The organism is Pedobacter sp. KBS0701 (assembly GCF_005938645.2).
Lineage (GTDB): Bacteria > Bacteroidota > Bacteroidia > Sphingobacteriales > Sphingobacteriaceae > Pedobacter.
This window is the reverse complement of the sequence record NZ_CP042171.1, coordinates 5,363,445-5,594,130: the sequence shown is the minus strand read 5'-3', so window position 1 is coordinate 5,594,130 and position 230,686 is coordinate 5,363,445. Positions and strand designations below refer to the sequence as shown.

Sequence of the window (230,686 nt, the reverse complement as noted above, 5' to 3'; positions counted from 1 at the left end):
GAATTAACTTTTTTCCCGTTTAAATAAATTTCGGCTTTATAATTTATTCCCCTAAACTGTAGCCAAACCTGTTCGTTACCTGTAGCACGTTCTTCAAAATCTTTTACAAACCAATAGGTATAGTAATCGTTGCCGGTTTTGTACACATCAGGAATCTTTTCGTTATTCATCCCATAAAATGGATCGGGAACTTTTTTATTGTTCAGCAAAGTGGTTAAAACCGTTCCTGGAACTGTTGCAGGCATCCAGCTATTAAGCGAAAAACCGGATTTAGAAATTTCTGAACCATTAGCTTGTGCATCCATAATATTTGTACAAACCCAGCCCGAGTTTAGCTCGTATCGCTGCTGTGCATTTACAATGAAGGCCGAACAGCACAAAAGAAGTAGAAATATTTTCTTCATTTATTTGAGATATTTTAGTTAATACTTGTTGTGGTTAATTTTTAATGACGATGTATTATAAATATAGAATTGTCAATCCTGAGCCTATTGAAGGACCTTCCACAATACCCGTATGGGACGTCTTGACGAGCTCAACGTGACAAATTCTTGATAAATCAGGTTTAAAATATAACCTCACACTTTATCTGGAATTATTTTCCGGATATCGGCCTGTCTTCAGGTTTTACACCCCAGGTTGCCGATGGTGTATTGCCCATATAAATCTCCATCTTTCCACCAGCTACAATGGCTTTATGAAGAATATACGATTTACTGTAGGGCTTCCCGTTCAGTACAATTTTCTGAATGTATTTGTTCGCTGCGCTATTACCAATCACCTTGATGCTGAACTTTTTATTCCCTGCCAGTGAAATGGTAGCACCATTAATTAATGGGGTACCGAAAACATAGGCACCATTTGCAGGATTTACCGGATAAAAACCCATGGCCGTAAAAATATACCAGGCACTCATTTGCCCTACATCTTCGTTGCCGCACAAACCATCAGGCTTAGATGAATAAAAATCTTTGTCGATTTTACGGATCAGATCGGCTGTTTTCCAGGGCTGACCTGCATAAGTATATAAATAAGTGATATGGTGGTTAGGCTCATTTCCCTGTGCATAATTACCAATCAATCCACTAATATCCGGCGAACCGTTGGTTCCCAAGTCTAAGGGTAAGGTAAATAGCGAGTCGAGTTTATTGATAAAAGCTTTATCCCCTCCAAAAAGACCGATCAATCCTTCTACATCTTGTGGCACCAGCCAGGTATATTGCCAGGCATTCCCTTCTACATAGTCATCTTCACGGTGTTTGGATGAAAAAGGATCGAACGGGCTTCTCCAGTTGCCATTGGCAAGTTTACCACGCATAAACTGAACGCTCGGATCGAAATATAAACTATATAGTTTCGACCTTTTGCTAAAATAAGTGTAGTCGGCTGTTTTATTCAGTGCCTTCGCCATTTGTGCAATGCAATAATCGTCAATAGCATACTCCAAAGCCTTACCCACTGATTCGTTTACTTTATCTGCAGGAATGTATTTAAGCTCCTGAATGTATTCAATGCCATCTGTTTTCTGCATAGCCGATTGTTTTATCGCTTCGTAGGCCAGATTTACGTCGAAGCCACGGTATCCTTTTAAATAGGCATCTACAATAACCGGAACAGCATGATAACCCACCATGGTATTGGTTTCGTTACCCATTAAATGCCAAACCGGTAATTTACCCTGTTGTTTATAGATGGCCAACATGCTATTCACTACATCACTTACCTTATCTGGATGAAGAATGGTGAACAATGGATTTGCCGCTCGATAAGTATCCCAAAGTGAAAAAGTAGTTACATTATTGAAGCTGGCCTTGGTGTATATCTTTTTATCGGCTCCCAAATAATCCTTATTTACATCGTTAAATAAAGATGGCGCAATCATGGTATGGTATAAAGCCGTATAAAAAACCTTTTTAGTAACTGTAGACGCTTCAATTTTAACCTTCGACAGTTCTTTCTCCCATTTTGCCTCAGCATTTTTAACGGTCGATACAAAATCCCAGCCCGGTAATTCTGTTTTGAGATTTAAAATGGCATTTTCGATACTTATCGGAGATAAGGCCACTTTAATCTGCAGTTTATCATTATTAATGGCATTAAAACTAACCGCCGCTTTAAGTTTTTTACCAGATAATGTTGCGCCGTTTTTAACCACGGTGCTATCATAAAGTGCAATGTTTTTAACTGGTTGCGAAAGTTTAATTACAAAATATAAACGCTGATCGTTGGCCCAGCCTTTCGAATTACGATGCCCTACCAGGGTTGTAGCATCCAGTTGCTTAAATGAGGCAGATACAGGTGCATCCCAACCAATGCCCTCAATTAAATCGATGATGATATGAGGATTTTCAGCACCTTTTTTAAAAGTATACTGATGAAAACCAACCCTTTCGGTAGCTGTTAGCTCAGCTTTAATTTGGTATTTATCAAGTAATACACTATAATAACCAGCTTTTGCAACTTCATTTTGATGGGAAAATTGAGAAAGATAACCACCCTGATCATCGGCTGTTTTACCTTTTTCCAGGAGCAATTTTCCGGTTGCAGGCATAATAGAAATATCGCCCAAATCGCCGATACCTGTACCGCTTAAATGGGTATGTGCAAAACCGGTGATGGTATTGCTGCTATAATTGTAACCACTGCACCAGTCCCAGCCCTCAAAAATATTATTTGGCCCAAGTTGTACTGCTCCAAACGGAACATTGGCACCTACAAAAACATGTCCATGTTTTGCTGATCCGATAAGTGGATCAATATACCGGGTAAGTTTGGGTTTCTGCTGCGCAGTTGCATTAAGAGAGAATAGAAAGGCTGTTAAGAATAGAATGGAAGAGATTTTCTTGAACTGCATGTGATAGATTTAAAAATCTAAAAGTAAAACGTTTTATGTTTATTTTCTTATAAAAGGTGTGAAGAATATATAAAATTTCGTCATTAGTATGCCGTTAGGCTTTGTTTACCATATAAGAACATTTGAGCTTGCTCACCCTTAGATGCCTTATATGGTTGAAAACAATAGCAAATAAAATCTTTCACTATGTTACCATAGACGGAGACAGAATACATTAGCACGTCCGTCATTCTCGCGCAGGCGGGAATCTTAAAGCATATTGCATTAAGATTCCCAATCAAGTTGGGAATGACGATTCCTCGCAGCCTATCAATTACCCAATCTCCAAAACAATTACCTGATCGGGTTCTGAAGCATTTAAGGTTGTAGTAATGGTTAATTTCGATGTTTTAAAAGTATAGTTTACCGCACTATTATCTTTTAACAAATACGCTTTTTTAATTTTCTTCAGCGGAACGTTTTCCAAGTTAAGTGTACTGGTTTTCCCATCTACAATGTGAATATAAACCTTCCTATCGCTTTGCGTAATACTTCCCCAGGCCTGTGGCTTAATAAATCCTGCTTTTGTCCCGTAAATACTTTCGCCGTAAATTTTAAGCCAATTGCCCAAACCCGCCAAACGATCCTGAAACTCCGGTTGAATTTTACCACTCGGCATCGGACCGATGTTCAGTAAAAGATTGGAACCCAAACTTGCTGCTTTAACCAACATATTAACCAATTCTTTATTCGATTTGTAATAGGTATCGCTCAAATTATATCCCCAGGAATTTGAAATGGTTTCGCAGGTTTCTAGCGGCAATTTATCTGATGCCTTTTGAAAACTTAGCCCCGATTTATTCTCTCCGGGAAGATCGCGTTCGAACATCTGAAAATCTTCTCCGGCAAAAGGGCTAAGATGGTGGTTGTTACCAATCATACACTGTGGCTGAATTTTGTGAATTAAACCATAAATCTCGTTGTATTTCCAATCAATCCGCGAGGTCCTGTCTTTTGATCCTTCTGGTTCGGTTTGATCCCAATGCCCATCAAACCAGATCCCTCCTATTTCGCCATAATTGGTCAACAGCTCGGTCAATTGATTTTTCATAAACTGCAAATAACTGGCATAATCACCTTTGCCGGTTCTGCCTGAATTCTGCCCGGTACGGCCAGTTTCATGTGGATAATCTTCCCTGCGCCAATCCAGCAATGAGTAATATAAGTATAACTGTATGCCCTGCTTATGGCATTCATCAGCCATCATTTTTACAATATCTTTTTTATAGGGCGTATTCATGATGTTGAAATCAGAATATTTAGTATCCCACATGCTGAAGCCATCATGGTGCCTGGTAATTAGTGTGATGTACTTCATTCCGGCATTCTTTGCCATGCTCACCCATTTTTCGGCATTAAACTCAACCGGATTAAAAAAATCTTTAAGATTGGTATAATTATGAACATTCAGCTTTCGTTCGTTCATTACCCATTCGCCGCTTCCCGGTATACTAAAAGGTCCCCAGTGGATAAATAAACCAAACCGGGCATCACTAAACCATGCTCTTTGTTTTAAATTAGAAGCCGTAGGTGTATAATCCTGTGCCTTTAACTGTAAGGCAGTTAATAGCACAAGGCATATTAGGGTTAGTTTCTTCATAAGAATAGCGGTGTCGTTTGGTTAGGTTTAGTCTATGGAAGCAGTGGCTTTGGTTGGTTTTCCAATTACCTTATAGTTTCCATCGCCTTTTAAAATGGCTAAAACCTGTGTTTGATTGGCGAAAAGGTTTTTAGCTGTAGCAAGTTCTTTATCGTATTGAAAGCTCTGTTCAATCCTTCCTTTTTCGTAAAAATAACGGCTCACAATCTGTGTTTCTAAAACTCTTTTAATTTCTGCCTTATGGTTAACCAGGTCAGTTTTTTTAGAAGAAGTAAGTTTATATTTAAGGTTTTCGAGATCGGTTTTTACTTCAGCAGATTTATTTTCTTTCTCTGCCTCCACGCGCAGATCGGATAATAATCTTTCTGTACGGCTTTGGTAGGTTAAATCTTTATCAGCAAGGCCGCTTGCAAAAGAGGCGTAATCTGCATCTGAAAGCTGAAAGGTTTTTGCTGAGGCTAATACTGGTTTTTCTTTCCTGTACTGATTTGCATAATTAAAGAAAAGGCTTTTATTGAGCATAGAAATCGTAATCGGGCTTAATTTGGCTGCATCCACCACAATATCGGGGTAAACACCGTTACCGCTGTATACATTTCTACCTGCTTTAGTCTGGTACATTACCATGGTAGAATCGGCAAAACGTTCGGCCACCCCTTCTGCATTTTTATGGGCATAATCCAGTTTTTGGATACATCTGCCCGATGGCGTATAATATTTAGCAACAGTTACCTTAACTAAACTATTATAGGGCAAATTAAAAGTCTGTTGAACCAAGCCCTTGCCGTAGCTGCGCTGACCGATCACAATAGCACGGTCCAGATCCTGCAAAGAACCTGCAACAATTTCTGAAGCTGAAGCCGAATTTCCATTTACCAATACAACCAAAGGAACCGAAGTAGAAATTGGTGCATTAAGCGTTTTATAGGCAATGGTTTTCTCTACATTTTTACCTTTTTGGGTTACAATAAGCTGATCCTTATTCACAAAGAGGTTCACAATTTTAACCGCTTCCTGCAAAATACCTCCACCATTGTTTCTCAAATCTAAAACTACACCTTTTGGATTTTCTTTTTGAATAGCCAACAGGGCATCTTTAACCTCCTGTCCGGAATTTTCCAGAAATTTATCGAGCTTGATATAACCGATTCCATCTCCGACCATTCCAGAATAAGAAACGTTAGGCTGTTTTATTTCATCACGCACAAGTTTTTTAGTAATTTCCTTACCATCTCTAACGACCAGCAAATCTACCGGTGTGCCTTTAGGACCACGCAGCAACTGACTAATTTCCTGACGATCTTTACCCTTTACTGCGATTCCGTTTATGCTTACCACCTGATCTCCTGCTTTAAGGTCGCTTTTATTTGCCGGATACCCCTCACTGATGTCGTTAATAAATAGTTTTCCGTCAATAAAAACAGTGCTGGCACCAATACCGCCGTACTGTGTACTTACATATTTTAACTTGTAATCTTCAATTTCCGATTCGGGAACATACTCGGTATATGGATCTAAACTATCTAACATGGCATCAATACCCGTTTTCATCAATTGAGGGGCATTGGTATCATCTACGTAGTTGATGTTGATTTCTTTATACAGCGAGGCAAAAATATCTAGGTTTTTAGATACCAGGAACAAATCTTCTTTAAATGAAAAAGATAAAGCAGCTAGCCCAAAACCTGCTGCTAAAAGACCATATTTTAGTTTCTTCATTCCCCTTTTTATTTTAATTCCAATAGCCCGGATAAATAGATTATCACCTGTTTGAAAGATTATTTAGTAATTCTGTACAAACGTAAATGTACAAAAAGCCGTAAATATTAAAAACTGCTTATTTGGGTGATGCGTAAATTAAGCGTTACGCTAAAAAAGAAACGAGGATTAGCTGATAGATAAATTAAACTAAAGCCTGTTTCCTTTAGTATCGGCAAGTGCTTTTTGAATCGTAAATTCGATGTAGGTCCGGTCGCGTTTCACCAAACGCATTAAATCTTCAACCAATTGATCTTCTTTGCCCGGCGTAAATTCTAAAGGCTCGTTCGCCAGATCGCGGTATTTCCTTAAAAACTTAGTTTTTACTTTAAATGCAGTTTCAGAAGTCAGTTGAAAATTAGCCATGGCATATTTTATTTGATGCAAAAGTAAAAAATATTTGTTCAGGTTAATACCTTTTTATTTGATGTGATAAAAAAAGTGGAGGATCGTGAATTCTTTTTGCACGATAATTGTGTTAAAACTGCGTTATAAAACTTAATCAGGTGTAAAATCCATATTGTGTAAATGTTAAAACTGAAATAAGAATCTGCAAAAACGCCCTAAAAATGACATTCATAGCGATTTATGGAATCACTAACCTTTAAAACAGCAAATTAAACAACATGAAAAAGATTATCTTCTCTATTGTCTTCCTAACCCTGGGTTGGGCAACATCAAAGGCACAAACGTTTAACCTGGGGGTTAAAGCAGGTGTGAATTTAGCCAAATTAAATGCAGATTTTGCAAGCGAAGAAAACCGTTTAGGCTATCAAATCGGTGCCTGGGCACGTATTGGCGGTGCCAGCTTTTATGTACAGCCTGAAGCTTACATTGGCAGTAAAGGCAACAAATTTATAAGCATCCAACAGGACAACGGCAACGAAGTATCTGCTGAAGGAAAAGTAAAATTTACCACTTTGGATGTTCCTGTTTTATTTGGAACAAAATTCGGCGCCAAAAACTTAAACTTCCGTCTAATGGCCGGTCCGGTAATTTCATTTATCCTGGATGAAAATTCGACTTTTAGCTCAGCTTACCAACAGGCAACAGATTTTAGCAACTACAAAAACCAGGCATTGGGCGCACAGTTTGGTGCAGGTGTAGATGTAGGCAGCATTTCGGTTGATTTACGTTATGAAGCCGGTTTATCGAATATCAGTAAAAGTGAAAAATACAGCCAGAAACCTAACCTTTTCCAACTGAGTTTAGGATTTAAGATTTTGTAAGCTGATGAGTAAGCGCCAGATTATTTTTGCTCTGGCGCTCCTTTTAAGTTTAGGTCTTTTAATCTATTTCTGATCCGTTTCATAAAAGATTTACCTGGGTCTGTTTTTTCCGTAGGTATCTTTACTTATCTATTTGGTGTATTATCAATAAATGGCCGGTTAACTGCCGTACCTGTGTAAGGCAATGTGATATCCCCTCTTAAGCTAAAACTATAGGTATTGGATTTCGTAACATTTACGGCAGTTCTAATTACAATATTAGTTGCTGTACCCGTGTACCTCAATATTAAATCGTAAACACCCTGTGGAACTTTAGCAAAATTTGAAGCACTTTTATAAGCAACATTGGTTGCAACAGTTGTTTCAACCAAACTTGTTGTATTTTTCAATACCAGATCAAAGGGATTTGCATTGTAAGAGGCATGAACAAAACGCACATAGGCACCCGATGTATCGATAGCAGGCAACACATCATCAACCACAAAAACATCTGTTTTTTTAGTGGTGATGTTATACAGGCCCGATAAATAAATCGAATAATTTTTACCCTCTGCTACTTGTTTGTTTAGGCTTGCAATAACCAGGTTAGGATCTGCCGCAGCAGTGCTGGGGCGTTGTGCCATAAAATCGTAAGTACCCGGAGCAAGAATTGAGTATGCATTTGTTGAGGGATAAACTGTTGGAAATGCTACGCCTGTAGTTCCGCTTTCTACGCCTGTTGTAGAACTCGCAGCTGTAACTTTTGTACCTCCGGCATAAAAGTTTACCACGGGCGCATTAAGTGCAAAATTAAAATACTTCAATTGAGCACCACTTACGGGCACTGAGATTTCTTGAACAGCATTTTTCTCACAAGAATAAATTATAGTTGATAGCAGTAGTACTGCTAATATGATATATTTTCTTTTCATAATTTAATTATTGAGGCGTTGTTATCCACATTTCTTTAGTCTGATAATCGGTTGCCAGACCACCAATGGCATTAAGCCCTTCCCTATTCCAAACATATTCTGAATTAAAACGCGGGCGCATTCGCTGAACTACTTTAGTCTGGTTATCCGGAAAAAGCACTGTAGGAATAGTAAATCCTATAAAAACCTGATTTGCGGTTACAGGATCCTTATCTGTATAGTGGTATCTTCTTAAATCTGTCCATTGTTCCAAATGCCCCCAGGCCCATTGTGCAATATATTTCTGACACATAATCTGTGAAAGGGTTAAATCGTTTGGATTTACAGGCGTAATAAGCGGCGAAGCAAGGTACGTGCTCTTTTCTGTTGCACTTATTTGCGTTGGTGTTTGCCCGTCATCAGTATTTCGTGCATTTACAAAGTCGAAATGAGTTGAAACAGCATTTTTATACGCCGCTAAAGCCGTTGCTTTATCTCCTTTTTTATAAGCCGCTTCAGCTTTGATAAACTGCAATTGAGAATAAGTAATAATCGGAAATTTATTTTTACGTGCAAATAAATACCTTGCCGGAGTAGTTGCTGAAGCATTGGCTGCTGCCTGAGAAGCATAACCCCAAAGGTTTAGCGGTTGTTGGGTTGCAGTTAATGCGCCAACGCCTGAAGTTGGCTCCAAACCTCTGTACGCACCATCAGGAGATGGCGCCAGCATCCTGCTCATCCTTGGGTCAACAACGCTTGTAAAGACAGTACCATCCATTAACGACAGGATGAATTTGGTTTGCCTAAGGGTACCTATGTTATTTCTTGTTGCAGATAAAAAGTTAGCATCGTCATTAGCTGTTCCTGCATACGGGATTAAAGCATCATCAACATTTCCGGCAAATGAGGCATCAACTGCAGCAATAACATCGTCTGGTTTATAAAGTGATGTTTTGTTAGAGTAATGATTTAAAACAATTGCTTTGAAACCATACGCGAATTTAATCCATGAAGCACGTTTTCCTCTATAAATAAAATCGGTCTTACCTAAATAACCCTCATTTACGGCTCCATCAGTTCTGTTTAAATTGGCAATGGCAGCGTCGATTAACCTCAATGTTTCTTGATAAGCAAATTCTTGCGAATCGTATTTGAAAGAAGTTTTATTCGGATCAAACGCTTCCCTGATAATAATTTCGCCATTGGCATCTGTGGCAGTAAGCCATCCCCATGCTTTCAGAATTTGCGCCACACCCAGCAAATCCCAGCGTTGCTGGCTTTCGGCTTTACTCGTCATGTCGATTAAATTTTGCCCAAAATCGAAATATGTGGTTCTCCATATCTGGCCGCCTTGATCGGGAGCAGTGCCACCCTGATTGTTGCCATGCCTTTCCCAAAGATCCTGAGTAGCTGTAGAAGCCAGGTTCTGCGTATAACGACCAATATAAATTCCATCAAACTGCGGCGCTGAAGCCATCCAATGCAGCATTGGTGATAAATACAAATTAGCCTCTACTGATTGTGGTGCATTTGGATTTGTATTTACATCTAAGAATTTCTTACACCCACTTGTGGAAATAAGACTCCCTAATACTAATAGTATATATAATTTTTTCATTCGTTTTTTCTTCTTATTATAAGCCAATTTTAACCCCAAAGTTTAATCCTATTGGTACCGGAAAATTACCGTAATCTATTCCTGAAGAACCAGAACCACCAACCGCAGCTGTATTTCCATTTACAACCGGATCTAATCCTGAATAATTGGTAATTAAGAATAAATCGGTACCGGTTACGAAAACACTTGCACTTTTAAAAAAATTTTGTTTGCTAAAAACAGTTTGAGGCAGCCTGTATTGTAAGGTTACATCCTTCAATCTGATCCAGTTAATGTCCTTTTCAATAAAAAGCTCTTCACTTAAACTGGTATAGTAAGTATTCTGATAAAACGGAGTAACAGCAATATTATTGATTGTAGGATTTGCACTGTTTTCTTTACCATCCTGGATAACTCCGCTTACAACCCTAGGCGTTAGCCTATCAAGAGTCATGGTACTTAAACCTCTTTGTGTAAGATAACTTTGCGTAGCGTTAAGCACATCCCCACCTTTTCTAATATCCAATAAGAATGATAATGCAAAGTTTTTATAGGTAAAAGTATTGGTAATACCGATGGAGAAATCTGGCTGCCTGTCATATCCTTTTCCAGGCCCCTGAATAACAACTGATGACCTAACCGGCAATCCAGATGCCGGGTTAATCAGGATATCTCCCCTATCATTCCTCAAATAGAAGGTTCCGGTTAGCGATCTTGTCGAATAACCTGGTGTTGTACCATTTCTAATGGTTCCATACACATTGGTATCAGAAACATAAGATTCAGGAAGTTCATTTGGCAAACTTAAAACCCTCGCCCTTGCACTTTCGAAGTTTACCAGGGCATTCCAGCTAAAGTCTTTATTTTTAATCGGTGTTCCGCGTAAAGTTACCTCAATACCTTCACTTCTGGTTTTAGCGCCATTTAAATTGAATAACACATATCCGGTAGCATAACTACCTCTGATATCATTAACAATCTGATCGGAGGTTTCTTTGCGGTAAACGGTAAAATCTAATCCCAATCTATCTTTAAAGAAAGCCAGTTCTGTCCCAACTTCATACGAACTCGCAAACTCAGGTCTTAGGGCTAAATTTGGTCCTGTAAAACCATAACCAAATCCTCCACCAACAGTTGCTTTACTTTCCAATGAAGGTACATAACTATAGGGCCTGGCATCTTTACCCACATTCGCAAATGCAGCTCTTAATTTACCTGAGGTAAATACAGTACTAAGGGCTTCTTTAAAAGCCGGAACTTCCGTAAACACAAAACTACCAGACACAGAAGGGTAAAAGAATGAATTAGCTCCGATAGGAATAGTAGATGTCCAGTCATTTCTACCTGTTGCAGTTATATACAGATAATCTTTATAATTTAATGTTGCACGGCCGAACAAACTGAATAATCTTCTTTGAGAAATAGATGATTTTGCATTTCTGAGTGTTGTGGTCGTATTATTTATAGAGATAAAGTTTGGATCTAAAAAGCCTTCTCCGTATTGTGCATCGATATTAGATCTTAAATCTTGTATGGCATTACCTAAGGTAGCATCAATAGACAGATCGGAGGTGATTTTCTGTTTGGTTAAATTCAGTAAATTCTGAACGTTAACATTCCTGGTATTGTCATTGGCAACATCCATAATCCCCTGCTTATTGAACCCCCTGGAACTTTCCGGATGGCTTAACAATAAGTTTTTGTTCGAGTATACGTCGAAACCAATATTCGATTTTAAATTAAGCCATTTAACAGGCGTAATGGTAAAGCCAAAGTTTGATGTTATTCTATTTTGAATAGAATTAATTTTGTTCTTATTTACGTTAAAATAAGGATTTTCAATTTCTGACGTTAAATCTGTGGCGGTTGTAAATCTTCTTCTTGTACCGGCAGCGGTAAGATAATTCCTGGCATCATCTTCCTGTGGCCATAAAAGCAATCCAATTAGCGGACCTCCAGCCCCTTTGAAAGGTTGATTATTCAAGGCGTAAGTATAGGTCATTGATAAATCAACCTTCATCCAATCGTTCAACTTACCATTTGTAGACCCATTTAAGGTAAACCGATCGTAATTAGAATTTGGTACAACGCCATTTTGTGCCGTATAAGATGTAGAGATCCTGTAACTCATATCCTGCCCTCCACCATCAAATGATAGGTTATGTTTTTGAGTGAGTGCTGTCTGGAAGAAACCATCAATATTATCGTACAAAACAGTGCCAGGAGCATAAGCAGGGCCAAAGTATTGAAGTGTGCCTGATGACGTAACTCCACCAGTGCCTAAGCCATAAACACCTTGTATTTCTGGTTTAACACTGGTTTTTTCTATCCGGAAGCTATTGCTATAGTTGATTGATCCTTTACCCGATTTACCGCGCTTGGTGGTAATTACAATAGCGCCATTTGCGGCGTCAATTCCGTATAATGCTGCTGCCTCAGGCCCTTTTAAAACCACCAGGCTTTCAATATCTTCGGGATTGATATCGGCTGCCCGGTTGGTAAAATCAACTCCCTTATTAGAAAATGCTGTAGTTGAACTATTATCAGAATAAAATGCACTTGTATTTAGCGTCTTATTGTCGATAGGCAAACCATCTACCACAAATAATGGCTGATTACTGCCACTAATAGAGCTTACGCCCCTAATGGTGATGGAAGAAGATGCACCCGGAACACCAGATGAACTTGTTACTTCAACACCTGCAATACGTCCTTGTAGTGCGTTAACAAAATTCTCACGTTGGGTATCGGCCAAATCCTGACCTTTAACTTGTTGTTGAGCAGTTCCCAGCGCTTTCCTGGAAACTTGTTGCCCCAAAGCCGTTACCACGACTTCATTGAGGGAGTTAACATTAGCCTGAAGCACCACATTAACAGAAGTACTGTTTCCTACTGTTCTTTCAACTGTAGCATAACCAATATAAGTAAAGGTAATTATATCTGTTTTCAGCGCTTTGATGGAATAATTACCATCCGCGTTGGTTTGTGCAACCACCGTGCTTCCTTTCACACGAATGGAAACACCGGGTATAGGTCCGTCGGCTGACGTAACCTTACCAGTAACGGTTATTTGCTGCGCAATGGCATGCGCCAGCAAAAAGAACGTACCAATAAAAATTAGTAGTAGTTTTTTTTTCATAAACTGCCTGTTTTGGGGATAAAATGATTTGTTAGTTGTAGCGGTTAGTTAATTAACTGTTTTGTAAAACACGCATAATAACGCATTTTAATGCTAATATCATAAATGTTTTGGAATAAAAAAACAAATTAACAAACTATTTACCAGCAACTAACAACATTAAATTGCAAAAACACGCAAAAACATGCAATATTTAAAAAATCTAAAAATCTTTTATACATTCGTCTGAAACCAGACACCTACTTATGCTGAAAAAAGAACGCCACGATTTCATCATGCGCCAGATTAATTTGCACAACCGTGTATTAACGTCCGACCTTGTACAATTACTCAATGTTTCAGAAGATACCATCAGAAGGGACCTACAGGAACTTGTTGATGAAAACTTACTTTACAAGGTCCATGGAGGGGCTTTATCCAAATCGTATCACAGTTCTTTTGATGATAGTACAGTTTATGCCCGCGATAGTAAAATCGCCATTGGCAAAAAAGCAGTTCAGCTGATAAAAGATGGCATGGTGGTTTTAACGGGTGGCGGAACAACGATTTTAGAGTTTGTAAAGCTGCTTCCAAAGGGCTTATCAGCTACTTTTTTTACCATTAGTCCGCTGGTGGCAGTAGAACTGGCCAAGTACAATAATATTGAAGTGATTTTGATTGGCGGCTTGTTTTCTAAAAATTCGCAGGTTACTTATGGCGGACAGGTAATTACGCAGCTATCAGAAATAAAGGCCGATTTATGCCTGATGGGAACGAGTGCCATCCATCCGGATGAAGGCCTGACAGATACGTATTGGGAAATTAACCAGCTTAAAAAAGCCATGTTGGCCTGTGCAAAGAAAACAGGGGTTCTCTGCATTTCTGAAAAACTGGATATCGCTTTACGGTTGAGGGTTTGCCCGATAGAAAGTATTAGTTATTTGATAACCGAACTGGATTTAGATCACGAATCGCTTTCACGCTACAAGGAAAAGGAATTGAATATTTTATAAGAAAGTCCCGATTTTCATCGGGACTTTCTTATAAGCATCTGCTAAAAAGCAGGATCAACAGGGGTGTTCGTATTATTATCTCTTTCCTGGAAAGGATAAGGAAAGAAATCCCGTTTACGATCGGCTAAAGGCTGATTGAACCTTCGCATATCCTCTATCTTCAATCCGGAAGCATACAGTTCGATCGAACGGTGTTTGTAAATAAGATCAAGCAATTGCTGTTGTGTGTAAGGGCCAACTAGTGGCGGTAATGCTGCGGCCACCCCGAAAAGATCTGAGGTTTTGGTTACTACCTTGTTCAACTCAATTAATGAATTGGTTAAGTCTGGCTGTCTCGCGAGTGCTTCAGCCTTTATTAAAATCATCTCTCCAGGTAAGTAAATCGGAAAAGGGCTTGCTGTTGCTGCGGCAAAACCATTCATACGTAAGGTTGGGGTTGCCCCTGCCATTACGGTATAAAAAGCTATCCTTTTATCTGCAGCATCTGGAGTGTTCGCACCGGTAAGTCCTAGATTTGCGTTTAATGGCTGAAATACATTATTTGAAGAAATAATACTAAATAGAATATTAGGTGAGGTAGCATCAAACTTGAAAAATGATGACTTAGTTAAATCAACAGCATTTGCCTCTGTTAATGCCAGTGGATAATTTCCTGAAAATAATGCATATCTGGCTTTGAGTGCATGTATTGTATTTATAATATTCACATCAGAAGGAATATTACCTAAAAAGCTGGCAGAAATTGAATTTGCAGCAATAACATTTAAAGCATTATCCAAAACAGCAATTGCTTTTGTAAAACCAGCAGAACGGGTAATAAAAGGTACGTTTTTTCCTGTTCCATCTGGAATTTTTTCCCAGTATTGCGCCATATTTCCAATTGCCAAAGCCTTGAATATGCTAGAATAGGCAATTAATCCCGCTGCATAACCTTTGTCACCCAAATTACCGGCATTAGCAATCACCAAATCTGCATCGTAAATAATCTTGTTAGCACTTGTCCAAAGATTAAATAAAATTGTATTTGTCCCGTCAACAGTACTGCCACCGGCACTTAACTGTAACTCAGGAATATTCCCTGAATTGAGTAACCGCAGCTCATTGGTTACAAAACCATTTGCCGCAACAGAGTTGAACATTACACCCGTACGGGTTAAAGTGTAAACCCGCTGTAAACCTATTGCCACAGCAGTTAACCCTTGCTGGGTGCCCAAAGCCACATCTGTTTTAGCTCTGGATGGATCCTGATATTCTTTCGTACATGAAGAGAAACACAATGTTAACGAAAGTGCTAAACAGGTTATATTTGTCGGAATATTATTTCTTAAAATTTTCATAAACTTTCCTTTAACGATTATAATTTAACTTGTAAACCCAAACTAAAGGTTCGTGGAATCGGCACCGAACCAAAATCTATATTTCTTAGTATCGTTGATTGCCCGCCAGAATTTAACTCAGGATCGTAACCTTTATAGTCGTCCCATGAGATAAGGTTTCTACCGCTCACCGTTACAGTAAGGTCTCTTAGGAATTTTAGCTTGCCTATATTATAGCTCAGCGAAATCTCTCGCAACTTAACAAAAGATCCATCATCAATCCTCCACTCCTCAATCGCATAAACTCCGGCAACATATCCCCTGGGCAACTCGCCAAGTTGCTCTTGTTCGGCTACTTTACCATTTCCAACACCCTGGCGGGTTCTCCAATCGGCATTCCAAACGTTTCCGCCTTGTACCGCATCAAACTGTACATGCAGATTCAGTTTTTTATAGGTAAAGTCGTTTACAAACGACATGTTATAATCAGGATTTGGATTACCGATTACTTTACGAAGCGTTGTTCCGGTAGGCAAACCATTTGCATCGCGTTGTGGAGTAAACGTAGTGGCAGAATTTTGAATCCCTTTTTCTATCTGAGGAATTCCTGCTGCATTTGTTAACAGACTTCCATCCGGATTACGCGCAAAAAAGGTTCCATAGAACACGCCAATGGCTTCACCATTTATAATCGCTACAGGAGCGCCTGGATTTGTACTAAACAATCTTAAACCACCTACATCAAGTGCCGTATTTCTATTCCTATTGAAAACAACTGAAGTGTTCCATTTAAAATCCTTCCCATCAACCGGAGTTCCATTCAACACAAGCTCAATCCCTTTGTTCCTTAATGAGCCTATGTTATCTAATAAGCTGGAAAATCCTGTTGAAGGTGCCTGCACACTGGCAATCAATAAATCGCTTACTTTTTTATTATACCAGTTAAATTGTAAACCTAATCTGTTTTTGAAGAAAGATAAATCTGTTCCCAGTTCCAATTCGCGTTGGCGTTCTGGTTTAACATTTTCGTTAGCTAAAGTCGCACTCGAAAATAACGAAGCTCTACCCAAAAACGATTGTGTAGAATAGGCATTGATCCTATCATAAGCACCAATACCGGTCAAGTTTCCTGATTCTCCATAAGCCGCTCTTATTTTAAATGTATCCCACCAATCAGAAACATCAAAACTTTTCCAATAATCAGCTGAGGAAAGCACATAACTTAAGCTTCCTTTCAAGTATTCCTGTGTGCGGTTATCAGCCCCAAAAACTGAAGATTGATCGGCCCTTAAGGCACCCGTAACAAATAAATGATCTTTATATTTAAAATTCTGCTGGATATAACCTCCACTTACAGACAATTCTGTTCTTCCATCTACACTTGGAAGCTGTGTTGCAGCAGCATTTACCGTTTCGATTAATGGGGCTAAACCTCTGCCATTTACCAACTGATATCTGGTTTTTTCGTATTGAAACGAATAACCAACCTGAGTGGTTGACGAAATCAGCTCTGATAATTTAGCCTGATAAGTTGCATTAAACTCATTGTTAAACTGAAAAGCATTGTTAGTTGCTGCACTTGCGTAGCCATTTAATGTACCATCTAAAGCCGCACCACCACCATAAAAATCTGGATTTACGTTATAGGCAAATGGCGGAATGTAGGTTGACCCACTCTGACCAGAATTATCAACACCTAAAGTAAAATCTAAGGTTAAATTTTTTACAGGGTACAATTTCAAATTGGCATTGGCAATAATGCGGTTGGTTTCCTGACGCTGTTTAATGTCTTCTATCACCGACACAGGGTTCACCCTGCCACGTTCTCCAACAGCCATTAAATTACCATTAGCGTCTCTGGCAAAAATATCATGAATGTTCCCGATAATGGTAACAGAATTCATTGGCGAAAAAAACGAATTTCCATCTGGCTTTTCATTGGCCGAACTGCGGATATAATTTAAGCCGGCACTCAATTTTGCCCATTCAGTGATTTTCTGATCGATGTTTGCTCTGAAATTATAGCGTGTAAAATCGGTATTTTTAATAATTCCCTGATTACTGAAATAAGCTGCTGAAGTATAGTATTTTGTATTTTCATTACCACCGGAAACAGAAACCGTATTATCTGTACCTGTAGCAGATTGAAAGATGTAATCCTGGTAATTATAACGATTGGTAGGGATGGTTTCCTTTTGCAGAACCGCCGGATCGCCAACTGTTTGGATTACGTCTTGCGTAGGAAAGTTAGTAGGCGTACCAAACCTTACCGGAGATTCGTTCACCTCAACCTGTTTACGCAAATGGCTCAATGTTAAACTTGTGCTGAAATTAACCTGAGCAGCACCACTTACGCCTTTTTTAGTAAAGATCTGAATTACTCCGGAATTTGCCCTCGAGCCATAAATGGCTGCAGCTGCAGCTCCGTTTAATACTTCAATACGCTCAATATCTGCCGGATTGATATCAACCATCCTATTCTGCCCAATGCTTCCAACAAAGTTTCCGCCATCATAATTGGCTGAGGTATTGGTAACTCTGGTAGTTGAATTGTTCACGATTACACCATCAATAATGTAAAGCGGCTCTGATGATGAATTTACAGAGCTAATGCCTCTTAAACGAACAGACAAGCCCCCTGCAGGATCGCCAGAGTTTTGGCTGATCTGAGCACCAGCTGTTTTTCCCTGTAAAGACGAAAGCACGTTACCACTTGGGGCTTTATTCAAATCATCACCTTTAACGGTACTTATATAACTTCCCAGTTCTTTTCTGGTTGTTCCCTGCGAAGTTCCCGTAACAATTACCTCGTCTAAACCAACAGCATCTGCACTTAGGGAAGTACTTAGCTGAACCTGATTGCTTGACGCAAGATCTATCGACTGTGCTTTACTCTTGTAGCCTACGTAAGAAAACTGAACCTGATATTTGCCGGGGGCCAAATCTACTGCAAAGGTATATCCGCCATTCGAATTGGTACTGGTTGCTAAATTAGTATTGAGAATTTTAACAACAACGCCTGGGATAGGTTCATTATTCGAAGCATCAGTCACTTTACCACTAATGGTATAGCGTTTATTCTGTGCCTGAACCATTTCTGTAAACAGTAGCAGCAGAAATGGGATCAACAAAATCGCGAAAAATCCTGGTGACCATTTTAGGTAACTTTTTTCCATAAAATTTGGTTTTGTGTTAGAAGATTAGTGTTGAAACAAATTTAGCAAAATACCATATAAACCAATTTTTTAACCTGTATAAACTGATTTGCAAAATTGCGCCTACTTAAGCAGGTAAACTGATTTTACCCATGCAGACTGAAGGTACACCTTGCCGGCTGCCAAAATTAATTGGTTCTCCACACAGGGTCTCATTGGCCAAAACAGCAAATAAAACAGCCTCTTTTGCATCGGGATTAATATTTAAATCTTTAGTGGTTAGAAATTTGCAAAAAGGCAATTGTGTTTGAAGAAGCTGAACAAGCAGCGGATTATGCATTCCGCCACCACTCATAAATACCTGCACACACGCATCATCCCCAAAACAACGTTTTATTGCATTGGCAATCGTTTCTGCTGAAAAATGGCATAAGGTTGCCATTACATCTTCTTTGCGCAGATTTGTGGTTGAAGACTGTTCTTGTGCCTTTATTAAATATTCCAGGTTAAATAGTTCTGGTCCTGTGGTTTTAGGAAAATCCAACTCAAAAAAACTGCAATTCAATAATGCAGATAACAGATCTGGATTAAATTTACCAGCCAAAGCGACACTGGCATTTTTATCATAGAACTGATTAAAATGTTGTTGCATGTACTGATCCATCAATGTGTTACCAGGCCCAACATCCGTTGAAAAAATTTCACTGGCATCCATACGACCCGGCAAATATGTGAAGTTTGCTATACCGCCAATATTCAACATTACCCGATCTTCACCAGCCTTCGAAAACATTAAATAATCTCCATATACAGCCAGAGGTGCGCCTTCTCCACCCGCAGCCAAATGTTTCTGCCTAAAATCAGAAAGGGTAATAATTCCGGTTTTAACAGCAATATGATCGCCGTCGCCAATCTGTAGTGTGCCATTAGGATAATCGGCCAGTTTGTGCAAAGATTTTGGTGCGTGAAAAATGGTTTGTCCATGACTGGCGATAAAATCAATGTCCTCATTTTCATACCCCCATTCTTTTATTGCTTCATTGATCAATTGAGCATGAATATTTGCAATGTGCTCATTCATCAGGCAAACCAATTGTAAATCGACTTCTTTTTTAGAAAATATGACCTTTATTTTTGCTCTGAAATCATCTGTATAATCGCCGGTTTTAAAATTTAAAACTCGGATATCTGTTTCGGCACCGCTTTTCTTAACCGAACAGAGGGCAATATCCAGTCCATCCATAGAAGTTCCACTCATCAATCCGATAATTAAACGTTCTGACTTGCCTGCTTTTGAGTATAACTTTTGGATATGTGTGTTCATATTAATTTTTATCTTAAAAGATCAAACGTTTGTTTGCCCCCTTAACCTGATTTTATGTAAATACTTGCAATAAATGTAAATAACCTTTGTTAAAAATTGGGCATAACTCTCTATATTTACTGCTCCGTACATTAAAATCCATATAAAAAAAATGGCTAGATTAAATCTACTGGAGGAGACACGTTTCGAGAAATTACCTGTAAACGTGTTCGAAAATCCAAAAATTGCTTCAATTAATGTGGCACATCGCATTGCCGAGCTCATTAAATCAAAACAAGCAAACAACACACCTGCAGTACTGGGCTTAGCAACAGGTGTTACCCCAATTGCAGTTTATGCCGAACTGGTTAGACTGCATAAAGAAGAGGGATTAAGTTTTAAAAACGTAATTACTTTTAACCTGGATGAATATTATCCAATGGCGCCAACTGCAGCGCAAAGTTATGTTACGTTTATGAACGAAAACCTTTTCAATCATATCGATATTGACAAAAAAAACGTTCACATCCCCGATGGTATGCTTGCACTGGAGGATATTCCTGCTTTCTGCCTGGAATACGAAAAGAAAATCGGTGATCTCGGCGGTCTTGACATCCAGATTTTAGGAATTGGGCGTACAGGTCACATCGGGTTTAACGAGCCAGGCTCTGCGCCAAATTCCGGTACCCGTTTAGTAACTTTAGATGATTTAACACGCCGTGATGCGGCTCGCGATTTTGGTGGAAAAAGCTTTGTACCAACAAAAGCCATTACCATGGGTATTGGTACCATTTTCAAAGCAAGAGAAATTATATTAATGGCCTGGAGCCGTAAAAAAGCTTCAATCATCAAAAAAGCTGTTGAAGGCGAAATTTCAGGAGAGGTTCCGGCAACATACCTTCAGCTTTCTGACCATGTAGAGTTTATCCTTGACGCACCTGCGGCTTCAGAACTGACCCGTTTTGACACCCCATGGCTGGTTAAAGATTGCGTTTGGACAGATGCATTGATCCGCAAGGCAGTAATCTGGCTGGCCAACACATTAAAAAAACCGATCTTAAAATTAACGGAAGACGATTACAATAATAACGGTATGGCCCAACTGGCTACTGAAAAAGGACCAGTTTATAACATCAACATCCATATCTTTAATAAATTACAACATACTATAACTGGCTGGCCGGGTGGCAAACCTAATGCGGACGATTCTCAGCGTCCGGAAAGAGCTGAGCCTGCTAAGAAGAGCGTGATTATTTTTTCTCCTCACCCGGATGATGATGTGATCTCGATGGGCGGTACTTTTCTACGGCTGGTTGATCAGGGGCATGATGTGCATGTTGCTTACCAAACCTCGGGTAATACTGCGGTATGGGATGATGACGCACTTCGTTTTGTGGAGTTTAATGTAGATTTCACTGAGAAGATGGGCATGGACAATACGCACCTAAAGGATCTTTATAACAAGATGAGAACCTTTATTGAGCATAAAAAACCAAACCAGATTGATACACCAGAGATCCAAACGGTTAAAGGACTCATCAGAAAAGGCGAAGCTATTGCCGGTGCAAGATATTGCGGTTTAGAAGATGACCACATCCATTTTCAGGCACTCCCTTTCTACGAAAGCGGTAAGGTTCAGAAAAACCCGGTAACTGATGCTGATATCGAACTTACAATAGCCCTATTGCAACAAGTTAAACCTCAACAGGTTTATGCTGCCGGCGATTTTGAAGACCCTCATGGAACGCACATTGTTTGTTTCAAAATTATTTTAGCAGCATTAGAACGATTACGTAAAACTGAAGCCTGGGCGCAAGATTGCTGGTTATGGATGTACCGCGGTGCATGGCATGAATTTGAAACTTATGAAATAGAAATGGCGGTTCCAATTTCTCCACAAGAGCTTGAACGCAAGAAATATGCAATTTTCAAACACCAGAGTCAGAAAGACAGAGCGGTTTTCCCTGGCGATGACTCAAGAGAGTTCTGGCAAAGGGCTGAAGATCGTAACCGTGATACTGCAAAGGCTTATGATGAGCTTGGACTTGCAGAATACGAAGCGATGGAAGCTTTTGTTCGCTGGAAGTTTGAAGACTAGTTTAAAATAAACACTAATCCTGCTTTGTTAGCGCAAAGCAGGTTTTTTTGTCCCTCTAAGTTCTCATGTTGAGCATAGCGAAACATCTTTAAAAAAGTCAAGTCATCTAATGAAGCGCAGTGAACTTCCCGGAGAGACCTCCCTACCGGTTGCCGTCACCCTAAACAACTAGTCAAAGTTTTATTATCCAAAATCTCTTTTTTTTGAAAGCAGTGTCTGCAGTTCTTCGGTCACTATAGTCCTGCCCTTTGCTTAATCCCGATAAAAAACGACAAAACAAATTAACCTTAAATCGGGATAACGCTGTCGGTCAGGTTTATTGAATATAAGGCTTTGCTATTGTGATCAATACTTTCTTCAGTGAAACAGTCTGGCTTAATCAAATCGCTCCGTGTTTCCGAGCCTCCGTGGCAAAAATAAATATCTATTCCCAAAACTGTCATGCTGAGCGCAGCGGAGCATCTGTTAAAGAAGGGGTCACTAACAACATAAAACACACCTAAAAAAAGATCCTTCACGTTGTTCAGGGTGACAAATCATTATCCCGCCAAATCTTATTTATTTCTCATTCTAAAAACAATACTCTAAATTAGTTTGCTGAACCCAAACAAGCTCATCATGACCAAACCTAAACAACGATTGTTATCTCTGGATTTTTTTAGAGGATTAACCGTAGCCGCGATGATCTTGGTGAATAATCCGGGCAGTTGGGGGCACATTTATGCGCCTTTAGAGCATGCAGAATGGAACGGCTGTACCCCTACTGATTTGATTTTCCCATTCTTTTTATGGATTGTTGGCGTTTCTATTGCCTTTGCCATGAGCAGTAGTAAAGCAGATCCATCTACACATCAAAAAACAATTATTAAAGCCATTAAACGTGGTATTATACTTTATTTACTTGGTTTCTTCCTCGCGATATTCGGAAAGATCATCAGTGGAATAATGGATAACAGATCCCTCTGGGAAGCCTTTCAAACCGTTAGATTATTGGGCGTTTTGCAACGGATAGGCATTGTTTTCATCATTAGCAGCATCATTTTTATCAAGGTTTCCAACAAAACCATTTTTAAAACATTAATTGTAATACTCGCCGCTTACTGGGCATTAATGACCTTTATACCAGTCCCTGGAGTTGGGTATCCTAATCTGGAAAAAGAAATCAATTTAGCAGCCTGGATAGACCGCGGAATTTTAACAGAAGCACATACCTGGGCATCATCAAAAACCTGGGACCCGGAGGGAATTTTAAGCACATTACCAGCGATAGGGACCTGTTTATTTGGCATTCTGGTTGGCATTTGGATGCGCAGAAAAGATGTTGACAATCCAACCAAAGTAGCCTGGTTATTTACGACCGGTATTGCTGCAGTTATTTTAGGCTTACTTTGGGACCTGCAGTTCCCAATCAACAAAGCGTTATGGACAAGCTCTTACGTATTATATGCAGGTGGCCTGGCTTCCATTGGATTGGCACTTTGTTACTGGATTATCGACGTTCAGGGCTACAAAAAATTCACCACTCCCTTTGTTGTATATGGTGTAAATGCCATTACTGTTTTCTTTCTGGCGGGATTAATGCCAAGGGTATTAAACCTGATCCAGCTAACCAAACCAGATGGCACCAAAACCGGGTTATTGGTTCGGTTTTACGAAACCTGTTATACGCCATTTTTTAGCCCAATAAATGCTTCATTGGTTTGGGCCATAACCTATGTATTTGGTTTTTATGTATTATTATATTTTATGTATAAAAAAAACATTATTATTAAGGTTTAGTAAAAAAATGCTATAATTGATTTGTCCCTCTCTTCTCCATTGAAAAAGAAAACTACCATATATGATATAGCCGAGGCGCTCGACATTACAGTATCTACTGTTTCCAGGGCACTTAGTGGCTTTCCGGCAATAAGCGATACCACCAGAAAGGCTGTTGTTGAAATGGCTAAAAAACTAAACTATAGTCCAAATAAACTCGCATCAGCATTAAAATCTGGCAAAACCCATATCATTGGTGTAATTGTGCCAAGTGTACAGGCACATTTCTTTGCATCTATTATCCATCGCATAGAAGATGGCCTGAAAGACAGTGGCTATCGTGTGATTATCTACCAATCCAATGAATCTGTTGAGAATGAAATTAATGGCGTAAGAACCTTACTGGAAGCACAGGTAGATGGTATTATGGCTTCAATGTCTTTAGAAACAAAAGACATTTCGCACTTTGGCGAAATTATTAAGCAAAATAAGCCCCTGATATTATTCGACCGTGTAAATATAGATTTAAAAGTGCCAACCATAACCCTTGACGATTTTAAAGCAGGCTATATTGCTACAAAACACCTAATCGATCAGGGTTATCAAAAAATTGCTTTTGTAACTACTGTTCACCAGATTAAAATTTTTAACGATCGGTTGGAAGGCTACAAGGCAGCCTTAGCAGACCATAACCTTCCGCTGATAGAAGACCATATTATTTTTGGCGGTTTATCCATTAAAGACGGCCGGTTTGGTGCGGGTAAGTTAATGCGCAGCAGCAATAAACCCGATGCTATAATTGCTGGTGATGATTTTACGGCGCTAGGTGTAATTAAAAAGTTGAAAGAGATCGACGAAACACCACCTCAGGTTGGGGTAATTGGTTTTGCCAACGAAGCATTCTCCGCATACATTACGCCCAATTTATCTACAATTGATCAGCATGCCTCAAAAATGGGAAAAGAATGTGCTAAAATGTTTCTGAAAATGATTAACCAGGAGAACCCATACACCAATATGGAGCATATTGTACTCGACCCGGCGGTTGTAGAAAGAGAATCGACAAATAAGAAAGTCGTCATCTCGACTGAAGCATAGGGAAACGGAGAGGTCTACTCAGGTAGACTTCCCGACTTCGTTGCACTCCGCCCGAAATGACGGTAAGTCCAGCGCAATTATTACTTCGCTAAAGGAACTTCAACGCCGACCGGCCCACTAGGTTCACTCTCATTTTTTAACCGGTCTAATGCCGTTACGAGATAGCTGTAACGTTTTCCACTTTCTACACTCGTATCAATGAATGAAAGATAATCTTCAAAGCTTATTTTAACAATGTTCTTCGGATCAAGTACCGAAATTTTCTCGCCTTCGTTAAATCGGTAAACTACAAATCCTGAAGCCGTTTCCCCATCTTTAGCCTTTAACGGGAGCTGCCATTTTAAATGTACACCATCTTTTAGTGCATCAGCTGTTAATGCCTGAGGCTCATTTGGCGGCACCTCATCCAGCCATGGCATTTGCGGCGGCAGAGCAGGGTATTTATAGAGGTCGTTCTTTAGCGAATCGCCAACTGCCTTTGCGACCGTGCTTAATGATTTAGAACTAAAAAACACGCTACCCTGAATTCGGTTATTATCTCTCAGGTATCTAATCTGTTTGGGTATTTCGCTTAGGTTTTTCCAGGCGGCTTCAGCCCTCGAATTTACCAGGTAAGCGCCCTGCCCAATGTAAACATGCCTGCCAAAGTTATTATTGCTCCACCAATCAACTAAAACACCATAAGGCGCAACTCTTCTGGTAAACGTAAAATAAATTTGAGGATTAATGTAATCTACCCAGCCTTCTCTAACCCATTTACGGCTATCGGCAAAAAGTTCTGCATAATTGGATAGGCCACTGGTTGCAGAGCCTTCCGGATCTTCGTACTTATTTTTCCAGATCCCAAACGGACTGATCCCAAATTTTACCCATTTTTTATAATGGTGGATACTATCATCAAGCTGTTTGATGAGGAGGTCGACATTGTTGCGCCTCCAATCTTTGATATCCGAAAAATTATTAGGGTATTTGTAAAAAGTATTGCTATCGTTAATCGTTTGCCCTTCTAGTTTATAAGGATAAAAATAATCATCGAAGTGAATACCATCAATATCATAACCCTTTACCACATCTAAAATTACCTGAACAATATATTCTCTCACATCGGGAATACCCGGATCAAACTGTTTTTTACCACCATAGGTAAAAAACCAATCGGGATGTTTACGATAAGCATGGTTTTCGCTTAACACAGTAGAGCTGCTCATACTGGCTCTGTAAGGATTAAACCAGGCATGGAGCTCCATTCCCCTGAAATGGGCTTCTTTAATGGCAAAGGCCAAAGGATCATACCCAGGTGCTGGCGCCAAACCCTGTTTCCCCATCAACCATTGACTCCATGGTTCTCTGGATTTTGCATAAAATGCATCGGCTGCAGGCCTAACCTGCAAGATAATGGCATTCATTCCCTGGCTTTTATGTCTTTCTAAGATACCAATCAGTTCCTGCTTTTGTTGATCTATACTTAAACCAGGCTTCGATGGCCAGTCTATATTGGTAACAGTGGCCACCCAAACACCTCTAAACTCCCTTTTTGGTGCAATTTTTGATAAAGGTTGTGCATTTAATATATAAGGTAGTACAGTTAAGGATAAAAGTGCGTATAGGAAGTTTTTAAGCATTATTTCTGTCTTATTTTTTATTCAGGTTGTGTGTCTGTGTTGATTTGAATACAAATGAACATTAGCAAGTAAACGATTTTTTTTAAAAACTCTTATAAGTTTTTAAAAAATTTTAATTTGCGCCCGGCTAAAATTAATTGTGTACCCCCACTTACCTATGGAGAACAAAAGTATATTAATTTATAGAAGATACAGCGTTATTAAAAATGGAATCACAAAAGATTAATAAGGGTGATAGAAACAAAATTTACTTCCTGGTCATCGTTATTGCTGCTCTAATAGGCACAAATGCTTACTTGTTTTTTAAAGACCGAAAACAAAGTGAAAGATTTGTTACCGTTAGTACAGAGAAGGATAAGCTAAGGCTTGAGGTAGAAAAGATTGAGGTTGAGCTGGATAAGGTTAATGCATTGAACCTGGATTTAAATGATAAGCTTGTTGAAGAACAGAAGCTTGCCCGCATAAAAATCGATGAACTTAAAGCCGCTTTAGAAAAAAACCAGATCACCCAAGCCGAAATCGACAAAGCAAATGCACAAATTAGCGAGCTGAAAACATTTGTAAAAAACTACAATGATCAGATTATTCAGCTTCAGAACGACAATATTTTTCTAAAAAACAGTCGCGATAGTTTACAAAATACCCTAAAAAACATCAGCAATAAGGCATCTAACCTGGAGAATGAAAACTCGAATTTAAATGCGAAAGTTAAAACTGCCGCAGCATTAAAACTTCAATCGGCCGAAATTATTGCTTTCAGAACAAAATCAAGTGGCAAGAAAGTCGAAGTGAGCAAATCGTCTGCAGCAGAGAAATTAAGCGTGCGCTTTAACATTGTGCCGAATCATTTAGCAGAAAAAGGACATCATAACATTTATCTTCGGGTATTCGATCCTGCAGGAAACCTGCTTGCTAACGAGGAAAACCATTTTGAGGCTGATGGGCAGGATATGCAGTTCAGCCATTCTATTTTTATTGACTACAATAACGATGACAGCACCTATGTTATCGACTGGGCAAACCCAAAGCCATTTATAAAGGGCATATATACCGTAATTTTATATGCTGATGGTAATACTATGGGCAAGGCACAAGTGGAGTTGAGATAATACACCATCTGATTAACCATATTTATTTTTTATTTTAAGGTAAAGGAAAGTTCAGATAGAATGTTGTCCCTAAGCCACTTACAGAGGTAAACTTAACTGAACCGCCTGCATTTTCTACAGCCTGCTTAACAAACGCCAAACCTAAACCTGTACCCGATGTTTTTGTAGTGAAGTTAGGTACAAATATTTTATCCTGCAGGGCCGGTGGTATTCCTTTTCCATTATCCTTTATTTCTATATATGCATTTGTCGCATCTATATATATAATAATAGTAATACAGCATAACGTTTCTTCGTCTATAGCTTCTATTGCGTTTTTAAGCAGGTTATTAAACGTCCTTAAAAGCTGATCGTGGTCTGCCATAATTTCGATGTCCCTGTCGCTTTTATTGAGCACATCGATAGTAACGTTTTCAGTGCTTTTAAACACCTCTCTCGCCTGCTCAATAATCGGAAGTAAAGAAAGCCGCTCCAGATTGGTATCGGGCATTTTGGCAAAATTAGAAAATTCAGATGCTATTTTAGAAAGGCTATCAATCTGTTCTATAAATGATTTGCTAAACTTATTAAATTTCAGCTCGAAGTTCGGATCCTTTTCCTTCCACGACTTCTCCAGTAACTGAACACCTAATTTTAAAGGCGTTAGCGGATTCTTGATTTCGTGAGCAACTTGTTTCGCCATTTCACGCCAGGCACTCTCCCTTTCCGATCTGGCCAGCTTGATTGCACTATCTTCCAATGCAGAAATCATGTGATTATATTCCTTAATTAAAGATCCGATCTCATCATGCCTGCGCCATACAATAGGTTCATTCTTTTGCCCTATTTTAGTTTTACTAATACTTTCCTGAATAAAAGTTAAGGGATTGGTAATCTGATTGGCCAAGAATACAGCCAATACTCCAATAGCCACAAATACCAATGCGTAAAGATTAATCAGGTTACTTACAAAAAGTGCAAGTTTATCACTATACTCTTCTTCGTTAGAATAATTTGGCAAACCAATATAAGCGATTGTTTTGTTCTGCGCATTTCTGATGGGGGCGTACGCAGCAGCATAAATTAAACTTCCAATGTTTTCCTTGGGATTAATATATTCTGAACGGTGTAAACCACTTAAAGAAAAGAAGGCTTTAGGCCCCATTTTTTTGCCGATAATTTTATAATTATAGAGTTTGGGATAAGTTGTCATGATCAGGTTGCCACTCAGGTCATATAGATTTAAATCGGCATTATTAATATCGGCAAAATTGTTAAAATCTGCAGCAGCATTCTCATCGTTTGTAATAATGCCATTATTAAAAACCTGCTTTTCAAAATTCTGCTGAACCTTTCTTATTTTATCCTTTAATATCGCATCCTGCTGTCCACGGTACTCATTGTTCATATAGTAGTAAGTTCCCCAGCCTACAATAACCAGCGTTGCCACTACCGCCAATACAATAGATACCTGGATTCTGGTTTTATACAAAATCTTATTGGCATTGATCATTAAAGATCTGTTGATACTGAACCAGCCTACTTTATCATCATCAAGGTTTTTGATTAACCATATTAACCCATAAAGCAACAAAGAGAAGATGATAAATATCAGAAAGAAAAACGACAGCGCGGCCAAACGTTCTACATAGTCTACCTTTTCTTTGCTAATGACAACCATTTTGCTATCAGTAGGTTTATAAATTAAATGGCTGTAATGAAGTTCATCATCATTGCTGATTATAAAATCATCTTTTTTACCTTTAAACGTGCTTCCATCTAAAGGATAGGTATAATTTCCAGACTGATTAAGCAATTTATTATTGCTGTACAAGGCGATAGAATACCCTTTAAAATCTTCGTCTTTGATCAATTTTTGATCTCCAAGGAGATCGGGTAGCCGATTGTTATAATTATATGGCTTCGACCGGAGTTCGAGAACAAGTGTACCCAATAAACTGCCGTTGTTGACAACCGAAATGATCCCAAAGTAATCCTGGTAGCCAAATGTATTGTTTACCTGATAAAAAAAGTTAGAACCATCGATTTTAACAGAGCCAGCTTCCACCAGGTTTTTATACTTATTAATCGGCGGTGTATCAGAATTTTCTATTGCAGTCCCAGTTTTATCATAAGGATAAATCTGATAATCGTATCGGTTTAAATAGCCATCCAGGTAATCTTTAATATGATTTTTGAGCACCGCATAACCACCTTTCCGGTTTTGACTAAAATAGCTTTTCAGAAAACTATCTTTAACAATTTCATCGCCTAGAGTACCTAAAGCAACAATTGCATTAGGGTCTTCTGACGACTGCACTTTTCTGGCCAAAGGCTCGCGCAAACTTCTTTCTTTAATATCTTTATACTTAGTGTACTTAATAGAAGTATTAAATGCCAGACAAAAAAACACAATGGCAAACATGCCTATCGAAAAGTTTTTCTCTTTTAAATAAACGGCCCTCGCAACTATAAATAATACTAGCGCGAAAACGATAAAAAATGCATTAAAATCTACCACTAACTTGTAGATAAGAACGCCGGCAAAGCCGATCAGGAAAACAATGACCCGCTCTTTATTGCTCACATTTAACTGACTACTTATTGTTGCAGAGACAACAGTTATCAGGTAAATCTGAAACCAGGCCAAACATAAAATTACAATCCCTACCCAGCTGGTTCCACTGAGTTTAAGGATATTAACGATATCGAAATTAATTTTTGAGTTAAAGATTAATCCGAAGAAAATATCGTCGGTATCCCAAACAATTCGGCCAATCAACACCATTAACCCGGCCTGAATAACAATTCCAATTATTTTATTCCGTTTAATCCATTCCGGAAACTTATATTGTTCCTTATGGTTATACATAAACAAGAGTAACCAGGTAAGTGCGATTACGTTCAGCAGAAAATCGCCCAACGAAGGCATCAGGAAATTATCTGCATATATTCTTGGATCAAATAGATCTAAGGAAAACCTGTGATTAAACCAACCGTAATATAAATCTGTTAACCGGAAGGCTAAGAAGAAAAACAACAGCAAAAAAGTACCCCAAGCGATATGCCCACGCCTGGCTATGAACGAACTTAAAGAGTTAAAAAACATGCAGATGCATAACATACCTGCGATAAACAACCATAATTGTGTACCCGAATAATGGGTGTCTGCATCTCCAGGTTTTACTTTTAGCCCGAATAAAAATTTATTTTCGAGGTTTTTTATTACATAAACGTCCTTATCTGTAAAAGAGGCAAAGGTTAGTATTTTTGTTTTGGATAAAATAGGATCAATATCATTCTTAAAATACTTTGTTTCTTTAAAGGTATATTGAGATTGAATATTGATTAGAAAAACAAGACAAAAATTGCCCTGGGTACTTTTAATTACTTCGTACCAGCCGTTGTAAAAAAACAGTACCGAACTACCTTCTTTTATGGTAGTTGGATCTATTTCAGAAACCTTATAAGTACTCCAAAACTTAAGCTGATTATTTTGAAAGGTTAACAGATTTATTCCATTATTCTCGCGATAAGATGTAATAAAATCAATCGCATTTTTAGGATTCAGATGAAATTGTTTGGCTTTGGCTACTTCCTGCTTATTGGCCAGAAATGTTTGAACGGCTTTTTCCTTGAGTAAAATTTTCTGCTGAATTTCTTCTGCATCGTGCTCTAACAGTTCACCCCTGGTGGTAAACCTGCTTAGCGAAATAGAAGTCGCAATGAGGCAACAGCCCAAAACAAGCAATAGAAATCTTATTTTTACACCAAAGCTCATTTTCATCTACGGATAAAGATATTAAATATTGATAAAAAACAACGCCATAAACAGTTGAGTTTATGGCGTTAAATATTCTATTCGAATAAATTAAGCTATTGCAGCACTACTTGTCTGTACTTCGCGGCTTACTTTTTTAACCAATCCCTGCAATACATTGCCCGGACCAACCTCTACAAATTCAGTTGCGCCATCGGCAAGCACGTTACCTACTGTCTGTGTCCAACGCACAGCACCGGTTAATTGTTTAATTAAATTAGCCTTTATCTCAGTTGGATCTGTATATGGCTTAGCATCAACATTTTGATAAACGGGGCAAATTGGTGATGCAATATTGGTGGCTTCAATAGCAGCCTGTAATTCAATTTTTGCCGGTTCCATTAACGGAGAATGAAATGCACCCCCTACATTTAATTTTAATGCCCTTTTTGCTCCAGCTTCAGTTAATTTGGCACAAGCAAGATCAATACCTTCTATGCTGCCCGATATTACCAATTGCCCGGGGCAGTTGTAATTTGCAGGAACCACTACAGCATCAATTTCGGCACAGATTTTTTCAACCACATCATCAGCTAAACCTAAAATAGCCGCCATGGTTGATGGCTGTGCCTCGCATGCTTTTTGCATAGCATTTGCGCGAGCAATAACCAGTTTTAATCCATCTTCAAAGCTCAATGCATTTGCAGCTACTAAAGCAGAAAATTCACCTAAAGAGTGACCAGCAACCATATCTGGTTTAAAATCATCGCCTAACACTTTGGCCAATATAACCGAATGCAAAAAGATTGCTGGTTGGGTTACATTGGTTTGCTTAAGTTCTTCATCTGTTCCGCTAAACATAATATCGCTAATGCGGAAACCGATAATTTCATTAGCCTGTTCAAATAATGCTGCTGCCTTTGGGTTTTCGTAAAGATCTTTACCCATGCCTACAAACTGTGCTCCCTGTCCGGGAAAAATATATGCTCTCATTATAATTAGTTTGGCGTATCGTGTTTGGCGCTTAGCGTTTTGATCTAGCCCATCCTGATACTTTCTACTTAATACTATTTTACCTGAAACTTCTTCTTCCTACCTGATACTGAATATCCGATACCAATTAATCTAAACTTGCAGTAATTAACCTTAAAAACTCAGATCTTGTTTTATCGTTACTTAAAAAGGTTCCTGTAAAGGCAGATGTTGTTGTCACCGAGTTTTGCTTTTGTACACCACGCATAGACATACATAAGTGCCTGCACTCAATCACCACCGCAACGCCCATAGGGCTAAGGGTATTTTGGATACAATCTCTAATCTCGTTCGTTAAACGTTCCTGTACCTGTAAACGGCGGGCAAAAGCGTCAACCACACGAGGAATTTTACTTAAGCCCACAATGTGTCCGTTAGGAATATAGGCAATATGTGCTTTGCCGAAGAATGGCAGCATGTGGTGTTCGCACATCGAATATACTTCAATATCTTTAACCACCACCATTTGGCTGTAATCCTCTTCAAACATGGCTGATCTAAGGATTTCATCAGGCTTTAAATCGTAGCCATGTGTTAAATATTGCAGCGCTTTAGCTACGCGTTCAGGTGTTTTTAGTAAACCTTCCCGCTCCGGATTTTCGCCCAACTGGCCAAGAATATCTTTATAATGTGTAGCTACAGCTTTAATTTTATCTTCATTGTAACGGTCTATTTTTACATAACCGTCTCTCGATTCGCCTTTCAATACGTCTTTATTGCTCATTAATTCAGGTTTTTAACCAAAGTATTCAACAAAATTATTTTCGGTTTCGTATATTTTTACGCAATGCAAAACAGCACCGCTTTCTGCGATTGGTGCTTCTAACTGCTTCCAGATTTCGATGGCCAGATTTTCTGTAGAAGCCAGTTTGCCTTTCATAAAATCAACGTCGAGGTTTAAGTTTTTATGATCAACTTTATCTACTACATAGTCGTTCATTACCTCTTTAAGCCATTTCAGATCAACCAGAAAACCTGTTTCCGGATTCACTTCACCTTTTACTGTAACATACAGCCAATAGTTATGGCCATGCCAGTTTGGGTTGGCGCATTTACCATAAACTTCACTATTTTTATCATCATCCCAATCGGTACGAGCCAATTTGTGCGCCGCATTAAATGATGCTTTTCTTGTTATGTAAATCATTATTGTAAAATAAAATGCAAATATACGGATAAAGGTTTAAGCTTAAAGACTAAAGACCAAAGCTAAAAGAAAACAATCTGCTAACTTTACATCATGAAAACTTTAATTGTTGCTGCCACAAAAGCCGAACTTACCTTCTTTTACCAGCACTTTAATTTACCAGACGGAGATTTTGTAGAAAGCAAAAATTTCGATTTGCTGATTACCGGAGTTGGGATGGTGTCAACAGCCTTTGCCCTGGGCAAACATCTCTCATCTAAATATAGCCTTGTGGTAAATTTCGGCATTGCCGGAAGCTTCGATCGGAATTTGGCTTTAGGTACGGTGTTAAATATTACCGAAGATACTTTTGCTGAACTGGGCGCTGAAAATGGCGACGAATTTTTAACCATAAGTGACTTAGGTTTTGGGGAGAACCACTACATCTCGAAAACACAAAAAAGCGTTACTCTACCTATAGCAAAAGGTATAACTGTGAACTGTGTGACGGGGAGCGAAAAAAGCATCAAAAATTTAATTGAGAGGTTAAATCCAATTACCGAAAGCATGGAGGGAGCTGCTGTTTTTTATGCCTGCAAACAGTTAAATATAGATTGTTTACAGATTAGAAGTATATCTAATTATGTAGAACCGAGAAATAAAGACAACTGGAAAATTGGTTTGGCCATTAAAAACCTGAACGACTGGGCCATTGCTTTTGTTGGAGAAATGAACTGATTATGACTAATTAGTTTACCACAGTAGTTAATTTTGATTTATGAACCCGACACAATTAAAATAATTAATTTAATTGTCAAAGGCTCCATCTAACAACTGAAAACAAAAAAATAAATAGATGAAACTTACACTTGGATTTTCTCCCTGCCCTAACGATACATTTATTTTCGATGCGCTCATTCACCATAAAATTGATACGGAAGGATTAGAATTTGAGGTTTCTTACGATGATGTTGAAACCTTAAACCAAAAGGCACTCAAGGGCGAATTAGACATTACCAAGTTAAGTTTTCATGCATTTGCCTACGTAGCTAACCAATACGCATTATTGGATGCTGGGAGTGCCCTCGGATTCGGCGTAGGTCCACTATTGATCAGTAATAAGGATTTTAATCGAGAAAAAGATGCTGAACTCCAAACACCAGATTCAAAACTGAGGGTTGGCATACCAGGAAAGTATACAACTGCGAATTTCTTGCTGGGAATTGCTTACCCCCATTTACAAAACAAACAGGAACTTGTTTTTTCGGAAATTGAATCGGCTTTGCTTAACGGGCAGATTGATTTAGGATTGATTATCCATGAAAACAGGTTTACCTACCAGGATAAGGGATTAACCAAAATTGTTGATTTAGGCGATTATTGGGAAAAACTAACCGGTTGCGCCATTCCATTAGGCGGAATCGTAATTAACCGTAATTTAGATCGGGAGGTGCAGTTAAAGGTGAACCGTTTAATCCGCCAATCTGTAGAGTTTGCCTTTGCACATCCACAATCGGGTATCGATTTTATCCGCCAGCATGCCCAGGCCATGGAAGAAAGTGTGATGTACAAACACATCGAATTATATGTGAATAAATATAGTATAAACCTTGGCGAAGAAGGGCGTAAAGCCATTGATACCTTATTTAAACTTGCCCAGGAACGCGGAATTATTCCTGCCATTCAGGAGAACCTGTATATTTAATTCGTCCCCGTCATCTCGACTGTAGCGGAGAGATCTAATCTTGCATGAAAGATCCTGAAATAAGTTCAGGGTGACGACGCGCTGGAAAGGCCCATCTAAATAGATTTCTCGACTGCGTTGCACTCCGCTCGAAATAACGGTAACTTAAGGGAGATTTTCACAAAAAAATTACTCTTCAAGAAGAATATGATTGGAAAGACTTAAATATTGATTTTGGCGCGTAAAACATTCAACTTTACAACATTGCAACTTTTAACAATTATGGAAAATTATATGTTTAAGAATGATACTGCAGAACATCCCGGCTTAAAACCTTACCCTACCAATAACTTATAACCTTTTCCGTGCACGTTAATAATCTCTACTGTCGGATCGGCCTTAAGGTACTTACGTAACTTACTTAAAAACACATCCATACTTCTTCCATTAAAGTAATTATCATCATGCCAGATGCTCAACAGTGCTTCTTCACGGGTTAAAACGGTATTCTTTTTTAAACAAAGTAAACGCAACAGCTCAGCTTCTTTGGTAGACAGTTTTTGTTGATGATCGTTATCGGTAATAATCTGGGTAGTATAGTCAAAATGATACTGACCAATAGAAAACTGTGTTTCGGCAGCCTCATCGTTATTATCTGTTTTATTGGCAATGCGTTTAAACATCGCGTTAATGCGCAGTAATAGCTCTTCTATGCGAAAAGGTTTAGTAATATAATCATCACCACCTAAATCATAGGCCGCAGATTTATCTTCTAACATGGTTTTAGCAGTTGCAAAAATAATGGGTACCTGGGTATTTATCTTCCTGATATCTTTCCCCAAGGTAAAACCATCTTTTTTAGGCATCATCACATCTAAAATACATAAATCGAAGTTTTGCTTATTAAATGTTTTCAAACCATCTTCACCATCGGTGCATAATACTACATCAAACTTGCCTTTTAACTGCAAATAGTCTTGTAACAATAAACCTAAATTTGGGTCGTCTTCTACCAGAAGTATTTTTTTCATTTTCTTATTTTTATTCATTACGTAGCATTAGCCACACTGGAAGTTTGATTCTGAATATGTATAACAGTTTAATTTATGCTGTAGATTAAATTAATACTCCACAATATGAGCTATTAAACCGTTCAATTTTAATACATCAATAAAGCAGCTTTTATAAAGGTAAAGATATTTCGAACGTTGTTCCTTTATCTTTTTCGCTACTTACCTTAACTGTTCCGTTCAGTTTTTTAATAATATCCTGAACATAATTTAAACCCAGACCAAAGCCTTTAACATCATGTAAATTACCTGTTGGCACCCTATAAAACTGATCGAAAATCCTTTTAGACTGCTCTTTGGTCATGCCTATTCCTTTATCCGCTATCTGGATAATTAAATTCTTGCCGGCATTGCGGGTCGTAATGGTAATCTCCGGCGTACCGCTACTGTATTTATTCGCATTATCAATAAGGTTATAAATTACATTAGACAGGTGCAGCTCATCGCCGTATACAACAGCATTTTCTGCACCGGTATGTACATTAATAATGGCATTCCTTTTCTGCAGCTGCAATTCCATACTATCTAACACAATCACAATTAAATCGTTTACGTCTACTTCCGTGTTCTCCATTTTAAGCTCGCCCTTTTCTAAGCGGGCAATACTTAAAACACGTTCAATGTGACTACCCAGGCGAACATTTTCATCATAAATAATCCCTGCCAAACGTTTTAACCGGGCTTTATCTTCTGTCACCTCCGGATCTTTTAAAGCTTCACTGGCAATCATAATAGTGGCCACAGGCGTTTTAAACTCGTGCGTCATATTATTGATAAAATCTGTTTTCATTTCCGACAGTTTTTTCTGCTTCAAGATAGCATAAAGGGTATAAGAGAAGATGAAAACAAGCACCAGTAACAGACCAATTGATGAGGCTAGTGTAACACTTAGATTAGATATAATGGCCGAATTTTTATTCGGAAAACTGACGAAGAGCATTCCAGGATCGCGAAAGATATCGTTTCCAAACAAAGGTGTTTTGTAGGTATTTTCGGGCAAAAACTCTCCTTTAACGTTAGAGGCCGTCATAAAAATGGTCGAATCTTTTCTGGCTAACGAAATCCGGTAAGAAGGTTCTAGTGTAATATTATTGGCAAGGAGTTCCTGCTTTAATAAATGGCCTAAAGAACTAAAATTAATGCGTTTATAAATTGGCACATTGGTTTCCTGCAGTTCTTTAGACACATCCTCCACCACGCTTAACCTTGTATACGAAAAAGTATCTTTGCCCAGCGCTGCAATTTTTAGTTCTAACTGCTTTTTAGCAATCTCATCTTCCCGTTTAAATTTTTTTTCTAAATCGTCAGAAATCTTTGGAACACTTACAAAGCCGGGATTGCCGTTTCTGGGATCAAAAACCAAATACCTTAAAGAATCTGGCAAGCTTTGCAAGCTTTTAAATTCGAATGCTTTTGGTGGTGCAGCAAAAGGTTTTGTGCGCATACTATAACCTTTTAAAATAAGGCTTTTAACATCAATGAATGCGTCCATTTGCAAATCCAATTTATCGCCATTTTTTGAAGTCAACGAAGTATATTCCCTTTCAGAAATTACATTGGGCGCCCGGTAAGATACCTGGATAATACTATCTTGTTGGTTCAGGTAACTTTCGATCTGATTTTCCCTTTCGGCTTGCCGCAACTCTGCCTCTTGTGCATATTGTTGCCGTAAATCTTTAATATCAAGCACACGCTGCCTCGAATCCTGGAGCTGTTTCAGCTTGTTTTCTGCATCTTTGCGGTTGAGGTGATCGGCAACATTTCTACGTTGTATTTTATTTACTACCGAAGTTAGCGTTTGATTTACCTGTTCATCAAAAAGCTGGGATTTTAGTTTATACGATTCACGGATGTAATACAATTGCATTACAAACACGCCCAGTAGTGCTACTGTCATTAAAACCGTAATTAACCAAAAACTTCTTTTCTTCATGAACCAGATTGGGTTTTAAACCTAAAAAAACCGAACATAATCTTCTTAAATCTAAACAGATATCAAAAATACTGAATAGCTAAGCCAAGTGTTGGTTTTTAACATATTTTAACAGCGAGAGGCATTGGAAAGATTTCCGAAGTTTACCCAGCCTGGGCATACGAAACTTCTGAAGTCTGGCCTGGGCAAAAAAAATGCCGAGGCTAAGCCTCGGCATGGTTCAAAATTGTTTGCTTAAAAAAGACTCTTTATTTAGAAAGGCAAATCATCATCTTCACCTGGCGCATTGCTTACATCAACCGGAGCTGCATAAGCTGGCGTAGCTGCGGGAGCACCTGCTGCAACTGCATTGATACGCCAGATAACCAAACTGTTAAAATATGATGTTTTACCCGCTTTATCTGTCCATGGGCGACCACGTAAATTAAAGAAAACCTCAACCTCATCGCCTGCTTTAAATGTATCTAATAATGCAGTTTTATCTTGTAAAGCCTCAAAACGGATATATTCTGGGTATGTTGGATTTTCTGCGTATTCTACTATTAAATCACGTTTTTTAAACGTTTCACTTACTTGTTGTGTGGCACCTACTTCGTGTACTTTTCCTTTAATTTCCATATCTAATACTACTTAATGTACTATAAACATCAAATCTCTATAATTTTATTGATAACTTCGCATATATTATGATGCAAGTTTTCCACAATAAAAGCAAGGTAATTATTACCTGCAACAAGCGCCTTTCGCCTTACTTACAAGAAGAAGTTACCGCTTTAGGTTATACCATCGAGCGGTCTTTTGCTACGGGTGTTGAGCTCAATATCACCCTTACAGAGTGTATTAAGCTAAATTTAAACTTACGCTGTGCCAGTCAGATTCTATATGCCATCAAAAGTTTCAAAGCCATTACACCGGATGACTTATATAATGAAATTGCAGCCATTGAGTGGGAAGAACTGATTGATTTTTCGGGTTATTTCTCCGTAACGTCAAATGTTGATAACCCGAATATTACCACGCCGCTTTTTGCAAACTTAAAAGTAAAGGATGCTATTGCAGACCGTATGAAAGAGAAAAAAGGCATCCGCCCTAACTCCGGATCGGATGCAAACAAAACAGTGGTGCATTTATACTGGAAAGATGCCGATGCTGATGTTTTTATGGATACTTCAGGCGAAACGCTGGCCAAACACGGTTACCGTAAAATTCCCGGAAAGGCACCTATGTTAGAGGCCCTGGCAGCCGGGGTTATTTTAGCAACCAACTGGGATAAGAAATCGCCATTTATTAACCCCATGTGCGGTTCAGGAACATTAGCTATTGAAGCAGCCCTGATTGCCACTAACCGCGCCCCGGGATTATACCGCATGAATTATGGTTTTATGCATATATTAGGCTACAACGAAGAAGATTTTTTCGCTGAACGCAGAATTTTAAAAGAGCAGGTAATTAAAAATGTTGATCTTAAAATTGTAGCTTCCGATTTGTCGGAAGATGCAGTTGAAGTAACCCGTAGAAACGCTAAAACGGCAGGTGTTGATACTTTAATTGAATTTGAAGTTTGCGATTTTGAATTAACACCAGTTCCCGAAGAGGGCAAAGGTGTTGTTGTTTTTAACCCTGAGTACGGCGAACGCCTGGGTGTGCACAGCAAGCTGGAATTGACTTATAAACGCATGGGCGATTTTATGAAAACGAAATGTAAAGGCTATTCTGGATATATTTTCACCGGAAATCCTGATCTTGCAAAGAAAATTGGATTAAAAGCGGCTAAAAAAGTTGAATTTTATAATGGTAAATTAGACTGTCGTTTATTAGAGTATGAATTATATGATGGCTCTCGCCGGGCACCATTAATTGACGCCTAGTCTTTTTCATTGAAAATTAATATATTACGCTCTATTACGTACCATAACGTAAAAATTTTGAAAAATATGGAATTTGACGACATGGATCATATGCCCGAATGGGAGCATTTTAGCCGATTTGGCCGGGATGATGAGGATGAAGAAAATCTATCAAGTGTTGATGCCGAAAAGGTTAGACTTAAAGTAACCAGGGCTAAAAGTCTTTACAACCAGGCAAGAGCTGTATACAAATATGCCGCCCTGTTCTGTGAAACACTGGAAGGAGAAATGGCCGAAATGACCGCTAACTTAATTATGCAGAATGCACTGATGTTATGCCCTAAAATTGTTGGGGCAGAAGGTGCGGATATGTATATTTTGAGAATGGAAAATGCTTCTATTATCCGAACGAACTGCCGTGAATTAGAAACCCAGGTAAGAGCGGCAGATATGTTCGAAATCTGCACGCCAGAGTATAAAAACATTGTTTTAGACGAAATTGAAAAATTTCGTCTACTCTTTATCGAATGGGTTAAATATTTCGAAAAAGACGAGTTTGAAGATGACTGGGGGTTATATTAACTTTTGACAGCTAATTTTCTTATCTCGATCTTTTCTTTCGCAGATTTGGTCGCAAACATGATGTATCTTTAAACATCTCATATCACTCCTATCTCCTCTCATTTATCTAAAAAAAATCACTTCAAAACCTGATTATCAAACAAAATACCTAAACATTTTAGGTTGTCCGTTGTTATAATATTCAATTCACCATCCCGGTTCGCGTAATTCCTTATAGTGCTAAAATTAAATTTTTAAAATCTATAGGAATAAAAGTTTCGTACATAATAAAAAACATTAAAAAATTATCCCTTTTATGGAAGATGTATTGGCGTTAAAAACGAAGAATGTTGCCGGGAATATTAGAAAAATTAGAGAATACAGAGATTATACTCAGGATTATCTGGCAGCGAAACTGAAAATATCACAGAATGCTTACAGCAAAATTGAGCTCGGTTATAGTAAATTAACTATTGACCGTTTATTTCACATTGCAGCAATTTTAGAGGTTGAAGTATCTCATTTATTGACCCTCAACCACAGTGATTTAATTAAAATTATTGCTGATGATGAAAGCAGGGCAGCGACCGTGAGTTAATCTCCGGTCGCTGTTGATATCATTTTTTTTATCCCTGCATATAATTCCAATACCTTTGGAAAAAAATTCGATCTTATGCAGGTTACCATCCAGAAAACCATTGATTTTGTAAAAGAAACATTAGCGCATGCTGAGGCAGGACATGATTGGTTCCACATTGAGCGTGTTTTTAAAACCGCTTTAACTATCAATCACCAAGAAAATGGCGATGAACTTGTGGTGGCCTTTGCTGCATTACTGCATGATATTGCTGATCCTAAATTCAATAATGGTGATGAAGAACTGGGACCTAATATGGCTGCTTCATTTTTGGCATCAATTGCTGTTGAAGCTGAGGTTATTGTGCATGTTAAGTTGATTATTCAAAACATGTCATTCAAAAATAGTTTTGATGGAGCAGGTTTTACTTCGAAAGAAATGAAAATTGTACAGGATGCAGATCGTTTAGATGCTATTGGTGCCATTGGAATTGCCAGGGCATTTACCTACGGGGGATTCAAAAACAGGGTGCTTTATGATCCGGCTATATTACCAGAAACGCACATTAGCAAAGAAAGTTATAAAAACACCACTGCCCCTACCATTAATCATTTTTACGAAAAACTGCTACTGTTAAAAGATATGATGAATACTGGAACGGGAAAAGCAATAGCAGTAGAAAGGCACAATTTTATGCTGCTCTATCTGGAACACTTTTATAAAGAATGGGAAGGCAAATAACCCACAACAAAACTCTTGTGTTCTTCACTTCCTTAATAACCTGATCTTTTACACAGTAAAATCTTGGTTAGCGAAAAAGGTTTAAATTAAAAATACTTTTTTTTATCCCTGAACTGGAAATTGAATCCTTTGAACAATTTTAATTATTACGATTATTCCAAATTCGAATAGATTAAACAAATCAATTTACTAATATTTTTAGTTATTAAACTATCTTTGTTAGTAAAATTACTTCCTATGTCTGATCGCATTCGTGAAAAATTAAATATTCTTGCAGACGCCGCTAAATATGATGTTTCTTGTTCATCAAGTGGCGGCACGAGAAAGAATGATACAAAAGGGCTTGGCAACAGCCATACTTCGGGCATTTGCCATACTTACACAGAAGATGGGAGATGTGTTTCTTTATTAAAAATCCTCCTAACCAATCACTGCATTTACGATTGTTTGTTCTGTGTTTCACGTAAAAGTAACGATATAAAACGTGCCGCCTTTACCGTAGATGAAGTGGTAGAACTGACCATGAATTTTTACCGACGAAACTATATTGAGGGATTGTTTTTAAGTTCAGGGATTTTTAAAAATGCCGATTTTACTATGGAACGTTTACTCCTGGTGGTAAAAAAATTGCGTTTGGAGCAGAATTACAATGGTTACATCCACCTGAAAACCATTCCGGGAGCCAGCGATGAACTGATTAAAGAGGCCGGCCTTTATGCTGACAGGATGAGCATCAATTTAGAAATGCCCACCGAGGCTGGTTTAAAACTTTTGGCGCCAGAGAAAAACCACGCAGATGTGATCAAACCACTTGGGTTTGTACAGCAACAGATTACACAGTTTACCGCAGATAAAAAACTGATTAAACATGTGCCAAAATTTGTACCGGCAGGCCAGAGTACCCAAATGGTCATTGGCGCTACGCCCGAAAGCGATAAGGATATTATGTACACGGCCAATGCTTTTTATAAAAATTTTGCCCTAAAGAGGGTTTATTATTCGGGCTATGTACCCATCAGTAACGATACACGGATGCCTGTTTTAGGTACCCAGCCACCATTATTAAGAGAAAACCGCTTGTATCAAACCGACTGGCTGATGCGCTTCTATGGTTTTAAAGTGCAGGAAATTTTAAATGATGCCAACCCTAATCTTGACGTAGATATTGATCCAAAACTTAGCTGGGCGATCCGCAACATGCAGCACTTCCCCGTAGATATTAATACGGCTGATTATAAAATGATTCTCCGGATACCGGGCATTGGCGTCATGTCGGCTAAAAAGATTGTACAGGCCAGGAAATTCGGTAAACTCAGGATTGATCAGTTAAAAAAAATCGGTGTGGCTTATAACCGGGCGAAACATTTTATCACCTGTTTAGATAGTCCGTACCAATTGAAAGATTATCAGGGCACACAGATTAAAGCTTTTATTTTGGCCGAAAGCCAAAGCAAATATTTAAAAACAGATAGCAACCAGATGATTTTGTTTTAAAAACCAGTAATCGTCATTTCGAGCGGACCCGATAGCTATCGGGTGCAACGGAGTCGAGAAATCTATCTAGTTAGGTCTCTACATTCCGCTTCGCTTCAGTCGAGATGACGATCTAACAAACTACCAATGACCTACATTTTCGATGGCTCCTTACAAGGACTTTTAACAGCAGTTTTTGAATGGTTTGAACGTAAACCGGGAAAAGTTGTGTTAAAATCGACCGAAATTTTCCAGCCTGAAGCTTTTGCAGAAAGTTTTACCATAACTACTGATGCAGAAAAAGCCGACCGGGTTTGGGCGGGACTGGAAAAGAAACTCAAAAAGGATTGGCTTCGCAAATATTACTGCAGTTATTTATCAGAAATTCCGGAAGCTTATCACCACCTGTTTCAGTTTACGCTTTATATTTTTCAAAATCAGTTAGGTGCCGAAAATAATTATGGCAACGAACATGTAATTGCATTAGCCAAATATGCCAAAAGTGTAGAGCGGGAAAAACACAGGATGGAAGCATTTATCCGTTTCCAGAAAACGGGCGACGGAATATTTTATGCCAGTATCGATCCTGATTTTAATGTTTTACCCTTAATATCCAATCATTTTAAAAATCGATATGCTGATCAACAATGGTTGATTTATGATTTAAAACGCAAATATGGTTTGCATTATAATCTAAATACAGTCGAAGAAATCACCATCAGTTTTAGCAATGGCGTAAATAAGCAGAATCCTGCTCCGGTTTTAATGGATGAAGGCGAAGCTTTATATGCAACACTTTGGAAAGATTATTTTAAAAGTGCAAATATTGTAGCCCGCAAAAATACCAAATTGCATGTGCAGCATATACCCAAAAGATACTGGAAATATTTGACAGAAAAAGCGCCGCTTTAGCATTGACAACTTTCCTAAACCTATAGCTATTGAAGCCGTCGATGCTAAAGGTCATCATCCACGACAACAATAAGTCTGGCAAAAAAATTAAAACTTACTGCCATGCTGACACTCACATGCTCCATTTGTGTGAAAAGATTGACAGTTTGGTGAAAATTTGTCCCTCCAACTCACTTGGCATAAAAAGTGTTAAATGTATGCATAGTTAAAAAACTTAAAATCAAAATAAAAAATAATAAAGTTATGGCGTTAAACCTTAAACCAATTGCTGGCAGTTCGAACAGAGTAATCGTTGAACCGGCTGCGGCAGAAGAAAAAACTGCATCAGGTTTGTATATCCCTGATACTGCAAAAGAAAAACCATCTAAAGGAACTGTTGTATCTGTTTCTGAAGAAGATTCTGAAGGTAAAAAAGCGAGTGTAAAAGTTGGCGATGTTGTAATTTATGGTAAATACGGCGGTACTGAGTTTCCTTACGAAGGTAAAGATTACCTTATTATGCGCGAAACTGATATTTACGCTGTTGTTGGGTAATAAATAATGATCGAATGTCTGAATTTCGAATAGGTGAATTCAGCATTAATCAACAAATAAAATAACAATGTTAGAATGAAAAGAATACAAATTCAATCATTCTATCATACAATCATTCAAAATTCAAAAAAGAAATGTCAAAACAAGTAAAATATAACGTAGAAGCACGCGACGCCCTGAAAAGAGGTGTTGATATTCTTGCAAATGCAGTAAAAGTAACATTAGGTCCAAAAGGCCGTAACGTAATTATCGATAAAAAATTCGGTTCACCGGCAATCACTAAAGATGGTGTTACCGTAGCGAAAGAAATCGAATTAAAAGATGCTGTTGAGAACATGGGTGCTCAGATGGTTAAAGAAGTAGCTTCAAAAACAGCTGATATTGCTGGTGATGGTACTACTACTGCTACTGTATTGGCTCAGGCGATTATCACTACAGGTATTAAAAACGTTGCTGCCGGTGCAAATCCAATGGATTTAAAACGCGGTATAGATAAAGCGGTTGCTGCTGTTGTAGAAAACTTAAAAGCACAATCTCAAACGGTTGGCGAAGACAACAATAAAATTAAACAAGTTGCATCTATCTCTGCTAACAATGATGAAGTAATCGGTGCGCTAATTGCTGAGGCAATGGGTAAAGTTGGTAAAGACGGTGTAATTACTGTTGAAGAAGCAAAAGGTACTGAAACTGAAGTTAAAACAGTTGAAGGTATGCAGTTTGACAGAGGTTATTTATCTCCATATTTTGTGACCAACGCTGATAAAATGGAAGCTGAATTAGACAGCCCATACATTTTAATCTACGACAAAAAAATCAGCAACATGAAAGAATTGTTGCCGGTTTTAGAAAAAACTGTTCAAACTGGTAAACCATTGGTAATCATTTCTGAAGATTTAGATGGCGAAGCTTTAGCTACTTTAGTAGTTAATAAAATCCGTGGTTCATTGAAAGTTGTTGCTGTTAAAGCTCCAGGGTTTGGTGATAGAAGAAAAGCAATGTTGGAAGACATCGCTATCTTAACTGGCGGTATCGTAGTATCAGAAGAAAGAGGTTATAAATTAGAGAATGCTGATTTAACTTATTTAGGTTCTGCTGAGAAAGTTGTTGTTGACAAAGACAATACAACTGTAATCAATGGTGCTGGTAATTCAGAAGATATTAAATCTCGTGTTAGCCAAATTAAATCTCAGATCGAAACGACTACTTCTGATTACGATAAAGAAAAATTACAAGAGCGTTTGGCTAAATTGGCTGGCGGTGTTGCAGTTCTTTATGTAGGTGCAGCTAGTGAAGTTGAAATGAAAGAGAAAAAAGACCGTGTTGATGATGCTTTACATGCAACCCGTGCGGCTGTAGAAGAAGGTATTGTTGCTGGTGGTGGTGTTGCTTTTATCCGTGCTGTTGAAGCTTTAGCAAACTTAAAAGGTGCTAATGAAGATGAAAACACTGGTATTCAGATCATCCGTCGCGCTATTGAAGAGCCATTACGCCAAATTTGCGAAAACGCAGGTATTGAAGGGTCTATCGTAGTTCAAAAAGTTAAAGAAGGTACAGCCGATTTCGGTTATAATGCACGTACTGATGTTTACGAAAACTTAATTGGTGCAGGTGTTATCGACCCAACTAAAGTGAGCCGTGTAGCTTTAGAAAACGCAGCATCTATTGCAGCTATGTTATTAACTACAGAAGTTGTTTTAGCAGACGAACCTGAAGAAGGTGGTGCTCCGATGCCTCCAATGGGCGGCGGCGGAATGGGCGGCATGATGTAAAATATCCCATCACGAAAGCATTTCGTGTAAAATATTCCCTCAAGGTTTAATACCTTGAGGGTTTTTTTATGCCCAATTTGCATCCAAAAAGACGCTTTAAGGGCTTTGTAACCTACAAATTTAGTTAGTTTTGGTGTAAAATTTTGTTCCTGTAAATAAAATTTGACGTTATTTACACCTAATTATTTATTGATGTGTCTCAGGTCTGGTACTCATTTATGATATTGGATTAAACCAAGTTAAACTGACAAGGTCTCCGGAACGCAATAAAATCAATCCCTAGTGTTAGCTGTTTATGAAGATTCGTTGTAAAAGGAAATGGTTTTCTTTTGTTCTATTTTTTGGGTCATTCTTGCTCACGTCAAACGTTTTAGCGCAGGTAACGGTTGGCACGGTAGATTCAGGACCATATACTCCGGGCAGTACCATTGCTGTTCCTTTCGCTATACCTGCTAGTTGTATATTGCAGGATAATCAATTTCAACTCTACTTATCAGATCAAAATGGAGATTTCAGTACCGAAACCCTTATCGGAAGTTATACCGGATTTTACAGCACGTACATAAACGGCAAACTTCCAGCGGTACTTGCTTCCGGCACAGGCTATAGGATCAGGGTAAAATCCACCAGTCCCGTATCTGTAAGCGCACCCTCATCGGCTTTTGAAGTAAAAGCAGGAACAGCGGTTGAGGCAAAGTTAACCTCAACATTGCTAAATGCAGCGAACAACGAAACCTTTGGCACCTGTAGCAGCCGGCCAGACAATTCATTCGTTCTTGAAAATGAATCTACAGCTGGCAGTGAAGTAACTGCAGAAATAACTGACGAAATTAACCAGGGGACTCCTCAAACATTGAATTTCACCAATCCACTTCAAACTTTTATTGCCAAACAAGTGCACTATACCATCATAGCAAAGGCAAAAATGCCTGATGGAAGTTTAGCCACTAAAGCCTATCTGCTGATTAATAACAAAGCAGTAACCGCTTTTGCCAGCACCGGAAATCCAGTGTTATGTCTGCCATCTGCAGACTTTACATTTAATGTTGATGTAACTTCAGTTTCTGGTATTCAAAATAATTTTCCCGGAGATATTTATTCCATAACATGGGGAGACCAGACTGCAAGTACCTACACCCTTTGTGAGATTATTAGAAATAACGGACAAATTAAACACACTTACTCGAGATCGTCTTGCGGGAGTGTTTCCACATCAAGTGCAGGAACCATTTACAATGCTTTTGATGTTTCCATTAATGTACTAAATAATTTTTGCGGCAAAATCGGAACTCCGGTCTCCTCGTCCGCCAAAGTCGTTGAAAAACCTAAAAATGATTTTAGCTTTACTCCCATTGGCTGTACCAATGCTGATATTCCTTTTGTAAATACATCAACATTAGGAGAAAATCCAGAAACCAATACTGCGGAATGTACCCCTAACAATGTGACCTTTAACTGGTACGTTGATGGAGTCCTCATTAAGGCAAACCAACCTAAATCTTATATTTTTGTGCATAAGTTTTTAACTCATGGAAATCATGAAGTAAAACTAGAATCTAAAAGCCTGGGCCCTTGTCCGGCTGAAAACGTAATATACTCCATCTGTATCCAGAACCCTCCTAAACCTGATTTTAATTTACCATCAACAACCATTTGTGCCGGAACAACCCTCAAAGCTTCTGATCTCTCAGTTTTAGATAATATATGCGATGTAGCTAACAGTTATTCCTGGTCGGTTTCTCCTGCTGTTGATTTTACAGAAGGCACAAATGCAACAAGCAAGGAACCCGTATTCAGCTTTATAACTCCTGGGACTTATACCATTACATTAAGCATTTCTACGCCATCATGTGGTCCGGTTATTAGCCTGCCACAAACTGTTGTGGTAAATGAAAGCCCGAAAGCTACACTTTCGCCCGATATCACGCTGTGTAATCTTGCTACTTACGATTTTAACAATACCACAACAGGACCAACCCAAACGTTAATTACAGGCACAACAAAAGATTTACCAGACACTTATACCTGGACGGTTACTCCATCGGGAGCAGGTACCTATAGTTTTGAAGGAGGTACAACAACGAACTCTAAATACCCATCAATAAAATTCGATAACTACGATACTTATACAGTAAAGGTCATCCATAAAAACAATTGCGGCACAGCCGAAGATACCCAAATCCTAACCTTCAGCACTTCCCCTGTAATTAAGGCAGGTCCTGACCAAAGCATCTGCTTCAATGACCCAAGCTTTACTTTAAGCGGAACGGTAACCGGAGCCACTACCACGCAAAGCTGGATTGGGGGCGAGGGAGAATTTAACCCTAGCAGAAATGATTTAAATGCAACCTACACCCCAACAGCAGCTGAAAAAGCTGCAGGTACGGTTACTTTAACCTTAAGGGTAACTACCTCACTTGCCGCACCATGTAACCAGATAGATGACGATATTATTTTAAAAATAAAACCCGATATCAGTTTAACAAGTGCAGCAACTAAAACCATTTGCACAGGTAATAATGTAGCCTATACACCAACTTCTGCGGCAGCAGGCGTTACCTATACCTGGACGGCTACAGGAACAACATCTGCAGCTGGTTACACAACAACCGGAACCGGGGATATTAACGACATACTCACCAATAACGATCTCAATGCAGATGCAAATGTTACCTATACCATTACGCCTCATTCAGAGGGTTGCGATGGAACACCTTTCTTATTACTTGTTGTGGTTAAGCCGAATCCCATTGCAACAGTAACGACCTCAAATTCAACAATTTGTAATGCCACCTCATCAGCCATCACCTTATCAGCAAATCTAACTGACATAAATTATACCTATACCAGTGCGGTAACAGGGGCAATAACTGGTAACAGCAATAGAGCGGTAGCATCGGCAGAAACCCAGATTAATGATATTTTAACCAATTCGGGTACCACATCAGGTACAGTAACTTATACCATCACTCCAATATCTACAAACGGCTGTCCGGGTACACCGGCTACCATTACGATTACGGTTCTACCAAATGCAACATTGCCAAACGCTGGTCCGGATGAGGCGGTCTGCAATGCCACATCTTATACATTAAAAGGAAACAGTCCGGTAGTGGGTACAGGTAAATGGACTATCGTTTCTGCGCCTGCAACCGTAACATTCGCAGATGATACACAGAGCAATACCAATATCTCTGGGCTACAGGCTGGAAATACCTATACCTTAAGATGGACCATAAGCGATGCCAGTTGCTCAACATCGAGCGATGATATTCAAATCACAGTTAACCCGCTCAGTGTCGGGGGTACCACAACTGGCGATGCGAATGTATGTGCGGGTGCAAATGGCGGAAACATCAATCTAACAGGGCTGGTTGGAAATATTATCCGTTGGGAAAGATCTATCGATAACGGGGCAAACTGGGCGACCATTACCTCTACAGTAAATCCTTATGTGTTTTCTAATCTCACCGTCACTACACAATACCGTGCGGTAGTACAAAGCGGTAGTTGTGCAGAAGCCACATCAACAATAACTACCATCACTGTAAATCCGGGTACCGTTTTGGCAAATGCAGGCTCAGATCAAAGCCTGTGCAGTGGTAACGGCATCACCTTATCCGGCAACGATGCTTCGCCTAACAGTGGTACATGGACCTTAACATCAGGACAATCCGGTATTACCATAACCAATCCTACGCTTAGCAACACCACCGTTACTGGCCTCGTACCCGGCCAAACTTATACTTTTAGATGGACCATTACCGGTTTCGGTGGTTGCCCACCCTCTACCGATGACGTAACCATTACTTATTATCTGCCAGTTACCAATAATATTTCCGCATCTGCTACTCCGGCATGTGAAGGGCAAACCATCACGATTACCGGCGATACACCAACTGGAGGAGCAGGAACATTTGACTACCAATGGCAAAGCAGTGCCGATGGCAATACATGGGCCAACATCCCTTCAGCCATTAATAAAGATTTAACCTTAACAGCTTCAGTTTCTACCTATTTTAGAAGGTTGGTGAACAGTACTGTCTGCACTTCCATCAGTAATTCATTACAGGTTACTGTTTTACCAGGGCTAACCAACAATACCATTTCTGCCAATCAAAATATCTGTATCGGCACAGCTGCGGCAGCTTTAACAGGTAATGTGCCAAGTGGTGGCAACGGAACTTATGTGTATCAATGGCAATCTAGCTTAAATGGAACCGCCTGGAGCGATGTATTGGGCGCAAACAGTATAAGCTTTACACCGCCAACACCAAGTGCAAGTATTTATTACCGGCGATCAGTAACCAGTGGCCCATGTAGTAGCAATTTAAGCAACCAGATTAAAATAACGGTTAATCCACATGCTAAAGCAGAAATTACTTATAATAAAAATGTTGGCTGTGCACCTTTTATTCTAGATGCAGGCAATATTGCTGCAACTTTATATCCCGACAGGAACAGTATTTACACCTGGTTTGCCAATAATGTACAAATCGGAGTAGGGTCAACATTTCCAGGTTACACCATCATGAATGGCAATGAAAGCGTAACTATAAAACTTGTTGTCACCAGTAGTCTGGGTTGTAACACGGATGAAAAAAGTGAAGTATTTAGCGCGCTTCCTGTAATTACTCCCTCTTTTACAACAAGTATTAACGAAGGCTGCGGACCGCTTAATGTTACCTTTACCAATACGACCAATCCGCTCAATGGTGCAACCTACGCCTGGGATTTCGGCAATGGACAATTTTCTAACCTGGCACAGCCCGCAGCAATAACTTTTCAGGCAGATCCAACCGGGAAAGACAAAACTTATAACATCACACTAACAACGACCGTACCCTGTGGTTCGCCCGTTATAACAACTGCAACAGTTATTGTGCATGCCAAACCTGTTGCTATATTTTCGCCCGATAAAACAACAGGATGTGCTGATTTGCTGGTAAATTTTAGCAATACCTCTCCAGAAAGCGCAGGAACAACCTATACTTACGATTTTGGTGATGGTACACCATCAGAAACCTATCCTGATAGAAGAACAGTAAGCCATACGTTTAGCACGCTTTTCGTTAAGAATTTTATCGTCACAATGACTGCTAAAAATACCTGTGGAACAAACTCATCTACTAACACCATTGTAGTTTCACCTAATAATATTATACCAGAATTAGTGGTAAATGGAACCGAGAAAAAAGGCTGCGCGCCTTTCACAGTAAATTTTGTGAACAATACCAGTGGAGCAAGCCGTTTCGTTTATACCTTTACCAATGAAGATACTGGCGACATAACCAAACTTCCATCAAATACAACAGGTGTTTTCCCTTACACTTTTACCAAAGCCGGAAAATATACGATCAGGTTGGATGCAGAAAACGATTGTTCGAAGAATTTCACTACAGAAACCGTAACCATACTTGCTCAGCCAACAGCAAGTTTCACTGCCGATAAAACAACTGACTGTACCAAACTTGCCGTCCAATTTAAAAATACAAGTACAGGTGCGATCAGCTATCGTTGGGACTTTGGGGATGGTTCTCCAATTTCAAATGAATTTGAACCACAACATACTTACACTGGTTCAGGTATAAATTATTCCGTTACACTCACCGCCAGCAATGCAGAAGGCTGTACCAATACTATCACAATAACCGATTTTATCCATATTTCTGCCCCACCTGTGGCAACATTCACGGTTACACCAGGTAACGAAACAGCTGTCCCAAACTATACGTTTGGCTTCAAAGATATCAGTACAGATGCGGTTAGCTGGGAATGGTCTTTTGGCGATGGTGCTAAATCAACCCTACAAAACCCTAACCATACTTACGCCAACGAAGGTACTTACACCGTAACCTTAAAAGTGTTAAATAAGACAGGCTGTTTAGCTACTACCTTCCAATCAGTGAGAATTATCAGTGTACCAGGCAACTTAAACATACCGAACTCTTTTATGCCAGCAAGCGCAAAAAATGAAATTAAAACCTTTAAAGCAAAAGGTCGGGGCATAAAAGAATGGAACATGTCTGTTTTTAACAAATGGGGGCAGTTAATTTGGGAAACAACAAAATTAGATGATGGCGCACCTTCAGAAGGTTGGGATGGCACTTATAAAGGCCAGGATCAGCCACAGGGTGTTTATTACTGGAAAGTAGATATCAAATTTATTAACGGAAGCGACTGGAAAGGGATGACCTACGATTCATCTCCTCCGAAAAAAACAGGTGTAATATATTTAATCAGATAGATGATGAGTAGAAGGATAATAATATTTTTATTTTGTTTACTGCCAATCTTTTCTATGGCGCAGGACTATATTTACTCACAGTTTTACAATGCGCCAATTTACCTAAACCCTGCACTTACTGGCCAGTTTGAAGGAGATATGAGGTTTAACGCACTTTACCGTAATCAATGGACAGGTTTGGCCAGCGACTATTCGTACATGACAGCTTCAGGGGATCTCAATCTCAGTAGAATAAACAGCGGCATTGGGATTATTTTTAACCGTAGTAGCGAGGGTACCGCTTACCTGGTGAAGAACAACGTTGCGCTAAGCTATTCCTATATCATCGGTGGAGACGATTTTGCCTTATCATTTGGTTTGCAGGGAGGCATTACCAACCAAAAACTAAACTGGGATAAACTGGTATTTGGCGATCAGATCGATATCAGTACAGGCTATATTCCAGGCAGTATTTCAGGCGCTGAAAGACCAAGTGTAGATAGTCGATATTACTTCGATTCCAATGCTGGTGCCAACCTGGTGGTGGGAAAGTTCATGATGGGATTAGCAGCCCATCACCTTAACCGTCCTGATGAATCCTTATCGGGTTTTCAGGCCAAGTTACCGATGCGTATTTCAGGCAATTTAAGTTACAAGCTAACCCTGGTGCCCGATGAGTACGATCGCGATGGAAACTACCTGATTCCTTCAATTGTAGCTTACAAACAGGGCAACATAAAATCTTTCAGTGTAGGCATGCAATATAAATATGCAAGCATAAATGCAGGTATTTGGTATCGCAACGATGGCAATTCGAATGGAAATGATGCAATTGTATTTTCTTTAATCTTCGATATTTTTAACCGAAGAACCAATGGTGAAAAGTTCAGGTTAGGGATTAGTCACGATGCTACAACCTCTAAAATTAACTACAGTAACACGGGCGGAACATCTGAAATCGGCGTAGGCTATGAAAAATATTTTCAAAATAGTTCAAATGGTGGCAGGGCAAATGGCCTGAGATGTTATGATTTTTATTAATTTGCCTTTGATAATTCAAGGCGATGAACGAAATCATAGACCAAAACCATTTCATTACACAAAGTGAAATCAATAAATTTTTATTGGCTACCCTGCTTTGCGGTATAATCGGTGCCGAACGCGAATACAGAAGTAAATCTGCCGGATTAAAAACCATGATGATGATTGGTTTAGGCGCTACCTTATTTACCATCCTGTCCATCAATATCGGGTCCACCAGTCAGGATCGCATTGCCTCGAACATTGTTACAGGTATTGGTTTTCTTGGCGCTGGTGTAATTTTTAAAGAAGAAAACCGCGTTAAAGGCCTAACTACGGCATGTATCATCTGGATTGTGGCAGCCATTGGTATGGCAGTAGGTTCTGGTTATTACGAACAGGCCATTGGCGTTACCATAGTCGTGATGCTGGCTTTGATTATCTTTCCTTTTTTAGAAGAAATTGGCGACCGCCGTTTTACCAAGCGGATTTATCGCATTGTGAAAAAACAACATACTCATGGCGATTTAGAAAGTTACGAAGAAGTTTTTAGGGAAAGCAAGTTGAAACCGCAACGTGGCAAACATCAGTTGGTAGACAACATCATTACAGGAAACTGGACAGCTACCGGTACGCCACAAAACCACCAGAAGTTTGTAGAACGGATGCTAAAAGATGATGATATTATTGAGTTTGATTTCTAACCGAATCAAACAGATCTACCTTTTGGGTTTGTAAGGCCAGTTTTTTCTCGTCAACCACCATTGTGTCCGACCAGCGATCGTGCCAGGGGATACTTGGAGTGCCCAAAGCACTTAACGCATTAAAAGGGATTGCCCTTACAATATTCCGGACAAAGGCTTTTTGAAAAGACATATCAGTACCATCAACATTTACTGCCCTTGTGCCGGTAATTAATTTACCTATCGATCTTCCATTAGACATTGCCTCTGTCATAAACATCACTATTCCATAAAATAATAGCAAAACTAAACGCAACGACAGGTCATCTACCCCCACTAAAAGGTTTGGCTTTAAAATACCAATCACTATCCCAAGTCCGAATGAAACGATGTAAAATACGATTGTATCGATAATATATATAAAGTCTAATATATTTTTACAAATAAATAAATAAAATGTAACTTGCTCACATGAGCAAGAACGCATTGACAATAAAGAACTACACTTCAGAAGAACTTAGGTCCTTGTTGCGGAAAGACGAAAAGTTCCAGCAAGCTGTAAGGTTATATGCCTGTTACCAAATCTCTCTGGGTAAGCGCCCCCAAGAATTAGAATCAATTTATGAGACCTCATTCAAATCAATCTGCAACTGGGTAAACCGGTTGAATGAGGGCGGTGTTGAAGCCTTAATCGATAAAGTTAAACCTGGAAGAAACAACCGCCTTGGTACCGATGAATTGCAGTCTATAAAATCTGTATTATTGAATAAGCATCCTGATGATTACGGTTATAATAGTGCCACCTGGACCGGGCCTTTACTGATCGAGTTCATTAAGAAAGAATATCATGTCGAGTATAAAAAAGCGCATATCTATAACATATTAAGAAAGTTGGGTTTAACGTTTCAAAAAGGGAAAGGCATTTACCCCGAAGCAGAAGACAGAGCTGAAAAGGTGGAGGCTTTAAAAAAAACTCCGGGAGTCAAGGGAAGCTGAGGCTGTAATTGTTTTTCAGGATGAGGCGAGTTTGTCAAATACCGCTACCGTATCTTACATGTGGGCAGAAAAAGGCAAACAGCCAAGGATCAATCAAAAGCAGCGGAAAAGAGAGAGAAAGACCTTGTTTGGTTGTATAGAGCCGGAAACGGGAATTGTGGTGACAAGCAAAGCTGACAGAGGCAACACAATCAGTTTTTTCAGTTTCCTGTTGCTGGTCGTAAAAACATATCATGAGCGGAAAGTTGTTATGGTCTTGGATAATGTACCTTATCATCATGCCAAAAGACTCAAACCTATACTGGAGCGCTATAAACACCGAATAGAACTCGTTTATCTTCCACCATATTCTCCCGATTTAAATCCGATTGAAAGAGTTTGATGGTACATGAGAAAAAAGATCACACATAACCGATATGTACAGAATCTGCAAGACCGAATTACTAACTTCGACTTGTTTATCTGTCAATTTAAAGTCGAAAATGAAATTGGAAAGAACATTGCAAAGTTAATTGTAAATATTTAATGTACTTTATATAATTAGCGAATCTTTTGCCCGAGCTGGCACGACAGTAGCTTAAATCAATTTCTTGATAATTGTTATTAAAGTCCATTTTGGAGCGTTTGGATTAGATTTTTCTAAGGTAATGCATTTTCATCTCCACCCAAAATTAATTTATACAAAATCATAAAACAATCATAGATTTGTACAACTTATATTCATAATGATCAAGGAACAAATTTCGATTTTCGATATTTTTAAAATAGGCATCGGCCCATCCAGTTCACATACATTAGGTCCCTGGCGGGCAGCACAACAGTTTACCGCTTCTCTTGCTCAAAACGGCTTAATTGGCGATGTTGAGGGTATAAAAATATTGCTGTATGGCTCTCTCGCCAAAACAGGTAAAGGCCACGGAACGGATGTTGCTATTTTACTCGGTTTAACAGGAGCTGATCCCGTAACTTTTGATGTAGATGCGGTCACACCTACTTTCGAAAGGATCCAACGCGATAAAAAACTGAACCTTGCTGGTAATTTAATTATCGATTTTGATTATAATGAAGATTTACTCTTTCTTTTTGCCGAAAGTTTATCATTTCATCCAAATGCTGTTACTTTTCAGGCATTTTTAAAAGATGGAAAAGCTTTTTCAGAAACCTATTATTCTATCGGTGGCGGTTTTGTGGTAAAAGAGGGCGAAGACAATAGCAACAAAGCTCAGGTAGACCTTCCCTTTCCTGTAGAAAAAGCCAAAGATCTTTTACACTGGTGTTTATCTACCGGTTTAAAAGTGAGCGAAATCGTGATGGAGAATGAATTGGCATGGCGTACTGAAGCAGAGACAAAAAAAGGCATTTTACAGCATTTTGCCGTAATGCGCGATTGTATTTACCGTGGTTGTCATACCACAGGCTTTTTACCCGGCGGGTTAAATGTAGCGAGAAGGGCTTTTCCTTTGAATAAGCGTTTGATCAACAAAAGCGAATACGCCAATTATGACGACTGGGTTGAAGCAATCAGAAAAGGCGGAAACGGTTTTAATTATATTTTAGACTGGGTAAGCTGTTTTGCGTTAGCCGTTAACGAAGAAAATGCATCATTTGGTCGCGTGGTAACCGCCCCCACCAATGGTGCCGCAGGTGTAATTCCAGCTGTATTGCAATATTTTATTACCTTTTGCGATGGCTATAGCGAAGAAAAAATCATCCAGTTTATTGCCTGTGCTTCAGAAATAGGCAGCATTTTCAAAAAAGGAGCAACAATATCAGCCGCTATGGGTGGCTGTCAGGCCGAAATTGGCGTTTCATCGGCCATGGCGGCAGCAGCGCTAACAGAGTGTTTAGGCGGTTCGCAAAGGCAAGTTTTAATGGCAGCAGAAATTGCCATGGAACATCACCTGGGCTTAACCTGCGATCCGATTGGCGGCCTGGTACAGATCCCTTGTATCGAAAGAAACACCATGGGTGCCATTAAGGCCATTACAGCTAGTCAGCTGGCGTTACAAAGCAATCCTGACAAGGCAAAAGTAAGTTTAGATGCCGTGGTAAATACCATGTGGGAAACTGCCCTCGATATGAATGCCAAATACAAAGAAACATCTGATGGAGGATTGGCAACCAATATTCCAATCAGTTTGCCGGAATGTTAATTCAACATTGTTGCAATAAAATGACCGATGTTATCGTTTTATTACAAACTTTCTGTTGACAAATCAACAAGTATTTTTACATTCGCTCAATATTAATTATTCATAAAAAAATGATCAACTACACAAAAATCAGTGTGATTGGTTTGGCCTTGTCGTTATCTATATCAGCGACTTATGCTCAGGACAATCTCGTTAATTCTTTAAAAAACAACCAAAGCGAAAACAGTGCTACTTCATTTAAATTTACAGAAGTGATTAATCTGGCCAATACCCCGGTTCAGAATCAAGGATCTTCAGGAACTTGCTGGAGCTATTCTACCAACTCATTTTTAGAATCAGAAATGATTAAAGCGGGTAAAAAGCCCGTAACCTTATCTCAGCTTTTTTCGGCCCGTAACGCTTATGTAGAAAAGGGTAAAAATTACGTGCGTATGCATGGTGCGGTTTCATTAGGCGATGGCGGTGCTTTGCACGATGTAATCAACATGTACAGAAAATACGGTGCAGTTCCGCAAGAGGTATATACCGGATTAAATTATGGCACCAAAATCAATAAAACAGCAGAACTTGGTGATATTGAAAAAGGTGTTTTAGAAGCTGTTGTAAAGAATGCGAATGGTGAGTTAACTCCAAACTGGTTAAAGGCCTACACAGCCGTAATTGATGCTTATTTAGGTGCTGTACCAGAAAGCTTCACCTATAATGGCAAAAAATACACGCCAAAAACTTTCGCTCAGGAAGTGGTGGGTTTAAATGCCGATAACTATGTAGAACTTTCATCATTCAACGATCATCCTTTCTATAGCAAATTTACTTTATTAGTGCCTGATAACTGGTCTTTCGATCAGGTTTATAACGTTAAAGTGAACGAGTTAACAGACATTATCGATAACGCCTTAAAAGGTGGTTATACAGTAGCATGGGCTACAGATGTTAGCGAAAAAAACTTCAGCTGGAAAAACGGTGTTGCTTTTGTTCCACAAACACCTTTCGCTGATATGACAGCGAAACAAAAAGCAGATATGTTTAACGGCCCGCAGCCAGAGATGGAAATTACGCAGGAAAACCGTCAGCTTGCTTTCGACAACTATCAAACCACTGATGATCATGGTATGCATATTGTTGGTTTAGCCAAAGATCAGACAGGTAAAGAATATTATATCGTTAAAAACTCCTGGGGAGCAAGCAACGATTACAAAGGATATTTATACGTAACTAAAAACTACGTAAAATATAAAACAACAGCAATTTTATTAAACAAAGCAGGTATTCCATCTGAAATTGCCAAGAAATTAGCGTTGTAATTAATTATAAATTAATCAAGAAGCCGCAGAAGAAATTTTGTGGCTTTTTTGTTGGATTTAACCGCAAAGGGTGCGAAGGTTTTCGCAAAGAGAGCCAAGCGTAGGGCTTTTGGCGAGTAAGGTAAGTTGTATTAGTACGTTCGTCATCTCGACTGTAGCGCAGTCCCGAAATTTCGGGAGAGAGGTCTATAAGTTAAAATACTCTGCGTTACCGTAGCTAGTCTTTGACTCTGTTCAGACTGAAAAAGCCACTCTGCGTTCTCTGCGCCTTCTCTTTGCATACTCTGCGGTTAAAACGAGATAATTTTAAACCACCCCCGAATAATTCAGCACCAACCACCATAAACCTGTGGTGATAAACGAAAGTAATATCCCGATCCCCACCACCAAATTAGAAAGCTTTGGATTTAAATCATATTGATCGGCGATCACGCCAGCAGTTACCAGTGTCGGCATAGCCATTTCGAAAATGGTTATTTTGGCAATCATTCCGTTCATATCTAAAACGAGTGCCATAACCAAAACAACCAATGGTGCTAAAATCAGTTTATACAATAAAGTAAAACTGATATGTTTCAATTCGCGAAACCAACCTCCAAATTTTAGCTGCAAACCTATTGAAAACAATGCCAATGGACCAACTGTAGCTGCTAGTTTTTCGAATAGTGGATCTAGTGAAGAAAGATCAATAAAATGTGGAAGGATTAGCGCTGAAATACAACCAATAAATGGCGGAAAAGTCAATACTTTTTTCAAAACTAATTTAGCGGTTAACTTTTGATGTTGCGACGAACGGATGGCTATAATAACACCAATGGTAGACAAGATCATAAAGGTTACCTGATCGCAGATAATGGCTATTGCCAATTCCTTATCACTAAAATAAGCCACAATTAACGGGAAACCGACAAATGAAGTGTTACTTAAAGAACTGGTTAGTTTCAACCCGCCAGAGGTGGCTTTGCTAGTATTCTGAATGCGGCTATACAGTGTAATAAACAACCAACCAAATAACCAGATACAAATTGGTGCCAGTGCTGGAAACAACAGGCCTTTAGTCCAGGTAATATGTGGCAGATATTTAAACGAGACTGCTGGCAGTGCAATATAGATAATCCAGGCATTAATGCCTTTGTGTGCATCTTTGGGAAGCGATTTACTTTTTCGGAAAAAAATCCCCGCCAAAATACATAAACCTATAATGATGAAGTTTGCCATTGCCTAGCGCAAAGATAATTTATAAAAGAAAAACGCCAATAAGAATACTTATGGCGTTTCAAATGAGTTAAGCTGAAGGTTTTGGTTTTTTCTTTTTCTGCCAAACCTTTTTTCTGTTTTTATGCTGTGGCTTCTTTTCCTCTACATGCGTAATTTCCATTGCAGCTATGCTTTCTGGCAGTGGCATACGGGGAACTTCTTTTTCGATTAATTTTTCGATGTTATCGAACTTCCGCTTATCTCTTCCGTTAACCAATGTAATGGCTGTTCCTTTGGTTGCAGCTCTTGCTGTACGGCCAATACGGTGTACATAATCGGCCGGATCGCCGGGAACATCATAATTGATTACCAGATCTATACCCTCCACATCAATACCCCTCGATAATACATCGGTTCCAATCAAAATCGGTAGTCTACGGTTTTTGAAAGCCAGTAAAATATCTTCACGTTCTTTCTGCCCTAAGTCGGAGTGAAAAGCTTCGGCCTTAATTCCTAATCCTTTAAAGGTTTTGTATAAAGCTTTTACTTTTTCCTTGGTCGAAACAAAAATGATACTGCTTTTGTACTGTCCGCTTTTAAAAATATCAGTTAATAGCGCCTGTTTTTGTTGATCATGGATATTATAAGCCTGCTGATCAATCCCTTCGGCAGGTTTAGCAATTGAAATGGTAATCTGCTTCGGTTCGTGCAAGATCTTACCCGCCATGGTTCTTATTTTCGGCGCCATCGTAGCTGAAAACAAAAGCGTTTGCCTTTTCTTTGGCAGATAGCTAATAATGCGGATTATGTCATCGTAAAAACCCATATCCAACATTCTATCTGCTTCATCCAAAATCAAATGCTGCAAATGTTCCAGTTTTAACACACCTGAAGATAAATGTGCCATTAATCTGCCAGGAGTGGCAATAATAATATCCACGCCATCGCGCATAGAACGTTTTTGCTGCTCGTAAGCAATACCATCTCCCCCGCCGTAAACGGCTAAAGAACTGATATTGGTAAAATAAGCCAGGGCTTCTACCTGTAAATCAATCTGTTGTGCAAGCTCGCGTGTTGGCGCAAGGATTAAAGTATTGTTATGTCTATCGGCAGCTTTGCTAATTTTATCCATTACAGGCAAAAGGTAGCTGGCTGTTTTTCCTGTACCAGTTTGAGCGCAGGCAATCAGATCATGATTATCTAAAATTACCGGGATGGCTTGTTCTTGTATTGGAGTAGCGCTTTTATACCCCATGGCCATTAAGCCTTCGTATAAATCGGGGTTGAAATTAAAGTCGTTAAAATTCAATCTATTGTGTTTATGTCTTTTAGCAAAAGTACCTTAAAATACCGCTAATAACAAACCCGCATTTAATTTCTGCTTCTTTAATTATCTCAAAAGCAATATCAGGTAGTCCTTTTCTCTTGCAATAAAATAAAATAGCCCCAACTGCTTTAAACAATCGGGGCCTGGAAATTATAATAGACGAAACTTAGTCTACCAGAATATCTTTCTCTGGTATATTCGTTTCAGGGTTTTTCGGCAGCGTAACCTTCAAAATTCCATCAGCATAACTGGCCGATATATTTTCTACTAAAACTTTTCCGTTTAAACTAAAAGCTCTTTCGAAAGTGCCGTTGCTATATTCTCTACGGCTATACTTTTTAGCCGAATCAGCTTCTTCTTTAGGGTGGTAAGAAATGGTTAATACGTCATCTTTGGTAACCACCTTTAAGTTTTCTTTAACCAAAGCTGGTGCAAAAAGCTCAATAATAAAGCTGGTTTCTGTTTCTTCTATATTAGCGGGTACTTTTCTAAAGCCCTGGTTAAACATGCTGTGTTTATGGTGGCCGAAAGGACCACCAAAGTGTCTTCCAAATCTTCCCTCTCCTGCGCCAAAGTGGCCATGCATCTTGCCCGAATGGCATCTATGTTCGTTGTACATTTTATTAATTTTAATTGTTATTTATTCTATTAATTTAGCAGCCTAAGCCAACATTAATTTTAAACAGCCTGTTCCGTTTTAGGAATACCCAATAGCTGTGTAATGATATTTGCGTAGGGATACGAAGGCGAGAAAACGGCATAATCAAATTTCAAACCCCTTAGCTGGACTAAAATATCATCGATAAATTTCATTGGCTCAAGCAATGCGCTGATTAATCCCGATTTAGGTTTTTCTTCTTCATCAATCACCTCTCTCCCTTTAAAAATGTTCAGCTCCTGATTGTAAGCTTTAAAGTCAGCGCCGATTTGTTCTATAGGGGCCTTAAATTCATCCGAGCTAAAGAAAGTTACCTTCTCTCCCCGGGTAATCAGTTCGTTTGCCATACCTAAAATCGGACTAACATCAGTCTGAGACGGATCGCTTAAAAAAAGTACCTGTGACATAATGTTATCTATTTACTTTGTTTATACTATCAACAGGACTAATCACGGTATCATCCATTTTTCTGCTATGGTGACTATGGCTTCTATGATGTTCTTGCTGGCAATCATCATGATAATGCCTGTTTTTGAAATCTAAGCGATCATGGTATCCGTTCTGAACGGCCAGTACATTTAAGCTGTAAAAAGTTCCTGCGGCAACAGCCAATGCCAATAATATTCTAAATGTTCTCATGGCCGGTTAATAATTTACGTTGATGTTGTTAACTGTTCCATTGCCCTGTAGTGTTGGCCTGTACCATTGGTTATCGATCGGTACAATCGGACTGTAATTGTTTTCGAAACCATTATATCGGCTGTGGAAATAATGACGTCTTCTGCTGGCAAATGCCCTGAACATTAAACCGATCAGCACGAAGGCCAATATAAATTTGAATACAAATGGTATGAAGAAAGCGACTGCACCAAGTACAATCCCGAATCCTATGGTTTTTAATATCTTTTTCATCTTTTTATATATGTTTTTATTTGTGATGAAGCTATCATGATTTCTCCCGTTATTTTGGGTTTTGAAAATCATGATGGTTTCATCTGTTATAATTTTAAAGCATTGTAATCAATTCACTTTAAACAAGTTGAACTAGCAATGCGGTTATTTTGTTATTTATATAGGAAGACGGAGCAACTTTATTTTTACTTTAAATTATTTTTATTTTTTTTATTTTATTAAGAGCTACCCCTAGTTATGTCATCCTGAGCGGAGTCGAAGGATCTTTTAGTAGTTACCATTTCGGTCGGTGAGACACCGACCGATAGAATAAAAATATCGACCGTCCTTTCGACTGAAGCGCAGCGAAATGGAGAAATCTGTCTTGATAGATCTCTCCGCTCCGCGTTGCTGCGGTCGAGATGACGATTCGCGGAGAGGCTTTCACGATGTTCAAAATAATGGAGAAATAGATAAAACAAAAAAGCCCCGAATTTATTTCGAGGCTTCCAAACTATTCCTTATTGCGGCGGTGGCCCCATCCGCCACATCTCCGTTTATATTCTTCCTTAAATTTTGCCCGCTCCTCTTCGTTCATAGAATCCCATTTAGCCCGCATCTTGTGGGCACGTTCACGGAAACCGCCACCACCATGCCCTCCTTTATTAAAATTTCCGAACAATATTCTGCAAAGCACAAGCAAACCGAGGGCCTGCCAATAATTAAGCCTCCCTGCCTGGGCAACTTCTGGCAGAATCCAGTTCCATAAAAACATAACTACGTAGCCCAGCACCGCTGCAATAAGCACCGCTACAGGGAAAAAGAACATGAATTTCTTACCGCGATTAAAATTTCTATTCATCATGTCTGTAAGTTTAATAGTTAATAAATTCCTGATATAAATTTTGTAAACGGTTACGAAGGTGTTTTACCGCATAACCTTTTCTTGATATTAATGTCTTGATATTCTCTCCGCTTTCATCCGCCAGTTCCTGAAAAGTGCGCTCTTCCAGCTCGTTCTGAACAAACACATAGCGTTGGTTTTCGGGCAGCTCTTCCAATGCCAAAAACAGTTGATCCCAGAATAGTTTCTTTAAACTTTCCTCTTCTGGCGAGTAGGCTTCTGCAAGTAAAATTTCTTTAAAATTGATTTCGCCGTCTTCGCCTTCAAAAGTGAAATCTTCTAACGATTCTTCCTTTTGTTTGCGGTATTTATCGGTAATTTTATTTCTTGCCACCCGATATAGCCAGCCACTAATCTGCTCGATGGCACCAGCCTCGGGTTGATTGCTGAGCTGAAACCAAACATCCTGTAAAATATCTTCTGCATCCTCATCCGTATTCACCCGTCCGCGGATGAAACTGAATAAGCGCTTACCATAATTGGTAACCGTTGAAATGATATTTTGAGGTTCGTTTGTTGGCACTAAATTTTGCTTAATAATCCAGTAAACGGATGAAACTCAATATTACTTTAAATTTTCTTTACTTTTTTTGGAAGATTCAAAGTTTTTGATCAAATTCAACTGACTTTTAGCGACTTACAATGGCCTTTTCTTAAGCAATCCTTTGTACAACTTTTGATATGTCGGTGCAGCAATACCAAGTTTTTCGGCTTCACGTACAATGTAACCTGTTAACGACTCAACTTCTGTTTGGGGTTTCCGATTGAGATAATCGCGGTGCATGGATGAGGTAACTTCGTAGGGCATCGATTTCATTGTATTTAATGTTTTGCCCGAAATGTCATCACTAATTGTTACACCTTTAACTAGCGCAAGGTTTTTCACTTCTTCAATTAACTTCAGCGTAGTTTCAAGATTTTCTTCCAGTACCTTTCCGATAGTGCTATCGAAATAGGATGTGGAAGTAGCTGTAGGGGAAATAAATATAAATTTTTCCCAGATGGCGGTAGAGATTTTATCCGAAACCATTACATCGATTCCTGCATTAAACATCAAATCTTTCAAATGTAAAACCGCTTCGTTAAGAGGCCCATCCATACCAAAAGATAACTTTTGAATGTTGCCGGAATTTTCAATTATACCTGGTGATTTAATTTTGGAAACAATAAAAGCACAGCCTTTTAAAACAGTTGCATGTGGCAGGATTTCTAAAATTTCATCACTTGCACTAACACCGTTTAAAAGTGGCAATAATACTGTCGTATCACTAATTAAAGGTTTTAACTTTTCGATGGTTTGTTTTAAATCGTAGCTTTTGGTGCAGATGATCACATAATCGGCCACGCCAATTTTACTATAATCATTGGTAGCCAGGTATGGCTTAGCTACAAAGTTTTCGAACCCTTTTATTACCGTTAATCCTTTATTTTGGATCTCATTTAAATGTTCGCCACGGGCAATAAAAACAATTTCTACATCATTTCCGTTAGCGTATTGTTTAGACAGTAAGCCTCCGAAGTACCCACCAACTCCACCAATTCCGACAATAACAATTCTTGTTTTATTTAGCATGTTAACCTAATATGATAAACAGATTATTTCAATGCGCCAGTTGGATTATTCCCCTTATCCACCACCGTTTTAACGTTCCCGTCTAAATCAGAAACATAAATTTTGCTGTGCGTGTAAGGTTTTTCAGCCCCGCTGTAAAAAATCCGGTCATCAGCCGTAACAAAAACATAAGGAACATGCACACCTTTTGGTGAAATCCGCTGTATTTTTTTACTAACCAGATCTAAAATATAAACTGCTTCGCTTGGCCCTGTTAATCCGTTTAAAACATCGTTATTCCCTGCATTAAAAATTAACTTCGTTCCGTCTTTTGTGTAAAAGAAACGGTTGCTGCTTGCAATGGAAAATTCTTTCCCAATCAAATCGGATATCAGCTTGGTATTGATTAACTTTCCCGTGCGATCAAAGGTGTAAAGCTTGATCAGGTCCTGTCCGATGATTTCCTTTTCATTTTTCCAGGTTGGTGCATAAACATTTATTCCAGATGCACTATCCAGCATTACATATCCCGAATTATCAGTTTTAATAACACCTATCTTCCATAGGTTTTTACTGTTGAAAATATTGAAAGCGATCGAGCCTCCATCAGCAGACCACATGGCCTGATAATAATTATTGCTATTTACCTGCAATTTACCCTGACTTTTATTTTCCATATCGGCAATCCATACTGATCGGTTCCCAACAGAATCGCTCAGCGTATATGCCAATTTATTTCCATCAGGAGAAATCGCCGGATCGGTTGCGCCACCAAACGAAATCTGTTTCATGGTATCAATACTCGTGGCTACAATTTTATTCCCATCCTGATAGGCTATCGCGAAATTTTTACTGCTTAAAGAAACCGTATCTAAAACGGCTTTAGCATTTTCTTCTTCAGATTTATTGTTGCCGCAGGAAGTGAGTAATGCAACGCAGGGAATTAAAATAGAAACTAATGTGGTGCTGATTTTCGTCATATACAATTTTACAAATAGTTTTTGTGTATGCCGTTGCTGAGTGGACCAAGAAGCTATATTTTACTTAAAATATACTTTATATTGGCTCGTGTCCACACGAACCACAGCATATTTAAATCTTTTTCCTATCCGCATAACCGAAAACTTTTTGCAATAAGGTTGTACTCCTTGAGCTTAAATTGCCCCTAATTTTGAGTTCTTCCTTTGCAACTTCAACAAATAACCCATCTATCGCTTTTTGGGTAACATATTCCGTTAAGTTGGTATTTACGGGCCTTACCAAAGGCAAGCGATTGTATTGCGAAGTTAAATCGCTGTAATACTTAGTGGCATTAACCTTATTTAAACTTGTGGTTACAATCGGGCTGAATTTCTGAATCAGTTGTGCAGTAGTAACCCTTTTAAAATATTCGGTAGCTGCGTCTTTGCTACCCAACAGGATATTAGTGGCATCAGTTAAAGTCATCTGTTTAATAGCCGATATAAAAATAGGCTTTGCTTCGGTGGCAGCATCTTCAGCGGCACGGTTTAAACTTACAATCACATTATCGCAAAGTTTGTTCAAACCTATGCCACGTAATGTTTTTTCAACCTTTTGTGCTTCAGGAGGCATTAGAATTTTAACCGCCAGATTACCTAAAAAGCCATCTTTAACCGAAAGCCTGTCAACACCTGCAGAAACACCAATTTGTAGCGCTTCCTTAATCCCCTGTCCGATTTCAAAAGTAGATGGCGTTCCGGTAGCAGCTGTTGCGGCACCTTGTTTTTCGGTTACTTTTTTAAATATATCGCTCAGTTTAATCTGTGCGCTAACATTTAGGCTTGCAAATACCATCATGGTTAGTGATGCCGATAAAATATTAATCTTTCTCATTGTGTGTGTTTAATCATGCTTAGCAAAACAACGGCCATATTTTTATACTCAAAGATAAGTTTTTGTACATGGCAACAATATATCAAGAGCCTAAAGATGATTAGCAACGTAAATATTTCGGGCGTTCTCTTCCTAAAAAATTAGTTTATGTCCCATCACTCAGAAATATTTTTTATACTTGAAGGATAATTCGAAATAGCTACCATTTTTTGAGGTTTATAAAAAATACAGCTGGAAATTCCCAGCAAGATGATGCCAAACTGATTGCCGGGTATAAAAATACAGGTGATTTGGACGCGTTGGGTACGCTTTACAATAAATACATGCATTTGGTATTTGGGGTTTGCTTAAACTACTTCAAAGATGAAGAGCAAAGCAAGGATGCGGTGATGCAGATTTTTGAAGAACTGGTAACGAAGCTGAAAATACATGAGGTACAGAACTTTAAGAGCTGGCTTCATGTTTTAACGCGGAACCATTGTTTAATGGCATTACGGAAATCGGCGAAGCAAAATAATGTCTCCATAGACGATACTTTTGTGGAAAATACCGAGTTTGTGCATCTTGATATAGACAACACAAAAGAAACGCAGCTTACCATTATGGAAAAGTGTATGGAAACTTTGCCTGAAGAACAGCGAAAAAGCGTAGATTTATTTTATTTACAAGAAAAATGCTATAAAGAAGTGGCCGATATTACGGGCTACGACATGCTTAAAGTTAAGAGTTACATCCAAAATGGTAAGCGGAATTTAAAGATTTGTATAGAGAAAAACAGTAGTGAATAACGATTGGTTAGATATTGATGTACTGGAAGATTACCTGGATGGTAAGCTTGATGCTAAGGCTATGCATTTTGTAGAAAGGCAGGCTTTAGAAGATCCTTTCGTTGCTGAAGCATTAGAAGGACTGAAACAATCGCCCAAACGCAAACAAACACTTTCTATTTTACAAAAACAACTGTACGATCGTGTATCAGAAAAACCAATAAAACGCAAACTTTGGGGCATTACCACCCAAAGGTTAAGTATTGCGGCAACCGCAACTGTGGCTTTTATTGCGGTAAGCATTTTATTCTTTATGCGCGAAACCAACCGCAGGAATGCAGAACTTACTGCACATAAAAAAGAAGGTGTGTTAGTTCAGTTAGATAGTACAGCAACTGTTGCTTCGATCCAACCTGAAGTTAAAGAAGAGACCGTTACTCAGCACCATACAAAGGCAACTTTGCTTGATAAAGCAATTACAGCCGCAAAAACAGGTGATCTGGCAAAAAACACTAAAAAAAATCCTGTTGTAATACATGCGGAACAACAGGTTGCTGAAGCAAAAGCGGCAAAAATTGCAACCGATAATAGTCGCGCTAAAGCGATGAGCCGTATAAGCTTTGACAACTACAAACCAAGCCAGGTTACGCTAAGTGAGACTGTGGTGGCAGCAGAACCGGCAATAGGCTCGAGTAAAATTGCATTTAGTGGCAACGTGGTAAACCAAAGTAATGGTCAACCTGTTCAGGGAGCTGTGGTAAAGTTAGCTGGCTCTAAAAATGTAACAGCGACCAATGCCAAAGGCTATTTCTATTTACCTGCTGATAGTAATGCAAAAAATAAAGACTTATTGATTAATGCTATCGGTTTTAAAGAATTGCCTGTAGCTGGTTTGCAAGACCCTAATGCGATTAAAAATGCATTGAGTGGCAACAAATCATTAAACGAAATTGCTTTAATTACTGGTTCAAACGGGCATAAAAAAGAAAATATTGCTGCACCTAAAATTACACTGCGTGCGGAACAAAACCTGGATGGGAAATCGGCAGATGATATCACAAAGCCTATTCCGGTTTCTACTATTAACTATAGCCAATACTTAGAGAATAACAATAAGCTTTATAACCCTAAAGGCCCGGAGCAATTTGTGATTTTGAGCTTCAAAGTTAAAAGCAACGGGCGGCCTACCAATGTCACCGTTATAAAATCGCTGAACAAAAAAGCCGATGCAGAAGCGAAGCGGTTGATTCAGCAAGGTCCGGATTGGGTATTACCTAAAAAAGGAACTGATTCAGTAGAAATCAGTATTAAATTTTAAACTCTCTTATTAACTATCGGTTACACAAGGAAAATGCACAGAGGTTACGAGATTGGTGTAAATTATTGTTAAAATCCCCCAATGTTACGTTGCGTAAAACCCAATGGCCTCTGTGGTAAAAACACATCCAATGTACAAACTCCCAAATTTTACAGCTAATAGTCAAGATGAAGTTCTTGAATTTATGCATCAAAACACTTTTGTAACCTTAATTGGTTTCGATGGAACATTTCCTGTTGCTACACAAGTACCGGTTAAAACGGTAGTTAATGGCGAATCGATTAAACTGATTGGCCACGTTATGACCAAAACCGACCACTGTAAGGCTTTTGAACAAAATCCAAATGTAATGGCCATTTTTACCGGGCCCCACGCTTATATCAGTGCTTCAGTTTACGAAAAACCTGCCTCAGTTTCTACCTGGAATTATAAATCGGTTCAGGCCAAAGGCACTATCAGACTCATGGATTCGGAAGAAACTTATCAGGTAATCAAAGAACTAACAGATAAATATGAAAATCCTGCAACAAGTCCTGCTGCATTTAATAAAATGGATGAAGCATATATCCAGAAGCATTTAAAGGCCATTACAGGATTCGAAGTTTTGGTAGACCACATCGACCATGTTTTTAAAATGAGCCAAAACCATTCTATAAAAAATCAGGAAAGCATTATAGCAAATCTGGAGAAAAGGGAAGATCCCGTTGCAAAAGAAGTAGCGAAGGAAATGAAGAAGAATTTGTAAAACCTCACCTGTTTTTTACCACAGCGTGCGCAGGGAAAATGCGCAGAGGACACAGAGTGGCTTTTGTCAGTCTGAGCGGAGTCGAAGACTTGCCACGAAAACACAGCGTATTTTTACTTATAGCGCTCTCCCAAAATTCGGGACTGCGCTACATCCGACAGCTATCGGATCAGGACGACCTTCTCTGTTTACTCTGTGCAAACTCAATGCCCTCTGTGGTAAACAAAACATCGCTTTGCGAAAACTTAGCGTTCTTTGCGGTAAAAAAACACCAAAAAAAAGACCAAAGCTAACACCTTGGTCTTCTGAGTATATTAAAAGATTTGTCTTTATTTTAAGTAATAGATTACAGCATAAATAATGGCTGCTAATGTAGCCGAAACCGGAATGGTTAAAATCCATGCCCATATTAAGTTGATGGTTACCCCCCAACGTACAGCTGAAACACTTTTTACCACACCCACACCTACAATAGAACCTGTAATGGTATGCGTAGTAGAAACCGGAATACCGAAATGCTCTGTAATACCTAATGTAATCGCACCTGCACCTTCAGCAGCAACACCTTCAAGTGCTGTAACTTTAGTAATTTTAGACCCCATTGTTTTAACAATTTTCCAACCGCCACTCATGGTACCTAAAGAGATTGCCGAGTAACAGCAAATAGGCACCCAAGCGGGCATCGATTCGAAGTTTGGAATTACTTTCGATGCAATTAATGCTGTAGCAATAATACCCATTACCTTTTGCGCATCGTTACCACCATGGAAAAAACTTAATGCAGCAGAAGATAACAATTGCAGGCGTTTAAACCATTTCTCAGCAGTTGCCGGCTTCGCATAACGACAGATATTGATAATAATCAGAGTTAATACCACCGATATCACCATACCGATTATTGGTGCCAATACAATGAAAGAAACAATTTTTATTACATAACCCATGTTTACAGCATCAAGCGGACTAGCACCTGTAAGTAAAGCATGTGTCATACCTGCTCCAGCAAAACCACCGATTAAAGTGTGTGATGAACTTGAAGGAATACCATACCACCAGGTTAAAAGGTTCCAGATAATTGCAGCAACTAAACCTGCAAGAATAACTTCTAAAGTGATATAATTTTCAATTACCGTTTTAGCAACAGTATTGGCCACTTTGTGGTCGGTAAAATAAAAGTAAGCAGCGAAATTGAATAACGCAGCCCATAAAACTGCCTGAAAAGGCGTAAGAACTTTTGTAGAAACAACTGTTGCAATCGAATTAGCGGCATCGTGAAAGCCGTTAATGTAATCGAAAGCAATAGCCAGAATTACAACAACAACCAATAAGGTAGTTACCATGTTTGTTTTTTATTAAGCGTTTTTAACCAAGATAGTTTCAAGCACATTTGCCACATCCTCACACTTATCTGTTGCTTTTTCTATCGTTTGTAAAACCTCTTTTTGTTTAATTAATTCAATCGCATTGGTTTCATATTCAAACAAACGGGCAACCGCCAATGTAAATACATAATCAGCCTGGTTTTCGCCGCTGTTGATACGGATACAAGCATCAGCAATTACACGGATGTTTTTGAAACTACGTAATTCTTTAATTGCTTTATCAATATCGGTACACATTTCTACCAAAAGCTCAGCAATTTTAACAATCGGCTCGTTAATGGTGTTCATGTTGTACATCTGCATGCGGTTTGCAGTACCATAAATATAATCGGCAACATCATCAACAGCAGTTGCCAATTGGTGAATGTCTTCTCTATCAAATGGAGTGATAAAGTTCCTGCTCAGCTCAAGAAAAATTGAATGGGTAATATCATCACCAACGTGCTCTAAGCGCTCAATTTCTTTAAAAATTGTTTTTCTGCTTTCAGCATCACCCGTGCTAACCATTTCTAAAAGGGTTTCTGCAATTTTTAATGCATTGCTACCTGCCTGCTCGAAAAGCGGATGAAACTTTTTGTCTTGAGGTGTAAAGAACTTAAAAATATTGTTCATGTTAATTTTTAATATGTTGCAAAGCTACAAGCCCAATGTTAAGTTAATGTTAATTTCTTAATTATATTAACTAATTATCACCTCATTTAGTCAGGTATAGCTTATTTCAATAATTTTAGGTACCTGACAATGAAATAAATAGGTTTTCCGAAACATTATGAATAAGTTCTTCGGTTACGATAGCCCCGCTAAGTGCTTTATCCAGATGAAACATGTGCGAAATAGCATGCAAACCATAAATAGTTAAGAAATTGCTCAAACCAGGATGTTCGCTAACATCGGATTTATCAACAGCAGTAAATTGCTTTCCGAAACGAATCAGATGCCGTATTTTCCTTGCCTTCCGTGTTTCCGTGGCAAAAATTGAAGAATGATTATCAAGGTACTAAGCTACCCACCCTTTTGTAGCGTAAAAGCAAAGGTAGTACCTATTCCTGGTGTACTTCTTACCGAAATGGTTTGTTGGTGCGCCTCCAAAATATGTTTTACAATGGCTAAGCCTAAACCCGTACCCCCCACTTCTCGTGCCCGGTGGGTATCGATGCGATAAAAACGTTCAAATAAGCGTGACAAGTGTTTTTCTTCTATACCAATACCATTATCCGTAACTTCTATCAAAACCTGGTCGTGCAGTTCGAAAACCTTAATGGCTGTTTCCCCGCCATCAATGCCATACTTAATGCTATTTACCATTAAATTAATTAGAACCTGCCTGATCTTTTCTCGATCGGCAGAAACTAAGGTAATAGCAGTATACTTATCTTTAAAAAAGAGTTTAATGTTTTTTCCTTTGGCGCGGTCTTCGAGGTTTTCCATTACCTCTTTCGCCAATTGTACAAAATCGAATTTTTGATAGTTAATTGGCGATTCGCCCGTTTCTAACTTTGAAATAACGTCTAAATCATTAATTAAATAACTCAGTCGCTCTACATTATTTTCTGCTTTTTTTAGAAATAAAACAGCCTGATCTGGGTCATCTACCAAACAGTCTTGTAAGGTTTCGATATAACCTTGAATGGCAAAAAGTGGTGTTTTAAATTCATGCGAAACATTTGAAAGAAACTCTCTTCTAAACTGTTCCTGTTTTTTTAATAAATCTATTTCTTTTTTCTTTGCCCCTGCCCATTCCTTTACTTCTTGTTCTACATCATTAATCGGATCGGAACTCACATACTCGCCAAGTGCATCTTTTAAATCTTTACCCAATTTAAGGTTATGGATCAGCTTGTAGATGAGTTTAATTTTGGTGTAGATATACTTCTCCAGCAAATAATAAAAAACCAAAAAACTGCATAAAAACGACACGCCAAAAGAAATAGCCATGTAATACAGGCTATGCTGAAAATAAAAATTAACCATCCCGATGGAAAGACCAACGGCGAGAGCAGTAAATAAAACCAGCACACTTAATTTCATGCTGCAATTTAAAGTTTTTTATGTTAAATGTGTGTTAAGAGATAAAGGGGAATAAGTCATTTTTTACAGAATGTTAAAAAACAAAACGGGTTGTACCATAAGTTGTAATTCCATTCGAACTTGTCTCGTTGAGCTTTGCGAGACGTCTAAACAGGTCCTTCGACAGGCTATCAATGACAGACTCCACTAGCACGGTCGTCATTCCCGCGCAGGCGGGAATCTTAAAGCGCTTGCATTACGATTATTCATAAGTTTACCTTGTTTCAATGGCATTCATGAGCACTCCGTGGTTTCCAATCGAGTTGGGAATGACGATCTCGCGCAGCCTACCATTTGCCAAAAAGATCTGTCTTTTATATTGATTTTTATAAAATAAATTATCCCTAAGGATGACAATTCTATATTTATGATACAGCTTCGTGTTAAAAAACAAAAAAGCTTTCCTTTTCGAGGAAAGCTTTATAAAATACGGTAAGTATTACTTATTTCTTTGTCGAATCAGTTTTAGCCGGAGTGGAGGCTGCAGGTTTAGTGCTGTTTAAATTTCCGCCAAGTGGAGACGGTGATGGCGTTTTATCTAAACGCTCCTGAATAGCAGAGTTCCCAACTGCCGCACTACCGCCACTGGTTTTAGCAATTGTAGTAACGGCAAGGGTTAGTACCACTATTAGCGTTAACAATACCCACGATCCTTTTTCTAAAACATCGCCAGTACGTTGTACACCAAACATGTTACTGCCGCCACCGCCTGTAGCTAAACCTCCGCCTTTAGGATTTTGTATTAAAACAAATAAGCCTAAGGCTACACACGCAATAATTAATAAAATGATTAAAAAGGTTACCATGGTAATATTATATTTTAAAATTTCTTTTCTATAGATTGGATAAGGTCGGCAAAGTAACGGCTTTTTTCCGGATATTTCAAACTTAATTTTTTATAAGTATCTATGGCTTTGTGATAAAGCATTTGCTCGATATAAATTTTAGCTAAAGTCTCCGAAACAAGGTCGTAATTGTCTTCTGCACTTTTCTTTGCCTTATTTTCATTATCAATCTGTTCTGGCTTAGGGGGCTTGATCGTTGGATCTTCCTTTAAGAATTTCTCAATGATTTGGGCGCCCTTTGCATCTTTAATTTCGGCAGAAGGATATTCTGCTAAATGATCGGCTACCTCGAAAGGAGTTTGAATATGGAAGATATGCTCCACATACTGCTGCTGAAATTCAGCTCTTTCCTGCAGTTGATTATTTTGCGGCTGTGATTTTACCTTACCAGCGTTAGGGTGAGCATAAGGCTGAAAAATTTGTTCGTGTTCTTTACGGGTTTTAGCTAACCACCATAAAAACGTGTACGGAAGCTTATCGTCGTTGTATTGTGAAACAAAATTTCTTTCAGGCTCGTCAGGAACAACAGTTTCAATTTCTGGTGCGGTTGTAACCACATCGGTACTTAATTTCTGTTCAAAGGCAAAGAAATCGGTAGCAGCTACACTTTCATTAAAAGAATCATCATCTGCAGGCAAGTCCATTAAATGGCTATCAATACCTGGCAGGTGGTTTGGCGTTTCTACATTTACAGCCTGATTTGTAGATGAAGGGATATCATCTGTAAGTTCACTTATTTCTTCAAAAACTTCAGGCTCGTCCTGCGCATGCGTTGTAACGACTACATTAATTTCAGGATCCTTTTCCTGCTGGTCATCCTGGACGGCAACCATATTTAGCACATGGAACAATACATGCCCCTGACCATATAATGCCGCTTTTGGAATAAATGAAGCATTGGCTTTGGCCAAAAGTAAATGAATGGGCTGAGCATAAGGAAATTGCTGCGCCATTTCCTGCAACATGGATGCATGCTCTGGCCTAACCTTTCCAGGTTGCGCAAGTAAATCTGCCAGTAGCTTTTTGTTATCCATTATCCAGGTTTGCCGCTAAGTTAAAAAAATGTAGACGGGTTTTGAAAATTTTGTCTTTTAGAGTCCTGCTTTATTTACCACTGCGCAAATGCACGGTTAAAAATATCTTCAGATAATTGTTTGTTAATATTTTCGATAGCCCCAGGCAATAAGGTTTGAATTGGCGCCCCGTTGATGGGAAAATCAAAATATCTGGTAAAGCTCTCTTCAAAACTTTCTTTTTCGTGTTCTTTTATGTTATTCTTATATTTTACAGAAACGGTTATGGTTAATCTGTTTGCTCCCGAGGTTGGCGTAGCACTATTTTGAAGCGCAACCGGTTTAATATCGTAACCTGTTATTCTCCCCTCAAATGATGCATCTCCTTCACCTGTTGGAGAAATAATCAATTTGGTTTGGTTACGGATACGGCTTTTTAACGATTCAGTGATCTGGTTACTCAACGTTGGTACCACTAATGGTGCATTATTTTCAAATACCCGAACCACCACCGTTTTTAACCCTGTTGTTGATGCTCCACTAAATTTATAAGAGCACGCGCTAAAAACCGAGGCAAGCAGGATTATGGCAAATATTCTAATTTTCATCATTATCGAAAATGTTATCTAAGTTTTGGGAGACGTGCTTTTGCAGGTAATTAAAATAGCAATTTTAAAATTACAGGTTTAATTCTTTAATTTTCCTGTACAAGGTACGTTCTGAAATACCCAGTTCCTGAGCAGCAAACTTACGCTTACCCTTGTGTTTTTTTAACGCTTTTTTAATCAGATCCGATTCTTTATCCACTAAGGACAAGGATTCTTCTACTTCTTCGGCCTCGTGCGCAAAATAATCAGCATTGTTATTGTTGTTAATGTTATTATTATTGCTTGGCGTAGGTTGCTGGATGGTAAAGGCATGCTCTTGTCCTGCCGGCAATTCTACATCACGATACAGCTGATTGATATACTGCGGATTATCTGCCAAAACGGTAGCGGTATTTCCGCCGTGCTGAATAATTTCAGCAACGAGTTTTTTAAGCTCAACCATATCCTTTTTCATATCAAAAAGCACCTTGTACAAAATATCTCTTTCTGTAAAATCTTCTTTCGACTGAGCGTTAATCGCCATTGGCAAATTACTTCCAGCTTCGTTCGGGATATAGTTTAAAATGGCTTGCCCGGTAACATTCCGGTCTTTTTCCAATACGCAGATCTGCTCCGCAATATTTTTTAATTGGCGAACATTACCTGGCCAGCTGTAATTGGTTAAAATCTGGATGGCGTCTGGCTCCAGGTGTAACGCCGGACTACGGTATTTATCACTAAAATCGGCAGCGAATTTTCTGAATAATAAATAAATATCTTCTTTACGTTCTTGCAAAGCCGGTATGCGTAATGGAACAGTATTTAACCTGTAATATAAGTCTTCGCGAAATTTTCCGTTCTTAACGCGGTTATACACATCAACATTAGTGGCAGCAATAATGCGGACATCTGTTTTCTGTACTTTAGAAGACCCTACACGTAAGTATTCGCCACTTTCTAAAATACGCAGTAAACGTGCCTGCGTACCTAAAGGTAGTTCAGCAACCTCGTCTAAAAAGATGGTACCGCCATTCGCCACCTCAAAATATCCTTTACGGGCTTCGTGCGCACCGGTAAATGATCCTTTTTCGTGACCAAAAAGCTCAGAATCTATCGTTCCTTCAGGGATGGCACCACAGTTTACCGCTATAAAAGCACCGTGTTTACGCGCACTCATTTGATGGATAATCTGTGAGAATACCTCTTTACCACTACCACTTTCGCCTGTTATTAGTACCGACATATCGGTCGGTGCTACCTGGCTTGCAATATCTATGGCACGGTTAAGCAGAGGCGAATTGCCAATAATACCGAAACGTTGTTTAATATTTTGTGTATCCATTCTTTAGATTTGAGTTGGGATATGAGATATGAGACCTTAGGCCCCTTACCTTTTACCCTCAACCTTTTTAAACTATTTTACCAATTAACGTAGCAGATGTACATTTTTCGATATACACATTTGCATACTGGCCTGGTTTAACGCCATCAATGGCTGGGAAAATGGCCATCGCTCCGCTATCTCCTCTTCCGCAATAATCCAGATCAGATTTTTTTGAAGTGCCTTCAATCAAAACCCGAACGGTTTTACCCACCCACTCTTGCAAACGCATTAACGAATGTGCCTGTTGTTTGGCTAAGATCTCTGCTAAACGGCGTTTTTTCACTTCTTCAGGAATATCATCTTCCAATTTACGGGCGGCTAAAGTTCCTGGTCTTTCAGAGTAGGTAAAGTTATAAGCAAAATCATATTGCACATAATCCATCATACTCAGGGTTTCCTCATGTTCATCTTCAGTTTCTGTACAGAAACCGGCAATGATATCGGTAGAAATTGCACAACCTGGAATAATGTTGCGGATGGCGTCGATACGATTGATATACCATTCGCGGGTATAAGTCCTGTTCATTAACTCCAATATGCGGGTATTTCCTGATTGGACAGGCAAGTGGATATAATTACAGATGTTATCGTATTTAGCAATGGTATGTAAAACTTCGTCGGTAATATCTTTTGGATGCGAAGTAGAGAAACGTACCCTTAAATCCGGACTAACCAATGCTGTTTGCTCCAAAAGCTGCGCAAAGTTAACCGTTTCTGTTCCGTCTTCCGATGTCCAGGTGTACGAATCTACGTTTTGACCTAAAAGTGTAACTTCCCGGTAGCCCGCTTCAAATAAGCCCCTTGCTTCTTCTATAATAGAATGGGCATCGCGGCTTCGTTCGCGGCCACGGGTAAAAGGTACCACGCAGAAAGAACACATGTTATTACAACCACGGGTAATGGAAATGAAAGCGGTTATTCCGTTACTGTTTAAACGAACCGGACTAATATCAGCATAGGTTTCTTCGCGAGATAATAAAACATTAACTGCTTTATGTCCGCTTTCTACCTGCTCAATTAAGTTAGGCAGATCGCGGTAAGCATCAGGTCCTACCACTACATCAACCAAACGTTCTTCTTCCAAAAATTTAGATTTTAAACGTTCTGCCATGCAGCCCAAAACCCCAACAATTAATTTCGGGTTACGGCGTTTTTCGACACCAAACTGTGATAGTCGGTTTCTAACCCTGGTTTCTGCGTTTTCGCGGATTGAGCAGGTATTAATGAAGATTACATCAGCCTGGTGATAATCCCCCGTGGTTTCAAATCCAGTTTCCGATAAAATAGAGGCCACGATTTCACTATCCGCGAAATTCATTGCACAACCGTAACTTTCGATATATAATTTACGGGCATCGGCTTTAATCGGTGTATCTAAAATTAAAGCTTCACCTTGCCTGGCTTCATCGTGCGTCTTATCCTGTACTTGTAAATCAATCATTATTTAAAAAATATTGGGGATTGCAAAAATACATAAATAAAATTAAAAGTGACAAATTGACATATTTTGTTTAAATGTTTACAGTATGATTATGATAAAACAGTAAGCAGGCCCCATTAAACCATATGCTACTATGAGGAGATTTTACTTACGATCGCCCTCACCTAGCTAGCCCTGGCGAAGCGGTACACTGCAGGCCCGGAGGCACGACGGCCGAAGCGTACAAGCGAAGCAAAGGAACAAACGATATTACTTGTACTGCACTTGCGCTCCAAATTAATAGTTCATCGTTATAAAACGAGTCAGGATTTTTTTTGGAAATGCAGGCTTCGGTGTCGATGGCAGGATACAGCCCCGCCCCCGCTTCTGCCCCAATTGAAAAAATTGTGGCATCCCACTACGGTCGGGTTTAGATTACATCTGTTTTTGCTACTATGAGGGGTTTTCCATACCACAGGCCTAACCAATTTAGCCCTTGGCGAAGCGGTACCCTGCAGGCCCGGAGGTACGACGGCCGAAGCGTACAAGCGTAGCAAAGGACCAAATGATGTTGCTTACCCTGCCCTTGCGCTCCAAATTAATAGTTCCGCTTTATAAATGAGCCAGGATGTTTTTGGAAATGCAAGCTTCGGTGCCGATGTGGCGATGCAGCTCCGCCCCCGCTTCTGCCCCAATTGGAAAAATTGTGGCATTCCGCTACGGCCGGGTTTAGGTTACATCTGTTCTTGCTACTATGAGGGGGTTTCCATACCACAGGCCTAACCAATCTAGCCCTTTGCAAAGCGGTACCCTGCAGGCCCGGAGGTACGACGGCCGAAGCGTACAAGCGAAGCAAAGGAACAAACGATGTTGCTTACCCCGCCCTTGCGCTCCAAAAAATAATTTTAACAATAATGCAGCAACAGTACCTCCTCTTTGGTCTTTCGGCTTTTGCCTTGCCCCTAAAAAACCTTTCGCTCTTCTATATGTTACCTATTGATAAGCCATAATAAATGACAGCTCAACATAGAAATAAAGTTTGGATCTGGATAGGAAGCATATTCGGTATATTGATCTTAATTGTGGCATTTGGGGCTATGTTTTTAAGCGCCAGATGGAAGCCTGTATTGACCGAAAAAATTAAGGCTGGTGTTTATAATGGCTCCCATCATCTATACCGGATAGATTTTAAAAGCATTAACTTAAATGTAATTACAGGTAGTTTAGCTCTGCGCGATGTTACGCTAACACCCGATACTGCTGTTTTTGATAGCTTAAAGAAAAAACAATTGGCTCCCGCCCATACTTTCGAAATTAAATTAAAGAAACTGCAGATTACAAGGGTTGGAATACTAACGGCCTACTTTAAAAAACGGATAGATGTAAGGGAAATTCTTTTACAGCAGCCCTCCATCAACATGATTTTTAACAAGGTGACCAAGAAACCCGATACCATAAAAGATGAAAAATCGCTTTATGAGCAGATTTCCAAAACCTTTAAATCGGTACGTGTTAAAAGCATCAAAATTGTAGATGCAGATTTCGATTATATCAACAAAACCGCAGCAAAAAAAACCAAAAACTCGATCAAACACCTTGATATTAACATTAACGATTTCTTGTTGGATTCGCTTTCAGGAAGCGATACAACGAGGTTTTACGATACCAAAGATGCATCATTTCAGATTGCAGGTTATAAATCGGTAACAAAAGATAAAATGTACTCCATGAAAGTGGATACCATTAAAGGCTCTACCTCATCAAAAAAAATAACGGTTAAAGGATTTAAACTTACACCATTGTACGATGAACTTACTTTTGCAAGAAAATACAATATCCAGAAAGACCGGTACAATTTAAGCTTTGATAAAATAGAATTTAATGGCGTGGATTTTATTGGTTTAAATACCGACCAGAAACTATATGCAAAATCGTTGAAGATTGGTCCGGCCAATGTAGAAGTTTTTATGAGCCGCGAATCGCCACCGCCGCCGGGCTTTGATAAAGGCCGAAACTATCCCCATATAGCACTGAAAAGGTTAAACATGCCCATCCTGATTGATACCATAAAGCTGAAAGATATTCATGTTAAATATGCTGAGTTTAACCCTGCAAGTAAAAAAATTGGATCAGTTGACTTTAACGCGTTAACAGGAAACATTTTAAATGTAACCAATGATAGCTTACAATTGAACAAAAAGAATCATGCCCAGGCAGATTTAAACGCGCTTTTAATGGGCACCGGAAAGCTGAATGTAAAAATCGATTTCAACCTAACCGATCAAAATGGCGCTTTTACCTACAGCGGGCGTTTGGGCAAATTTGATATGAAAAATCTAAATCCTTTATCTAAAGCGCTGGGCTTGGTAGAAATAGAAAGTGGAGACATACAACATATCGATTTTAAGGCGAATGGAAATTTAAGATCAGCAACCGGTTCTATGAATATGTTGTACACGAACCTGAAAGTAAAACTCTTATCAGACAATATTGATGGGGAAGGAACTAAAGAAAAAGGATTTTTATCTTTTTTGGCTAATACCATTTTAGTTAAAGATGAAAATCCACAAAAAGGCGAAGCACCCAGAACAGCAAACATGACGAATACCAGGATTAATTCTGCCTCTTTTTTTAACCTGATGTGGAAAACCGTTTTTGTAGGCATAAAGGATATTGTAGGTGTTGGAATAGTACCTGAAAAGGATCCGGTAAAACAACAGAAAGTAATTGCAAAAAAAATAAGGCAACAAAAACGGGTAGACAGAAAAGCTGCAAGAAAAGCCCGAAGAGAAAAAAACTGATCTTACATTTTTCAAATATATGTATATAACCGTATATTGCTGGTAAACCACAATTTCTCATTTTTTAATGCCTGAGACCAAAAGATACCGTTATAAAGTTTTTAAATGGATTGTGTGTACACTAATCAGTGTTTTTATCGTACTTGCAGGCGTAGCCTGGTTGTTAAATGTAAAGTCTCGCCCTATTTTAACTGACAGGATCAAAACACTGCTCTATAAATCAACCGATAGTTTATATACCATTAGTTTTACCAAGGTTTCTACAAATGTTTTTACGGGCAATGCCACTTTACAGAATGTAAAAATAACGCCCGATACCAATCGGTTCAGACAACTTATAGCCTTAAAAAGAGCGCCAAACAATTTATATACTGTTTCTTTAAAAAAACTGGTGGTGAAGCGCTTCCATCCGTTAACCTTATACCGCGAAAAAAAACTGCAGTTAGAGGAAATCATATTTGATAAACCTGAAGTAACCATGGTTAATCAGCAATTTGCTTTTAATGAAGGGCGTGCGCCCAGGCCCATTAAATCACCTTACGATATCATCTCTAAAAACCTGAAAGAGTTTAGCATTAAAACCATCCGTTTTAAAGATGTAAGTTTTAAGTATGTGAATAAAAATGTACCCAATTCAGTACCTTTCAATATTGACGACCTTAACATTACGCTAACCGATTTGCTGGTTGATTCTACCTCTGCAGATGATCCGAGCCGGTTTTACCTGCTAAAAGATATCGTAATCAACCTGAATAACTATGTGTACCGCACACCTGATAAAATGTACGATATCAAGCTTGATCAGCTTGATTTCAGGGCTATTACAGGTAAGCTAAGGATAAATAGCTTTGCGCTGGTTCCGTTATATGATGAAATGAAATTTGGCAAGGTTGCGGGGTATGCCAGAGAGCGTTTTGATATTGGCATGCGCGATATTATGCTCAATGGCATCGACTTACCGCTTTACATCAGCAAACAGGAGCTATGGGCAAAAGAGATGGCCATTGCTAACGGTTTTATATCTGTTTTTAACCAAAATGGGCTCCCGGGTAGACCACAGGAGAATAAGATCGGTAAATTTCCCCACCAGCTTTTGCAGCTCGTTCGTGCGCCTATTCTGGTCCAGAAAATCCAGCTGAAAGATGTAAATGTTAACTATTCTGTTTTTAACAGTGAAAGTAATCAAAGAGGCCGGATCAGTTTTGAAAACACCTCTGGAATTATAAAAAATGCCACCAACCTTGATAATATTAAGGCCATAAACCCAATAATGGAGGTTAACTTAAATACTTATTTATTTGGCCAAGGAAAACTTGATGTGAACTTTATATTTGACCTTAAGGCTAAAGACGGTGCATTTTCATACCATGGAGTTTTACACAATTTTAATGCGCGGGTTTTAAATCAGATTACCAAACCACTTGGCCTGGTACGTATTAACCGAGGGAATGTAGATAAATTGAAGTTCAATTTTAAGGCAAACGATTCAGGCACAAAAGGAACGGTAGCATTCTCCTATTACGACCTTTCTGTAGCGTTGATGAAAAATGACCCCGAAAAAGATCATTTGGTTACCCGCGGTTTTCTATCTTTCTTAGCCAATGCTTTAATCATCAAATCTGAAAACCCCGGTGCAGATGGCAAGCTGGTACCTGTAACCGTAAATTACAGCAGGCCTTCGAATACCTCTTTTTTCAACATGATCTGGAAGGGCCTTTTTACCGGGATAAAGTATAGCATTGGTATTACTGAAGAAAAGCAGAATAAGGTACGTGAGCATATTGCAAAGTTTAAGGCCATGCGGGCCAATCATTTACAACGGAAACAAAAACGTTTAGAACGCCGGATAAAGCGTGAGCAAAATGAAAAGCGATAAACATGTTGTAACCTTTTCTTATCTTTATTCTCTAAACCTTAAACTAAAATTATGATTATTGCCCTCGTTATTATCGGATTCATCTTTCTTATTGGGATTTTCTTTTACAACTCGCTTATTGGGAAGAAAAACCAGGTAACAAATGCCTTCTCGGCCATTGATGTAATGCTTAAAAAACGGTTCGACCTTATTCCAAACCTTGTTGAAGTAGTAAAACAGTACACTACTTACGAGCAGGGAACCTTAACCAAAATAGTTGAACTGAGATCAAAAGCAGGCTCACCAAATATCAGCAATGCAGAAAAAGCAGATTTAGATGCGCAATTAAGCAGCAATGTGAGGGGTTTGATGGTCAACATTGAAAATTACCCTGATTTAAAAGCCAATACCAATTTTATTAACCTGCAAACGACCTGGACAGAAAGCGAAGAACAGATTGCCGCTGCCAGAAGAACCTATAATGCTTCGGTAACCGATTATAATAATTCAATTATGATGTTTCCAGGCAGTTTATTTGCCGGAATGTTAAACTTCCAGGCAATTGCTGTTTTAGAAACCGCAGCTGAAGAGCGCAAAAATATTAGTGCAAAAGAGCTTTTCAATAATTAATGTCGTTCGATATTGCAAATAATGTAGCCTTGCAGCAAGTTTTGGCTACAATGGAGGTAGAGCGCAAAAGAATTGCCGGTACCCAAACTAAAGGCTATATCTTTATTGCCGCAGGTATTCTGCTTTGTATTCTCGGCTTTTTCCTGGGGTTTCCTATTCCTGGCGTAATTAGTGGCTTAGTACCTGTTATTTACGGCGGAGTTTTGTTATTTAAGATCAACGATTCTTTAACAGCTTACCAGAATGCCTACAAGACAAATGTAATTGGTGCTGCCCTTAAGTTTTTAGACGAAAGCTTATCAATTAATCCCTACCGGGGAATTGAAGCTTCGGAGTTTATGTACACGCAGTTGTTTAGCAATGAGCCTGATCGTTATAAAACAGAAGATTTAGTAATGGGATGTGCTGATAAAACCCGGTTTTACTTTGCTGAAGTACATGCTGAATATAAAACAGTAACCGAAACAAAAGACGGAAGGCGAACAGAGTGGCACGACATTTTTAGAGGAATTATCTTTGCTGCCGATTTTAACAAGAAATTTAATGGCATAACCATCGTCAGACCAAAAGATTTTGGAACAGCTTTTGGCGCATGGTTTTCAAAAAACCTGTTTTCTTTTGGCAGTAATGACGTTATACAACTGGAGAATGTAGAATTTGATAAGACCTTTGTAACTTATGGTTCAGATCAGGTCGAATCCAGGTATATCCTTACACCCGCCATGATGGAGCGGATACTAAGCCTCAATCATCAAACCAAATATAACATCAGTTTATCCTTTATCGAATCGAGGATGTATATCGCTTTCCCCTTGAACCGGAATTATTTTGAGGCACCTGTTTTTAAATCTTTATTAAATCCAGAAACTGTAAATCAAGATATTTCTACCATCAATTTTATGTATGATATTGTCAAGGAGCTGGATCTGAATACAAGGATTTGGGGTAAGGAATAATGGATAGTGTATTCCATGAATTAAAAATTCGTCATCCCTGGAAAGAAGTGGAATGGAGAGATCTGCCACGATAGATTTAGCTTCGCTGAGCACTTCGTGGTTCTTGACTTCGTTACCCTCCGCTCGAAATGACGAAGATTCGAGTGGAAATTTATATCGAAAGTTTAATTAGACCCAGACTTACAAAGTTTTTCCGGCACACTGGCATCTTCAAACTTCGTAAGTCTTCGGCGCTAGGCCAGATGTTTTTTTACAATTTCTTCGAGCGCAGCGATATCAAATGGTTTCGACAGGTAACTATCTGCACCAGCTTCATCGGCTAATGAAGATATATCATTATTGGCCGAAAAATAAATTACCGGAATATGTTTTAAATCAGGGTGGCCTTTTAAAGCTCTGGTCGCCTGTATTCCTCCCAGATCGGGTAACCAATTATCCATAAAAATTAAATCAGGCATATATGCTGCAACCTGTTCTTCTATATTATTGGCATTTTCAGATGTTTTTATCTCGTACCCGGCATCTTCCAAAATAAATGTACAAAGATCAAGGATATCCCTGTTATCATCAAAAACAAATATTTTTTTTGTAACTATCATATTAACCTCCGAAAAGCAATTAATCATTTAACTTATTTATATAATCAGCCATATTCTGGCTATCCAATATCACATGCGGCTTAACATTTATAACCGCCTGTTGTGGCATATACGGCATTATGGCCGTATCTGGATTCTGTATAACGACTCTACCGCTATAATTGTTTACGCTTTTTAATCCTTCCACCCCATCTGAATTAGATCCTGAAAGTAAAATACAGACTAATTTATCTTTAAAAACCTCAGCTGCAGATTGAAAGGTAACGTCAATTGATGGTCGGGAATAATTTACTTTTTCAGAATAATCTAAAGATATACTCTGGTCTTCCTCTATCAGCATATGGTAATCTGCGGGCGCAATAAAAACTTTACCCGGCATTAAAAACTCCTTTTCATCTGCCTCAGCAACGGCCAATGTGGTACGCGATTTTAATAAATCGGTTAAAAGAGACTCATTACTTGCCTTACGGTGGACCACTATTATAATAGGAAAATGAATATCTTTCCGTAAGGCCGGAAAAATTTCTAGCAATACATCTAAACTACCTGCCGAACCGCCAATAACTAATGCACTACAAGCGGTAGAATCTACAGTTTCCGCCATATTTTTTCCATTTTAACCCTTTTATATTCTTTTGCCTTTGGCCAAAACTCCAGACTTTCTTTGCTTCCCAGAGCAAGATAACCCAATTTTTCTATGCTACCATCAAATAGGTTAAACACTTTATGCTGCAATTCTTTATCGAAATAAATTAAAACGTTTCTACATAAAATTAACTGAAACTCATTAAAAGAATGATCAGAAACCAGGTTATGCGTAGAAAAGATCATCTTACTGTTTAAGCTTTCATCAAATTTCGCCAAAGAGTAGTTCGCGGTATAATAAGTTGAAAAATCTTTTAAGCCACCTGATTGCAGATAATTTTCTGAATACTGTTTTAAATAAGTTAATGGGAACATGCCTTTTTTTGCCTTTTCTAAAACAGACGGATTAATATCTGTGGCATAAATGAGTGACTTATGAAGCAAATTAAGTTCTTTTAAAACAATGGCAAGCGAATAAGCTTCTTCTCCGGTAGAGCAACCTGCTACCCAAATTCTGATAAATGGATAAGTACCCAGTACAGGAAGTACATCATTCCGTAAAGATTTGTAAAAGGAAGGATCGCGGAACATTTCGGTAACATTAACCGTGATTTCCTCTAAAAAACGCTTAAAGTATTGCTTATCTGTTCTAACCGTATAACGAAATTCGGCGAAACTCACAAAATTATCCAGTCCGTAGAGGCGTATAATTCTTCTTTTAATCGATGCATGAGAGTATTCCAGAAAATCATACCCATGACTTTCTAAAACATCATTCAGCAGGATTTCAACCTGTTCGTTATCTATCACATCACTTATCACCTACTATTTTGTAAAATTTTCTATTTGTTTTAATAACTCGTCAACATTTATCGGTTTTGAAACATAACCCGATGCACCGGCGCTGAGGCAACGTTCTTTATCGCCAACCATGGCCTGGGCAGTGACCGCCAATACGGGTATATCCCGCATTTTATCCGATTTTTTCATGGCCGCAATAGCCTGATAACCGTCCATATCCGGCATCATCATATCCATTAAAACAATGGCAACATTATCATGTTTTTCTAAAATAGAAAAACCATCCTGCGCGCTTATAGCAGATAAACAATCAAAACCTTTGGCCTTTAAAACAGCTTTTAAAGCAAAAATGTTTCGGTTATCATCATCAATTATGAGAATTAATTTTTGAGGCATAAAAATAAAATGGTTTATGATTTATGATGATTTTCGTATAACCAAACTCTTAATAACGAGATCAGCTGATCCATATCTACTGGTTTGCTGATGTAATCAGATGCACCTGCAGCAATGCATTTTTCACGATCACCCATCATCGCTTTTGCGGTAACAGCCAAAATTGGCAGGTTGCGGTATTTGATATCCTGTCTGATGGCTGTTGTAGTTTCATAGCCATCTAGCTCCGGCATCATCATATCCATTAAAACAACATCAATTTCGGGCGTTTCATTTAATAATTTCAGGGCTTCCTTACCATCAGTGGCGGCTACCACTTTCATCTGGTGCTGCTCTAACATTTTGGTTAGGGAGAAGATATTGCGCACATCATCATCCGCTACCAGAACCGTTTTACCAACCAATACATCCTGTAGTTCGGAAAACCTTTTAGGTGTTTTGGTTTTCTCCTTGCTTTTTTCTTCTACCAGGTGAAGGAACAGGCCTGCTTCATCCAGAATACGTTGATAAGAATGTGCCGTTTTTACCACGATAGAATCAGCATATTGTTTGATCCGGTTTTCTTCTCCTTTTGAAAGGTTTTTACCTGTAAAAATGATGATTGGTAAATTCTCTAAGCCAGGTGTCTTCTTTACCACTTCAAGTGTTTCGTAAGCGTGCTTATCCGGAATGCCCATGTCCAGAATTACACAGTTAACCTCTGGCTTATGCAAGGCAGAAACGCCTTCGTTTACCTGGTTAACAATTTCTGTCTGGATATTAAAATTACTTAGAAAATAACTTAATGCCTTGGCATGCTGTTCATTCTCTTCTACAATAAGTACTTTTTTAGGATGACGGCTTAAGGCATGCTCCAGTTTTGAAAATATCTCTTGCATGTGCTCAAAGGCAAAAGGTTTATTAATAAAATCTACCGCACCTTTTAACAAACTTTCTTTCTTAACCTGCAAAGATGACATGATGTGTACCGGAATCGGGCGTGTTGAAGGATCCGATTTCAGCTCTTCCATTACCTGCCATCCATCTTTAACAGGAAGTTGGATATCGAGTAAAATGGCAAGCGGCTTAAAAGTCTTCGCCATTTCAATCCCTGCATCGCCGCGAACGGCAACCAAACCTTTATAGTTTCTTTTCCGGGTAAAATCTAAAAGTGTTTTAGCAAAAGGAGTATCGTCTTCAACAATTAAAATCACCTTATCATCAGGCTGAATATTGTCGCGGTCATCTTCAATCTCTTGCGGAATATTGTCGACCGTTAAATGGCTTACTTTTTTTACCGGCGTCTCTAAGGCCATTACAGGTTTATCTGTTTGGGGTACTACACCTTCAAAACCTTTATTTTTATCAATGGGTAGCGTAAGTGTAAAAACACTTCCTTTCCCCTCCGCGCTTTTTAAATCAATATATCCGCCCAATAGTTTGGCCAGCTCTCTACTAATGGAAAGCCCCAGACCTGTGCCGCCAAATTTGCGGCGCGTAGAGCCATCGGCCTGTTGAAAGGCTTCGAATACCATGCCTTGCTTTTCGGGCGCAATACCTACACCAGTATCGGTAACTTTAAATACCAGCGCACCTAATTTTTCATTTGTATTGATATTCAGAGTTACCGCACCTACCGTAGTAAATTTAATGGCATTTGATAGCAGGTTCTTAATAATCTGCTCTAGGCGCATTTTATCGGTATGAAAAAACTCGGGAACTTCTGCCGATTTTTCGATAACAAAGTTTAGGTTCTTATCTTTAGCTAGGGGGTTAAATAAGGAACGCATGCTGGAAATGATCTCGTCAACCTTAATATTTGTCCGGTCGAGTTCCATTTTACCTGCCTCAATTTTAGAAAGGTCCAGAATTTCGTCGATTAAGCTTAAAAGGCCCTGACCAGAGCTTTGAATAACCTCTGCATATTCCTGGTGTTCGGGATCCATAGCTTCATTTTCGGCCATTAATCTTGATAATAACAAGATGGAGTTGAGTGGGGTTCTTAACTCGTGTGACATATTAGCCAAAAATTCTGACTTATACCTTGTACTCAGTTCCAGCGCTTCTGCTTTTTGCTGAATCTCTATATTCCGCTCTTCTATGAGTTCGTTTTTTTCTTCCAGCAAGCTGCTTCTTTCTTCCAGCTCCTGGTTACTCTGCAACAATTCTTCTTGCTGTACACGTAATTCTTCTTCACTGGCCTGAAGTTTCTGTGCCTGTGCTTCGAGCTCTGCGTTTAAACCTTCCAGTTCATTATGCTGAACCTGCAGCTCTTCTGATTGTGCCTGCGTTTCTTCCAATAACTGCTGCAATTTTAGCCTGTTCTGTGCACCCAGCAATGCGGTACCCACATCAGATAAAACCAGGCTTAAAAAATGCAATTGCAGATCGCTGTATTTACCAATCGTACCTAATTCTAAACCGCCTATTGAAATTTCATTTCTAATAATTGGTAGTACAATTAGCTGTGCTGGTTTGATATTACCGGTGGCATGTGTAATGGTGAGCTCGTTCTGCGGAACATCTTCCAACAGTATAGGCTTACCTGATTTAACCGCCTGGCCAATTAATCCCTGGCCAAGCTCTAAGGTTTCGACCAGGTTTTGTCCCTGGAGCGCATATTGCCCCTTTAAATGCAGGTATCCATCATCTTTAAATAAGTACAGGGCTCCAATCTGGCTCTTGGTATAATTGGCCAGAAACTCGATAATATCTTCTGCCAGGTGGAAAACGTCTTTTTCACCAACCATTTTCACGTTTAGGTTAGCTACGCCAGTTTGCAGCCATTCATTCTCTTCTAAAATATCAAAAGATTTTTTTAATGATGATGACATTGTATTTAGCGATTCAGAAAGTTCGCCAATATCATCCTGAGTTTGACTATCGAGCTTTACGCCATAATTACCATTAGAAATTTGATAGGCAATTTCTTTGATGGCCGCAATACGTTTCTCCATCTCATACTTTTTATCCTCAATTTCTTTTTGAAGTTTAACACGTTCATCAAAATCGATAGATACTTTTCTATAAAAGAACAAGGTAATAAGTATTGCAAGAACCGCAGCTATTAAAATCAGAATCGGAGTATAGGATGTCAGTTTGTTCAGTTCAACTGTACGGCTTTCGAGTAACCTGCGTTCTTCTTTAACCATGCGGTTAACAACATTACGGGCCTGATCCATATAGGTTTTTCCTTCTAAAAGTGCAGTTGGATCGACTTGCCCGCCCAGTGATTTGATTTCTATTGTAGACGAAATAATATTCAGTCTCCGGGCCAGGATATTTCTTAATTCGGCAATATTTTTCTGCTGAATGGCATTGTCTTTCGTTTGCGCCTCTATCCTGTTTAAGGCGGACATTGCCGTGTCGGTAGAGCCATAATAAGGTTGCAGAAATATTTTATTTCCCGTTAGAAGGTAACCCCGTTGCCCGGTTTCGGCATCTTTCAAGGTGGAAATTACACCTTCAGTGGTTAAAATTACTTCATCGCTGTGTTTAACCAGTTCAGTGCTTTTAATAAGGTTGCCAATACTTACGTAAGAGGCCAGCGAACTGATAAACAGAATAATTAGCGATAAGCCAAGGCCTAAACGTAAATTACTTTTAAGAGTTGTTTTCATTATATGGATTAAGGATAATTAGATCTGGTTTTTAAGGATTTCTTCTTCGGTAATGGGAATAATAAAGTAAAACTCCGATCCTTCATCGGGAACACTGTTTACACCGATAGTGCCGCCATGGCGGTTAATGATTTCGGAACAGATGTATAAACCAATCCCCAGGCCGTTAAAGCGGTTGCTGTTTTCTTCTACGCGGTAAAATTTATCGAATATTTTATGCTGCTGCTCTTTAGAAATACCTATCCCAAAATCTTTCACAGCCACATAGAGTTTTTCATCCTTAATGTTGATGGTTACATTAACCTGATTGGTACCCGGCGCATATTTGATGGCATTGGTAATAAAATTGATTACCACCTGTTCCAGGCGCATTTCATCACCAAAAATCATTTCGTGTGTTTTGCCCAGTTTGCTGATTTTAAAATCGGGATTAGATTGCTGCAACATCTCGATGGCATTGTTTACCATATTATCCGCACAAAAGCTTTTCATGTTAAACTTCATTTTGCCGCTTTCTATTTTCGAGATATCAAGCAGATCAACAATCAGTTCGTTCAGTTTTTCGAGCTGGATACTGGCTTTTTCGAGATGGTTTTGTGCCATGGCTTTATCATCCCTGTTTAAGCTGCGCTGCAACAATTGAATGTAACCTTTTACACTGGTTAGAGGGGTTTTTAACTCATGACTGGCAATGCTGATAAATTCGTCTTTTTTATGTTCTGCCTGTTTCCTGAATTCAATTTCTTCGAGCAGTTTTTCCTGTACCTCGTTAAGCTTTCTATTTTGCTCGTAAATGCGATAAAATGTTTTTATTTTAAGGAGCAGCACATTAATATCAACTGGCTTGGTGATGTAATCCAATCCACCGCTCAGGTATCCTTTGGTAATAAATTTTAACTCTGTATTTACTGCAGAAAGAAATATAATGGCGGTATCTTTTGCCTTGCTAAAACCCGAAATGGCTTCGGCTACCTCGAAGCCATCCATATCTGGCATCTGTACATCGAGAATAATCAGGACATAGTTGTTTTTTAAAACTTTTTTCAGCGCTTCTTCGCCAGATGACGCGGTATCAACCTCAAAATTGTGTGCCTGGAGTACTTTCTGTAACGAGATCAGGTTTTCAGGCCTGTCATCAACTATAAGGATCATCTTTATTAAAACAAATAAGAAGCCGGGATAATTATGTTTGGTTTTGAGACAAAAATCTCATTAACTGTAAACAAACAATTCACTTTTAAAAAAGTTTTGATTTTTTATAAATTATTTGAATTAAAGGTATCTCCTTGTTTAATATCTCCTGTTTCGAAGCCTTTTTTAAACCAATACATCCGCTGTGCAGAGGTACCATGTGTAAAAGAATCTGGTTGAACTTCGCCTGTAGCCTGTTTTTGCAATTTATCATCGCCTATGGCATTGGCAGCAGTTAATGCTTCTTCTATATCACCTTCATCTAATTTAAAATCTTTAAGGTTTTGGGCATTGTGCGCCCAAAGTCCGGCAAAAAAATCGGCCTGTAATTCTAATTTCACCGATAAGCGGTTATATTCCTTCTCACTTACCTGGTCACGGGCCTGATCGAGCTTTTCTGATATGCCCAATAAATTTTGAACGTGATGGCCAACCTCATGTGCAATTACATACGCCTGGGCAAAATCGCCTGCTGCACCAAAACGGTTTTTTAAATCATCATAAAATGATAAATCGATGTATACTTTATGGTCTCCAGGACAGTAAAAGGGGCCTACATTGGCTCCTGCATTACCGCAGGCGGTTTGCACCGCATCTCTAAATAATCTAAGTTTAGGATATTCATACTGCTTGCCCATCGTCTGAAATTCTTTATCCCATACCTGCTCGGTTGATTCTAACACACCTGCTACAAACTGTGCTTGCGGATCGTTTGCCGGTACACCCTGTTTAACTTCTTCAGTGCCTGTTGCAGCCGGAATCTGACCAACCAAGCCTGTTAAATCTTTCCCAAAAATCAGGCCGAGTACCACGATTATTATACCTACTCCGCCGCCGAGGATGGTTTTTCCTCCTCCGCCACTTCTGCCATCTTCTACATTATTACTGCCTTTACCGAACCATTGCATAATTTACCTTTTAGTTTAATGGATAACCTCAATTATGGGATAATTGTTAGGCTAAAGTATAAATTATTTTTATTGATTTATCCATTCGCATTTTTGGCAAAAAAAGAAGCCAGGTTTTAAACCTGGCTTCTTTCATTATATGCATGTATTCCTGAAAAATTATACTAGCTATTAAAAACAGTAATTGCTTTTGTTATCCTTGCTTTAGTTTCTTCTGCACCCAATAATACAGCAATATCAAAAACGCCCGGACCAAATTTACCGCCTACCAGCATAATGCGGAAAGGCAACATCAATTCGCCTGGTTTAAAGCCTTTTTCTTCGGCAAGGGCTTTAAATGCTGCTTCAGCAGAAACGGCATCGCTTAATATTAAACCATCAGCAAAACCATTAAAGAAATCAGCTTTTTCAGCTGTCCACTTTGGCTTTACCGAATTTACATCATATTCTGCAGGTGAGGTAAAAAAGTAACTACTCTGTGCTACAAAATCGGACATCAAATTGCAACGATCTTTAATTAGATCAATAACGGTATTTAAAAAAGTATCATCATTAACTTCAATACCAGCTTTTTCAAGCTCAGTTTTAACGCTGGGTGCCAGACGCCCGGCACGCTCTGCTTTGATCCACTCATGGTTATACCACTTCGCTTTTTCGAAATCGAATTTAGCTCCTGCTTTACTAATTCTTTCTATCGAGAATTTTTCTTCCAGCTCTTTTAAGGAGAATAACTCCTGGTCAGTACCATCATTCCAGCCTAAAAGGGCCAGCATATTGATAAAAGCTTCGGGTATAAAACCCATTTCTTTAAATCCCCTGGTTACATCGCCTGTTTTAGGGTCGGTCCAGTTCATGGCATAAACCGGGAAACCTAAGCGGTCGCCATCGCGTTTACTTAACTTTCCATGTCCGTCCGGCTTTAAGATTAAAGGCAAATGTGCCCATGCAGGCATTTCTGCTTCCCAACCTAAATATTTCCAAAGTAAAATATGCACCGGTGCTGAAGGCAACCATTCTTCCCCCCTAAAAGCATGACTAATTTCCATCGCCTTATCGTCAACTACAACGGCCAAATGGTAGGTTGGCATTCCGTCGGCTTTTAACAACACTTTATCATCGACCAGAGAGGTTTCGAAACTTACGTCACCACGAATTAAATCATTAAAATGCACAATTTCATCGGTTGGTACCTTAATGCGGATCACGTATGGTGTTTTAGCTGCCAATAACTCTTCAACCTCATTAATGGTAAGGGTTAAAGAATTACGCATTTGCATACGCGTGGCCTGCCCGTATTGGAAATTTGGAATTTCCTTACGTTTGGCATCTAAATCTTCCGGGGTATCGAAAGCATAATAAGCATAACCATCGCTAATTAACTGTTCGGCAAATTTGCGGTAGCTGGGTTTGCGTTCGCTTTGGCGGTATGGCCCGTAAGACCCCGGGTTGTTAGGGCTTTCATCTGGTGTAATGCCGCACCAATCTAAACAGTTTACAATATATTGTTCTGCGCCTTCTACAAAGCGGTTTTGATCAGTATCTTCTATTCGAAGTACAAAAGTTCCATTATTTTTTTTGGCAAACAAATAATTGAACAAGGCCGTGCGCACACCACCTAAATGCAAACCTCCGGTTGGGCTTGGGGCAAATCTTACTCTAACTTTTTTATCCATGGTTGAATTGTTGAGCGGTTGGCGCGAGGCGTAAAGCGCATAAAACGCCTATCCCCATACGCAAAGCGCAAGACGCTACAAAGATATATTTTTCATCCATTTTATCGTGTTTTCATCTGTGATGAAACTGTTGTGCATTCTAAATGATTGTTGCACGGTTTTGAAAAAGCATAATGGTTTTATGTTTTTTTCGTTTTGTTATTGTAATTTGGCTAACTAAAGCATGAATCCTTATCAAAAGAAACGCCGATGGAAGTTTTTCCTTCTCATTTTTGCCATCTTAATTGGCATTGCCTCAGTATTTTACACCGATTCTTTTGTAAAAAAAATGGAACGAGAGGAAGCCGACCAGTTTCACCTTTGGGTGCGGATTCAGGAACGGGCCATGTTTCTTTATGACAATGATGATTACCGTGATGTGGTAGAAACCGTAAGAAAAAACACGAAAACGCCTGTAATCATGATTGATTCTGCCGGAATGATTACTTCCTTTTTTGGTTTAGACAGTACTAAAACCAATTATCCCGTTGCAGATACTAAACTCACTTACGATAGTTTATATTTTGTACGGCAGTTGAGGCAGATGAAAGCCCAGCATCCGCCTGATGAAATGAATATATTTGGCAGAAAATTTAAGGCATACTACCGCGATTCTTTCATTTTAACGCAGTTGAGGTATTTCCCCTACATTCAAATGGGGGTTATTTTCCTTTTCCTTTTAACAGCTTATGCGGCATTCAGTTCTGCACGGAAAGATGAACAAGATCATGTTTGGGTCGGTTTAGCCAAAGAAACGGCACACCAGCTGGGTACGCCGATATCATCGCTCATGGCCTGGACAGAACTGATGAAATCTAAATTTGATGCAGAAGATGATCCGTTGATTGCCGAAATGGAAAACGATATTAAACGATTGGAAATTATTACCGACCGTTTCTCGAAAATCGGTTCAAAACCTATACTTGAAGACCATACGGTTTACATTGTAGTGAGCGATTTTATCCGTTATTTTAAAGTGCGTACTTCAGACAAGGTTAAATTTAGCATTACCGGCGATGAACAGGTAAGGGCAATGTTAAACGTGCCATTGTTTGATTGGGTGATTGAAAATCTTTTAAAAAATGCCGCAAACGCTATCGAAAACGAAGGCTCTATTTCCATCAATATTATCGAAAATTTAGCCAAAGAGCAGGTATTTATCGATGTGAGTGATACCGGAAAGGGCATTCCAAGATCTAAGTTCGATGCGGTTTTTCAACCCGGCTATACCACCCGTAAACGTGGCTGGGGCTTGGGTTTATCGCTTACCAAACGTATAGTAGAAAATTACCACAGTGGAGAAATTTTTGTAAAAGACTCTGAACTGGGTAAAGGCACAACTTTTAGAATAATATTAAAAAGCAGTTTAAGATATGAACCGACCACAGCATAACGAATATCCAACTTGGGGCGAAGCCTATATCAGTAAAGTTGATCGAGATATTTTCGAAATTTTAAACGATCAGATCCAAAGTCTTCCAGCCCTGTTTAGGGCGAACGCCGGTAAAGCTGATTATGCTTATGCCGAAGGTAAATGGACACTGAAAGAAATGTTAGGTCATATTATTGATGCTGAACGTGTATTTGCTTACCGAATTACCTGTTTTGCCCGAAAAGAACAGCAGCCTTTGCCAGGTTTTGAGGAAGATGACTACGTCCTGAATGCCCGCTTTGCTCAGCGCGATCTGGAAGATCTGATTGAAGAGTTTATCGCACTGCGTAAAGCCAACTTATACCTTTTTAAATCTTTAAACGAAGAAGAATTAAATAGAAAAGGAATTGCATCAGGCAGGGAAATTAATATAAAATCGATTCTGTTTATTGTTGGAGGACACATTATCCACCATGTTTCCATTTTAAAAGAACGCTATCATGTGGTTTAAAGATTTTACCATTGAAGACTTAAATGAACGCCCCAAAAACCACCTGGGTGCTTTGCTTGATATCCGCTTTACTGAAATAGGCGAAGATTTTCTTGTTGGCACCATGCCTGTTGATGAGCGCACGCACCAGCCTGCGGGCATACTGCATGGAGGGGCTTCGGTAGTTTTGGCCGAAACCCTGGGCAGCATTGCTTCTTATATGTGCATAAACCCGGAGAAATATGTTGCTGTTGGTTTAGAGGTAAACGCCAACCATTTGCGACCGGTGAAAAGCGGTTTGGTAAAAGGAATCTGCAAACCTTTGCATGTTGGCGCCAAAACGCATGTTTGGGAAATTAAAATTTATGATGAACGCGGAAAAATGAGTTGCATTAGCCGCTTAACGGTGGCCATAATTGTTAAACCGCAATAAATAACGGCTTACTTACTTTTTAACGTTTCAGTTATAATCAGTCTGGCTATATTTTCGGTAAGTAGGGTTGGCGAATTGCAATCACAGTTGGTGAGCCCAACTACATAAATATCTTCGTCTGGTACATAAACACCCATACTTTTAAACCCGAAGATACTACCTCCATGTGTCCTTACAGGTAAACCGTCAGACTCTTTAATGTGCCAGCCATAACCATAATTGAACAATTCTCCGTTATTTACTTTATAGCGTGAAAAAGCCAGCTGCGTTTCGGTCGTGTTTAACAGCTTATTATGGCTTAAGGCATTCTGCCATTTGAGCAAATCGCCCAAAGTAGACATTAAAGCACCTGACGCAAAAGGAACGCTAAAGCTAATAGCCGTCTTGTTTACATAACCATTCGCTTTCTTCTGGTAACCATAAGCCCTGTTATAAATCACTTTTTTGTCGCTGGCGTAATAAGAATGATCCATACCAAGCCGATCAAAAATATGCTGCTGAATAAAATTGGCATAAGTATCGCCCGAAACGAGTTCGATCAGGTAGCCTAGGAGCACATAGCCAGAATTATTATAGTCAAAACGTTCGCCGGGTGCAAAATCAACAGGTTCGTTCTTAAAAAAATCTAACATCATTTTAGGTGTCATCTCCTTTTGAGCTATATCCGCCAAAGTCTTCATTTTGGTAAAATCTTTAATGCCTGAAGTATGCGTAAGCAAATGATGTATGGTTATTTTATCACCGGCAGGGTAATCTGGAATGTATTTCGAAATGGGATCGCTTACCTTTAATTTGCCCTGCTGCTCTAAAAGCAATACTGCTACAGCGGTAAATTGCTTGGTCATAGAGCCTAGCTGAAAAACACTTTCTGTACTAAGGTTAACATCCAGCTCAAGGTTAGCCTTCCCAAAAGCCTTTTGGTAAATTACCTTTCCTTTTTGGACAATCATAAATGCACCTCCGGGTCCTTGCTTATCTGAGATTACAGTCATGATTAAACTATCAATCTGATCATTCAGCTTTTGGGCCTTTACTGCTACCGGCATGAGCAGGCAGCAGTAAAGCATAGAAAGGAAGCCCCGGAGGATACTGGTCTGTTTTAGTTTCACGCCTGGCTAGAATTTATCTTTCTCAATCGCTTTCTTTTCGATCACGAAGGAAACAATTAAGCCTAAACCACCAAAAACACCCAGGCAACCAAAATAAACTGCTACAGCTTGTGAGGTTTCTGCTTCAGTCATTTCTCCACCAAACATATTTCTTACTACTGCGAGGGCTGTAAGCAGGCCAATACCCAAACCCACGAGTAATAAACCAAACTTCAAACTTAAATAAGGTCTTGGTGCCGATTTACCAACGCCCGGATCGAGTCCACGTTCAATCATTGCCATTTTCTCTTTATTTGATAAATAACGGATTCCAAATACCATTGCGAATCCGCCTAAAAAAAGTGAGATGGGAACTAATATACCGTTCATAATTATAATTTTTTTATGTGTTAATATTCTATTTATTTTCTATTGAACCGCGTTCTGTGTATTATGACTACATACTTTTTAATCAGGTTACACCCCAGGGCGAAAAATGTTCAATTACCAATTCTCAATCACCAGGTCTTTAAAAAGGAAAATAATCAATATAATTTATCGATCCCCAAACCATACACACCTAAAACATTGCTATTTTTGTTTCAGAGTCTTAAATTTTGATTGAAAAACTTAAAAATATAGCCGTTTTTGCCTCATTAAGTGATGATTCATTGCGTGAGTTCAATATACATATCAAGCATATCAAACACAAAAAAGGAACGATCATTATCGGTGCCGATAAGATAGAATCTCATTTCTATATTCTTGAAAAAGGTATTGCCCGCGCATATTGCGATGGCGAAAACCAGCAGATTACCTTTTGGTTTGGACAAAATGGTGATGTACTTTTTTCGTTTAACGGCTATATTAACAACCGCCCAGGTTACGAAAATATTGAACTGTTAGAAAACAGCACTTTATTACAAATAAAGTTAAGCGACCTCTTTTCGCTTTACAAACGCAATCTCGAAATTGCCAACTGGGGCAGAAAAATAGCCGAACAGGAATTAATTGCTACTGAAAGACGATTAATCGACAGGGCCTTTAAAGGCGCTGCAGAGCGTTATCAGGAGTTTATAGCACAATCGCCGGAGCTGATTAAAAGGGTGGCCCTAAAACACATCGCCTCTTACCTGGGTGTAACTCAGGTTACTTTGAGCCGGATCAGGGCCACCTATAAATAAACTCATTTTTTAACATTTGTAAAATGTTGCCCGAGAAATGTGTCGTAATTTTGCAGAAACACATTTATCATGAACTGGATTATCTTAATTATAGCCGGCCTTTTCGAAGTTGGCTTTACTACCTGTCTTAAATTATCAAACAATTTTTCGAATATAAAATGGAGTACCGCTTTTTTTGCCTGTATAATTTTAAGTTTCTTATTGCTAAATAAAGCAACCCAAACTTTACCCATGGGAACTGCTTATGCCGTTTGGACAGGTATTGGTGCTGTAGGAACAGTAATTATCGGCATTGTCTATTTTAACGAACCGGCAACCTTTTGGCGGATATTTTTTATCTGCACACTTATCGGATCAATTGCAGGACTGAAGTTTTTCGCTTCGCATTAGCACACGGCCCAACTTGCGAAGTTTATAAGGCCAAGAGCACAAGCAAAACTCCGCAAGTTTCGCCAGGATCTAGCACAATGCCTGTGCAATTAAATAAGTTAATTCGCGTATTGCGCTTTCCCGAAGAATCGGGATTCCTCCTGGCCTGCAGGGTAACGCTCAATGTCATTAAGTTAAGCCCGCGGCGCAGGTAGGCATAATTTAACCACAGATAAAAAGGATGTACACAGATATAAAATCCTTGTTTATCCGTGTGCATCTGTGATTAAAACCTTTAACTTAGTGACATGAGGTAACCATTTTTGGGTTTCAGGGTGCACGTACGCTGTTATTAAACCTGATGGCAGCGGCAGCCCCGAAGAATGAGGGCTACAGCGAACAGCAGGACTACCCTCCACCATGAAAAAACCGCCCTTTCATTTCCAAATAACAAAAAATGTATATACTGAGTTTATCAGCATCTTATTTTTTTGGAGCGCAATGCCGGTGCAAGTAAGCAAGTTAGTTCCCGTGTTCCGCTTATACGCTTCGGCTTCGTACCTCAGCCTGCAGGGTAATACTTCACCCGGGGCTAAATGGCAAGAACAGCATTTCATTTTTAGGTTTTTCAAGGCGCCACAGCTTTGTGTGTAAACCTGATGGCAGCGGCAGCCCCGAAGAATGAGGGCTACAGCGAACAGCAGGACTACCCTCCGCCATGAAAAACTGTCTCTTCATTTTCAAATAACAAAAAATGTATATACTGAGTTTATCAGCATCTTATTTTTTTGGAGCGCAATGCCGGTGCAAGTAAGCAAGTTAGTTCCCGTGTTCCGCTTATACGCTTCGGCTTCGTACCTCAGCCTGCAGGGTAATACTTCACCCGGGGCTAAATGGCAAGAACAGCATTTCATTTTTAGGTTTTTCAAGGCGCCACAGCTTTGTGTGTAAACCTGATGGCAGCGGCAGCCCCGAAGAATGAGGGCTACAGCGAACAGCAGGACTACCCTCCGCCATGAAAAACTGTCTCTTCATTTTCAAATAACAAAAAATGTATATACTGAGTTTATCAGCATCTTATTTTTTTGGAGCGCAATGCCGGTGCAAGTAAGCAAGTTAGTTCCCGTGTTCCGCTTATACACTTCGGCTTCGTACCTCAGCCTGCAGGGTAATACTTCACCCGGGGCTAAATGGCCAAAACAGCATTTCATTTTTAGGTTTTTCAAGGCGCCACAACTTTGTATGTAAACCTGATGGCAGCGGCAGCCCCTAAGAATGATGGTTACAGCGAACAGCAGGACTACCCTAAGCCATGAAAAACTGTCTCTTCATTTTCAAAACACAAGAAAAATCAAATTTAAATCCTCATTTCTTCTCAAATTCATAATAAATTGATGTTCCACGTGTAACCTACCGATCTTTGATGTAGTCTTACAGCTAAACATGGAGCAAAAACTTACCGATTTAGCACTGATACAAAATGTATTGAACGGCCAAACCGATCAGTATGGGCTGTTGGTAAAACGCCATCAACGATTTGTATTCTCGCTTGCTTTAAGGTTTGCCAAAAACAGGGAAGATGCCGAAGAAATTGCGCAGGATTGCTTTGTAAAAGCGTATAAAGCATTAGGTACTTTTAAACAAACAGCGAAGTTTAGCACCTGGCTGTACACGATTACCTATACTACAGCGATGACTTTTTTAAGGAAAAACCGTTTAGACACCACTTCAATACATGATGAAGGGACCATTTTGCAGCTCGAAAATCTAACCTCCGGTTTTAACGCAAATGCATACGAGAAGCTGGATAGCCATGCTTTTTTAAATATTGCCATTACCCAGCTTTTACCAGATGATGCCGCTATTATTACTTTGTTTTATAAAGGCGAGCAGAGTTTGGAAGAAATTGGGGAAGTATTACACATGGAGCCCAACACTATAAAAGTAAAGTTGCACAGGGCAAGGCAAAGACTTAAAGAAAAATTACAATATTTGTTAAAAGATGAAGTAAAGGAATTATTATGAACACAATAGAACAACAGCTTTGGGACTATATTGATGGGAATTTGGATGATTCTTCAAAAAAAGCCATCGAAGAAAAAATTGAATCGGATGCCAGGATTAAATCGCTGCACGAGGAACTGATAAAACTTAATTCTGTTTTTGGCGAACTAGATCTTGATGAACCCTCCATGTCTTTCAACAGAAATGTGATGGAAAATATTGCTTCATCTCCTGCCCCGTTAGCCATGAAAACCAAGGTAGATAAAAAGATTATTTATTGTATTGGTGGCTTTTTCGTTATCTCTTTACTGGCCTTGTTAGGTTATGTATTTTATAACGCTAACTTCGAAATGCCCAAACTCGATTTGAAGGTGAATCTTGATTTAAATTTAGAGAAATACATCACGCCAACGGCTATTTTTGCCTTTCTTTTCGCAGATCTGGTGATTGGATTAATTTTTCTCGATCAGTTTTTAAGGAAAAAAGTTGCTCAGAAGTAAGATAGCTTAAATAGCTCCCGCAGATCAGAATGATTTACGCAGATTTATGTTCATCTGCGCCTTTCGCGGAATCTGTGGGAATTCAGCAAGATAAATTTTAACCCAAAGTTTTCAAAATCTCCAATCCCTTTGGCCAATCACCAAAGCCCGCGGCAGCATTAATATGTCCGGCATTACCGATATTAATAAATTCACTTCCCCAATTTTTAGCAAAAAACTCAGCCCTTTCCAGCGTTACCCATTCATCATTTCCGCTAGTTACTACGATAGTTTTAAAATTTATTTTATCCAAGGGAACATGATCAAAGCCAGGTGTATCAAAATTGTACTTTGGTGCTTCTATATCGCTGGGCGCAACCAATAAGGCACCCTTAATTTTCTTTTGATAAGTTTTTGCCCAATTGGCAATGGCTGTACAGCCTAAACTATGACCGATTAAAACCACATCATCCAAATTATATCCGGTGAGTGCCGATTCTATGTTTTCAATCCAATCCTGATTTGCTGGTGTATCCCATTCCTTTTGATTAATACGGATAAAGTTATCTCCTGATTTTTCGAAGTACGTTTGCCAATGGTCAGGGCCAGAATTGCCCAAACCAGGAATGATAAAGTAATAAGTCATGATGTGTAGGTAGAAAAACAAAATAAAAAAGGCCGCCATCGCAAGAAAGCAGCCTTCTCTGTAAATATGATAAATAAATTAAATTACTTTCACATTAACGGCGTTTAAGCCTTTTTTACCGTTAGCAACTTCGTACTGTACTTTGTCGTTTTCACGGATTTCGTCGATAAGACCTGTTGAATGAACAAAAATTTCGCTATCGCCATTCGCAGGGATGATAAAGCCAAAACCTTTAGTTACATTGAAGAATTTTACTGTGCCTTCTTGCATTGTATTAAATATTAAAATTAAGTATGCAAGGTAAGTTTTAATTTTTAAAATCAAAATAAATTTTAACATTTTTTTAACGTTAAAATTTTGTAAATAGCAGATTACTAAGGCTTTTTAATTACCTTCCCAATCATTGTTAAGGTAATTTCGCTATTATGCGGAATCCCTAACGTTGTTCCCGGAGCCACATCAAAAAGGTTTCTAACATAAATATCGGCTATTCCCTGGGCAACCTTTTTTTTTGCTTCAGCATTCTCAGAAAGCACATTATAAACCGTTTTTATGTGGATTCCTCCTTGAAAATCGACAATAGCTGCAACCTGGTAAGCAAAATCTTTGTAAGCCCGGTCTATCCGGATAATATATTGTGGGAACATATAATCATAAGCTTCGGTTCTATTATTCGTCCGGTCTACCGTACTGATTTTTTCGACCTTTACAATTTTGCTTTTAGGGATAAACTGAACCGGGTTTGTAGCGGCGAAAGCACTATCGCTATTTGCGTTAACTTTAGCAGAACGTTCCTCGATAAAAGCGGTGTCTGCTTTAGTCGGTTTTTGTAGGTCTTCGGCCCTGGCTTTCAATTTATTTTTAATATAGTCCTGTGCGTAAAAGGTCATGTTTACGTCCGAGCGAATATCCGAAGCAATTACTTTTCCATCAACCTGAACGCGTTGAAAAACCAAACTGTCCTTACTAATGTGTTTTACCTTAAAAAATTCTGCCGCGAAATTATATACATTTCCATGATCATACTGCAGGTAAAAATTCTGCATCCTATGTTTCTGCGGGCTCCAGGCCGACATCGTATCCTCTTTAACCACCTCTATTATCCACGATGGCTTTTGCATAAAACCTTCCTTATTAAAAGAGTAGCCATCTTTAAACCGGCGTTTTACTTCAACATAACGAATGCCTTTAACAGGTTCAAAAGTAAAATCCCGAAGTGTGGGATCGCTGGTTTTAGTTCCCATTTTACAGGCACTGAGCATGAGCACAAAAAAGGAAAAGTATATTGTATTTCTAATCATTTCAACAAAAATCTTCGGCTAAAATAAGTTTTTTTAAGCTTGTTATGTTGCAGGGATTTTATCTTTTGGCCTGTTTCTTTACCAGAATAACATTGGCCACTTTCCGCTGCCCCTCATGATCCCATTTTTTATTATCTGCTGGATAATTGATTACTCCACCATCAGGCATTCCATTTACCCACAGGGTGGTGGAGCCGCCGCCATCGAAATTGATAGCAGAAGTACAGCCCAGCCAACGCATTAATTTGGTGAGTTCGAACAAACTCATTCCTGATGAGTTTTCATTCCTACCATCAACGGTCAATAAAATTACCTTTCCGTTTGGTTTCAAGCCCAGGCAGGTACGGGGATGGCGTAAACGGTTAAAACCAGTGGTATCTAAAATTTCATCAACATGGTTTAAGGTTAATAACGGTCCGTTTAGCAAAACATTTTGTTCACTCAACTTTGTTTCCCAACCGGTTGATCCATCCCATTTTTTGATCGATATTTTCCCTTTATCCATTACGACTGCCGCTTCCTGGTGCCTGGCCCGGTTTCCGTTTTTATCCAAATGGTTGGTATTGATTATTTTTCCGTTCACACGGACAAAATCTACTGATCCTCCGTTTCACATCAAAGAAATTGCTATTAACCGCAGCAATTGCTGTATCGCGTAATCCAAAATTACTCGTTGTAACCAATTCTTTTTCTTCTGCACCAATGGCAAATACAGCTTTACGTCCGGTATTTTTTATTTCTAAAAATGAAATATTTTCGTTGGCAGCGAAGAGGTTTTTCTGATCAAAATGATGCCTGAATAAAATTACCTGTTTTGCCACCCTGTTTTTTTGCCATTTGGCTTTTATAACGGTAATAGAATCGGTATTTTGGCCAAAGGCAGAGAAACCGGAAATAAATAATGCAAGCGCAAAGAATAGTTTTTTAAGCATAACCTTATTTTGGTATAAAATTAAAAAACTGTTATGTTGTTTAAGTTAAGCATCAAGAATTATACAATATTTTAAACCTCGCAGGTTTTAAAAACCTGCGAGGTTTAATTTAACAAAAAAGCGGAGCGATCAATTTAATGATCTGCTCCGCTTCTTTGAATTTTGAATGATTGATTGGAAGCATCGCTATTCAATCATTCTCTAATTCAGTAATTCACTCATTAATTATTTCTTCGGATCTAAAATATCTTTAATTCTGATATTTAAATCTTCGTAATGTGCTTTGGTAATGGCATCACCCGCAGCTGCCCTGGCTTTTGTAGTAGCCAATAAGGTTTTCAGCTCTGCTCTAACCAGCGGCCTGATATCAGATAAGCCTACATTGATTGGAGTTAAACCATAACTAGCGGCATACTCTACCGGGAAACCAACCGGAAGTTCTGAATCTTTGGTCATTAAATCCTGCAAACGGTCTACATACGCACGTTGTAAGTTACGTTTAAAGGCGTCAGCTCTTCCGCCCACAAATACCGACGATCTTAAATCTGCAAATAACTCAGGTAAGGTATATGCTTTTGCCCTACCATTTTTAGTTTCGTTATCTAATAAACGTGCGATACGGGATGCCGATAGCAGGTTACCCAAAGTATTCGTTTGAACCCCTTTAATCCGGTTTAAAAGCACTCCATTATCAAATTTACTTAATTGATCGTTGCTGATTAACCAAAGTGGGGTAGTAAATAATTGTTGATTGAAAAAAGCAACGGCTTCTTTTTGTTTTGCTTTCGGTAAGTAGGCATAAACTGGTCCTTTTTGATCGTAGGTTTTAAAATTTTCGCTTAAACCACCAACATTTGTTGCCACATGCCCCATATAACGGCTAAACTGACCAACAATTTCAGTATAAATTTCTTTTAAATCGCTGTAATCTTTTCCTTTCTGATAGGTCCATTTTTCTACATTAGGAAGGATACGTTTTAAATTCGCAATACCATAGGTACTCGCTTTCATTGCATTGTCTCCCAAATCTTCGCTCTGCAAACGAGGATCTAATGAAGTTCCCTGACGGCCATAGAAATACAAAGGATTACCTGCATTTTTTAAAGTCCACTGATCTAAAATTTCTTTTTCCTGTTCTGCAGTTTTGTTTCCAGGAATCCAGGTATATCCCCATTTCACTACCCATTTATCGTATTCTCCAATTTGAGGGTGAAGTTTGGTTACGCCATCGCCAGGTTGAGCAATGTAATTAAAACGCGCATAATCCATAATTGAAGGTGCGGTACCATGTTTATCTGTAAACGTTTTTGAACGTAAAGAATCAACCGGGTAAGCATAGCTTGAGCCAAAGTTATGTGGCAAACCTAAAGTATGGCCTATTTCGTGTGAAGAAACAAAACGGATCAATTCGCCCATCTGCGCATCAGTAAATTGCGCTTTACGCACTTCAGGATTAATAGCTGCCGTTTGTACAAAATACCAGTTACGCAATAGGTTCATTACGTTATGGTACCAACCAATATGCGTTTCTAAAATCTGACCGGTACGGGGATCGCTAATGTGCGGGCCGTAAGCATTTGCAATATCTGAAGCAAAATAACGAACCACAGAGTATCTGGAGTCTTCTACGCTAAACTGAGGATCTTGTTCCGGTGTTGGTGCTTCTTTACCTATTATGGCATTTCTAAAACCAGCAGCTTCGAATGCTACCTGCCAATCGTTAATCCCCTGGATCAAAAACGGCACCCATTTTTTTGGTGTTGCAGGATCGATATAAATTACAATAGGTTTTACCGGTTCTACTAATTCGCCACGTTTATAAGCATTGGTATCTTTTGGAACCAGATTCCAGCGGTGAATATAGGCTGTACGTTCTGCTTTTTGCGCGTTGCTCCCGTAATCGATCTGAGATTGACCAAAGAAACCAACCCTGCTATCCATTATCCTTGCTTTTACAGGGATTTTTGGCAATAATAACATTGAGGTATTAAACTCGAAAGTAACGGCTCCATTGCTGTTATCTGTTGGAGATTCTGCCGCACGGTATGTTTTAGCTGTTTTTACTTCAACATTAATAGGAAAAGTTTTTACCGTATCAATATAAGAACGTGTTGCATCGTACATGGTAACTTTATAAGCCTTACGGATCTGATCAGTAGCACCTATAGCCATTACATCACCGTTGTAAAAATCGGTAACATCAATCACAACGCCTGTAGTATCTTTATTGTAGGCTTTAATCTCAAAGCTGGCTAAAATCTGTGCAAGATTAGAGTTTTGTACCGATTCGTACATATCGCTGTTCGGATCGGCCTTAGTTGAATAACTTGGTACGCGGATGTAAACTTGTTTTCCCCTGCGCTCCCATTTCCAAACTTGTTCATTTAATTCTTCCCCGCCATATTGCTGGTTACCTACTTTTACACCTGCAGGCACCTTTGCCAAACGGGTAACTACAAGCATTTCGCGGTTAATCATCGAATCTGGTATCTCAAAATACCATTTATCGTCCACTTTGTGTGTTTTGAATAAACCGTTTGTAGTTCTGGCTTTTGAAGTAATTATTTCAGCAAATGGTTTAATACCTTCTTTTTTTGCTGCTACCGGGGCTGCGGTTGGAGTTGTTGGAGTGGCACCTTTAGTCGTTTTAGATTTTTTCTGGGCATATACCGAACCTGATCCGGCTACACCAAGTGCTACGATACCTGCGAGGGCAAGTACCTTAAAATTTTTATTCATGTGTTATAAAGTTAGTTTGCTTGGCAATAAGAGGTTAAAGTTAAAGTGTTGTTACACGACTAAACATTTGTAACTGGAAAATTACGCTTATCAGATCCTCTTTTCTAGGCGAATCACTTTAAAATAGACTTGATTATCTCTAAAAATTTCCAAAATTATATTTCTGTCTGCTTTCGATTTAAACATTTCGTTAAGATCGTTCAAAGAATAAGCATCAATGTTTTTAAAGTTTACCGCAATAATTTCATCGTCGGTACACAAACCCGCTTTTTCTGCCGGACTATTTTCGTCTATTTCTCCAATCAGAACTCTTTTATATTCTTTCTGATCAAGATAAAGTACCATACCTACCATATCGTGTTCAAAAGGAATTTTACTTAATCCATTGGTTTTAAGATAAATAAAGCCATCCTGATAGTTGAACTGAATATTAAATCTCCGAAGTAAATCGGCGCCTAAATTCCCATTTCGTTTAGATAGGTCGATTTTTTCTGCAATGCTTTTAAAATCCGGGAATCCGGCAACAACATCATTAAAAACATAATTTCCTAAACTAAATTTGCCCACCCTGCCGATGTAACCTTTAATCTGTCCGCTGAGGCTCATCCCCAAATTGGCCTTTATTTTTTTTTCGGGCAAGGGATATTCACTGCCCTGTAACATTTCGAGGGAAAGCGCGTGACTTGCACCAGTATCCATTAAGAATCTGGCGTTGATCGATTTCCCATCAGGAAGTTCAACATTACCAACAACATAAGGTTTCTGATTTTCGATCTCAATCGGGATTTTTTTTCCGCGGTATTTAACTTTTGCATCCCGATCGTAAATAATCAACCTATTTTCGCTATAGCGGATATCAACAATAAAGCTGTTAAAAAAACTAAAACCCAACAATCCATAAATTTTCAGACCTAAATGTCCCGACAAGTTAAAGAGATCTTCTTTTAAGATCGCCGTTGGTATATACTTAATGCTTGTACTACCTACTTTTACATCAAGGCTTTGAGATACATAGGCCTCAATGGTTTCGATTCCCAACCCAGAAACTTTAATTTTACGGAGATTACTAAAATTTAACGAATCGATAATAGATGGATCGGTAATAATCATGGGACCAACCCCAGTGTCAAGAACAAAATCGTATGGCCCTTTTCCATTTACAAATACCGGAATAACCATTAGGTTTTTGATACATTTAAAAGAAATGGATTGCTTTTGCCGGTTTCTTTTAAAAAGAAATTCCTGTCCCGAAACTGAAAGCATAAAAAATACCAGGCCCAGGCAAATGGTCAGTTTACGTAAACAGATTATTACACCGGAACTATATTTGGTTAACATTAAACTAAATTTAATAAATTAGTTGATAATTATGCCTCCTAAATTTAGCACATGTTCCCCTTAAAAAATCATAATTTTATTTTTCTTACGTTTGTTCTATCCATTTGCCTGTTAACTGGTTGTTCAACGAATAAGATCATTTCAAAAAAAGTAGCTAAAGAATTCAAAAATTCGCAGGTGATTAAACAATATCAGGTTGGTTTTGCGCTTTATAATCCAACAGATAAAAAAATGATTTTTCAGAAAGATGCGGATAAGTATTTTACTCCGGCGTCTAATACCAAATTATATACCTTTTTTGCAAGCTTAAAAATGCTGCCAGATTTAATGCCAGCCTTAAAATACATTGAGCGAAATGATTCATTGATTTTTTGGGGAACCGGAGATCCGGCTTTTTTACAATTCGCGGTAAAAGACAAATCGGCATACCATTTTCTCCTGTCATCAAATAAAAAACTATTCTTTTCTCCTGGCCGATATTCGGGCAATTTCTTTGGCGATGGCTGGTCGTGGGATGATTACGATTATTATTATCAGCCGGAAATTACCGAAATGCCGATTATGGATAACATGGTAACCTCTACTTATGCTGGTCCAAATCAAATCAACATCGAACCCAAAGTTTTTGCACCATGTTTTAAAGTAGATTCGACAAAAAACACAGGTAATTTTCAGGTAACACGCGATTTTTTAACCAATAACTTCCATTATCCTGCCGTTGCTGTAAAACCCGGCTATAACCAGCAAAACCCATATAAAACCAGCGCACAGGTTACCGTTGAAGTATTATCGGATACACTACACAAGCCTGTTGGACTTATTGATTTTAAAATTCCTTCGGATGCCAAAATTTTGCAGGGCGCAAAACGCGACTCGGTTTTAAAACACATGATGTTACCCAGCGATAATTTTATCGCCGAACATTTACTTTTGGTTTGCTCCAACCAGATTGGCGATACATTGAGTACAACGAAAGCCATTGATTATATTACAAAAAACTACCTTTCTTTTTTGCCTGATAAAGTAAAATGGGCTGACGGATCTGGTTTGTCCCGTCAGAATTTATTTACCCCCCGCGATAATGTATACCTCCTCGATTCTATCTATAGGCTGGTAAACAATCCGGAAAAACTTTTTGATCTACTGCCTGCCGGAGGAAAAAGCGGAACCTTAAAAAGTGCTTATCCAAAAACCGATAAACCTTATGTTTACGGCAAAACAGGTTCATTAGGTGGTGTGCATAACCAAAGTGGGTATGTATTGACAAAAAAAGGGAAAACGTATATCTATTCCTTTATGAACAATAATTTTGTAAAACCAACTGCAGAAGTACGTGCCGAGATGGTAAGGATAGTAACTTACATACATAATAATTTTTGATGCCAGATTTTAAATCGATAAATCAGCCTTTTTCGAATACAATCAAGATTGATGGTAATTCCTACCTGTATTTTGGCGGAACGGCGTACCTGGGTATTCCAAAAAATCAGGCTTTTATCAATTTATATCTGGAAGGGATCAAGAAATTTGGCTTAAATAATGGAACTAGCCGTACCAATAATATTCAACTGGGTATTTATGATGAAGCAGAAAAAGTAGCCGCCGGGCGGTATGGAGCAGAAGCAGCGCTCATTACTTCGAGCGGATATTTAGCCGCGCAACTTACCGTTAAAAGCTTATCTATATTAGGTAAAGTAATTTATGCTCCAACTACGCACCCTGCGCTTTGGTTAACCGATCAGTCAGCCAATCAGCAAACATTTAATGACTGGAAGAAGGAAACAATAAACCTCATCAATACGTCCAATGAAAAAACATGGGTGCTGATCAGCAACTCCATGAACAATCTGTTTCCTGAAATTTATGATTTTAACTTTTTAACCAAAATACAGCCAGAAAAAAAGGTTATCTTAATTGTTGATGATTCACATGGCATAGGGGTTAATAATAATGGGATGGGTGCGTTTATCAACCTTCCGGTTAAAGCCAATATCGAACGCATTGTTGTGGCCTCAATGGCAAAAGCGTTAGGAGTTGATGCAGGATTGGTGTTAGGCTCTGGTGCCGTTATCGCCAAACTAAAAAACAGCAATACTTTTGTTGGAGCATCCCCTCCATCTGCAGCCAGCCTTTTTGCCTTTATCAATGCCCAAAAAATTCACCACAATGCATGGACAAGATTGCAGGAAAATATAAAGTTACTTACTGCCGGTTTAAATAAAACATGGACTTTTGAACCAATGTTTCCTGCATTCTTAGCACAAGATGCTACTTTAGTAAACCGCTTGTTAAAAGAAAAGATTCTGATTTCATCTTTCCCCTACCCAAAACCCGAATCTGAGCCGATAAATCGAATTGTTTTGAGCAGCTGGCACGAAAAAGAAGATATTGATCGCTTAATAAAAGCCTTAAATTTTTAACCTTTCCTTATCCAATTAATTTTTGAATATTTATGACATGAAAAAACTGCTTGTATTCCTGTCGTTAAGCCTTCTTTTTGTTAATGTCATTTCAGCACAAACCACCACCATATGGATTGTTAGACATGCTGAGAAGGATAAATCAAACCCACAGGATACCGATCCCAGCCTATCGGATGAGGGAAAAATCCGTGTTGCCGATTTAGCAAAGTATTTAAAAAAGGTAAAATTTGATATTGCCTTCGCCACTCCGACAAAAAGAACCCATCAAACCTTAGATTCGTTGGTGATCCCAAAAGTAATTAATTATAAAGATATTAAATCGCTTGTGGATACCATTAAGACCAATTATGTAGGTAAAACGGTGATGGTTGCAGCTCATTCCAATACCGTACTCGAAATTATTGAAGCACTTGGCGGTAAAAGGCCAAAAGAGGAATTGACTGATGATGATTACGATTACATTTTTGAATTATCGGTAAAAGAAGATAAAGCAAGGGTTAAAATGGATCAATACGGCAGGCCGCACCACTTGTAGTTTGTGCTGTCAGGTGTTATCACCTGAAAATTGGAGAGATAAATTTAGTGTAAGATGGTAACATCCTACACCACGAATAATAATTTAGTTTAGGCAGGTTATTATACTACTACGAATAGATTTCTCCATTCCACTGCGTTTCATCCGATAGCTAGCTATCGGATCGAAATGACGCAACTAATTGTTATGCTCCCAACACCAATGAACCAATGACAATTGAACTAATGAACTACAATTTCTCGAAAGGAATATCCATTAAATCATAACTTCTCCACCCCAAGAAATCATAATGCCACCATTCATTTTCCAGCACATTCATCTGGTATTTTGCCATGATAGCAATCAGGAAATCGCGGTTTTTCCTGGCTTCGGGTGATACATTGTCATACTTTACGGCGGCGGCTGCCGAAAAACTATCATAAGGCGTTGGCATCACCAATTCCTTACCTGTTTTCAGATTAATTAGTGTTAAATCTACTGCACAGCCCCTATTGTGTTTAGATCCTTTTGCCGGATTGGCCACAAAATTTTTATCGCTTGCTTTTTTATAAAACTCAACAGTAATGGCGTACGGTCGGTAACCATCAAATATTTTTAAACCGTAACCTTTTTTACTTAGTTCCTTTTGAATTTTCTTTAAGGCCTCAACTACAGGTTTACGGGCAAAAGCCCTCGCCTGTTTATACATGACCTGCTGCATAAAATTATTCCTGGTCGCGTAACGGATATCCAGCTTAATTGTTGGAATGACTTTTTTGATTTCAACCAGTTCGTTATTCGGATTCGATTTTACAGAAGCCAGATATTGGTTGTAAGAATTTACGATAACCAGCTTTTTTATCGCAAGGGGTTTATTTTGGGCATTTACAGCAACAGAAATGAAAAAGAATAAAGCTAGCAGATTGAATTTCATATTTTAGTAGCATAAGAAATAAGTATCAAGATGTTAGATACAAGTATGAAGATATTTCCATCTCACATCATCCGTTGTACATTGTCCATCTTACATCTTTTATTGATTAGAAACCACCAACAGTTCCAAATCCTTAAACGGCAAATTAAACATATCAGCCAGATCTTTATTGGTACAGTTTCCCTGGTAAATGTAAAGTGCTTCGCGGATACCAGGATTATTCCAAACCATATTCATTAAACCTCCAAATTCACCAATATCCAATAAAATAGGCGCAAAAATGTTAGTTAAGGCATAAGAAGCCGTTCTTGGCACACGCGAGGCAATATTTGGCACACAGTAATGGATGACGTCATACTTCCTGAAAACAGGATTGGTATGATTGGTTACTTCAGAGGTTTCAAAACAACCACCCTGATCAATACTGACATCAATTACCACAGAGTGAGGTTTCATGCGGGCAACAGTTTCTTCCATTACCACGCAAGGGCTACGGCCATGACTGGCACGAATGGCGCCAATCACTACATCGCAGGTTATAATGGCTTTATTCAATACGATAGGCTGCATTACTGAAGTAAAAACCCTGCTGCCCAAATTATTTTGTAAACGGCGTAAACGGTAGATAGAACTGTCAAAAACCTTCACCTCGGCACCTAAGGCCAAAGCTGTTCTGGCTGCATATTCGCCAACGGTACCTGCACCTAAAATAACAATTTCAGTTGGCGGCACACCGGTAAAACCGCCTAACATTAATCCTTTACCTCCTGTTACATTGCTCAGGTATTCTGCCGCTATTAAAATAGAGGTAGATCCCACAATTTCACTCATGGCCCGAACCACACTCAAAATATTGCCTTCGTCTCGGAGGTTTTCAAAACACAACGCATTAATTTTTTTATGCATCAATGCTTTTAGATAATCCTGCTTTAGCGTTCCGGTTTGTAAAGAAGAAATAAGTGTTTGCCCCTTATGCATCATTTCAATCTCTTCCAGCATTGGAGGCGCAATTTTCACCAGGATATCCGCATCAAAAACTTCCTTTTTGTTATAGGCAATTTTGGCTCCCTGCTCGGCATATTCAGTGTCAGAAAAATTAGCGGCGATACCTGCACCACTTTCTAAAACAACACGATGTCCGTTGTTTACCAATAACGCAACAGATAAAGGAGTTAATGCAATTCTATTTTCCTGGAAAGAAATTTCCTTTGGTATTCCTATGTATAGACTGTTTTTTTTATTTCTGGTTTCTAACTTTGCTTCTTGCGTTTGTAGTAAACCCTGACGAGCTATATCGGCCATTCCTTCGCGTAATCCTGTAGCCATGTTGAATTAATATTTGATAGTTTTAGGTCGTTCAAGGTACGGAAAATCTGTTAATTTATTGATAACTAATTGTTATACCTTCGAGAGTTTGAATAATCTGCGATCTTCAGCCAGCACATTTATCTCCACTTTAATGTAGTTTTCGGGTAGTAATTCTTCTACCCTTTCAGGCCATTCGATTAAACAGATACCGCTGCCATAAAAATATTCCTCATAGCCCAGGTCGTACGCCTCACGGATATCTTTTATACGGTAAAAATCGAAATGAAACACGGGACCATCAGGGCTTTCATATTCATTAACGATAGAATAGGTTGGGCTCGAAACCACATCTTCTATACCTAAATGTTTACAGAAGTTTTTAATAAAAGTGGTTTTCCCGGCACCCATATCGCCTTCAAAAATGAAGACTTTCTCACTGCCCGCAAAATCTGAAAGCTGTTGTGCCACAACAGGTAATTCGGCTAAACTATTTACTTCAATATCCATTTTTAAAGAATAAAGGCAAAAGTAATACATAATTGCATTGCTTTTGCCTTTTATACATCGTTTCGACCGTAGCGGAGAAATCTTACCCGAATCATCTCGTCAAAGATTTCTCCATTCCGCTATGCTCCAGTCGAAATGACGACTTATTTATATTCTACCTCGGCGAATATGTCACTACCGGAATAATCATTTCCTCTAACGAAATCCCCCCGTGCTGGAAGGTTTCGTTATAGTAGTTTACAAATTGATTGTAGTTGTTCGGGTAAACGAAATAACTATCTTCCCTTGCAAAAATATAACTGCTGCTGATATTGATTTTTGGCAATAAGGCATCGTGAGGGTTTTTAATTAAAAACACCTCTTTTGCATTAAAATTAAGGTTTCTACCTTGTTTGTATCTTAAATTGGTGTTTGTGCTCCTATCGCCAATTACTTTAACCGGTTTTTTAACACGGATGGTTCCATGGTCAGTAGTAATGATCACTTTAACCTGTTTTTGAGAGATTTTTTTCAATAAATCCCAAAGTGGCGAATGCTCAAACCAGGATAAAGTCAACGAGCGATAAGCTGCGTCATCATTGGCCAGCTCACGGATCATCTGCATATCCGTACGCGCATGGCTCAGCATATCAACAAAATTGAATACAATGGCGTTGAAATCGTTCTGCAACAGGTTATTGGTCTGCTCAACCAAATCTTTTCCCTGTTCGAAAGTTAAAATTTTATTATAACTGAATTTACACTCTTTTCTTAAGCTGCGCTTAATGTTGTCAGCTAGAAAAGCCTCTTCATGCATATTTTTTCCTCCCTCATCATCATCATTCTGCCAAAGCTGAGGAAAACGTTTCTCCATATCTAAAGGCATCATACCCGAAAAAATAGCATTACGGGCATATTGTGTCGCCGTTGGCAAAATACTCGTGTACATATCCTCCTCATCAATCCTGAAATATTCAGAAATTAACGGATTAATGATTTTCCATTGATCGTAACGTAAATTGTCAATCAGGATAAAAAATACAGGTGTAGTATCGTTAATATGAGGGAAAGCCTTTTTCTTCAACAATTCATTCGAAAGTAAAGGTGCTTTGTCCTTATTCTTGATCCAGTCGAGGTAATTTTCTTCGATAAATTTAGTGAACTGTGTATTGGCCTCCTGTTTCTGCATCGTTAAAATTTCATGCATCTGAGGATCATCCAGCTTTTCTAATTCAAGTTCCCAGAAAACAATTTTTTTATACACATCAACCCACTCTTCATAGTTAAGCCTGTCGCCTAAAGTCATGCCCAAACGGCGAAAATCCTGTTGATAAGCCATTGAAGTTTTTTCGCTTACCAAACGTTTATTATCAATCAGTTTTTTGATGGTAAGCAATACCTGTTTAGGATTTACAGGTTTGATCAGATAATCATCAATTTTACTGCCTATCGCATCTTCCATTAAATTTTCTTCCTCGCTTTTGGTAATCAAAACTACCGGCACATCTGGATTTAAATTCTTAATGGCAGAAAGCGTTTCAATACCACTCATGCCCGGCATGTTCTCATCAAGAAAAACCAAGTCGAAGTGAGTTTTCCCAAATGCCTCTAAAGCATCGTTTCCATTGGTAAATGTAGTTACATGGTAACCTTTATCATTTAATAATAATATATGAGGTTTTAACAGATCGATTTCATCATCGGCCCATAATATCTTAGTTTCTTGCATGTTTTTGTAAAAATAGGTATGTATTGCCCTTTAATTTCGGCAGGTAAATCAAACTGTGAATAAAAATAGCAATTTTTGTACCGTATCTAGCTATTTAACTATTTTTAACGATTGAACAAGAAGAAAATAATTAATGATCCGGTTTACGGATTCATCAGTATTCCATCCGAATTGGTTTATGATGTAATTTCGCACCCCTATTTCCAGCGTTTGCGCTACATCAAACAGCTCGGAATGACACATTTAGTCTATCCAGGGGCTTTACATACCCGTTTTCACCATGCTTTGGGAGCCATGCATTTAATGAGTCTGGCCATCAATCTGTTAAAAAGTAAAGGCCATACCATAACCGAAGGCGAAGAAGAAGCAGCCATTTTGGCCATTTTACTGCACGATATTGGTCACGGACCATTTTCCCATGCACTGGAGCATTCTTTGGTTACCGGAATCAGGCATGAAGATATCTCCGCAAAACTGATGCATGATCTGAATGCACATTTCGATGGCCGTTTAACCCATGCCATTGAGATTTTTAACGGCACCTATCCTAAAAAATTCCTACACCAATTGATTTCAGGTCAGTTGGATTTAGACAGAATGGATTATTTAAACCGTGATAGCTTTTTTACGGGCGTTAGCGAAGGCGTAATCAGTTTCGACCGGATTATTAAAATGTTTAACGTTTATGATGATGACCTGGTGATCGAGGAGAAAGGCATTTATTCGATTGAGAAATTTTTAATTGCCCGCAGGCTGATGTATTGGCAGGTTTATCTGCATAAAACAGTAATATCAGGCGAGATGATTTTAGTGAAATTATTAGAACGTGCAAAAGAATTATCCGCAGCTGGCGAAAACTTATTTGCTTCACCATCCTTAAATTATTTTCTAAAAAACGATATCAACGAAGCTAATTTCTTTGCGCATCACGAAAATCTTGAGCATTTCACCAATATTGATGACCAGGATATTTATGCAGCCGTTAAGGTTTGGACCAAACATGATGATAAAATTTTGTCTGCGTTATGTAAAATGCTTACTTCCAGAAATCTTTATAAAGTGGAAATGGGCAACGAAATGGCAAATAGCGACCGCGTAAACTTTTTGCAGGGTGCTGCAGTCAGTTTATTAGAAATTAAGCCAGAAGAGGCCAGATATTTTGTCTTTACAAATTCTATACAAAACCGCGCGTATAATGCAGGTGTAGGAAATATTAAGATTTTAATGAAGAATAACGATATTGTTGATATTGCAAAGGCTTCTGATTTGTCTAATCTGGAGTCTCTGCAAAAAACTGTAGAAAAATATATTCTCTGTTACCCCAGAGGGATTTAAGGTTATTTAACAAAATATTTAACTTTTAGTGCCGTTTTAAGTCTTATTATTGTGTAAAATATACACAGCTTAACCAGAGCAGGTTTTTTTGTTCATATCAATTTAACATATACCTTTGTACGATGCAATTTACTGCCACGCAGATAAGTCAGTTTCTAAACGGTTCCATTGATGGTAACCCTGATGTAGCCGTTACCGAACTTTCTAAAATAGAAGACGGGAAAGAAGGCTCTTTGTCTTTTCTTTCTAACCCTAAGTACGAAAACTTTTTGTATTCTACTCAGGCGTCAGTTGTTATCGTATCAAAAGACTTTGCTCCTACCCAGCCTTATACCAGCACACTTATACGTGTTGAAAATCCATATAGTGCTTTTACGGTTTTACTTGATAAATATAACGAAGCGATTAATGCCCCTGCAATACAATCCGGGATTGATAAACTTGCCTTCGTTCACTCTACAGCAAAAATCGGCAATAATGTGTTTATTGATGCATTTGCCTACGTTGCCGAAAATGTAGAGATTGCCGATGGATGTAAAATAAATGCGCAAACCTTTATCGGCGCAAATTCTAAAATTGGAAAAAACAGCACTTTTTTCCCTGGTGTAAAAATTTACCACAATTCTATAATCGGTAGCAGAGTGGTCATCCATGCTAATACCGTTATTGGAAGTGATGGTTTTGGTTTCGCCCCACAAAAAGATGGAACTTACAATAAAATCCCGCAGATTGGAAACGTTATCATCGAAGACGACGTAGAAATTGGTGCAAATACCACTGTAGATCGTGCAACAATGGGATCAACAATTGTAAAGAAAGGCGCAAAAATCGATAATCTGATCCAAATTGCCCATAACGTAGAAATTGGCGAAAACACTGTTTTAGCCGCCCAGTCGGGTATATCCGGAAGCACAAAAATTGGCCCAAACAGTGTTGTTGGCGGGCAAGTTGGGATAGCCGGGCACTTAACCTTAGCAAAGGGCACACAGATTGGTGCTCAGGCCGGTATAAATTTTAATATCACAGAAGAAAATAAACAATGGCACGGTAGTCCGGCGCAACCATTGCGCAATTGGATGCGTGCCTCAGTCATTTTCAAACATCTTCCAGATGTAGAGAAAAGAATAAATGCGCTCGAAGAGGAATTGAAAAAGCTTACTGCTGAACTGGAAAAGAATACAATACACAATGAACGTTAGACAAAAAACGATTAAACAGGAAATATCAGCATCTGGTGTAGGTTTACACACAGGCGCTAATGTGACTTTAACATTTTGCCCGGCCCCCGAAAATCATGGCTTTAAATTTCAGCGTATTGATTTAGATGGCCACCCGATCATCGAAGCAGATGCAGATAACGTTACCGATACCTCACGAGGCACCACGCTTACCCAGAATGGCGCTAGCGTAAGCACCGTAGAACACGTAATGGCATCACTGGTTGGCATGGACCTCGATAACATACTGATCAAATTAGACGGACCCGAAACTCCGATTATGGATGGGAGCTCTATTCAGTTTGTTGATTTATTGGAAGAAGTAGGAACAGTAGAGCAAAATGCAGATCGTGAGTATTTTACCATTCCCCATAACATTACTTATACTGAAGAAGATAGAAAAGTAGAAATTGTGGCCATGCCTTTAGACGATTACCGTTTTACCTGCATGATCGATTATAACTCTCCTGTTTTGGGCAGTCAGCATGCTGGCATTAATACCATTGCAGAGTTTAAAAAAGAAATCGCTTCTTGTCGTACTTTCTGTTTCTTACATGAGTTAGAGTACCAGTTATCGCACAATCTAATTAAAGGCGGCGATTTAAATAATGCCATTGTCATTGTAGATAAAGAGGTTACCAAAGATGAATTAAGCCATTTGGCTAAACTATTTAACCGCAAGGACATTGATGTTGCCCCACAGGGGATTTTGAACAACATGGAACTGCGCTACCAGAATGAGCCTGCCCGCCATAAACTTTTGGATATGATTGGCGATTTAGCCTTGGTTGGTATGCACTTAAAGGGCCACATTATGGCGGCCCGCCCTGGCCATGCGGCAAACGTTGCTTTTGCTAAAAAAATTAAAGCAGCCATTAAAAAAGAGAAAAACAAAAAAATACAAAAGGTTTACGATCCAAGTGCAAAACCATTATATGACGTGGTTCAGATCATGGATATTTTGCCACACCGTCAGCCATTTTTATTCGTTGATAAAATATTAGAACTTTCTAAAAACCACGTGGTAGGCGTTAAAAACGTAACCATGAATGAAGAGTTTTTCAAGGGTCATTTTCCTGGTGCACCGGTTTTTCCGGGTGTAATCCAGATCGAGGCTATGGCTCAGGTTGGTGGTATTTTAGTGTTAAGTACCGTTCCGGATCCCAGAAATTATTTAACCTATTTCTTAAAAATAGATAATGTACGTTTTAGAGCCCAGGTTCTTCCTGGAGATACAATTGTTTTCCGTTGCGATCTACTTGAACCTATCAGAAGGGGTATTGCCCAGATGAAAGGTGTGGGTATGGTTGGCGAAAAAATCGTTGTTGAAGCCGAAATGATGGCTCAAATTTCAAAAGTTAAACAAGCAGAACCCGCCCAATAATGATACAACCCTTAGCATACATACATCCTCAGGCAAAAATTGCCGAAAACGTGGTAATTGAACCTTTTGTAGTAATACATAAAGACGTTGTAATTGGAGAGGGAACCTGGATTGGATCAAACGTTACCATTATGGATGGCGCACGTATTGGTAAAAATTGCCGCATATTCCCTGGTGCGGTTATTTCTGGCGAACCACAGGATTTAAAATTTGCCGGTGAAATTACTACTGCAGAAATCGGCGATAATACGACTATACGTGAGTGCGTTACCATTAACCGTGGCACTAAAGACAAATGGAAAACTACCATAGGCAGTAATTGTCTAATTCAGGCTTATTCGCATATTGCTCACGATTGCGAGGTTGGAAATAACTGTATTTTCTCCAACAGCACCACACTGGCTGGCCACATTACTATTGGAAACAACGTAGTCTTGGCAGGCTTGGTAGCTATACACCAATTCGTTAAAGTAGGCTCTTATGCCTTTGTAACTGGTGGTTCATTGGTGCGTAAAGACGTTCCTCCTTATGTTAAAGCAGCTCGCGAGCCACTTTCTTATGCGGGTATTAACTCTGTGGGTTTGCGTAGAAGAGGTTTCACCAATGAGCAAATCGATGAAATTCAGGAAATTTACCGTGTACTTTTTGTAAAACACAACAACGTAACCAAAGCCTTAGACATGATCGAAGCCGAATTTAAACCAACGGAAATCCGTGATGAAATTGTTGATTTTATCCGTAACTCTAACCGTGGGGTAATGAAGGGTTTCGGCATGGGAAGCTAAGCCTAAAGCAGAAAGACCAAAGCTTAGAGCAAAACAAATATTCATGAGTGATTTAACGCTAATCAGAACAGATTCAGACCATACCGATTTTAGACAATTGGTTGCCTTGCTGGATCAGGATTTAGCTGTTAGGGATGGCGCCGACCATGCATTTTATGCACAGTTTAACAAAGTTGATGCAATTAAAGAAGTGATTGTTGCCTACCAAAACGATATCCCAGTTGGTTGTGGCGCCATTAAACCTTTCTCTGCAACCGAAGCAGAAGTAAAAAGGATGTTTGTGCATCCAAACTACAGAAATAAAGGTATAGCCGCTAAAATTATAACTGCATTGGAAAACTGGGCAACGGAACTGGGCTTTACCGCAACCGTTCTTGAAACAGGCAAAAAACAACCTGAAGCCATAGCGCTTTATCAGAAAATCGGCTATCAAATTATCCCAAATTACGGTCAATATGTAGGCGTTGACAATAGCGTTTGCATGATCAAACCACTTAATGCCCACCATCAAACGCCAAACGCTTAGCCAAATGAATATTACTTTACAAAATGTTGGCAGAAGGTTTAATAAAGAGTGGATTTTCAGGGATTTAAGCACTGAATTCATCACAGGCAACAGCTATGCCATATTGGGGCCCAATGGATCAGGCAAATCAACCTTACTAAGTGTTTTAAACGGCAGCTTATCTCCTTCTGAGGGTAAAATTACCTTTTCAGATACAGCAGAAATCCCTGTCGAAAATATCTATAGATACATTAGCCTTGCTGCGCCCTACCTCGAACTGGTTGAAACTTTTACACTAAAAGAGATCATTGATTTTCATTTTAAGTTTAAAAATTTTGCTTCCGGCCTTGATGCCAAAAAGCTGATCGGCATATTAGGTTTGGAAAAGGCAGCAAACAAAGAAATTAAATACTTCTCATCAGGTATGAAGCAAAGAACTAAACTAGCTTTAGCCTGCTGTACCGATACACCAATTTTATTTTTAGACGAACCGACCAGCAATTTAGACGTTCAAGGTATTAATTGGTACCGCGAACTGATCGAAATTTTTGGGAAAGGACGTTTAACCATAATTGGCTCCAATCAGCTACAAGAATACGATTTCTGCTCAGCACAGCTACAAATATCAGATTATAAGTAGCTTAAGACCCATAAAAGCCTTCTATCAACCGTATGTTTTGTCATACATTTGTACTAAAAATAATTTTTTCACAAAATATTTTGTAATTGATAAATTGTTCTTACCTTTGCACCACCAAAAAGAGAAACAATTATTTAATTTGTCTCCTACAGGAAACGTTCATATTTTCCGCATTGCGGAATCAAAATATAGCCCTTAAAAGGCAAAGATTTTTTCATAGTTTAGTTTGAGGTTTAGGTTGATTATGCCTTTGGAGTGGTTCCCAAAGGCATTTCTTTTATACGGGGATTTTTTTAGTTAAGGCTCCATAAAAAAGGCAAAAACAAAACTGAATTATCTTATCTATGTTTCGAACCCAATGAACTAATGACTAGTGAACCAATGAACCACAGATTTTGCTTTTCAAATCATCATTCCTTTTTTTAACTTTGGTATTCAAAATAATTGACAAAACAATATTTCATTATTAATGGCAAAGGCATCAGAAGTAAAAAGCGGAAATGTGCTTCGTTTTAACGGAGAGTTGGTAAGTGTAGAAGAGTATATCCACCGTACTCCAGGAAATTTAAGGGCTTTTTATCAGGCCCGTATGCGCAATGTAAAAACCGGCAAAATTGTAGAATACCGTTTCCGCACCGATGAAGAGGTAACGATTTGCCGTGTGGAGACCAACGACTATCAATACCTTTATGAAGACGGCGACTATTTGGTGGTGATGGACAACGAAACTTTTGAGCAATACAACATTCCAAAACTACTTTTTGGCTCTTCTATTAAGTTTTTAAAAGAAGGTATGAATGTAACCATCGCTTTCGAGAGCGACGAACCGATCGTTGCCCAACTTCCTAATAGTGTAGAGTTGGAAATCACTTACTCTGAACCCGCTGTAAAAGGCGATACCTCAACCAGCGCGCAAAAATATGCCACGGTAGAAACTGGTGCAGAAATTAGGGTTCCTTTGTTTATTAACCAGGGAGATAAGGTAAAGATTGATACCAAAACCGGTGAATATATGGAGCGGGTAAAATAGTATAATTTAAGGCTTAAATTTGCGCAAACCCTAAGCCTTAAACCTTTATAGGTTTTTATTAAAATAATTTTACCTTTGCCGTCACGAAAAACTAAAATAACCCCAAAATTTGGGATAACACAATATGGCAAAAGCATCAGAAATTAAAACAGGTAACATTCTTCGTATAAACAATGAACTGGTTACTGTTGACGAATGGAATCACCGTACGCCAGGAAAAGGTGGCGCATTTTATACGGGCAAATTCCGTAACATTAAATCGGGCAGAATTGTTGAGGCACGTATGAATACCGACGAGGCGGTAGAAATATGCCGTGTAGAAACAAATGATTACCAATATTTATACGAAGAAGGTGATTATTTAGTCGTAATGGATAACAATAGTTACGAACAGTTTAATGTAGAGAAATCTTTATTCGGTTCGGCGATCAAGTTTTTGAAAGAAGGCATGAACATCATCGTTTCTATGGAAAGCGATGAAGCCATTATGGCCCAATTGCCAAACTTTGCAGAATTCGAAATTACTTATTCAGAACCTGCTGTTAAAGGCGATACTTCTACCAATGCATTAAAAGCAGCAACATTAGAAAACGGTGTTGAGGTTAAAGTACCAATGTTCGTAAACCAGGGCGATAAAATTAAAATTGATACCCGTACCGGTGATTACGTGGAGCGTGTAAAATAATTTTAAACTCATATTTGAAAGCCTCTGAACTTAATTTTTCAGGGGCTTTTTGTTTTTTAGCTTAATAACCTATCTCTTAGATGTATTAAGGTGACTTAGGTGGTCATTTTGAAAAGCAAGGTTCATTGCGCTTGGGCTATAACAGTCCCGCTATTCGCTTCAAAACCTTGGCTCATGCCTCACCTTCCGGGTTTTACGCTGCTATCGGGTTTATTTAACCAAAGCATTTAGGTCTTAGGCCACAAAGCCTCGCAAGTTTTCAAAACCTGCGAGGTTTAAAAAATATTATCTTTGTTTATGCTAAAGGCCGAAATCAGAAAACTAGCGTTAAAAGACAGGTTGCTACTAAACGACCCAACCTATTATACGTTGAACGAATCACTTTTAAAACAGTTTAAAAAAATCGATTTTAGCCGAATTAAAACCCTTCATATCTTTTTACCCATTACAGAAAAAAAAGAGCCGAATACTTTTTTATTGATCGAATGGCTAAGCAAAACCTATCCTGAAGTTAAAATCATTACCCCTAAGGCTGATTTTGAAACAGCGCTGATGACCCACCACGAATACTTGGGCGAAAAAGACCTGAAAAAAAACCTTTACAACATATTGGAGCCACAAAAAGGAAATCTGCACGAAGGAGAAATAGACATGGTCGTTATCCCACTGTTAGCCTTTGATAAACAAGGTTACCGAGTAGGTTATGGCAAAGGTTTTTATGATCGTTTTCTGCGGGATATAAATGCTCAGAAAATAGGTTTATCTTTGCATCCTGCAATTGAAAAAATCGATGATGTAAATGAATACGACATCAAATTAGATTTTTGCATAACACCAACAGAAATTATAAAATTTTAAGCTTACCGGCATGCCACAGGAAATCGTTATCAAAACCGAAAAACAATACGAAGACAACATGATTGCGGTATTCGAATTACAGGAAAAAGAAGAATTAACCGCCGAAGACCTTAAACAGATTGAATTGATGTTAAAGGCCGGAGAGCAATATGAAGCAGAGCACTTGTAAGGTTCATTAGTTCAGTTGCCATTGGTTTGTTGGTCTGGGTGCTTAACAAAAAAGCCTATACCCTTCCCCGATTTTTCGTCATCTCGACTGGAACGTAGTGGAATGTGGAGATCTAAGTCAAATTACGCTCGAGGTAGATTTCTCGACTGCGTTACACTCTACTCGAAATGACGGATTTGGCGGATAAATCAACTCGGAAACACTCCGTGTTTTCTGTGCATCTGTACCTAAACCTAAGAAATATGCGCTTTCACAAAATCACTCACCAAATAAGCAATTAATTTAGAAGTGAGCTTACTTACCCTCCCATCAAGCATCCTGGTGGCACCTTCGCATACATGCAGGTAAGAAAATTGCTTCGCGCGGGTTAAGATCAGTTTTCGAATATCGTTAACCTCAAACCCAGATGGCGTTTCGGCACTTGAAAGTACATTTTGGATACAATCTAAGTCGATCTCTAAACCCGCAGCTTGCCCTATTTCATCAAAGAAGCCATTAGCATCGGCATCCATTAAAATATCATCAAAAAATACAGCCTTTAATTTAGGATTGTTTTCGATCTGGCTTAAAATCGCCTCATTATTATAATTTTGATGCAGGCCATACATCAGATAATGGTTGAGGTAATTTTCTTTTAAAGCGTAAGAAAACCCATTTCCACTATGTCTGCCTTCTAATTCCCTTAAATCGGCATGCGCATCAACATTTAATATATCAATTGGGCATTTACAGGCTAAAGAAGTACCCTTAATTATGCCATAAGCATTATTATGACCACCACCAATTACAATAGGAATTTTGCCTGCAGCTACAATTTTTGCTATGACCGGATAGACCATTTCATCAATTTCGGCTACTTTATTTCTTAAAGTTTCAACAGAAGAATCCTCAGGTTCAATAATTTCGAAGTGTCCCAAAACCAAAATTTCTTCACCATTTAAAAAGCGGTTACTTTGGATATTCAGAAAAGCTGTTAAACTGGTACGCCATGCCGATGCGGCTCCGGCAATACCAGCATTTGCCCTTACTCCTATATCTTCAGGGATACCCAGCAATACAAATTTAGAATTGTTTGCTGTTAATCCTTCTACCGAGATTACTTTATGTCGATAAGTATTAACCCTTTCGCCAAGCTTGGTTTCGCCATCACGATGAATAATCAAGTGCTCAATGTCGCTTTGCGAATATATTTTAAGGTTATCCATGATAAATCTCACCATTTAAAATCACCGTATCAACCTGGCTTTCACCAAAACTGTACGGCAAATAGGCTATTGATGGCATTGGTTTTGTGATAAATAAATTTGCTTTTTTTCCAAGGGCAACGCTTCCATAACTTTCGCTGATCTCCATTGCTGCCGCACCGTTTAAAGTAGCTGCATTGATGGCCTGCTCTGGAAACATTTTCATTTTAATACAGCCCAGCGACACCACAAAATTCATATTCCCTGAAGGCGTTGATCCCGGATTGTAATCGGTTGCCAAAGCCACAGGCAAATCGGCTTTAATAAAGCTTTTAGCATCTGCAAATGGAATACCTAAGTAAAACGAGCACGAAGGCAGTAATGTTACAATGGTATCCGCATTTCTTAACGTATCGATGGTTTCCTTGTTACTTTCTTCCAAATGATCGACTGAAATGGCATTATTTTTAACAGCCACTTCAATAGCGCCTGAAACAGAAAGCTGGTTGGCATGTATTTTAGGTTTTAAACCATATTTTGCCCCTGCTTTGAGTATCTGATCGGTTTCTCCTACAGAGAAAAAACCTTTTTCACAAAAAGCATCTATATAATCGGCCAGGTTTTCTTCTGCTATCCGGGGCAACATTTCATTAATAATCAAATTGATGTAACCATGATGATCATTTTTAAATTCAGCCGGAAAGGCATGTGCAGCCAGAAAAGTTGCCTTGATAGGGATTGGAAAATGATTTTTCAACCTGCTGATTACCCGGAGCATTTTGATTTCACTTGCAGTGGTTAAGCCATAACCACTTTTTATTTCAACAGCTCCTGTTCCCTGGAGAATCATCTGTTTTAACCTAATTGAAGCACTTTCAAACAATTCATCTTCTGTTGCTTTTTGAAGTTTATTGGCTGAATTTAAAATCCCACCACCTGCCGCGGCAATTTCTTCATAACTTTTACCCTGTATTTTCATCGCAAACTCCTCTTCCCGCGTGGCTGCAAAAACAATATGGGTATGGCTATCGCACCAGGAAGGAAAAACGTATCTGCCTTTGGCCGAGATTTGAGACGGCAGATTTGAGATTTGAGAAGGGATTGAGCCCATCTCACCAAAATCTTTGATCAAGTCATCCTCTATCAAAAGCCAGGCATTTTCAATAACAGGTAAATCATCCAGTTCGCTGCCGCGAAGCACCAATTTATCTTTAGGGTGAATGCCTACTAGGCCTTTTATATTGGTGATTAGCATTTGGTTCGTTTATTGAGTATGAGTAAAAGTATTGGGTAACATAAGGATCTGAGTTTCTAAACCCCTGATCCATTTTACATCTTACATTATTCCATTTCCAGTAGAACCGGACAATGATCTGAATGTATGGCATCGGGTAAAATCCTTACATTTTTTAAGCGACTTTCCATTGGTCTCGTAGCCAGATGGTAATCGATGCGCCAGCCCAGGTTCTTTCCCCTAGAACCGGCGCGATAACTCCACCAGGTATAATGATGTGGGTCTTTGTTAAAATGACGGAAAGTATCAATAAAACCATTATCCAAAAATAACTGCATCCACTGCCTTTCTTCCGGTAAAAAACCTGATGAATTGGCGTTTGATTTTGGATTATGAATGTCAATAGCGGTGTGGCAGATGTTATAATCACCACTTACAATCAAATTTGGAATCTCTTTACGCAATTCGCCGATATACCGATCAAAAAACCGCATAAATTCATACTTTTTAACCTGCCTTTCATCGCCGCTTGATCCAGACGGCATATATAAGCTCATTAAGGAGAAATTATCAAAATCAGCCCTTAAAATCCGTCCTTCTTTATCGATCCATTCTTCACCGCAGCCAAATTCTACATGTTTAGGTTTAATTTTAGATAAAATGGCTACGCCGCTATATCCTTTTTTCTCTGCCGGGAACCAATAATGGTGATAACCCAACTGCTCAATCAGTGCAATAATTTCAGGGATTTGTGAAGGCAAGGCCTTTACTTCCTGCAAACAGACCATATCAGCATCTGTAGCTTGTAACCAGCCAAAAAAGTTTTTGGTACTTGCCGCCCTAATCCCGTTTACGTTATAGGAAATAATCTTCATTCAGTAAATTTCAATTGTTGTGGACGGTAAATTTAGAAATTAATTGAATAAATGCTTAGTAATTCAATTAATGATGTGCGCGAGCGACCGTCATCTCGACTGGAACGCAGTGGAATGGAGAGATCTGCTTCAATAGATCTCTCGGCTACGTTGCACTGCGCTCGAGATGACGCCAACCAGGGAAATTACCATCTAAATGACCATTATCTTTGATTAACCCATCAACAACTTTTTCTCCAATTTTTTTGCAGCTCTCCTTTTTAGCACGGTAACTTCCATTTTCACATCTTTTTTTGGTCGGTTGTTTTTATCCGTTTCCAATGCGGCAATTTTATCTATCATATCCAAGCCAACTACAATTTCGCCATAAACAGTGTAGTTCCGATCTAAATGTGGGGTGCCCCCTATTTTTTTATATACCTCACGCTGCCACTCAGGAATTTTGAATTTCAGGCGTTTTTCTTCTACATTGTCCAATTGCTGATCGGTAAAAACTTTTCCCTGAACCAGGTAAAACTGACTACCACTCGATGCTTTGGCCGGATTAACATCATCACCTTCTCTGGCCGCTGCTAAAACGCCTTTTTTATGAAATAAACTATCATTAAACTCTGCCGGGATAGTATATTTAGGTCCGCCCTCACCGAGTAAAGAATCTGGTTTGGCATTTCTCGAATCCGGATCGCCGCCCTGGATCATAAAATCTTTAATCACCCTGTGGAATAAAATATCATTATAATACCCTTTTTTAACCAATTTCAAAAAGTTATCACGATGTAATGGGGTTTGATTGTACAGCTTAACGATACATTCCCCATATTCTGTTTTAATACATACATATTGATTTTTAGGCTTTGCAGCAAAGGCAGAAAGCACTGAAAAAGCGCAAAGGAACAATAATATTTTCTTCATTTAACTGGTGTTTGAGGCTAAAATAAACTAAAAAATGAAATTCAATAAATAAATCCGCGCATTATTCGATAATTTTTGCTTTACCTTTGTATAAATGAAGTTAAAACAAAAAATAGCACTTTCTTTAGCTGTATTCTATGCAGTTAGTGTTATGGGTTTGGCTTTAAGTCTCCATTTTTGTGGAGGCAAACTAGAAAACGTTAAACTTTTTAGCAACGAGGTTTCATGCAAATTCTGCAAAGATATTCCTGCCGAAAAGAAAGATGATGGTTGTTGCAAAAATACTCAGGTAACGGTTAAATTAAAAGATAGTCACCATGCAGAAGCTCAGTTACAAATACCGAAACTGTTTTCTATCCAGCTTTTCCTGCATCCTCCGGTTTTAGAATTTTTAAGCAACATCAGCCCGAAGTTTTTTAGTAAAATTTCGAACAAAGCACCGCCATTATCCTCGCGAATTGCTTTGCACGTTTTCAATTGCATTTTTAGGAATTAGAATTTAAACATTGACTCGTTAATGCGTTGTTTCGCATTTCGACAATTTTCCTGGTTTTTATCGGGAAGCTCAATGTGACATTTTCTTATATTCTAATTCAAAAAATCATGAAAGCAATAAAAATATTCAGCATCGTTATGCTATTTTTCGTCGTTAATGTTTCGGCACAACAAATCTCTACAGCCGATTTACAGGTAACTGGTTTAACCTGTTCTATGTGCTCAAACGCAACACAAAAATCTTTAGAAACCCTGGGCTTTATCAGTAGCGTTAAACCTGATTTAAATAAAAACATATTTGTTTTAACCTTTAAAAAAGACGCGAATGTTAATCTTGATCTGGTTCGTAAAAAAGTTCAGGATGCAGGTTTTTCAGTAGGCGGCCTAATGGCTAACTTCAATTTTAGCGATGTTAAAGTAGACGATAAGGGTCAGGCTGTTGTTAACGGCAATGTATACCGTTTTGTAAATGTAAAAGGTAAAACCCTTACTGGTATGGTTAAGGCCAGCGTAGTAGATAAAGATTTCATATCTGGTTCTGCATTTAAAAAACAGGCCGCAACGGCTAATTCTGATGCTTATGCAAGTGGCACAGGTGTTGTAAACGGCAAAAAAACGCGTATTTATCATTTAGTTCTTTCTTAAGATGAGACGGATATTCGTATTGGCGCTGATGATTATCGGCGCTTATACCAGTGTTTCGGCACAAGAACTATATGTATTTACAGAGCCTGCAAGTAATATGCCCACCAAATCAATCGGCGTAAGAATTACCAACGAGGGTATGTTCAACTACCCGGGTTATGTAAGCCGGACTATCCCAGAGGTAATGATCGGTTTCAACAAAAATCTGATGATGCATGCACAGGCTTTTCTCTCGGATATGGATGGAAAATACCGTTTAGAAGGCGGAAGTTTATACGCCAAGTACCGGTTTTTATCGTTGGATGAAGCACATAGCCATTTCAGGGCATCGGCATTTGGAAGGGTAAGCACCAGCAAAAGGCCAACATATACCAGTGATATCAACCTCGAAGGAGATAATAGTGGCGTACAGGGAGGCTTAATTTTTACGCAACTGCTGCATAAACTGGCGCTATCATCAACATTGGGTTATGCGCATGTCTTCGAAAACAGCAACAGGCAGATTGCGGGAATGCCGCAGCCAAAAAACATGTTGTCATATAGTTTATCGTCGGGTTATTTGGTTTTACCAGTGATTTATAAGGATTACAAACAACCCAACTTTAATGTATATTTAGAATTGCTGGGCAAAACCGACCCAGGCAGTGGTCAGTCTTATTTGGATATCGCTCCGGCAATACAAATGATTTTAAACAGTACAACCCGCATCGATCTTGGTTACCGCTTTCAGGCAGCAGGAAATATGGATAACCGATACACCAAAAACATGTACTTGCTTAGGGCAGAATTTAACTTCTTTAACGTTTTAAAATAAAAAACACATAACAAATGAAAAAAATATTCGGATTAGTTGCCATTATGACGATCGCAACAACAGCTTTTACTTATGCACAGAGCAAAACAGACGTAGCCTTAAATCAGGTATTAATGGCATATTACGATGTAAAAAATGCACTGGCAACCGACAAAAAAGACCTGGCTATTGAAAAAGTAAAAGTTTTATCGGCAAAAGTAAATGCCGTTAACCACAAAGATTTACCGGCCGATCAACATAAAATATTTATGGAACAAGCTTCGATTATAAAAAGCAAATCGGCGCTGCTTGCGGGTTCAAACGACATCAAAACACAGAGAAAAGCCTTTGAAGGGATTTCTTATGCCATGATTAAAACGTTGAAAGGCTTGAAATTTAACAGCCAAACCGTTTACGTTCAGCACTGTCCGATGGCGAAGGCAAGCTGGTTAAATGAAAAAGAAAACATCGAAAATCCATATTATGGAAGCATGATGTTTGATTGCGGCGACGTTTCTGAAACCATAAAATCGAAATAATGAAACTGCATATCAAAAATATGGTATGCAACCGTTGTAAAATGGTGGTTAAGGCCGAGCTGGAAAAGCTTGGCTTTAAACCGCTATTGGTTGAGCTTGGTGAAGTTACCTTTGCCGAAAACATTACAGCAGAGGATAAAGCTAAAATTGCGGAGCAACTGACCCATTTTGGTTTCGAACTGTTGGAGGATAAAAAAACCCAGATTGCAGAACAGGTTAAAACTGCCATCATTAACCTGGTACATTACACAAAAGAACCTTTAAAAATCAATCTTTCTGCCTACCTCAGTGAGCAGTTAAAACAGGAATATACGAATTTAAGCAGCATTTTTTCAGAGGTCGAAAACCAAACGATTGAGAAGTATTTCATTGCTCAAAAAATAGAAAAAGCAAAAGAAATGCTTACCTACGGCGAACTCACCCTTAGCGAAATTGCCTACCAACTGAATTACAGCAGCGTAGCACACTTATCGGCACAATTTAAAAAAGTAACCGGAATTACACCTTCCGTTTATAAAATGGCATCAACAGATAGCAGAAAAACGCTAGATGAGGTTTGAGAGGATGTAAAATGGAAGAGGTAAGATGAAAGATGGGCGTAAAGTTTATGCTCAATGGTTAGATAGATCATGGTTGATGGCCAATGGGCCTATCGGCTATGAACCAAAAAGCATTAACCTCTTATTAATTCTAGCCATTTAGCTAGTCATCAATTAACCGATTTGAACAGCTAACCTATTCTATAAACAATTTCTTATCATACGTCAAGATTGATCGACTGATAATCAGCTATTTTTGCACTTAAATAAAATCACTAGATATGAAAAAATTATTTTTATTTCTGATCGCTACCTCAATCAGTGTGGCATCATTTGCACAAACAAGCTGGAAGATAGATCCAATGCACTCGTTTGTAAACTTTTCGGTTAAACACATGGGCATTTCTTTTGTTGATGGTTCATTCAAAAAATTCGATGGAACAGTTACCGCTTCTAAACCAGATTTAACTGATGCTAAAATTGCCTTTACCGTTGATGTAAACAGCATTACTACAGGTGTTGATATGAGAGATGGTCACTTAAAAACAGATGATTTCTTTAACGCTGAGAAATTTCCAACAATGAAATTCGAAAGTACTTCTTTCAAAAAATTAAGCGGTAACAATTATGAGTTAAGTGGTAAATTAACCATCCGCGATGTAACTAAAGATGTAAAATTTGCAGTTGTTTATGGCGGTACAGCTAAAGATCAACAAGGTAATACTAAAGCAGGTTTCGGCGCGACTACAACCATTAACCGTTTAGATTATAATATTAAATATGATCCAACCGGTGCAGGTGTTGCAAAAGATGTTGCGATCAAATTAAACCTGGAATTTGTTCAGGGAAAATAAAACATTAGATCGTCATTCCGGGCTTGTCCCGGAATCTTTCATTTTAAGTAGATCCTGAAACAAGTTCAGGATGATGGTTGATATAAATTAAAATGGCATGTCTGCACTATCCCAATTCAGAAACTTTACTCAACGCTTGCCTCAAACGGATTTAATGCCAACCCTTTTCATTGGCCACGGCTCTCCTATGAACGGGATTGAAAACAATGAGTTTAGTGAAAGTTGGGTAGATCTGGCCAGACATATTCCGGTTCCAAAAGCAGTTCTGGTGGTATCGGCACATTGGTACACCCACGGTACTTTTGTAACTGCAATGGATTTCCCAGGTACGATCCACGATTTTGGTGGTTTCCCTCAGGCACTTTTCGATGTTCAATATCCTGCTCCAGGCGATCCGAAGCTGGCAGCAGAAATACCTGGTTTAATCCACTCAAGCCCTGTTGGCTTAGACCACGATTGGGGCCTGGATCATGGCACCTGGACAGTGGTAAGGCACATGTATCCAAATGCAGATATTCCTGTTCTGCAACTGAGTATCGATTATACCAAATCGCCGGTGCAACATTATGAAATTGCCAAAGAAATTTATGCGCTCCGCAAAAAAGGTATACTAGTTATCGGCAGCGGCAATATGGTGCACAACCTGCGTATGTTAAGCTGGGAAATGATTAACGGAGGCGGTTACGATTGGGCAATTGAAATGAACGATAAATTCAAAAATTTAATTGTAAATGGCGATTATCAACCTTTAATCAATTACCGCAACCTTGGTACTGATGCCATGCTGGCCATCCCTACTCCGGAACATTATTTGCCGCTTATTTATACTCTTGGAATGAAAAACGATAAGGAAGAGGTTTCGTTTTTTAATGATAAAGCAGTGGGCGGTTCGTTAACCATGACTTCCGTGTTGGTGGGGTAAGGGTTAAGAATCACCAAAAAACTTGTTTTAGTTGTTTAAACGGAGCTTGAACCTTGCATTTTCTCACTTCTTAATGTTCAAAAGTATATTTTGGGAATATACCATTAAGAAATTAAGGTCATGAAGAAAATATCCTACACAACAGATTTCTCCACAACGGTCGAAATGACGATCCATCTCACAATGACAAAAGCTAAAATTCTATAAAAATTTATGATTATTCTGTAACGCTTATGGCCCCTTAAGTTGGTAAATTTGCTTAAAAGAATTTAATCATGAAACATACCTATCAACTCACAGGCATGACCTGTGGCGGTTGCGAAAATAAAGTTAAAAGTAGTCTGCTTATTTTACCAGATGTAACCACTGTTGAGGTTTCTAAAGAAGCCAATACTGCTACCATTAGCATGGATAAACATATCGGTTTAGATAGCCTGCAACAAGCTTTGGGCGGTGCCGACAGCAAATATCAAATTTCTGCGGCGCACCACAATGAAACGCTTGAAGAAGCAAAATCGTGGGCCGAAACATACAAGCCCATTCTGTTAATCTTTGGATATGTAACCGCAATATCGTTAGTCGTTTCGTGGCAGGATAATGCCATTAATTTTATGGTGTTTATGCGCATTTTTATGGCGGGTTTCTTCCTAACCTTTTCTTTCTTTAAAATGCTCAACTTAAAAGCATTTGCGGAGAGTTATGCCATGTACGACATCGTAGCTAAAAAATTCAGCACATGGGGATATATCTATGCTTTTATCGAATTAGGTTTAGGCTTGTCCTTTGCATTAAACCTATCGCCCGCTATTGTGAATTGGGTCACCCTGATTGTAATGACCATCAGTATCCTTGGGGTTTTAGAAAGCGTTTTAAATAAAAAGAAAATTCAATGCGCGTGCCTGGGCGCGGTATTTAACCTACCCATGAGTACCTTGACTATTGTTGAAGATGCCATTATGATTGCCATGAGCGCAGCCATGTTGGTTTTGATGTAGTTAGTATATTATTCTCTTTTTTAACGTGATCGTCACCCTGAATTTATTTCAGGGCCTTTCATGCTAAAAAGATGCTGAAATAAATTCAGCATGACGAATCGTCTATTGCCGCTTATACCTAAATTCCGATTTCCGGCTTTTCCCTTTAAGCTCGCCTTCAATCCAGGCGAGCATTTCATTTTTTCCCTGGTTTTGGTAAACTATTCTTTGGGGAAAATCATGTGCCACATTTTCGAAAATATAAATCTGATCTTTTGTGGAGATAAGTTTAAAACATACTTCTTTCCCTTCATTCTGATGAGCAACCGTTGAACAATAGAAAACATCTTTTCCTATTTTTCTGATCTGTAATGTTTCGGTAAGCAAACTATCGCCCTTGGCATTTATTCTGTAGCTTTTTCCACTCAGGGTTTTATCTGGATTTTGCTTCCACTGCTCAACAATTTTTCCTTTTGGCGTTTGCATTCCCCATGAGCCTAGCACAAAAGAAAAGGTTTTTGATGAATCTTTTTGCGCTTTAACATTGCTGTAAAAACCAACAAGAAATAAAATCAAGGCGTATAAATAGATTCTTTTCATTTTGTTATGGTATTGGTGATGTGTGCCAGGTGGTGTTTTCCGTGCCACGAGTACATGCCCAGCATATTGGCCAAAGTGAGTTCTTTATTGTGGGCCGGATGAATATATTTTCTTTGGTAATCTTCTACTTTTAATGTTTTTAAAAAAACAACCCAGCGCTGATGTAAACCTGTTAACAGCTCAATCGACAATTTGATTTCACCATTTTTTGCTTCTTCCGTTTCTGCCCATCGTTCCTCATAATATGGCCTGATTACCGGAATATCCTCAGTAATGGCTTGCTTAAAACGGATATAGGCATTGATATGGCTATCCGGAACATGATGAACAACCTGCCGCAATGTCCAGCCTCCGGGACGATAGGTTTGATTCAGTTCTTCATCTGTCAGATTTTCTGTAGCTTTCTTAATTTGGCCAGGTAATGCCTCTATTTCAGAAATCCAGGTATCAACCTGTTTTTGATCGAAAATATCAGGCACAACAAATTGACCGATCGGGTATTTAAACTGTTCCAAATCCATGGAACCAAAATAAGGAGAATTATCGAGCTTTTAACCGCAAAGATAACAGAGAAGAAAACACAAAGTACGCGAAGTTGGGTGACGTAATAAAAACAAAATCTGCGTCCATCTCCTTAGATCTGCGGGATATAAAATCTACATCAATTTCTTCAACCATTTCAATAAACCCATTTTTGCTTCATAAGGTGGGTAAATTATCTTGGTTAAACCTAGTTTTGATTGAAAAACCACAGCCCTCTCGTGCGAAAAGGTTTTAAAGCCAAAAACACCGTGGCAGCTTCCCGTCCCACTACTGTTAACACCACCAAAAGGCAAATTAGGATTACTGATGTGAACCAGTACATCATTTACGCAGGTTCCGCCAGCACTGGTTTCGTTAATGATTTTATGTTGATGTTGTTTGTTATCTGAAAAGATGTAAAGTGCCAAAGGTTTATTTTTGCTATTCATTATGTCAATGGCCTCCTGTAAATTTTTAAAGGTAATGACAGGCAAAATCGGTCCAAATATTTCCTCCTGCATGATGGCGCTTTTTTCCTTTACAGAAGTTAAAAGTGTGGGCATTAGGGTTAAATTTTGCTCATCTGTTTCACCACCAACAGCCAATACCGCTCCATCTGCAATCGCATCTTCTTTTAATTTATTTAACCGCTTAAACTGTTTATCGTTAATGATTTTAGCATAGTCGTTTTTATTAATTCCAGCGCCTTCACCAAACATTTTTCCGACTGCAATTTTGTAATGTTCGATAAAGTCATTCCGCTTATTTTCTTCGATCAGGACATAATCCGGTGCAATACAGGTCTGCCCTGCATTAACCAATTTGCCCCAGGCGATTTTTTCGGCAGCTTTTTTAATATCACAGGTTCCGTCTACAATAGCTGGCGATTTTCCGCCAAGCTCTAAGGTTACCGAGGTCAGGTTTTTTGCGGCTGCCTCCATCACCACTTTGCCAATTGTGGTGCTTCCCGTGAAAAAGATATGGTCAAATGGAAGTTTTAGCAGTTCGGTAGAAACATTGGCATCACCTTCAAAACAGGCAATTTCTTTCGGATCAAAAGTGGTTGCAATTAATTTATTGATCACGCCAGCAGTAGCTTCGCTTAATTCAGATGGTTTAAGGATCGCACAATTTCCAGCTGCAATTGCCGAAACCAAAGGACTCATCATCAATTGTAAAGGATAATTCCATGGAGCAATAATCAGGCAAATGCCTTTGGGTTCATAATAAATTTTATTACTCGCAAAAAAATTACTCATGGTTCTGCCTGCCGATTTGGGTCTCATCCACCCTTTCAACTTTTTGATAGCAAAGTCGATTTCAGCGTAGGTAAAATATAGTTCAGTTACCGCACTTTCAAAACGGTTTTTACGCAGATCCTTTTCTAAAGCGGCAAATATTTCCTCTTCGGCCTTTTCTAAAGCCTGCTTAAGTAATTTTAACTTCCCGATACGGGTTTTAACATCTGTTTTGCGTAAATCGAATTTATATTTTTGCTGTAAATCGAAAACCGACTTTATCTGTTGTTCCATAATCACTTATTATTACCTGCCATTACGCTAATCGATTCCCCTGAAAATAAAAGTTAAATTTAGTTAAAATGCGGCCTTTTCATTAAAAATTCATTCATTTAAAGCATATTGCAGCAAATTTTAATAATAAAAGATGAAAAGATTGTTTTTTGTTTTCGCATTCATAATTCCACTGGTTATCCATGCCCAAATCATAAAAACAGATGTACTGGTTATCGGAAACGGCGATGCTGCTTATGCCGCATCTTTTCAGTCTTTTAAATCTGGCGTAAAAACCATCCTGCTTACCCAAAAAGAACAGTTGGATTTAAATAAAATTGCTGAAACTAAACGGGGCCTACTGACTTTTTACCAAAGTTTTTTAAAACGGGAAACGGAAAATGCAAAAAGCTTAGAAAACCCAAAACCTAAGCCGGACAAAAAAAGCCGGGCGAAAGTAATTGTGATAGATAGTACCTTACTTTTAAACGTCATCAACAACACTCCTTACACAGAGATTAAACGTTCTGGTAGTGGTTGGGAGGCGAAATTGACCAAAGATAAAAGCATTAAGGCTAAAATTCTTGTGCTGGCCGATAACCCTGAAAAATTGCTTTCGGAACTAAAAATATCCACCTTAAATCCTGCGTCTTCAAGTCCATTAAACTATAACGAAAATACTTACCGGACAACGGTATCCAGGATTTCTTCAGGAGCTAGCTTTTTATCCCTGTACAGCCTATTGATCCCGGATCAGGAAAATTTGCTTTATATCTCTAAAGAACAACTTGAAATTGGACAAGCAGCTGGGGCAACCGCAGCTTATGCCGCATTTTTTGACACCAAAACCAGTTTGTCAAATTTAAAAAGGATCCAGGGCGAGTTATTGGCCTGTAAACATGCATTAATGCCCTTTGAAGATGTTAAAATGACGGATTCGAACTGGTTAGCCATTCAAAAAGTGGGTATCACGGGGATTATCAAAGCGGAAATTACACAGGGAAAAGCGTATTTCAATCCCGAAAAAGAAGTTACTTATAGAGAAATTAAAGAACCGATCAAAGCGTATTATTACAAAGCGCAGATCTGGTTCGATGATCATCAGAATATTCCCATTAATCTGGAAAATACGATTTCTATGGTTTGTTATGTGGGCAATAAATCAATTGAAGCCACTAAAGAAGAACTGCAGAAAAAATGGAACAAAAACTATAGGTTTAGCGGCAATTACGATCTTAAAAAAGTATTGACCAGGCGCGAATTTGCAGTCATCATAAACGAATATTTAAAGCCTTTCGATGATGTGAATGTAGATAAAACCGGAAGGGTAATCCGCTAATTTTTGCCACAGATTTGCACACATAAACATAATTGCAAAAAAATATCTGTGTTCATCCTTTTATCTGTGGTTAATTCATTAGGCAAAGGTTGTAACATTTCCATTTCCTTCTAAAATTAGTTTGTGCTTTGCCTAAATTGCATCCAAACCTAAAATTCATGAAGAAATATTTACTTTTCCTTTTGCTTTGCACAGGCGAATATGCTTTTGCGCAACAACTGGCTCCTTTAACTGTCGAAAAAATTATGCGCGATCCAAAATGGATGGGTATTTCGCCAACTAATTTCCGCTGGACGGCAGATAGCAAAACACTGTATTTTAACTGGAACCCTGAAAATAAAGTCAAAGAAGAATTATTCAAAGTTTCGGCAACTTCTTCTAAACCTCTTAAAGCAGCGGAAAAGGAAGATGAAAAACTATTGAGTTTAAATTACACCTACAATGCCGACCGCTCCCTTGGTTTGGTAGAAAAAAGCAGTGATATTTATTTACAGAACTTCAAAACGAATAAGGAAACGCGCTTAACCAGCACGCAGGAGAGGGAAAGCAGTCCGGTTTTTTTAACTAATGGAAACGTTGTTTACCAATTGGGCGATAATCTTTTCGGGATTGATTTAAAATCAGCAGAAACCAGACAGCTTACCAATTTTGTTAAAGGTAAAAAACCAGGAAGAGCAGAAAGCAAACCGGCTACCGAACAGGATAAATGGTTAAAAGCACAACAAACCGAACTCTTCGATATTATTAAAAAACGAAATGCGGAAGCCAAAAACGGTTCCCGCGGTGGAAGAGGCCGCCTTGGGAATAGCTCAGCAGACACAAAACCTTTAAAAGAACTATACACTGAAGACAAGTTCTTAAATGGCGTAATCATTAGCCCTGACGGACATTTTATTACTTATAAATTAACTACGCCGGCACAGAACAACCACAACACCATTGTTCCCAACTATGTTACTTCCTCAGGTTATACCGAAGATATTCCGGGTAGAACAAAAGTTGGCGAAAATGAAAATACCTCCCAGGGTTTTATTTATGATACACAACGGGATACGGTTTATGCCATCCAGACTTCGACCATTACGGGCATAAAAGAGCTGCCTGATTACCTGAAAGATTATCCAAAAGAACTGGATACCTTGAAAAAGAAAAATGCGGATCGCCCAGTAAACTTCTTTGGTCCGCTCTGGAATGATAATGGAAGTTCTGCAATTGTTGTGGCTACTTCTTCCGATAATAAAGACCGCTGGATTTTAAAACTAGATGCTTTAACAGGTAGATTTACTTTGATCGACCGCCAGCGCGATGAAGCCTGGATCGGCGGTCCCGGCATTAGCGGTTTTTACCAGGGCAGCACAGGGTGGATCGATAATAACCGCTTTTATTATCAAAGCGAAGCGACCGGATATTCGCACCTTTATGTGGTTAATGTAGCAACAGGGGATAAAAAACAGCTTACTACAGGCAAATGGGAAGTACAATCGGTACAGTTATCAAAATATAGGAGTACATTTTATATCAAAGCGAATAAGGAACATCCCGGGATTACCAATTTCTTTAAGGTTGGGGTAAATGGCGGTGAACTTACTCAGATTACCACCATGAAGGGTTTAAATGACATTACCTTATCCCCCGATGAGAAATACCTTGCCATTAATTATTCTTACCTGGACAAACCAGGAGAACTATATCTCCAGCCAAATAAAGCCGGGGCTAAAGCTGTACAGGTTACACAATCTACTTCTGCCGAATTTAATTCTTATAAATGGCGTCAACCCGATATGGTTACTTTTAAAAACCGCTACGGTGCGGATGTTTATGCAAGGGTTTATAAAGCAGAAAATCCACATCCAAACCACCCTGCAGTAGTTTTTGTGCATGGTGCGGGTTATTTACAGAATGTACACTTTGGCTGGAGCACTTACTTCCGCGAATTTATGTTCAATAATTTACTGGCCGACAATGGTTACACAGTAATCGATATCGATTATACCGGGAGTTCTGGTTATGGCCGCGATCACCGTACGGGTATTTATCGCCACATGGGTGGAAAAGATTTAACCGACCAGGCCGATGGTGTCAAGTTTTTGGTAGAGAAATATGGCGTTAACCCTCAGCATGTAGGTTTATACGGCGGCTCTTATGGTGGTTTTATTACCTTGATGGCCATGTTCAACGAGTCGGATGTTTTTACCAGCGGCGCTGCTTTGCGTTCGGTTACCGATTGGGCACATTATAACCATGGCTATACTTCGAATATTCTAAACGAGCCTTATAACGACCCGATTGCCTATAAAAGGAGTTCGCCGATTTACTTTGCCGATAAATTAAAAGGGAACCTGTTAATGGCACACGGCATGGTGGATGTGAATGTTCATTTTCAGGATATTGTACGCATTACGCAGCGTTTTATAGAGCTGGGCAAAAATAATTGGGAACTTGCCGTTTATCCGGTAGAAGACCATGGTTTTATTGAGCCAAGCAGCTGGACGGATGAGTATAAAAGGATATTTAAACTGTATGAGAATACGTTGAAGAAGTAACCTTCCATTCCGGCCGTCATTTCGAGCGAAGTGTAACGCAGTCGAGAACCACGTAGTGCTCAGCGAAGCTAAATCTATCTCCTTAGATCTCTCCATTTCGCTACGCTTCAGTCGAGATGACGGCCACTTTTAATAAATAAACGCAGATAGCTTCGTGACTCAGCATGACAGCAAAGAACTGAAATAGACCTCCGCTATACTTCACATAAACAATATAGTTTTCGTCTATATCGTTATCAATAAATACAATTAACTATTAGTAGATCGGGGTTGATTGACTCCGCTTTTAGCCTTAACTTTGTGCCAACAAAATTAAAGACAAAAAATTATGGCAATAGTAGGTAAAAAATTCCCGAGTGTTAGTATTGATGCAATGTCAGACATGGGTGATGACTTGAAAATCAACGTATTTGAAGAAGCTGTAAACAAAAATAGCAAAGTATTATTATTCTGGTATCCAAAAGATTTTACTTTCGTTTGCCCTACAGAATTACACGCTTTCCAGGCTGCATTACCTGAGTTTGAAAAAAGAAATACAATTGTAATCGGTGCATCTTGCGATACCAACGAAGTTCACTTCGCCTGGTTAAATACGCCAAAAGATAATGGTGGTATTGAAGGTGTTACTTATCCAATTTTAGCGGATACCCACAGACAATTATCTGGCATCTTAGATATTTTAGATCAGGAAGTTAACTACGATGAAGAAGGAAATGAATCGTTCTCTGGTTCTAACGTAACTTTCAGAGCGACTTACCTAATCGACGAAACCGGTAAGGTTTTCCACGAAAGCGTTAACGATATGCCACTAGGTAGGAACGTTAAAGAATATTTACGTTTAATTGATGCTTACGCTCACGTTCAAAAACATGGCGAAGTTTGTCCTGCAAACTGGGAAGAAGGAAAAGAAGCAATGAACGCAAACAGAACTGGCGTAGCTGAATATTTAGCCGCTAACTAATTAAACAAAACGTTATGTTTTTAGAATTAACAGAAGATAATCTTCAACAATATTTAGCCGATAACTCAAAGGTGATGGTTCAGTATGCTGCATCGTGGTGCGGAAACTGCAGGATTATGAAACCTAAGTTTAAAAAACTGGCTTCAGAAAATGAAGATGTAGCTTTCCTGATTGTTGATGCCGAAAAACTTCCAAACTCACGCAAATTTGCTAATGTTGATAATTTACCAACTTTTGCAGCTTTTGAAGGCGGTAGTTTGGTAGATCAGGTGCAGACCAACAAAGCAGAAGGTTTAATTGAACTATTTAATAAGATAAAGTAATGAAGATCCCAGTTATAAGACAGTTATTTCAAAACACCACTCCGGCACAACTGGAGACCACTTTAGCGGTTTTAGAGGCTTTCTGCGAATTTAGAGGCGTTAGTGAGCATGAGGTTGATGTTGCTGGCGAAATGATTACCAACATTTGCGGTGCGCTAGAAGTACACCAGATGGTAAGTGAGGGTGCCGCCGAAAAAGATGCGCTAAATGCTTTCGGCCAAAAAGTGATGGGTTCGATTGATCGATAATCGTCTTAAAGCTTAATCTGGCTTTTTCAAAATATAAAATCCCTCGCAGATTTACATCTACGAGGGATTTTTGTTTAATTGTATCCGTCATTGCGAGGAGGAACGACGAAGCAATCTTTATAGTTTTGTCATTCTGAACGCAGTGAAGACCTGCGAAGCAAGCATGAATGCCGTTAAAACCTTAAACACAAAATGAATAATCTGCAGCCGAAGAACTAAAGGATCAATGATAAGCAGTCAATTTCAATGCCTGCTACTATGCAAAAGATTCTTCGTGCCTATCAATGACAGAATCCACTAGTTCGGTCGTCATCCGATAGCTATCGGATCTCGCGCATGCGGGAATCTTAATGCAAGCGTTTTAAGATTCCCAATTAAGTTGGGAATGACGATTTCTCGAAGGATATTACCTAATTAATTTTATCTGTCAATCATATTGATTTTTATATAATAAATTATTCCTCAGAATGACAGCAGGCAATAAAAAAAGACCTGTGAGGACACAGACCTTGGAAATGTTATAAACCTGTAAGGTTTGGCTTAACTAAGCCAAATTCCTACCGGCATTTACGATACCAAATACTGTTCTTACCGCAAGTTTTTCTAAAGCATGCTGATCTTTCTCGTTCTGATCGTGCTGCAGTTTCTCTAAAGCAAAATGCTGGATCAACACCAATGGCAAAATAATCTTTTCGCGTGTGGCGATCGATTTTTTATCCACAGGATAATTAGCCATTAAAGTTGGCTGTCCTGAGAGTTTTAAGAGCATCTCTTTGGTTAATTTAAACTCTTCATGTAATTGAGTCCAAAAGGCACCAAACTCTTTGTCGTTGGCTAAATGGGCCGTAATTACAAAGTCTGATTTACTCATGCTCATCATACAGTTATCTACAATGGTTTTAAGGTAGTCAGAATCCTGATAAACTTTAACTACTTTATCCCAGTTACCAGCTTTTTCCTGACTTCTCAAAGCTGTTCCCATTCCATAAAAACCTGGAACGTTTTGTTTCAGCATACTCCAGGCCGTTACAAAACTAATGGCCCTTAAATCTTCGAGTTTCATTTCGCCACCTCCGTTTCTTTTTACCGGACGACTGCTGATATTGGCCTGGGATAAAAGTTTTAAAGGAGATAATTTCTCTAAATAACTTACAAATAATGGGTGCTCACGCAAATCCACAAAAGCTTTATAACTTTCTTCAGCCATTTCATCAAGCAGGGCTTTATTCTCAGGATCTAAAAGAATGTTGTGTTTTTCCTTTAGTCCGGAGGTTAATCCCGCGTTGATCAATTGCTCAATATTAAATTCAGCACTTTCTACCGAACCGTATTGCGAACTGATGGTTTGGCCCTGAACGGTTAATTGCATGTTTTTGTTGGCAATTTCTTTACCCATTGAGGCATAAAAACGGTGTGTCTTACCACCACCACGTGCAGGAGGTCCGCCACGGCCATCGAAAAATGCCAGTTGAATGTTATGTTTGGCAGAAATAGCAGACAATGAGGTCTTTCCGTTAAAAATAGACCAATTGGCCATTAAATAACCGCCATCTTTGGTACTGTCAGAATAACCCAGCATAATATCCTGTTTATTGCCGCGGCTGGCCAAATGTGCTTTATAAAAAGGATTACTATACAAAGTATCCATAATGGCAGCAGCGCCTTTTAAATCGTTTACCGTTTCAAAAAGCGGTACAAAATCAATCGTCAATGATTCTTTGCTCCAGCCGTTCCAAAGGAAAAGTTCAATCAACTGTAAAATATCACTGGCTTGCTGGCAATTGCTGATAATAAAACGGTGACAGGCTTTTTCGCCATTGCGTTTTTGAATACCCTTTATTTCTTTAATAACCTCAATGGTATCTTCAATTAAGGCATCCGGCTCGCTTGCATAAACAATGGTTGCCTCTTTAAACGAAATCAGGTTTAGTTTTTCAGCTTCTGATAATTTATCGTAATCGGCAGGATATAGTGAAGAAATCGGTTTATTTTCACGGCAATACGCATGCACACTTCTCAACACGCGGCTATCCTGACGAATATCCAACGAAGCAAAATAGTTACCGTATAAATCTATCTTACGGATCAGGTCGTTAACCAGGTCAACAAATAAACCTTCGTGTTCTGCTAATAAGGTTTCTTTAATTTTATTCAGGTTATCCCTTAATTCATCAGAAATATCATGAAGCTCGCAGGTTTGATCGAAGGCATTTTTATACAGCACATCATGCAGTTTTGCAATATTTTCTTCAACTCCCCTGAAGGTAATGCGACGTTTAATTACCCTGAAATCACGGTAGTAACAGCGGAAAAGGATCTGCCGCAACATTTTAGAAACCTCCAAGGTGGTATCGGCATGGATATTCGGATTTCCATCCCTGTCACCCCCCGGCCAGAAACCGAGTTCTAAAATTTTCTTGGTTTCAAGGTTGTACTCGTCCAGATTTTGGTCTATTTCTTCCTGAATATTTGCGGCAGCAAAATAAAAAGTGTTTTCGAGGAACCAGGCCAGGTTTAAAGCCTCATCAACAGGTGTTGGCGATTTTTTATTAAAAAACGGCGTTTTCCCCAATTGCTGTAAAAGCGAGTTCATTGAGGTGATGTCGTTATCCCTAATCGCTTTGGTTAAATCGGTAATAATGGCCAAAACACTCCCCGGATAAAACTGGGTTGGGTGTGCGGTTAAAACCAAACGGAGCGAAAGCTCATCAATCAGTTTTTCAATTTTGGCCAGTACAGGTTTATTATCTGCATTCTTCTTTAAAATAAAGGCCAATGTACTTTGCTCATCAGTGGTATTTAACTTAGTAAAAGAAGCATCTTCAACCGCATCAAAAAGTACTACCTGACGCTCGATATATTGGATAAACCTGAAAAGAAGGTCAACAATATCTTTGCGCTCGGTATAACTGGTATATTTGGCAAAAAATTCTTCAATAATCTGCGCAGGTTTTTCTCCGTTTGCAATGCCTTCTTCACAGCTTTTAAAGAAAAGGGGAAGCAGTGTTCCGGTATCCTTAATTTTGTAAAAAGGCAAGGTGAGAAATAAACTGTTAAACAGTTCGAATTTTGAGATGACCTCATTGTTAAAAATAGATTCACGTTGCGTTGTTAAACGAAGTTTGGGCATAGCTTAGGCAATAGTTTTGTATACCGTAATACTACAAAAAATGCATAAGGTATTAAAATTCTAAGGCTTACAATTTGGAAAATTGTAGAATAAATTTTAATTTTAAAATCTTATTTGGCTACTATGTGGTTAAGTAAGAACATTTGCAATGTTTAAGGGCATTGCATTGATTGTTAATTTTTTGGGTTAAAACAGCCGATGTAATAAAATACACCGGCTGTTTTTGGTTTTTGCCATTATTTATGGCAATTCTTTGCAAATTTTAGTGCACATCGGCAGGAATATTTGCATTTTTCTTAAACTTTTGAAGATACAGTAATGGGATGGAGAATAACATGATTAACCCAGCTACCCAATAGGCATCGTCGTAAGTAAGTAACATCGTTTGCCTTGTTACGATTCCTTCCATCGCCTTTGCTGCCATAATTTTCGCGTCGAACAAGGTCTGACCCTTAGCCATGAAACCCTTGATCAAACCATTGAATCGATCAACAAATGGTTGGTTATAATCGTTAAGGTTGGTTAACAGGTTACTTCTGTGGAAACCTGAACGGATGTGGATCAGCGTAGTTAAAGCCGCGATACCAAATGATCCGCCCAACTGGCGCATCATGTTGTTTAAACCCGAACCCTGGCCGATTTCCGGTCCTTTTAAATCCTGGATAGCCAGCGTGGTTAACGGCACGAACAATAAAGCCATACCCACCCCCCTGATTACCAATGGTAAAAAGAAATCGCCGGTACCTGATTGAAGTGTTGATTTGCTCAACATCCAACAGAAAATAAAGAATGCCAGCATACCAAAAGTAGCCATAAACTGTGCAGGGATACCTTTTTTAAGCATAATACCGATAAAAGGCATCATTACAATGGTACATAAACCACCAGGGAATAACAATTCTCCCGTTTGCAGGGCCGAAAAGCCCAGTAAATTCTGACAGAATACCGGAAAGATAAATACAGAGCCATACAAACCAAACCCTAAAATAAAGGAGGTAAACATACCCACGGAAAAACTTCTGTGCCGCATAATCTTAAAGTTCACAATTGGATGGTCAGTACTCATTTCCCTCCAGATGAAAAGCAGTAAACCAAATACCGATGCCGCGGCCAAAGCTGTAATATAAGGTGTAGCGAACCAATCTTCGCTTTCTCCTTTTTCCAATAATGTTTGCAAACTACCTACTGCAATAGCCAATAATGCGATACCCCACCAATCGACAGGTTGACCCTGCCCTTCTTTCGGGGTGGCCCGCACAAAGGAATATGTACAGTAGGCCGCGAGTATTCCAACCGGAATATTCACATAAAAAATCCACGGCCATGAACTAATATCCAGGATATATCCACCAATGGTTGGTCCAACGGTTGGTCCAACTACCGCACCCAAACCAAATAAGGCTGTTGCGATACCTACATCTTCACGTGGCCAGGTTTCGATAAGAATAGCTTGTGCTGTTGATATTAAACCACCACCGGCCAATCCCTGAATAATCCTGAATAAAATAAGTTCGTTTAATGAAGTGGCGTTTCCGCATAAAAAGGAAACGAGTGTAAAAACGATGATGGAGGTAAGAAAATAATTTTTCCTGCCGAACCGGTTACCCAGCCAGCCGGACATTGGCAATACGATAACGTTTGCTACCGCATAGCCGGTGGAAAGCCAGGCCACATCCTCCAGGGTGGCGCCCAGGTTTCCCTGTATCTGTGGAATTGCCACGTTTACGATAGTTGTATCAATTAGCTCCAACAAAGAAGCCGTGATTACCGTAAATGTAATAATCCACTTTTTTAAACCTACTTCGGCCATTTTTAATATTATTTAGTAGATACTGAAGCTTTAACGCTCATTCCTGGACGTAATTTAGCCAACAGTTCTTTTGATGGATGGATTTTGATTTTTACCGGAACACGTTGAACAACTTTAACGAAATTACCAGTAGCATTATCAGGAGGCAATAAAGATCCTTTTGCACCAGTAATTGGGGAGAAATTATACACTTCACCTTCAATTTTTTCATTAGGATAAGCATCAACTTCGATTTCTACTTTAGAACCTTCTTTGATTTTTTCTAACTGGGTTTCTTTAAAGTTCGCCGTTACATAAATGCTTCCGTCGTTTACGATAGAGAATAAAGACTGACCTGCCTGAACCAATTGTCCTTTTTGCACATTCTTTTTAGAAACAATGCCGGTAGCCGGTGCTTTGATATCAGTATAGGATAACTGAAGTTTTGCAAAATCGATATCACTCTGACGTTGGCTGATTACATTGCTGCTTACTGCCAATTGCGATTGTGTAGTACCCACTTGTTTAACCGCAGCATTATATTGATCGGTTGCTGCCTGGTAAGCCGCCTGAGCTGATTCTTTAGAAGCTTTAGCCTGATCAAATGCCTGTTGGGTAATCGATCCGTCTTTCACAAGGTTTGCATAACGGTCGTAATCTTTTTGCGCTAAGTTTAATTTAACCCTGGCAGCAGCTACGTTTGCTTTCGCTGTACTTGTATTTGCTTCAGTTGCGATAATTTGAGATTGGGCAACACCTACACCGGCAGTAGCGCCTTTCTGGCCAGATTGTGCCTGCTCTAATTTCACTTTGTAATCGTTATCATCAAGTTTAACCAAAACCTGACCTTCGGTTACATGTGTATTTTCTTCAAAATTAATGTCTTTAACATAACCGCCAACACGGGCAACAACAGGACTGATATCGCCATCAATCTGAGCATCATCCGTATCTACGTGTTTGCTATAATAATTCCATTCTATAATCCCGAAGATTACACCTATTACTAGTAAAACACCTAAAATGATGGGTACTACTATGTTCTTTTTTTTCTTTTCAGTTGTCATTGCTGTATTTATTGCGTTATTTTTCCTGTTGATTTTAATAATGTATAGTAAGCCAAACCTGCATCTGCCTTCGCTATCTCTAAGTTTATTTTTGCCTGGTATAATAAAGTTTCTGCATCGATTCGATCAGTAACCGAAGCCACATTGTTTTTATATTTCGATGCCAATAATTTATCGTTCTCTGTTGCCTGTGCGATTGAAGTTTCCAAAACCTGGATTTTGTTCATCGCCACCTGGTAATTTTGAAAGTTTTTGTTGATGTCGGTTTTTACCTGATCAGATAAAATATCTTTCTGAAGGGTAATTTCGCTCTGTTCAATTTTTGCCTGGCTTACTTTGTTTTTATTGGTCCAAAGGTTTCCGAAATTCCATGAAACAGTTGCGCCTATTGTAACGGGCATTAAATACTGGTTTGTTGGCGGAATAAAGTTACCGCTTGGGTTAATGTAATAAAGGTTTGCACCAACGCCAACGGTAGGCAAAGTATTTGCCTTAATGGTTTTGACGTTAAAATCGGCCACTTTGTTCTGTATATCAAGTTGTTTCAGCTCCTGTCGGTTAGCAAAGGCCTGACCGATATATTCGTTTAATGAACCTGGCGTTTTTAAGCCAAGGGTTGGGTCAACAATTTTAACTTCAGTATCCTCAGGTAAACCTAAAAGAATGTCTAAGTTATAGTTGATTACTTTGCGGTTGCTTTCGATATCCATCTGCGTTAACGTCACGTTTGCCTGTTGCAGTTGGAAACGCAGTACATCGTTTTTGGTTACAATACCCTGCTCGAAGAAACGTTGTGCCTGTTTAATCTGAGCGGCGATCGATTCTAAATTCTGATCAACCACTTTTCTGCTCTGTAAAACCTTATATAGGGAATAATAGGTATTGATTACTGCATAAGTAATTTCTTCTTTGCTTTTATCAGCATCTAAACGTGCAACCTCGGCTAATAATTTGGTCGATTCTTTTGCATATTTTAATTTACCGCCGCCGTATACTAGTTCTTGTACTGCTGCTGTACCCACAAAAGCATCTGCTCTTTTTGGTAACTGCAAGGTTGATCCTCCTCCAGGCAGCGAAAATGTACTGGTTGGAATTTCAGCGTGGTTGTACATAAAACTTGCATTTCCAGTTGGTAAAGCATTGTCTTTAACTACCTCCAACTTTGCAACAGCCTGATCAATTTTGTTCTGAGAAAGTTTTAAGTTTTTACTATTGGCTATGCCAAGTTCTATTGCCTGGTTGATATTTAATTCCTTGCTGCTCTGTGCAAATAAAGCTGCCGGAATTAATGATGCCGCAAGCATTAATCTAATCGATTTGGGTATCATCTTTTTGTTGTTAAATAAACTGTTGTTAGATCTTGTAAGTGGGCCACCGCCCTGTCTTTGATAATTTTTTTGTCTTTCGGGTTGTTAAGGTCGAAGTTTGAACATGATATTACCTTATGGGGGGCAATAACAATATTGGTAATGGTGCCCATAATGGTAGCGATTACCATCCGTACATCTACCTTGTTAAAGCTGCCATCTTCTATCCCATCGCTAATAATGCGATCAATAAGTTGCATGTTATGGCTCATGGCATCTTTAATCTTATCGTACATTTCTGGCCTTTGCGTTAAAGACAGTTCTCTGTGCATCATTTTATGAAATGCAGTGTTACTTAATATCCTGTTTACATAGCCTTCTATAACCCTGTGCAATTTTTCCAATGCTGAAATCTTATCTTCATTAATGATTTTTAACTGAGATGCGAACCCTGCGATACGCTCGTTCATGATCTCTACAAAAACACCTTCTTTCGAACCGAAATAATAATTTATCATCGCCATGTTCGCTCCAGACTCTTTGGCAATCTGGCGGGTAGAAGTTCCCTCATAACCCGTTTCGCAAAACAGCTTTTCAGCTGCGTCGAGAATGGCTTGTTTTTTATCTACTTTTTCTGTTTTCATTTCTTTTTGACAGCACAAAATTAATCAAACGATTGATTAATAAATAAGATTTGTTATTTGTTTTACATTTTCCTGATAAAACATATTCTGATTGACTTTTCTGTGTATTATTTAATTTCAAAGGATGCCATATCAAACCACGCAATAAGTATTTAATAATCACATATTGCATGTAATTAATTCTTTTTTGTTTATGGAAATACCCATCTTTACAGTATCATCTCTCAAAATTGTTATTATACCAATCTAAATTAACAAATGAAAAGACTTATACCTTTATTTAACGCTCATGCGCTAGCTTTTATCCTATTGATTGCAACAACGATTATTGTTTACTCTTGTAAAAAGGATTTAGGAATTGATGCTAAAAAATCCGACCAAAAGGATTTAAAAGAAATACAGGCCTGGTACAACCAAAACAAGGCCACCACACGTGTAGCATTTAATGATCTGCAGCCTATATGGAATGCGGTTTACCTAAATGAACATCCTAACGATTTGGATGTGTATGAAATAAAGCTTTCTAACCCCAAAAAAAATATACTTGAGATTAAGTGGAAGCGCTGGCGATGCACACAAAAAGAACAATATCCGTTTACTTATCTTTAAGGATAAAGCTAACGGCCAGATTATAGCGGGTTGTTACATGTCGGTTTTAGCTGAGGAACCAGAGCTTCAAGAACCAAATAAAATCCATTATAAGGATGTTAAAAGACTTAATGGCACAGTAATGTTTTTTAGCATGGGCGGAAAACCTGAAAATGGCTGGGAGTATAGTGCAGGAAAGATTATAAAGCGGATTAACGGCACCATAGAAGGCTATTATGGAACAAATGGCACTACATTGTCTGACCTGAAAAACCCCACCCTAAGTGAAAATTCGGGGCGCAATAGGTTAATGGTAACTATGCCGCCTTCCTGCTCCCTTCCATCACCGGTTTATCGGGAGGTTTGTGTAGGTGTAGATGGTTACATGGAATGTACTTATGTATTTATGGGCTTTGTTTGTGAGGATGGGGTACCTATTAATCCTGAAGATGGCAATTACTACCCTACATATACCGGTAATAATGGGAATGGTGGTGGAAATGGAACGACTCGACCAACAAAACAACAATTGGAGGATGCCATAAAAAACAAACTCTTTGCTTTATTAAAAGATGTGCCTTGCGAGACTTTAAAAGCTTGGTTGGCTACGGCAAAATTTACTCCGAACGCATCAATAATTGACAAGTTAAATACGTTGAAAAATTCTGGATTAGATGCTTTTCTTTTTGGAGAAAAAATTGCTAGAATTCAAAGTATAGATGACGCTAGTAGTCCTGTTGTTAATATGGATTATTTTCCTATTAATATTAATCAGATGCCTATAGTTAATGGACAGCGTTTAAGTCCCGATCAATTTATACTCTACTTGAGGACAAATCTAGATTCTTTCACTGATGGAACTAAAATATTTACACCATATAATAACTATGGAATTGATGACACCGCAAAATGGAACTCTAATGACCCAACGGGTAGCATACTTGCTTTAGACATTAAAGGCCCAGACAACGCTTCTGTAATAACCTCAAAATCAACATCGAATGGATGAACCTTTACAACTATATACGAACCAATGTATGGTGAACATCCTGTAAGTGGCAACCGAGATTTTGGTTATCATATTGACTCTAATGGTTCATTTACTTTCTATACTAGAGGCGTTGACAGATTAACATCTGTTGATGGAGATTTTGCTAATACAATTCCTCAATTTTTAGGCTTTGCGAAAGGTATCCCTTTTTGGCATGCCGATGGATTGTGGACTTCTTTTCAAAACAAGATTAAAGAATTTGTTATATCTCATCAAGGTTCTGCAACAATAAAATCACAAGAGATATTAAGACCCCAATGGGATTCAGTTTTGGATGTACTTGAGGGTAGAAAGCCATTGAGCACTTTATCTAATAATTGTCCTGATTAAAAACTCGTATCTATGTATAGATTTTTAAATATTATGGCGATAGCTTTTGCCTTTTGGTTTGCCCTCTCTTCTTGGCTTTGGGTCTACAACTCTGCGTTATTTATTTCCTATCCATTTGGAATAATAAGCCTATCAATATTATTACTAGTGCCATTAAAATTTGGTAAGAAAACTATAAAGATTGTGTTAATCATAGGTTGTATTACATCCATGTTGGCCTTGCTGTTGTATAGATAATATTAATTTTATGGATTATATAAGATTATTTTTGACTTTGATCAAAAACTGGATATCAAATTAGTTGTTAGTGAAGTAGTACTTTACTTAGTTCACCTCATGCTTCCACAAAACCCAAAAAAAATTGTGTCATTGATTATGAAATAATTAAACCTTTAAAAATTAATAATTTCTTACTAACTATGAATATCCTTTTTTAATCTTCAAAATGTAGATTACCATCAGGCTTCAAGCCGATAATATCGGTCATGATGCTTATAGAGGAACAGAGAATAGCATCTGAATTTAAAAACTAAGAAAGAGATAATTCAGAACCTGGATTTCAAAGCACAAGGTGCCCTTAGTTATTTATGATTATCACCAGCTTCCTGTCGCTTTACTAAATGGGGAGCCGGGATTGCTTTCGCACAGAAAGAAAAACTTTGGAAATCGGTCCAAAGGGAAGTTGCATCTTTTGTTAGTAATAATATTGGAAAAAGCTCGATTGTATCCGCCACAATTCAAAAACCAGATTGGACTTTGGTTAAATAATAACTTATCGGATCAAAATCCCTTAGTGTATTATCCAGAAAATGCCCTGATTAATCATTATAACATGAAAACATTAAGAATTATATACCTTATAGCAGTATCAATCTGTGCACTTGAATTGTTGGTATTTTTACTTAGCCCTTTTGTTGGCCCTCTTGGAATCTTTTATTTAATGAAAACTGGGATGTTCACGGAACAAAAAGGCGTTCAGGTGATATCTGTAAACGCTATATATTATCCAGAAATAAGTATGTCAGGAATCTGGAAATACTAAATAGAATATGTACAATTGGGTACTTTTTATCGTTGACAGGAGGATGTTTGTCACTTCTTTTTTATAAACTATCGAAAAAAGTAAAGTATAAAATTGGGATTATCTTTTTTATTGCTTCATTAATATTTTCAATTATTGGTGGCACAATCTGGCGTTCTTCTGCATACCTATCTATCTTAATTCCATATCTTAGCTTTTAAATTTGTATGATTCATGTAGATACTCACTATTTGTTCTTATATTCTAGAGAAAACACTGTTTTAGTTTTAAAATCATCTTGATTAATACTAACTTTGCCTCCAAATAACAGAAAACATGAGTGTACAAGAGAACAGCAGCAATAATTTCAACTGGTTATATTATGCTTTAGGTTTATTCTTCGGAGTTTTAACTGGAGCAATCATTACGCAAAACTATATTTTCGCTTTATTAGGTGGTGTTTTAGGTTTGTTAACAGCAGGCTTATTTTTAAACGCTATCGTAAAAGGAAGAAAATACTAGTTTGTAGCTCTTTATATAACTAGATTCTTTTAAGGATTTAAAATTAATCCAACAGCAAATGAGACCGTTATGATTTTACCAACAACTGTAAAATCGTGATTGCTCATCGCCAACTGAAAACAAAAACCTACAAATGAAAAATATCTTCATTGTTGTTTTCGCTCTTTTTTGTTTTAGCGCCAGGGCTCAACAAGCCTCTCCCGCTGAAATAAAATTTCCTGCTGCTGACCCAAGTCCTGCAGACATTGTTTATTTTCCGCTTAATGCCCCAAAGGCAAAAGCCGGAGATCCAACAAAACCGGTTATAAAGATTGTTTATTCGCGTCCACAGAAGAAAGGAAGGGATGTTTTCGGCGTTTTAGAACAGTATGGTAAAGTTTGGCGTTTTGGTGCCAACGAGAGTACAGAAGTTCGTTTCTTCAAAAAAGTAAGTATTGGCGGCAAGAAAATCAAAGCGGGTACCTATAGCCTATTCGCCATTCCTAACCAAGATACCTGGACCATTATTGTAAATAGTGAAACCGATAAATGGGGTGCTTTTACCTATAATAAAGCTAAAGACATTGTGCGCGTAAATGTTCCGGTTAAAACCTTGGCTAAACCGATAGAATATTTCTCGTTAACTTTTACACCGGCTACAGAAGGCGCAAACCTGATTATTGGCTGGGACAAAACACAGGTAGAATTACCGATTAATTTTTAAGTTAAAAAGAAATAAAAATATAAAGTCCCGGTTGTTGTCAGGACTTTATATTTAAAATCTATCCCCTTTTAGGGTTGATATTTATTATGCGTTGCCCATGTATGGGTCGGTTTGAGTAACTTCTCCGGTTTCTATTTTACCTGCATAACGGTGTTTAAATGAGGCATTCCCAGGCTGTATAATACTGAAATCGTACCAATTCGCGTTTTTAGCTAAATTAAATACCACATTCGTTCTCGATTTTGGCTTTATACTTACCGTTTTTGTCCCTGTTTTGTATTTATTATCGATAACCTGCAAAGTAATTAAAACAGCACCTTTGTTCTCTATGGCAAAAACAAGGTTTCCGTTAAGCTTTTTACTTACCAAACCACTTTGCTCCGGATAAGCTTTTATGACTACCTGAGGATTCTTTTTACTTCCGGCAAAATTTCTGTAGAAACCATTTGGTCCGCTGATGGCCAGGTCGTAAACTTCGCTGTCAAAATCATCTATTTTGATATTGTCTTTCAGGGTATCGCCAGCCTTTACTGCATAAGCCCAGGTTTTACCAGCCACACCTTTAAATTTGGCAATGGTATTCATGTTGAATGGTGCGCCAATACTTTCGGTTTCACTTCCGAATAAGGTTTTAGCCGATTGGAAAGTAAGCTCGATTTCATTGTTTACCACCTTTGCATCTACTATTAAGTGGTAAGGTAGTGAACAGGCATGTTTGGTTCCGTTTTCCTGTTTAGGTGCATGGATTGATGTTTCACGTGAAAAGGACTCGAATTTATTGATTTTAGCTATCTCTGTTTTATTTAGTGCCGTTGGGCCTACCTGTGCGGGTTTGTTTTTGGCATTACCGATATTGGTTACTACTACATCACGTTTTAAGGGCTCAGGAGACTTAATTTCTTCACCATTAAAGGGTCTGAATACGGAAGTTAAATCGCCGGAAATATTTCTTCGCCAATCGCTGATGTTATTGCTTTTAATCACTTTACCCGTTTTTTTTGCCAGCCATTTTTCCATAAACATTAAGGAAGAGGTATGATCAAAAACCTGCGAGTTTACAAAACCGCCTTTGCTCCATGGCGAGGCAATAATCAAAGGCACACGGTAACCCAAACCAATCGGACTCCCCTTCCGGACTTCGAAATCTGTTGCATAGTTGATTCCGGCAGATACTTTCCCACTACCTGGATCATCAGGATTCGGAACTACAAAAGGCGGCTGGTGATCGAAATAACCATCATTTTCATCGTAGGTTAAAACGAAGATCGTTTTTTTCCAAACCTCTGGGTTTTTGGTTAAGATATCCAAAGCCTCACTTACGTACCAGGTTCCATATAAAGGCGAACTGGTATGGTCTGAAAAACGCTGTGGCGCCACTAACCAGGAAACGGTTGGCAGTTTTCCGCTGTCTACATCTTTTCTAAACTGGTAAAAAATATCCCCTTTTGGAATATTGATGGTTTCTGATTGACCCTGATCGTTTTTAAACGTAAAAGGCTCAAGTTCCAGGTAATCTTTTTGCGAAATATTGGTGGTAAAGGCTTTATCAATCAGATTTTTTTCTTTTTGCGATAATTTATCGTATTTCGCCTGAACTTCTTTGGCTGATAATGCAGGTTTAACCGTATTATCGCCATTTTTTCTGAAATAAGCTGATAATTTAACGTTATGCCTGCTGATGTATTCAACAGGATTATCGCCGTAATTTCCCAACCAATCGTCTATTTCACCTTCCGGAAGTTTTGATGTCCAAAGCTCGTTCTGGTAAATGCGCCAGTCGATGCCATTATCTTCCAACGTTTCCTGAAAAGTTGGCCAGTCTACAAATACATTGTTCTGCGATTCAGCCTGATCGTTATTTACTACTGCCACACGGTTTTCACTTTTCTCTCCCCGTATCGTTCCGGTAAAAAAGAACAGGCGATTTGGTGTTGTTCCGGTTAACGACGAACAAAAATGCTGATCACATATCGTAAAAGCATCGGCCATGGCGTAATAAAAAGGAATATCATTCCGATCGTAATAAGCCAAAGTTATCGGGGTTTTAACCGGAAGCCATTTATCATAACGGCCACCATTACGCGCAGCAACCTGATCGTTCCACGAATGTGGCAAACCACCTTGCCAGGTAATTTTGGTTTTGTTAATGTCGACATGAAATGGGGCATAAGTATAACCCTGACCATCTTTTTGGAGCCAAACTTTGTTGCCATCTGGCTGGATATGCGGATGCGGATCATTAAAGCCACGAACGCCTTTCATTTTACCAAACATGTGATCGAACGACCTGTTTTCCTGCATTAAAAAAACGATGTGCTCTGCATCGTAAAAGGTGCTGCCCGACTCTGGGTTAATCGACATGGCTTTTAGCAACGAACTGGGCAAAGTGTTGGCCATACCCGTGGCCCCGGCAAACAAGGCCGCTTTTTTTAAAAATTCTCTACGTGAGTCCATAAATTATACAATATAGCTTAGATACCGCTAGTTATAGTTTTCAGTTACCATTTTTCAGTTGACAGTTAAATTTTAGTTAGAAGTCATTAGTCCAAGCTAACTATGCCAACAATTTAACAATCCAGCAATGAACTCTTGAACTAAAACCATCTTCCCTCATCCATCTCACCTCTTCCATCACTTCTGAAACACCCTCACATAATCCACTTTCATGGTTGCCGGAAAAATAGCATCATCCACTCCTTTTTTTCCGCCCCAGCCGCCACCCACAGCTACATTTAAAATCACGTGGAAATTCTGATCAAACGGCCAATCGCCTGATCCCTTTTTGGTATTGTTAAAAGTGAGGTATTTTTGATCGTCGATAAAGAAGTCGATGCGATCGGCAAACCATTCTATGGCATAAACATGGTATTCGGTATAAGGATTATTTACTTTTAAAGCTTTACCTACCTGCGTTTTGATAACGTGGTTAAATTTTTCGGTATGTACCGTTCCATGCACGCTATCAGGATCGTAGCCTACATGTTCCATAATATCAATTTCCCCGCTTTTTGGCCAATTACCATATTTCGAATCGGTTGGCAAAGCCCATATTGCAGGCCACAAACCCCTTCCTTTTGGTAACATGGCACATACTTCTACCCTGCCATATTTAAAATCGAATTTGTTTTTGGTGACCAACCTGGCCGAGGTATAATGGTTGGCCTCTTTATCTGCCTTTATTGCAATAATATTCAGGTTTCCTTTTTTAACAACCGCATTTGCGCTATCGGCATCAGTATAATATTGAAGTTCGTTATTTCCCCAGCCTTTTCCGCCAACATCATAACTCCAGTTTTTGCTTAAAGGCAATCCGGCATCATCAAATTCATCTGCCCATTTTAGTTTCCAGCCCTGAGTAACCGGAGTTTTTTTAATCTCTTCGAAAAGCAGTTCAGGCTCATTAGTTGTAATGTAATCTACCTTATGGGCTAAAAGCCACTGCATCTCGGGTGCTGCATTTACAGTCCATGCATTCACGGTTAAACCCAGTTTTTGTGCATTTTCGATCCAGTTATCTTTTTGGTAAACGCTATAATGATAATCAACACCTGTTAATTTATCGACTTTCATCTGCTCAGCACTGATTTCGCCCCTTAAATACGCCACTTTTGCTTTTGGTAGCAAAGCTAAAACGCGTTTGCAGTAATCGTAATCAAAACTGATGTATTCAACCCAATCGGTAACTTTTAACTTCTGCACCATTTCTACAGATCTATTGGTGACATCAATACCGCGCTCTTTGCTGATGAGCGATGGTTTGATCTCCAAAATCAGTTTGGTGCTTTTCTGCTTTTTGCCTTCTAATAGATAAGCTTCAAGTGTTGGGATTTTTTCACCATTGCTCATGGTTTTGGTCAATAGTTCATTATAATTGACTTTTTCGATGGTTAAACCTTGAAATTCCGGATCGTGGTTTATGACCAAAACACCGTCAGCCGTCATCCATACATCGAATTCTGAGCCATAACAGCCCAGTTTTACGGCTTCGTTTAAAGAAGCAATGGAATTTTGAGGAAAATTATTTTTCTTCCAGGCGCCACGGTGTGCAATTACCGGGTTTTTATTCCAGTTAAATTTTTGGGCAAAAGAAGCAGTAAAAAAGAACAACATCAGTGCAGAAATAAGTACTCGTTTCATGTTTTGGTATGATTATACAAAAAATCAAAAGTAGATTTTTATGAGAACACTCGTTTAAAATCTATGTAACCTTTGTATTAATAAAAACAAGATAAAGATTTTTAAATTAATATTTTCAACCACAGAGTACACAGATAAATACAGTGTGTGCACCTGGCCATTGGCTTTATAATTTGTTAAATAAACCCGATTGAAGCGGAAACCAAAAGCTTTTTCTGCTTTTGTTGCAGCAAAAAGCAGGACTGAAAACAGCTATGAAACACTTCCCGCTGTTTTCCAAAGAATAAAAAATAACATCTCCATCATCGGAAAACAGATAAACTATTTGAAATAAACACGTTACCTAAATATACTTTCCTTTCAATTGACTGGAACAATTTTTACATTTACGGTGATATGGTGAGCAATAACTACAACGAATTATTACGGAAGATCGATGAGTTTATCCGAAAATTTTACCTTAATAAAATTTTGCGTGGCAGCATTTATGCAGCTGCTATACTTCTCGCCCTATATTTAATTGTTTTTTTAAGCCTGTATTACCTCAATCCAACCGCAGGTTTTAAAACCTTTGTATTTTTTACTTACCTGCTCATCGGCTTATTACTGGTAGGTTTTCTCATCATAAAGCCATTGCTTGCTATGTTAAAACTAGGTAAACGCCTTACTTTTGACGAAGCATCGGTTATCATCGGAAACCACTTTTCCGATATTAAAGACAAATTGCTCAACACCCTGCAGCTTCACCGCCTATCAGAAAACCAGCCCAACAATAATCACCTCATTATAGCCAGTATCGATCAAAAAATATTGGAACTTAAACCCGTTCCTTTTTATACTGCGGTAAGCATTAATGACAATAAAAAGTATCTAAAATATCTTTTTATCCCACTTTCTATCATTTTATTCATCGCCATTATCGCTCCTGCAATTTTACGTGAGGGCACCAACAGTTTTTTTAAATACGATGAATATATTGCACCAAAGGCACCATTCAGTTTTGCAGTTTTAAATAAAAATTTAACCGTAACACAAGGTGATGATATAACGATAAACCTAAAACTATCTGGTGATGAACTTCCTGCTGAAATTTATGTAGAAGACGGAAAAAATACTTACAAACTGCAAAAAGAGAACATCAGCAAATTTAATTACAGTATAAAAAACATTCAAAGCGATAAAAAACTGGTTTTTAAAGGTGGTGGCTTCAGTTCTTCTGGATTTACCCTTACTGTTAAACCCCGTCCTGAACTGTTGAATGCAACAGCAACATTAAATTTTCCTGCTTACCTTGGCAAAAAAACTGAACAGGTAGCCAATGTGGGCGATATGCTCCTACCAGAAGGTACCAGGGTTACCTGGAACTTTAAAACCGGACAAAGCAGTTCAATTTTGTTTATCCTGAATGGTATCGAAAACAATTTAAAAGTGGAGGATAACGAATCTGCTTTTAATGCCACCATCAAAAACAATTCTAAATATAGCATCACTCCTAAAAATCAATACGTTACGCTTCGGGATTCTCTATCGCATCAAATCACGGTGGTTAAAGATCAGGCTCCAGGCATTACTGTAGAAGGAAAGCCAGATTCGGTAAGCAACAAAGCCCTGTATTTTAGTGGTCAGGTTACAGATGATTATGGTTTTAGCCGTTTAAGCTTTAAATACAACATCAAAGAAAACAACCGGATTGTTGGTTCATTTAATAAAAATATCGCCATCAAAAGTAATGTCACAGAGAATACTTTCTTCTATTTCTGGGATTTAAAAACGGCTTCAGCCAAACCTGGTCAGGAGATCGAGTATTACTTTGAAGTAGCCGATAATGATGGGGTTAACGGAGCAAAAGTTACCCGGTCGGAAATTAAAACCTTTAAACAGCCTACCAAAAAAGAAACTGCCGAACAGGTAAACGCAAGTAATCAGGCCTTAAAACAGAAGGTACAGTCGGCTATCCGTTTGGCCAATACCATTGAAAAAGAAAGTAAAAAGATAGCTGAAAGCCTGATTGATAAAAAACAGATCTCTTTCGAAGATAAAAAGCAGATTGAAGCCCTTTTAGATAAACAAAAACAGCTTGATGAAGCCGTAAAGGAAATTAAAGAGCAGAATGATAAAAATATCCAGCAGCAGGAAGATCAAAAACAAACCGAGGAACTTTTAGAAAAACAGAAGCAGATCAAAGACCTATTTGATAATGTGCTGGATGAAAAAACCAAAGAGCTTTTGCAAAAGCTGCAGAACCTGATGAATGAGAAAAATAAAGATCAGACAAAGAATGAGCTTTCCAAAATGCAATTGGATAATAAAACCCTTAAAAATGAACTCGACAGGATTTTAGAACTCTATAAACAGCTAGAATTTGAACAAAACCTTCAAACCGATATCAATCGGTTAAATGAGCTTGCCAAAGAACAAAAAGAGCTTGCAGAACAAACAAAAGATAAAAAACAGGATAACGAGTCTTTAAAGCAAAAACAGGATGCGCTTAACAAAGAGATGAAAGACCTGAAAGATGATCTTAAAAAACTGGAAGAAAAAAATAAGTCATTAGAAAGACCAAACCCTTTCGAAAATCCTGAAAAAGATGTTCAGGATATACAAAAAGAACAACAGGAAAGTAAAGATGCCATAGATAAAAAAGATTCTAAAAATGCGAGCCAAAAACAGCAAAAGGCCGCAGATCAGATGGAAAAGTTATCTAAGAAAATGAGCGACATGCAACAACAGGGTGAAGAAATGGAAAACAACCTGAATGCCAAAGAGTTGCGACGATTATTAGAAAATCTATTGACAACCTCATTTGATCAGGAAAAAGTAATGCTGGCATTAAAAAAAATGAACGCTACCGATCCATCATACACCAGTAACGTTCAAAAACAACGCAGCATTAAAGATAACCTTAAAACCATTGCCGATAGCTTATACAGCCTAAATAAACGTGTTCCGCAGATAGAATCAACAGTTAACGAGGAGATGAACAAGATTAACTTCAACCTGGATAAAAGTTTGGAAAATTTGGGTGATAGAAGAACATCTGAGGCTAATCGCTTCCAACAATTTACTATGACTTCTATCAATAACCTCACCCTGATGTTAAGCGAAGCCTTAAGTCAGCTGCAAAACATGCAGAAAAATGGTAAAGGTGGTAGTGGAAAAAAACAAAAGCAGGGTATGAAACAGCTTTCACAGATGCAGGACCAGCTGAATAAAAGTATGCAGAAAGCAAAGGAGCAAATGCAAAAATCGGGAGGTAATCAAGGTACAGTTGGTAAAGGACAAATGAGCCAGGAATTTGGTAAAATGGCACAACAACAGCAAATGATCCGCCAGGCATTGGAAAAAATCAACCGTGAAGAAAATAAAGATGGAACCGGTAAGATGGGTAACTTAAATGAGGCCATTAAAGAAATGAAACAGACGGAGAGCGATCTGGTGAACAAGCGCTTACAACAGGAAACTTTAAACAGGCAGAAAGATTTGTTAACCAAACTGTTAGAAGCAGAAAAAGCAGAACGCGATCAGGAAGAAGATTCAAAACGCGAAAGTAAAGCCGCAAAGGAGTTTCCTCCATCCTATCAAAAAATGGTCGATCAGTTTAAAAAACAGCAACAAAACGGTCATAGCATGTTGCAGAAAATGCCACCTAGTTTAAATTATTATTACAAAAATAAAATTACTGAGTATTTGAAATCGTTGAATATAAGCCAATAAATCCACTCGTCATCTCGACTGAGCGCAGCGAATGGAAAGATCTAATACAGGCAGATTTAGCTTCGCTGAGCACTACGTGGTTCTCGACTTCGTTGCACTTCGCTCGAAATGACGAAATTATATTCTTAAATTTGCAGCCATAAACCAAAAAACAATGCCTGCAATATCATTTTTTACAGAATCAGTTAGCTATAATCTTCCTCAAAAACTAAAGATCAAAAAGTGGATTAAAGCTACAATTGAAAAAGAAGGCTTTAAATTGCAGGAACTAAATTTCATTTTTTGTAGCGATGAATATCTTTTAGGCATCAACCAACAATATTTAAACCATGATACCTATACCGATATTATTACTTTTGATAATTCTGAAGAAGAAAAACAGATTGTAAGCGATATTTTCATCAGCATAGAACGTGTTAAAGAAAATGCTAAAACCTTTAAAACTTCAGAATTTGATGAGGTTTGCAGGATCATGATCCACGGAACCCTACATCTATTAGGATACAAAGACAAAGGAAAAGCCGCCAAAACCCTGATGACTCGAAAAGAAGATGAACATTTAGGATATAGAACTGAATTTGGATTAGTTTAGTCTACCTTTTTCTTTCCCATGATGTCATTCTGAGCGCAGTGAAGAATCTTTAAATGATTATCACAGCAATTTCATTCTCTACCTTCTTATTTGAGTTTGCATCCATTGATAGCAGATTCTTGCATTAAGAATAATAATAGGATCTCCACAATTTGCTAAGTCCAAGTAAATAATACCCTTTTCCTTATTATTTTTCCTGGCGTTCGTCTAACACTTAAGGGCGTTCGTCGACAATTAGTCTGTACTGGTATAATACACCCGAATTCCCTGCAACATTTTCCGTCAACCGCAGTCTATATTCAGAAAACAACAAATACATAATGGTCTGGAATTTATATTCTCGACATTATACAAGATAAAGTTTAGTTTTAGTTAATGATTGAAGCAGCGGTGGAGCGAGTCCAACCGCTGTTTTGTTTTTATCCTTCGACTCCGCTCAGGATGACAAAACCAATAAAAGATTCCGTGCTAATCTGCACATCCCTGGCTATCATCAATCAAGTTTCTGCCATTTTTACCTGATACAGAAGTCCTTTGCAATTTGAATATGCCGTTGCAAGTATTTTATCCTTACCTTTGCACTAATTTTCCTTTATAAATCCGAAATACAAAAAAATTGAGCACACTAATTGCGGCAGAAGGCTTAGGACATGGTTATCATGACGAATGGCTGTTTAAGAATTTAACCTTGGGTATTAACTCTGGTCAGCGCGTTGCGTTGGTTGGTATTAATGGTGCGGGTAAGAGTACACTTTTGAAATTACTGGCAGAAAGGTTCCCTCCGCTTGAAGGTAAAATTGTAAAAAATAAATCTGTTAAAATTGGTTTTTTAGATCAGGAACCCCAGTTTACCGAAGGTTATTCCATCAGTGATCATATTTTTTCTCTGGAGAATAAACAACAACAGTTGATCAAGGAATATGAGGAGTTAATTGAAGATCCCAATCCTGATGAGAAAACCCTTAACCGTTTGTATGAAGAGTTAAGCGAGCATAACGCCTGGGAATATGAGCATGAGATCAAGACCATTTTAAATAGAATGGGCATCACTCATCTTCAGCAGAAAATAGCAACCCTATCCGGCGGACAAAAGAAACGCTTAGCTCTGGCCAAACTTTTGATTGAAGATCCGGAAATTTTAGTACTTGATGAACCTACCAACCATCTGGATATTGATACCATTGAGTGGCTTGAAAAATTATTAACCACCGGACAAAAAACGATTCTGTTGGTTACCCACGACAGGTACTTTTTAGATAACGTATGCAATACGATTGTAGAACTGGACAGAGGTAAAATTTTCAATTATAATGGAAACTACGCTTATTACTTAGAAAAGAAATCGGAAAGGGAAGCCTTAGATGCAACGGTTCAACACAAGAACCAACAGCTATTAAAGAAAGAATTGGAGTGGATGCGACGCATGCCACAAGCTCGTGGAACTAAATCTAACGCCAGAATCAATGCTTTTTATGATTTAGAGGAAAAAACAAAGAAAAAGTCTGACAATCAGAGTATTAGCCTTCAAATGAAGATGTCTCGCCAGGGTGGGAAAATTATTGAAGTAGAACATATTGCAAAAGCATTTGATGGCCGTCCTATCATTAATGATTTTAGTTATACTTTTAAAAAAGGCGACAGAATTGGTTTAGCAGGAAAAAATGGAACTGGAAAATCTACCCTTTTAAATATTATTACCAGTCAACTTAAACCAGATGCCGGAACAGTTGATACCGGTGAAACAACAGTTTTTGGTTATTACAAACAAGGTGGTTTAACTTTCGATCCAAAAGAAAGGGTAATTGACATTGTAAAGTCAGATGCCGAATATATCAAAATGGCTGATGGTTCTGTGATTACTGCTTCTGCCCTATTAACCTTATTTCTCTTTCCGCCAAAGAAACAACATGGCATGGTAGAGAAGTTAAGTGGTGGTGAGAAGAAACGTTTGAACCTAATGAAAGTGTTGATGCAGAATCCAAATTTTTTGATTTTGGATGAGCCTACAAATGATCTTGACATTGATACTTTAAATGTACTCGAAGAATTTTTAGAAAACTTCCCCGGTATTTTAATGTTGGTTTCTCACGACAGGTACCTGCTCGATAAAATGAGCGATCAACTGTTTATCATGGAAGGCGAAGGTGTTGTTAAAATTTACAATGGTAACTATTCAGAATACCGCCTAAGTTTAGAACAGCCAAAAGCGAAAACAGAAACCAAGAAAACCTCAGCCCCTGTTATGGAACAAGTTCCAGTTAAAGCTGCAAAAAAATTAAGTTTCAAAGAGCAGAAAGAATTAGAAGATAGTGAAAGAGGTATGGTAGAAGCAGAAACTAAAATTGCAAATCTTACCAAAGCCCTAAATAATATAGATGCTAGCGACTATGTTAAAATTCAGGAAATTTCAAGTGAGATTGAAAATATACAAATTGAACTGGATGAATACACCATGCGTTGGTTAGAGCTTTCAGAATAATTTAAAACAATTCTATCCTATTTTCCACGTTATGTTTCACGTGGAACATTGAAAAATAATTAGACTTGTCACCCTGGCATAGGAAGATACATTATATTAAATAGTCAACATATACACGTTTATATTGACTATAAAACTAATAAATAAAATTGTTCCACGTGGAACATTAAGAAATATATAATAAAATGTTTTCAAAATACGATTTGATTGTTGTTGGTGCTGGTCATGCAGGCTGCGAAGCTGCCGCTGCCGCTGCCAACTTAGGATCATCTGTTTTACTGATCACAATGAACATGGGCACTATTGCCCAAATGAGTTGTAACCCTGCAATGGGTGGTGTAGCTAAAGGACAAATTGTTCGTGAGGTTGATGCCTTGGGTGGATATTCTGGAATTATATCAGATAAATCTACGATCCAGTTCAGGATGCTAAATAAATCAAAGGGTCCTGCTATGTGGAGTCCCAGGGCTCAGATAGACAGGATGCGCTTTGCTGAAGAATGGAGGTTAGCCCTAGAAAACACCCCAAATGTAGATATTTGGCAAGATAGTGTAGTAGGATTATTGGTTAAAGACAATACGGCGTATGGCGTAAAAACATCTTTAGGTATAAAGATAGAAAGTACAGCTGTGGTATTAACCAACGGAACCTTCCTTAATGGAATTATTCATATTGGAGAAAAGAAATTCGGTGGAGGCAGAACTGCAGAGCGATCTTCTACAGGAATTACGGAGCAATTAGTAGAGCTCGGAATGGAATCAGGCAGAATGAAAACAGGTACTCCCCCACGTGTTGATGGCAGAAGTTTAGATTATTCTAAGATGGAAGAGCAGTGGGGAGATGAAAATAGAAGTAAATTTTCGTTCACAGACACCCTAGTTACCACCGATCAACGCTGTTGCTGGATTACCTACACAAACAGTGAAGTACACGAAACTTTAAAAGAAGGATTCGAAAAATCTCCAATGTTTACAGGTCGTATTAAAGGTTTAGGTCCTAGATATTGTCCATCTATAGAGGATAAAATTAATCGTTTTGCTGAACGCGATCGCCATCAGATTTTTGTCGAACCTGAAGGCTGGAATACTTGCGAAATTTATGTAAATGGTTTTTCTACTTCGCTTCCTGAGGATGTACAATTTAAGGCATTAAGATTAATACCAGGCTTTGAACAGGCAAAAATGTTCAGGCCAGGATATGCCATTGAATACGATTTCTTCCCACCTACCCAATTATCATTAACCCTGGAAACTAAATTGATCAGCAATTTATTTTTGGCAGGACAAATTAACGGAACTACGGGTTACGAAGAAGCAGCTTGTCAGGGTTTCATGGCCGGTATTAATGCCCACCAAAAAATTCACGATAAACATGAATTGATCATGAAAAGATCAGAAAGTTATATAGGTGTTTTAATTGACGATTTGGTTACTAAAGGAACTGAAGAACCTTACCGCATGTTTACTTCAAGAGCTGAACATCGTTTATTATTAAGACAAGATAATGCAGATATTCGCCTATCTCCTATCGGCCACGAACTCGGCTTAATTTCAGATGAGCGTTTAGAAAAAGTAAATCAGAAAATAGCAAATGCTGATTCTTTGGTAAAATTTACCAGGAACCAGGGCATAGAAATGAGTGATGCAAATCCAATGCTTGAGAGTTTAGGATCGAGCACTTTAAATCAAAATGTAAAAATCCATAGTTTGGTAGGAAGACCTCATGTTGGTTTACAGGATCTGATTAAAGTAAGTAAGCCATTGGCAGAGGCTACCAAAAATTTGGATAACGAAACCATAGAACAGGCTGAAATCAAAATTAAATATGAAAGCTATTTTGAGAAAGAAAATGAAATTGTAGCCAAAATGTTAAAAATGGAAGACAAAGAAATCAAACCAGATTTCGACTATAATAAAATTGTTTCCATTTCAAAAGAGGCACGGGAAAAATTATTTAAGATCAAACCACGTACCTTAGGGCAAGCATCAAGGATTTCAGGTGTATCACCTTCAGATATATCAGTTTTAATGGTTTATATTAATAAGTAATTGATTATCAGTATTTTAAATAAATAAAAATAGACTTTAAATAAATCGATACAAAGCAATAAAAAGATTTTTTAATGTTAGAGTTCCAAAAAGTTTAAAAATTCGTCAGAACGTTTAAAATATGCCAAATTTAAAAGATCAGTATTTTAACCTTAAAAATCTCGCGGTTCTGGTAACCGCCCTCCTATTTTTTGGCTGTGCGAGTATCCAGACACCGCAAGGTGGACCAAAAGATACCAAGCCACCAAAAGTTTTAAGCATGACGCCAAAAAATCAAACGAGGAATTTCAATGCTAAAAAAATCATTATTGAGTTTGATGAATATTTTAATATTAAAGATGAGTTTAAAGAGTTTTCAATTTCTCCTGATCAGGAAAAACTTCCCGTTCTAAAGAAGCGTCAAAAAAGATTGGAAATTGCACTTCAGGATTCTTTGGAAAAAAATACAACCTATACTTTAAACTTTGGCAAATCCATAGCTGATGTAAATGAAGGTAATGTAGTTAAAAATTTATCATACGTTTTTTCAACCGGTCCAGACATCGACTCTTTATCTATCAGTGGTAAGGTCATGAATTCACTGAGCGACGAACCAGAAAAAGATGCCACCGTATTTATTCTTCCCTTAGAAAGAGATACCATTTTTGGAAAGAGACGTCCATCTATATACACCACTACTGATAGCGCCGGAACCTACAAATTAAACAACTTACGAAAAGGTACCTATAAAGTTTACGCGATTAAGGAAAGCAGTGGCGGTGGTGATAAAATTTATCAGCAAATTTCAGACGAAGTGGGTTTTATTAAAGAACCTGTGGTGATCGATAAAAATCTGGATAACATTAACCTTCAAATTTTTAAGGAATTAGCCCCGGAATTTCGCGTTTTAGACCGAAAACTGAATAATGATGGAAGTATATCAATTATCTTCAATCAGCAGCTTAAAAGCCCTAAAATTACAGTTATGGATCCACCGGCAGTTGATGTTGGAAAGTACGTACACTTCACCAAGAATAATGATACTGCCAAAATATGGTTGAAAGACCTGAGTTTTGATTCGGTTAAAGTGGCGGTTCAGGATCAGGGTAAAGTACTGCAGACTTTAAATTTTACTCGTGGTAAAAAAGATACCTATACCCGTGATGTGACCATAGCAGATAACCTGTCTGGAGGTAAGTTAAATCCGTTTCAGCAATTAACCCTGACTTTCCCATTTCCAATGACAAGTGCTGATCCATCAAAGATCACCCTATTGGAGGATTCTGTAAAACGGACCAATTTCGAATTGGTAAAAGACAGTGTAGATCAACAAAAATACTACCTCAAATACCCATGGAAGAATAAAAGAACTTACGACCTAAAATTAGGCGCAGGTGCATTTACAGCTATATTTAATGCAAAAAATAAAGATGTATCTAAGAAATTTACGCTGGAGAGTTCTGATGCCTACACTACTCTGGCTTTAAATGTAACCGTACCAGATACTGCAAAAAATTACATTGTACAATTTCTTAACGAGAAAAAAGACGTTATTAAATCGTACCCAGTAAGCAAAAATTCAAAGATTTTATTTTCAAAATATCCAGCCGGAAAATATATGCTCAGGGTAGTATATGACGATAATAAAAACGGAATATGGGATACAGGAAGTGTTAAAGGCGGTTACCAACCCGAAAAAGTTTGGTACTTAAAAGCTTTAATGGATTTAAAACCCAACTGGGAACGGGAAGATCCATTGGTCATACCACCTCCAACTCCTTAGAAAAACCCGTCATCTCGACTGGAACGGAGAGATCTATCTCGATACAGATTTCTCCATTCCGTTTCACATCAGTCGAAATGACGACCTAAGTGGTGAACCAACCCGAATACATAATATAATTATCAGGCAACTTATTTAATAAAGCCCTTTGCTCTTCAGTAATGGGCTTTATTTTTTTTGCAGGTGTACCGGCATATAAATAACCTGTTTCGCAGATCGTATTCTCCAACACAACTGAACCAGCTGCAATAATGCAATACTCTTCTATAATGGCATGATCCATTACTATAGCGCCCATACCGATTAAAACATTATCCTGTACAGTACAACCATGTACAATGGCATTATGTCCTACAGACACCCGGTTACCGATGTGTGTTGATGCTTTTAAATAGGTAGCGTGGATTACCGCACCATCCTGGATGTTTGATTCATTTCCTATCGTAATGGCATTTACATCGCCTCTAATCACAGCATTAAACCATACTGAACATTTATCACCAATCACTACATCACCAACAATGGTGGCGTTTTCGGCAATGAAATTATCTTTTCCTATTTCTGGATATTTATTTTTTACGGGTAGTATTAGAGGCATAATATTATTTCACGTCACCCTGAATTTATTTCAGGGTCTTTAAAGTATTATTTATATAGCACGTTAGATGCTGAACTAAATTCAGCATGACGATATTTTACTAAAAAACAGTATCTACCAGTTCTTTAGCATGTTCAGGATAATCGGTAGTATAGTGTAATCCCCTACTCTCCTTTCTTTGCATCGCAGATTTAATCACCAGGTAAGCCGTTTGAATGACATTTCTTAGTTCGCAAAGTTTAACCGAAACTTTATTCTTTTTATAAAATTCTTCTGTTTCCTGGTAAATTAAAAATAAACGACGATGTGCCCTTTCTAAACGGAAATCTGAACGTACTATACCTACATAATCGCCCATAACTTTTTGCAGCTCTCTCAGGTTATGTGTTACTAATACATCTTCATTGCTTTGGGTAACACCTTTAGAGTCCCATTCTGGAATATCATCGGGAATCACATTATTTTTAAAGTTTTCAATTGCATCCTGATAAATGCGATGTGCAAAAACCGTAGCTTCAAGTAAGGAATTGGAAGCCAAACGGTTAGCACCATGCAAGCCGGTTGAAGAACATTCTCCACAGGCATATAGATTTTTGATTGAAGAACGACCATATTCATCAACCAGGATACCACCACACATATAATGTGATGCTGGCGTAACCGGTATATAATCTTTCGTCATATCAATCCCTATGGATAAACACTTTGCATATATATTAGGAAAATGCTTTAATATATCTGATTTACTACGCATGGTAATGTCCAGATACACAAAGTCATCCCCTGATTTTTTCATTTCATTATCTACTGCACGAGCTACAATATCACGTGGTGCCAACGATTTACGCTCATCATACTCCTGCATAAATTCTTCACCATTCTTACGCCTTAAAACTCCACCAAAACCCCTCACAGCTTCAGAAATTAAAAACGATGGATACTCTCCGGGATGATATAAAGCCGTTGGATGGAACTGTATAAACTCCATATTCCTTACTTTTCCTTTAGCACGGTAAACCATCGCCATACCATCACCTGTTGCAATAACCGGATTTGTTGTGGCCGAGTACACGTGACCGGCACCACCTGAAGCCATCACAGTCACATTTGCCACAATCTTTTCCACATCGTTAAGCTCTGTGTTAAAGGCATATACCCCATAACAGTTAATATCTTCGGTACGTTTATCCACAAATTCACCCAGGTGATGCTGGGTAATTAACTCCAGCGCAAAGTAATGTGTTAATATCTCTATGTTGTTATTCTCATGAATTTCATTTAGCAATACCCTTTCAATCTCATATCCGGTGATATCTTTATAGTGCAAAACGCGGTGTTCGGAGTGTCCCCCTTCCTTTGCTAAATCATAGAAACCGGAGTTGTCTTTATCGAAATTTATACCATAGTCAATGATCTCCTGGATGCGCTGAGGTCCCTCTTTTACAACGATTTCCACAATTTTTTCGTCGCATAATCCATCTCCCGCAATTAATGTATCTTCGATATGTTTTTCAAAAGAATCACCTTTATCCACCACAACTGCAACGCCACCCTGAGCGTATTTTGTATTCGATTCGTCTTCGTTCGACTTTGTCACAATTAAAACCTTACCAAACTTTGCAGCTTTAAGTGCAAAACTCAAACCCGCTATACCTGAACCGATTACCAGAAAATCTACTTTCCTCATTAATAAAAACATTTACTTTATCCACGATGTTAACAACTAGTTGATAAATGTTAACTCTGTGTCTAAATTATCCTAACAAATAAATTTGAATGTTTAAAGCTACTCTAAAAACACAATTTGCCACAATCTTTTGCGCAATTTTTAAGCAGCTTTGTACAAGTAATTAACTTTTTACCCACTTATAAACAATTAACATTCCAGTATTGATAAAAATTGAACTGATTTTCGATAACCCTGAAAATCAAACCTATTATATTATAAAAATGTAATCTAAATGTTAGTAAACGATTAACAACTTATATAAAAGAAAGAATTTTATCAACTTGCCAACATTATTAACACACTAATAAACAAACAAGATTTATTTATTTAAAATAACTTATTAATTATTGAGACGTGGAAAGCTTTATCTTTGACCAACGTCAAAATTCAAAAAAGGAAAATTTTAAAATGAACATAGATGTCTTAGAAGAAATCAACAAAAAAGGTTTCGCAGAAGAAGAAATTGATCCTACGCTCGATCTTTTCGCAGAGATTGAGAAATTAAAAAAGGAAAAGAATGCCATTATCCTTGCACATTATTACCAAGAACCTGACATACAGGATATTGCAGATTATATTGGAGATAGTTTAGGCTTATCACAGGAAGCTGCAAAAACAGATGCTGATGTAATCGTATTTGCCGGCGTACATTTTATGGCTGAAACGGCAAAGATTTTATCGCCCAATAAAACCGTTTTATTGCCTGATGTAAAAGCAGGATGTTCATTAGCAGATAGTTGTCCGCCGCATTTATTTAGAAAGTTTAAGGAAAAATATCCGGATCACCTGGTAATCACCTACGTAAACTGCACGGCTGAATTAAAAGCTTTAAGTGATATTGTTTGTACAAGTACCAATGCGGTGCAGATTGTAGAGAGTTTACCAAAAGATCAAAAAATAATTTTTGGTCCGGATCGTAACTTAGGTGCTTACGTGGCGAAAAAAACAGGTAGGGATTTGGTGTTATGGAATGGTGCATGCATGGTACACGAAATTTTTTCTCAGGAGAAAATTACAAAACTGAAGGAACGCCACCCTAATGCCAAATTTATTGCACACCCGGAATGTGAAGAAGTGGTTTTAAAAATGGCTGATTACATTGGCTCTACCACCGGTTTGCTAAAGTACACCATCACTAACCCGGCTACAGAATTTATTGTGGCTACCGAAAGTGGAATTATCCACCAGATGGAAAAGGCAAATCCGACAAAAACGTTTATTCCGGCACCGCCAAATAACAGCTGTGCCTGTAACGATTGTCCGTATATGAAAAGAAATACTTTAGAAAAACTATATTTATGTATTAAAAATGGTCTGCCTGAAGTAACTGTTCCTGAGCATATTATTGAACAGGCGCGTAAACCGATCCAAAGGATGTTGGATATTTCGGCTGAATTGGGCTTGTAAGCCTGACTTCCGAAGTTTTGCAGCAGCCCGCAGTCCGGCAAAACTTCGGAAGTCTAATTTTACATTTATGGAAAAAAACAACATCCTTAAAAATTATTCAGGCTTATTATGGCTTTTGGCAGGTATTACTGTTGGAAGCATAGTGGGTTTAATTTTTGAAAAAAGTGTTGAAAGTATTAAACCCCTGGGTGATATATTTTTGAACTTGTTGTTTACCGCGGTTATTCCATTAGTATTTTTTGCAGTTTCATCAGCCATTGCAAATATAGACCGGACTAAAAAACTGGGGAGATTATTAACGGTAATGGTTTTGGTTTTCCTTGCAACGGTATTGATTTCTGCAATTTTAACATTGGCAGCTACTTGGATTTTTCCGATCCATCAGCAATTGGGAAATGCAACAATACCGACAGAACCTGAAAAAATTCAATCATTTGGCGAACAGATGACGCAACTTTTAACGGTTGGTGAGTTTTTTGAAATTGGAAGTAGGAAAAATATGCTTGCGCTGATTATTTTTTCAGTTTTGGTGGGATTTTCTACTTTATATGCGGAAAAAGAAGGTGAAGGCTTTAAAAAATTCCTTGTTTCTGGTAATGAAGTGATGAAAAAACTTATCATTTTGATCATGAAACTTGGTCCGATAGGTTTAGGTGCTTACTTTGCCTATCAGGTTGGTGTTTTTGGTCCACAGCTTTTCGGTACTTATGCAAAAGCTTTAGGTTTGTATTATGGTATTGGGGCATTTTATTTTATCGTTTTTTTCACTTTATACGCTTTCGTTGCAGGTGGATTTAAAGCCATAAAAGTGTTTTGGAAAAATAATATAGTACCATCTTTAACCTCTATCGGAACCTGTAGCAGCATTGCTACTATTCCGGCAAATTTAGAGGGGACTACAAAAATGGGGGTTCCAGCTTACATCACCAATGTGACGATTCCCTTGGGATCAACTTTGCATAAGGATGGGTCGAGCATTAGTTCCATTATAAAAATTGCCGTTGTTTTTGCCATTTTTGGTAAAGATTTGGTACATGTGGATACCATTATTTTAGCCTTGGGTATTACGGTTTTGGTGAGTATAGTAGAAGGTGGAATACCGAATGGAGGATATATTGGGGAGTTATTAATGATTTCGGCTTATCAATTGCCACCAGAAGCTTTGCCACCTGCCATGATTATCGGAACGTTGGTTGATCCCATGGCAACTTTGTTAAATGCCACCGGTGATAATGTTGCGGCCATGTTGATTGCCAGATTTACTGAAGGTAAAAACTGGATGGAAAGTAAGTATTTGTCATCATGACGTAGGAAGGATCTGTAAGCTATGAAACACCAGCTAGCGCAGCTAAAGATTCTTCGCTATGCTCAGAATGACAATTGATTTTAAAAAATAAAAATATGAGGCTTCGCCTCTAACTATTGTATATGTTTGAAAATAAAGAGCGTACAGATATTAATGAATTAGGCGAATTTGGGTTAATTAAACACCTGACTACTAATTTTAAAATTAAAAACGATTATTCGGTAAAAGGTGTGGGCGATGATGCAGCCGTTTTGGATGCAAAAGGAAAACAGACTTTGATTTCGACCGACTTATTATTGGAAGGAATCCACTTCGATTTGGCTTATGTGCCTTTAATGCATCTGGGTTATAAAGCGGTTCAAGTGAACCTGAGTGATATTTATGCCATGAACGGAAAAGCAAGTCAGATTACGGTTTCGCTGGGTTTATCAAGTAAATTTCCGCTTGAAGCTGTAGAAGAAATTTATAAGGGCATTGAGCTGGCCTGCAATAAATATAACATTGATTTAATCGGTGGCGATACTTCCTCAAGTAAACAAGGCTTAGTGATCAGTATTACCAGTATTGGTTATGCTGATGCTGATAAAGTGGTCTACAGAAATGGTGCTCAGGAACATGATTTATTGTGTGTTTCTGGTGATTTGGGTGGTGCTTATCTAGGGCTGCAAATTCTGGAAAGAGAGAAATTAATCTATCTGGAAAATCCACAGATCCAACCAGATTTAGAAGGTAAAGATTATATCATCGAAAGACAATTGAAACCTGAAGCCAGGATGGATATTGTTGCACTTCTAGATGAAATGAATATAAAACCAACTTCTATGATCGATGTTTCAGATGGTTTAGCTTCCGAAATTTTGCACCTGGCAGAACAATCTGATAAAGGGATCACGATTTATGAAGAGAAAATTCCTTTAGATCCAATGACTTATGAAACTGCCCGCGAATTAGGTCTAGATCCTACGGTTTGTGCTTTAAGTGGTGGCGAAGATTATGAATTGTTGTTTACCATTAGTCAGGAAGATTATAAAAAGCTGAAACATGATGTAGATATCACTGTAATTGGTCACGTTACCGATAAAAATTCGGGTTGCAAAATGGTTTCTAAATCAGAAAAAGTACACGAGCTGAAAGCCCAGGGCTGGAATGCTTTTAAGAAATAAAAATAGGTCGTCATTTCGACTGGAGTGCAACGAAGTCGAGAAATCTGTCTAGATAGATCTCTCCATTCCACTGCGTTCCAGTCGAAATGACGATTTTACTTTGTAGCTGATATTGCTAAGAAAATATAAAACGTTCTCAGCGATATCGACTTTTTTGTTTTAAAGCCATATATATTGTTTCTAGGCAAAATAAAACCTATTCTATTCACTGAAAAAAAATAATGAAAAAATCGCCCTAAGGCTTTCAGAAAAAATAGCTAACTTTGCAAGTTTTGACTTTTATTTTTTTAACTATAAATTTCCTAAAAATCTGGAGTTCCGTTTTGTAACTATCAAAGCTATAAATCATGCGTTTCATTTAAATCTAAGTACTTCGTATCAATCTGTTTAGTAGCCTTTGCACCGAGTTTTTTAATCTTTTCTGAAGTATTGGTCAAGTTTCCGGCACCTACCGATAATTTATTAATGGCTTTATCGTAAGCATCTTGTCCGTTTTTAATGTATTTACCGATATTTTCCATATCGGCAACAAATCCCACAAATTTATCGTACATGCTGCCGCTTAAACGGGCAATTTCCATTACGTTGCGGTTTTGACGTTCCTGTTTCCACATACTGGCAATGGTGCGTAAAGTAGCCAGCAAAGTTGATGGACTTACAATAACCACCCTCCTGTCCCAGGCAAAATTGAAGAGTTCTGCATCTTTTTGTACTGCAATGCTAAAAGAAGATTCAATGGGAATAAATAATAAAACAAAATCAGGAGAATTGATTTTATATAAATCCTGATAGTTTTTTGATGATAGTTCCTGAATGTGATTCTTAATGGAGGTCAGGTGCTGTTTTATATAGCCTTCACGCTCTTCGTCTGTATCTGCTGATACAGATCGTTCATAAGCGACCAAACTTACCTTAGCATCAACAACAAGGTGTTTATCATCCGGGAGGTCGATCACCACATCGGGCTGGTATCGGCTACCTTCTGCTGAAGTATGTGAGGCTTGAATGCGGTATTCCTGATCCCTAACTAAACCAGAGCGCTCCAGTACCTTTTCCAGAATGATCTCTCCCCAGTTTCCTTGCTTTTTACTGTCGCCTTTTAAGGCTTTGGTTAAATTATTGGCATCTTCCTGGATGAGTTTGCTTTGAATCTGAAGTTCTGAAATTACACCTTTCAATATATTTCTTTCGTCCGATTCGGCTTTGTAAACCTTTTCTACCTTATCTTCAAAAGCTTTGATATTTTCTTTCAGAGGATTGAGGATGATATCCAGGTTGGTACGGTTTTGCTCAATAAATTTGGTGGATTTTTCTTCCAGGATTTTATTAGCAATCAATTCGAAATCTTTATTCAGCTTTTGTTGCGACTGCTCATAACTTAATTTTTGTTCGGCCAATTTTTCTTTTTCAGCCAGGTAGAATGATCTTGTGCTTTCGAGCTCACGGTTGGCATCTGCCAGGCGGTCGCGTTCGGCCTGTAGTTCATCAATCAAACGTTGCTGCTCCTGTTTAAGAAGTACTGTAATATGTTCTTTTTCTACCGATAAGTTAGAAACACGTTCATCGGCTTTTGCTAAACTGATTTTTAAAGTTTCATTTTCGCCTTTCATCCGCTCAAAATCTTCTACTGATACAATAGATAACGCAGCTTGAGGTTTCTTTAACAATAAAATGACCAGAACAATTAAAATAACAATTAGTAAAGCGATGCCGATAGTCTCCATAATGATAAAAATTTTAGTAAAAGTGGAGATTTAAAATAGATATACCAAAAAAAATTAGTCATCTTGAACAAGATAAAACCGTAAAATTTTTCTATAATTGGACATTAGTATTTTATAAATGAACGCATTAACAGTCCTTATTTCCTGCCCCGATCAGGTGGGTTTGGTAACCAATATTACCCGTGTGCTGGCTGCACATCAACTCAATATTATTGCTATGCGTGAGTTCGTTGATGAAGCCAATAAAGCATTTTTTACAAGAATTGCCTGTACGGGAAATTTAGAAGATGTGGAAAAATTAAAGGAAAAACTTTTAGAAAATCTTCCAAATGCCGCTGAGGTAAATTTAATTGCAGAACAGGAGAAGCAAATTGCTGTTTTAGTAACTAAAGAGTATCACTGTTTGGCGGAAATACTGATCAAAAACCAATTTAAAACTTTAGGTGCCAATGTTCAATGTGTCATTGGTAATTATGAGAGTTTAAGGGATTTTACTGAAAAACTGGGCATCCCTTATTTTTACGTAGATCATAGCAATAAAGATAAAAGTGTATTTGAGGCTGAAATAAAAGAAATTATCAATCAGTTTGAGGTAGATTACCTGGTATTGGCCAAGTTTATGCGGATTCTTTCAGCTGATTTTGTAAAAGATTATGCTGGTAAAATCATCAATATTCATCATTCCTTTTTACCAGCTTTTATTGGTGCCAATCCCTATCGCCAAGCTTTTGAACGTGGGGTAAAAATTATTGGAGCTACTGCACATTTTGTTACCGATAACCTGGATGAAGGTCCGATTATTACCCAGCACACCAATCACGTTGATCATAATTTTGGCGTTAAAGAAATGGTAAGGGCCGGTAAAGAAATTGAGAAAAAAGTATTATTGGAGGCTTTGGAACTCATTTTTGAAGATCGGGTTTTTGTGAGTGGGAATAAAACGGTGGTGTTTAAGTAAGTGATATGCGTTTAGGGTTTGGCGGATTGCGAAGACTTTTTTTAAGTCTGGCCGTCATTTCGAGCGGAGTGCAACGCAGTCGAGAAATCTATTGAGGCGGATCTCTCCATTCCACTGCATTCCAGTCGAGATGACGATACTTTTTAAAAGGATCTTTAACAAAAAACCGAACTCAGTGTATCTGTGGTAAAAAACAACTATAATTTATTCAATAATAAATTTGCTACATCTTCTCCCGTTTGCGAGCCAATAGCAACACCCATGCCGTTACACCTGGTGGCGCAAAATACATTTGGGAGGATTTCTGCTATAAAAGGTTCCGGTACTTTACCAAAGGCCATAATGCCGCTCCAACGGTAATCTATTTCGAAAGTGGTTTTCGGTAAGATTACGGTTTTTAATAATTTTTCCAAGGCCAGCTGTATGGGTTCGGTTTGTCCAAGTGCAGTAGTTTCTTCTGCTTTAAAATCAATGTTGCGGCCGCCACCCAGTAAAATCCGCCCGTTTATATTTCTGAAATAATAATAACCTTTATCGTAATGAAAGGTGCCTGCCACTTTTAAATCTTTAATGGGTCTGGTAATTAAAACCTGACCACGGCCCGGGTTAATATCAATATCAGGATAAAGATCTTTGATAAAGGCATTGGTTGTAACAATCAATCGTTTACAGAAAAAGTTTTCGTTTTTGGTGATTAAACGGTAACGTTTTGATTCTTCTTCAATCCGATCTACCGTGCAATTGTTAAAAATACCAATGCCGAGCCGCTGTGCATATTGGATTAAAGCAAGCATCATTTTACCGCTATCAATCTGTGCTTCATAGCGGTTTTCGATTAAAGTACTTACACCCTCGAAACCAAAGGAACTGATCTTTTTATTGCTTAAAGCAAAAGCGTTCGATCCAACAACATCGTTAACAAGAAGGTTAAAATGTTCAATTTTGGATACACCTATTTCAGCCAAAAAATTATCTTCATTTTTAAATAATTCATATCCGCCTAAACATTGGTAATCTATGGCATTATCGCTCAGTAAATTGCGAAGTTTGAGCAGGCCTTTCCAACGTTTTTCGATGAGTGCTGAAAGCCGATCAATACCGATCATTTCTTCTTGTTCAATCAGTTCAGAAATGCTCCCAAAACAGGCAAAACCTGCATTTTTTGTACTTGCACCTGTAGGTAAAAATCCTCTTTCGAGGATGGCTATTTTTAATGAAGGAGCAGTTTTTTTGAGGTGGATGGCTGAGTTTAATCCAACGATGCCACTACCAATAACAATGGCATCATAATTACAAAAAAATGATTCTTTTTCCCAGTATGAAAGCTCGGTTGGCATAGCATAAATGTACTGTTTTTTAACACCAAAATAATATGGGAACGCTTTTTGATATATGCAGAATGAAAAACATACATAAGAAAATGGGAGTTTATTTAATATTAATCATCCCGGTATTATTGTTGAGCATGTTTGTACAATGGCGTTTTAGAAACAAGTTTTCCAAGTATGCCGAAATGCAATTAAGTTCAGGTTTATCGGGCAAGGAGGTAGCAGAAAGAATGCTGCATGATAATGGGATATACGACGTGAAGGTGATGAGTACCGAAGGACAATTAACAGATCATTACAATCCATCAGATAAAACCGTTAATTTAAGTACAGATGTATACTATAGCCGTAGCGTAGCGGCGGCGGCGGTAGCGGCTCACGAATGTGGGCATGCAGTGCAACAGGCGAAATCATATAACTGGTTACAGTTAAGAAGCAGCATGGTGCCGGTGGTGAGCATATCATCTAATCTTTTACAATGGGTATTATTAATTGGAGTATTGTTAATAGGTTTTACCGGAAATCCAATTGTTTTGGCCATTGGCGTAGTGGGTTTAACATTGGTAACCATATTTAGTATCATTACCCTACCAGTCGAATTTGATGCCAGTAACCGTGCACTGGCCTGGCTAAAAAACAATAATGGCGTAATGCAAACACAAGAAGAAAATGCGCAGGCTAAAGACGCGCTTTGGTGGGCAGCCATGACTTATGTGGTAGCAGCTGTTGGTGCGCTTGCTAATTTATTATATTACGCATCGATGCTTTTTGGAAGAAGCAGGGATTAAGGAAATATCAATTATGAAGAATACAATGCGGCTGGGATAATAATCCTGGCCGTTTTTGGTTTGATGGTATTTTAATGAGGTTTTTTTGGAAAGCAATTTCGGTGGGAATATGAAAGCTCCGGTCCCGCTCCCGCTTCTGCCGATGGAAAAATATCGGCATCTCGCTTTGATCGGGTTTAGGTGGCAAGGTACATTGTACTATTTTGGGTTGGAGATTGCAGAAGAAGGGTTATACGCCATAATTTAAACCTTTGATATTAGCAGAAAAACTGCAATTTAAACCTGATTGACGTGAAAAGCCCACAGCGATGCGAGGACTTGAAACAAAAGCAGGACTAACCTTAAAATGAAATGCTGAAATTGCTTTTCTAAAAAATGAATATTGGTTTCGCCCTTCGACTACGCTTAGGGAGACAAGAATAAAGAAAAAAATTAATTTAATTTATAAGGGGCTATCAATTGAAATTCGGGTATATCAACATCGAATTCAGAGCCGTCTATATCGCGTTTCATAAGGTAAGTGCCCTTCATGCTGCCCATATCGGTTTTTAGATTACAACCTGAAACATATACATGGGTTTCGCCAGGTTGGATAATGGGCTGTAAACCTACAACACCTTCACCTTCTACTTCCCTACGGCTCGAGTTCGAATCGAAAATTAACCATTGGCGGCGCATTAACTGTACAGCATAATCAGAAAGATTAGAAATTTCTACGCGATAAGCGAACATGAAATGCTCGTTGGCCGGATTTGAATATTCTGGCTGGTAAACTGTTTCAACTGAAACTTTAACCCCGTCTGTAATAGCTGTAACCATGATAATAACGAATGTATGAAAAAAACTTTCAAAAATCAAGCCAGTACCTTAGTAGCATCATAGTTGGCAAATTTTTCTGCCACTTCTTCTAAAATGCTGTAAATGTTGTTGATATCGGGCTCGGCCACTAAACGCATACGGTATGGTTTAAAATCGGGCAGACCTTTAAAATAATTGGCATAATGGCGGCGCATTTCGAAGATTCCCGTTTTTGGGCCTTTCCATTCCAGTGATTTATTCAAATGGGTACGGCAAACTTCAATCCTTTCTTCGATGGTTGGTCCTGCAAGGTGTTCGCCAGTTTTGAAGAAGTGTTTTACCTCACGAAAAATCCAGGGGTAACCAATAGCTGCACGACCGATCATAATGCCATCTACCTCATATTCCATGCGCCAGTTGGCAGCTTTTTCAGGACTATCTACATCACCATTACCAAAAATCGGGATTTTGATGCGTGGATTACGTTTAATTTCGCGGATAAGCGCCCAATCTGCTTCGCCTTTATATAATTGTGCCCTGGTACGGCCATGGATGGTAAGTGCCTGGATACCTACATCCTGAAGTCGCTCGGCAACCTCGTAAACATTTTTAGTATTGTCGTCCCATCCTAAGCGGGTTTTTACGGTAACGGGCAAATGCGAAGCTTTAACTACAGCATCAGTCATTTTTACCATTTTATCAATGTCTTGCAGCAGACTGGAGCCTGCACCTTTACAAACTACATTTTTTACAGGGCAGCCGTAATTAATGTCGACTAAATCTGGTCCTGCGGCAGATGCTATTTCTGAGGCTTCGCGCATGTGCTCGATATCTCCACCAAAAATCTGGATGCCGATCGGTCTTTCATATTCGAAAATGTCAAGTTTTTGTCTGCTTTTTGCAGCGTCACGGATCAAGCCCTCCGAAGAAATAAACTCGGTATACATCATATCAGCCCCATTTTTTTTGCACACGTAACGGAACGGCGGATCGCTTACATCCTCCATTGGAGCCAGCAATAAGGGGAACTCACCTAAATCTATATTTCCTATCTTAACAGACATTTTCTATCTTCAACGATTAATAAAACATACAAAGGTACAAATAATGAATTTTGTAACACCCATCCGCAAAGGCAGCCACCCACTTTTACAGATATTTTTACTTTGCGTTTACTGGGCCATAGGTGCAGTAATATGCACATTATTAGGCTTTATAGCGGTTGCAATTGTTTATGGCACCTCGATATTTGGCGAATTTGGATCAATTATGAGTGGCGATCCTAAGTTTATAACAGCATTAAAAATAATTCAGATTTCGAGTTCTATAGGAATGTTTATTTTACCTCCTATCGTTTTAGCGTATACAGAAAGACAAAAACCGAATACTTTTTACGGGTTTAATAAACCTAATTTTCTTCCTTTTGTTTTGGTTTTTGCCATTATGGTAATGAGCATGCCTGTTATGGAATGGATAGCAGTTGTCAATCAAAAAATGGTACTGCCTGAGTTTTTGAAAGGACTGGAAAACTGGATGAAAATGAAAGAACAGGAAGCCATGAAAATGACCATTCAACTGATTACGGTGAGGAGTAACTGGGATTTTGTGGTTAACCTGCTGATGATTGCGGTATTGCCTGCTATTGGCGAAGAACTCTTTTTCAGGGCTGGGCTACAGGGTTCGTTGCAAAAAATGTTAGGCAATCCTCACATTGCCATTTGGAGTGCGGCCATTATTTTCAGTGCGATCCATTTCCAGTTTTATGGATTTTTGCCGCGCATGTTACTGGGTGCAGGTTTTGGCTATCTGTATTATTATAGCGGAAGTATCTGGTATGCCATGCTGGCGCACTTTTTAAACAATGCTTATGCGGTTTGTGCGGCTTTTTATATGCAAAAACACCATATACCGCTCGATAAAGCTGATGAACCTATTGGTTTTCCATGGTATGGCTATTTAATTAGTGCAATAATTACCATAGCTTTGTTTAAATTTTTTAAAGATAACGCAACACGTGAGCGAAAATTGGGTTAAAGTATATACCACCAGCGATGCCTTTGCGGCAGAGGTATTAAAACAGGGATTAACAGAAGCTGGCATCCCGGCGGTAACAATAAATAAACAGCTCTCAGCTTATAATATTGGCGAAATAAATGTTTTGGTAAATAAGATCGATTTCGATAAGGCCATAGAATATATCGTTGAAAACGAAATTGAATAGTGATAATGACCTTAAACCTTACACCCTTTACCTCTACCTAAAATGAAAACCAGGGCAATAACCGCTTTCTTTTTTACCATTGTAATGCTTGGCTCTATCCTTTTGGGGAGTTATACATTTACCCTATTTTACCTTGTTTTAAGCGTTTTATCTTTATTCGAGTTTTATAAGTTGATTAAAAATTCTGGCATCAGGCCACACCGGAATATTGGTTTGGCTGCCGGATCTTTGATATTCTTAATGGCTGCAGGTTTACATTACTTAAAATATGATGTGAAATACCTTTTGCTTTGTATTCCTTTGATTTTCTCGGTTTTTATTACAGAGCTATATAAGAAAAACAAGATTCCGTTTGCCAATATTTCTTACACATTTGTGGGTTTTGTTTATGTAACGATTCCTTTTTGTTTTTTTCACGCACTCGGCTTCTTAAAAAACTGGAACGAATATAACTTCCATTTTCCCCTGGCCTTTTTATTAATGCTTTGGGCAAATGATACGGGGGCCTATCTTTTTGGTGTAAAATACGGTAAACGAAAACTTTTTGAACGCCATTCGCCAAAGAAAAGCTGGGAAGGTTTTTTTGGAGGGATGTTTACCAGCGTGTTGGTTGCTTTTGGCCTTTCATTCTGGTTTACAGAAAGTCCGGCATGGGTATGGGCAGGTATGGCCTTATTAATTGCAAATTTTGGGACGCTGGGTGACCTGGTAGAATCGATGCTTAAACGCAGTCTCGATGCAAAGGACAGCGGCGGATTATTACCAGGGCATGGTGGTTTGTTAGACCGTTTTGATGGATTGTTATTGGCTGCACCGGTGGTTTATGCCTATTTGTATCTGATTTTGTATTAAATGTTTATTTTACCATAACTACAAAAGCACAAAGAAGTACTGGTTTTTATGCCAGAGCATCAATAAAAGCCACTACAACGTAATATTCTCTTTCTACCTGCTCACCTGTTTTACTCTGTACCTGTTCTAATTTTTTAAGGGTATTTTTAATTTGGAAGCCAGCACTTGCCAATAACTCCTGTACTTTTTCTACCTCATAAAGCGTAAAGCCATAAGCAGTAAAAGGAAGATTTTGCATAAATTTTTTATCTGCAAAGCATAAAGCAAAAATTCCATTTGGCTTTAAAACCCGCTTAATTTCGTTAAGGTATTTACCTGGATTGCTCCAGAAATAAATGGTATTGACGGTAAAAATTTTATCGAACTGATTATTTTCAAAAGGTAGCGTAGCTCCATCCGTTAACTCAAAATGGACAATGCCTTTATCAACAAAATCCTGATTGATTTTTTCTGCTTCGACAATAATTGTTTCTGAAATATCTGCGCCATAATACTTTAGATTTTCCGCTTTTGATAATAATTGGGCAATATGCCCACCATTACCATGGCCGATTTCTAAAACAATATCGTGGTTTTGAAGATTTAATGCATCAATGGCCGAGCTGGTCATTCCAAGATTACTGGCATGCATCATTTCCCCTGTTTTAATGCCTTGTTCGCCTTCTGGGCAGCTTAATTGTTTCGCAATATTTTTTAAATCTTCTTCTGAATGTTGATGCTCCATGATCAAATTTAAAGATTTAAACCTGATGATTTTTATACCATTATTTGATTACCTGTACCGGTTTTTTGTTTTCATCAATGGCTACAAAAGTAAAATCGCCATGTACGGCCAGTTCTCTTCCTTCGGCATACATCTGCTCAATATATATTTCTACATTAACTTTTAAACTGGTATTTCCTACATGATTAACCTTACCAATAAGTTCTACGATAGTACCTGCGGGAATTGGTTTTTTAAAATCTATCCTATCGCTGCTTACCGTTACCATAATCTGGCGGCTAAAACGCGTGGCGGTAATAAAAGCAACTTCGTCCATTAAATGCATGGCGGTACCGCCAAAAAGTGTATCATAATGGTTGGTTGTATTTGGGAAAACGGCTTTAAAAATACTGGTTTTTGAATTTTCTATTCTTTCTTCTAAGGTCATGGGGGTAAATATATGAGGAGTAAAAAGCTTTGACAACTTTCTGATTAGAAAGTTGTCAAAGTAAGTGGATTGCCATAGAGAAAAAGGATAGCACATAAACAAACTGTACCTGTCATATCTCTTTCAATGCTATTAAGTTATTTCACGATAAGGGTCTTCGACAAGCTCACACTGACACAATTGGTGAATGTTTAACTTAAGAGTATTTGTTTCTCAGTGGCAAAAAATAAGGCGAATTAATTTACCTGAAATTCTGCTGATAATACCTCTTCAGCTTTACGCATCTCTTTTGCCGCTTCAACCATTTCGATCAGCGCTTTTTTGGTTTCATCCCATCCGCGGGTTTTTAAGCCACAGTCAGGGTTTACCCAAAGTTGATCTGAAGGAATAACCGCTTTGGCTTTTTTGAGCAACTGAACCATTTCTTCGCGTTTCGGAACCCTTGGTGAGTGGATATCGTACACACCTGGACCGATTTCGTTTGGATATTTAAAATCGGCAAAAGCGTCCAATAGTTCCATTTGCGAACGTGAAGTTTCGATCGTGATTACATCGGCGTCCATATCGGCAATATTCTGGATGATATCGTTAAACTCCGAGTAACACATGTGTGTGTGGATCTGGGTATCGTCTTTTACGCCACTGGCTGATATTTTAAAAGCTTTAACCGCCCAGTTCAGGTAATTTTGCCAATCCGCCTTGCGCAAAGGTAAACCCTCTCTAATGGCCGGTTCATCAATCTGGATGATTTTAATACCCGCATTTTCCAGGTCGCAAACTTCATCGCGGATGGCCAATGCAATTTGTGTACAGGTTTCAGAACGGGGCTGATCGTTACGTACAAACGACCACTGTAAAATAGTTACCGGACCCGTTAACATGCCTTTCATGTATCTTGAGGTAAGCGATTGCGCGTAAGCGGTCCACTTCACCGTCATAGGTTCAGGGCGCGAAACATCACCAAAAATGATCGGCGGTTTTACACAGCGTGATCCATAACTCTGCACCCAACCGTTTTTAGAGAAAGCGAAACCGTCTAATTGCTCACCAAAGTATTCAACCATGTCGTTCCGTTCAAACTCACCATGTACGAGTACATCCAGATCGATTTCTTCCTGCCATTTTACCGCGTTTTTGGTCTCCTGGGCAATTAGATTATCATATTCTTCAACAGTAAAAGTTCCGTTTTTAAGCTTAGCTCTCCAGCTTCTTACTTCTGCTGTTTGTGGGAATGATCCAATTGTTGTAGTGGCATAAAAGGGTAGATTAAGCTCCTGTTGTTTGATTTTTCTGGCAGAAAATGGACTCAAACGTTCTGCATCCTGCTCCTTTAAAGCCAACACGCGCTCTTTTACTGCCGGATTATGGATGATTTTAGAAACTTTCCGGTTAGCAATTGCAATCTTATTTTCTTCGAGTTTTTGCAGGGTAGATGCAGGGCTTTCGTTGTTGATCAGTTTTTTTAAGGTTGCCAACTCTGCAACTTTTTGTTTCGCATAGGCCAGCCATTCTTTAATTTCTGCCGATAAATTTTTCTCATTGGTTTCATTATCCAGATCAACCGGTGAGTGGATTAATGAGCAGGATGGTGCAATCCATACTTTATCCAATCCTCGTTTTTCTACCGCCTGATTGATGATGGAAACAGATTTTTCGAAATCGTTTTTCCAGATATTTCGTCCGTCTACCAAACCTAAAGAAAGAATGGTTTCGTTTTTTAAAGAAGCTAAAACGTCGTTTAACTGATCTTCTGCACGTACCAGATCGATATGTAAAACATTTACAGGCAATGAAGTAGTTAAAGCAAGATTGTTGCCTAAACCTTCGAAATAAGTCGCTAAAACGATCTTTAACCTTGGGAAAGCTTTTCTAATTTCCTTATAAACATACTCATAAGCTTTTTTGTCTTTTTCAGTTAAATCTAATGTCAAAAACGGCTCATCAAACTGAATATATTCTACATCCAAAGCATCTAAGCGAGATAAAATCTCGATATAAACCGGAAGCAGGTTTTTAATCAGGTCGATCTTTTCAAATCCGGCTTCTTTTTCCTTGCCCAATAAGAGATAGGAAACAGGACCAATTAGAACAGGTTTGGTAATAATACCCAGTTGTTTCGCCTCGTAAAACTCATCGATAATTTTGGTTGAGAAAAGTTTAAAAGGCTGATCTTTATAAAACTCCGGTACAATATAATGGTAATTGGTATCGAACCATTTGGTCATTTCCATTGCTACCACATCCAATCCTTCTTTTTGGTAGCCCCTTGCCATGGCGAAATAAAGATCAAGCTCTTCATTCCCTTTTTTTAGGATCACTTCGTTATACCTTTTCGGGATGGCCCCAAAAGTTAAGGAATGATCGAGTACGTGGTCGTAAAAAGAAAAATCGTTTGATGGAATCACATCAATGCCGGCTTCTTTTTGAAGTTTCCAGTTTTCGTGGCGAATGTTTTTGCCCACCTGAAGTACATTTTTGTACCCCGTTTTATCTGCCCAGTAATTTTCGCAGATTTTCTTTAATTCTCGTTGACTACCTATTCGCGGATAGCCCAGATTTTGCGTTAGCATCTCTTTTAAAGATTAAGTAAATAAATCGTTTAAAAGCTCAGAACTGTATTTTTTGAATACTTCTCCGTAAAAAATATAAAGGAAAGGTTATGGCACAGCCTGCCCGCTTATCAGCAAAAAGCTTAAAGCAAGCATATAAAATTTTAATTTTATGGTGTACAATCAGACCTGACCAATTACTTTATAACGCGAAAGTACCGTCAATTCAATATAGGCAGGTCTCCTGACTTATTCCCGATCTTATCGCCTTCCCATACCTAAATGGTACAGTGGCATGAATGATAAGACCGTTGTCTTTTTGGTAAAAGACAGAATTTACAGTTGCGCGACAGCTCGTGATTTGCACACGATTCCCTATTAATCCCGGGTGTAATTCCGGGAACCTGTATCGGTTGATGAAAAATAAAGTTAAGAACTTACATCAGTACAAATGTATGGATTAGGATTTGAAACTTGTAACAAATTTACAGCAAGCCATTTTAGGTGCCGATTCTCTATTATATTTGGTTACCTAACTAAACTACTTATTATGATAAAAAACTCCTTTAAAGGGCTTTGCATTGCTTTTTTAATGATAAATAGCTATGCAGTGCTGGCGCAGGAGGTACCAACGCCAAAATCTCATTTCGGTTTTGATATCGGCGACGATTATCAATTGGCCAATTATACCCAAACAGAAGCCTACTTTAAAAAGCTTGCGGCAGCTTCTAACCGTGTTAAACTGGTTGATATCGGTAAAACCGAAGAAGGCAGAAGTCAATATATGTTGATTGTTTCTTCACCTGAAAACCTGAAAAAATTAGATCGTTATAAAGAAATTTCACAACAACTGGCCCATGCTGAAATTACTCCTGAGCAGGCAAAAGCATTTGCACAGGAAGGAAAAGCAGTCGTTTGGATAGACGGAGGCCTTCATGCAAACGAGGTAGTTGGTGCCCATCAATTGATCGAAACAGTATACGAATTTGCTTCAAGAAAAGATGCGGAGACCTTACGCATTTTAGATAATGTAATCATCTTATTTACACATGCTAATCCGGATGGGCAGGAGCTGGTGAGCAATTGGTACATGAGGGATAAAGATCCAAAAAAAAGAACAACCTCAGGACTTCCTGTTTTGTACGAGAAATATGCCGGGCATGATAATAACCGTGATTTCTTTATGTTAAACCTTAAAGAAACACAAAATATCGGTCGTCAGCTTTTTGTAGAGTGGATCCCTCAGATTATGTATAACCACCATCAGGCTGGTCCGGCGGGAACGGTTGTTGCTGGTCCGCCCTACCGCGACCCATTTAATTATGTTTTCGATCCCATCATATTAACCAGTTTGGATGCAGTTGGTGCGGCCATGCACAACAGGATGAACGTAGAAAACAAGCCGGGTTATACGCAGCGGGGAGGATCGGTTTATTCTACCTGGTACAATGGCGGATTAAGGACCACCACTTATTTTCATAACATGGTTGGACTTTTGACCGAAATTATCGGGAATCCTACCCCATCCGAAATTCCTTTGGTTCCTTCCCGTTTGTTGCCGAGCGGAGATTCGCCAAACCCGGTTACGCCGGGAAAATGGTACTTTAAAAACTCTATCGATTATTCGGTTTCGTTAAACTATGCAGTTTTAGGTTATGCACAGCGCTACCGCGACGAATTATTATACAACATTTACCAGATGGGCCGAAATTCCATTGAGCGGGGCAAAAAAGATACCTGGTCCTTCTCTCCAAAGAAAATTGAAGCCATTAACAACGCTGCAAAAGGTGAAAAAATTGGCCCTATTATTGGTGGAGATGCTGATTTTAAATCAAGAATGCAGATTAGTATGAAAGCTTTTGACACGGTGATGAAAGCGCCTGCAAACCGTGATCCACGGGGTTATATTTTATCTGCAGATCAGCCCGATTTTAACTCTGCCATTAAGTTTTTAAATGCATTGATTAGAACGGGCATTGTGGTACAAAAAGCAACAGTTACATTTACCGTTGCAGGGAAAAATTACCCTGCAGGGAGCTACGTGGTCAAAACCGATCAGGCTTTCCGTCCACATGTTTTGGATATGTTTGAGCCACAGGATCACCCAAATGATTTCAAATACGAAGGTGGTGCACCAATTCCACCTTATGATGCCGCTGGCTGGACTTTGGCTTATCTGATGGATGTGAAATTTGACCGCATTCTGGATGATTTTTCAGGTCCGTTTGAGAAAAATCCTTACGGAGAATTATTAAAGCCAGAAAATAAATTGCCAAATGGATCGGGTTATGTGTTAAGTGCTGCACAAAATGATTCTTACACTACAGTTAATGATTTATTAAAGAACAAAGTTGAGGTTTACCGTTCTTCCGAAAATGGCGATTTTTATGTTTCTTCAGCTGGAAAATCAGTGTTGGAAAAAGCAAACATCAAATTAAAAACAGCATCGGCTCCGAAAAATAAAATCAAGATATCTACAGCGAGAATTGCCCTTTGGGATACTTATGGAAGCTCGATGGCTTCGGGTTGGGTTAGGTTTTTAATGGAACAGTACCACTATAATGCCACAGTAATTTATCCGCAGGATATTGATGCTGGCAATTTGAAATCTAAATACGATGTAATTGTTTTTGTAGGTGGCGCTATTCCATCGGTGCAGGGTGCAGGTGGGGGAAACAGATCTTTTGGACCAAAGGCAGACGAAATTCCTCAGGAATTTAGAAACCGTTTAGGCAGGGTCAGCCCTGATAAATCAATCCCCGAATTAAAGAAATTTTTAGAAGCTGGTGGAAATATTGTAACCATTGGTAGCAGTACCAACCTGGCTTATCACTTAAACCTTCCCGTACGTAATGCGATGGTAGAAATTGTAAACGGAGAAGAAAAACGATTACCTGCTGAAAAATATTATGTTCCCGGGAGTGTGTTAAATGTAGGCGTAGATACTACTTTATCATCAAACTGGGGAATGGAAAAGGAAGCCGATGTTTATTTCGACAATAGTCCGGTTTTTAAGCTTACTGGTGATGCCATTGCTTCTGGTAAGATTAAACCATTAATGTGGTTTGAAAATGCTACACCGCTTCGCAGTGGCTGGGCCTGGGGCCAGGCTTACCTGCAGGATGGGGTAACTGCTTTTGAAGCAAAAGTTGGCAAGGGCAAATTGCTTGCTTTCGGACCGGAAATTGCTTTCAGGGCGCAAACGCACGGTACTTTTAAACTGATATTTAACCAGTTGTATAAATAGTTATAATTGAGTTTCTGGTAATGTTGAGCTTGTTGTCAGTCGTCATTCCCGCGCAGGCGGGAATCGTAATGCACCTGTAAACCTACCAAGCATTAAGATTCCCAATCAAGTTGGGAATGACGGTTTGTCGTAGCAGATCAATTTATTAAGATTTTCTTATCAATGTATATGGATTTTTGTACAATAAATTGCCTCTCAGAATGACATTCTATGATTAATATAGAAGCCACTATCCCAAACGATAGTGGCTTTTTACTTTGGCCTTACTATAGCCAATTATAATCCGCTTAATTTTGTGTTATGAAAGTAGAAATCTGGTCGGATGTAATGTGTCCGTTTTGCTATATCGGGAAAAGACATTTTGAACAGGCGATAGAAAAATTGCCCTTCAGAAATGAAATTAAAATAGATTGGAAGAGTTTTCAACTCAATCCGGAGTATCACAATACCAATAATGAAACGGTTTATGATTACCTTTCGAGGAGTAAAGGAATGCCGGTTGAGCAAGCCAAACAGATGACGAAACAAGTGGTTGATATGGCGGCAAATGCAGGCTTAAGCATCGATTTTGATACCAATATCCCTGCTAATACCTTTAATGCGCACCGTTTGATTCACTTGGCAGCAAAACATGGTCTTCAGGATTTAGCTGAAGAGAAATTATTTGAAGCTCATTTCGTAAACAGCAAAAATATTGGGGAAACCGATGTTTTAGTTGATCTTGCTGTAGAAATTGGTTTGGATAAAGATGAAGCTGTAGCAGTTTTAAACAGTGACCAATTTGCCGAAGCCGTTCGCTACGATATTTATGAAAGCCAGAATTTAGGCATCCGTGGCGTTCCTTATTTTGTAATGGACCGCAAATATGGTGTTTCGGGTGCTCAGCCTGTTCAGGCTTTTACCGATGCGCTTACCCAAAGTTTTACCGAGTGGAAAGAAACTCAGCCGAAAACCACACTTACCTCATTAAATAAAAATGACGATGCGGTTTGTGATGAAAATGGCTGTAAGATATAGAATTGTTTCCCGCAGATTACGCGGATAGCCGCAGATTTTTTCTGCGATAAATGTTAATCTGCGGATTTTTACAGATTAGTCGTCATCTCGACTGGAGCGCAGCGCAATGGAGAGATCTACTCAGAACGGTCGTCTTTCCCGCGCAGGTGCGAATCTTAATGCAACCTGGAACCCCACTAAGGCGTTACGATTCCCAATCAAGTTGGGAATGACGATTGCTATCATTCTTAACTACCGATTTTGATTCTTCAACGGCGTTAATAAATACTCCAATCCATTCACCCGAATTTCAAACATCGTAGCCATCAAATCGCCCAATTTACCTTTCGGGAAGCCCTTATCCTTATACCAAAGCAAATAACTTTCAGGGATATTGCAGATCAGGTAACCTTTATATTTTCCATAAGGCATTTGCATTTTCACTAAATCGAGCAATAAGGTTGGGTCTAACATTTATAATATAAAATCTAAATAATTTTCTTTGTTAATTATGGAAAAGGTGGCTTGAGGATAGTTTTTAGCAAAAAAACCTGGTATCTTTTTCTTTTGGTTTCCCCATTTGAAATCGGCAGCTAAAATTTCTCCATTGTTAATTTCAATAAGATCTATTTCCTGCTGGTCATAAGTTCTCCAAAAGTAATATGTGGAGTTTTGCTGTTCGTATTCCATTTTTTTGATCCGCTCACTAAAACAGTAATTTTCCCATAAAATACCCTGATCATTGCGTAATGCTAATAACCTGAAATCATTAACGATTGCATTCCGGATGCCATTGTCGTAAAAATACCATTTGGATGACTTTGTAACCTCTTTCCGTAAATTGTTACTGTATCCGCCAACTTTATAGATGATAAAAACCTTCGAAAGTAAATCAAGATAACGGTCTACTGTATTTTTGCTGATGCCCAAAGTACGGGAAATTTCATCAATTGAAACTTCCGATCCTACCTGATAGGCAATAAGCTTTAATAATTCCAGCAGTTTAGCGCTATTTTGGATGTTCTCATACATCAAAATGTCTTTTAACAGATATGATTTAACCAGTTCCGTCAAATATTGCGCTTTTTCAGCCAATGAGTTTAGATGAAACAACTCCGGATAAGAACCGAAAATTAATCTTTCTTCAAGGTTTTGGGTAGTTTGTAGTGCATTTTCCTTCTCATTTAATTCAACCTGTGCTATCGGGTATAGATAATAGGTTAAACTTCTTCCGGTTAAAGGTTCACCGGTTTGGTTCGATAAGTCGAAAGTAGATGAGCCACTTGCAATTATGGTGAGGTCTTTAAAAGTGTCGATTAATAGCTTTAGTATTTTTCCGATTTCGGGTATAACCTGGGCTTCATCAATAATAAGTAGTTTGGCATTACCCAAAACCCTTTTATAATTTGCCGCCGTGCGGCTTGCCAGCAATAGTTGTACATCCTGATCTTCTCCATTTAAAGACAGATGGTTGATGTTGGCATCTTTAATAAGGTTCTCTATTAGCCAGGTTTTACCTACCCGTCTTGTTCCGAAAATCAGGATAACTTTATTATTCCCAATTTTATTGAGAATAATAGGTTTCAAAGATCTAACAATTTGACTGCTCATTTAAGTCAAATATAGTAAAAAACGTTAATTCAGTCAATAGACTGACTCAATTAACGTTAATTCAGTCAATAGACTGACTCAATTAACGTTAATTCAGTCAATGAACTGACTCAATTAACGTTAATTCAGTCAATGAACTGACTCAATTAACGTTTTAGTCGATAAGTTCTAAAGTTTCGATTGCTTCCTCAACGGTTTTTACATGATCAAAAGCAATCCTTAACGTATTTTTTACCTCTTTTAAATTGCACATCCGCGGATGGTTCTGTGCAAAGGTTAAAATTTTGGTGAAGGTATTCGAGTCGAAATAAGCCGATTGTTTATCGCTTAAGAAATATCCACGCAAACTATTTTTCTTGAAACTGATTTTCTCAAAACCTAATTTCTTACCCAGCCACTGCAAACGCACGACACTAAGCATGGTTTTAACCTGTGGAGGAACTGGTCCGAAACGGTCGGCCAAATGTTTTTCAAAAATGGCGAGTTCTGCTTCATTATCAAGTTTAGAAAGTTCAGTATATAAATTATAGCGCTCAGTAATATTGGTAATGTAAGCATCTGGAATGTACAACTCCAGGTCCGTATCTACTTGTGTAAAGCCCACAAACGGACGGGCAGGTTCATTTTCGAACAGGCCTTTAAATTCAGCTTCTTTTAATTCCTGAATGGCTTCGTCCAATATTTTATGGTACATTTCAAAACCTATTTCGGCAATGAAACCACTTTGCTCTGCACCCAATAAATTTCCGCTTCCACGAATATCCAAATCGCGCATGGCCACATTAAAACCACTGCCAAGATCAGAAAACTCTTCTATTGCGCTTAAACGCTTACGAGCTTCGGAGGTTAGGGTAGATAAAGGTGGCGAAAGTAAATAACAGAAAGCTTTTTTATTGCTTCGTCCAACCCTGCCGCGCATCTGGTGCAGATCGCTCAAGCCAAACATGTGTGCATGGTTGATGATGATGGTATTGGCGTTCGGAATATCTAAACCAGCTTCGATAATGGTAGTGGCTACTAAAACATCCTTTTCACCATTAATGAAATCAAGCATAACATCTTCCAGTTGGTCGCCGTCTAACTGCCCGTGCGCAATACCAATTCTTGCCTTTGGAACCAGTTTCTGGATCAGCCCACCCAATTGCATCAGGTCGTTAACCCGGTTATGGATAAAGAAAACCTGTCCGCCACGGTCTAATTCGAACTGAACGGCTTCCTGGATCAATTTATCATTAAATACATGTAATTCGGTACTTACTGGTTGCCTATTTGGTGGAGGTGTGCTGATGATCGATAAATCCCTTGCCCCCATTAAAGAGAAATGCAATGTTCTTGGAATTGGCGTTGCGGTGAGCGTTAAGGTATCGACGTTTACACGTACTGCTTTTAACCGTTCTTTTGCGGTAACGCCAAATTTCTGCTCTTCATCAATAATCATGATGCCGAGATCTTTAAACTTCACATCCTTGCTCAATAAACGGTGTGTACCGATTAAAATGTCAACTTTACCTGCAGCAGCTTCGGCCAAAGTATCTTTAATCTGTTTACTGGTTTTAAAACGGTTAATGTAATCAACCGTAACCGGAAAATCTTTTAAACGTGAAGAGAAGGTTTTGAAATGCTGTAAGGCTAAAATAGTAGTTGGTACCAATATCGCCGCCTGTTTGCCCTCTGCTACCGCTTTAAATGCCGCACGGACAGCGATCTCTGTTTTTCCAAAGCCTACATCACCGCACACCAAACGGTCCATTGGATGTGGCGATTCCATATCCTTTTTCACATCCTGAGTCGCTTTTAATTGATCGGGGGTATCTTCATAAATAAAAGAAGCCTCCAGTTCAGTTTGTAAATAGCTATCTGGAGAAAATGCTGTTCCGGCCTGGGTTTTGCGCAAGGCATATAGCTTGATTAAGTCCCGGGCGATATCTTTAACTTTTTTTTTAGTAGTTTTTTTTAGCTTATCCCAGGCATCCGTACCCAGTTTATTCATCTTGGGTACACCACTTTCTTTGCCACTATATTTGGCGATGCGGTTTAATGAGTTGATGTTTACATAAAGCAGGTCGTTATCCGCATAAATTAAACGGATCATCTCTTGCGTTTTGCCATTTACCTCTACTTTTTCAAGCCCGGCGTATTTGCCGATCCCGTGATCGATGTGCGTAACGTAATCGCCGGATTTCAGTTCTCTTAAATCTTTCAGGGTAATGGCCTGACTTTTCTGATAACCTTTTTTAAGCTTGTATTTATAGTAACGATCAAAGATCTGGTGATCGGTGTAAAATGCCGTTTGAATTTGCGGATCTACAAAACCTTCGCGAAGCATGCTATTGATTGGCGTAAACTTGGCCGTTTTGTCAATATCCTCTAAAATGGCATATAAGCGTTCAATCTGCTTTGGTGAATCGGTAAAAATAAAATTGACAATTCCTGCTTTTTCATTCTCCTTTAGGTTATGGATCAGCAGGTTAAAATCTTTATTGAAGGATGGCTGGGGTTTGGTCTTGAACTCGAAACGATTATCTGTTTTATAAAAAAACTGTTTGCCGAATTCTACCAAAGGGAAATCCTGAAGGTGATCGCCCAATAATTTTTCATCGCTGAAAGCAAATTTAGGATCAATCCACTCTGGGTTTTGGGTTTTATCTGCCACTGGCAAAGCTTTCCAGAGTTCAACAGCTTTTTTATATCCTGCTTTAACAATGTCTAAAGTAAACTCTACATCTTTAAACCAGAGCTGGGTATCCTGATCAATATAATCGAGGATGCTAATATTACTTTCCGTTAAAAACTTGGCCTGTACATTGGGCACAATTGTCAACGATTTAAGATCGGCCACCGAAAGCTGGCTTTCGATCTCGAAACTTCTGATGCTTTCTACCTCATCGCCAAAAAATTCGATACGGTAGGGAAGATCAGAGGAGAAAGAAAAGATATCTACAATACCCCCACGGATAGAAAACTGCCCCGGCTCATAAACAAAATCCCTTCGGTCGAAATCGTAATCAATTAAAAATTCATTGATAAAATCGATACCCAATTTTGCTTCAAGGCTGATTTCCAACGTGTTTTTTTCTAAAGCGGAACGATCAATCACCTTTTCGGCAATGGCTTCGGGATAAGAAACTACAATTTTTCCGTATTCCGAATCGTGGTTCAGTTCATTCAATACCTCTGCACGGGCCAATACATTGGCTGTATCTACCTGCGTAAAATCGAAAGATTTCCGGTAAGAAGAAGGGAACAGTAAAACCTGTTTATCCAGTACGCTTTCCAGGTCCGACTGGAAATAGGCAGCTTCTTCCCTGTCCGGCAAAACGAACATGATGGGCTTGTGTAATAAAAAATAAGAAGAAAGGGCAACAATAGCATCGGCTGAGCCCACCAATCCCTTTAATTGTATCTTTGGGTTTCTGGTCGCATTCAACGCTTTGGTAAATTGGGTTACCCTATCGTCGGTTTTGTATCGGTTTATTAAATCTCGAATGTTCAAGGCACAAAAATAAGCTTATCTTTTAATATTAACCCGCAATTTGTGTAAAGGTTTTTTTAACTATTTTTGGCTGGGTTGTGATATGGAAATCAGATTTGGGAAAAAACGAAAACTTATTCTTAGATGGTATCGTTCGTTTGGTCGAAATATATCCCCCTTTCGTCGATTAAGGGCAAATCGGTGTAACAAAGGTAGTTCTATAGCCTTTATATTGTATAAAAAGTGAAACAATGAAGTACATTAAAAGCTTTCCACTAGAACTTTTTTTCTGGTTAACAGCTTTAATATTACTGGCAACAGCGAATGGCCACGAGCATCATTTTACACTTTGTCCTTTAGCCAATTTGGGTTTTAAGGATTGGTGTCCGGGATGTGGTATAGGCAGGTCGATCAGTCATATTTTACATGGCGAGTTTACCGAAAGCTTTTCCGAACATTGGTTTGGGTTTCCGGCACTTTTGATCATCGTTTATAGAATTTACACATTGATAAAAAATAAAAAGAAGTTTAAAATTTTACCAACAAATACATAGAAACCATGGATATATTTCAATCACCTCTAATGTCGTTACCAGGTATAACACCAGAGGAATACTCATATTTACAACAAGCAACAACCGGTTTAACTGAAGAGCAGTTGCGTAATTTTCTGATGGTTTACAGCAGCAAAAGAAAAAATCCATCAGATATGTTGATTTTCTGTTTAATCGGGCTATTTGCTGTTCCAGGATTACAAAGGTTTATTATCGGCCAGATCGGCATGGGTATTTTGTACCTTTTAACCGCAGGTTTGTGCTTCATCGGATCAATTATCGATGTGGTAAACCACAAAACACTAGCTTTTGAGCACAACCAGAAAATGGTTTTCGAAAGTTTACAGATGGTAAGAATGGGCGGTGGATTTCAGCAGGCAGGAAAATTTTAGGATAATCATCATTTGATATTTAAACCTCGCAGGTTTCAAAAACCTGCGAGGTTTTTAAGTTACTAAGCGAACCTAAGAGCCACACGCTGTTAAATAAACCCGATAGCAGCGAAAAAGCCCGAAGGTGAGGAACGGGCCAGGGCTTTGAAGCGTATAGCGGGGCTGAAGTCGCTATAAAAACCGAAACCCTCATTTCCAAAAAACATTCACCACCTAAGCCACCTGAGAACATCTAAGGAAAACGCTTTAGCTTATTGCTGTCTCTTTTAGCTTTGCAAATTTTCGAAACCTGCAGGCTTTATTTATATTTATCGAATGAAATTAGCTGAAATTACCAATTATTTAGAAAGCATCGCGCCGCTTAATTATCAGGAAGATTATGATAACTCTGGCTTGATTGTGGGCGATCCGAATATGGAAATCCGGGCTGCTCTGGTGGCTTTAGATTGCGTGGAGAAAATTGTAGATGAAGCCATTTCTACGGGCTGTAACCTCATCATTACCCATCATCCTATTGTTTTTAAAGGACTAAAAAAGCTGAACGGCAAAAATTATGTGGAACGTGTAGTGTTAAAAGCCATTAAAAACAACATTGCACTTTATGCCATTCATACCAATTTAGACAGCATCCACACGGGCGTAAATGCGAGGATCTGTGAACGTTTGGGTTTAACAGGCACGAAGGTGCTTTCGCCAAAGGCCGGATTGTTAAAAAAACTGGTTACTTATTGTCCACAGGCGCAAGCCGAGCAATTGCGTTCGGCATTGTTTTATGCCGGAGCGGGGAACATTGGTAATTATAGCGAATGTAGTTTCAATGCCGATGGTTTTGGCACATTTAAGGGAAATGAAGATTCAGACCCCTTTGTGGGTGAAAAAGGTATCCGCCACCGCGAAAACGAAGTAAGGATTGAAATGGTGTACCCTACCCAGGCCGAGCGCAAAATTTTGGTTGCTTTGTTCGAAAACCATCCTTATGAAGAAGTAGCTTACGATATCTATAAACTCGAAAATAAACACCAGTTGGTTGGTTCGGGCATGGTGGGCTGGCTGGAATATGATATGGACGGCTACGACTTCCTGCACCTGGTAAAAGACAGGATGCAGGCAAAAGTGATTCGGCATACAGAAGTAACTGGTAAAAGAATTAAAAAAGTGGCCGTTTGTGGTGGTTCAGGAAGTTTTCTTCTAAAAGAGGCCATTGCTGCCGGAGCGGATGCTTTTATTACCGCAGATTTTAAATATCACGAGTTTTTCGATGCAGAGGAAAAATTGATCATTGCCGACATCGGACACTTTGAAACTGAACAATTTACCTCGAATTTATTGCTTGAAATTATTCAGAAAAAAATTACTAACTTTGCAATCCGTTTAACGGAGCAAAATACAAACCCCATAAATTACTTGTTTTAATGGAACAAACCGTAGAACAAAAGCTAAAGGCTTTATACGAATTACAAAATATCCACACAAAAATTGATAAGATCCGCCAGGTACGTGGTGAATTACCAATGGAAGTTGCCGATCTTGAGGATGATGTTTTAGGATTAGAAACTAGAATTGCAAAAATCAAAGGTGAACTTGATGATCTTGAAGATTCGATCGTAACCCGTAAAAATACAATTAAAGATGCGCAAGCTGCCATCAAAAGATACGATACTCAATTAAAAGAAGTTAAAAACAACCGTGAATACGATGCTTTAACTAAGGAAATTGAGATTCAAGGTTTAGATATTCAGGTTTCTGAAAAGAAAATTAAAGAACACGGTTTCGAAATCACTTCTAAAACTGAAATTTACGAAGCAGCTAAAGCAGAGTTAGATGGCAGAAAGAAAGATTTGGAAGTTAAAAAAGGCGAACTGGATGTAATTACTGCTGAAACTGAAAAAGAAGAGCAAGATTTACAAAAGAAAGCAGATAAAGCTGAGCCTCAAATCGAAGAGCGTTTATTGGTTGCCTACAAACGTTTACGCAAAAATGCGGTAAATGGTTTAGCGGTAGTAACCATTGATCGTGATTCTTGTTCAGGTTGTTTCAACCAGATTCCGCCTCAACGTCAGTTAGATATCCGTCAACGTAAAAAAATTATCGTTTGTGAACACTGCGGTCGTATTTTGGTTGATGAGGCTTTAACTCACGAGGTAGCCGAAGGTTAATCCATCACGAAAAAAATAATTAAACGTCCCGATCTAATCGGGACGTTTTTGTTTATATCTGTTTTTTGCTCACACAAAACAAGAATCACTTTTTAGCGTTTAATGTAGATATTTGTTAACATCTGAAGCTGTTGCAGCAGCACAGAACCAAACCGAAATAGAATCCCTAATGAATAAAAGCTTCCGTTTTTTTTTAACCTCTGCCCTGCTCCTCTCTCCTTTGTTTTCACTTGCAAACTTCGATTTTAACAATAATTGCCTAAACGCTTACAAGAGCATTTTCGAACTAAAACTCGGCAACGCAAGAGCATATATCTCAACCGAAAAGAAACAGCATCCCAATAATTCCATTATCCCCCTTTTAGAAAACTATGTAGATTATTTTACGGTTTTAACTTCAGAGAGCAAAGCTGATTTTGATCGCTTAAAAGGCAATAAATCTACACGTTTAGATCAAATAAGTGATGATGATAAAAGTTCGCCATACTACTTGTATGCCCAGGCGGAGATCAATTTGCAATGGGCGCTCATCCGTGGACGATTTGGAGAATATTTTAATGCTGCAATGGAGGTTAAAAAAGCCAACAGCCTTTTGCAGGAGAACAATAAAAAATTCCCAAATTTTCACCTTAATTTAAAAGGCCTGGGATTGATTAATGCTGTTCTGGGCAATCTTCCGGATGGGGCTTTAAAAACAGCGCTATCTACTTTTGGAATCAAGGGAAATCTACAGAGCGGATTAAACATGTTTGAAAAACTAGCCGATAACTTACCAAAGTCATCGTACGAGCCTTTTTATGAAGAAGTGGTGTTTTATTACGCCTATGTATTAACAGATGTGGCACATAGCCCGCAGGCCTATGCCAAAACAATGAAATATACTGAAAGGATTGCCGATACCAGTTTATTAAAAAGTTATTTGCAAAGTTATGTGTGCATTAAAAACGGGCATAGCGAAGAAGCCATTGCCATTTTGGCGAAGAGGCCTGAAGGAGGCATTTATCAGCCTTTTCCTTATTTAGATTACCTGGAGGGCATTGCGCACCTGAACAAACTTGATCTTAATTCAGGGACGTATTTTAATCGCTTTTTGCAGACAACCAAGGGCGTTAACTTTGTAAAGGATGCTTACCTTCATTTAGGCTGGATCTCACTGCTGAAAGGGGATAAAGCAGGTTATACGGCATTGGCAGCTAAAGCAATTAATAACGGGTATACCTATATGGAAAAAGATAAGCAGGCGAAATCCGAAGCTGCTTCAGGAACGCCAACAATTGACCTGTTAAAAGCACGGTTACTGTTTGACGGTGGCTATTTAAGCAGGGCCTTGCAGATAATTGATGATAAAAAAGCAACAGATTATACTAACAGTAAAGACAAAACAGAGCTAAATTACCGTTTGGGTAGAATTTATGATGATTTAGGAAAAGATGATCAGGCATTAGCGGCTTATCAGCAGACCATAAATGAAGGAAAAAACCTGAAGTATTATTTTGCTGCAAATGCTGCGGTGCAAATGGGTAAGGTTTATGAAAGAAGGAAAAATATTGCGAAAGCGAAAGAGGCTTTCAATACCGCCATTGCCATGAAAAATCATGAGTTTGAAAGCAGTATTGAAAGCCAGGCTAAGGCCGGTTTAAAACGGCTAGCCAATTAGAAGCGGTATATAAAAGCATTAATGTGCATTCCTGCTCCTACTGAAGCAAAAACAGCTACATCACCAGCCTTAACTTTATATCCTTTCACTTCGCCTTTTAATACCAGATCCAACAAGGTTGGTACAGTAGCAACCGAACTGTTTCCCAGCCATGAAATCGTCATCGGAACTAAGTTTTCAGGGACGGTATCTTTACCATAAAGTTTAAATAAGCGTTTCATGATAGCAGTATCCATTTTTCCATTGGCCTGATGCACAAATACAATATTTACATCTTCAACGCTCAAGCCTGCTCTATCAATGGCCTTTTTAATCACCTGAGGAACCTGAACTACCGCAAACTCATACAGCTTACGCCCATTCATTTTTAAATAAAGGTTTCCATTGGTTTCATCAGGATGAGCGCTCTTGCCCATGGTTAATAAATTGCCATAGTTTACGGCGTGTGTTTCTGTTTTATGTGCCAGTATTCCTCTTTTTTCTGCTGATTCTTGAGCCTCGAAAATTACAGCGCCTGCACCATCCGAAAAAATCATACTATCACGGTCATGTGGATCAATAATACGGCTTAAGGTTTCTGCACCTATAACCATAACACGTTTCGCATCTCCGCTTTTAATATAGTAATCTGCCTGTATTGCACCCTGAACCCAGCCTGGGCAACCAAAAATGATATCGTAGGCAACGCAGTCCGGATTTACAATGCCTAATTGCTGTTTTACCTTTGAAGCTAAAGATGGCAAAATGTCAATACGGTTGCTACCCAAAGGGATATCACCAAAATTATGACAGAATATAATATAATCTAAGGTTTCTTTATCGATTCCTGCATTTTCAATGGCTTTTTCTGCGGCCTTAGCACCAATATGATTGCTTAACTGCTCAGGGCAGGCGTAACGTCTTTCTACGATCTCCGTAATTTCAGAGAATTTATCGATGATCTCTGAATTCTCTTTCTCTAATCGGTTACCATTCTCAAAAAACGTCGAATTTAAGAATTCACTACCAGAAATAATATTTTGTGGAATGTAACTCCCAGTACCGGTAATTACCGTATTTATTGCTCTGTTCATAATTATAATACCGCATACTAAAACGGTATGTAGTATAAAAATATCAATTATATTCGAGAAACGAAAATAAATTAAATATTAGCGGAGCTTATTTTCAAGCGCAAATTTTAATAATCCTGCTTTTCCGGTTACATTTAGCTTTTGTGCCATGTTTTTTCGATGTGTATCAACAGTGTTTAAAGCTATAAATAATTTTTGGGCAATTTGCTGAGAAGAGTAGTCTTCGCTGATCAATTGTAGGATTTCCATTTCTCTCGCTGTTAGGTTGTGGCTTTTTTGAAAATGATCTCCATCGTTAAATCCCGATGGCTGAACATTAGATTTTATTTTCTGGAAATATTTTTCACCGAGCTGCAAATTGGATATAATTTTAAAAAGAGTTTCTGCATCGGTATCTTTTTGAACGAAAGCCTTCACCCCTATACTTTCTAATTTTGCTGCTAATTTAACCGTATAGTACATTGATAATACCATAATTTTTACTGAAGGGAATAATTGTCTTACTTTTTCGGCAGCAATTTCTCCATCTAAAACAGGCATATTTAAATCCAGGATTAGAATATCCGGTATTTGGTGGTTTAAAAGGTGCAGAATTTCCTTTCCGTTTGATGCCATGCCGATTATCTTAAAGTCAGGTTGTTCAGAAAGGATGGCCGATAACCCTTCGGCAAATAGTTTATGATCATCTGCGATCATTAATGTGGTCGGTTTTTGTTCAATTGTGTCCATTATTTCAGCGGGATATCAATAACGATTGTGGTTCCATTTTGATTACTGTCTACCTGAATTTTCCCGTTCAAATAGCTTACCCTCGAGCGTATATTCTGCATACCTAGTCCCTTTTTATCCTCTTCCTGACTAAAACCAATACCGTTGTCTTCAGCCATGATATTGATCCTTTCATCAAAAGATAAAATCTGAATGGTCGCTTTGGTTGCCAAAGAGTGCCTGTTGATATTATTTACGAGCTCGTTAACCATACGGTAAATGGTAATTTCCATGGAGCTTTCGATGGGGTGTTCTACCTGGTAAACAAATTCGAAAGCAATTTTACCCGAGTGATTTAAGGTGATGAAGTTTTCTTTCAGGGTTTCAATTAAACCCAGTTGCTCAAAGTTTTTAGGCATTAAATTGTGCGAAATTTCCCTTAAGTCGGCACATGCCTTTTCAATCATGCTAATGGTTTGGTCGTAAAATATGCGGTCATTTTCTGTAAGTTTTAAAACTTTGTGCTGAAAAGCGGTGATATTTAGTTTTATAATGGAAAGCGTGCCGCCGAGGTCATCATGAAGATCGCGGGCCAAACGTGTGCGTTCATCTTCCTGAGCATTAAAAATGCCATCGGCGAGGTCTACCTGGTGTTTACTTTTTTCTTCCAGCAGAGTTTCTTTTTCTTTTTTTAAAAAATTATACCGCTGTGTTAGTGCAAAAGAAAGGAAAATAATTTCGGCTGTTAAACCTACCACCAAACCATTTGGCTTTAATAAATTAAAGTTGGTGAGCCCTAACGTATTAAAAACATAATTAAAAACACCAAATAATAACATCACGGTTGCAATAAAATAATACCAGCCCAACTTGTAGCCTGATCTTATTCTTTCTACCACACAAATAATAATAATGATTACCGTAAGGAGCGCAAGAAAATTGTTGATGTAAAAAACCGTTTTTTCTAAAAAAATAAATGATTTGAAGAGCATAAACACCGGAATGATCGACATGGCCCAGCAGAATCTTTTGTAATAGTTTGTAAAGCGGTATAACTTACTGTTTGAGCGATTTTGATTTACAAACAGTTGCATCACCTGGATTAACAGGCCACAGCTTAGTGATGCCATAATTAGGCGCATGTAGTCTTGAAGACCTGGCAGGTTCGGATAAAACCATTGAAAAGCCAGCCCTTCTTCTTCCAGGATAAAAACTAGGGTGCAAAAAATGTAAATTGCATAATATAGGTGAATGTTATCTCTAACAGAGGCAAACAGCAATAGGTTAAATATTACGGCAAAAACAAAAATGCCTGTATAAAATCCAAATAAGGTGTGCTGTGGAATTTCTGCCTGAATAATATCAACATCGCGTCCGATGGACATTGGCATATACATATTCTGTCCGCGTTTATCTGCCCATAAATAAAAAGTAGCTTTTTCATGAGGCGAAAGAACCATTGGATAAATGAAGCTTCTGTTGCGATAAGGACGTTGTTTAAAAGGGAAATGATCGCCTGTTAAGCCTAGCGGATAAATCTTTCCTTGCTCATCTACTTTAAACAACTGGAGTTTGTTAATACTTGAGCTCTGCTCCTTAAACATGAGGTGCACAGATTGATTTAAGGTATTTTCGATATCGAAAGCAACCCAATAATAAGATTGGGTGTAACCCTTACTAAAAACTTTGCCAGGTTTTAGCGGACTGAGTTTATTGGCCTGCTTATATTTTATGATAGAATCGATGTTCAGGTTTAAATCCCGATCCTCATAAAAGTAACCATGTTTACTGATATTAAATTTCTTGGCCGTGTCGATCAAAATTGGGTTGCCCTGCTGTGCAAAGCATACGCGAAGTGGATTTAGGAAAAATAGAAATAAGAAGAAAACTTTATTCATTGATGAGAGAATTAGTGGTAATGTTTGAGGTAACGCCTAATATTTAATAAATATAGTGTATAAACCATGTACTAAATATACCGAGTAAAGGGTATATAAATCGCTTTAATGATTGGGTATTTTTACAATAAATTAAACGAACTTAAAAATGAAAAATTTCTTAACTACTATTTTTTTCCTGTTTATGGTACAGCTAGCAAATGCGCAATCTCATGTTGCGAAAAGTCAATACCTCCGTTATAACTGTAGGTTCGCACCTAAGGGCTCTAACAATTCAGAGGGTAAAAACATGTGCCCGGCCTGTGCAAAAGAGGAAGAGGATGCAAGAAAAAAGAGCATAGCCGACGATAAAGCAGCTTATGAAGCAGGCAAAATTAGAAATGCAAAGCTTAAGGTCGAAAGGGAGGCAGACTTTAAAAAGAAACTGGCCGAAACGGCAGAGAAAAATAAAGTGACCGAAGTACGCGTAACGATGGGGAAAACGCCTGTAACAGCGAGCAAAAAGGCTGAAGTGCCCGTAAAAAAAGCACCATCTAAACCCACAAAAGATATATTGTTTTTTGCCGACTATCCAGGATCAATGTCGATGAGTGGTAAAAACTTAAACTACTTTTTGAACGAAAACGGCGATACGGTTTTAAAAAGCAAGGATTATGAAAGCACTTTCGCTGCTTATGGAGACAATAAAAATAATTTCCCTAAGAATATAGGAATTGTGATTTTGAATGAAGAAAACACCTTAACTAATGGTAAAACGAGAAATGTTGCAGATATAGTTGACCTGAAGGGAAAACGGCTTTTTAATGATAAGAGTATCAGTACAATATTTCATTTAATGAACGATTATTTCGTGATTGGCAGAAGCAAAGATTTTGGAGAGGATTCTAGCTGGGGTTATAATTACAGGCGAATTCAGGAAGTAGATATTTACAATGTAAAGACGAAAAAAACCATCACTTTGGATAAAGACCGCTCCAGAGTAGAACTTTATTTAACATTTGATCATCATAAACTGGAAGATGAAGGGTTAAAACCAGTGCTATCAAGAAGATATTCTAACTATGATGAAGATATATACTGCATCAATGCCGCAGGAGAGTTGGTAGTGAAAAGGTTTCAAGGTAAATAATAACTTTTATACGCCGTATCATCATAAATTAGAAGAAATGAAATATAAAGTATTAATATTCCTTAGTTTTATTTTGCTGCTTTTAGATGTAAAAGCACAAAACTGTTATCCTGATTCATCTAAGAGGGTACGTATTATGGATACCAATATTCCTAATGAATATACTTGTTATATGGAAATGACCAGGGGCTGGCATAAATATTATGGTTCTGGTGCGCTGATTCATCCAAGGGTAATGATTACGGCAGGGCATAACCTGGCCTACTTCCCTTTTGTAAAAAGAATTCCGTTTTTTCTTTTCAGGGGAACGAGAAAGGTCGATCTGTATTTTGGCTCGATAGATTCGGGACATTATACAACGAGTACCTCATTAAAGCTTAAAAAATGTAAAAACAAGTTTTTTAAGAGAGGCTATTGGATAAACTCAAAAATTAATAGGGATTTTTCGATCATCATATTGCCCGATTCCTCTATTTATAAAAAAGTTCGTGGGCATTATAAATTCGTTTCTGTTAAGCCGGATGAATTACAAGGAAGCGAATTGCATATAACAGGATCTCCCGGTGATCAAGACCTATTTGAAATGTGGACAGAGGGCACGAAAAATTTTTCGGTGGTGGATGCTTCTTTACATTATGATTTATATACGGTGGTAAGAAATAGCGGTTCTCCGATTTGGATAAAAGATAATAATAATGTACCTCAATTGGTCGGGGTACATTCAAGGGGTTTAGATCATTGTAATGGATCAGTTCTCATTAATGCCGAAACCTATAAACAGGTGGTCGAATGGTGTAAAAAATCAGGAATAAATTTGGAAAAATAATCCAGAAATTAGGCTCATATCGCTTACTTCACTGATTTGATGATCTCCAGTTGTATTAAAATAACTGTTAACTAAAATCATCAATTAAAAATACAAAAAGCTCTTTAGGTCCATGTGCACCTAAAACCAATGTTTTTTCGATATCGGCAGTTCTGCTGGGGCCTGTAATATTGCTGATCATCGATGGGATCTGATTACCATACTTGTTCTTCAATAACAGAAAAGCATCTTTAAGATCTAAAACCAACTGACTGGTTTTGGCGATCACAATGTGTTGATGTGGAAAAATGCTTAATCTCCTACCAGCAGCACCGCTATTGCTTACCATTACACTTCCGTTGCGGGCAACCAAAGCTTCGCAAAGGGTAATGCCCACTTCTGCCTGTTCAAAATCTTTATCGGTTTGGTAAAAAGGGAATTCGTATTTGCTTAAAAACTGCTGTATTTCTGGTTCCCAACAGTATATTTTCCGCCATTTATATTTATCGGCCAGCTGCAACATGTTTTCAAAAAAATCAATTCCATCCTCGCAGAAGATAAAATTACCGGATATAGCTGTAAGCTGTTCGGCAAATAATATCTCCAGCTCATCTGTATTTTTTTTATACAATGGACTTTCTTCTAAATTAGGATATGGGTTTTCGCGCTTCTCTAATAGTGCTTTCCTTATCTTTTTTAGTATTTGTTCTTTAGCTGTCGTATTATCCTTCATATAAAAAAAAGCTACCCTAATGATTAAATTAGGGTAGCAAATGTAATAATAGAAATTATTTATTTATGCCTCAACCGGAGTAATATGTCCGGGTGTACCACTTTCACCTTGGTTTTCGAATAAACGTTTTCCGAAAATCACTTCTAAATCGTCTTTAAATAAAACTTCTTTTTCGATTAAAATATCGGCTAACTGGATCAATTTATCTTTATTTTCTTCCAATAACTGGATGGCTCTTTGATATTGACCTTCAATTAACGCTGAAATTTCTTTATCGATAGTTAAAGCGGTATCCTCTGAATATGGTTTAGAGAAGTTATACTCGTTCTGACCAGAAGAATCATAATAAGTAATATTTCCTAACTTTTCGTTCAAGCCATAAATGGTAACCATTGCCCTAGCTTGTTTATTTACTTTTTCTAAATCGCTCAGGGCACCTGTAGAAATGGTATCGAACATCACTTTTTCAGCGGCCCTACCGCCCATTGTTGCACACATTTCATCAAGCATCTGGTGTGGACGAACAATTAAACGTTCTTCTGGTAAATACCAGGCTGCACCTAAACTTTGTCCACGTGGAACAATGGTAACTTTAACCAATGGCGCTGCGTGTTCTAACAACCAGCTTACAGTAGCATGGCCAGCCTCATGAATAGCAATAGCACGTTTTTCACTTGGTGTGATGATTTTGTTTTTCTTTTCTAAACCACCTACAATACGGTCAACCGCATCTAAGAAATCCTGTTTATCTACAGCTGATTTATTTTTACGGGCAGCAATTAATGCGGCTTCGTTACAAACATTTGCAATATCTGCGCCTGAGAATCCTGGCGTTTGTTTAGCTAAAAATTCTGTATCAAGCTCTTCTGATTTTTTAAGTGGAGTAATGTGGACTTCAAAAATTTGTTTACGCTCGATAACATCCGGTAAATCAACATAAATCTGTCTGTCGAACCTACCCGCTCTTAATAAGGCTTTATCTAAAACATCCGCACGGTTGGTTGCAGCCAAAATGATAACATGTGTATTGGTACCAAAGCCATCCATTTCAACCAAAAGTTGATTTAAGGTATTTTCACGCTCATCATTTCCGCCCATTACACCGTTTTTACCACGGGCACGGCCAATGGCATCAATCTCATCAATAAAGATAATACAAGGAGATTTATCTTTCGCTTGTTTAAACAAGTCGCGAACACGAGATGCACCTACTCCAACAAACATCTCTACGAAATCAGATCCTGACAGAGAGAAGAACGGAACCTGAGCCTCGCCTGCAACTGCTTTAGCCAATAAGGTTTTACCAGTACCCGGTGAGCCTACCAATAAAGCACCTTTCGGGATTTTTCCACCCAGATCGGTATATTTCTTAGGATTTTTAAGGAAATCTACAATTTCCATTACCTCTGTTTTTGCTTCTTCTAAACCGGCAACATCGTTGAAAGTAATATTTACCTGGCTTTCTTTATCAAATAAAGTAGCTTTTGATTTTCCGATACTGAAAATCTGACCGCCGCCGCCAGCACCACCGCCCATTCTGCGCATCATAAAAATCCAAAAACCGATTAAAAGCAATACGGGTAAAATGATGCTTAAAAACCAGCTTGCTAATGGATTGCTGCGGCTGGTTTTTTCAGCCAATATCCTAGGTTGGTTAGCAGGAAGATCTTTTTGCGAATCGGCAAGTTGTTTATCAAGCCCGTCCATCGTGCCGGCATTGAAAAATACAACAGGACTGGCTGCATTATTTACACTAAATGTGCTAGTGCTTTTGTATCCATCGTATATTGGTTTTTTTAAACTATCTTTTTTGATGTATACCTCTACGCGGACTAAATCGTCGGATTTATAGGCAACAACCTTCTGCACGTCACCTTTAAGTAACATCTGTTGCTCAAACTTTTGGTAAGTTACTTCCTTACCTCCGTCCGTAGTAAATAAAAACTGTGCTGCAATAATGGCTATGATAATGGCCGCATACACCCAGAAAATATTAAATTTCGATCCTTTTTGTGGTTTTTTAGGGATGTTTGGAATTCTTCTCCCCTGTTTTTCGTTGGTGTTTTGATTATCGTTCATTTGTCTTTGTCAAAATGGTTCTATTAGGTTATGCGCTTTGATAATTTGTGCTTTCTGCATCTCCCCAAAGTTCTTCTATGCCATAAAAGTGGCGCTTTTCTGTTTTAAAAATGTGCACAACCACATCGAAATAATCAAGAATAATCCAATCTGCTGATTCGAAACCTTCCTTATGTCTCGGATCGGCCTGAGTGGCTTTATATATTTCTTTTTCTACACTATCGGCAATAGCTTTTACCTGAGTACCGGAGTTGGCACTTGCTATAATAAAATAATCAGCGACTGAAGTATGAATATTTCTAAGATCTAACCGCACTATATCTTCTCCTTTTTTTTCCTGTATGCCGTGAACGGCTAACTCTGAAAGGTATGTAGAAAGGGCTACTATTTTCTTTTTTACCATTAAAATGCTTTAATTTTGGAATTACAATATTATAAATTCAACACTTGCAAAATAACACTTTTTCGACACTATTTGTTGGTCAAAATTTAATCAAATTAAAAGAAGTTGATTCTACGAATAACTTTCTAAAAAACTTGGTGTCAAAATCCGAGCCATTAGCTGAAGGGACTGTAATTATGGCAGACAATCAGTTTGCCGGAAGAGGACAGCAGGAAAGCGTTTGGCAAACCCAGGCGGGTAAAAATATTAGTACAAGTATTTATTTAAAGCCTTCTTTTTTGCCACTTGATAAGCAGTTTTATTTAAATATTGCCGTTAGTTTGGCTGTTAGTGATGCCTTAGCTTATTTTGTGCCGGAGGGAATAAAAGTAAAATGGCCCAATGATATGTATTACCATAATAAGAAATTAGGCGGGATATTAATCGAAAATACACTGACAGGCAGTTCTTTTAAATCATCAGTAGTTGGCATTGGCTTAAATGTAAATCAATCAGAATTTTCTGAAAGCATAAGCGAGCGAGCCACTTCCATCATTCGAATTTTACAAAGAGATGTACCTTTAATGGATATTATGGATAAAATATTCATTTTTATGGAAAAATACTACTTAATTTTGAGGGAAGGGAAATACAGTATTTTACAAAATGATTACCTTGCGAGGCTGTATAACTATCAGGTTTCTGCGTTATATAAACATAACGGCGAGGTTTTTGAAGGAATCATTAAAGGAGTTGAAGATAACGGTAGACTAAACGTTGATACAGAAAAAGGTTTAAAAATTTTTAACTTTAAAGAAATTGAATTTACACACACAAAATAAACACAAATGAAAAAAATCACCCTGGTGCTTTCGATGGTACTTTTTACCATTGCTGGCGCATTCGCTCAAATTGAAAAACCGGTAACGTGGGCTTACTCTGCAAAAAAAGTAAGTAAAACTGAAGCTATAATTTATTTAAAAGCAACAATTGATGACAGATGGCATATTTATTCTCAGAATGTGAAAGACGGAGGGCCGGTAAAAACTACTTTTACTTTTACCCCTTCTAAAGATTTCAGCCTTGTAGCTAAAACAATTGAGCCTAAAGCTATTGTTAAATATGAAAGCACTTTTAAAATGAATGTAAGTTATTTTGAAAAAGCGGTAATTTTTCAACAAAAAATTAAGCTAAACAAAGCAACTACAGTTGTTAAAGGCGTGGTAGAGTTTATGGTTTGTAACGATAAACAATGTCTTCCGCCAGAAGAAGTTGAGTTCAGTATTCCGGTTAAATAGTTGACATCAAAATATTTGCAAACAGTCCCGGGTTTTCGGGACTGTTTCTTTTTAAAGTAAAATCTACAAGGTGTTGTGGTTTAAAAAAAATGGTTTCTAAAATTATTCTTAATTTCACGGATTCAAAATACACACACAAAACACACAAATGAAAAAGGTTTTATTATTGTTGTTAATGGCTACAATGTTTATTGCATTGCCAGCCATTAAGAGTTACGCCCTCGTAACACAAGATACCACAGCAACCGCTCCTCCTGATGATATTGTTTTTACCGAGGTTGGTTCAGCACAGGATAGTGCTGCCAATATGCAGGTAAAAACGGAAAAAGATACCCTTAAAAAAGATGCGGTTAAGGCAGGAAAAACTACGGTAACTGGAAAAGATGCTCCAAAACAATCACTTTGGGTAACCTTTGGTTTGGGCCTTTTGGCCGGTATTGCTGCTTTTTTTCTTCCATGTATTTTTCCGATGGTTCCGCTTACTGTCGGTTTCTTTACCAAAAGAGCCGAAAGCAGGGCAAAAGGAATCAGGAGTGCTATTATTTATGGTTTATCGATTATTGTAATTTATGTGGGTTTAGGCGTAATTATTACCTTGATCTGGGGCGCCAGTGCATTAAATGAAATATCGACCGATGGATTTTTTAATATTTTCATCTTTCTTATCCTAATTGTTTTTGGCGTATCGTTTCTAGGCGCTTTCGAAATCACGCTACCAAGTTCGTTTGTAAATAAACTCGATGCAAAATCGGATGCTAAAGGTTTAAGCGGAATCTTTTTTATGGCTGCAACCCTGGCAGTTGTTTCCTTTTCTTGTACAGGGCCATTAATTGGAACATCTTTGGTCGCCATTAATACCGATCTGTTAACACCAGTTATCGTCATGTTCGGCTTTTCGCTATCATTGGCGTTAATTTTTACCATGTTTGCTATTTTCCCAAGTTTAATGACGGGACTACCAAAATCAGGCGGTTGGTTAAACTCAATTAAAGTTTTTCTGGGGTTCCTAGAGTTGGGTTTATCATTAAAATTTCTTTCAACAGCCGATCTGGCCTATCACTGGGGAATATTGGACCGGGAGATATTCCTGGCGATATGGATTGTACTGGCCTTAATTTTGGGTGTTTATTTATTGGGAAAAATTAAGTTTTCTCATGATAGCGACCTCCCTTATATTTCTGTGCCAAGATTATTTATTGCAACAGCAACTTTTGTGTTTGCCATTTATCTCATCCCAGGTTTATGGGGAGCACCTTTAAAAGCTGTAAGTGCACTGGTCCCCCCGCTATCTACCCAGGATTTTGTAATCGGACAAGATAGTGGTGGCGGATCAAACCAAACGGCAGCAACTAGCCATGCTAAACGTAAATATGCTGAATTCCTGCACATTCCGCATAATATTGATGGTTTTTTTGATTATCAGGAAGCATTAGCTTATGCCAAAGAAGTAAAAAAACCGTTATTTCTCGATTTTACCGGACATGGTTGTGTAAATTGCCGCGAAATGGAAGCCAGGGTTTGGTCTGACCCAAGAGTGCTTAAAAAATTGAAAGAAGATTATGTGGTGGTATCGCTTTATACGGATGATAAAACCAGTTTACCTGAAGCAGAACAATTTGACTCTAAAATTTTAGGCACAAAAGTGAATACCGTTGGTAAAAAATTCAAACATTTGCAGGCCGAAAGATTTAATACTATTTCGCAACCATATTATGTACTTTTGGGGACTGATGAAAAAGAATTAGTTTCTCCTCCTATTGGAGTAGAATTTGATATAGATAAATATTTGCAATATCTGGATAATGGATTATCAGGATTTGCCAAGAAATAAACAAATGAATAAGATTAAAAAAATTGGTGTTTTAACCTCTGGCGGCGATTCGCCAGGGATGAACGCTGCAATTAGGGCCGTAGTAAGAGGCTCTATTTACTATGACATTGAAGTAACTGGTTTTATCCGTGGCTACGAAGGGCTGATCAACAATGATTTTATCCCTATGGACCGCAAATCTGTAGCAAATATTATCCAGCGCGGAGGAACCATTTTAAAAACCGCACGCAGTGAAGCTTTTAGAACCGTTGAGGGCAGAAAACAAGCTTATGAAAACCTGAAAGCTAAAGGCATTGATGCTTTAGTGGTAATTGGTGGTGACGGAACATTTACAGGTGCCAATATTTTTTCTAAAGAGTTCGATTTCCCGATTGTAGGTTTACCAGGAACAATTGATAATGATTTGGCAGGTACCGATTTTACTATCGGTTATGATTCTGCTATCAACACTGTTATTGATGCGGTAGACAGGATCAGGGATACGGCCGAATCGCATGACAGGCTTTTTATTGTGGAAGTGATGGGTCGTGACTCCGGATTAATTGCTTTAAGAAGTGGAATAGGCGTAGGTGCTGAGGCCATCATGATTCCAGAGGCAAACATGAACGCCGATGACATTCTACATAAATTAGAGCATAGCCGTAAAGATAAAGCCTCAAAAATTATTATTGTTGCAGAAGGTGATGATACAGGAGGTGCATTTAAGGTTGGCGAAATTTTGCAGGAAAAATACCCGCACTACGATACAAAGGTTTCAGTTTTAGGCCACATTCAGCGGGGAGGTAAACCAACTTGTATGGACCGTGTATTGGCAAGTCGCTTAGGTGTTGCTGCTGTAGAGGGTTTAATTAGTGGCGAAAGCGGCGTAATGGCCGGGCAGGTAAACCGCGAAATTATTTTTACCCCTTTCGATCATGCCATTAAACACATTAATGCAGAAAAAGTGAGTGCCAAGTGGCTTAAACTTATTGATATACTTTCGTTTTAAAACAGAAACAGCATATAAAAAGAAAAGTCTTTCCCGCACCGGAAAGACTTTCTTGTTTTTGCTTAGTTTTCGCAATAAGCAATTTCTTAATCTGCTAAAATTACAGCAGTACCATTGGCGCTTACCATGAGCATGCTGCCTCCGCTGCCCACAGTTTCATAATCTAAATCTACACCAACAATTGCGTTTGCGCCTAATGCGGCTGCGTACTGCTGCATTTCGTTAACTGCAGTATCTTTACCCTCTCTTAAAACGCGTTCGTAAGAACTCGATCTGCCCCCTACTATATCTGTTATGCCTGCAAATAAATCCTTAAAAATATTTGCACCAATAATGGTTTCTCCGGTTACTAAACCAATATACTTTATAATTTTTCTGCCCTCAACCGTAGGCGTTGTGGTTACTAACATAGTTTCAGTTTTTTATCATTAGAACAAAATTTTAAAAAAATGTTACATTTTTTCGAAAGAGGAAAGATTAGCAACGATTGCTCTTAAGCTATGCCCAAAAAATTTATGCCCAAAAATTAATCAAAGGAAATATATTGATTGACAACTTTAACTTTTAGGAAATGAATGCATAGATGGATTAAACCACTATACTTGCATCGTTATTTTTATGCAATTAAAATGAAATCTATTATGAACATTAGTTGAACGCTCCATTGAGGTTGAAATGCCTTGATGTAGATTTATAATAACAAACCCGCGACCTCTTCCCAGTTATTTACGCGTTCGTATTCAGTTACCAGTAAATTATGTGGCGAAGTAAACAACAGCGGCCGACCTGTAAAATTTATAAAGTTTTTGGTGCGGTCGTCGATAATGATGTCGACGTTTACAATTTTATTTCCACAGAACATGATGTGCTGCCAATCGATGAAAGAAAAATGTTCGGCCAACCAGTCGTACTTATCAACTAATGAATTACGGAATTCCATCGCCGCTGAAACAATATACACATCATATTTTTCCTGTAAAGCTTTAATTACCCGTTGGCTATCTGCAATAACTTTAAGATCGCGGAAAAAACCGGGCTCATTTATATATTCGAACCATTTTTGGTTTGCCTCCTGGGGCACATGGTGATAAATTTCGTTTCCGGCATCAATCTTTAAATCAAGCGGAACATTTAAATCACGGTTATACAGTTTAATAAATTTTCCAACGGCATCGGCAATCACCTCGTCCATATCAATCGCAATTCTTTCCATTTGTATCTGCAAATATTTTGGCGCAAATATCCTGAAAACAAAGAAATTAAACTATGTTTTTAATTTCCAGTATTTTAGTTATCTTTGCAGCCCCGCAGCATGCAGCTCCGGGAACTATGTTGAATACATAAATACAAAAGAAAATGGCAACTAAAATCAGATTGCAAAGATTCGGGAAAAAAGGTAAACCTTTTTTCCACGTTGTGGTAGCAGATTCTCGCTCTCCACGTGATGGTAAATTTATTGAGCGTTTAGGTTCTTACAACCCAAATACCAATCCTGCTACCATCGAAATTAACTTCGAAAAAACTTTAGCTTGGGTTAACAGTGGTGCACAGCCAACTGATACTGCTCGTGCTATCCTTTCTTACAAAGGTGTTTTATACAAAAAACACTTAGAAGGTGGTGTTAAAAAAGGAGCTTTAACTCAAGAACAGGCAGATGAAAAATTTACAGCTTGGTTAGATGCTAAAGCGGGTAAAATTTCTGGTAAAACAGAAGGTTTAGCTACTTCTAAAGCAGATGCGCGTAAAGCAGCATTAGCAGCAGAAGCTAAGAAAAAAGAAGATAAAGCAGCAGCTATCGCAGCTAAAAATGCACCAGTTGCAGAAGAGGTTGTTGAAGAAGAAGCGCCAGCTGTTGAGGCTGAAGCAACTGAAGAAGCTCCTGCAGCAGAAGCTACTAAAGAAGAAGGCGCAGAATAATTTTAATTATTTTGTCTCATAAAATAGCGTTCCGGATATTCGGAACGCTATTTTTTATTAATACCCCCTGCCCCTAAAGGGGGGTGTTAATAAGTCCCCTTTAGGGGATTTAGGGGTGGGTATGAAACACGAAGAAGCATTTTATATAGGTTACGTTACCAAAACGAGGGGTTTAAAGGGAGAAGTTCAGGTGTTTTTCGAATTCGATGAATATGAACAACTCGAATTTGATGTGGTTTTTGCCGATATGAATGGTAAACTCGTTCCGTATTTTGTAGCTTCAACAAAGCTACAATCCAATAAAACAGGCTACTTTAACTTTGATGATGCCGATCATATTGATAAAGTGCAACCGCTATTAAAAAAGAAGTTGTACCTGCCTCTTTCGAAAATGCCCGAACGCGAAGAAGGAGAATTTTTCTATACCGACTTTAAAGGTTATTTAGCTATAGATGAAACTTTGGGCGAATTGGGCGAAATTTTGGAAGTAAACGAATATCCACAGCAATTTGTAGCTACGGTGATTTATAAAGAAACTGAAATTCTGTTCCCGCTAAATGAAGATTTTATTGTAGAATACGACGAGAATGAAAAAATCCTCACCCTCGATTTACCTGAAGGTTTGCTGGACATTTATCTCGAAAACTAAAAATATTTTCCTTATTGATTTACCCGACCCTTGGGATTAGCGGGATTCTTCACTCAATGTTGTGGTTTTTCAAAGCAAGCTTAGCAAGACGCCGAAAAACCATTCCCAAAAAGATGCGTCCGCACGGTAGGAACAAGTACAAGGTAATGGCTTGTTAATTTTGTAGTATTAGGTTTGTGGTTTGGCAATCAGGAGGGTATTTACACCCCCACTAATTTTAATTGTTAAATTTTACTACAGACCTTATGCGGGTTCAAGACAGACAATCAATAACCATCGAATCAGGGAAGTATATTCCATCAACCTTATTGGCGCTAAAAAAAGGCCCTGGTTTTTGATAAGCCTGTTGAGGAAATATTTGAACTAGAAGAAGGTGATTAACAGTGTATGTTTTTAGAAGAAAAATTATTAATTTAGATTTCATTCTAATCAATTTAACATGCTCAAAAGAATATCAAAAATTGCAGTAATTTTCTTTGCAGTACTAACTATCTTTTCCTGTAAAACCGTACAACAAGCTAATTTAAAAGAAATCAAGCCTTTTGTTGGCATCTGGAACGATACCAGTAATCCGGGCTGTAAAGTCGTTTTTAAAGCAGATGGAAGTTTTTATAATATCGCCAAAGAAGGTGGTGTACAGATCATCACGCATAGTGGCACATTTAAAATTTTATCCAGCAACATGTATGTACTAAATATTTCGGATGCAAGGACCGATGCTACTTATGATCTTAAAGGCAGGCAATATGCAAACTATTACACCTTGAGCAATGACCGGAAAACGATGAAAGTAAGCGGTGTTGTTGACGGACGGAACGGTAGGAAGCCGTTGCAGTGGGCGAGCGATCTGGTAAAGGTTAATACGTTGGATTAATATTTACCAAAATGAGTTTCTATAAGGGCCAAAATTGATATTGAGCATAGCAAAATTCGACTTCGGGCTAAAGACTTCAGACTAAAGACTTACCTTTGCCTCATGCGTTTCGATATTATAACAGTTCTGCCCGCTTTATTAGAAAGTCCTTTTGCTCATTCTATTTTGCAACGTGCACAAAAAAAAGGTATAGCCGAAATTGTTGTGCATAACCTGAGGGATTATGCTACTAACAAACAAAAAAGTGTAGACGATTACCAATATGGCGGAGGCAGCGGTATGGTAATGAGTATCGAGCCTTTTGCAGCCTGCATTGAAAAACTTCAGGCAGAAAGAGAGTACGATGAAATTATTTTCATGAGTCCCGATGGTGTTACTTTAAACCAGAGCACAGCCAACGAACTCTCTATTAAAAAGAACATCATTATTTTGTGTGGCCATTACAAAGGCATAGATCAGCGTATACGTGATATTTTTGTAACAAGAGAGATCTCTGTTGGCGATTATGTTTTAAGTGGAGGAGAGCTGCCTGCTGCAATTGTGGTAGATGCTGTGGTGCGCTTAATACCTGGTGTTTTAAATGATGAAACCTCTGCCCTATCTGATAGTTTTCAGGGAGAACTGCTTGACGCACCGGTTTATACCCGTCCGGCAGATTGGCGCGGACATAAAGTGCCCGATGTTTTATTAAGTGGCCACGAGGCAAAAGTGAACGAGTGGAGACACGAACAGGCCTTAGAACGGACTAAAACCCGCCGTCCTGACCTTTTGGAATAGAAGCAATTAACACAATCGAATGTGGAATTCATAAAGAATGTGGAAAAAATTAAAATAGGTTTTTTTTTCTCAAAAATAATCCCTAATATTGCAATCCGATTTTCACGGGATGAAATATCGATTTAATAGCTTAAAATCATGGATTTAGTAAAATTTGTTGAAGAGCAGGCCATCGCGAAAAAAGATTTTCCTGCGTTCAAGTCTGGCGATACAGTGAGCGTACACTATAAAATTCGCGAAGGTAATAAAGAACGTGTTCAAATTTACCAAGGTGTTGTAATACAACGTAACAGTGCAGGTGCTAACGAAACCTTTACCGTTCGTAAAATGAGCAACGGCGTTGGTGTTGAGCGTATTTTCCCTTTTAGTTCTCCAAACATTGAGAAAGTAGAAGTGAATAGCTATGGTAAAGTTCGTAGAGCGAAATTGTTCTATTTACGTGCTTTAACTGGTAAAGCTGCTCGTATCAAATCTTTGAGAAAATAATATTCTTTATTATAAGATATAGCCTTCACGATTAATTTCGTGGAGGTTTTTTTGTTTATACCTTTGTTAAATGTTAGATTCTGCTTTTTTCGACCAAGTTTTTTGGGGTAATACCATAAAAGCCTATTTCCTTTTCGGAGGTATACTCTTTTTTGGCTTAGTTTTCAAAAATATTGTTTCCAAGCTCTTAAGCAAGTTGTTGTTTAAACTTTTCAGAAACTTTTCAAATCAATCACACAACGATGCTTTTGTTGCGCTACTTGTAAAGCCCATAGAGGTTTTTATTCTGTTAGCTACGCTTTACCTTTCTATCAACCAGTTAAAGCATCCGTTAGAGGTAGCAGTATTCCATTACAGTAAATTAATCGGTAAGGTTAAAGAGTTGATCCCGGTAACCATTGGGGATTGTATTGACCGGATATTTTTGTTTGGGATCATTTTATCTGTTTTTTGGATTATCTTAAGAATAATCGACTTTATTAGCCACGTTTTGTTATATAAGGCATCGCTTACTGAAAATAAAGCCGACGATCAATTGGTACCCTTTTTAAAAGAACTGTTTAAAACGCTTGTAATCTTTATTGGTTTTTTTACCCTTTTGGGTTTTGTTTTCGAGGTTAATGTATTGACGCTGATTACCGGACTGGGTATTGGTGGTATTGCCATTGCTTTGGCCGCTAAAGAGAGCTTAGAGAACTTAATTGGTTCATTCACCATCTTTTTAGATAAACCTTTTACCGTTGGCGACCTGGTGAAGGTTGACGGTGTGGAAGGCACTGTAGAAAAGGTAGGTTTCAGAAGCACAAGGATCAGAACTTCCGAAAAAACCATGGCTACCCTACCCAATAGAGGTATGATAGACGGTGTTTTAGAAAACCTTTCCTTGAGAAATTCGCGTAAGGTATCATTTGTGATTGGACTTACGTACGAAACCAGTTCAGATTCTTTAAGAAAAATTATCACCGAAATTGAAAGTTACATCAATAATCACGAGGGTACCAGCAATGATGGAAACGCCTCTTTTAAAAGCTTTGGCGATTCGGGTTTGAATGTTGAAGTTAATTATTTTGTAACGGTACTTAATTATTCCGAATTCCTTAAAATCAGGCAGGAAATTAACCTGGAGATTATGGATATCGTGATTCGTAATAAATCGGATTTTGCTTACCCAACACAACGTTTAATCAGCGACAGGCCACTTGGCAACGCAGCAGAAAAAGAAGTCGGTAATGATGCTACGGATTAGCGCTGCTCCCGTGGTTTGTGTCTCTGAATCCCAGGTTTTCTTACCTATAGACCTCTGCGTCAATTCAATGTAGTGATTTGTAAATCATCAATGATAAACAGATAAAATTATTTCGTTTTTTGGAAAGCAAGGCTTGCGCAATGATTAACGTGTGTTCCTGCTATCCACTACAAGTCCTCTCCCGATTAAAAATCGGGATGCTGGCTTTCCGTTGCTATCAGGTTTAGATGGATTCTTTAGTGTTCCAAAATCCCTTTCATTTCCTTTGGTCTGTGTCCTCAAGAACACCGCGTTAATCCAATGGAAAAACAAAAAGCCGGTTTAGCATTAACTAAACCGGCTTTGTTGTGAAATATTATATCCTTAACTTAAAGTGGCCAAGGTGGTGATTCCGCCTTTTACAACCTGGTTAAGTTCTACGTTAACTTTGGTGCCTATGGGAAGAAAAACATCTACCCTCGATCCGAATTTGATAAAACCGAACTGTTCTGTTTGTATCACCTGATCACCTTCTTTTACATACCATACAATCCTGCGGGCCAAAGCACCTGCAATTTGACGGAATAATACCGGCGTACCGTTTTTATGCTCTACAACAGTGGTGGTACGTTCGTTTTCGGTAGATGATTTAGGGTTCCAAGCCGCAAGATATTTTCCTGGGTGGTATTTGAAAAATTTAACTACACCTGAAATGGGGTTACGGTTAATGTGCACATTAACAGGCGACATAAAAATAGATACCTGTAAACGTTTATCTTTAAAGTATTCGCCTTCTTCTGTTTCTTCGATTACCACGACTTTACCATCTGCAGGGCAAATGACCAGGTTTTCACCTGAAGAGAAGCTACGGCTCGGATTACGGAAAAACTGCAGTACAATAATGAATAAAGCAGCTGAAAAAATATAAATGAACCAGCGCAACCAGGTAATGTCGTGATATTTATAATCAACAACCGCGTTGATCACGAAAATAAACAGTATGCTTAAGGCAATGGTGGTGTAACCTTCTTTATGTATGGTCATTTTGTTAAAAATTATTGGGCAAAGGTGCGAAAAATAAATTAATCCAATCTAAAAATTATGCGCCTGTTGCCCTGTAAATATCGGTCAGGTTTCGGCCAAGGCCATTATAATCTAAGCCATAACCTACTACAAACTCGTTAGGTATTTCAAAACCAACATATTCCAGCTCTTCAATTTTGTAATTCAGGGCGCTTGGTTTTAGCAAAAGTGAACTTACTTTAACCGATGCCGGATTTTTTTCTTTAATCGTTTTTAAAATTTGGGTTAAGGTAAGGCCGGTGTCAACAATGTCTTCCACAATGATGATATCTCTTCCCTCTATATTTTCAGGCAGTCCGATCAGTTCTTTTACATTTCCGGAGCTTGATGTACCTTCATAAGAGGCCACACGCATAAAGGCAATTTCGCAGGGCACGTTGATTTCTTTAATTAAATCGGCCATAAATAAAAAGCTGCCATTCAGCACGCCGATAAATAAGGGGCATTTGCCTTCATAATCAACATTCATCTGAATGCCCATCAAACGGATGCGTTTATTTAAGGTGTCATTTTCTAAAAATATCTCGAACTCTTTATCCTCTACTTTTATTTTATGCATTTTGATGTTAAATAGTTTAAATGTTGGAAAGTGATGTAGGTTAATTGTTTAACTCGGTTAACTGTGAATTTAACTAAGAACTGAAAAACTGTAAACCGCCAATTGCAAACTGTTTTGGTTAATTGTTGAGTTTAACTTACAACTGCAAACTGTAAATTGTCAACTGAAAACTATCTACTACTGCTGACTTTTCTCCAGTTCCTTCTGGCGTCTCCGTTCTTCCCTGCGCTCCTGCCTCAATTGTTTTTTGGTTTTAGCGGTATCGGCAGGTGTGGTCGTTTGTTTATTTGTAGTGGTGTCTTTTTTAGATCCGCCGCCAAATAATCGTTCGAAGAAGCTTTTATTTTTATCGTGTACAATTATAACCGGTAAACCATCGCCATCATCGTCGAAAGCAGACGTATCAACCACAGCCGTATCAGGTGCCAGGTAACGGCGCAGTCCTTCTCTCAAACGAACATTATAAAAACCATAACCAGAGGTATCGCCAGGTGTTAAACCTTTTCTGGCCATAATATTCCCCATAAACCTGAAGTAGTTGAACATATAAGGTTTCAAGCTGCCATCGGCCATAAATTTATACATCGATGCTTTAGGCTTAGGTACAATACTGGCCAAAAATAATCCATCGCCAATAGTTAAATCGGCTGGTTGCTTTCCAAAATAATATCTTGAGGCCTCTCCTATTCCATAAATATTCTGGCCTAACTCCATGATATTGAAATACACCTCTAGCATCCGCTGTTTACTGATCAGGTGATTATGTTCAATAAGCCAAACAATCAAAATCTCCTCTGCTTTACGCGCCAAAGTTTTCTGACGGCTTAAATAAACGTTTTTAACCAACTGCATACTGATGGTACTACCGCCACGTTTAAATTTCTTTTCCTTAAAATTTACGGCGATCGATTTTCGGATCGATTCTTCAACGAAGCCATTGTGCGTAAAAAACGAAGGATCTTCTGCCGTTAAAACAGCATTAATGAAGTTTTTAGAAATGGCCGAAAGCGGCGTAAAGTTTGGATTCGATGGACCAATGGTGATATCGCGCATCGGTTTGCCGTACTCATAAGGTGTGTAAACAAACGTATTGTTAATTTTTTGCAGATTCGTTTTGCCCCACTGTACAATTTTAAAATTAACCGGTGTTAGGGTCGAATTAAAACGGACACTATCGGGTATTTTTGTATCCAGGTAAAAATTGAGGTTATATTTAACCTTACCCTGTACTTTTAATCCTTCCAGCGACTCAAACAAGCCCTGTGGAAAAGCATCTAAAATGCTTTGGGCATCCTGTTCTTCTGCATTTAATTTTAATTCGTAGATCTTGTTTTTTCCTAGGGTGTATTTAACAAAAGGATGGATTTGTGCATTTTTTAGGTAAGCTGTTGAGGAGCTGTCTAAAGCAATATAGTTTTGACCAACCAGAATATCTGCATCCAGTTTTGCACTTTGGACAATAATATCGTTTGAAGCAATACGCGGTTGGTTGATCAGCATATTTTTTACCGACCAGGAGCCCGATATTTTATAATTATCGCCACTGTATTTCGCGTTTTTAAGTTCCGTTTGTAAGGTGTCGAAACTTATTTTTGCATGAAGTTTATTATTCAGGTAGGGTAATTCGAGTTTTTTACCGTCAGCATAAGCCGTAAAGCGTAACTCTTTGCTGCCAGGATTTACATGGCCATCTACATGCCAGGTAGCTTCGCCATTATTTACATTTATGGCCGATTTTAAATCCCCACCATCAATTGTAGCCATGGTGGCAAAGCTCAGTTTAGCCGTGTCATGATCATTTAGTTTAAAAATCATATTCTGCACATCCATATCATCAGGGATTTTGTACAAAACTTGGTTCAGGATGTTGCTGGCTATTTCTGATAAATTAACTTTTCCTTTATTTTCGGTGCTGTCTTTTTTCTTTCTCTTTAAGATAAAATCGATGTTGGTGGTCGAATCTTTAAGCACTACGCTTACAAAACCTTCTTTCAGTTTTACCTCCGACAATTTTACATTCCCAAAAATGAGTGGAAGAAGTTTTACACCTACACTCAGTTCGCCAATGTTAGAAAGGGTATCCCGCTCTTTAGGAACAACAGAAATATTGGTCATTTTAACGGTACTGAGGCCAGTAAATCCGGCATTGCCGATTTTAACTTCAAGACCGTAATCTTTATCGGCCTTGGCAATTGCTTTGGCCACCATTTTTTTAAGAAGGGCTTCCCTTTTACTATAAGCTACGGCGCCAAAAGCGATACAAACGACTAAAAAAACACCTAAAACCCAGGCTCCGATTTTTAAATATTTTTTGGGGATCTTAATTTTTGGTATTCGCATATAGTCGTTAAAATGGTTAATTGCTTAAACGTAACAATTAAATGTTTATTTCGTGTTAAAATTACAGTTAAAAAGCCTAAATAAAAGTATTTATGGCTATGTTTTGTTAATTTTGAATTTAAATTCATACAATGCAGATTAGCCCGCAACAAGTTTTAGATGCGCTTAAAAATGTTGAAGATCCCGATCTTAAAAAAGATCTGGTGACTTTAAACATGATTAAAGATTTACAGATTACAGATAACCAGGTCAATTTTACATTAGAGCTTACTACTCCGGCATGCCCGATGAAGGAAATGCTGAAAAATGCCTGTACAAATGCCATTAAACATTTTGTATCGCCAACGGCAGAAGTCGTAATCAATGTAACTTCGAGGGTTACGCAGCCAACCAACTCCTCTTCACTAGATAACATCAAAAACATTATTTTGGTTTCATCAGGAAAAGGTGGCGTGGGTAAATCTACCGTATCGAGCAATCTGGCTGTGGTATTAGCTAAAGATGGTGCCAAAGTAGGCCTGATCGATGCCGATATTTATGGTCCATCGGTGCCAACCATGTTCGACCTGGTTGATGCGAAACCAGGCGCTGAAGAAACCGCAGATGGCAAAACAAAAATTTTGCCGATCGAAAAATACGGGATCAAAATATTGTCGCTAGGATTTTTTGCTGATCCTGGGCAGCCGGTGCCCTGGCGCGGTCCAATGGCCTCAAATGCGGTAAAACAATTATTTAATGATACCAATTGGGGCGAACTGGATTACCTGATTGTTGATCTTCCACCGGGAACAGGCGATATTCACATTACCATTACGCAGAGTTTCCCGATTTCAGGAGCAGTTGTGGTTACTACACCTCAGCAGGTTGCTCTGGCCGATACACATAAAGGTTTAGCGATGTTCAGGATGCCAGGAATCAATATCCCGATTTTAGGTGTTATTGAAAACATGTCGTATTTTACTCCTGCAGAATTACCTGATAATAAATATTACATTTTCGGAAAAGGTGGGGGTACAGAACTTGCAGCACGTTTTGATGTGCCATTTTTGGGTGAAATTCCGATTATCCAGAGTATTTCTGAAGCCGGAGATCAAGGAAAACCGGTAGCATTGAACCAAAATCCTTTGTTAGATGGCATATTTGGCGATATTGCAAGTAAGATTGCACAGCAGATTTCCATCAACAACGCGCAAATGGTGAATTGCTAAAAAATTACTATTTTTATAACCTTAAAAAATATATAATGAATTTAACAGAACAAGTAGAACAGGCATTGGAAACCATCAGGCCATATTTAAAGGCCGACGGAGGTGATGTTTCTGTTGAAGAAATTACATCTGAAGGAACGGTAAAACTTAAGCTTTTGGGTAATTGCGGCTCTTGCCCAATGAGTTTCATGACAATGAAATCGGGTATTGAACAGGCAATTATGAAAGCTGTTCCACAGATCACTTCGGTAGTTGCCGTAAATATGGCAGAGCAAGAGTAAGCTTTAACACTATTTAACTAGAAAGTTTTATTATAAAAATTACTTTTGTCTTAATGAGATATTGTATTACCCTGATTTGCCTAATTTTTTCCCTAACCGCTTTTGCGCAACAAAAGCCGGCACAGGATAAACTCATCCAATTTTCAGGGATTATTACCGATATCGATAGTTCAAATGTGATACCTTACGTAACCATCACCAATCTCTCTGCAAAGAGTAAAAGGGTTGGTGCCGATTACAGGGGATACTTTACTTTTATTGTTAACCCTGGCGATACCATCTTGTTTACGGCCATTGGGTACAAAAAATTCTCAACCGTAATACCACAAAGTACACCTGATAGTAAATACACCATTATGGTTAAATTGAAAGCAAATGTGATCGATTTACCTTCGGTGCGTGTTTTTCCCTGGGCTACAACAGAAGAATTTACCCGCGAGTTTTTATCGATGAAACTGGCCGATGATGATATGGCCATTGCCAAAAAGAACCTTTCGCGTTCGTCAATTGATGGCTTGATCCAAACGTTACCGCGCGACGGACAGGAAATCGGCAGTCAGAATTACCGCTATAATTTCGACAGGATGATCAATAAGAACATGGTTCAAACCAATCCACTACTTAATCCTTTCGCCTGGGGTAAGCTGATGCAGCAGATCTTTGATGGTGATAAGAGCAGGACGAATTAGTCTGGAGTCTTAAGTCAGGAGTCCTTAGTCTTGGGTGTAGCGGACGGTTTTAATTAGCAATTATATTTTATCGTCATTCAGATTTTAACGTATCCGGAATGAAAATTTTTCCCTCTCAATCATTCGTATTACATTCGGATATTTCAGCCAACGAGGCCTTGGACAATTTATCGGGCGCTTTACCAAAAGATCAAAAGCTTTCTCTGCGTTTCATTCCCAGAAATCCGGACAATATACCATTTAAAGGATATATTTACGGTTCGACATTTAATATCAAGAGAAATTTATTGTATAGAAACTCTTTTCAGGCAGATATTTCAGGAGAAATATTTGCAGAGGGCAGTGGTTGTAAAATAGATGTTAGGCTAAGTTTAATGCCGCTTGTAAAGGGTTTTTTAATGCTTTGGTGTTTATTCGCAGGAATTTTTTGCCTCATATTTCTTTTTGGGGCGATAAAAGAGCAAGAGCCAAATCTCGCATTTGGTTCATTAATCGCATTGGGTATGCTTGGGTTTTGTTATTTAATCACTTCTTTGGGCTTCAAATCAGATTGTGAAGAATGCAGGAAAGCGCTAAATGCTGTTTTTAAGGTTGAGCCGCAACCGATCTTTAAAGGGAAGGACTGGAAGGGTGATAAATAGTTTGTGTACTAAACAGTGGTTCGTGGAGACACGAACCAAGGTGCGTGTTGGGTTTAATAATTAAAGCAAAAAAGACCCTGAAATAAATCCGATAGCTATCGGATCAGGATGACGAATCGCATGAGAAATTGATCCAGATTGTGGCAATAAGAAAGGGAAAACGTTTCCATTTTCCCTCTTACATCTTCCATTTAAGCCTATCTTTTCTTGCTCTTGTTCGGAAATTTCATTTTGTAATCTGTTTTGATATTTCCTTTTGAAATCGCATCCAGTTTACTTTTAAGCATCGTTTTACGCAATACACTTACTTTATCGGTAAATAATTTACCTTCGATGTGGTCATATTCATGCTGGATTACTCTTGCTGGCATTCCATCAACATCATCAGTATGCTCTACCCAGTTTTCGTCGAAATAGGTAATCTTGATGTTCGGTTTACGCATGATGTTTTCTCGGATATCAGGAATACTTAAACAACCTTCGTTAAAGCTCCAGGCTTCGCCTGTTTCTTCTAAAATTTCGGCATTGATGAATACTTTTTTATAGCCTGGTTTACCGTCTTCGTCTTCGCCAGTATCCACAATAAACAAACGGATTGGCAAACCGATCTGCGGTGCAGCAAGCCCTACACCGTTTGCGTAATACATGGTGTCGAACATATCGCTGATCAATTGTTTTAATTCTGGATAATCTTTATCGATATCAGTTCCCACCTTTTTTAAAACAGGATCTCCGTAAGCTACTATTGGTAATTTCATTGTATTGCATTTTTTTCAGAAGTGAATCTGAACTCTTTAATTATTATAAAATGGTGTCAGTCTGAGCCTGTCGAAGACTCATCATTAAGTCCTTCGACAGGCTCAGGAAGACAAACTGAAAGATTTGACTTGCAAAAATAACAATTATTCCTCTATTGGACAGAAAGTAAAGATATTCAGTTTGTCAATATCTAAAATTTCATGCGTAACATCAACCATCTGTGTGGTGGTAACGGCATTAATTTTCTCAAAAACAGTCTCCAACGAATCTATTTTATCATGATCAATCAGGCTTTTGGCCATTGATATGATTAAACCAATCCTGTTTTCTTCTCCTAAAGCAATCTGTCCGATAAATTTGTTTTTGGCTTTTTGCAGCTGCAACTCGTTTAAAGGTTTCTCTTTAAGTTTTTTGATCTCTTTAAAGATTAAAGAGAGTGCCCTGGTCTGTTTTTCCTTATCTGTACCAAAATAAATGGAAAAAATTCCAGTATCGTGTAACGGCGAGAAATTAGATTCGATGGTATAGGCAATTCCGTATTTTTCCCTGATCTGTAAGTTTAAAACCGAGCTCATTCCATTACCACCAAAGTAATTGTTGAGGAGCATTAAAGGAACTTTTTGCGACTGATAGGTAGAATAGGCCTGTGTACCCAAAATACAGTGTGCCTGCATAATCGGTTTGTAAATGGTGGTATTGTTCTGCGGAAGTATGCCTGGTTTAATCCTTTTTTTAACCGGATTGTTCTCTTCAACATCAGCAAAATGTTTGCTTCCTTTATTTACAATGTTGTTTAAAGTATAATTTCCTAAAATGGCCACCACGATTTCGTTGGTGCGGTAATTGGCTTTTCTGAAATTGATGACATCCTCGCGTGTAAAGTTTTGAACTGATTCTGTTGTGCCCAGAATGTTATTACCCAATGCATGCCCGGCGAAAAGCATATCTTCGAAATCATCATTGATGGCTTCTTCGGGCTGATCTAAATAAGATGAAATTTCATCCAGAATCACGCTTTTTTCTTTATCCATTTCCTCTTCCGGGAAAGTAGAATGGAACATAATATCGTTAAAAAGATCTAATGTCCGATCGAGATAGGGATTTAAAAAAGACGCATGTACGCAAGTATATTCTTTTGTAGTATAGGCATTTAAATCTGCGCCAACGCTTTCTAAACGGTTTAAAATTTGGTTGGTACTTCGTTTTTCAGTCCGCTTAAAAATTAAATGTTCGATAAAATGCGCTAAACCTGCTTTATTTTCAGGTTCATCGCGTGATCCTGTATTGATGATAATGCAAGCGTGAGATATGGCTGAAGCCGAAGGCACATGCAATAAGCGTATGCCGTTTGGCAGGGTGTGAACATTGTATTCCATTGAGGGGCAAAGATAAGGCTAATTGCTTACAAAGCCTCTGTATCGGGGTATTGCAATTGTAAGGCGGAAATCAATTTATCTTTTGT

At 38.5% G+C, this 230,686-nt stretch carries 206 protein-coding genes and 1 riboswitch (2 of these 207 only partly in view); of the genes, 105 read left to right on the top strand and 101 right to left on the bottom strand.

Going from position 1 to position 230,686, the window contains the following annotated elements:
* From FFJ24_RS22710 to FFJ24_RS22690, 5 genes are all read right to left on the bottom strand, one after another.
* Nucleotides 1-404, bottom strand: partial view of a glycoside hydrolase family 2 TIM barrel-domain containing protein gene (locus FFJ24_RS22710; RefSeq protein WP_138819407.1) — the 5' portion only. Its footprint begins 2,203 nt before the window's first position; only the first 404 of its 2,607 coding nucleotides appear in the window; the start codon lies at nt 402-404; the stop codon falls past the left edge of the window.
* Between the two features lie 191 nt (nt 405-595).
* Complete coding sequence (locus FFJ24_RS22705) at nt 596-2,854, bottom strand: GH92 family glycosyl hydrolase (RefSeq protein WP_138819406.1); 2,259 nt, start codon at nt 2,852-2,854, stop codon at nt 596-598.
* 313 nt (nt 2,855-3,167) lie between these two features.
* On the bottom strand, nt 3,168-4,493 hold the full coding sequence (locus FFJ24_RS22700; RefSeq protein WP_138819405.1) for an alpha-L-fucosidase: 1,326 nt from the start codon (nt 4,491-4,493) through the stop codon (nt 3,168-3,170).
* Nucleotides 4,494-4,520: 27 nt separating this feature from the next.
* Nucleotides 4,521-6,212 carry a S41 family peptidase gene (locus tag FFJ24_RS22695; protein ID WP_138819404.1) on the bottom strand — a complete coding sequence of 564 codons (1,692 nt, stop codon included), beginning with the start codon at nt 6,210-6,212 and terminating at the stop codon, nt 4,521-4,523.
* 189 nt (nt 6,213-6,401) lie between these two features.
* Nucleotides 6,402-6,617 (bottom strand): hypothetical protein, encoded by a 216-nt coding sequence (locus FFJ24_RS22690; RefSeq protein ID WP_010599278.1) that lies wholly within the window; start codon nt 6,615-6,617, stop codon nt 6,402-6,404.
* Between the two features lie 260 nt (nt 6,618-6,877).
* On the opposite strand from FFJ24_RS22690, the gene FFJ24_RS22685 reads away from it, so the two are divergent.
* On the top strand, nt 6,878-7,480 hold the full coding sequence (locus tag FFJ24_RS22685) for a porin family protein (RefSeq protein ID WP_138819403.1): 603 nt from the start codon (nt 6,878-6,880) through the stop codon (nt 7,478-7,480).
* A 125-nt stretch (nt 7,481-7,605) separates the two neighbouring features.
* Here the strand turns inward: FFJ24_RS22685 and FFJ24_RS22680 are convergent, their stop codons facing one another.
* The 3 genes from FFJ24_RS22680 to FFJ24_RS22670 are packed head-to-tail and all read right to left on the bottom strand — an operon-like array spanning nt 7,606 to nt 13,106.
* Nucleotides 7,606-8,391 carry a DUF4397 domain-containing protein gene (locus FFJ24_RS22680; protein WP_138819402.1) on the bottom strand — a complete coding sequence of 262 codons (786 nt, stop codon included), beginning with the start codon at nt 8,389-8,391 and terminating at the stop codon, nt 7,606-7,608.
* A gap of 7 nt (nt 8,392-8,398) precedes the next feature.
* Nucleotides 8,399-9,988, bottom strand: a complete 1,590-nt coding sequence (locus tag FFJ24_RS22675; protein ID WP_138819401.1) for a RagB/SusD family nutrient uptake outer membrane protein — start codon at nt 9,986-9,988, stop codon at nt 8,399-8,401.
* A gap of 16 nt (nt 9,989-10,004) precedes the next feature.
* Nucleotides 10,005-13,106, bottom strand: a complete 3,102-nt coding sequence (locus FFJ24_RS22670; RefSeq protein WP_138819400.1) for a SusC/RagA family TonB-linked outer membrane protein — start codon at nt 13,104-13,106, stop codon at nt 10,005-10,007.
* A gap of 245 nt (nt 13,107-13,351) precedes the next feature.
* On the opposite strand from FFJ24_RS22670, the gene FFJ24_RS22665 reads away from it, so the two are divergent.
* A complete protein-coding gene (locus FFJ24_RS22665) occupies nt 13,352-14,098 on the top strand; it encodes a DeoR/GlpR family DNA-binding transcription regulator (RefSeq protein WP_138819399.1) in 747 nt (248 codons plus the stop codon).
* 41 nt (nt 14,099-14,139) lie between these two features.
* On the opposite strand, the gene FFJ24_RS22660 is transcribed toward FFJ24_RS22665, so the two are convergent.
* From FFJ24_RS22660 to FFJ24_RS22650, 3 genes are all read right to left on the bottom strand, one after another.
* Nucleotides 14,140-15,435, bottom strand: coding sequence for a RagB/SusD family nutrient uptake outer membrane protein (locus FFJ24_RS22660; protein WP_138819398.1), 1,296 nt, complete (start codon nt 15,433-15,435; stop codon nt 14,140-14,142).
* Between the two features lie 17 nt (nt 15,436-15,452).
* On the bottom strand, nt 15,453-18,590 hold the full coding sequence (locus tag FFJ24_RS22655; protein ID WP_210419414.1) for a SusC/RagA family TonB-linked outer membrane protein: 3,138 nt from the start codon (nt 18,588-18,590) through the stop codon (nt 15,453-15,455).
* Between the two features lie 106 nt (nt 18,591-18,696).
* Nucleotides 18,697-19,893, bottom strand: a complete 1,197-nt coding sequence (locus FFJ24_RS22650; RefSeq protein WP_138819397.1) for an anhydro-N-acetylmuramic acid kinase — start codon at nt 19,891-19,893, stop codon at nt 18,697-18,699.
* A gap of 151 nt (nt 19,894-20,044) precedes the next feature.
* On the opposite strand from FFJ24_RS22650, the gene nagB reads away from it, so the two are divergent.
* The 3 genes from nagB to FFJ24_RS22635 all read left to right on the top strand — a co-directional run bounded on the left by nagB (nt 20,045) and on the right by FFJ24_RS22635 (nt 24,826).
* On the top strand, nt 20,045-21,970 hold the full coding sequence (gene nagB / locus FFJ24_RS22645) for a glucosamine-6-phosphate deaminase (RefSeq protein WP_138819396.1): 1,926 nt from the start codon (nt 20,045-20,047) through the stop codon (nt 21,968-21,970).
* Between the two features lie 618 nt (nt 21,971-22,588).
* On the top strand, nt 22,589-23,749 hold the full coding sequence (locus FFJ24_RS22640) for an acyltransferase family protein (RefSeq protein ID WP_138819395.1): 1,161 nt from the start codon (nt 22,589-22,591) through the stop codon (nt 23,747-23,749).
* A gap of 39 nt (nt 23,750-23,788) precedes the next feature.
* Nucleotides 23,789-24,826: a LacI family DNA-binding transcriptional regulator gene (locus FFJ24_RS22635; RefSeq protein WP_138819394.1), complete on the top strand. Its 1,038-nt coding sequence runs from the start codon at nt 23,789-23,791 to the stop codon at nt 24,824-24,826.
* Between the two features lie 80 nt (nt 24,827-24,906).
* Here FFJ24_RS22635 and FFJ24_RS22630 read toward each other — a convergent pair whose 3' ends face one another.
* Nucleotides 24,907-26,448: a glycoside hydrolase family 10 protein gene (locus FFJ24_RS22630; RefSeq protein WP_138819393.1), complete on the bottom strand. Its 1,542-nt coding sequence runs from the start codon at nt 26,446-26,448 to the stop codon at nt 24,907-24,909.
* A gap of 206 nt (nt 26,449-26,654) precedes the next feature.
* On the opposite strand from FFJ24_RS22630, the gene FFJ24_RS22625 reads away from it, so the two are divergent.
* Complete coding sequence (locus FFJ24_RS22625) at nt 26,655-27,557, top strand: hypothetical protein (RefSeq protein ID WP_138819392.1); 903 nt, start codon at nt 26,655-26,657, stop codon at nt 27,555-27,557.
* A gap of 34 nt (nt 27,558-27,591) precedes the next feature.
* On the opposite strand, the gene FFJ24_RS22620 is transcribed toward FFJ24_RS22625, so the two are convergent.
* From FFJ24_RS22620 to FFJ24_RS22605, 4 genes are all read right to left on the bottom strand, one after another.
* Nucleotides 27,592-31,323, bottom strand: coding sequence for a HAMP domain-containing sensor histidine kinase (locus tag FFJ24_RS22620; protein WP_138819391.1), 3,732 nt, complete (start codon nt 31,321-31,323; stop codon nt 27,592-27,594).
* Nucleotides 31,324-31,407: 84 nt separating this feature from the next.
* Nucleotides 31,408-32,289 (bottom strand): ACP S-malonyltransferase, encoded by an 882-nt coding sequence (gene fabD, locus FFJ24_RS22615; RefSeq protein WP_210419413.1) that lies wholly within the window; start codon nt 32,287-32,289, stop codon nt 31,408-31,410.
* Between the two features lie 127 nt (nt 32,290-32,416).
* The gene (gene folE, locus FFJ24_RS22610; RefSeq protein WP_138819389.1) at nt 32,417-33,052 is read right to left on the bottom strand and encodes a GTP cyclohydrolase I FolE; all 636 of its coding nucleotides are present in this window, start codon (nt 33,050-33,052) and stop codon (nt 32,417-32,419) included.
* 12 nt (nt 33,053-33,064) lie between these two features.
* Nucleotides 33,065-33,475 carry a 6-carboxytetrahydropterin synthase gene (locus tag FFJ24_RS22605; protein ID WP_138819388.1) on the bottom strand — a complete coding sequence of 137 codons (411 nt, stop codon included), beginning with the start codon at nt 33,473-33,475 and terminating at the stop codon, nt 33,065-33,067.
* Between the two features lie 93 nt (nt 33,476-33,568).
* Here FFJ24_RS22605 and mqnB point away from each other — a divergent pair, with 93 nt between their 5' ends.
* Complete coding sequence (gene mqnB, locus FFJ24_RS22600) at nt 33,569-34,192, top strand: futalosine hydrolase (RefSeq protein ID WP_138819387.1); 624 nt, start codon at nt 33,569-33,571, stop codon at nt 34,190-34,192.
* A 118-nt stretch (nt 34,193-34,310) separates the two neighbouring features.
* Nucleotides 34,311-35,159, top strand: coding sequence for a menaquinone biosynthesis family protein (locus FFJ24_RS22595; RefSeq protein ID WP_138819386.1), 849 nt, complete (start codon nt 34,311-34,313; stop codon nt 35,157-35,159).
* A gap of 314 nt (nt 35,160-35,473) precedes the next feature.
* Here FFJ24_RS22595 and FFJ24_RS22590 read toward each other — a convergent pair whose 3' ends face one another.
* The 3 genes from FFJ24_RS22590 to FFJ24_RS22580 form a co-directional block, all read right to left on the bottom strand.
* Entirely contained in the window at nt 35,474-36,169 is a 696-nt protein-coding gene (locus FFJ24_RS22590; protein WP_138819385.1) for a response regulator transcription factor, read from the bottom strand.
* A gap of 151 nt (nt 36,170-36,320) precedes the next feature.
* Nucleotides 36,321-38,141: a sensor histidine kinase KdpD gene (locus tag FFJ24_RS22585; protein ID WP_138819384.1), complete on the bottom strand. Its 1,821-nt coding sequence runs from the start codon at nt 38,139-38,141 to the stop codon at nt 36,321-36,323.
* 252 nt (nt 38,142-38,393) lie between these two features.
* Nucleotides 38,394-38,759, bottom strand: a complete 366-nt coding sequence (locus tag FFJ24_RS22580) for a DUF3127 domain-containing protein (RefSeq protein ID WP_057933226.1) — start codon at nt 38,757-38,759, stop codon at nt 38,394-38,396.
* A gap of 71 nt (nt 38,760-38,830) precedes the next feature.
* Between FFJ24_RS22580 and FFJ24_RS22575 the strand changes: the two genes are divergently transcribed.
* From FFJ24_RS22575 to FFJ24_RS22525, 11 genes are all read left to right on the top strand, one after another.
* A complete protein-coding gene (locus tag FFJ24_RS22575) occupies nt 38,831-40,009 on the top strand; it encodes a class I SAM-dependent RNA methyltransferase (RefSeq protein ID WP_138820788.1) in 1,179 nt (392 codons plus the stop codon).
* Between the two features lie 66 nt (nt 40,010-40,075).
* The gene (locus tag FFJ24_RS22570) at nt 40,076-40,570 is read left to right on the top strand and encodes a hypothetical protein (RefSeq protein ID WP_138819383.1); all 495 of its coding nucleotides are present in this window, start codon (nt 40,076-40,078) and stop codon (nt 40,568-40,570) included.
* A gap of 295 nt (nt 40,571-40,865) precedes the next feature.
* Nucleotides 40,866-41,147 (top strand): helix-turn-helix domain-containing protein, encoded by a 282-nt coding sequence (locus tag FFJ24_RS22565; RefSeq protein WP_138819382.1) that lies wholly within the window; start codon nt 40,866-40,868, stop codon nt 41,145-41,147.
* Nucleotides 41,148-41,222: 75 nt separating this feature from the next.
* Nucleotides 41,223-41,867 carry an HD domain-containing protein gene (locus tag FFJ24_RS22560; RefSeq protein ID WP_138819381.1) on the top strand — a complete coding sequence of 215 codons (645 nt, stop codon included), beginning with the start codon at nt 41,223-41,225 and terminating at the stop codon, nt 41,865-41,867.
* 237 nt (nt 41,868-42,104) lie between these two features.
* Nucleotides 42,105-43,361, top strand: a complete 1,257-nt coding sequence (locus FFJ24_RS22555) for a putative DNA modification/repair radical SAM protein (RefSeq protein ID WP_138819380.1) — start codon at nt 42,105-42,107, stop codon at nt 43,359-43,361.
* A gap of 126 nt (nt 43,362-43,487) precedes the next feature.
* Entirely contained in the window at nt 43,488-44,252 is a 765-nt protein-coding gene (locus tag FFJ24_RS22550; protein WP_138819379.1) for a TIGR03915 family putative DNA repair protein, read from the top strand.
* Between the two features lie 243 nt (nt 44,253-44,495).
* The gene (gene groES / locus FFJ24_RS22545; RefSeq protein ID WP_025141798.1) at nt 44,496-44,786 is read left to right on the top strand and encodes a co-chaperone GroES; all 291 of its coding nucleotides are present in this window, start codon (nt 44,496-44,498) and stop codon (nt 44,784-44,786) included.
* A gap of 134 nt (nt 44,787-44,920) precedes the next feature.
* A complete protein-coding gene (gene groL, locus FFJ24_RS22540; protein WP_138819378.1) occupies nt 44,921-46,555 on the top strand; it encodes a chaperonin GroEL in 1,635 nt (544 codons plus the stop codon).
* Between the two features lie 352 nt (nt 46,556-46,907).
* Entirely contained in the window at nt 46,908-52,802 is a 5,895-nt protein-coding gene (locus FFJ24_RS22535; RefSeq protein ID WP_168202536.1) for a PKD domain-containing protein, read from the top strand.
* Nucleotides 52,803-53,822, top strand: a complete 1,020-nt coding sequence (locus FFJ24_RS22530) for a PorP/SprF family type IX secretion system membrane protein (RefSeq protein ID WP_138819376.1) — start codon at nt 52,803-52,805, stop codon at nt 53,820-53,822.
* Between the two features lie 23 nt (nt 53,823-53,845).
* Nucleotides 53,846-54,505, top strand: coding sequence for an MgtC/SapB family protein (locus FFJ24_RS22525; protein WP_138819375.1), 660 nt, complete (start codon nt 53,846-53,848; stop codon nt 54,503-54,505).
* Here the strand turns inward: FFJ24_RS22525 and FFJ24_RS22520 are convergent.
* Nucleotides 54,486-54,971, bottom strand: coding sequence for an RDD family protein (locus FFJ24_RS22520; protein ID WP_138819374.1), 486 nt, complete (start codon nt 54,969-54,971; stop codon nt 54,486-54,488). The two genes, FFJ24_RS22525 and FFJ24_RS22520, sit on opposite strands and share 20 nt — an antisense overlap.
* Here FFJ24_RS22520 and FFJ24_RS22515 point away from each other — a divergent pair.
* The 4 genes from FFJ24_RS22515 (at nt 54,956) to FFJ24_RS22500 (ending at nt 58,937) form a co-directional block, all read left to right on the top strand.
* The gene (locus tag FFJ24_RS22515) at nt 54,956-55,480 is read left to right on the top strand and encodes a helix-turn-helix domain-containing protein (RefSeq protein WP_138819373.1); all 525 of its coding nucleotides are present in this window, start codon (nt 54,956-54,958) and stop codon (nt 55,478-55,480) included. The two genes, FFJ24_RS22520 and FFJ24_RS22515, sit on opposite strands and share 16 nt — an antisense overlap.
* 7 nt (nt 55,481-55,487) lie before the next feature.
* Nucleotides 55,488-55,862: an IS630 family transposase gene (locus tag FFJ24_RS22510; protein ID WP_138819372.1), complete on the top strand. Its 375-nt coding sequence runs from the start codon at nt 55,488-55,490 to the stop codon at nt 55,860-55,862.
* Nucleotides 55,863-56,205: 343 nt separating this feature from the next.
* Nucleotides 56,206-57,633 (top strand): L-serine ammonia-lyase, encoded by a 1,428-nt coding sequence (locus FFJ24_RS22505; protein WP_138819371.1) that lies wholly within the window; start codon nt 56,206-56,208, stop codon nt 57,631-57,633.
* Between the two features lie 110 nt (nt 57,634-57,743).
* Complete coding sequence (locus tag FFJ24_RS22500) at nt 57,744-58,937, top strand: aminopeptidase C (RefSeq protein WP_138819370.1); 1,194 nt, start codon at nt 57,744-57,746, stop codon at nt 58,935-58,937.
* Between the two features lie 306 nt (nt 58,938-59,243).
* Here the strand turns inward: FFJ24_RS22500 and FFJ24_RS22495 are convergent, their stop codons facing one another.
* The 11 genes from FFJ24_RS22495 to FFJ24_RS22445 all read right to left on the bottom strand — a co-directional run bounded on the left by FFJ24_RS22495 (nt 59,244) and on the right by FFJ24_RS22445 (nt 67,320).
* The gene (locus FFJ24_RS22495) at nt 59,244-60,155 is read right to left on the bottom strand and encodes an AEC family transporter (protein WP_138819369.1); all 912 of its coding nucleotides are present in this window, start codon (nt 60,153-60,155) and stop codon (nt 59,244-59,246) included.
* A gap of 67 nt (nt 60,156-60,222) precedes the next feature.
* Entirely contained in the window at nt 60,223-61,443 is a 1,221-nt protein-coding gene (locus tag FFJ24_RS22490) for a DEAD/DEAH box helicase (protein WP_210419412.1), read from the bottom strand.
* Between the two features lie 184 nt (nt 61,444-61,627).
* Nucleotides 61,628-62,080, bottom strand: a complete 453-nt coding sequence (locus FFJ24_RS22485; RefSeq protein WP_138819368.1) for an Hsp20/alpha crystallin family protein — start codon at nt 62,078-62,080, stop codon at nt 61,628-61,630.
* Between the two features lie 59 nt (nt 62,081-62,139).
* Nucleotides 62,140-62,526, bottom strand: a complete 387-nt coding sequence (locus FFJ24_RS22480; protein ID WP_138819367.1) for a hypothetical protein — start codon at nt 62,524-62,526, stop codon at nt 62,140-62,142.
* A gap of 4 nt (nt 62,527-62,530) precedes the next feature.
* Nucleotides 62,531-62,758, bottom strand: coding sequence for a hypothetical protein (locus FFJ24_RS22475; RefSeq protein WP_138819366.1), 228 nt, complete (start codon nt 62,756-62,758; stop codon nt 62,531-62,533).
* Nucleotides 62,759-62,764: 6 nt separating this feature from the next.
* Nucleotides 62,765-63,031, bottom strand: coding sequence for a hypothetical protein (locus tag FFJ24_RS22470; protein ID WP_138819365.1), 267 nt, complete (start codon nt 63,029-63,031; stop codon nt 62,765-62,767).
* Between the two features lie 493 nt (nt 63,032-63,524).
* Complete coding sequence (locus FFJ24_RS22465; protein WP_210419411.1) at nt 63,525-63,875, bottom strand: hypothetical protein; 351 nt, start codon at nt 63,873-63,875, stop codon at nt 63,525-63,527.
* 10 nt (nt 63,876-63,885) lie between these two features.
* Nucleotides 63,886-64,437 (bottom strand): RNA polymerase sigma factor, encoded by a 552-nt coding sequence (locus tag FFJ24_RS22460; RefSeq protein WP_138819364.1) that lies wholly within the window; start codon nt 64,435-64,437, stop codon nt 63,886-63,888.
* 114 nt (nt 64,438-64,551) lie between these two features.
* On the bottom strand, nt 64,552-65,487 hold the full coding sequence (locus FFJ24_RS22455) for a ketopantoate reductase family protein (protein WP_138819363.1): 936 nt from the start codon (nt 65,485-65,487) through the stop codon (nt 64,552-64,554).
* A 23-nt stretch (nt 65,488-65,510) separates the two neighbouring features.
* Nucleotides 65,511-66,446 (bottom strand): PD40 domain-containing protein, encoded by a 936-nt coding sequence (locus FFJ24_RS22450; protein ID WP_138819362.1) that lies wholly within the window; start codon nt 66,444-66,446, stop codon nt 65,511-65,513.
* Nucleotides 66,447-66,558: 112 nt separating this feature from the next.
* A complete protein-coding gene (locus FFJ24_RS22445) occupies nt 66,559-67,320 on the bottom strand; it encodes a DUF4197 domain-containing protein (RefSeq protein ID WP_138819361.1) in 762 nt (253 codons plus the stop codon).
* A gap of 209 nt (nt 67,321-67,529) precedes the next feature.
* On the opposite strand from FFJ24_RS22445, the gene FFJ24_RS22440 reads away from it, so the two are divergent.
* The 3 genes from FFJ24_RS22440 to FFJ24_RS22430 all read left to right on the top strand — a co-directional run bounded on the left by FFJ24_RS22440 (nt 67,530) and on the right by FFJ24_RS22430 (nt 70,150).
* Nucleotides 67,530-68,108, top strand: coding sequence for an RNA polymerase sigma factor (locus FFJ24_RS22440; protein ID WP_138819360.1), 579 nt, complete (start codon nt 67,530-67,532; stop codon nt 68,106-68,108).
* Entirely contained in the window at nt 68,101-69,405 is a 1,305-nt protein-coding gene (locus tag FFJ24_RS22435) for a carboxypeptidase-like regulatory domain-containing protein (protein WP_138819359.1), read from the top strand. Before FFJ24_RS22440 ends, FFJ24_RS22435 begins: the two co-directional genes overlap by 8 nt.
* Nucleotides 69,406-69,535: 130 nt before the next feature.
* Complete coding sequence (locus FFJ24_RS22430; protein ID WP_168202535.1) at nt 69,536-70,150, top strand: FMN-binding negative transcriptional regulator; 615 nt, start codon at nt 69,536-69,538, stop codon at nt 70,148-70,150.
* 329 nt (nt 70,151-70,479) lie between these two features.
* Here the strand turns inward: FFJ24_RS22430 and FFJ24_RS22425 are convergent, their stop codons facing one another.
* From FFJ24_RS22425 to miaB, 9 genes are all read right to left on the bottom strand, one after another.
* On the bottom strand, nt 70,480-71,490 hold the full coding sequence (locus tag FFJ24_RS22425; RefSeq protein ID WP_138819357.1) for an inorganic phosphate transporter: 1,011 nt from the start codon (nt 71,488-71,490) through the stop codon (nt 70,480-70,482).
* A gap of 12 nt (nt 71,491-71,502) precedes the next feature.
* Complete coding sequence (locus FFJ24_RS22420; protein WP_186828578.1) at nt 71,503-72,144, bottom strand: DUF47 domain-containing protein; 642 nt, start codon at nt 72,142-72,144, stop codon at nt 71,503-71,505.
* A gap of 115 nt (nt 72,145-72,259) precedes the next feature.
* Complete coding sequence (locus tag FFJ24_RS26365) at nt 72,260-72,403, bottom strand: hypothetical protein (RefSeq protein ID WP_210419410.1); 144 nt, start codon at nt 72,401-72,403, stop codon at nt 72,260-72,262.
* Nucleotides 72,404-72,534: 131 nt separating this feature from the next.
* Nucleotides 72,535-73,560 (bottom strand): cell wall metabolism sensor histidine kinase WalK, encoded by a 1,026-nt coding sequence (locus FFJ24_RS22415; RefSeq protein WP_138819356.1) that lies wholly within the window; start codon nt 73,558-73,560, stop codon nt 72,535-72,537.
* A 482-nt stretch (nt 73,561-74,042) separates the two neighbouring features.
* Nucleotides 74,043-74,405 (bottom strand): preprotein translocase subunit SecG, encoded by a 363-nt coding sequence (gene secG, locus FFJ24_RS22410; RefSeq protein ID WP_132395957.1) that lies wholly within the window; start codon nt 74,403-74,405, stop codon nt 74,043-74,045.
* 14 nt (nt 74,406-74,419) lie between these two features.
* The gene (locus tag FFJ24_RS22405) at nt 74,420-75,478 is read right to left on the bottom strand and encodes a hypothetical protein (RefSeq protein WP_138819355.1); all 1,059 of its coding nucleotides are present in this window, start codon (nt 75,476-75,478) and stop codon (nt 74,420-74,422) included.
* Between the two features lie 74 nt (nt 75,479-75,552).
* Nucleotides 75,553-76,068: an LptE family protein gene (locus FFJ24_RS22400; protein ID WP_371716931.1), complete on the bottom strand. Its 516-nt coding sequence runs from the start codon at nt 76,066-76,068 to the stop codon at nt 75,553-75,555.
* Nucleotides 76,069-76,135: 67 nt separating this feature from the next.
* Nucleotides 76,136-77,386: a sigma 54-interacting transcriptional regulator gene (locus FFJ24_RS22395; RefSeq protein WP_138819354.1), complete on the bottom strand. Its 1,251-nt coding sequence runs from the start codon at nt 77,384-77,386 to the stop codon at nt 76,136-76,138.
* Between the two features lie 67 nt (nt 77,387-77,453).
* Nucleotides 77,454-78,869: a tRNA (N6-isopentenyl adenosine(37)-C2)-methylthiotransferase MiaB gene (gene miaB / locus FFJ24_RS22390; protein WP_138819353.1), complete on the bottom strand. Its 1,416-nt coding sequence runs from the start codon at nt 78,867-78,869 to the stop codon at nt 77,454-77,456.
* Nucleotides 78,870-79,861: 992 nt separating this feature from the next.
* Here miaB and FFJ24_RS22385 point away from each other — a divergent pair.
* The 4 genes from FFJ24_RS22385 to FFJ24_RS22370 all read left to right on the top strand — a co-directional run bounded on the left by FFJ24_RS22385 (nt 79,862) and on the right by FFJ24_RS22370 (nt 85,090).
* The gene (locus tag FFJ24_RS22385) at nt 79,862-81,649 is read left to right on the top strand and encodes a DUF748 domain-containing protein (RefSeq protein WP_138819352.1); all 1,788 of its coding nucleotides are present in this window, start codon (nt 79,862-79,864) and stop codon (nt 81,647-81,649) included.
* A gap of 67 nt (nt 81,650-81,716) precedes the next feature.
* Nucleotides 81,717-83,525: a hypothetical protein gene (locus tag FFJ24_RS22380; protein ID WP_138819351.1), complete on the top strand. Its 1,809-nt coding sequence runs from the start codon at nt 81,717-81,719 to the stop codon at nt 83,523-83,525.
* 51 nt (nt 83,526-83,576) lie between these two features.
* Complete coding sequence (locus tag FFJ24_RS22375) at nt 83,577-84,134, top strand: LemA family protein (protein WP_138819350.1); 558 nt, start codon at nt 83,577-83,579, stop codon at nt 84,132-84,134.
* Nucleotides 84,134-85,090 (top strand): DUF3137 domain-containing protein, encoded by a 957-nt coding sequence (locus tag FFJ24_RS22370; RefSeq protein ID WP_138819349.1) that lies wholly within the window; start codon nt 84,134-84,136, stop codon nt 85,088-85,090. The genes FFJ24_RS22375 and FFJ24_RS22370 overlap by 1 nt, the downstream gene beginning before the upstream one ends.
* 233 nt (nt 85,091-85,323) lie before the next feature.
* On the opposite strand, the gene FFJ24_RS22365 is transcribed toward FFJ24_RS22370, so the two are convergent.
* From FFJ24_RS22365 to gltX, 8 genes are all read right to left on the bottom strand, one after another.
* Nucleotides 85,324-85,689, bottom strand: coding sequence for a response regulator (locus tag FFJ24_RS22365; RefSeq protein WP_138819348.1), 366 nt, complete (start codon nt 85,687-85,689; stop codon nt 85,324-85,326).
* Between the two features lie 19 nt (nt 85,690-85,708).
* Nucleotides 85,709-86,293: a chemotaxis protein CheB gene (locus FFJ24_RS22360; protein ID WP_138819347.1), complete on the bottom strand. Its 585-nt coding sequence runs from the start codon at nt 86,291-86,293 to the stop codon at nt 85,709-85,711.
* Complete coding sequence (locus tag FFJ24_RS22355) at nt 86,278-87,093, bottom strand: protein-glutamate O-methyltransferase CheR (protein WP_246862820.1); 816 nt, start codon at nt 87,091-87,093, stop codon at nt 86,278-86,280. Before FFJ24_RS22355 ends, FFJ24_RS22360 begins: the two co-directional genes overlap by 16 nt.
* 6 nt (nt 87,094-87,099) lie before the next feature.
* Nucleotides 87,100-87,471 carry a two-component system response regulator gene (locus FFJ24_RS22350; protein ID WP_138819345.1) on the bottom strand — a complete coding sequence of 124 codons (372 nt, stop codon included), beginning with the start codon at nt 87,469-87,471 and terminating at the stop codon, nt 87,100-87,102.
* Between the two features lie 14 nt (nt 87,472-87,485).
* Nucleotides 87,486-91,070, bottom strand: a complete 3,585-nt coding sequence (locus FFJ24_RS22345) for a response regulator (protein WP_138819344.1) — start codon at nt 91,068-91,070, stop codon at nt 87,486-87,488.
* Between the two features lie 18 nt (nt 91,071-91,088).
* Nucleotides 91,089-92,222, bottom strand: coding sequence for a cell wall metabolism sensor histidine kinase WalK (locus FFJ24_RS22340; protein ID WP_138819343.1), 1,134 nt, complete (start codon nt 92,220-92,222; stop codon nt 91,089-91,091).
* Nucleotides 92,223-92,326: 104 nt separating this feature from the next.
* On the bottom strand, nt 92,327-93,169 hold the full coding sequence (locus FFJ24_RS22335; RefSeq protein ID WP_138819342.1) for a neutral zinc metallopeptidase: 843 nt from the start codon (nt 93,167-93,169) through the stop codon (nt 92,327-92,329).
* Between the two features lie 164 nt (nt 93,170-93,333).
* Nucleotides 93,334-94,842, bottom strand: a complete 1,509-nt coding sequence (gene gltX / locus FFJ24_RS22330) for a glutamate--tRNA ligase (protein ID WP_138819341.1) — start codon at nt 94,840-94,842, stop codon at nt 93,334-93,336.
* Between the two features lie 223 nt (nt 94,843-95,065).
* On the opposite strand from gltX, the gene FFJ24_RS22325 reads away from it, so the two are divergent.
* From FFJ24_RS22325 to FFJ24_RS22315, 3 genes are read left to right on the top strand one after another with little or no spacing between them, the layout of a single operon-like run.
* The gene (locus FFJ24_RS22325; RefSeq protein ID WP_121285252.1) at nt 95,066-96,274 is read left to right on the top strand and encodes a HAMP domain-containing sensor histidine kinase; all 1,209 of its coding nucleotides are present in this window, start codon (nt 95,066-95,068) and stop codon (nt 96,272-96,274) included.
* Nucleotides 96,255-96,764 (top strand): DinB family protein, encoded by a 510-nt coding sequence (locus FFJ24_RS22320; RefSeq protein ID WP_138819340.1) that lies wholly within the window; start codon nt 96,255-96,257, stop codon nt 96,762-96,764. The genes FFJ24_RS22325 and FFJ24_RS22320 overlap by 20 nt, the downstream gene beginning before the upstream one ends.
* Nucleotides 96,754-97,176: a hotdog fold thioesterase gene (locus FFJ24_RS22315; RefSeq protein WP_138819339.1), complete on the top strand. Its 423-nt coding sequence runs from the start codon at nt 96,754-96,756 to the stop codon at nt 97,174-97,176. Before FFJ24_RS22320 ends, FFJ24_RS22315 begins: the two co-directional genes overlap by 11 nt.
* An 8-nt stretch (nt 97,177-97,184) precedes the next feature.
* On the opposite strand, the gene FFJ24_RS22310 is transcribed toward FFJ24_RS22315, so the two are convergent.
* Both FFJ24_RS22310 and FFJ24_RS22305 read right to left on the bottom strand, forming a co-directional pair.
* Entirely contained in the window at nt 97,185-98,285 is a 1,101-nt protein-coding gene (locus tag FFJ24_RS22310) for a serine hydrolase (protein ID WP_246862682.1), read from the bottom strand.
* 6 nt (nt 98,286-98,291) lie between these two features.
* The gene (locus tag FFJ24_RS22305) at nt 98,292-98,654 is read right to left on the bottom strand and encodes a DUF6249 domain-containing protein (protein ID WP_138819338.1); all 363 of its coding nucleotides are present in this window, start codon (nt 98,652-98,654) and stop codon (nt 98,292-98,294) included.
* A gap of 227 nt (nt 98,655-98,881) precedes the next feature.
* On the opposite strand from FFJ24_RS22305, the gene FFJ24_RS22300 reads away from it, so the two are divergent.
* The 4 genes from FFJ24_RS22300 to FFJ24_RS22285 all read left to right on the top strand — a co-directional run bounded on the left by FFJ24_RS22300 (nt 98,882) and on the right by FFJ24_RS22285 (nt 102,321).
* A complete protein-coding gene (locus FFJ24_RS22300) occupies nt 98,882-99,448 on the top strand; it encodes a Crp/Fnr family transcriptional regulator (protein ID WP_138819337.1) in 567 nt (188 codons plus the stop codon).
* 69 nt (nt 99,449-99,517) lie between these two features.
* A complete protein-coding gene (locus FFJ24_RS22295) occupies nt 99,518-99,838 on the top strand; it encodes a multidrug efflux SMR transporter (protein ID WP_138819336.1) in 321 nt (106 codons plus the stop codon).
* 1,422 nt (nt 99,839-101,260) lie between these two features.
* The gene (locus tag FFJ24_RS22290) at nt 101,261-101,842 is read left to right on the top strand and encodes an RNA polymerase sigma factor (RefSeq protein ID WP_138819335.1); all 582 of its coding nucleotides are present in this window, start codon (nt 101,261-101,263) and stop codon (nt 101,840-101,842) included.
* Nucleotides 101,839-102,321: an anti-sigma factor gene (locus FFJ24_RS22285; RefSeq protein WP_138819334.1), complete on the top strand. Its 483-nt coding sequence runs from the start codon at nt 101,839-101,841 to the stop codon at nt 102,319-102,321. Before FFJ24_RS22290 ends, FFJ24_RS22285 begins: the two co-directional genes overlap by 4 nt.
* Before the next feature lie 97 nt (nt 102,322-102,418).
* Here FFJ24_RS22285 and FFJ24_RS22280 read toward each other — a convergent pair whose 3' ends face one another.
* The 7 genes from FFJ24_RS22280 to FFJ24_RS22255 form a co-directional block, all read right to left on the bottom strand.
* Nucleotides 102,419-102,946: an alpha/beta hydrolase gene (locus FFJ24_RS22280; protein ID WP_138819333.1), complete on the bottom strand. Its 528-nt coding sequence runs from the start codon at nt 102,944-102,946 to the stop codon at nt 102,419-102,421.
* Between the two features lie 78 nt (nt 102,947-103,024).
* Nucleotides 103,025-103,216, bottom strand: coding sequence for a cold-shock protein (locus FFJ24_RS22275; protein ID WP_010599196.1), 192 nt, complete (start codon nt 103,214-103,216; stop codon nt 103,025-103,027).
* A 104-nt stretch (nt 103,217-103,320) separates the two neighbouring features.
* Nucleotides 103,321-104,247, bottom strand: a complete 927-nt coding sequence (locus tag FFJ24_RS22270) for a hypothetical protein (RefSeq protein WP_138819332.1) — start codon at nt 104,245-104,247, stop codon at nt 103,321-103,323.
* 58 nt (nt 104,248-104,305) lie between these two features.
* Nucleotides 104,306-104,830: a phosphodiester glycosidase family protein gene (locus tag FFJ24_RS26585; RefSeq protein WP_246862681.1), complete on the bottom strand. Its 525-nt coding sequence runs from the start codon at nt 104,828-104,830 to the stop codon at nt 104,306-104,308.
* Nucleotides 104,793-105,179 (bottom strand): hypothetical protein, encoded by a 387-nt coding sequence (locus FFJ24_RS26580; RefSeq protein WP_246862680.1) that lies wholly within the window; start codon nt 105,177-105,179, stop codon nt 104,793-104,795. The genes FFJ24_RS26585 and FFJ24_RS26580 overlap by 38 nt, the downstream gene beginning before the upstream one ends.
* Before the next feature lie 225 nt (nt 105,180-105,404).
* A complete protein-coding gene (locus tag FFJ24_RS22260; RefSeq protein WP_138819331.1) occupies nt 105,405-107,918 on the bottom strand; it encodes a zinc-dependent metalloprotease in 2,514 nt (837 codons plus the stop codon).
* A 90-nt stretch (nt 107,919-108,008) separates the two neighbouring features.
* Nucleotides 108,009-109,256 (bottom strand): aspartyl protease family protein, encoded by a 1,248-nt coding sequence (locus tag FFJ24_RS22255; RefSeq protein WP_138819330.1) that lies wholly within the window; start codon nt 109,254-109,256, stop codon nt 108,009-108,011.
* Nucleotides 109,257-109,307: 51 nt separating this feature from the next.
* Between FFJ24_RS22255 and FFJ24_RS22250 the strand changes: the two genes are divergently transcribed.
* Genes FFJ24_RS22250 through FFJ24_RS22240 form a run of 3 tightly spaced genes read left to right on the top strand, consistent with a single transcriptional unit; the run spans nt 109,308 to nt 112,214 of the window.
* Entirely contained in the window at nt 109,308-110,636 is a 1,329-nt protein-coding gene (locus tag FFJ24_RS22250; RefSeq protein WP_138819329.1) for a D-alanyl-D-alanine carboxypeptidase, read from the top strand.
* Entirely contained in the window at nt 110,636-111,676 is a 1,041-nt protein-coding gene (locus FFJ24_RS22245; RefSeq protein WP_246862678.1) for an aminotransferase class I/II-fold pyridoxal phosphate-dependent enzyme, read from the top strand. The genes FFJ24_RS22250 and FFJ24_RS22245 overlap by 1 nt, the downstream gene beginning before the upstream one ends.
* A 37-nt stretch (nt 111,677-111,713) precedes the next feature.
* On the top strand, nt 111,714-112,214 hold the full coding sequence (locus FFJ24_RS22240) for a phosphoglycerate mutase family protein (protein WP_138819327.1): 501 nt from the start codon (nt 111,714-111,716) through the stop codon (nt 112,212-112,214).
* A 229-nt stretch (nt 112,215-112,443) separates the two neighbouring features.
* Here FFJ24_RS22240 and FFJ24_RS22235 read toward each other — a convergent pair whose 3' ends face one another.
* The 4 genes from FFJ24_RS22235 to FFJ24_RS22220 all read right to left on the bottom strand — a co-directional run bounded on the left by FFJ24_RS22235 (nt 112,444) and on the right by FFJ24_RS22220 (nt 116,650).
* On the bottom strand, nt 112,444-113,127 hold the full coding sequence (locus FFJ24_RS22235) for a M15 family metallopeptidase (protein WP_138819326.1): 684 nt from the start codon (nt 113,125-113,127) through the stop codon (nt 112,444-112,446).
* Between the two features lie 99 nt (nt 113,128-113,226).
* On the bottom strand, nt 113,227-114,453 hold the full coding sequence (locus FFJ24_RS22230; RefSeq protein ID WP_138819325.1) for an alanine dehydrogenase: 1,227 nt from the start codon (nt 114,451-114,453) through the stop codon (nt 113,227-113,229).
* A 72-nt stretch (nt 114,454-114,525) separates the two neighbouring features.
* Nucleotides 114,526-114,942: a tRNA (adenosine(37)-N6)-threonylcarbamoyltransferase complex ATPase subunit type 1 TsaE gene (gene tsaE, locus FFJ24_RS22225; RefSeq protein ID WP_138819324.1), complete on the bottom strand. Its 417-nt coding sequence runs from the start codon at nt 114,940-114,942 to the stop codon at nt 114,526-114,528.
* Between the two features lie 154 nt (nt 114,943-115,096).
* The gene (locus FFJ24_RS22220; RefSeq protein ID WP_138819323.1) at nt 115,097-116,650 is read right to left on the bottom strand and encodes a PglZ domain-containing protein; all 1,554 of its coding nucleotides are present in this window, start codon (nt 116,648-116,650) and stop codon (nt 115,097-115,099) included.
* A 111-nt stretch (nt 116,651-116,761) separates the two neighbouring features.
* Between FFJ24_RS22220 and FFJ24_RS22215 the strand changes: the two genes are divergently transcribed.
* The 10 genes from FFJ24_RS22215 to FFJ24_RS26230 all read left to right on the top strand — a co-directional run bounded on the left by FFJ24_RS22215 (nt 116,762) and on the right by FFJ24_RS26230 (nt 125,258).
* On the top strand, nt 116,762-117,985 hold the full coding sequence (locus FFJ24_RS22215) for an HD domain-containing protein (protein ID WP_168202534.1): 1,224 nt from the start codon (nt 116,762-116,764) through the stop codon (nt 117,983-117,985).
* 122 nt (nt 117,986-118,107) lie between these two features.
* A complete protein-coding gene (gene lpxD / locus FFJ24_RS22210) occupies nt 118,108-119,184 on the top strand; it encodes a UDP-3-O-(3-hydroxymyristoyl)glucosamine N-acyltransferase (protein WP_138819322.1) in 1,077 nt (358 codons plus the stop codon).
* On the top strand, nt 119,174-120,586 hold the full coding sequence (locus FFJ24_RS22205) for a bifunctional UDP-3-O-[3-hydroxymyristoyl] N-acetylglucosamine deacetylase/3-hydroxyacyl-ACP dehydratase (protein ID WP_138819321.1): 1,413 nt from the start codon (nt 119,174-119,176) through the stop codon (nt 120,584-120,586). The genes lpxD and FFJ24_RS22205 overlap by 11 nt, the downstream gene beginning before the upstream one ends.
* On the top strand, nt 120,586-121,371 hold the full coding sequence (gene lpxA, locus FFJ24_RS22200) for an acyl-ACP--UDP-N-acetylglucosamine O-acyltransferase (protein ID WP_025141731.1): 786 nt from the start codon (nt 120,586-120,588) through the stop codon (nt 121,369-121,371). Before FFJ24_RS22205 ends, lpxA begins: the two co-directional genes overlap by 1 nt.
* 43 nt (nt 121,372-121,414) lie before the next feature.
* Nucleotides 121,415-121,897 (top strand): GNAT family N-acetyltransferase, encoded by a 483-nt coding sequence (locus tag FFJ24_RS22195; RefSeq protein WP_138819320.1) that lies wholly within the window; start codon nt 121,415-121,417, stop codon nt 121,895-121,897.
* Nucleotides 121,898-121,901: 4 nt separating this feature from the next.
* Entirely contained in the window at nt 121,902-122,516 is a 615-nt protein-coding gene (locus FFJ24_RS22190; RefSeq protein ID WP_138819319.1) for an ATP-binding cassette domain-containing protein, read from the top strand.
* Nucleotides 122,517-122,985: 469 nt separating this feature from the next.
* Nucleotides 122,986-123,546: an elongation factor P gene (efp, locus tag FFJ24_RS22185; protein ID WP_138819318.1), complete on the top strand. Its 561-nt coding sequence runs from the start codon at nt 122,986-122,988 to the stop codon at nt 123,544-123,546.
* A 124-nt stretch (nt 123,547-123,670) separates the two neighbouring features.
* Nucleotides 123,671-124,231: an elongation factor P gene (efp, locus tag FFJ24_RS22180; RefSeq protein WP_138819317.1), complete on the top strand. Its 561-nt coding sequence runs from the start codon at nt 123,671-123,673 to the stop codon at nt 124,229-124,231.
* Between the two features lie 297 nt (nt 124,232-124,528).
* Entirely contained in the window at nt 124,529-125,089 is a 561-nt protein-coding gene (locus tag FFJ24_RS22175; protein WP_138819316.1) for a 5-formyltetrahydrofolate cyclo-ligase, read from the top strand.
* 10 nt (nt 125,090-125,099) lie between these two features.
* The gene (locus FFJ24_RS26230) at nt 125,100-125,258 is read left to right on the top strand and encodes a hypothetical protein (RefSeq protein ID WP_168202533.1); all 159 of its coding nucleotides are present in this window, start codon (nt 125,100-125,102) and stop codon (nt 125,256-125,258) included.
* Nucleotides 125,259-125,491: 233 nt separating this feature from the next.
* Here the strand turns inward: FFJ24_RS26230 and FFJ24_RS22170 are convergent, their stop codons facing one another.
* The 4 genes from FFJ24_RS22170 to FFJ24_RS22155 all read right to left on the bottom strand — a co-directional run bounded on the left by FFJ24_RS22170 (nt 125,492) and on the right by FFJ24_RS22155 (nt 129,463).
* The gene (locus FFJ24_RS22170; protein WP_138819315.1) at nt 125,492-126,463 is read right to left on the bottom strand and encodes a formimidoylglutamase; all 972 of its coding nucleotides are present in this window, start codon (nt 126,461-126,463) and stop codon (nt 125,492-125,494) included.
* Nucleotides 126,456-127,697 carry an imidazolonepropionase gene (gene hutI / locus FFJ24_RS22165; RefSeq protein ID WP_138819314.1) on the bottom strand — a complete coding sequence of 414 codons (1,242 nt, stop codon included), beginning with the start codon at nt 127,695-127,697 and terminating at the stop codon, nt 126,456-126,458. Before hutI ends, FFJ24_RS22170 begins: the two co-directional genes overlap by 8 nt.
* Nucleotides 127,698-127,783: 86 nt before the next feature.
* Nucleotides 127,784-128,551, bottom strand: coding sequence for an exodeoxyribonuclease III (locus tag FFJ24_RS22160; protein WP_138819313.1), 768 nt, complete (start codon nt 128,549-128,551; stop codon nt 127,784-127,786).
* Nucleotides 128,552-128,764: 213 nt separating this feature from the next.
* Nucleotides 128,765-129,463, bottom strand: a complete 699-nt coding sequence (locus FFJ24_RS22155) for a peptidylprolyl isomerase (protein ID WP_138819312.1) — start codon at nt 129,461-129,463, stop codon at nt 128,765-128,767.
* A gap of 94 nt (nt 129,464-129,557) precedes the next feature.
* Here FFJ24_RS22155 and FFJ24_RS22150 point away from each other — a divergent pair, with 94 nt between their 5' ends.
* The 8 genes from FFJ24_RS22150 (at nt 129,558) to FFJ24_RS22115 (ending at nt 135,245) form a co-directional block, all read left to right on the top strand.
* Nucleotides 129,558-129,959 carry a hypothetical protein gene (locus tag FFJ24_RS22150; RefSeq protein ID WP_138819311.1) on the top strand — a complete coding sequence of 134 codons (402 nt, stop codon included), beginning with the start codon at nt 129,558-129,560 and terminating at the stop codon, nt 129,957-129,959.
* 107 nt (nt 129,960-130,066) lie between these two features.
* The gene (locus tag FFJ24_RS22145; RefSeq protein WP_138819310.1) at nt 130,067-130,603 is read left to right on the top strand and encodes a heavy-metal-associated domain-containing protein; all 537 of its coding nucleotides are present in this window, start codon (nt 130,067-130,069) and stop codon (nt 130,601-130,603) included.
* A 1-nt stretch (nt 130,604) separates the two neighbouring features.
* On the top strand, nt 130,605-131,417 hold the full coding sequence (locus FFJ24_RS22140; protein ID WP_138819309.1) for a hypothetical protein: 813 nt from the start codon (nt 130,605-130,607) through the stop codon (nt 131,415-131,417).
* A 14-nt stretch (nt 131,418-131,431) separates the two neighbouring features.
* Entirely contained in the window at nt 131,432-131,935 is a 504-nt protein-coding gene (locus FFJ24_RS22135) for a DUF3347 domain-containing protein (RefSeq protein WP_138819308.1), read from the top strand.
* Nucleotides 131,935-132,495 (top strand): AraC family transcriptional regulator, encoded by a 561-nt coding sequence (locus FFJ24_RS22130; protein WP_138819307.1) that lies wholly within the window; start codon nt 131,935-131,937, stop codon nt 132,493-132,495. Before FFJ24_RS22135 ends, FFJ24_RS22130 begins: the two co-directional genes overlap by 1 nt.
* A 260-nt stretch (nt 132,496-132,755) precedes the next feature.
* Nucleotides 132,756-133,328: a YceI family protein gene (locus tag FFJ24_RS22125; RefSeq protein ID WP_025141714.1), complete on the top strand. Its 573-nt coding sequence runs from the start codon at nt 132,756-132,758 to the stop codon at nt 133,326-133,328.
* 97 nt (nt 133,329-133,425) lie between these two features.
* On the top strand, nt 133,426-134,250 hold the full coding sequence (gene ygiD / locus FFJ24_RS22120; protein WP_138819306.1) for a 4,5-DOPA dioxygenase extradiol: 825 nt from the start codon (nt 133,426-133,428) through the stop codon (nt 134,248-134,250).
* A 275-nt stretch (nt 134,251-134,525) separates the two neighbouring features.
* Nucleotides 134,526-135,245 (top strand): heavy-metal-associated domain-containing protein, encoded by a 720-nt coding sequence (locus tag FFJ24_RS22115; protein ID WP_138819305.1) that lies wholly within the window; start codon nt 134,526-134,528, stop codon nt 135,243-135,245.
* Nucleotides 135,246-135,347: 102 nt separating this feature from the next.
* On the opposite strand, the gene FFJ24_RS22110 is transcribed toward FFJ24_RS22115, so the two are convergent.
* The 3 genes from FFJ24_RS22110 to FFJ24_RS22100 form a co-directional block, all read right to left on the bottom strand.
* Entirely contained in the window at nt 135,348-135,824 is a 477-nt protein-coding gene (locus FFJ24_RS22110; RefSeq protein ID WP_138819304.1) for a DUF6265 family protein, read from the bottom strand.
* On the bottom strand, nt 135,821-136,345 hold the full coding sequence (locus tag FFJ24_RS22105; RefSeq protein WP_138819303.1) for a YfiT family bacillithiol transferase: 525 nt from the start codon (nt 136,343-136,345) through the stop codon (nt 135,821-135,823). Before FFJ24_RS22105 ends, FFJ24_RS22110 begins: the two co-directional genes overlap by 4 nt.
* Nucleotides 136,346-136,480: 135 nt before the next feature.
* The gene (locus tag FFJ24_RS22100; protein WP_138819302.1) at nt 136,481-137,878 is read right to left on the bottom strand and encodes an aldehyde dehydrogenase family protein; all 1,398 of its coding nucleotides are present in this window, start codon (nt 137,876-137,878) and stop codon (nt 136,481-136,483) included.
* A 133-nt stretch (nt 137,879-138,011) separates the two neighbouring features.
* Here FFJ24_RS22100 and FFJ24_RS22095 point away from each other — a divergent pair, with 133 nt between their 5' ends.
* The 5 genes from FFJ24_RS22095 to FFJ24_RS22075 all read left to right on the top strand — a co-directional run bounded on the left by FFJ24_RS22095 (nt 138,012) and on the right by FFJ24_RS22075 (nt 143,271).
* A complete protein-coding gene (locus FFJ24_RS22095) occupies nt 138,012-139,196 on the top strand; it encodes a hypothetical protein (RefSeq protein WP_138819301.1) in 1,185 nt (394 codons plus the stop codon).
* Between the two features lie 158 nt (nt 139,197-139,354).
* Nucleotides 139,355-141,739, top strand: coding sequence for a prolyl oligopeptidase family serine peptidase (locus tag FFJ24_RS22090; RefSeq protein WP_168202532.1), 2,385 nt, complete (start codon nt 139,355-139,357; stop codon nt 141,737-141,739).
* 328 nt (nt 141,740-142,067) lie between these two features.
* On the top strand, nt 142,068-142,700 hold the full coding sequence (locus FFJ24_RS22085) for a peroxiredoxin (protein ID WP_039479644.1): 633 nt from the start codon (nt 142,068-142,070) through the stop codon (nt 142,698-142,700).
* A 14-nt stretch (nt 142,701-142,714) separates the two neighbouring features.
* Nucleotides 142,715-143,023 carry a co-chaperone YbbN gene (locus FFJ24_RS22080; RefSeq protein ID WP_025141703.1) on the top strand — a complete coding sequence of 103 codons (309 nt, stop codon included), beginning with the start codon at nt 142,715-142,717 and terminating at the stop codon, nt 143,021-143,023.
* The gene (locus FFJ24_RS22075) at nt 143,023-143,271 is read left to right on the top strand and encodes a hypothetical protein (RefSeq protein ID WP_138819300.1); all 249 of its coding nucleotides are present in this window, start codon (nt 143,023-143,025) and stop codon (nt 143,269-143,271) included. Before FFJ24_RS22080 ends, FFJ24_RS22075 begins: the two co-directional genes overlap by 1 nt.
* A gap of 544 nt (nt 143,272-143,815) precedes the next feature.
* Here the strand turns inward: FFJ24_RS22075 and FFJ24_RS22070 are convergent.
* From FFJ24_RS22070 to FFJ24_RS22050, 5 genes are all read right to left on the bottom strand, one after another.
* The gene (locus FFJ24_RS22070; RefSeq protein ID WP_138819299.1) at nt 143,816-146,401 is read right to left on the bottom strand and encodes a phosphoenolpyruvate carboxylase; all 2,586 of its coding nucleotides are present in this window, start codon (nt 146,399-146,401) and stop codon (nt 143,816-143,818) included.
* A gap of 262 nt (nt 146,402-146,663) precedes the next feature.
* Nucleotides 146,664-148,211 (bottom strand): DHA2 family efflux MFS transporter permease subunit, encoded by a 1,548-nt coding sequence (locus FFJ24_RS22065; RefSeq protein ID WP_138819298.1) that lies wholly within the window; start codon nt 148,209-148,211, stop codon nt 146,664-146,666.
* Nucleotides 148,212-148,219: 8 nt separating this feature from the next.
* On the bottom strand, nt 148,220-149,257 hold the full coding sequence (locus tag FFJ24_RS22060) for an HlyD family secretion protein (RefSeq protein ID WP_138819297.1): 1,038 nt from the start codon (nt 149,255-149,257) through the stop codon (nt 148,220-148,222).
* 8 nt (nt 149,258-149,265) lie between these two features.
* Entirely contained in the window at nt 149,266-150,585 is a 1,320-nt protein-coding gene (locus FFJ24_RS22055) for a TolC family protein (protein WP_138819296.1), read from the bottom strand.
* A complete protein-coding gene (locus tag FFJ24_RS22050) occupies nt 150,582-151,208 on the bottom strand; it encodes a TetR/AcrR family transcriptional regulator (RefSeq protein ID WP_138819295.1) in 627 nt (208 codons plus the stop codon). The genes FFJ24_RS22055 and FFJ24_RS22050 overlap by 4 nt, the downstream gene beginning before the upstream one ends.
* Nucleotides 151,209-151,466: 258 nt before the next feature.
* Between FFJ24_RS22050 and FFJ24_RS22045 the strand changes: the two genes are divergently transcribed.
* The 6 genes from FFJ24_RS22045 to FFJ24_RS22020 all read left to right on the top strand — a co-directional run bounded on the left by FFJ24_RS22045 (nt 151,467) and on the right by FFJ24_RS22020 (nt 155,423).
* Nucleotides 151,467-151,817 (top strand): hypothetical protein, encoded by a 351-nt coding sequence (locus FFJ24_RS22045; RefSeq protein WP_138819294.1) that lies wholly within the window; start codon nt 151,467-151,469, stop codon nt 151,815-151,817.
* A complete protein-coding gene (locus FFJ24_RS22040) occupies nt 151,753-152,805 on the top strand; it encodes a hypothetical protein (RefSeq protein WP_168202531.1) in 1,053 nt (350 codons plus the stop codon). The genes FFJ24_RS22045 and FFJ24_RS22040 overlap by 65 nt, the downstream gene beginning before the upstream one ends.
* Before the next feature lie 24 nt (nt 152,806-152,829).
* The gene (locus FFJ24_RS22035; protein WP_138819292.1) at nt 152,830-153,177 is read left to right on the top strand and encodes a hypothetical protein; all 348 of its coding nucleotides are present in this window, start codon (nt 152,830-152,832) and stop codon (nt 153,175-153,177) included.
* A gap of 832 nt (nt 153,178-154,009) precedes the next feature.
* Entirely contained in the window at nt 154,010-154,219 is a 210-nt protein-coding gene (locus tag FFJ24_RS26225; RefSeq protein ID WP_168202530.1) for a hypothetical protein, read from the top strand.
* A 315-nt stretch (nt 154,220-154,534) separates the two neighbouring features.
* The gene (locus tag FFJ24_RS22025; RefSeq protein WP_025141696.1) at nt 154,535-154,720 is read left to right on the top strand and encodes a hypothetical protein; all 186 of its coding nucleotides are present in this window, start codon (nt 154,535-154,537) and stop codon (nt 154,718-154,720) included.
* A gap of 133 nt (nt 154,721-154,853) precedes the next feature.
* On the top strand, nt 154,854-155,423 hold the full coding sequence (locus tag FFJ24_RS22020; protein WP_138819290.1) for a DUF2911 domain-containing protein: 570 nt from the start codon (nt 154,854-154,856) through the stop codon (nt 155,421-155,423).
* Nucleotides 155,424-155,507: 84 nt separating this feature from the next.
* On the opposite strand, the gene FFJ24_RS22015 is transcribed toward FFJ24_RS22020, so the two are convergent.
* Both FFJ24_RS22015 and FFJ24_RS22010 read right to left on the bottom strand, forming a co-directional pair.
* A complete protein-coding gene (locus FFJ24_RS22015) occupies nt 155,508-157,877 on the bottom strand; it encodes a phosphocholine-specific phospholipase C (protein ID WP_138819289.1) in 2,370 nt (789 codons plus the stop codon).
* A 177-nt stretch (nt 157,878-158,054) separates the two neighbouring features.
* Nucleotides 158,055-159,560 carry a glycerophosphodiester phosphodiesterase family protein gene (locus FFJ24_RS22010; protein ID WP_138819288.1) on the bottom strand — a complete coding sequence of 502 codons (1,506 nt, stop codon included), beginning with the start codon at nt 159,558-159,560 and terminating at the stop codon, nt 158,055-158,057.
* A 396-nt stretch (nt 159,561-159,956) separates the two neighbouring features.
* Here FFJ24_RS22010 and FFJ24_RS22005 point away from each other — a divergent pair, with 396 nt between their 5' ends.
* The 5 genes from FFJ24_RS22005 (at nt 159,957) to FFJ24_RS21985 (ending at nt 170,155) form a co-directional block, all read left to right on the top strand.
* The gene (locus FFJ24_RS22005) at nt 159,957-163,274 is read left to right on the top strand and encodes a DUF4175 family protein (protein WP_138819287.1); all 3,318 of its coding nucleotides are present in this window, start codon (nt 159,957-159,959) and stop codon (nt 163,272-163,274) included.
* A gap of 154 nt (nt 163,275-163,428) precedes the next feature.
* Nucleotides 163,429-163,866: an rRNA maturation RNase YbeY gene (ybeY, locus tag FFJ24_RS22000; RefSeq protein WP_138819286.1), complete on the top strand. Its 438-nt coding sequence runs from the start codon at nt 163,429-163,431 to the stop codon at nt 163,864-163,866.
* 616 nt (nt 163,867-164,482) lie between these two features.
* Nucleotides 164,483-166,345 (top strand): ABC-F family ATP-binding cassette domain-containing protein, encoded by a 1,863-nt coding sequence (locus FFJ24_RS21995; protein WP_138819285.1) that lies wholly within the window; start codon nt 164,483-164,485, stop codon nt 166,343-166,345.
* A gap of 185 nt (nt 166,346-166,530) precedes the next feature.
* Nucleotides 166,531-168,393, top strand: coding sequence for a tRNA uridine-5-carboxymethylaminomethyl(34) synthesis enzyme MnmG (mnmG, locus tag FFJ24_RS21990; RefSeq protein ID WP_138819284.1), 1,863 nt, complete (start codon nt 166,531-166,533; stop codon nt 168,391-168,393).
* Nucleotides 168,394-168,514: 121 nt separating this feature from the next.
* Nucleotides 168,515-170,155, top strand: coding sequence for an Ig-like domain-containing protein (locus tag FFJ24_RS21985; RefSeq protein WP_138819283.1), 1,641 nt, complete (start codon nt 168,515-168,517; stop codon nt 170,153-170,155).
* An 85-nt stretch (nt 170,156-170,240) separates the two neighbouring features.
* Here FFJ24_RS21985 and FFJ24_RS21980 read toward each other — a convergent pair whose 3' ends face one another.
* Complete coding sequence (locus FFJ24_RS21980; RefSeq protein ID WP_138819282.1) at nt 170,241-170,753, bottom strand: gamma carbonic anhydrase family protein; 513 nt, start codon at nt 170,751-170,753, stop codon at nt 170,241-170,243.
* A 100-nt stretch (nt 170,754-170,853) separates the two neighbouring features.
* Nucleotides 170,854-172,440, bottom strand: coding sequence for an L-aspartate oxidase (gene nadB / locus FFJ24_RS21975; protein WP_138819281.1), 1,587 nt, complete (start codon nt 172,438-172,440; stop codon nt 170,854-170,856).
* A 408-nt stretch (nt 172,441-172,848) separates the two neighbouring features.
* Here nadB and nadA point away from each other — a divergent pair, with 408 nt between their 5' ends.
* From nadA to thiL, 3 genes are all read left to right on the top strand, one after another.
* On the top strand, nt 172,849-173,889 hold the full coding sequence (nadA, locus tag FFJ24_RS21970) for a quinolinate synthase NadA (RefSeq protein WP_371717080.1): 1,041 nt from the start codon (nt 172,849-172,851) through the stop codon (nt 173,887-173,889).
* Between the two features lie 67 nt (nt 173,890-173,956).
* Entirely contained in the window at nt 173,957-175,195 is a 1,239-nt protein-coding gene (locus tag FFJ24_RS21965) for a dicarboxylate/amino acid:cation symporter (RefSeq protein ID WP_138819279.1), read from the top strand.
* 122 nt (nt 175,196-175,317) lie between these two features.
* Nucleotides 175,318-176,358, top strand: a complete 1,041-nt coding sequence (gene thiL / locus FFJ24_RS21960) for a thiamine-phosphate kinase (RefSeq protein WP_138819278.1) — start codon at nt 175,318-175,320, stop codon at nt 176,356-176,358.
* Nucleotides 176,359-176,696: 338 nt separating this feature from the next.
* Here the strand turns inward: thiL and FFJ24_RS21955 are convergent, their stop codons facing one another.
* Entirely contained in the window at nt 176,697-178,082 is a 1,386-nt protein-coding gene (locus tag FFJ24_RS21955) for a DNA recombination protein RmuC (protein WP_138819277.1), read from the bottom strand.
* Nucleotides 178,083-178,200: 118 nt separating this feature from the next.
* Here FFJ24_RS21955 and purU point away from each other — a divergent pair, with 118 nt between their 5' ends.
* The gene (gene purU, locus FFJ24_RS21950) at nt 178,201-179,040 is read left to right on the top strand and encodes a formyltetrahydrofolate deformylase (RefSeq protein ID WP_138819276.1); all 840 of its coding nucleotides are present in this window, start codon (nt 178,201-178,203) and stop codon (nt 179,038-179,040) included.
* A 197-nt stretch (nt 179,041-179,237) separates the two neighbouring features.
* Here purU and FFJ24_RS21945 read toward each other — a convergent pair whose 3' ends face one another.
* Nucleotides 179,238-180,377, bottom strand: a complete 1,140-nt coding sequence (locus FFJ24_RS21945) for an FAD-binding oxidoreductase (protein WP_138819275.1) — start codon at nt 180,375-180,377, stop codon at nt 179,238-179,240.
* An 83-nt stretch (nt 180,378-180,460) separates the two neighbouring features.
* On the opposite strand from FFJ24_RS21945, the gene FFJ24_RS21940 reads away from it, so the two are divergent.
* Entirely contained in the window at nt 180,461-181,156 is a 696-nt protein-coding gene (locus tag FFJ24_RS21940) for a zinc metallopeptidase (RefSeq protein WP_138820781.1), read from the top strand.
* A gap of 432 nt (nt 181,157-181,588) precedes the next feature.
* Here the strand turns inward: FFJ24_RS21940 and apaG are convergent, their stop codons facing one another.
* Complete coding sequence (apaG, locus tag FFJ24_RS21935) at nt 181,589-181,975, bottom strand: Co2+/Mg2+ efflux protein ApaG (RefSeq protein WP_138819274.1); 387 nt, start codon at nt 181,973-181,975, stop codon at nt 181,589-181,591.
* A gap of 35 nt (nt 181,976-182,010) precedes the next feature.
* A complete protein-coding gene (dusB, locus tag FFJ24_RS21930; protein WP_138819273.1) occupies nt 182,011-183,018 on the bottom strand; it encodes a tRNA dihydrouridine synthase DusB in 1,008 nt (335 codons plus the stop codon).
* A gap of 43 nt (nt 183,019-183,061) precedes the next feature.
* Here dusB and FFJ24_RS21925 point away from each other — a divergent pair, with 43 nt between their 5' ends.
* The 3 genes from FFJ24_RS21925 to FFJ24_RS21915 are packed head-to-tail and all read left to right on the top strand — an operon-like array spanning nt 183,062 to nt 185,027.
* Entirely contained in the window at nt 183,062-183,988 is a 927-nt protein-coding gene (locus FFJ24_RS21925) for a CPBP family intramembrane glutamic endopeptidase (protein ID WP_138819272.1), read from the top strand.
* Nucleotides 183,969-184,175, top strand: a complete 207-nt coding sequence (locus FFJ24_RS21920) for a putative signal transducing protein (RefSeq protein WP_166792092.1) — start codon at nt 183,969-183,971, stop codon at nt 184,173-184,175. Before FFJ24_RS21925 ends, FFJ24_RS21920 begins: the two co-directional genes overlap by 20 nt.
* Before the next feature lie 42 nt (nt 184,176-184,217).
* Nucleotides 184,218-185,027 (top strand): phosphatidate cytidylyltransferase, encoded by an 810-nt coding sequence (locus FFJ24_RS21915; RefSeq protein WP_138819271.1) that lies wholly within the window; start codon nt 184,218-184,220, stop codon nt 185,025-185,027.
* A 46-nt stretch (nt 185,028-185,073) separates the two neighbouring features.
* Here FFJ24_RS21915 and FFJ24_RS21910 read toward each other — a convergent pair whose 3' ends face one another.
* From FFJ24_RS21910 to metE, 3 genes are all read right to left on the bottom strand, one after another.
* Nucleotides 185,074-185,751: a class I SAM-dependent methyltransferase gene (locus FFJ24_RS21910; RefSeq protein ID WP_138819270.1), complete on the bottom strand. Its 678-nt coding sequence runs from the start codon at nt 185,749-185,751 to the stop codon at nt 185,074-185,076.
* Nucleotides 185,752-185,791: 40 nt separating this feature from the next.
* On the bottom strand, nt 185,792-186,178 hold the full coding sequence (locus tag FFJ24_RS21905; RefSeq protein ID WP_025141655.1) for an acyl-CoA thioesterase: 387 nt from the start codon (nt 186,176-186,178) through the stop codon (nt 185,792-185,794).
* Between the two features lie 236 nt (nt 186,179-186,414).
* Nucleotides 186,415-188,748, bottom strand: a complete 2,334-nt coding sequence (metE, locus tag FFJ24_RS21900; protein ID WP_138819269.1) for a 5-methyltetrahydropteroyltriglutamate--homocysteine S-methyltransferase — start codon at nt 188,746-188,748, stop codon at nt 186,415-186,417.
* 195 nt (nt 188,749-188,943) lie between these two features.
* A riboswitch (cobalamin riboswitch) is annotated at nt 188,944-189,150 on the bottom strand.
* Nucleotides 189,151-189,277: 127 nt separating this feature from the next.
* Between metE and FFJ24_RS21895 the strand changes: the two genes are divergently transcribed.
* Together FFJ24_RS21895 and FFJ24_RS21890 are read left to right on the top strand one after the other, a co-directional pair.
* Nucleotides 189,278-191,974: a M14 metallopeptidase family protein gene (locus FFJ24_RS21895; RefSeq protein WP_138819268.1), complete on the top strand. Its 2,697-nt coding sequence runs from the start codon at nt 189,278-189,280 to the stop codon at nt 191,972-191,974.
* A 300-nt stretch (nt 191,975-192,274) separates the two neighbouring features.
* The gene (locus FFJ24_RS21890) at nt 192,275-192,991 is read left to right on the top strand and encodes a DsbA family protein (RefSeq protein WP_138819267.1); all 717 of its coding nucleotides are present in this window, start codon (nt 192,275-192,277) and stop codon (nt 192,989-192,991) included.
* Nucleotides 192,992-193,222: 231 nt separating this feature from the next.
* Here the strand turns inward: FFJ24_RS21890 and FFJ24_RS21885 are convergent, their stop codons facing one another.
* The 3 genes from FFJ24_RS21885 to mfd form a co-directional block, all read right to left on the bottom strand.
* On the bottom strand, nt 193,223-193,444 hold the full coding sequence (locus FFJ24_RS21885) for a DUF3820 family protein (protein WP_029274918.1): 222 nt from the start codon (nt 193,442-193,444) through the stop codon (nt 193,223-193,225).
* Nucleotides 193,445-194,557 carry an ATP-binding protein gene (locus FFJ24_RS21880; protein ID WP_246862677.1) on the bottom strand — a complete coding sequence of 371 codons (1,113 nt, stop codon included), beginning with the start codon at nt 194,555-194,557 and terminating at the stop codon, nt 193,445-193,447.
* Nucleotides 194,558-194,735: 178 nt separating this feature from the next.
* On the bottom strand, nt 194,736-198,074 hold the full coding sequence (gene mfd / locus FFJ24_RS21875; RefSeq protein ID WP_138819265.1) for a transcription-repair coupling factor: 3,339 nt from the start codon (nt 198,072-198,074) through the stop codon (nt 194,736-194,738).
* A 230-nt stretch (nt 198,075-198,304) separates the two neighbouring features.
* Between mfd and FFJ24_RS21870 the strand changes: the two genes are divergently transcribed.
* The 5 genes from FFJ24_RS21870 (at nt 198,305) to FFJ24_RS21850 (ending at nt 202,812) form a co-directional block, all read left to right on the top strand.
* Nucleotides 198,305-198,607 (top strand): DUF2752 domain-containing protein, encoded by a 303-nt coding sequence (locus FFJ24_RS21870; protein WP_138819264.1) that lies wholly within the window; start codon nt 198,305-198,307, stop codon nt 198,605-198,607.
* Nucleotides 198,608-198,612: 5 nt separating this feature from the next.
* The gene (locus tag FFJ24_RS21865) at nt 198,613-198,999 is read left to right on the top strand and encodes a TM2 domain-containing protein (protein ID WP_090497432.1); all 387 of its coding nucleotides are present in this window, start codon (nt 198,613-198,615) and stop codon (nt 198,997-198,999) included.
* 315 nt (nt 199,000-199,314) lie between these two features.
* On the top strand, nt 199,315-200,412 hold the full coding sequence (locus tag FFJ24_RS21860; RefSeq protein WP_138819263.1) for a Nif3-like dinuclear metal center hexameric protein: 1,098 nt from the start codon (nt 199,315-199,317) through the stop codon (nt 200,410-200,412).
* Nucleotides 200,412-201,155: a zinc ribbon domain-containing protein gene (locus tag FFJ24_RS21855; RefSeq protein WP_121285379.1), complete on the top strand. Its 744-nt coding sequence runs from the start codon at nt 200,412-200,414 to the stop codon at nt 201,153-201,155. The genes FFJ24_RS21860 and FFJ24_RS21855 overlap by 1 nt, the downstream gene beginning before the upstream one ends.
* 169 nt (nt 201,156-201,324) lie before the next feature.
* Nucleotides 201,325-202,812: a tetratricopeptide repeat protein gene (locus FFJ24_RS21850; protein WP_138819262.1), complete on the top strand. Its 1,488-nt coding sequence runs from the start codon at nt 201,325-201,327 to the stop codon at nt 202,810-202,812.
* Here FFJ24_RS21850 and FFJ24_RS21845 read toward each other — a convergent pair.
* From FFJ24_RS21845 to FFJ24_RS21835, 3 genes are all read right to left on the bottom strand, one after another.
* Nucleotides 202,809-203,885, bottom strand: coding sequence for a 3-oxoacyl-ACP synthase III family protein (locus tag FFJ24_RS21845; protein WP_138819261.1), 1,077 nt, complete (start codon nt 203,883-203,885; stop codon nt 202,809-202,811). The two genes, FFJ24_RS21850 and FFJ24_RS21845, sit on opposite strands and share 4 nt — an antisense overlap.
* A gap of 78 nt (nt 203,886-203,963) precedes the next feature.
* Complete coding sequence (locus tag FFJ24_RS21840; protein ID WP_138819260.1) at nt 203,964-204,614, bottom strand: response regulator; 651 nt, start codon at nt 204,612-204,614, stop codon at nt 203,964-203,966.
* Nucleotides 204,614-206,491 carry a 7TM diverse intracellular signaling domain-containing protein gene (locus FFJ24_RS21835; protein ID WP_138819259.1) on the bottom strand — a complete coding sequence of 626 codons (1,878 nt, stop codon included), beginning with the start codon at nt 206,489-206,491 and terminating at the stop codon, nt 204,614-204,616. The genes FFJ24_RS21840 and FFJ24_RS21835 overlap by 1 nt, the downstream gene beginning before the upstream one ends.
* Nucleotides 206,492-206,639: 148 nt before the next feature.
* Here FFJ24_RS21835 and FFJ24_RS21830 point away from each other — a divergent pair, with 148 nt between their 5' ends.
* On the top strand, nt 206,640-207,620 hold the full coding sequence (locus tag FFJ24_RS21830) for a cell envelope integrity protein TolA (protein ID WP_138819258.1): 981 nt from the start codon (nt 206,640-206,642) through the stop codon (nt 207,618-207,620).
* A 37-nt stretch (nt 207,621-207,657) separates the two neighbouring features.
* Complete coding sequence (locus tag FFJ24_RS21825) at nt 207,658-208,446, top strand: serine protease (protein ID WP_138819257.1); 789 nt, start codon at nt 207,658-207,660, stop codon at nt 208,444-208,446.
* Between the two features lie 67 nt (nt 208,447-208,513).
* Here the strand turns inward: FFJ24_RS21825 and FFJ24_RS21820 are convergent, their stop codons facing one another.
* The 3 genes from FFJ24_RS21820 to rsfS form a co-directional block, all read right to left on the bottom strand.
* On the bottom strand, nt 208,514-209,158 hold the full coding sequence (locus tag FFJ24_RS21820; RefSeq protein WP_138819256.1) for an LUD domain-containing protein: 645 nt from the start codon (nt 209,156-209,158) through the stop codon (nt 208,514-208,516).
* Nucleotides 209,159-209,221: 63 nt separating this feature from the next.
* The gene (gene ftsH, locus FFJ24_RS21815; protein ID WP_138819255.1) at nt 209,222-211,237 is read right to left on the bottom strand and encodes an ATP-dependent zinc metalloprotease FtsH; all 2,016 of its coding nucleotides are present in this window, start codon (nt 211,235-211,237) and stop codon (nt 209,222-209,224) included.
* Between the two features lie 28 nt (nt 211,238-211,265).
* A complete protein-coding gene (gene rsfS, locus FFJ24_RS21810) occupies nt 211,266-211,640 on the bottom strand; it encodes a ribosome silencing factor (RefSeq protein ID WP_057930976.1) in 375 nt (124 codons plus the stop codon).
* Between the two features lie 44 nt (nt 211,641-211,684).
* Between rsfS and FFJ24_RS21805 the strand changes: the two genes are divergently transcribed.
* From FFJ24_RS21805 to pfkA, 4 genes are all read left to right on the top strand, one after another.
* Nucleotides 211,685-212,461, top strand: a complete 777-nt coding sequence (locus tag FFJ24_RS21805) for a biotin--[acetyl-CoA-carboxylase] ligase (RefSeq protein WP_138819254.1) — start codon at nt 211,685-211,687, stop codon at nt 212,459-212,461.
* A 6-nt stretch (nt 212,462-212,467) separates the two neighbouring features.
* Nucleotides 212,468-212,917 carry a protein-disulfide reductase DsbD domain-containing protein gene (locus FFJ24_RS21800; protein ID WP_138819253.1) on the top strand — a complete coding sequence of 150 codons (450 nt, stop codon included), beginning with the start codon at nt 212,468-212,470 and terminating at the stop codon, nt 212,915-212,917.
* A 148-nt stretch (nt 212,918-213,065) separates the two neighbouring features.
* Nucleotides 213,066-214,748: a protein-disulfide reductase DsbD gene (locus FFJ24_RS21795; protein WP_138819252.1), complete on the top strand. Its 1,683-nt coding sequence runs from the start codon at nt 213,066-213,068 to the stop codon at nt 214,746-214,748.
* 4 nt (nt 214,749-214,752) lie between these two features.
* Nucleotides 214,753-215,736: a 6-phosphofructokinase gene (gene pfkA, locus FFJ24_RS21790; protein WP_138819251.1), complete on the top strand. Its 984-nt coding sequence runs from the start codon at nt 214,753-214,755 to the stop codon at nt 215,734-215,736.
* Nucleotides 215,737-215,822: 86 nt separating this feature from the next.
* On the opposite strand, the gene FFJ24_RS21785 is transcribed toward pfkA, so the two are convergent.
* A complete protein-coding gene (locus tag FFJ24_RS21785; RefSeq protein ID WP_090497467.1) occupies nt 215,823-216,146 on the bottom strand; it encodes a heavy metal-binding domain-containing protein in 324 nt (107 codons plus the stop codon).
* Between the two features lie 281 nt (nt 216,147-216,427).
* Nucleotides 216,428-216,949, bottom strand: a complete 522-nt coding sequence (locus FFJ24_RS21780) for a 5'(3')-deoxyribonucleotidase (RefSeq protein WP_168202529.1) — start codon at nt 216,947-216,949, stop codon at nt 216,428-216,430.
* A gap of 143 nt (nt 216,950-217,092) precedes the next feature.
* Between FFJ24_RS21780 and FFJ24_RS21775 the strand changes: the two genes are divergently transcribed.
* The 6 genes from FFJ24_RS21775 (at nt 217,093) to FFJ24_RS21750 (ending at nt 221,685) form a co-directional block, all read left to right on the top strand.
* Nucleotides 217,093-217,653 carry a 30S ribosomal protein S16 gene (locus FFJ24_RS21775; RefSeq protein WP_138819250.1) on the top strand — a complete coding sequence of 187 codons (561 nt, stop codon included), beginning with the start codon at nt 217,093-217,095 and terminating at the stop codon, nt 217,651-217,653.
* A gap of 121 nt (nt 217,654-217,774) precedes the next feature.
* Nucleotides 217,775-218,302 carry a ribosome maturation factor RimM gene (gene rimM / locus FFJ24_RS21770; RefSeq protein WP_138819249.1) on the top strand — a complete coding sequence of 176 codons (528 nt, stop codon included), beginning with the start codon at nt 217,775-217,777 and terminating at the stop codon, nt 218,300-218,302.
* 439 nt (nt 218,303-218,741) lie between these two features.
* Nucleotides 218,742-219,176 carry a hypothetical protein gene (locus FFJ24_RS21765; protein ID WP_138819248.1) on the top strand — a complete coding sequence of 145 codons (435 nt, stop codon included), beginning with the start codon at nt 218,742-218,744 and terminating at the stop codon, nt 219,174-219,176.
* Nucleotides 219,177-219,278: 102 nt separating this feature from the next.
* Entirely contained in the window at nt 219,279-219,953 is a 675-nt protein-coding gene (gene trmD / locus FFJ24_RS21760; protein WP_056850557.1) for a tRNA (guanosine(37)-N1)-methyltransferase TrmD, read from the top strand.
* Between the two features lie 138 nt (nt 219,954-220,091).
* On the top strand, nt 220,092-220,439 hold the full coding sequence (gene rplS / locus FFJ24_RS21755; RefSeq protein WP_057930964.1) for a 50S ribosomal protein L19: 348 nt from the start codon (nt 220,092-220,094) through the stop codon (nt 220,437-220,439).
* A 70-nt stretch (nt 220,440-220,509) separates the two neighbouring features.
* On the top strand, nt 220,510-221,685 hold the full coding sequence (locus tag FFJ24_RS21750; RefSeq protein ID WP_138819247.1) for a mechanosensitive ion channel family protein: 1,176 nt from the start codon (nt 220,510-220,512) through the stop codon (nt 221,683-221,685).
* Between the two features lie 363 nt (nt 221,686-222,048).
* On the opposite strand, the gene FFJ24_RS21745 is transcribed toward FFJ24_RS21750, so the two are convergent.
* From FFJ24_RS21745 to FFJ24_RS21735, 3 genes are all read right to left on the bottom strand, one after another.
* On the bottom strand, nt 222,049-222,708 hold the full coding sequence (locus FFJ24_RS21745; RefSeq protein WP_138819246.1) for a phosphatidylserine decarboxylase family protein: 660 nt from the start codon (nt 222,706-222,708) through the stop codon (nt 222,049-222,051).
* A gap of 55 nt (nt 222,709-222,763) precedes the next feature.
* Nucleotides 222,764-223,306: a hypoxanthine phosphoribosyltransferase gene (gene hpt / locus FFJ24_RS21740; protein ID WP_138819245.1), complete on the bottom strand. Its 543-nt coding sequence runs from the start codon at nt 223,304-223,306 to the stop codon at nt 222,764-222,766.
* 177 nt (nt 223,307-223,483) lie between these two features.
* On the bottom strand, nt 223,484-225,646 hold the full coding sequence (locus FFJ24_RS21735; protein ID WP_138819244.1) for a transglycosylase domain-containing protein: 2,163 nt from the start codon (nt 225,644-225,646) through the stop codon (nt 223,484-223,486).
* A 131-nt stretch (nt 225,647-225,777) separates the two neighbouring features.
* On the opposite strand from FFJ24_RS21735, the gene FFJ24_RS21730 reads away from it, so the two are divergent.
* The 4 genes from FFJ24_RS21730 (at nt 225,778) to FFJ24_RS21715 (ending at nt 228,465) form a co-directional block, all read left to right on the top strand.
* Nucleotides 225,778-226,854: an Mrp/NBP35 family ATP-binding protein gene (locus tag FFJ24_RS21730; RefSeq protein WP_138819243.1), complete on the top strand. Its 1,077-nt coding sequence runs from the start codon at nt 225,778-225,780 to the stop codon at nt 226,852-226,854.
* A gap of 35 nt (nt 226,855-226,889) precedes the next feature.
* The gene (locus FFJ24_RS21725) at nt 226,890-227,135 is read left to right on the top strand and encodes a NifU family protein (RefSeq protein WP_025141622.1); all 246 of its coding nucleotides are present in this window, start codon (nt 226,890-226,892) and stop codon (nt 227,133-227,135) included.
* A gap of 53 nt (nt 227,136-227,188) precedes the next feature.
* Nucleotides 227,189-227,824 carry a carboxypeptidase-like regulatory domain-containing protein gene (locus tag FFJ24_RS21720; protein ID WP_138819242.1) on the top strand — a complete coding sequence of 212 codons (636 nt, stop codon included), beginning with the start codon at nt 227,189-227,191 and terminating at the stop codon, nt 227,822-227,824.
* 98 nt (nt 227,825-227,922) lie between these two features.
* Entirely contained in the window at nt 227,923-228,465 is a 543-nt protein-coding gene (locus FFJ24_RS21715) for a hypothetical protein (RefSeq protein WP_138819241.1), read from the top strand.
* A gap of 197 nt (nt 228,466-228,662) precedes the next feature.
* Here the strand turns inward: FFJ24_RS21715 and def are convergent, their stop codons facing one another.
* The 3 genes from def to FFJ24_RS21700 form a co-directional block, all read right to left on the bottom strand.
* Nucleotides 228,663-229,223, bottom strand: coding sequence for a peptide deformylase (gene def / locus FFJ24_RS21710; protein WP_025141620.1), 561 nt, complete (start codon nt 229,221-229,223; stop codon nt 228,663-228,665).
* Nucleotides 229,224-229,367: 144 nt separating this feature from the next.
* On the bottom strand, nt 229,368-230,600 hold the full coding sequence (locus FFJ24_RS21705) for a pitrilysin family protein (protein WP_138819240.1): 1,233 nt from the start codon (nt 230,598-230,600) through the stop codon (nt 229,368-229,370).
* 26 nt (nt 230,601-230,626) lie between these two features.
* On the bottom strand, nt 230,627-230,686 hold the end of the coding sequence (locus FFJ24_RS21700) for a hypothetical protein (protein WP_138819239.1). It continues 393 nt past the right edge of the window; the window shows 60 of its 453 coding nt (coding positions 394-453); its start codon lies off the right edge, out of view; the stop codon is at nt 230,627-230,629.

Bases quoted from the DNA above. Each gene is read 5' to 3' on its own strand.
- FFJ24_RS22705 (WP_138819406.1), bottom strand. From the start codon at position 2,854: ATGCAGTTCAAGAAAATCTCTTCCATTCTATTCTTAACAGCCTTTCTA.
- FFJ24_RS22700 (WP_138819405.1), bottom strand. From the start codon at position 4,493: ATGAAGAAACTAACCCTAATATGCCTTGTGCTATTAACTGCCTTACAG.
- FFJ24_RS22695 (WP_138819404.1), bottom strand. From the start codon at position 6,212: ATGAAGAAACTAAAATATGGTCTTTTAGCAGCAGGTTTTGGGCTAGCT.
- FFJ24_RS22690 (WP_010599278.1), bottom strand. From the start codon at position 6,617: ATGGCTAATTTTCAACTGACTTCTGAAACTGCATTTAAAGTAAAAACT.
- FFJ24_RS22685 (WP_138819403.1), top strand. From the start codon at position 6,878: ATGAAAAAGATTATCTTCTCTATTGTCTTCCTAACCCTGGGTTGGGCA.
- FFJ24_RS22680 (WP_138819402.1), bottom strand. From the start codon at position 8,391: ATGAAAAGAAAATATATCATATTAGCAGTACTACTGCTATCAACTATA.
- FFJ24_RS22675 (WP_138819401.1), bottom strand. From the start codon at position 9,988: ATGAAAAAATTATATATACTATTAGTATTAGGGAGTCTTATTTCCACA.
- FFJ24_RS22670 (WP_138819400.1), bottom strand. From the start codon at position 13,106: ATGAAAAAAAAACTACTACTAATTTTTATTGGTACGTTCTTTTTGCTG.
- FFJ24_RS22665 (WP_138819399.1), top strand. From the start codon at position 13,352: ATGCTGAAAAAAGAACGCCACGATTTCATCATGCGCCAGATTAATTTG.
- FFJ24_RS22660 (WP_138819398.1), bottom strand. From the start codon at position 15,435: ATGAAAATTTTAAGAAATAATATTCCGACAAATATAACCTGTTTAGCA.
- FFJ24_RS22655 (WP_210419414.1), bottom strand. From the start codon at position 18,590: ATGGAAAAAAGTTACCTAAAATGGTCACCAGGATTTTTCGCGATTTTG.
- FFJ24_RS22650 (WP_138819397.1), bottom strand. From the start codon at position 19,893: ATGAACACACATATCCAAAAGTTATACTCAAAAGCAGGCAAGTCAGAA.
- nagB (WP_138819396.1), top strand. From the start codon at position 20,045: ATGGCTAGATTAAATCTACTGGAGGAGACACGTTTCGAGAAATTACCT.
- FFJ24_RS22640 (WP_138819395.1), top strand. From the start codon at position 22,589: ATGACCAAACCTAAACAACGATTGTTATCTCTGGATTTTTTTAGAGGA.
- FFJ24_RS22630 (WP_138819393.1), bottom strand. From the start codon at position 26,448: ATGCTTAAAAACTTCCTATACGCACTTTTATCCTTAACTGTACTACCT.
- FFJ24_RS22625 (WP_138819392.1), top strand. From the start codon at position 26,655: ATGGAATCACAAAAGATTAATAAGGGTGATAGAAACAAAATTTACTTC.
- FFJ24_RS22620 (WP_138819391.1), bottom strand. From the start codon at position 31,323: ATGAAAATGAGCTTTGGTGTAAAAATAAGATTTCTATTGCTTGTTTTG.
- fabD (WP_210419413.1), bottom strand. From the start codon at position 32,289: ATGAGAGCATATATTTTTCCCGGACAGGGAGCACAGTTTGTAGGCATG.
- folE (WP_138819389.1), bottom strand. From the start codon at position 33,052: ATGAGCAATAAAGACGTATTGAAAGGCGAATCGAGAGACGGTTATGTA.
- FFJ24_RS22605 (WP_138819388.1), bottom strand. From the start codon at position 33,475: ATGATTTACATAACAAGAAAAGCATCATTTAATGCGGCGCACAAATTG.
- mqnB (WP_138819387.1), top strand. From the start codon at position 33,569: ATGAAAACTTTAATTGTTGCTGCCACAAAAGCCGAACTTACCTTCTTT.
- FFJ24_RS22595 (WP_138819386.1), top strand. From the start codon at position 34,311: ATGAAACTTACACTTGGATTTTCTCCCTGCCCTAACGATACATTTATT.
- FFJ24_RS22590 (WP_138819385.1), bottom strand. From the start codon at position 36,169: ATGAAAAAAATACTTCTGGTAGAAGACGACCCAAATTTAGGTTTATTG.
- FFJ24_RS22585 (WP_138819384.1), bottom strand. From the start codon at position 38,141: ATGAAGAAAAGAAGTTTTTGGTTAATTACGGTTTTAATGACAGTAGCA.
- FFJ24_RS22580 (WP_057933226.1), bottom strand. From the start codon at position 38,759: ATGGAAATTAAAGGAAAAGTACACGAAGTAGGTGCCACACAACAAGTA.
- FFJ24_RS22575 (WP_138820788.1), top strand. From the start codon at position 38,831: ATGCAAGTTTTCCACAATAAAAGCAAGGTAATTATTACCTGCAACAAG.
- FFJ24_RS22570 (WP_138819383.1), top strand. From the start codon at position 40,076: ATGGAATTTGACGACATGGATCATATGCCCGAATGGGAGCATTTTAGC.
- FFJ24_RS22565 (WP_138819382.1), top strand. From the start codon at position 40,866: ATGGAAGATGTATTGGCGTTAAAAACGAAGAATGTTGCCGGGAATATT.
- FFJ24_RS22560 (WP_138819381.1), top strand. From the start codon at position 41,223: ATGCAGGTTACCATCCAGAAAACCATTGATTTTGTAAAAGAAACATTA.
- FFJ24_RS22555 (WP_138819380.1), top strand. From the start codon at position 42,105: ATGTCTGATCGCATTCGTGAAAAATTAAATATTCTTGCAGACGCCGCT.
- FFJ24_RS22550 (WP_138819379.1), top strand. From the start codon at position 43,488: ATGACCTACATTTTCGATGGCTCCTTACAAGGACTTTTAACAGCAGTT.
- groES (WP_025141798.1), top strand. From the start codon at position 44,496: ATGGCGTTAAACCTTAAACCAATTGCTGGCAGTTCGAACAGAGTAATC.
- groL (WP_138819378.1), top strand. From the start codon at position 44,921: ATGTCAAAACAAGTAAAATATAACGTAGAAGCACGCGACGCCCTGAAA.
- FFJ24_RS22530 (WP_138819376.1), top strand. From the start codon at position 52,803: ATGATGAGTAGAAGGATAATAATATTTTTATTTTGTTTACTGCCAATC.
- FFJ24_RS22525 (WP_138819375.1), top strand. From the start codon at position 53,846: ATGAACGAAATCATAGACCAAAACCATTTCATTACACAAAGTGAAATC.
- FFJ24_RS22515 (WP_138819373.1), top strand. From the start codon at position 54,956: ATGAGCAAGAACGCATTGACAATAAAGAACTACACTTCAGAAGAACTT.
- FFJ24_RS22520 (WP_138819374.1), bottom strand. From the start codon at position 54,971: ATGCGTTCTTGCTCATGTGAGCAAGTTACATTTTATTTATTTATTTGT.
- FFJ24_RS22505 (WP_138819371.1), top strand. From the start codon at position 56,206: ATGATCAAGGAACAAATTTCGATTTTCGATATTTTTAAAATAGGCATC.
- FFJ24_RS22500 (WP_138819370.1), top strand. From the start codon at position 57,744: ATGATCAACTACACAAAAATCAGTGTGATTGGTTTGGCCTTGTCGTTA.
- FFJ24_RS22495 (WP_138819369.1), bottom strand. From the start codon at position 60,155: ATGGCAAACTTCATCATTATAGGTTTATGTATTTTGGCGGGGATTTTT.
- FFJ24_RS22485 (WP_138819368.1), bottom strand. From the start codon at position 62,080: ATGTACAACGAACATAGATGCCATTCGGGCAAGATGCATGGCCACTTT.
- FFJ24_RS22480 (WP_138819367.1), bottom strand. From the start codon at position 62,526: ATGTCACAGGTACTTTTTTTAAGCGATCCGTCTCAGACTGATGTTAGT.
- FFJ24_RS22475 (WP_138819366.1), bottom strand. From the start codon at position 62,758: ATGAGAACATTTAGAATATTATTGGCATTGGCTGTTGCCGCAGGAACT.
- FFJ24_RS22470 (WP_138819365.1), bottom strand. From the start codon at position 63,031: ATGAAAAAGATATTAAAAACCATAGGATTCGGGATTGTACTTGGTGCA.
- FFJ24_RS22465 (WP_210419411.1), bottom strand. From the start codon at position 63,875: ATGATGAATAGAAATTTTAATCGCGGTAAGAAATTCATGTTCTTTTTC.
- FFJ24_RS22455 (WP_138819363.1), bottom strand. From the start codon at position 65,487: ATGCTAAATAAAACAAGAATTGTTATTGTCGGAATTGGTGGAGTTGGT.
- FFJ24_RS22450 (WP_138819362.1), bottom strand. From the start codon at position 66,446: ATGACGAAAATCAGCACCACATTAGTTTCTATTTTAATTCCCTGCGTT.
- FFJ24_RS22445 (WP_138819361.1), bottom strand. From the start codon at position 67,320: ATGAGAAAGATTAATATTTTATCGGCATCACTAACCATGATGGTATTT.
- FFJ24_RS22430 (WP_168202535.1), top strand. From the start codon at position 69,536: ATGTACAAACTCCCAAATTTTACAGCTAATAGTCAAGATGAAGTTCTT.
- FFJ24_RS22425 (WP_138819357.1), bottom strand. From the start codon at position 71,490: ATGGTAACTACCTTATTGGTTGTTGTTGTAATTCTGGCTATTGCTTTC.
- FFJ24_RS22420 (WP_186828578.1), bottom strand. From the start codon at position 72,144: ATGAACAATATTTTTAAGTTCTTTACACCTCAAGACAAAAAGTTTCAT.
- FFJ24_RS22415 (WP_138819356.1), bottom strand. From the start codon at position 73,560: ATGAAATTAAGTGTGCTGGTTTTATTTACTGCTCTCGCCGTTGGTCTT.
- secG (WP_132395957.1), bottom strand. From the start codon at position 74,405: ATGGTAACCTTTTTAATCATTTTATTAATTATTGCGTGTGTAGCCTTA.
- FFJ24_RS22405 (WP_138819355.1), bottom strand. From the start codon at position 75,478: ATGGATAACAAAAAGCTACTGGCAGATTTACTTGCGCAACCTGGAAAG.
- FFJ24_RS22400 (WP_371716931.1), bottom strand. From the start codon at position 76,068: ATGATGAAAATTAGAATATTTGCCATAATCCTGCTTGCCTCGGTTTTT.
- FFJ24_RS22395 (WP_138819354.1), bottom strand. From the start codon at position 77,386: ATGGATACACAAAATATTAAACAACGTTTCGGTATTATTGGCAATTCG.
- miaB (WP_138819353.1), bottom strand. From the start codon at position 78,869: ATGATTGATTTACAAGTACAGGATAAGACGCACGATGAAGCCAGGCAA.
- FFJ24_RS22385 (WP_138819352.1), top strand. From the start codon at position 79,862: ATGACAGCTCAACATAGAAATAAAGTTTGGATCTGGATAGGAAGCATA.
- FFJ24_RS22380 (WP_138819351.1), top strand. From the start codon at position 81,717: ATGCCTGAGACCAAAAGATACCGTTATAAAGTTTTTAAATGGATTGTG.
- FFJ24_RS22375 (WP_138819350.1), top strand. From the start codon at position 83,577: ATGATTATTGCCCTCGTTATTATCGGATTCATCTTTCTTATTGGGATT.
- FFJ24_RS22370 (WP_138819349.1), top strand. From the start codon at position 84,134: ATGTCGTTCGATATTGCAAATAATGTAGCCTTGCAGCAAGTTTTGGCT.
- FFJ24_RS22365 (WP_138819348.1), bottom strand. From the start codon at position 85,689: ATGATAGTTACAAAAAAAATATTTGTTTTTGATGATAACAGGGATATC.
- FFJ24_RS22360 (WP_138819347.1), bottom strand. From the start codon at position 86,293: ATGGCGGAAACTGTAGATTCTACCGCTTGTAGTGCATTAGTTATTGGC.
- FFJ24_RS22350 (WP_138819345.1), bottom strand. From the start codon at position 87,471: ATGCCTCAAAAATTAATTCTCATAATTGATGATGATAACCGAAACATT.
- FFJ24_RS22345 (WP_138819344.1), bottom strand. From the start codon at position 91,070: ATGAAAACAACTCTTAAAAGTAATTTACGTTTAGGCCTTGGCTTATCG.
- FFJ24_RS22340 (WP_138819343.1), bottom strand. From the start codon at position 92,222: ATGATCCTTATAGTTGATGACAGGCCTGAAAACCTGATCTCGTTACAG.
- FFJ24_RS22335 (WP_138819342.1), bottom strand. From the start codon at position 93,169: ATGCAATGGTTCGGTAAAGGCAGTAATAATGTAGAAGATGGCAGAAGT.
- gltX (WP_138819341.1), bottom strand. From the start codon at position 94,842: ATGGATAAAAAAGTTAGAGTAAGATTTGCCCCAAGCCCAACCGGAGGT.
- FFJ24_RS22325 (WP_121285252.1), top strand. From the start codon at position 95,066: ATGAATCCTTATCAAAAGAAACGCCGATGGAAGTTTTTCCTTCTCATT.
- FFJ24_RS22320 (WP_138819340.1), top strand. From the start codon at position 96,255: ATGAACCGACCACAGCATAACGAATATCCAACTTGGGGCGAAGCCTAT.
- FFJ24_RS22315 (WP_138819339.1), top strand. From the start codon at position 96,754: ATGTGGTTTAAAGATTTTACCATTGAAGACTTAAATGAACGCCCCAAA.
- FFJ24_RS22305 (WP_138819338.1), bottom strand. From the start codon at position 98,654: ATGAACGGTATATTAGTTCCCATCTCACTTTTTTTAGGCGGATTCGCA.
- FFJ24_RS22295 (WP_138819336.1), top strand. From the start codon at position 99,518: ATGAACTGGATTATCTTAATTATAGCCGGCCTTTTCGAAGTTGGCTTT.
- FFJ24_RS22290 (WP_138819335.1), top strand. From the start codon at position 101,261: ATGGAGCAAAAACTTACCGATTTAGCACTGATACAAAATGTATTGAAC.
- FFJ24_RS22285 (WP_138819334.1), top strand. From the start codon at position 101,839: ATGAACACAATAGAACAACAGCTTTGGGACTATATTGATGGGAATTTG.
- FFJ24_RS22280 (WP_138819333.1), bottom strand. From the start codon at position 102,946: ATGACTTATTACTTTATCATTCCTGGTTTGGGCAATTCTGGCCCTGAC.
- FFJ24_RS22275 (WP_010599196.1), bottom strand. From the start codon at position 103,216: ATGCAAGAAGGCACAGTAAAATTCTTCAATGTAACTAAAGGTTTTGGC.
- FFJ24_RS22270 (WP_138819332.1), bottom strand. From the start codon at position 104,247: ATGATTAGAAATACAATATACTTTTCCTTTTTTGTGCTCATGCTCAGT.
- FFJ24_RS26580 (WP_246862680.1), bottom strand. From the start codon at position 105,179: ATGCTTAAAAAACTATTCTTTGCGCTTGCATTATTTATTTCCGGTTTC.
- FFJ24_RS22260 (WP_138819331.1), bottom strand. From the start codon at position 107,918: ATGAATAAAAATTTTAAGGTACTTGCCCTCGCAGGTATCGTAGCACTT.
- FFJ24_RS22255 (WP_138819330.1), bottom strand. From the start codon at position 109,256: ATGTTAACCAAATATAGTTCCGGTGTAATAATCTGTTTACGTAAACTG.
- FFJ24_RS22250 (WP_138819329.1), top strand. From the start codon at position 109,308: ATGTTCCCCTTAAAAAATCATAATTTTATTTTTCTTACGTTTGTTCTA.
- FFJ24_RS22245 (WP_246862678.1), top strand. From the start codon at position 110,636: ATGCCAGATTTTAAATCGATAAATCAGCCTTTTTCGAATACAATCAAG.
- FFJ24_RS22240 (WP_138819327.1), top strand. From the start codon at position 111,714: ATGAAAAAACTGCTTGTATTCCTGTCGTTAAGCCTTCTTTTTGTTAAT.
- FFJ24_RS22235 (WP_138819326.1), bottom strand. From the start codon at position 113,127: ATGAAATTCAATCTGCTAGCTTTATTCTTTTTCATTTCTGTTGCTGTA.
- FFJ24_RS22230 (WP_138819325.1), bottom strand. From the start codon at position 114,453: ATGGCTACAGGATTACGCGAAGGAATGGCCGATATAGCTCGTCAGGGT.
- tsaE (WP_138819324.1), bottom strand. From the start codon at position 114,942: ATGGATATTGAAGTAAATAGTTTAGCCGAATTACCTGTTGTGGCACAA.
- FFJ24_RS22220 (WP_138819323.1), bottom strand. From the start codon at position 116,650: ATGCAAGAAACTAAGATATTATGGGCCGATGATGAAATCGATCTGTTA.
- lpxD (WP_138819322.1), top strand. From the start codon at position 118,108: ATGCAATTTACTGCCACGCAGATAAGTCAGTTTCTAAACGGTTCCATT.
- FFJ24_RS22205 (WP_138819321.1), top strand. From the start codon at position 119,174: ATGAACGTTAGACAAAAAACGATTAAACAGGAAATATCAGCATCTGGT.
- lpxA (WP_025141731.1), top strand. From the start codon at position 120,586: ATGATACAACCCTTAGCATACATACATCCTCAGGCAAAAATTGCCGAA.
- FFJ24_RS22195 (WP_138819320.1), top strand. From the start codon at position 121,415: ATGAGTGATTTAACGCTAATCAGAACAGATTCAGACCATACCGATTTT.
- FFJ24_RS22190 (WP_138819319.1), top strand. From the start codon at position 121,902: ATGAATATTACTTTACAAAATGTTGGCAGAAGGTTTAATAAAGAGTGG.
- efp (WP_138819318.1), top strand. From the start codon at position 122,986: ATGGCAAAGGCATCAGAAGTAAAAAGCGGAAATGTGCTTCGTTTTAAC.
- efp (WP_138819317.1), top strand. From the start codon at position 123,671: ATGGCAAAAGCATCAGAAATTAAAACAGGTAACATTCTTCGTATAAAC.
- FFJ24_RS22175 (WP_138819316.1), top strand. From the start codon at position 124,529: ATGCTAAAGGCCGAAATCAGAAAACTAGCGTTAAAAGACAGGTTGCTA.
- FFJ24_RS26230 (WP_168202533.1), top strand. From the start codon at position 125,100: ATGCCACAGGAAATCGTTATCAAAACCGAAAAACAATACGAAGACAAC.
- FFJ24_RS22170 (WP_138819315.1), bottom strand. From the start codon at position 126,463: ATGGATAACCTTAAAATATATTCGCAAAGCGACATTGAGCACTTGATT.
- hutI (WP_138819314.1), bottom strand. From the start codon at position 127,697: ATGCTAATCACCAATATAAAAGGCCTAGTAGGCATTCACCCTAAAGAT.
- FFJ24_RS22160 (WP_138819313.1), bottom strand. From the start codon at position 128,551: ATGAAGATTATTTCCTATAACGTAAACGGGATTAGGGCGGCAAGTACC.
- FFJ24_RS22155 (WP_138819312.1), bottom strand. From the start codon at position 129,463: ATGAAGAAAATATTATTGTTCCTTTGCGCTTTTTCAGTGCTTTCTGCC.
- FFJ24_RS22150 (WP_138819311.1), top strand. From the start codon at position 129,558: ATGAAGTTAAAACAAAAAATAGCACTTTCTTTAGCTGTATTCTATGCA.
- FFJ24_RS22145 (WP_138819310.1), top strand. From the start codon at position 130,067: ATGAAAGCAATAAAAATATTCAGCATCGTTATGCTATTTTTCGTCGTT.
- FFJ24_RS22140 (WP_138819309.1), top strand. From the start codon at position 130,605: ATGAGACGGATATTCGTATTGGCGCTGATGATTATCGGCGCTTATACC.
- FFJ24_RS22135 (WP_138819308.1), top strand. From the start codon at position 131,432: ATGAAAAAAATATTCGGATTAGTTGCCATTATGACGATCGCAACAACA.
- FFJ24_RS22130 (WP_138819307.1), top strand. From the start codon at position 131,935: ATGAAACTGCATATCAAAAATATGGTATGCAACCGTTGTAAAATGGTG.
- FFJ24_RS22125 (WP_025141714.1), top strand. From the start codon at position 132,756: ATGAAAAAATTATTTTTATTTCTGATCGCTACCTCAATCAGTGTGGCA.
- ygiD (WP_138819306.1), top strand. From the start codon at position 133,426: ATGTCTGCACTATCCCAATTCAGAAACTTTACTCAACGCTTGCCTCAA.
- FFJ24_RS22115 (WP_138819305.1), top strand. From the start codon at position 134,526: ATGAAACATACCTATCAACTCACAGGCATGACCTGTGGCGGTTGCGAA.
- FFJ24_RS22110 (WP_138819304.1), bottom strand. From the start codon at position 135,824: ATGAAAAGAATCTATTTATACGCCTTGATTTTATTTCTTGTTGGTTTT.
- FFJ24_RS22105 (WP_138819303.1), bottom strand. From the start codon at position 136,345: ATGGATTTGGAACAGTTTAAATACCCGATCGGTCAATTTGTTGTGCCT.
- FFJ24_RS22100 (WP_138819302.1), bottom strand. From the start codon at position 137,878: ATGGAACAACAGATAAAGTCGGTTTTCGATTTACAGCAAAAATATAAA.
- FFJ24_RS22095 (WP_138819301.1), top strand. From the start codon at position 138,012: ATGAAAAGATTGTTTTTTGTTTTCGCATTCATAATTCCACTGGTTATC.
- FFJ24_RS22090 (WP_168202532.1), top strand. From the start codon at position 139,355: ATGAAGAAATATTTACTTTTCCTTTTGCTTTGCACAGGCGAATATGCT.
- FFJ24_RS22085 (WP_039479644.1), top strand. From the start codon at position 142,068: ATGGCAATAGTAGGTAAAAAATTCCCGAGTGTTAGTATTGATGCAATG.
- FFJ24_RS22080 (WP_025141703.1), top strand. From the start codon at position 142,715: ATGTTTTTAGAATTAACAGAAGATAATCTTCAACAATATTTAGCCGAT.
- FFJ24_RS22075 (WP_138819300.1), top strand. From the start codon at position 143,023: ATGAAGATCCCAGTTATAAGACAGTTATTTCAAAACACCACTCCGGCA.
- FFJ24_RS22070 (WP_138819299.1), bottom strand. From the start codon at position 146,401: ATGCCCAAACTTCGTTTAACAACGCAACGTGAATCTATTTTTAACAAT.
- FFJ24_RS22065 (WP_138819298.1), bottom strand. From the start codon at position 148,211: ATGGCCGAAGTAGGTTTAAAAAAGTGGATTATTACATTTACGGTAATC.
- FFJ24_RS22060 (WP_138819297.1), bottom strand. From the start codon at position 149,257: ATGACAACTGAAAAGAAAAAAAAGAACATAGTAGTACCCATCATTTTA.
- FFJ24_RS22055 (WP_138819296.1), bottom strand. From the start codon at position 150,585: ATGATACCCAAATCGATTAGATTAATGCTTGCGGCATCATTAATTCCG.
- FFJ24_RS22050 (WP_138819295.1), bottom strand. From the start codon at position 151,208: ATGAAAACAGAAAAAGTAGATAAAAAACAAGCCATTCTCGACGCAGCT.
- FFJ24_RS22045 (WP_138819294.1), top strand. From the start codon at position 151,467: ATGAAAAGACTTATACCTTTATTTAACGCTCATGCGCTAGCTTTTATC.
- FFJ24_RS22035 (WP_138819292.1), top strand. From the start codon at position 152,830: ATGTATGGTGAACATCCTGTAAGTGGCAACCGAGATTTTGGTTATCAT.
- FFJ24_RS26225 (WP_168202530.1), top strand. From the start codon at position 154,010: ATGAAAACATTAAGAATTATATACCTTATAGCAGTATCAATCTGTGCA.
- FFJ24_RS22025 (WP_025141696.1), top strand. From the start codon at position 154,535: ATGAGTGTACAAGAGAACAGCAGCAATAATTTCAACTGGTTATATTAT.
- FFJ24_RS22020 (WP_138819290.1), top strand. From the start codon at position 154,854: ATGAAAAATATCTTCATTGTTGTTTTCGCTCTTTTTTGTTTTAGCGCC.
- FFJ24_RS22015 (WP_138819289.1), bottom strand. From the start codon at position 157,877: ATGGACTCACGTAGAGAATTTTTAAAAAAAGCGGCCTTGTTTGCCGGG.
- FFJ24_RS22010 (WP_138819288.1), bottom strand. From the start codon at position 159,560: ATGAAACGAGTACTTATTTCTGCACTGATGTTGTTCTTTTTTACTGCT.
- FFJ24_RS22005 (WP_138819287.1), top strand. From the start codon at position 159,957: ATGGTGAGCAATAACTACAACGAATTATTACGGAAGATCGATGAGTTT.
- ybeY (WP_138819286.1), top strand. From the start codon at position 163,429: ATGCCTGCAATATCATTTTTTACAGAATCAGTTAGCTATAATCTTCCT.
- mnmG (WP_138819284.1), top strand. From the start codon at position 166,531: ATGTTTTCAAAATACGATTTGATTGTTGTTGGTGCTGGTCATGCAGGC.
- FFJ24_RS21985 (WP_138819283.1), top strand. From the start codon at position 168,515: ATGCCAAATTTAAAAGATCAGTATTTTAACCTTAAAAATCTCGCGGTT.
- FFJ24_RS21980 (WP_138819282.1), bottom strand. From the start codon at position 170,753: ATGCCTCTAATACTACCCGTAAAAAATAAATATCCAGAAATAGGAAAA.
- nadB (WP_138819281.1), bottom strand. From the start codon at position 172,440: ATGAGGAAAGTAGATTTTCTGGTAATCGGTTCAGGTATAGCGGGTTTG.
- FFJ24_RS21965 (WP_138819279.1), top strand. From the start codon at position 173,957: ATGGAAAAAAACAACATCCTTAAAAATTATTCAGGCTTATTATGGCTT.
- thiL (WP_138819278.1), top strand. From the start codon at position 175,318: ATGTTTGAAAATAAAGAGCGTACAGATATTAATGAATTAGGCGAATTT.
- FFJ24_RS21955 (WP_138819277.1), bottom strand. From the start codon at position 178,082: ATGGAGACTATCGGCATCGCTTTACTAATTGTTATTTTAATTGTTCTG.
- purU (WP_138819276.1), top strand. From the start codon at position 178,201: ATGAACGCATTAACAGTCCTTATTTCCTGCCCCGATCAGGTGGGTTTG.
- FFJ24_RS21945 (WP_138819275.1), bottom strand. From the start codon at position 180,377: ATGCCAACCGAGCTTTCATACTGGGAAAAAGAATCATTTTTTTGTAAT.
- FFJ24_RS21940 (WP_138820781.1), top strand. From the start codon at position 180,461: ATGGGAGTTTATTTAATATTAATCATCCCGGTATTATTGTTGAGCATG.
- apaG (WP_138819274.1), bottom strand. From the start codon at position 181,975: ATGGTTACAGCTATTACAGACGGGGTTAAAGTTTCAGTTGAAACAGTT.
- dusB (WP_138819273.1), bottom strand. From the start codon at position 183,018: ATGTCTGTTAAGATAGGAAATATAGATTTAGGTGAGTTCCCCTTATTG.
- FFJ24_RS21925 (WP_138819272.1), top strand. From the start codon at position 183,062: ATGAATTTTGTAACACCCATCCGCAAAGGCAGCCACCCACTTTTACAG.
- FFJ24_RS21915 (WP_138819271.1), top strand. From the start codon at position 184,218: ATGAAAACCAGGGCAATAACCGCTTTCTTTTTTACCATTGTAATGCTT.
- FFJ24_RS21910 (WP_138819270.1), bottom strand. From the start codon at position 185,751: ATGGAGCATCAACATTCAGAAGAAGATTTAAAAAATATTGCGAAACAA.
- FFJ24_RS21905 (WP_025141655.1), bottom strand. From the start codon at position 186,178: ATGACCTTAGAAGAAAGAATAGAAAATTCAAAAACCAGTATTTTTAAA.
- metE (WP_138819269.1), bottom strand. From the start codon at position 188,748: ATGCTAACGCAAAATCTGGGCTATCCGCGAATAGGTAGTCAACGAGAA.
- FFJ24_RS21895 (WP_138819268.1), top strand. From the start codon at position 189,278: ATGATAAAAAACTCCTTTAAAGGGCTTTGCATTGCTTTTTTAATGATA.
- FFJ24_RS21890 (WP_138819267.1), top strand. From the start codon at position 192,275: ATGAAAGTAGAAATCTGGTCGGATGTAATGTGTCCGTTTTGCTATATC.
- FFJ24_RS21885 (WP_029274918.1), bottom strand. From the start codon at position 193,444: ATGTTAGACCCAACCTTATTGCTCGATTTAGTGAAAATGCAAATGCCT.
- FFJ24_RS21870 (WP_138819264.1), top strand. From the start codon at position 198,305: ATGAAGTACATTAAAAGCTTTCCACTAGAACTTTTTTTCTGGTTAACA.
- FFJ24_RS21865 (WP_090497432.1), top strand. From the start codon at position 198,613: ATGGATATATTTCAATCACCTCTAATGTCGTTACCAGGTATAACACCA.
- FFJ24_RS21860 (WP_138819263.1), top strand. From the start codon at position 199,315: ATGAAATTAGCTGAAATTACCAATTATTTAGAAAGCATCGCGCCGCTT.
- FFJ24_RS21855 (WP_121285379.1), top strand. From the start codon at position 200,412: ATGGAACAAACCGTAGAACAAAAGCTAAAGGCTTTATACGAATTACAA.
- FFJ24_RS21850 (WP_138819262.1), top strand. From the start codon at position 201,325: ATGAATAAAAGCTTCCGTTTTTTTTTAACCTCTGCCCTGCTCCTCTCT.
- FFJ24_RS21845 (WP_138819261.1), bottom strand. From the start codon at position 203,885: ATGAACAGAGCAATAAATACGGTAATTACCGGTACTGGGAGTTACATT.
- FFJ24_RS21840 (WP_138819260.1), bottom strand. From the start codon at position 204,614: ATGGACACAATTGAACAAAAACCGACCACATTAATGATCGCAGATGAT.
- FFJ24_RS21835 (WP_138819259.1), bottom strand. From the start codon at position 206,491: ATGAATAAAGTTTTCTTCTTATTTCTATTTTTCCTAAATCCACTTCGC.
- FFJ24_RS21830 (WP_138819258.1), top strand. From the start codon at position 206,640: ATGAAAAATTTCTTAACTACTATTTTTTTCCTGTTTATGGTACAGCTA.
- FFJ24_RS21825 (WP_138819257.1), top strand. From the start codon at position 207,658: ATGAAATATAAAGTATTAATATTCCTTAGTTTTATTTTGCTGCTTTTA.
- FFJ24_RS21820 (WP_138819256.1), bottom strand. From the start codon at position 209,158: ATGAAGGATAATACGACAGCTAAAGAACAAATACTAAAAAAGATAAGG.
- ftsH (WP_138819255.1), bottom strand. From the start codon at position 211,237: ATGAACGATAATCAAAACACCAACGAAAAACAGGGGAGAAGAATTCCA.
- rsfS (WP_057930976.1), bottom strand. From the start codon at position 211,640: ATGGTAAAAAAGAAAATAGTAGCCCTTTCTACATACCTTTCAGAGTTA.
- FFJ24_RS21800 (WP_138819253.1), top strand. From the start codon at position 212,468: ATGAAAAAAATCACCCTGGTGCTTTCGATGGTACTTTTTACCATTGCT.
- FFJ24_RS21795 (WP_138819252.1), top strand. From the start codon at position 213,066: ATGAAAAAGGTTTTATTATTGTTGTTAATGGCTACAATGTTTATTGCA.
- pfkA (WP_138819251.1), top strand. From the start codon at position 214,753: ATGAATAAGATTAAAAAAATTGGTGTTTTAACCTCTGGCGGCGATTCG.
- FFJ24_RS21785 (WP_090497467.1), bottom strand. From the start codon at position 216,146: ATGTTAGTAACCACAACGCCTACGGTTGAGGGCAGAAAAATTATAAAG.
- FFJ24_RS21780 (WP_168202529.1), bottom strand. From the start codon at position 216,949: ATGGAAAGAATTGCGATTGATATGGACGAGGTGATTGCCGATGCCGTT.
- FFJ24_RS21775 (WP_138819250.1), top strand. From the start codon at position 217,093: ATGGCAACTAAAATCAGATTGCAAAGATTCGGGAAAAAAGGTAAACCT.
- rimM (WP_138819249.1), top strand. From the start codon at position 217,775: ATGAAACACGAAGAAGCATTTTATATAGGTTACGTTACCAAAACGAGG.
- FFJ24_RS21765 (WP_138819248.1), top strand. From the start codon at position 218,742: ATGCTCAAAAGAATATCAAAAATTGCAGTAATTTTCTTTGCAGTACTA.
- trmD (WP_056850557.1), top strand. From the start codon at position 219,279: ATGCGTTTCGATATTATAACAGTTCTGCCCGCTTTATTAGAAAGTCCT.
- rplS (WP_057930964.1), top strand. From the start codon at position 220,092: ATGGATTTAGTAAAATTTGTTGAAGAGCAGGCCATCGCGAAAAAAGAT.
- FFJ24_RS21750 (WP_138819247.1), top strand. From the start codon at position 220,510: ATGTTAGATTCTGCTTTTTTCGACCAAGTTTTTTGGGGTAATACCATA.
- FFJ24_RS21745 (WP_138819246.1), bottom strand. From the start codon at position 222,708: ATGACCATACATAAAGAAGGTTACACCACCATTGCCTTAAGCATACTG.
- hpt (WP_138819245.1), bottom strand. From the start codon at position 223,306: ATGCATAAAATAAAAGTAGAGGATAAAGAGTTCGAGATATTTTTAGAA.
- FFJ24_RS21735 (WP_138819244.1), bottom strand. From the start codon at position 225,646: ATGCGAATACCAAAAATTAAGATCCCCAAAAAATATTTAAAAATCGGA.
- FFJ24_RS21730 (WP_138819243.1), top strand. From the start codon at position 225,778: ATGCAGATTAGCCCGCAACAAGTTTTAGATGCGCTTAAAAATGTTGAA.
- FFJ24_RS21725 (WP_025141622.1), top strand. From the start codon at position 226,890: ATGAATTTAACAGAACAAGTAGAACAGGCATTGGAAACCATCAGGCCA.
- FFJ24_RS21720 (WP_138819242.1), top strand. From the start codon at position 227,189: ATGAGATATTGTATTACCCTGATTTGCCTAATTTTTTCCCTAACCGCT.
- FFJ24_RS21715 (WP_138819241.1), top strand. From the start codon at position 227,923: ATGAAAATTTTTCCCTCTCAATCATTCGTATTACATTCGGATATTTCA.
- def (WP_025141620.1), bottom strand. From the start codon at position 229,223: ATGAAATTACCAATAGTAGCTTACGGAGATCCTGTTTTAAAAAAGGTG.
- FFJ24_RS21705 (WP_138819240.1), bottom strand. From the start codon at position 230,600: ATGGAATACAATGTTCACACCCTGCCAAACGGCATACGCTTATTGCAT.